Below are 230,686 nucleotides of genomic sequence, written 5' to 3'. Positions count from 1 at the left end.
TATACTTTTACGCGATTCCTGCACCATTTGGCATTTCTTTTGGTGCTTCAACAATTTGAAGTTTACCTTCTGGTGATTCAGCTGAAAGAATCATTCCTTGGCTAATTTGACCACGCATTTTTCTTGGTTTTAAGTTAGCCACAATGACTACTTTTTTACCAATTAGCGCAGCTGGATCTGGATAAAATTCAGCAATACCTGAAAGAATTTGACGATGGTTTTCATCCCCAGCATCTAAACGGAATTGCAATAATTTATCTGCTCCTTTGACTTTTTTACAGTCAATAACTTCGGCAACTTTTAATTCCACTTTATCGAAATCATCGTACTTAATTTGTTTTTCTTTCGTTGAAACCAACGTTGTTTCTTCTGGATTCCATTTAATATCCTCTTCTGTGGCACTTTCGCTTTGGGACATTTTCTTTTGAATATACGTCACTTCTGTTTCAATTTCTAAACGTGGGAAAATAGGTGTTCCTTTACTTGTTACTGTTACGTCTGTTGGGAACTCACCAAAATGAATATTTTCCATGTTCATTGTTTCTGGATCTAAGCCTAATTGTTCGAAAATTTTCCCTGGTGTTTCTGTCATGACTGGTTGCAATAAGATTGCCACAATTCGTAAGCTTTCCGCTAAATGGATCATGACACTTTCTAATTCATTGCGTTTCTCTTCTTCTTTAGCCAATACCCAAGGCGCTGTTTCATCAATATATTTATTTGCACGAGAAACCAGCGTCCAGATTTCTGCAATAGCCGTGTTAAATTCCATTTTTTCCATTGCTTCATGATATTTTCCAATAACATTAGCCGCAGTTGTCGATAGTTCACTATCAAATGGGGTAACTTTTGAAGCATAAGCTGGTACTTTGCCATCACAATATTTATTAATCATCGCAATTGTTCGATTCAACAAGTTTCCTAAGTCATTAGCTAAATCATAATTTAAGCGAGAAACGAAATCTTCTGGTGTAAAGACGCCATCACTACCAAATGGAATTGCTCGTAATAAATAGTAACGTAACGCATCTAGACCGTAGCGTTCTACTAACATTTCAGGGTAAACAACATTTCCTTTAGATTTAGACATTTTTCCGTCTTTCATCAATAACCAACCATGTCCAAAGACTTTTTTCGGTAATGGTAAATCCAAGGCCATTAACATAATTGGCCAATAAATCGTATGGAAACGCACGATTTCTTTCCCAACCATTTGTACGTTCGCAGGCCAATATTTTTGGAATAATGAATCATCTTCTGAGCCGTAACCTAGTGCTGTAATATAGTTTGACAACGCATCAATCCATACGTAAACCACATGTTTTGGATCATTTTTTAATGGAATTCCCCAAGAAAAAGTCGTTCTTGAAACGGCTAAATCTTCTAATCCCGGTTTGATGAAGTTATTTAGCATCTCATTTTTACGAGATTCTGGTTGAATAAATTCTGGATGTTCTTCGTAATATTCTACCAAGCGATCCGCATATTTACTCATGCGGAAGAAATAGGATTCTTCTTTAACTAATTCGACTTCGTGACCACTTGGTGCTTTCCCACCAATGACATTGCCTTCGTCGTCACGATATACTTCAGCTAATTGTGTTTCAGTGAAAAATTCTTCATCCGAAACTGAATACCAACCTTCATATTCTCCAAGGTAGATATCTCCTTGTTCTACTAAACGATCAAAAATTTGTTGCACGGCTGCCATGTGATAATCATCCGTTGTCCGAATAAATTTATCATAGCTGATATCTAATGTTTTCCATAATTTTTGAACATCTGCTGCCATTTTATCAACGTACTCTTTTGGTGTCACATTCAACTCAGCAGCTTTTTTTTCAATTTTTTGGCCATGTTCATCCACACCTGTTAAATAGAATACATCAAAACCCATTAAACGCTTGTAACGGGCCATTGCATCGCAGGCGATTGTTGTATATGAATTCCCAATATGTAACTTCCCACTTGGGTAATAAATTGGGGTGGTAATATAAAATGTTTCTTTCTGTGACATACAGAAAAAACCTCCTTTAGTCATTTTCCTAAACCCTCAGGATTTACTCCTAAACAGTATACCATAATTAGACATTATTAAACTATATTTCTTGTCGGTTTTCTCTTGAAAATGAAGAAAATGCCAGAAAGAAAAGAGAGAAACACCTGTCTATTTGACAAGCATTCCTCTCATTTTTTCGTTCATTTTTATTCTTTTGTCTCGAAACGAGCGATACTATGATGTCGACCATAAAAGAAATAAATAGCCAAACCAATCACTACGGCTACGCCAAATACTTGCCAAGTAGCTACAGACAATTGGAACATCAGGGCTGCACAAACCACGATTGAAATTAATGGTAGAACCGGCACGAGTGGTACTTTAAATTCACCTGCTTGCGGTTCTCCTTTCATTGTTCGTAATTTGATAATTCCGAAAGCGAGAAACATCAAATAAAAGAGTGTCACGATATTTGTAAGTTCAGCCAACATCTCCATTGGAACAATCCCAGCAAAAACCATTGCTAAAAATCCAGCTACATAGGTTGCATTCTTAGGTGTGTGCCGCTTCTCATCGATTTTGCTCATAAACTGTGGCAATAATCCATCTTTACTAATCGCATAAATCACACGGGCTAAACTGTACATCATCGCAATCGTCACTGTTAATAAGGTTAAAATAGCGCCAACTGAAATGATTGTCGCAATTGCGCCATGATTAATGAAACGCATCGCAAAAGCCACCGGATCTTTGACCCCTAAATCCGTAAATGGAACAATCCCAGTTAAAACTAACGTAACAACAATATATAACAATGTTGAAATAATAATGGAACCAATAATCCCTTTTGGAATATCTTTTTTCGGATTCTTCACTTCCTCCGCTGCCATGCTGACTGCATCAAACCCTAAAAAGGCAAAGAAAACTAAAGCAGCGCCACTGAAAACGCCTGAAAAACCATAAGGAATAAACGGTTGCCAGTTCGTCGGTTTTACATAAAAGATCCCAACGAGAACAAATAATAAAATAATCCCAAACTTCACGAAAACCATTAAGTTATTTAAACGTAACGCTGTTTTCGCTTCTAAGGATACCCAAAAAGTTACAGCTACAACGACCAACATGGCAATCAAATCAATATATGTACCATTTGTTGGATTATAAGCGCCACTTAACGCTTGCGGCAAAGAAAAACCTAAGCTATCCAAAAAGCCATGGACATAACCTGACCAACCTGAAGCAACGGATGAAACCGCCAAGAAAAACTCACAAATAATCATCCAACCAGTCATCCAAGCCACAATTTCTCCAAAGACCACATACATGTAGGCATACGGCCCGCCAATGACCGGAATACGTGATGCAAATTCTGCATAACATAAACCAGATAGAATAATCGCGGCTGCTGCTACCAGAAATGATAAGACGAGCCCTGGACCTGCATAGCGTTCCGCTGCGACACCTGTTACAACAAAAATCCCTGTTCCTACTACAGCCCCAATTCCTAGAAAAATTAAGTCCATCGTCTTAAGATTTTTTTTCATCCCACCACTGTCATTGACAGGCACAGTGATTTCTTTTTTTCTGAAAATAGACATGTGTTTACCCCCGTAAAAAAAATAAGCGTAAATAAACTATTTACGCTTTCATATACCCTAAAAGGATACCACCTAGAATAACAAAAATGCAACCAAAAATAACATAAAACATTTCTTTTTTTGATTTTCTTTCGCCTAAAAGGAAGATGCCCCCAAGAGTCGAAATAATAATCCCCATTTGTGATAAAGAGAAGCTAATTGCTAAGCCAATTTCACGCATGGTTAATAACATACAAATATTTCCTAAGCCCCAAAGCAGCCCCGTCGTCATATTCATCCAAACAAAACGATCAACTTTGACTTTTTTGAAGGCAAAGAAACTGGCCCCCACCAACATACCAATACTTTGTGGTAAGATAATTCCCCACGGATCTAAACCAGTGGCATTAATAATGATGGTATAGACACCATACCCAACTGTTGAGAAAATCAACGCCCGAATCCCTTTATTAAAATCTAACATACTATTTGAGGTTTTCGGTTGGCTGTCATCATCTTGTCGAGCTGTTAAATACACTCCAAAAACTAAAAAGGCTAAAGCGATAAAGCCCACAACAAAGTCTTTTGTTTTCGTCCATTCATGGAAAAAAACAGCCCCTGCAACGGTATTAACAACTAACTGCATCCCAGTTGAAATTGGTAAACCAACGGAAACGCCCATATATTTCATGCTATGAAATTGTTGATTCTGTCCCAAACTCCAGAATAAGCCAGATATAAATCCAACAATTAATGTGGCTGTCGTCAACGTAGGCTGGATGACAAAAAAGACAACAATTGAAAATAGTAATGCGCCGATTGTCATACCTAACGTTTGTTGATTGGCGCTTCCACCAATTTTACCGCTGACTAAACCAATACTGCCCCATGCAATCATGGGCACTAAAGCGATAAGTAAACTCATAATATTCTCCTAACAAATTTATTTCATTTCATTCTAACAATAAAAACGTTTTCTAAACAACTAAGAAGAGTAAGAGAAGTTAGCAAGAAAGTTTTAATAAATTAAAAAAGGGCCTATCATCTCTTAAATTTGCTGATAGACCTACTTTTTATTTCACTTCATTATAATAACTAAGGGATGGGAAAAACAATGTCATCGTTGTCCCTTGCCCCTCTGTCGATTCGACTGTTAAATCATGACCTAACTTTTTCGCTAAGCTATGGGCTAAATACAGGCCTAGACCAGTCGAATGCTGTTCACTTTTTCGCCCGTTTTCACCAGTAAATCCTTTATCAAAAATGCGTCGTTGATCTTGCGTCGGAATGCCAATTCCAGAATCTTTTAAAGATAAATAAACACCTTGTTTATTTTTGGAAATTAGGACCGTAATCGAGCCACCTTCTGGCGTATATTTGACTGCATTACTTAATAATTGGCGGAAAATAAAAATGACCCATTTTCGGTCGGTTAAAACCGCTTCATCTTCCCCTTCAATTGAGAATTGCAATCTTTTTTGGATAAAATAATTTGCTTGCGTACGAACAACAGATTGCACAATTTCTTTTAAAGAATATTCTTGGAGTAAATAATCTCGAGAAAAACTATCCAGTCTAGCATAATATAGGACTTGCTCGACATATTCATCAATTTTCCCTAACTCATTTTCCAATAGATAATATTTTTTCTCTGGAATATCATCTTCGACAGATTGTACCAGTAAGGTGATAGCCGCTAAGGGAACTTTAATTTCATGGACCCAAGAGTCAATGTAATCTTTTTGGTCCTGTTGGTTGTTAATTGCTTGCTGCATAGTTTGTTGGTGCTCTTGCAATAAACCGTTAATATACGTTTGGACAAGTAGTTCTTCTTCTTTTTCTGCTGTATTCAAATACTCTTGTAAAGAAGGCGGCTCTTTTTCCGTTGCCAACGAAAGCCACCATTTACGTTTTAAATAATAATCAATTGTTAAAAATAGCGATAAAAAAACACATTGCAGTAAAAAGATATAGCCAACCACTGTCCAATCTAAGCGGACATTAGGAGCCAACCATAAAATAAAACAAGTTAAGAACAGAAAAAATAACCAACCAATTAGTAATAACCAGCGATCTTTTAAATACTTTAGAATGGTCATTGTCTACTCCTATCTAGGGCACCATATAACCGACGCCGACTTTGGTTTCAATATAGCCAGCAATCCCTGCTTGCTCAATTTTTTTTCGTAAACGATTGATATTTACCGTCAACGTATTGTCATCCACAAAACGTTCATCGTCCCATAAAGCGCGCAATAGTTTTTCACGTGTTAAAATTTTTCCGTGCTTCTTCATTAAAAGATACAGTAATCGGTATTCATTTTTACTTAAATCGATCATTTCGCCTTTGATTTCCATTCGTCCATTGTCCACATTTAAAGTAATGCCATTATGTGAAAGCACTTCACTATCCGTATCAGAATAGTTATAAGAGCGGCGCAACAAAGCATTGATTTTAGCAATTAAAACATCTATCTGGAACGGTTTTGTAACAAAATCATCCGCGCCCATGTTCATCGCCATAATCATATCCATATTGGTACTACGACTCGAAATAAAAATAATTGGTACTTTAGAAACTTCACGAATTTTTTGACACCAATAGTACCCATCATACACAGGTAAATTAATATCCATCAAGACTAATTGGGGATTCTCCTCTTGAAAATCATCCAATACATCATTAAAATCGGTTGTTCCAATCGTTTCAAATTGCCATTTTTGTAATTCCTCGCTAATTAATTCTCGAATGGTTGTTTCATCTTCGACAATCATAATTTTAGCCATGCAATCCCACCTCTTTTGTCTCTAAATTTTCATCTTTCTTATCCTAACAAACTTCATTCTTTTTGGATATAGGACTTTATGATGATTTTTACACTATTTCAAAAATAGGCGCTAATAATTCCCATTCTGATAACATGATGAATTTACCAACGAAAGCAAAAATACCATCTAATAATAACACAGACATATTAATTCCTAATAAAATAGAAGCTTTTTCGACAATTGGCATAGACTTTTTATTTTTCAAAATAAGATATAAAACAAAGTTTGTTCCATAAGTAAAAACTGTTAACAACACAATTAACTCAATCATTTTACCACTTCCTATTTTGGACTTTTCATTTTTCCTTCAATAATTTGCTACTCTTAATTATAGCATAATCTTATAAAAAAATCGGCAGCGTCCTAACCCTTAAGATAAACAACGGAATAGAAATAGCCTCTTCGAAACTCGCAGGATAAAACTGTGATAAGCCTCTGGCGAGAAAACAAGCAACCAACATTGATTAGAACCACGAGAAACGTAGTGATTCGCTGATGCTACTTATCAACTCCGTTAGACCACAATCTCAACCACTTTTAAGAGTTGCAGGTCTTGATCCTTAAAAGACAAGTCCTGCAACTCTAGTATGTTTTATGCATAGAAATTGAGACCAATGAAACGAAGTGTAGTGTATCAGACAACCTCAGTTTTTCTAATGATTATATTTGTCATACACTTCTTTTAACTGGTTTAAATCTATTTTTTTCATTTGGTACAATTTTTTGGTCACTTCATTTGCTCTAGCTGGATTTGAGTCAGATAAATAACGTTTCAGTTCAGCATTGCCTGTTTGCCAACTGACTCCAAATTGATCTTCCATCCAGCCACACGGCCATTCTTTCCCTTTAACAGTCACTTGTTGCCATAGCCGATCTATTTCCTCCTGATTCTCACAATCAATATAAATGGAGAAAGCCATGGTAAAATCAAAGTCATGTTTATCGCGTGCATCTATTACTCGAAACGGTTGCTCCTGTAATGTGAAAAGTGCTTGCGCAATGTTCCCATCATCATATTCAACTTTTTCAATTATTTCGCCTGGACCGAAAATCGCCATCCATTCTGATAGAGCTTTGGCTGCTTCGCCATATTTTTCATTTGCAAACATAAAGGTTGGTACAATTGTTTGCTCTTTTCCTGAAAAAGACAATTGCCAAGAAACACCAAATTTGTCCATTACCCAACCATATAAAGGACTAAAAGGATATTCCCCAAAAGGCATCAATATCTGTCCATCAGCTGTTAAATTTTTCCACAACGTTTCTGTTTGTGATAATGTTTTACATTCAACAAAAAATGAACTAGCTGGCGTAAAGGAAAATTCTGGTCCGCCATTTAAACCAATGATTGTTTGGTTCGCTAAGGTAAATTCAATGGTCATTAATGATGTTCCTTGAGGTTGGTGCTCCTCATTAACGTAGTTCGTTTTACTTAGAATCGCACCCTTTTCAAAGATTGTTGTATAGAAGTTAGCAGCTTCTTCCGCTTGTTTGTCAAACCATAAACAAGGTGAAAATTTAGGCATTGTGGTTCCCTCCTTCGTTTTCTTTTAGTGTAGTCAAAGATTGATAAATAAACAAAGAGAACGTTTTAGTATTTAGTCATTTCCGTCTGATAGAATCGATAAATTGCTTGTTTTACTTCTTGAAGCAAGGAGGATTTTAAATGTCCTCGTGTCAAAAAATAAAAGGAACGCCAGTACTTTTCACCTAACGTTTGGAAGGGAATTTTTTCAGTAATCGCCTTTCTTGAAAGTAACGATTGCCCCATGCCCAATTCCAACATTTTAACAATCATTTCATTATTTTTAACCGTCATGAGTGTTGGGCTTTGATTACTTTCTTCTAAATACTGTTGGGTATAATGAAAGACCCCAGAATCCTTTTCACGTACCAACCAATTCTGATTGGCAGGGTCCCCAGCTAAAACCAATTGATCCTGAATAATTTCTTCACGAGATGCGCCTTTCGTAATTAATGGTTTTTCGATAAAGCCAAAATCAACTTGATGTTTTTCAACTTTTTCCACTACTTCTTCTGAATTATTCATTTCTAAAACAAAATTGATCGTTGCATACTGTGTCTGTAAATGCTGCATTAGTTCTGGCAAATAATAAACTGCAAAAGTATTAGACGCAGCAATTCGGCAAGTTTCTTTAGGTAATCTCGCCTGATGAAGAGCTGTTAATGTTTCTTGCCAATCATCAGCTAAATTTAGCAAACGATGATATAAGACTTCTGCTTGTCTAGTAGGGACCACATCTTGTCGACCATTTCTTAAAAACAATGAACAGCCTAATTCTTCTTCTAATTGTTTGATTTGATTAGAAACGGCTGGTTGTGAGATATATAAGCAGGCAGCTGCTTTGGAAAAGTTCATTTGCTCATACACAATTTGAAAAGTCTTTAATAATTTAAACATAGGTATCCTTTCGATAACTTTCTATTATAAATATTATTTTAACTATTTATTTCTCAAATGTAAAAAATTTCGTTATACTGGAAGTAATGAACAAGAAAGAGAGATTTTTTCAATGAAAAATTCAGAAAATGATTATATCCAATCTTTATTCCAAATTCTTCCCGGCTTGCTAACAGCTTTCCTTGTCGCCTGCCTTAGCAAATTTCTTGCTACCTGGTTACCTAGCTTAGGCGCCGCAACGATAGCTATTTTACTAGGAATCTTTTTGGGAAATACCTTTGTTCGCGGTGCCAATTTAAATCGCGGAACTAAAGTAGCTGAAAGTAAATTACTAGAATTTTCTGTTGTTTTATTGGGAACCACCGTGACCTTTCAAACGATTGCCCAAATTGGCTTACAAGGTGTCGCATTTATTCTCATTCAAATGTCGCTGACCATTATTTTCGTCTATTTGATCGGTAAAAAACTGGCTTTTTCTGATAATATGTCTTTATTGATGGCCGGTGGTAATGCCGTTTGTGGGTCTTCTGCTATTGCTTCGATTGCTCCAGCAATTCAAGCAGATGAGGAAGAAAAAGGCCAAATCATTACTTTAGTAAACTTGTTAGGAACCGTTTTAATGTTGACCTTACCCATTTTAAGTGGGATTCTTTATGGTACCAATTTGTTGGCTCGTAGCGCACTAATCGGAGGGACTTTACAATCAGTTGGTCAGGTTGTCGCCAGTGCCAATATGGTCAATGAGAACGCAGTTCAACTTGCGATGCTCTTTAAAATTATGCGGATTGTCCTACTCGTAGCAGTTGTCTATTTATTTGGACGTTTCAAGCAAAGTAAGACGGCAGAATCAGAGGCTGAATTGGTAGAAGTCACCAAAAAAAGTAGCGCCCTACCTTGGTATGTAGTTGGCTTTTTCATTGCCTGTGTCTTTAATAGTTTGATTCATTTCCCCGTCGTGATCAGCGAGACTGCTCATTTCTTTAGTTCTTGGTTTGAAATTACTGCCTTGGCAGCAATCGGGTTACGACTCGATTTTAAAAAGTTTTTCCAAGAAGGCAAACGTTTCTTAATCTATGGTTTATCAGTAGGAACAGTTCAAGTCGTCCTAGCCATTTTGTTGTTGGCACTGCTACAGTTCTAATAAAAAAGTTTGACGTATTAACGTCAAACTTTTTTATTTCAGCTTATTCATGCTATTATGAATAAGGTTTTATTAACTTAAAGGAGTTTTTCGATGTTATTTAGTTTTAAAAAAAGCGAATGGTTAGGCAATGAACGAAATGATCTATTTGCGGGTCTCGTTTCTTCTGTCGCCATTTTACCAGAAGTAATCGGGTTTGCGATTATCGCTGGGGTTCACCCGCTTTCTGCAGTGTTTGCTTCAGCAGTTACTTTACTTGTGATTACTTTTACGGGCGGCCGTCCGGCAATGGTTTCGGCGTCTGCTGGTTCAATGGCCTTAGTGCTTGCAGGCTTAATTCAAGCACATGGTTTGTCATACATGCTTGCTGCGACTATTTTAACAGGCTTTCTGCAATTTATTTTAGGTTATTTAGGTATCCATAAATTGATGCGCTTTATTCCCAAGACAGTGATGTACGGATTCGTCAATGCGTTAGCTATTTTAATTTTCATGGCGCAAGTACAGCAATTGCCTCATCAAACGCTGTGGTCCTACGGCATGATTATCTGTAGTATCTTACTTATTTATCTCTTACCTAAGTTTATTACGATTGTGCCTCCTGCTTTAATTGTTATTTTATTCATGACTATCCTGTCCTATTTTTTAAAAGGTCATTTGCAAACGGTGGGTGATCTTGGCGAAATGAGTCAGTTTCAGCCAGCTATCCGTTGGCCTAATGTACCCGTCGACTTAGAAACGTTGTGGATTATTTTACCTAGCTCTGTTGCCTTAGCAATGGTCGGGTTAATTGAATCTTTATTGACGGTCCCCATTGTGGACAAAATGACAGCAAGCAAAAGTGATAGCCAACGAGAAGTTAAGGCGCAAGGACTCGCTAATATAATTACCGGCTTTTTTGGTGGTCAAGCTGGCTGTGCGATGATTGGGCAAGCGGTCATTAATGTTAAATCTGGGGGACGAAAACGGCTTTCTACTTTGATTTCAGGCATTACCCTCCTTTTATTCATTTTTGTTTTTAAATCCGTAATGGTAGCCATTCCCACAGCTGCATTGATTGGGATCATGATGACGGTGGCAGTTGACACCTTTGATTGGGAAAGTTTACAGCTTTTCCAAACTTTTGAAATTACTGAAATTGTTATTTTACTCGTGACAGTGGGTGTGATCGTCTATACGCATAATTTAGCGATTGGAATTATTCTAGGTGTTCTTTTAAGTGGTCTTCTTTATCATTTTTTCAAAAAAGAACCAAAAAAAAGTTGCTAACTTTAGCAACTTTTTTTATTTTTCCCAATATTTCTTCAACGCTTCTTTTTCTATTTTCTTAATGAACGCATCTTTGCCATCCATATATTTATCAATGCTATCGGGGTGCGCTTGGGCCAATTGCTTTTTTAATGTGCCATAGGTTTTAGCAATTGCCGGATTTTCTCGTAAATAATTCCGAAAAGCAAGATGGCGCAAAATTTCTTGCGTATTGTCAAACTGATAAATATGCACATGATGTGTTCTTTTTATCGGGCCTTTTCGTAAATAACGACGTCCTGATAGCCCAAATTCCCCCATATATTCATAACCGAATCTTTCAAATTCTCCTTGTAACAGGTCTACTTTTTCAATTTCTTCAACAATGACCAAAAAATCAATAATTGGTTTAGCTGCTAAATTAGACACAGATGTGCTACCGATATGTTCAACTTTAAGACAATTTTCCTTTAGAATCTGTTTCAATACTTGGGCTTCTTCTTCGAACTGTTCCACCCATGCTGGTTGGTATTCTGTAACGATTACTCGCATGATTTCTTCCCTCTTTTCTATATCCGTTTCATATGTAAGATAGGGAACGGATTTCCTTCAGAATCTTCCTTAGATTCACCAATGACTTGAAACCCTTGAGATTGATAAAACTTTACTGCCCTTTCATTTTGTTTATTGGCATCGACAAAGATAATTGATTCTTGCTCTATTAACTTTTGGATAATTTCTCCACCATAGCCTTTACGAAAATAGACTGGGTCAATAAATAACATTTCCAACGTTTGTTGATTTGTTCCACTAAAGCCCACACATTTCTGTTCTTCATTTAACCACATGCTTAATTGAACTTGTTGAAAATAATCAGGTAAAACCAATTCGATTTTATCAATATCTGCCTGACTCAAAAATAAATGGGTAGCTTCTACTGAAGAACGCCATAGAGAAATTAATTGAGAATAATCGGTTTTTTTCACTTCTTTTTGGCTCAGCATTTTTAATTCCTCCCTCTCTAATAAACAAAGTATACCATATTTTTTCTCTCTCAATTCCATAAAAAACAGTCAAATCAACAGTGTTTTTTCTGTCAATTTGACTGTTTCTCTCTATTAACTCTGATAGCTAAACGAGTAAACTAAGCAAAGCCAAAATGGCTAAACCGCCTTGTGTTAAAATAATTTTTTTATCACTTGTTAAGCTACCGTACGCAGCCACTAAAATAATATAAATCAATAAAAATTTGGTCATCTCCATCGTTGCTTGTGCAAAATAGACACTATAAATAAGTCCTGCACCGATTAGTCCATTATAGATTCCTTGATTTTTAAACAATGTAGTCACTGATTTTCTTTGTAACTCTTGCTTATCCATTTTAAAAACACGGCTTGTTGTCTCAGAAGTTGGTACAATCGTTTCTAAATACATAATGTAGAAAAATTCTACAGCCACCAAGGTTACTAAAATTGTTGAAATTAATGTCATAAATTCCCTCCTCCCATTCCTTTGAACGAAGTAATTTTATGTAATTTTTGCTATGATGTAAATAGATATGCCTAGCCTTAACGAAAGGAAGAAACCTATGACTTTTCAAGAAACCATTAGCGCCTATATCCAAGAACGTTAGCAGATAACGCCCGATTTTCCTTTTAAAAAACACCCAGACTATCTCGTCTTTCGACATCCCAGAAATGCGAAATGGTTTGCTTTAATCATGCCACTGGATGCACAACTGCTCGGCGCTACCGAGAATAGGCAACTCACTATTTTAACTGTTAAACTTGCGCCTGAACTGGTTGCCTTATTAAAGACTCAACCTGGCTATTTTCCTGCCTATCATATGAACAAAGAACATTGGTTAAGTCTTTCTGAAGAAATTCCGCTCTCACAAGTTTTTTCATTTATAGATGAAAGTTACCAACGGAGTTATTAAAAAAAAACACCCTACTCAATGAGTAGGGTGTGAAAGATTGTTTAAGCTTATTTACTTAAAGCGTCTTTTGCTTGTTCAGCTAACGCTGTAAATGCTGCTGCATCGTTAACGGCTAAGTCAGCTAACATTTTGCGGTTGATATCAATCTCTGCCAATTTCAAACCGTGCATTAATTTAGAATAGCTTAAGCCATTCATGCGAGCTGCCGCGTTGATACGTGCAATCCATAATTTACGGAAGTCACGTTTCTTTTGACGACGGTCTCTGAATGCATAGTAATAAGAGTTCATTACTTGTTCTTTTGCTGATTTAAATAAAGTATGTTTTGATCCGTAGTAGCCTTTCGCTAACTTAAGGACTTTTTTACGACGTTTACGGGTTACTGTTCCACCTTTAACACGTGCCATGTTGAATTCCTCCTAATATCTTGTTTCTCTTGACGGTAATCTAAAAGTCACCGAGTTGTTTTATTTCATTCTTGCTAATTGTTGGCGGATACGTTTGTAATCGCCTTTTGCAACCATGCTTGCTTTACGCAATTGACGGCGTTGTTTTTTAGTTTTACCGTGGAAACGGTGAGATGTAAAGGCACGGCCACGTTTTAAGCCGCCTCCACCAGTACGTTTTACACGTTTTGCTAATCCGCGGTGTGTTTTTTGTTTTGGCATGACTAATTTTCCTCCTCAAAATCTTTGCTTCAAGTGAAAGACTCTAACAGTCACGACTGTCAAATATCCTTCTTGTAGAAATTACCAAAAGTCCGAATGCTCGGTCTCTTCGTTTACTTGTCGTTTTTCGGTGCCAGCGTTAGAAACATGCTGCGTCCGTCCATTTTCGCTTTTTGTTCCACTGTGGCGATGTCCGCAGTTTCTTCAGCTAAGCGATCAAGAACTTTCTGACCAATCTCTTTGTGGGTAATGGCACGGCCTTTGAAACGGATAGAAGCTTTCACTTTGTCTCCTTTTTCTAAGAACTTACGCGCATTACGAAGTTTTGTATTGAAGTCATTTACGTCAATTGTTGGACTTAAACGAACTTCTTTGACGTTGATCACTTTTTGTTTCTTGCGAGCTTCACGCTCTTTCTTTTGTTGTTCGAAACGGAATTTTCCATAATCCATAATTCGCGCAACTGGTGGTTTCGCTCCTGGCGCTACAAGTACTAAATCCAAGTTTGCAGATTCAGCGATTTGTAATGCTTCTGCTTTGGTTTTTACACCTAATTGTTCACCATCTTGTCCGATCAAACGTAACTCGCGTGCACGAATGCCGTCGTTAACCATCATATCCTTTGCTATGGTCATTCACCTCCAAAATTTTTAAGAGAAAATCCTAACGGAAGTCTGCTTTGTTTGCTAAACGCAATAAAAAAACAGGTTCCTATCCAGAACCCGCCAACAGTCTGCCTTACTTAAAAAATAAGGAATACTTTATCTAGCCCAGCGATATACTCAACTAAGGCGAGAAGCGGGTGCTTCTGCTTTCATTTCTCAACTTCACTAGTTTACCTTAGTTTATCCTAGTTGTCAATATATTTCCTCAAAAAAAACGAATCTAGCACTAGATTCGTTTGAACTCGTATTTTGATCATTAATAATTAGTGGACTGTCCCAATGTGACTTCCTAGAAACAAATGGTTCAACACATGGTGTGCATTTTCTATCCCCTAGGCGATCCCTGTAGTCCCTACAGTTCTTCTATTTATAAGGTTTCTCGTTTAGACAAGCCACGTTCTAAGATTTTTTGGCTTCTAAGATACTCTGAATTTTCTGTACTTTTAGAAAAAGACAAATTTGTTTCTATCTCCTCTGACTCAATACAAATGAGTTCTTTGCCATACCATTGTGCTTTATACAACAATTTAGCTAAGAATAAGGACCAAGCTAGTTCAGAACGGTCATGTTTTGGCGGCCGCTCATTACTGTGATGGGCTTTTTCAATACAAATAACATCGTAACTTGAAACCAATTCCGTTGTAATTTTGTTTAAAATATCCGTTCGTTGGTTGGCTATTTTTTCGCGAATTTTTGCAACTTTTATTTTTTGTTTTTGATAATTTTTTGCTTGCGAAAGGTCGATACCTTTTTCCAAAGCAATCATTTTACGCTTGTTTAATTTTCGTTCTTCTTGACGTAGTTTTTGCTTTAAATGCTTTGAACAATAGCTTTTTTCGAAGCTTTCACCATTCGAAAGCAGCGCAAATTTTTCCCTACTGCTACAAATTCCGACCATTTTTTGTTGCTTTGTTTTTGTTTCAATCGGTGCTTCACACAAAACGGAAACGTAATAATTGTGACTAGCACTCATAGAAATAGTTACAGATTTTATCTCCCCCAGCGGTTGGCGATGTACCTTCATTTTAATTAAAGATTTCAATTTAGGTACTTTCAAATAACGATTATCCAAAATTTTGACCGTGCCATGTTGATTGTTCGTAGTGTAGGAATGCACTGTTTCTTTCTTTTTCTTTTTTGGAAAGCCCATCCCTTTTTCCCGATAAAAATTTTTAAAGGCGCGATCCAAATAAACTTGTGCATTTGCCAAGGCTAAACTATCAACTTCTCTGAGGACAGGATATTGTTTCTTATATTTAGCTGGCGTTGGCATTTTAAACGTTTGTTGAGGATTTTTTCGCATCTCTTTGTAGAGATCAATCCGATCTTGTAACATTAAATTATACACCAAGCGAACACAAGAAAATGTTTTTTGAATAAACTCTTCTTGTTTTGAGGTTGGATAAAGTCTGTATTTATAAGCTTTCAGAACCTTCATCTCATAACCACCCTACCAAGATAGTTAGAAAAGAAGCTGGTTATAAACCAGCTTTTCTTTTCTTCTCTTCAATTTTTTCACGGTACATTGCAACTTCGTCTTCAGCACAATAAACATAGTGTCCATTGAGAATTTCACGGAGCTCACGATCTTTCCCATCTGCCGCTGCAGGTTGGTAAACAATCCGTTTACGTGTGCGTTCATAGTCTGGATCTGGCAATGGAATCGCAGAAAGCAAACTTTCTGTATAAGGATGAACGCCGAAATTATAGACATCATCACTTGTGCCCATTTCCAATAATTTCCCACTGTGCATTACACCAATTCGGTCACTGATATGTTTTACCATCGATAAGTCATGTGCAATAAACAAATAAGTTAAGCCTTGCTCTTTTTGTAAATCTTGTAATAAGTTTACTACTTGGGCTTGAATCGACACATCCAAAGCCGAAATCGGCTCATCACAGATAATAAAACGTGGATTAACCGCTAAAGCCCGAGCAATCCCAATCCGTTGACGTTGACCGCCAGAAAACTCATGAGGATAACGCGTACTGTGACTTGGATTTAATCCTACCGTTTTTAAAAGTTCATTGACTTTTTCTTCCCGCTCTTTTGGTGTTTTAGCCAATCCATTGACATCGATTCCTTCAGCAATAATGTCATTGACTTTCATTCTTGGATTCAATGAAGCATATGGATCTTGGAAGATCATTTGAACATCGCGGCGGAATGCTTGCATGTCCGCTTTTGATTTAATTTTGCTAATGTCTTTTCCATCGAAAAGAATTTCACCAGCAGTTGGATCATATAAACGAATGACACTGCGACCAGTTGTTGATTTTCCACTTCCTGATTCGCCAACTAATCCAAAGGTTTCGCCTTCATAAATATGAAAACTAATGTCATCAATGGCTTTTACTTCGTCTTTACGACCAACATTGAAATACTGTTTCAAACCAGTGACTTCTAATAGGACTTTTTTCTCTTCTGCCATTAATTACTACCTCCTGGATTTTTTTGACGCTCTGCATAAATTGCCCAACGACGAACAATCTCTGCTGGAGGCGTAACTTTTGGTGCTTGTGGTGCTAATAACCACGTTGCTGCTTTGTGTGTCGGTGATACTTCAAAATAAGGTGGTTCTTTTTCTGTATCAATTTTTAAAGCAAACTCATTCCGTGGATAGAAGGCATCTCCAGTTGGTGGATCTAATAAATCTGGCGGTGAACCTGGAATCGCATAAAGTTTGTCTTCTGTTCCTTCCATCGTTGGCATTGACCCTAAAAGTCCCCAAGTATATGGATGTTGTGGATTATAGAAAATTTCTTCTGCTGTTCCGACTTCAACCAAACGTCCACCGTACATGACAGCAACACGGTCAGCCACGTTCGCTACTACCCCTAAATCATGGGTAATGAAAATAATTGAAGTGCTAATTTTTTCTTGTAAGTCTTTTAATAACTCTAAAATTTGTGCTTGGATGGTTACATCCAACGCTGTAGTTGGTTCATCTGCAATTAGAACTTCTGGATAACAAATTAAAGCAATTGCAATGACAATCCGTTGACGTTGCCCACCAGAAAATTGGTGCGGATAGTTTTTCAAACGTTTTTCAGCATTAGGAATGCCGACTAATTTTAGTAATTCTAATGCTTGCGCTAAGCCTTCTTTTTTTGAGACTTTATTATGTTTGATTAATGATTCCGCCACTTGTTTGCCAATTGGCATCGTTGGGTCTAATGAAGTCATCGGATCTTGGAAAATCATTGCGATTTCTTTGCCACGAATGGCTTGCATTTGTTTTTCTGTTTTATGAACAATATCTTGCCCTTTAAACAAAATTTCCCCGTTATCAATATTGGCATTACTGCTCAACAAACGCATAATACTGCGGGTTGTAACAGATTTACCACTCCCTGATTCACCTACAATGGCTAACGTTTCACCTTTATAAAGATCAAAACTCACACCACGAATGGCGTTGACTTTACCTGCAAATGTATCAAAGGAGATTCTTAAGTCTTTAACTTCTAATACTTTTTCCATAGTCATTCACCACTCTTACTCTTTCATCTTAGGATCAAATGCGTCACGTAAACCATCAGCTAACAAGTTGAAACAAATCATGATAACTGAAAGTGTAGCTGCTGGAATCCACATTAAATATGGAAGGAAACGGAAAGTTTTGTATCCTTCGTTTAACAAGGTTCCTAAAGATGCGGTTGGTGGACGTAAGCCTAACCCAATAAAACTTAGGAACGCTTCAAAGAAAATTGCCGATGGGATACTGAACATCATTTGGACAATAATGACACTTGAGATATTCGGTAAAATATGTCTAATGGCAATTTTCCAACGAGATTCGCCCAATGTTTCTGCTGCCATGACAAACTCTTGGTCTTTCAGTTTCATGGTCTGGGCTCGCACAATCCTGGCCATTGATATCCAGTTTGTAATAACCATGGCTAAAACAATCGAAACAATCCCTGGATCAAAGACTGTTAACATCAAGATCATAACAACTAAGTTAGGAATACCAGAAAGAACTTCTAAAATACGTTGCATCACTGTATCGACACGACCGCCGACTAACCCGGAAATCAGTCCATACGTGACCCCAATCGTAATATCTAGAATCGCCGCGATAAACGCAATTAATAAGGAAATACGTGTTCCCATAAATAAACGACTAAGGACATCACGGCCTAAACCATCTGTTCCTAGATAAAAGTTTACATTATCTGGAACGTTTGCTTGTGCATATTTATCAACTAGTTGACCAGCAACTGTTGTTTTACCATTTAAACCATTCACGCTTTCCAAGCCAGGAATTCGTGGCGGTAAGTTAATGTAAGAAACATTTTGTTTCGTTGGGTTATGTGGTGAAACCCAAATGGTAATAATAGAGATAAAGATAATAACTGCTAAGAAACTCATTGAGATAACTGCAGCTTTATTCTTTTTCAAACGACGCCATGAGTCTTGTAAGAAACTTAAAGACGGTGTGGCAATACGCTCTCTTTCTTTTAGAGTTGAAGTGTTTAGAGGCTGAAACTCATCTGCCGGAATATCTTTAATCGCTTGTGGTAGATTATTTTTATTGACTGTTTCCATTAGCCTTTTGCACCTCCTGATACACGAATTCTTGGATCAATTAAACCATAAAGTAAGTCAACAATCAGAATTACAACAACTAACATTGTTGAATACAAAATAGTTACTGCCATAATTGTTGGATAGTCGTTTGTCATAATTGATTTTACAAACTGTTCCCCAATCCCAGGGATGGCAAAAATATTTTCTACTACTAAAGAACCTGTCATTAAACCAACAGCTAAAGGTCCTAATAAGGTAATCAATGGAATTAAACTGTTTCTTAACCCGTGGCGGAATGCAACTTGCCAGCGACTCAAGCCTTTTGCTTTGGCTAATTCGACATAATCACTATGCAAGACCTCTACCATCTCGGTTCGGATAAACCTAGCCGAATCCGCCATTGGACTCATTGCCAAGGCAATAGTTGGTAAAATTGTGTAGGCAAAACCATTCCACATAGCAATTGGTAAGATTCTTAATTTCATTGCAAAAATGTATTGTAATAATACCGCGAAAACAAAGTTTGGAATAGAACGACCTAAAATGGCTAACAATGTTGCCAACGTATCTACCCAAGTATTTTGACGCATCGCTGCGATAATCCCCAATAAAATACCGACTAACGTACCAAAGATAATCGCTTGTCCTCCCAGTTGAAGGGATGGCCCAATTCGACCAGCTAATAACTTAGCAACAGGTTGGTTTTTAAATTGGAATGAAATACCAAAGTCCCCAGTTACTAGGTTCTTTAAGTAAATTCCGTATTGAACAATCACTGGTTTATCTAAGCCAGATTGTTTATTCAACATAGCGATTGTTTCTGGACTAAGTTTTTCTTGATTGGTATAAGGCGTACCTGGTAATAATTGCATTAAGAAAAACGTAATCGTTGCGATTAACCACAAAGTGATAATCATGAAAAAGATCCGTTTAAGAAAATATTTTCCAAAACTATTCAATAATGACACCTCCGAGATTTTTTTGACTTCCTCAGTTATTTTCGTTAAAGTAATGACTAGATAGACCACAATAATAGATAGGGTGAACACATGAAAACTTTTAAATGGCCAATTATTACAGCCGTTATTTCCAGTATCGGCATTTTTCTTTACTTATTAATAAGTAAAGAACCTATCACTACCTCCTCATTATCAGATACCTTCTTTATCGTTTCGCTTTTCTTTTTAATTATCGGCATTGCTTTATGGATTATGTCCTCTGGCTTTTTCGATAACTTTCAGCGCTCAATGAAGAACGCGTTTCGTTTTAAAAAGAAAAATGAACCGAAAGAGTTTATCCCGCTTTCAGTCATTGGCGATGCACATCGCTCTTTCTGGCTAAAAACTGGGGGCATCTTACTGATTCTGTCTTTAGGCTTTCTACTATTTTACTTGGTCTAAGACAAGATAGCAAGAGGACCGTTGCCTTTTATTCCATGGCAAAGGTCCTTTTTTGTTTGCTATCGATCTTTTGTCAGGTTATTCTGAAATGTATGCCCATTTGTAGTCATACGTTGCGCCAGCTGGATGAACTGCGACATCTTTGACTTTTTCAGCACGTAAATGCGCTTCTGATTTTTGGAATAATGGTACAACACCCATGTCTCCCATAATCGTTTTCTCTGCATTTAACATATCATCCCAACGTTTTTCAGGATTTGTCGCATCTGCGCTACTTGCTGCTTTCACAAACTTGTCAAACTCTGGATTGTTATAACGTCCACGGTTATATGAGTTATCTGAAGCAAATAAGTCTAAGAAACTACTTGGATCAGCATAGTCAGCACTCCAACCACCAATTACTGCATCAAAGTCGCCTTTGTTTGAACGATCTAAACGAACAGAGAATGGAACTGGACTAACCGTTACCTTCACACCATCTAAAGCATCTTGAATTGACCCTTGAACAAATTCAACTGTTTTCTTAGAAGAATCTGCATCTGAAGAAAGAATATCCATTGTTAAGGTTGAAATACCCAATTCTTTTTTCGCTTTTTCCCAGTATTCTTTAGCTTTTTTCGTATCATATTCAATTTGACTACCTGCTTCTTTAGCAAAGTCTTTACCGCCACTTGGGTCTTTTGCCATATCTGCTGGTACTAAACCGTTTGGCTCGATAGAACCATCCCCTAAGATTGATTCAACTAACGCTTTACGGTCGATTGAGTAAGAAATTGCTTTACGTAAGTTTGCATTTCTAAATGGTGATTTTTCATCACGTTGATTTAGTTCCATATATTGTGTTGATGCTTCTTTTTGACTAACAAAAGCTGGGTCATTGGCCATTTGTTGCGCTAATTCACCAGAAAGAACGACATCGTCTGTTTGTCCATCTTGGAACAAGTTCAACGCGGTTGGAGATTCTTTAACAACATTCACATCTACTGAATCCAGTTTTACTGTGTCTTTATCCCAATATTGATCGTTTTTCTTGAATGACCATTTTGTATCTGTCCCAGGACCATCAAAGCCGTCTAAGACGAATGGACCATTGTAGACAGCACTTTCGCTGTTTGATGCATAATTTTTACCATATTTTTCCACAATATCTTGACGTTGTGGGAAGAATGATGGGAAAGCTAATAAGTAATCAAAGTACGGTGTTGCTTTTTCTAAAGTTATTTCTAATTCTGTATCACTGACTGCTTTAATTCCTAATTCTGATTTATCTTTTTCCCCTTTAGCAATGGCATCACCATTTTTTACAGAGGCATACAGATAAGCATATTCAGAAGCTGTCGCTGGATCAACTGTTCGTTGCCATCCATAAACATAGTCATTCGCAGTCACTGGTTTACCGTCTGACCATTTTGCATCTTTATTTAATTTAATTTTGTATGTTAGTCCATCTTCAGAAACTTCTGCTTTTTCCGCTGCACCTGCAGGTTGGACTTTGTTATCTTTGTCTAAACGATAAATTCCTTCATATACATTATTTAATGCAATAAAACTAATTCTGTCTGTTGCTAGTGATAAATCAGCTGTTGGCATTTCTTGTTGTTCTGTGACACGTAAAACTTGTTCGCCACTTGCCTTGCCGCCACCAGATGCGCTTGAGCTATCTGACGTTCCGCCGCCTCCACAAGCTGCTAAAGTTGTCACGCTAAATAATGTAATCACACCGAATGTTAATGACTTTTTCAATTTCATAGTGTTGCCTCCTAAAATAATACAATCTGTATTTTCTGAAAAATCAGAATTTAATAATTATTTATTGCTATGGAATATATCTTACATTTTTCATATTAAAATTGCAAGTCAAAATGTTAACTTTTTTTAATTTTTCTTCTCTTACTATCAGAAACCACTCTTTTTCTTCCTCTCTTTTATTGCAATTCTTTTGTCAGTTTTCTAAACATTATGGTAAATTAGGAACTAAAGGAGTGACAAAATATGAAAAATTCTACGTTTTTAAAGGATTTGTTTGCTATTGATAAAGCAAATGACGAATTATTTCGGTTAGTTGGTGTCGCAATTTGTATGGCAATTCCATTATTAATTGGTTATTTTTCCAATAATTTACTCATTGGGACCTTCGGCTCGATGGGCATTTATACGTTTATTTATTATCAGCCGCTTCCTTTGCCCCAATTGTTGCGCAGACTGAATATTGTTGGCTTTTTTATCGTTCTGGGCAACAGCTTAGGAATGCTGAGCCACCATGTTCCTTGGTTGATTCCCATTACGATTGCTATCGTCGCTTTTCTTGCACGCTTACTTTTTAGATTGTATGGCATTGAAAAGCCTGGTGCTTTGTTAGTTATCATGTCAACCGCAATGGGAACGAGCAACAATTTTCCTTTACATAAGATTCCCATCATGGCCAGTTTTGTTCTTTTAGGAGTAGTAACCGGCATTATCATGGGCATAGTGCTTCATTTTATCGACAAGCGCCCGTACGTTTTTCAAAAACGGATGTCCCTGCAAGAACGACTTTATATCGATCCCGCTTCTTTATTAGACGCTTTGCATTATGCGGCTATTTTATTTTTAGCGGCTTATTTAAGTCAATCGCTTCATTTAGTCAACGCCTATTGGATGACATTTACTTGCGCAGCCATTTTACAAGGGGAAAATTTACATTCTGTGATGCAGCGAAATGTTCAACGGATTCTGGGCACGAGTCTCGGTTTGTTGCTTTCTGCAATTTTATTAATGATTCCCTTTACACCTTTACAAACAATCGGTATCATTAGTATTCTATATGCAGCTTTTGAAGGATTCATTAACAGAAACTATGCGATTGCCAGCTTTTTTATTACCCCGATGTCTTTATTATTATCAAATCTTGCACGGCAGCAAGTCATTAGTAATCTTTTAAACTATCGATTAGTCGGGATTGTGTTAGGCAGTTTACTTGGTTTTGCCGGCGCTTATGTTTTCACAACTGCGCTACGTTTCTATAATCGGGCCTACTCAATTGATGAAACCTTTGAAAATCAACGAGAAGAAAGAGGCGTTTTATGAAAATAACTTATCCCTTGCCACCAAATCTGCCAGAACAACTTCCTCTATTAACGAACTGTCAATTAGAAGATGAGGCCATCTTAGAAAATCATTTGTATCAACAGATTGATTTATCGAATCAAGAAGTTCGTAACTTAGTCTTTCGGGATGCTGTTTTCGATCATCTTTCATTAGCAAATGGCCAATTTGCTTCTTTTGATTGTAGTAATGTGCGTTTTGAAGCTTGCGATTTTTCTAATGTCGAATGGCTGTCTGGTAGTTTTCATCGAGTGACTTTCCTTCGTTGCAATTTGACAGGAACGAATTTTGCAGATAGCTATTTAAAAGATTGTCTATTTGAGGATTGCAAAGCCGATTATGCTTCTTTTCGTTTTGCAAATTTTAATCTTGTTCACTTTAATCAGACTCGTTTAGTCGAAAGTGAATTTTTCGAGGTCACTTGGAAGAAACTCCTTCTAGAAGCTTGCGATTTGACCGAAAGTAATTGGCTGAATACTTCTTTAAAAGGATTGGATTTTTCCCAAAACACCTTTGAACGCTTGACTTTCTCACCAAACTATTTATCAGGTCTCAAAGTCACCCCGGAACAAGCCATTTATTTGGCAAGTGCCCTTGGTTTGGTGATTACCTAAGAAAATTTTAAAAAAATAGTCGAATAACTGGTTCTGTCGGTTCTTTCTTATTAAATTGTTATTAATTTTTTGGAAAAACCAACGGAACCATTTTACTTGTGCCTTATTTTTAGGTAAACTATCTTAGGTTAAGCAATCTCTTTTTTTGGAACAAGAGAAACTTTTGGAATCATTTCCTATAAATCATGAAGAGATTATGACAAACGTTCTTCTAATCCAAGAACGTCTTTTGTCCTATACTCGATTCTACTCAAAAGGAATGTCAGTGAATGAATATAAAAAAACAAGGCCTCGGTCAAGCGACGGGAAAAATCATTTTAATGGGGGAACACGCCGTTGTTTACGGCGAACCAGCAATCGCCTTTCCTTTTCAAGCGACAGAAATTACAGCCGTCTTTACCCCGGCAGAAACTATGCAGATTGATTGCGCATATTTTACAGGATTGCTTGAAGACGTGCCCCCAGAGCTAGCAAATATCAAGAAAGTTGTTCAGCAAACCTTACACTTTTTAAAGGAAGATACGTTTAAAGGCACTTTGACCTTAACAAGTACGATTCCCGCTGAACGAGGAATGGGCTCAAGCGCAGCAACCGCTGTGGCCATTGTTCGAAGCCTTTTTGATTATTTTGATTACGCTTATACATATCAAGAATTGTTTGAGCTTGTTTCCTTAAGTGAGAAAATTGCTCATGGCAATCCTAGTGGTATCGATGCCGCAGCAACAAGCGGCGCTGATCCCTTATTTTTTACTAGAGGATTTCCGCCCACACATTTCTCGATGAATTTATCTAATGCCTACTTAGTAGTAGCTGATACGGGAATTAAAGGCCAAACACGTGAAGCAGTGAAAGATATTGCGCAGCTCGCTCAAAATAATCCCACAGCAATCGCTGAAACAATGAAACAATTAGGTTCTTTTACTAAAGAAGCAAAGCAGGCAATTTTACAAGATGATAAACAAAAATTAGGTCAGCTGATGACGTTAGCGCAAGAGCAACTCCAGCAATTAACCGTCAGCAACGATATGCTGGATCGACTAGTGGCTCTCTCTCTAGAACATGGCGCTCTAGGAGCAAAATTAACAGGCGGCGGTCGCGGTGGCTGTATGATTGCCTTAACAGATAATAAAAAGACCGCACAAACCATTGCACAGACTTTAGAAGAAAATGGAGCTGTTGCTACATGGATTCAATCATTAGAGGTGAAAAAGTAATGCTTTCAGGAAAAGCACGAGCGCATACAAATATTGCTCTGATTAAATATTGGGGAAAAGCCAATGAAGAATACATTTTACCAATGAATAGTAGTTTATCATTAACATTAGATGCCTTTTACACAGAAACAACTGTGACATTTGATGCCCATTATTCAGAAGATGTATTTATTTTAGATGGTATCTTGCAAAACGAAAAACAAACAAAAAAAGTCAAAGAATTTTTGAACCTTGTTCGTCAACAAGCCAATTGTACTTGGTTTGCAAAAGTGGAAAGTCAAAATTTTGTGCCTACTGCAGCTGGTTTGGCTTCTTCAGCGAGTGGTCTAGCTGCTTTAGCAGGAGCCTGTAACGTAGCCTTAGGATTAAATCTTTCAGCAAAAGACTTATCACGTTTAGCGCGACGTGGTTCAGGCTCTGCTTGTCGTAGTATTTTTGGTGGTTTTGCGCAATGGAACAAAGGCCACTCTGATGAAACGTCGTTTGCTGAAAATATTCCAGCCAATAATTGGGAAAACGAATTGGCCATGCTCTTTATCTTAATTAACGATGGCGAAAAAGATGTTTCCAGCCGTGATGGAATGAAACGAACAGTAGAAACTTCTAGCTTTTATCAAGGTTGGTTGGACAATGTGGAGAAAGATTTATCACAAGTTCATGAAGCAATTAAAACAAAAGACTTTCCTCGTTTAGGAGAAATCATTGAAGCCAATGGTTTAAGGATGCATGGAACAACCTTAGGCGCTGTCCCTCCATTTACTTACTGGTCCCCAGGCAGCTTACAAGCGATGGCTTTCGTTCGCCAAGCACGGGCGCAAGGAATTCCTTGCTACTTTACAATGGATGCAGGTCCGAATGTCAAGGTCTTAGTCGAAAAGAAAAACTTAGAAGCGTTAAAAACATTTTTAAGTGAACATTTTTCAAAAGAGCAGTTAGTCCCAGCTTTTGCTGGTCCCGGAATTGAATTGTTTGAAACGAAAGGAATGGATAAATAAGCATGATTGAAGTTACTACGCCAGGAAAGTTATTTATTGCAGGAGAATATGCCGTTGTTGAACCTGGCCACCCTGCCATTATCGTTGCTGTGGATCAATTCGTAACTGTGACTGTCGAAGAAACAACAGATGAAGGCAGTATTCAATCTGCACAATACAGCTCTTTACCTATTCGCTGGACACGCCGAAATGGTGAGCTTGTATTAGATATTCGCGAAAATCCCTTTCATTATGTTCTAGCGGCGATTCATCTAACTGAAAAATATGCGCAAGAACAAAACAAAGATTTGTCATTTTATCATTTAAAAGTGACGAGTGAATTAGATAGTTCAAATGGACGAAAATACGGTCTTGGTTCAAGCGGTGCAGTAACCGTTGGAACTGTCAAAGCCTTGAATATTTTTTATGATTTAGGTTTGGAAAACGAGCAAATTTTCAAATTATCAGCACTAGCTCACTTAGCTGTTCAAGGAAATGGTTCTTGCGGAGATATCGCCGCCAGCTGTTATGGTGGTTGGATTGCCTTTTCAACCTTCGATCATGATTGGGTCAATCAAAAAGTAGCCACTGAAACATTAACTGATTTGTTAGCAATGGACTGGCCTGAACTAATGATTTTTCCGTTAAAAGTACCGAAACAACTACGTTTACTGATTGGCTGGACAGGTAGCCCTGCATCCACTTCAGACTTAGTTGATCGAGTCCATCAATCAAAAGAAGAAAAACAAGCGGCTTATGAGCAGTTCTTAATGAAAAGCCGGCTTTGTGTCGAAACAATGATTAATGGCTTTAACACAGGAAAAATTTCTGTTATTCAAAAACAAATTACTAAGAATCGCCAATTGCTCGCTGAATTATCTTCACTGACTGGTGTGGTAATCGAAACAGAAGCCTTGAAAAATCTTTGTGATTTGGCTGAATCTTATACAGGAGCTGCGAAATCTTCTGGCGCTGGCGGCGGCGATTGTGGGATCGTAATTTTCCGCCAAAAATCAGGGATTTTACCATTAATGACTGCTTGGGAAAAAGACGGAATTACCCCACTGCCACTTCACGTCTATACCTATGGTCAAAAGGAGTGTAAGGAGAAGCATGAATCGAAAAGATGAACATCTATCATTAGCTAAAGCGTTCCACAAAGAAAAAAGTAATGACTTTGATCGTGTGCGTTTTGTTCACCAATCGTTTGCTGAATCCGCTGTTAACGAAGTGGATATTTCCACTTCGTTTCTTTCTTTTCAGCTTCCCCAACCTTTTTATGTCAATGCAATGACAGGTGGTAGTCAGCGTGCAAAAGAAATTAATCAGCAATTAGGCATTATTGCAAAAGAAACTGGCCTTTTAGTTGCGACAGGATCTGTCTCGGCAGCGTTAAAAGATGCTAGTTTAGCGGATACGTATCAAATTATGCGAAAAGAAAACCCAGATGGACTCATTTTTGCCAATATTGGTGCAGGTTTGGGTGTGGAAGAAGCAAAGCGAGCGCTTGATTTATTTCAAGCGAATGCCTTACAAATCCATGTGAATGTGCCCCAAGAATTAGTCATGCCTGAAGGGGATCGTGATTTCACTAATTGGCTAACCAAGATTGAAGCTATCGTACAGGCCGTAGAAGTGCCTGTCATTGTCAAAGAGGTTGGCTTCGGTATGAGTCAAGAAACCTTAGAAAAGCTTACCTCTATCGGCGTTCAAGCAGCGGATGTGAGCGGCCAAGGCGGAACGAGTTTTACACAAATTGAAAATGCCCGACGGAAGAAACGAGAACTTTCTTTCTTAGAGGATTGGGGACAATCAACGGTCATCTCTCTTCTGGAATCACAAAATTGGCAAAAGAAACTAACTATTCTCGGCTCTGGCGGTGTGCGCAACTCTCTTGATATTGTCAAAGGACTCGCTTTAGGTGCCAAAAGCATGGGGGTTGCTGGGACTATCTTAGCTTCTCTTATGAGTAAAAACGGTTTAGAAAATACCTTAGCTCTCGTACAGCAATGGCAAGAAGAAGTGAAAATGCTTTATACTCTTTTAGGAAAAAAGACAACAGAAGAATTGACGAGTACCGCACTTGTCCTCGATCCAGTTTTAGTCAATTGGTGTCATAGTCGTGGTATCGATAGCACTGTTTTTGCTAAACGTTAAAGAGACCAGAACATTAATGTTCTGGTCTCTTTATTTGAGTTTTTCTATCCTACATAAGCTTCTAAGATAATTTGCTTTAATTCACTAATTAATGGTTCTTTCGGATTTGCAGTTGTACATTGGTCTTCATAAGCAAGTTCTGCCATACGATCAACCGTTGTATCTAATGTTTCTTGTGAGACACCTTGTGCTTTCAAGTTCATGTCAATTCCGACTGATTTACCTAAATCTGCTACTGCTGTTGCTAAAGCTTCTACTAATTCTGCGGTAGTATTTCCTTTTAATCCTAAGAATTTTGCAATGTCTGCATAATCAGTATCGGCACGGAAGTAATCATATTTAGGGAACATTGCGTGTTTTGATGGATCTTTCGCATTGTAACGAATAATATGTGGTAATAAAATCGCATTTGTACGACCATGTGGAATGCCATATTCTCCACCAATTTTATGAGCAATAGAGTGACAAATACCTAAGAATGCATTGGCAAATGCCATCCCTGCCATGGTTGACGCATTATGCATTTTTTCGCGAGATTCCATATCTGGACGTTTCACTGAATTTTCTAAATGATCAAAAACTAACTTAATTGCTTGTAAACTTAAACCACGTGTGTAATCTGAAGCCATCACGGAAACATAAGATTCAATCGCATGTGTTAAAACATCCATGCCTGTATCTGCAGTAACTGAAGCTGGCACAGACATTACGAATTGTGGATCAACAATCGCTACATCTGGTGTTAGTGCATAGTCTGCTAACGGATATTTCACGTGTGTTTCACTATCAGTGATAACGGCAAATGGTGTAACTTCTGAACCAGTTCCTGAAGTAGTTGGGATACAAACAAATTGTGTTTTTTCTGGTTTGGCAATTTTATATGTCCGTTTGCGGATATCTAAGAATTTTTGTTTTGCACCAAAGAACTCTGTATCTGGGTGTTCATAGAACATCCACATGCCTTTCGCCGCGTCCATTGCAGAACCGCCACCCAAGGCAATCACTGTATCTGGTTGGAAATCAACCATCATTTTGGTCCCTGCATAAACGGTATTTGTTGATGGGTTTGGTTCAACATCAGAAAATACTTCGATTTTCACATCATTTTTACGTTTTTGTAGCTCTTTACGTACGATATCTGCATAGCCAAATTGAACCATACCTGGGTCACAAACTAACATGACACGTTCAACATTTTCCATTTTTTGTAGATATTGTAAAGAATTTTTTTCAAAGAAAATTTTTGGAGGTAATTTAAACCATTGCATATTATTTCTCCGTTTCGCTACCGTTTTAATATTAATTAAATTAATGGCTGATACGTTTTTAGAAACAGAGTTTTTCCCGTATGAACCACAACCAAGTGTTAAGGATGGAATCATTTCGTTATAAATGTTACCGATACCGCCTTCTGCTGATGGTGTATTCACTAAAATACGACAAGCTTTCATACGTAAACCAAAAGCAACTTGTAATTCTTCATCTTCTGTATGAATTACTGCTGTATGTCCTAAACCACCTAAGTTTAACATTGCTTCACATAGTTCAAAAGCATGCTCTGCATTGTTTGATTTCATCATTGCTAAAACTGGCGATAATTTTTCTCTTGATAATGGATATTCCGGACCTGCACCTTCTAATTCAGCAACTAAAATTTTTGTGCCTTTTGGTACGCTAATCCCTGCTAATTCAGCAATTTTTTCTGCAGAGTTACCGACAATCGCTGGATTTACCGCGTATTTGCCTTCATTCATCACTGCATCTTCTAGTTTTTGTAATTCATTCGGTTTCACGAAGTAAACATTGTGTGCTTCAAACTCAGCTTTGACAGAAGCATAAATTTCTTTATCCACAATGACCGCTTGCTCAGAAGCACAAATCATTCCATTATCAAATGATTTTGAAACAATTAAATCATTAACCGCACGTTTTACTTTAGCCGTTTTTTCAATATAGGCTGGTACGTTCCCAGGGCCAACGCCTAGTGCTGGTTTACCTGTTGAGTACGCAGATTTCACCATGCCTGCGCCACCAGTTGCTAAAACAATGGCAATCCCTGGATGATTCATTAAAGCAGATGTTGCATCAATCGATGGTTGTTCAATCCATTGAATACAATTTTCTGGTGCACCTGCTGCAATCGCCGCATCCCGTACAATACGTGCCGCTTCTGCCGAACATTTTTGTGCGCTGGGATGGAAAGCAAAAACAATTGGATTTCTTGTTTTTAAGGCAATTAATGATTTAAAAATAGTTGTTGACGTTGGATTCGTTGTTGGTGTGACCCCACAGACCACGCCAACTGGCTCAGCAATTTCCATTAAGCCGGTTTGTTCGTCTTTGTTAATCACACCCACCGTTTTATCATGTTTAATATTATTCCAAATGTATTCAGAGGCATACATATTTTTGATTGCTTTATCTTCATAGATCCCACGGCCAGTTTCTTCGACAGCCATTTTTGCTAAAGGCATATGTTGGTCTAACGCTGCCATCGCCATTTGATGGACAATGTGATCTACTTGTTCTTGTGTAAAATCTTCCATTGCTTTTAAAGCGACATTCGCTTTTGTTGCTAATTCATCAATCATTGATGAAACATCAACTGTTTCTGTCTTTTCTTTTTTTACTGTTTTAACCATGTTCATCCTCCTAAGAGTTTCATTTTAAAAAACTTTGTTAACTATTTCACATTCACATCATACAACATAAAATTAATCTTGTAAATAGTTTTTGTGATATTTTTCACAACTGTTTACAATTTTTTTATCTCAAAAAAAAAGACTTATTCTTTTTTCTAGAATAAGTCTTCAATATCATGCCAGTCCCTTAAAGGATTTTTTGATGTCTGTGCCAATAATTGTTGATAGTCAAAAAATTCATTCGGCTTAACCTTCTGAATGTCTTTACGACAGTCTTTGACAGATAAACGGGCTTGCCTTTTCCAACGATAGGTGAGTAAATAAGTCAATAAATCTTCTTCGTTGATGGAAGAATAACCTAGTTCACGAAAATTTTGGCACTTCTTTTTAATACTTTTATTGAGCATTTTTTGTTGTAACCAACTTAATTTTTTCTTTGTCATGGACTCTTCTCCTTCCAATCAAGCGAAAGATTGCTCACTTTTTAACTATCTTCCAACACTATAAAAAGGAACCTTTTTTGTAAACTTAATAGTTAAAAAGGACTTAGGACAAGGTCGGGACAGAAGTGTTTAACTCCGAGAAATAAGAAGAAATTTCCGAAAATTGTTCTTTAATTTTTGGAGAATTTTGGCTTATTTCCGAAGGAGTTGCTTCTGTTCCCGCCGTTTATCAATTTTTAAGCCTGGGACAAAAATCCAAAGTGATTTTTGTCCCAGGCTCCTTCCTAGTCCTACATTTTAAGATAAACGATACAAGCGGAATAGGAATCGTCTCTTCTTATTGGCTTTCTTGCGTGACTACTGGTCACAGTTTCGCCTTTGAAAAGCCTGTTCCGCTTTCTCTAACCATTAAATGAATTAGTTGAATCGTTTAGTCTTTCTTTTCTTTTGAAGGATCTGATGTTTCAGGAACTTCAGTTACTTCTTCCGTGACTGTCTCTTCAACTTCTGTGACTGGTACACTAGTTACTGCTGGATCATTTGTAACAGCAGTTCCAGGTGTTACAGTTCGAATTGCTGCACGGTCAAATTCTAAGACAATACCTTCGCAATCGATTAAAACTGTTTTTTCGTTGATTTCACTTAAAACACCATGTAAACCACCAATTGTGACAACACTATCGCCAGTTTTCATTGCATTTAGTTGTTTTTGACGTTCTTGCTGTTGTTTCTTTTGAGAACGTGTCATGAAAAACATCATTCCTCCTAAAAGGACTAATGTAAAAATCATTGTAAATCCGCCACCCATTTGTTTCACCTCACTCTGCATTATTCACACTACTAACTGTATCAAAAAAACGCTTGAAGAACTAGTTTTTTCCTCTAATTTTTAGAAACTTTTTGCATTCGCTTTATTAAAGCCATATTCTTCAAAAAACGCTTGTCGGAATTCTAATAAATTGTCGTCCATAATTGCTTGACGGACATTTTTCATTAAGTCTAACAGGAAGTATAAATTATGATACGATGTTAAACGGATTCCGAACGTTTCATCACATTTAATCAAATGACGAATATAGGCCCGGGTATAATTACGACAAACATAACAATCACATTTTTCATCAAGCGGACGAAAATCTCTTGCATATTGGGCATTTTTAACAACCAAGCGACCTTGTGAAGTCATACAAGTACCATTGCGCGCAATACGCGTTGGTAATACACAATCAAACATGTCAATCCCACGAATCACTCCATCAATTAATGAATCAGGGGCACCCACACCCATTAAGTAACGTGGTTTATTTTCAGGAATTAACGGTGTCGTAAAGTCTAAGACTCGGTTCATTTCTTCCTTAGACTCACCAACAGATAAGCCACCAATCGAATAGCCAGGAAAATCCATACTCACTAAATCTTTGGCACTTTGACGACGTAAATCTTCAAATCCCGCACCTTGAACAATACCGAATAATCCTTGTCTATCAGGATTTGCATGGGCTTTTAAGCCACGCTCAGCCCAACGAGAAGTCCGTTCAATCGAGCGTTTAACATACTCATAGCTTTCATCAAATGGTGGACATTCATCAAAGCTCATCATAATATCTGATCCTAATTTATTCTGAATATTGATTGCTTTTTCTGGAGAAAGGAACATTTTTGAACCATTTAAATGATTTCTAAAATGCACACCTTCTTCTTCGATTTTCCGCATATCACTTAATGAGAAGACTTGGAAGCCACCTGAATCAGTCAAAATGGGTTGATCCCAGTTCATAAATTTGTGTAACCCGCCTGCTTCTTCAACTAAATCTTCACCTGGGCGTAACCATAAATGGTAAGTATTACTTAAAATAACACCGGCACCCATTTCTTTTAATTCTTCTGGCGACATTGTTTTAACTGTCGCAAGTGTTCCTACTGGCATAAACATTGGTGTTGGAAATGTGCCGTGAGGAGTAATTAATTCACCTAAACGCGCACCTGTGTGTTTATCTTTTTTGATTAAACGATAACGAATGGCTGGTTCCGTCATTCATTTCCCTACTTTCTACTATAATTTGTCCTCCCATCATCATACTTTTTTTTTATTGAATTTGCAAGGATTTCTCAAGGTTTCTTTTTTCAAAAAAGGATCCTTAAACAACAGCAACTAGTTCATTTGAATTGTTTGAACTAGTTGCTGTTTGGCCCTTATTTGGTCGCTGTATATTTTTCTAAATCTTGCATCGCTGTTTTCACAATTTCAGGGGTAATTTTTTGTTTCATATAATGAATCGTTTCGCCTTCTATACAAGCACGTTCTGCTACTTCTTGATACTCGGCTTCAGTTAAGTCCATATCCATTTCTTTTAAAGAAATAGGCAAACCTAGTTGGTGATAGAAAGGAATCAATTCATCGATTTCTTGCCATTTTTCTTCAATGGCTAATTGAACAAACACACCATACGCCACTTTGTTTCCATGCAATTGACGATGGCTAGCTGGTAGCAAAGTTAGTGCATCATGAATGGAATGGGCCCCCGCTGTCCGACCATAATCATCGCCAAAGCCACCCACCATTCCACCAATAATTAAATTCGTTTCGATCACATCAATAAACGATTGATTTAATTGTTGCTCTTCCATCGCTTTTAAAGCATTGATACTTTCATTTAATAAAATATCGCGACATTTTTCCGCGGCAAAATGAGAAACTTGAATAGGTAACACTTGGACATCTAACTGCGAAATAATCGCATCTGCTTCGTACCATTTAGCTAATGTATCCCCAATACCTGCCACCATTAAAGATCTAGGCGAATGCAATAACACTCTTGGTTCTACCAACACCAAAGCGTTTGCTTGCGGAAAAACGTCATACCGTTCCATTGCCCCATCTTCTCGATACATCACACTCAATGGCGTACACGGTGCACAAGTAGCTGCTAAAGTGGGTAAAATAATTACCGGTAACGCCATTTTGTGTGCTAAGGCTTTCCCCAAGTCGGCTATTTTTCCTCCACCGACAGCAACGATGGCCTCTAAATGATTGTCCAGCACTTGCGCTTCTAACTCTTGCACACGTTGATCTGTACATACACCTCCATAGTTTTCAAAAACAGCTGTTACTTTTTGAAACGTCGGAAAATACGGTTTTGCCGCTTGCCATGACTCAGTCCCGTGTAAAATGAATACACGATGAATATTTCTGCATAATAGTTGTCCTTCTAATAATTCCCACGAACCAATTTCGCAAAGATACTCTTGTGGTGTCCCTCTCACAATTAATGATTGTTCCATCTTGAAAATCCCCTTCATTTTTGACTTTTGAAAATTTTTTTGAAAAAGTTGTATTTTTTCAATTCTACTACTTTTCCTTTTACATATTCTATGATATGATAAACCACATCATAACACAATAAATTTTTATACATTTATTCGCTTTTTTTGAATATTTATAAAAATAATACAAAAAGGAGTTTACGCAAATGACCAAATGTAAAAAATGGCTACAGACGATTTTACCAATTTTATTCTTGTTGCTCTCATTATTACCTATTAAAGAAACTTTTGCAGCCGAAAACGATCCAGTCTATGACAAAATCATCCAAAAGGGAGAACTAGTTGTCGGCTTATCCGCAGACTATGCCCCTTATGAATTTCATACAAAAGTAGATGGTGAAGATAAAATTGTCGGTTTTGATATTTCTATTGCTCAAAAAATTGCCGATGATTTAGGCGTTAAATTAAAAATCGAAGAACTAGGCTTCGATGCTCTGTTAGGGGCCTTAAAAACTGGCAAGATTGACATGGTCATCTCTGGCATGTCGCCAACGCCTGAACGATTAAAAGAAGTAGCTTTTTCTCAACCATATATGAACGTTCAACAAAAAGTTATTGTTCGGAAAGAAGACAAAGATAAATTTCATTCCACTAAAGATTTCGAAGGCGTTCGTGCAGGTGCCCAAAAGCAAACGACACAAGAAGAATTAATTAAAACCGAATTAACCGGTGCTGTCCCTACTTCTCTTCAAAAAATTCCAGATTTAATTATGAATCTAAAAAATAATAAATTAGATGCAGTCGTTATGGAAGAACCGGTTGGCGAAGCCTATGTTTCTCAAAATGAGGATTTAGCTTTTGCTGATGTTACCTTTGAAAAAGGCTCAAAAGATACTGCCGTTGCTTTCCCTAAAGATGCGCCCGTTTTGACGGAGAAAGTAAATGCCTCTATTAAACAAATTAATGATCAAAAATTAATGGACGGTTATAAAAAAGAAGCCAATCAATTAATGTTCCAAAAAGATCAAAGCTTTTTACAAAAGTATGGAAAGTTCTATCTTAACGGTGCAGGCTATACCATTTTCCTAGCTTTCATTGGTGTTTTGTTTGGTGCCATTTTAGGAGCATTACTTGCCTTAATGAAGTTAGCCAATTCCAAAATTTTACGTGGCATCGCCATTGCTTATATTGAATATGTTCGTGGCACTCCTTTGCTTGTTCAAATTTTTATTGTCTATTTCGGGACAGGGGTTCTTGGTTTAGACTTATCAAAAGTAGCAGCAGGTTGTATTGCCCTTTCTCTAAATAGTGGTGCATATGTAGCAGAAATTATTCGTGCTGGTATTCAGGCAGTTAATAAAGGACAATTGGAAGCTGCTCGTTCCTTGGGAATGAATCAAAATCAAGCAATGCGGTACATCATTTTCCCACAAGCTATTAAAAATATTTTACCAGCGTTAGGCAATGAATTTGTTACAGTAATTAAAGAGTCTTCCGTTGTTTCAGTCATTGGTGTTTCGGAGCTAATTTTCCAAGCTGGCAACGTTCAAGGCGCAAGTTTTAAACCCTTCTTACCTTACTTAATTGTATCGTTGATTTATTTCGTCCTAACCTTTACTATCTCGCGTCTATTAGGTGTTGCTGAAAGGAGAATGAGTACTAGTGATTAATATTAAAAACTTACAGAAAACATTCGGAAAAAATGAAGTACTTAAAGGAATTGACTTAGAAATTGAAGCTGGTGAAGTTGTCGTAATTATTGGCCCTTCTGGTAGTGGTAAAAGTACTTTTTTACGTTGCTTGAACTTATTAGAAACACCAACTGGTGGCAGCGTCGAATTTGAAGGAAAAAATTTATTAGATAAAAATACCAACATTGATCAACTCCGTCAAAAAATGGGGATGGTATTCCAAAATTTCAATCTTTTCCCGCATAAAAATGTCTTGGAAAACTTAACGATTAGTCCTGTTAAAGTAAAAAAAGAAGCCGCTGCCGAAGCCACGGAACACGCTCTTTCTTTACTGGAACAAGTTGGTTTATCAGATAAAAAAGAAAATTATCCCGCTCAACTTTCTGGTGGACAACAACAACGGGTAGCGATTGCTCGCGCTTTAGCCATGCGCCCTGACGTGATGCTGTTCGATGAACCAACTTCTGCCTTAGATCCTGAAATGGTGGGCGAAGTGCTATCCGTTATGAAAAATTTAGCTATTGAAGGGATGACAATGGTGGTGGTTACCCACGAAATGGGCTTCGCAAAAGAAGTTGCGGACCGTGTCATTTTTATGGATGCAGGAATTATTCAAGAAGAAGGCACACCTGAAGAAATTTTTGATGCACCACAAAACCCAAGAACACAAGATTTTCTAAGAAAAGTTTTATAAAAAGGAGCACCTGGTATGGATCGCAAGAATATCGCAACACGTTACCAACAACCTACTGAAAATTTACTCATGGATATTGCAACCTTGGCGAAAAAGACCCCAAATTTAATCGATTTATCGATTGGTGACCCTGACTTAATTACCGATGAGCGGATTATCGAACAAGCAGCTAACGATGCCAAAAATGGTCATACAAAATATACCGCTTCTGATGGTAGCCAAGCATTCATTGAGGCGGTCATTCAGTTTTATCAGTCACATTATCAATTATCCTTTCAACCGAATCAAGTCCGAGCCACAGTCGGTGCTCTGCACGGGATGTATCTTGCCTTACAAGTGATTCTAAATCCTGGGGATGAAGTGATTATTCATGAACCTTACTTCTCTCCTTATAAAGACCAAGTCCTTTTAGCAGATGGCGTTCCTGTCTTTTTACCGACTTATGAAGAAGATGGTTTCCAAATTGATGTAGCTCTTTTGAAAGAAAAAATCACGCCTAAAACCAAGGCGATTATTCTTAATTCACCGAATAACCCGACAGGCGCTGTTTTCTCTGAAGAAACTTTCAGAGAAATTGCACAGGTAGCGATTGAACACAACTTATACATTCTTTCAGATGAAGTTTATGAAGCCTTTTGTTTCCAAGAAACGTTTACTCCTATGGCTACGTTTGCTCCAGAAAATACTATCACTTTTGGTAGCTTTTCAAAAGCCTTTGCAATGACTGGTTGGCGTATTGGTTATATGATTGCCCCAGACTATATTAACGAAGTAGCCAAATTAATTAATGAAGGCGTTACGTATTCTGCGCCTACGTTGTCACAGCAAGCAGGAATCTATGCGTTACAACATTTTGATGAATTTGTAGACCCGATTGTTGAAGTGTTCCAAACACGTTTAGAGTATGTGGCCCAACGAGTAGCAAAGATTCCTTTCCTTTCGCTGCATCCAGTCAAAGGAAGTATTTACGCCTTCATTAACATTCAAAAAACCGGACTAACTTCCGTCCCTTTTGTGGAAAAGCTTTTAAAAGAGACACAAGTATTAGTGATTCCTGGAAAAGCATTTGGTGAAACAACAGGCGATGAGTACATTCGCTTAGCCGCAACACAAAATTTAGATTTATTAAAGGAAGCGTTCGATCGAATTGAAAGAATGACCTTTTAAACTGACAATAAGCATGAAAGAGATCAATTATGATTACTTTCATGCTTATTTTTTAACTTCTTACAATAATAATCATTTTAATTATATAACTTAAATATTAAAAAAACCTATTTTAAACATATAAATAAAAAATACTACGTTTCAAATTAAAACAAACCCAATTAAATACTATCTATATTTCATGATTTATATTTAACAACATGAAAATCAATATAATTGAAATAAATTGAAATTATTTAACGAAAAGCACGAAAAAATAAATAGTTTATTTTATTTTAAAATGCTATAATTATTATACTTGGATTTCACGTATATTATTTAAAGTTAGGAGTTTTGTAAATGAAAAAAACATTGTTAAGCACTTCATTGTTATTCTTTTCTTTGTTGGTTGTTGTTGGATTGACTGAATACGCAAATGCTGCTGATTTTATTCCCGGAAAAATTGTAGAATCAGAGGAATTTGACGATTCTGAACGGGTGGTTGTTTTACCTGACGGTGCCGCTATCTCTGGTGGAATTTTTGAAATTGATGACCCAAACTTGTTTCCAGAACCCGTTGTGATTGATACCGAGACCTCACCTTTAGCAATTACTACTAATGAATATAAAAAAATGGTTGAAGCAAAACCTTTAATCAATCGTGCTGATTTAGTTCGCAGAGGCTCACCTGCTCCAACTACTGCTGCTGGAACTTACACTGTTCCAAATAACGGATTATATAGATCCAATTACTTTAGCGGAAGAGATTGGCGCTTTGCAGGTTATAATTTCAGGCCTGCGAGTGGAACAGGTGCTTATCTACGTTGGCAAACCTATAATGATTCAGCTTTGGTAGGAACAACCCGCAACGCCAGAGATACATACAACACAGGAACTGGTTTTGGTACTATCATGACCCCTGGCTATTCGATGTATTTTACTGGGCCAGGTAATCTAACTACCTACTATTCTTTTAACCCTGCGCCTAATTCTTATTATATCGTCCGCAATTGGTAATCAGAAAGGAGAAACAAAATTATGAAAATAAAATACTCTTTTTTTAAAGCGACGACAGTACCTCTTCTATTAGGGACTTTGTTCATTAGTTCAAGCTTATTAACTAAAGCTGCTTTAGCAGAAGATACCACGACAACAGCTACTATCTCTGAAGCCACTGAGCCTATTGTAACTACTGAAACAGAAAGGAGCTCCCCTTCTGTAAACGAGGAAAATCCGACCATTAAAGCTGCCCTTGAGGATGCTAAAAAATCTCCAGAATGTTGGTTACCCATATTTGAAGAGGAAAATTTCACAGAAGCAACCACTATTCTTGTCATGCCAGAAGGAGCTTTTATATCAGGCCAAATTGAACTAGGTACCGGCGAATCTTGGGATAGCGATACTGACCCAAATGCAACAACATTAGGTGAATTACTGACTGCTTTAGATGAGCACGACTTAAATCCTTATGGTGAAAAAGGAACCTCTCCTTTTAAGAATTCAATACATTCATGAAAAAAAACGACAGCCATATTACAATGGTTGTCGTTTTTTTTTTAGATTTCTTCTATCAATTCAATCGCTTGCCCACCTAGATGCGGCGGAATCGACATAGTCATCGGCGGCAAGCCCACGACTGTGAAACGGACTTTGGTCCCTTTTTTTAAGTGAGACATTGAGATACTTTCCTCTAACTGTTCAACGAGTATGTTTAGAATTACCCCATGAGAAAATAAGGGCACAATGGATTCTGGATCACTTTCTGCTTGGATATTTTCTAAATGTAATCGCATTGACAACGGCTGCGTCTCATTTAACACACCAGCCTCTGCTAATTTCCCTGTAAAAACAGCAATTTTTTCAGTCATTTGTTTGCCTCCTTTTTAAACATCATATTGAAGAGAATTAATCCCATCCCCTAAAAATTCTGAAGCGTTGTTAAATTCGGCAGGATCATATTTGGTATAGGAAACTTGTAATGTCAAAGTAATGTTTCTTAAGGTTTCAGAATGGGCAAATTTCTCTTGAGCTTGTTGTTTAAATTCTTTTCTAGTAGTATAAGCGTCATCCCCATCGCGGAAAATTAATAACGCCCAAGTCGGCGGTGTGCCATCGATAAAGTATGGTAAGAAACGATCATCCGTTGTCTCTTTAATCGCCGCTGTCACGATTTGTAGTAATTCATTCTTTTGTTCGACACTTAATAAATTACGAATACTTTCCCAATAGGCCACTCGGATTACGACTAAATATAACGGCGCTTCATAACGTGTAGAAATGTCAGAAAATAAATCGAAGCCTTCCTCGTACATTTTCGCGGTTCTTAAATTAGTTACTGCATCTAACGCATTTAAACGTGAAGTTTCTTTACGTAAGCGAATATTTTCTTCTTGAATCGTACGAATTTGATAAGTCACCACATAGATTGTTAAACAGTAGAGCGGCGGCATGATTAGCCAAAATAATGAGCCATAGCTAAACAAATCATGGTAGACATACTGATATACAACATAAGTCAATTGTAGAAAAATAAATATAAGCGAAAATGTTAACCCCGCTGTAATTCCTACAAAATAGGTGACAATAATTAAGATAACTGAAATTAATAGACAGCTTAAGTCAACAAAGAAATCGTTCGTTCCTAAGGCCATAAAGATGGTCGTCCCAACAACCAAGACAATTCCTACCAACAAAGTTAAATCCAAAAGCAAGGTCACTCGTTTTTGATTCACTCTATTCCCCACCTTTCAAATTCTTCTTCACGATGAAGAACGCACTTAATCCAATAATAGTTATACCAATTAAGAAGACAAATAGATAAATCATTAATTTATGATTATTGACAATTCGTTTACCTAATGATTCGTTGCTAACGTTGCTTACACGTTTTTTGAAACGATAATCATAGCGACGATAGTTCGGATCGACGACAATGGCATCTCCTTTATACATAGAAGTATTCTTCTCTGTATTCACTTGTGTAGAGGCTAAAAAGACACCTTGTGATTTAGCTCCCGTTAAGATTAACGCCGCGGCTTTCGCATTATATGGAGAAAACATTAGCTGCGCCGTCCCGATTTGTTGGCCATAATCTTTTTCGATGCTCAATTTCTCGTTTGAAACAAAACGTGTGAAGTCCTTATCATAATGGAAATATAACTGATCATTTAACTTACGAATCATCGGATTATCCTTAGGCGTGCCAAAAATAATCAAGTTATGATTTTCTAATGCCGCATTTTTAGGCGCTTTTTTATAATACGTAATCTCACCGACATTACTTTCGGCATAATTACCAATTAAGTTAAATAAATTGGTCAACACTTTAAAATAGTTATCATCCATTTTTTCTGGTAATAAAATCGCTAAATCAGCAAAAGAACGGCTTCTGATAAAAATGTTCGGATAGTTATTAAATAATATGTCGTTAAGTTCTTCTGTTTGAATAAACGCATTCGAGTTATTTTCAATAAAGGCCCATGGTGTCTGACCATTTCGTAAAACTTCTGGTGATTTAACGTTCAAATCAAAAGCAACTTTTAAAACAAAACTATCAGCAATTTCTAAGTTCTTTGGAAATTCGAGATTTAATTCATCACCATTTGCACGAGCAGCGGTTAATTTCTTGCTGCCAATTGGTTGATCATTGGCATAGACGGTCACTAATGAAGAATCAAAATCTAAGTTTTCAGCGTATTTAAAATGTAAATGTACGCGACTTCCATTGGCGTTGTTTCGATCCACTGGCAAATTGACAAAGTACGTTTGTTCTTGGTGATAGGCTCCTTCTAGTTTGTCTCCCGTTGAGGTTAATGGATAATTTCCATCAAATTCTAAAGTTGAACTAAACGTATCGGTATTCTCATCAACTGTCGTCTCTTCTTTATCTGTTTGGGTCATTAATTCATAGTTGGCTAAATAACGCCCCGCACGAACAAGTAAGTCCTCATCTTTCGAAGTAGCTACTAAAACATGCTTATCTGGTTGATTAAAAAATTTTAAGACAGCTTGGTCCTCCACACGTTTGCTATCAATTTGACTTTTATACTGATCTGGCAATTTATCATAGCTGGCAATAATCAACTGATAGGGTGCTGACTGTTCTTTGTTCAAAGAAGCCATTGGCAACAATTCTTCTGAGGTAGTAATCAAACGAGCAGCGCCAGCTAACGCATGGGTCGCTGCAGCTAATTCTTTTTCCGTTGCATTTTCTGGTGTCAAAATAACACTGTGTTTATTCGCAATCGTGTCTGCTCCCACAAAATGATTATAAAAAGAATGAATTGTATTCTCTGGTAATTGTAAATCGTATTGGAAGTTTACGTTAGATCCTTCATACATCGTTAACCAATTTGCCGGAGTTTCAATTAAATTATACATGTCGTTTCCTGCCTGATTAATAATTTGGCCCTCAACAGTCAATGTATTTGTCTCTTTAATCAGTTCCAAAGGGATTTCAATCGTCTTTTGTTGAATACCAGTTGTATTTTCAGGACGCCAAGAATAAAACTTAACACCATTAACCGCCACAGTTAAATCTGAGGTCTGATTATTTTTTAATTGTGTGATTTGATAAGTCATATTGAATGATGCTTTTTTAACGTCCCAATAATCAATTTTTGTAAAATACATGGTGCTACGGACAGAAGTACCTGTTAAAGAGATTGTTTTATTTTGAAAAGGTTGTGTAAAGGTATGGTTGTCTTGTTCTTTATTTTCGGCGTATACGGTCGGACTTGCGACACCAATCAGAATTGTCAGAAAGAACAACCCTATTAAAGTGACTGTTTTTTGTTTCATTGCACGTTTCCTCCTTATTTAAATCGTTCAGTTTTGTACCATTTTGTTTGTGTTTGTTTATGAAAAACATTTTCTTTAATATACATCACCATGCCATAAGCGGCGACTACTAGCCACATTTGACTGTATGTAATATACATCAAGGCAATAATTAAGATATTCTCTAAAGTCATTTCGCCTTTTTCGGTCGTAATACTGACAAAAGTACTGAAAATAAATAACAGAATCGCTAACAGCCACAAGGAGTTGCTAAATCCTTGTAGGGTCGTTGTTAAGTAACCAGACATTGATAAAACTAACATGATGTCTGACAAAACGAGCGATGTCATTAAGAGAAAATAAATGGACAAGAAATATAAAATATCAAAACGGATCCGACTTGCTCTAGGATTAAACAATAATTTAGCATTTTTAACAATGACATAAATATTGCCTTTGACCCATCGCGTTCGTTGTCGGAACCAAACAGATAATGTTTGCGGCTCTTGCTCCCACGTCACTGCTTTTGGTTGAAACTTAATTTTATAGCCCATCATATAGATACGAAAACTAATTTCTGTATCTTCGGCTAACGCTTTATCGTCCCAGCCACCAATGGCTTCAATAATACTACGACGAACAATAAAATTTGTGCCAGGAATCGTGCATAACTTAAACAATTGAAAACGACCGGCTTGTGCCATCCATTGAAAGGCGAGTGTTTCGATATTAATAAAGCGTGTCAACAGGCTTGCATTGCGATTTCTGGTTCTAAATTTACCAATAACCGCACCGTATTCCTCACTAGCGATTAACTCTCCGACTAAATAACGAAGTGCATTCGGTTCAGGCGTATTGTCCGCATCATAAATGGCAATCACGTCTCCCTTGGCTTGCTTAAAACCAATGTTTAAGGCATTGGACTTGCCTTTACCACCCGTTATATTGTCTGTATTAATGATCTGCAAATTTCGATTGGCCGCCTTTTTTTGGACGTTAGCTAAAAGCTCGGCACTATTATCACTTGAGTTGTCATTAATCACAATAATTTCATAGCGATCTTGCGGATAATTAAAATTCAATAACGCTTCCACTGTCCGCACAATGACAATTCCTTCATTATGGGCCGGCACCATAATTGAAACAAATGGCGCTTCTTCGTCCTCTACAGGTGGCGGCGCGACAGGGTCTGTTTTTAAATAATAAACATAGCCAAAAATAACTAAGAGAATATTTACAATTAGTAGACTCCAAATAATGATAGTTGCTGTTAACATTACAATGTCAGCAATGGTCATTTGTCTTCCTCCTTATTAATATATTTCGATCGATAATTCTTTCGTCCAATCATAAACAAAATAATCAGGATGATTAAAGTCAACGTAACAACGCCAATCAAAATATTGTTTGTGATACTGAAAAAGAATGAAAATAAGCCTGTAAATCGTTGTTTTTCAACTGTTGATGCGCCTGTATCAGCCAGACCATTGACAATTTGATTGTTTAAGAAGAACCGATTATTCTGAAATTCGATTTTCTGTGTTTGTGTTTGGACAGTGAAATGTTGATCAGCTTCTGAAATACTAAACACTATCGGTGTTTTTCTGACTTTTTGAATTAGCTGATCCACTTCTTTTTTAGAATTTGGAAATGGAAAACTAATAGTAGTCGGCATTGGAAACCGATAGTCATTCGGATTATCTTTATCCGTCCATTCAATCCCCGATAAATAATCATACGGCAAATCAAACAAAGCATTCTTATAAGTAATCGATTCCCCCGTTTGGTTCCGATAAAAAACGCGTTCAATCGGTGGATTTTCCCTTAGAATAACTGTATCACTGATTGCTAGACCATCTTCTTGGTATTGAAGGTCTTGATTCCAGTATCCTGGAGCAGAGATGCCTACTGGATAGACATGGCTGTCAACTAATAAACTAATCTGCTGTTCCATCAATTGTTTCAAGGCACGTTGGTCATTTAAATCAACATTATTAACCCCTGGCGTTTCTAAGAAAATAATCCCTGTTGAAGCAAACGCACGTAACGCATTTGTAAATAGTTTGTAAGGCAAGAGTGTATTATTTTGTGAGACACTTGTGCTAGATAAAATATAAGGATACGTAGTTTTAACTAATTCTTCTTGCAAATAGGTGGCGACGGACATCTCTCTTAACGGGTTAAAATCAGAAATCGTCAAAAACGGCCGTGACATTTTTTCACTTTCAAGCCATTGACCAATTACGTCCAAGCTTTCTAAAAAAACAGCGCCTTTGCGTTCAAACATTGGTAGAAAAGCATGACCATTTTCAATTACGCCAAATGGATATTCTTCTGGTGCTAATTCTTGTGTTTTTAATCGCCCAACTGTCTGACCTTGCGTATTCTCCAGTACAACTGATTGATCTTGAAAAGGCAATACTTGAGAAAAGCGGTGTTTTTCATCTTCTAACCGATATTGACGATGACTTAATTCTTTCCACGTACCGCTAAAATATTGTTTTTCATCGTCACGCATGTTTCGACCAATGTGTAATTGTTTGCCTTTGAAATGAACTCGATCTGCTAAAAAATCAGAGGCAATAACGCCTGCTTGTTCAGGCCAATTCACCATAGAAATCAAACTGTCATAGTCATCATTTAGCAATTCGCCAGGTACATAATCTGACACCGCCACACTCTGAACTTCTACTCCAAAACTCGTCAATACTCGTTGTAAAGCATCCACATCATTTTCTTTTTTCCCTGCAATATTCAAACTGTCATAGACAAGTAAGACATGTTTACTTGGTGCGGCTAGCGCTGGTTTGGCAAAGCTACAAAAAACGAAAAAAATTAAAAAACACACCCAGCCAATAAGATATTGTTTATTTTTCAATCCTCTCTACCTCCCCAATGACTTGTGGTGTTGTATCTTGCCACATTCGTTTACCAATAACGTCAGAGACAATTTGTAACAAGAGAAAATCTAAAAATACTGAGACTAAAAATAAATGACGTACTAAGTCACTATCTCCATCAATAATAATTGTTGAAATGAAAACAACTAATAAATTTAGGTAAATCCCTGTCATTAAAAAGAAGCGAAAAACTAATCTAGGTTCGCTTGTCTTAATCCCTTTGTATAAACCAACGCCATATAACCCAAACAGAATCACGCCTAATAATAGATAGAAAGCAAAGTTTTTAGGAAAAAAGCTAGCTTTAATACGGTTATACAACATAAAAAATTTAGATTGTTCTAGAGGTGCATACCCCGTCGTTTTCTCAAAATTCCCCACATTATTGGGCTTTACTAAGTAAACATTTGGCACCGCTGAATTCAGTCCTTGCCATAATTCAGATGGATAATTTAAATAATTCAATAACACCCACCCAAAACTCGTTTTATCAAAAAAATCTTTTTTCATTTGTTCAGAAGTTGGTGATACAGGACTGTATTCTTCAAAGTAGGAACGTCCCTTTTGCAAACCATATTGTGGATTAATCTCCCCCTCTGACATCCGTTTATCTGGAACTTTACTATCCTTCATTACGCCACGAGTCATACTATGGTATAAATCACGTTCATAGGTATCGTTAGGGACGATAAAAGCGGCTAACGTTGTAAAACCAATAAGCGCAATTAAAAAGGCCGTCATTGACAAGCGTTGGTAACGTTGTGATAGGTAGACAAAAAAGCCTAAACCAGTAATAATTACACCAATAATCAGCAAATATTCTTGACGAGTGGTCCCTATTAAAAGCACGACCGTTTGTGCCAAGATAACTAAGATTATTCTTCTGAGCCAAGTTCGTGGTTTCGTCACCCGATAAAAATAGACTGAAAATGCTAATACACTCACAGAAAGTAAAAAACTCGTCGCTTCTGTATAAAAAGAATTAAAATAAATCGTATATGAGGCATCTCCTAAGATGAAAATAACTAACAAAGAGATAAGATAACTTTTTTTCAAAGATACGCCTTCGGTTAAGCCTCGTACCAAGAAATAAATTGACACTGAATAACAACTAAGATAAACGAAACCCAAGAAACGAATATCGAAAACCGTTTGACTATAAAAAAGTTTATTCAGCCAAATGGCAATGGTGATGAAAAATTGTTGAGTGGAAACAAAGTGCGTCGTTGTTTCATTAAAATAACGCATAATTGAAAAGTCCTTAACAAAATAGGCCACATTGTCGTAGCTATCACCATTGACACGATAAAGACTATTTGAATTTAACACACGAAAATACTCGCCATTATCTCCCAAGCCATTAATCGGATAAACAAATAACAAAATGCTTGTCACTAACCCAATCCCTAAAACGGCCAAAAGACTTGGCGAAATATAACGACCCAACCATTCAAAAGCCGAGTTCATGTGTTTTTTGATCTTTTCCATGCTTTCACCTCATCTAGAAATCATAGGCCAAAAGAGCCATTAAGTTATTATAGGAATAGACTTGTTTCGTAACTTTATCACCAAATCCTCCATAAATCGGACTGCTTGAATCCATAATTTGAAAATTATTCAGTACTGTAATTGCCGCACGATACAACTCTTTGTCATTTTCGGCAACACCAATTAAAGCCGCTATCGCATAACTGGCTGCAGATTGATTTTTATCCACAGGCGATCCATTTAAATCATACGAGTTAAAAAGCGTTCCTTGCTGAACTTGTTTTCGCACAAAATCAATACTAGTCTGTTTTGCCATCCCAACTTCACTTAAATGGACAATCGTTAATAAAGATTCAATAATATTGAGTGTTCCGTCGTTTTCGTATTTATTTGTTTGGTGATTAAACTTTGTTTGATAAAGGGGTAAATCATCAGAAATATAGCCATCATCTATTAATTGGTAATGATACTGCAAGTAGTCTGCTGAAATCCCGAATTCTTTGTATAGATAACCCAGCGTAATTAAGTCAATATAAAACAAGGATGTTTCTGAAGATTGTTGTTTTGATTTACTATCGTAAAAATCAATTAGAATATTATCTTTCATTGAGGTTTTCATAAAATTCTTGCCTATTTTGTTAATTTCTTGATCATACTGATCTGTTTTAAAATGACCACCTGCTTCAATTAATGCACGAATAATCCGTAAATCATCAATCGAGGCATTGACATTGTACTTATTGCCTTGTTCATCAATTCGGTAACTAAATTGGACACCGTCGTAAAAGGTGTCTTTCGTCTGCTTATAAAAATTATCAAAACGTCCTTGCGTATCAAAGGCTAAATTACGCAAATATAAACCAGAAGATTCACTTAACAACTCATGTCCTGTTGCGACATCTTTGCGTTCAGCATCTGGTAAATAATTAGTTAAAAAGCCGCCTTCTGTCTTAAGGCGAGTTTCAATAAAAAACTTCAACAAATCTTTACGTTTCGTGGTTTCTTTCGTACTAAATTTATTTCTTGTTAAAAAATGTTGTTTGTCCGTCGACATCAAGCGTTGAATTTTTGGATTCACTTTTTCCACCTCTACTTTATAGGATTTTTCTCTAAACAAAAGAAAATATCCTCCCAGAAGCACCACGAATACCCCAATAAAAATCCAAAGTTTTCTCTTCATTATTACGCCTCTTTTCCTCACTTCTTTATTGTCAGTGTACACAAAAGTACTTGTTTTTGCGAAACTTACGCTACATCATCAAGCGCAAGAAAAAAAGCAATCCATAAAATAAAAGGATTGCTCTAACCGTTTCGTCGATCATTTCCTGTCATCGTAATCTCTTTTGACAGATAACGCACACGTTCCATAATTCGTCTGGCTTTTAGTGGCTCTTGTTCTCCTCGTTGCGTCACGGTTAAATGCTCTTCTAAAGCTTTTAAATCTAGGTTGGAAGAGAAAAAAGTAACTAATTGTTCTTGCATTCGGTATTGCAAGATTACACTTAAAACGTCGTCACGAATCCAACTAGTCATGGATTCCGCACCAATGTCATCAATCATTAATATAGGGGATTTTTTTACTGCATCGAGCTTTTCACCAACTTGATCGCGACCAATGGCTTGTTTCATTTCTACTGTAAAGGTTGGAAAATGAACAATTGTCGTAGTAAATCCACGTTCTGCTAAAGCATTAGCCATCGCACCTAATAAGAAAGATTTTCCTACACCGAAGGGGCCTTGTAAATAGAGTCCTTTATGAAATTCTTTTGGTGTCGCAGGATATTCTCTTAAAAATTGCATCGCTTCTGCTAACGCTTTGGCTCGACCTTGAGAAGATGGATCGAAATCTCGTAAATTTGCTTCTCGGACATCTTTTGGCATATCCATTGCCTTTACTCGATTGCGAATTTCTTCTTCCTTCTGACGGGCGATTAAATCAGCCGTTGGGACATACGTTACATCAATGTAATGAAAATTCAACATTAATCTTGGCTCATAGCCTGGGGCAATCATTGTTGGATCGTTTAATTGAAATTTCTTTTTTTCTTGAACAAATTCATACAGCTTAGCATAGCTTTTACGAATATCTTCATCTGTTAAACGCTCTCGGTTTGCTTGTATAAAGGCTTGAACATCTTGATCTTTCAATACTTCGTTAACTAGCTCTTCATATCGTTCATTGATATCACGCTTCTGGATAATTTTTGACATTTCTTTTCCTACGTCTTCCATCATTGGTCACCTCCTTGGTTTAAAAATTCTTGAATTTGTCGATCTAACTCGGCTTGTTCTTCTGGGGAAAGTTTTGTTTCATCGTTTGGCTGATCTGCCCATTCTGGTAATCGCTCTTGTCGAACAGTTTGACGTTTCCCTGAATAATTTTGTTGTCGCTGTTTTTGTTTGGTTTGGCTTTGTTTTGCCAATTCTCTGACGTGCTCAATTGCTTTTTCTGGTGAATGAATCCCACTCTGTCCCCATTCATTCGCAATTCGATTCACATACTCCGCTTTTAAAGTCGGTTGTTGTTGAATGTTGTAAACATAGTTAATCAAAATATTAATCACACTAGTTGGTAAGCCTGATTTGGCAACCAAATATTTCACTAATGATCGTTCTTGTGGTGTCGTATAGCCGCCTCGACTATTTTTTAAAGCTTCTAAATATTGAATAGGCGGATTCTTTTCACTATCCATAATCATTTGAATATCCAGTTCAGAAAAACCATTCATTTTTAATGCGTTATATCGATACGTTTGTTGCTCTTCCACCGTCAATTGTGCTTGCTTGTTTGTCACTACGTTTGTTGGCTGTGGTTTTTTATCAGGATCAAAAGCTTGATGAATCGTTCGCACTAATTCCTTAGGCAAAATTCGACTTGTATAATAGTCAAATGATTTCGAAGCAAAGTCTACCATATCTAACTCATTGATGCCATATAATTGATGAAAAACATAGACTTCTTTTTGAAAACTAGCCTCATCTTCTGGCAGTTGTAAACCTAAACGGTGCAAACCTTCCACAAAATAGTGCCAATCAAAAGAATCCGTTGATACAGAAATTTTCTTCGCTTTTTCTTGTTGGGAAAAAGTTTCTTGAATCGTTGTCAATCGGTTCGCTTCGGAAACCATTTGTTCTTCTTTAAAGGCATAAACCTCTTGAAAGCTAGCGGAAACATTTTGATAGCCCTCTGTTTTGGTAGGATGCGGTTGGAACTTTTGCACTAATTGATCAAATTTCCGTTGTCCAACCCGATTAAATAACACTAAAGCTAACACTTCATCTTTAAAAAAACGAGCGGCTGTTTCAGGTGCTTTTAAATAATATAAATAACAATCTCCTAATTCTCGGTCTGTTTTTTTATACGTTTCTAGCAACCCAATGCCTTCTAATTTGCGGCAAGCTTCTTCTAATTGTTGGCTACTCAAGTCCAACAAACTAATTAAATCTGCATGAAACAGCAAGCCATTCTCCTCTGAGTCTGTTGTTTCAGATAACAAAAGCCAATATAAACTAAACGCATTGGCGCCGACAATTGGTTGATATAAAAAGGTTAAAACCTCTTTCTCTTGATCAGAAAGCGGTGAATCAATAACCGCTTGAAAAATATTTTTTGGTTGGATTCTTTGCCGATTTCCGTTCAAAGAAAGACCTCCTTTTTAATTTTCTGAGTCAGGAGAAGAAGATTTTGCTTTGTCGACAATGTCCTGTAACTCTTTCAAAAACACGCTCATATCTTTAAATTGTCGATAAACACTGGCAAAGCGGATGTAGGCAATTTCATCTAGATTGACTAAATCCTCCATCACATATTCACCGATAAGCGTGGTAGAGACTTCGTTTTCCCCTAAACTACGCACTCGATTTTCAACATTATCGACAATTTGAACCATTTGTTCCATAGCAACGGGTCTTTTTTCCGCAGAGCGAATAAGCCCACGCAAAATTTTATCACGATTAAATTCTTCACGATCCCCATTTTTCTTGATCACAAGTAATGGCGCTGCTTCAATTCTTTCAAATGTAGTGAACCGATAACTGCAATTTTCACATTCACGACGACGGCGAATTGCACGTCCATCATCTGCTTGACGGCTATCAATAACACGGGAATTATTATGATGACATCTTGGACAACGCATAACGTTCACCTCTTCTATTCTGTATAATTTTCGTTGCCTATATTATAACATGAAATTGCGCTATTACTAGGGCTTTAGAACTAGTTCTTAGTTGAATCTTTGCCATTCTTTAATAAAAACAAAGACTTCCGCTATTTTTTCTGAAATTTTCAAAAAATTTTACGTCATTTAAAAAATATTCACTTCTTTTCAGCCTGTTTCTCTAGCCACTTCTTCACTTGTTGTTCCGTTTCTTCTCTAGTTCCTTGATTATCAAATACGATATCTGCTCGTTCTTTTTTCGTTTCAATCGGCCATTGACTAGCAATTCGTTGTTGTGCTTCTTCTTCTGTTAAATGGTTTCGGGCCATCAGACGCTCTTTTTGAATCTTTTCAGGTACATACACCACAGCGACTTGATCCATAATCGCCTCATAATGGGCTTCATAAAGCAGAGGAATATCAACAATAATAAGGGATGCTGCTTTCTTTTTAGCTTCTTCAATTTGACGTAAAATTTCTTTTCTTAAAAAAGGTTTCAGCGTTTCATTTAACAACTCCCGTTTTTGAGAGCTAGAGAAAATTAATTGTCCTAATTTTTTCCGATCCAATTCACCAGTTGTTAATACTATTTCTGGGCCGAAAGTTTCCACGATTGCGGCTAAAGCTGGTTGCCCTTTTGCAACAATTTCTCGGGCGATAACATCGCCGTCAACAATTGGATAACCCGCTTTTTTAAAAAAAGCAACAACCGTACTTTTACCTGTCGCAATCCCTCCTGTAATACCTAAAACTTTTGTCATTTCAATCGACGCCCCTTCAATTGTTGACATTGTGGACAATAATGCGTACCACGTTGTGCCACTTTTGTTTTAACAATCGGGGTACCACAACGATTGCAAGGTAAGCCTGTTTGCCCATAGACATTCAACGCTACTTGAAAAGTCCCTGCTTCTCCTAACGCGTTTAGATAGGTGCGAATGGTGGTTCCACCTGCTTCAACAGCGCGTGCCAAGACATCAATGATTGCTTGATACAACGTAGCAACTTCCTCAGGTTTTAAGGAATCTGCTGGTTGCTCTGGATGGATTTGCGCTTGCCAAAGTGCTTCATCGACATAAATATTCCCCAAGCCAGTCACTAGCTTTTGATCTAACAGCAATGGCTTAATTGCCTTATGATGCTTTTTCAAGCCTTGTTGAAAAGCAGCTAATTGAAAAACGTCTGGTGTTGGCTCTGGGCCCAAAGCTAAAATCCCTTTATATTGATGACCTTGATTCTTAGGAACCAATGTCATACGGCCAAATTTTCGCACATCTAAATAACGTAATTGCGTACCATCTGTAAAAGTAAACATTACATGGGTATGTTTGGCAATGTCATCATCAGCCTGATGAAACTCATATTTTCCTTCCATTCGTAAGTGAGAAATCATATCATTATCAGACAATTTAAAAATCAGAAATTTTCCTCTTCGCTCAATCCCTTCAATCGTTTGGCCAGCTAATTGACCTTGAAACACATCAACTTCTGGTGATTCAATAATTTTTGGCCAAAAAACAATGACTTCTTGAATGGTTTTTCCTACAACAAGTTTTTCAAGTCCTTTTCGCACTGTTTCTACTTCTGGTAATTCTGGCATTATTTTTGCTCCTTTATATAAAGAGGTCTGAACGCTTAGATACCAACGTCCAGATCCTACTTATGCTTATTTTATTCATAGTTCTTAATGGGTAAGCTATTATTTTGCTTCATACCATGTTTTACCCCAACTGCTATCGGTGATAAGTGGCACATGTAAGGAAACCGCGTGCTCCATCACTTCTTTCACGAGTTGATTTAATTGTTCTAATTCTGATTCTGGCACTTCAAAAACTAACTCATCGTGCACTTGTAATAACATTGTCGCTTGTAATTTTTCTTCTTTTAAGCGACGCGCCATTTCAATCATCGCAATTTTTAAAATATCTGCGGCACTTCCCTGAATCGGTGTATTAATCGCTGTACGTTCAGCGAATGAACGTAGATTAAAGTTTCTTGAATTAATATCACTTAAATAACGACGACGATGATACAATGTTTCCACATAGCCTTTGTCTTTGGCATCGCGGACAATCTCTTCCATATACTGTTTCACACCTGGATATTTTTCAAAATAGGTGTCAATATATTGTTGTGCTTGCTTTCTAGTAATGCCTAAGTTTTGGGACAAGCCATAATCACTGATACCATAGACAATTCCAAAATTCACCGCTTTAGCTTGACGACGCATGTTAGGTGTGACCTCTTCTGCTTTTTCGACACCGAAAACTCGCATTGCAGTGCTGGCGTGGATATCTTGCCCTTCCACAAACGCTTCTTTTAAATGCTTGTCATTAGAAATATGCGCCAGGACACGTAACTCAATTTGAGAGTAGTCAGAAGAGAAAATCAACCAGTTATCCTCTCTTGGTACGAACGCTTCTCGAATTTTCCGGCCTTCTTCTAGACGGATAGGAATATTTTGTAAATTAGGATCTACTGAGCTTAACCGTCCTGTTTGTGTCAGTGTTTGTACATACCGAGTATGAATTTTATTATCTGGCTGAATTACTTTTAAGAGCCCTTCAACATAGGTCGATTGAATTTTGGCAATTTGACGATAAGTTAAAATATCCGCCACAATTGGTGCTTGTTCTTTTAGTTGTTCTAAAACATCCACCGCTGTTGAATAGCCAGTTTTCGTCTTTTTGATCACAGGTAAGCCCATTTTTTCAAATAAAATAACGCCTAATTGTTTAGGTGAGTTCAAATTAAATTCTTCGCCAGCTTCTGCATAGATTTTTTCTTCGATTTCTTTCAGGCGTTCTGAAAATTCTACTTGCATTTCTTTTAAGCGCGTGGCATCAACACGGATCCCAGTTATTTCCATATCGCCTAAAATACGAGAAAGTGGTAATTCCATTTTATAGAATAAATCAGCTTGATTCTTTTCTGTTAATTCGCTGTCTAATTTGCTTGTTAAAAATTGAATTGCTTTAATCTTACGCGCTAAGTGACCAAAGAAAACTTCTTCGTCTTCTGGCAAGCCTTTTTTGGCCCCTTTTCCATAAATTGCTTCATCAGATTGAATCGCATCATATCCGTAATGTTGTGCTACGCCTTCAATATCAGCGTTATTGTCATTGGTATCAAGTAAATAAGCAGCCAATAAAACATCAAAGGCAATCCCTGTCATTTTTCCTACATAGCGATTTAACGCAACGTACGTCCGTTTTGCATCGTAGACATTTTTTTTACGTGTCTCATCCATCAACCAATCGATAAATGGCTGACTTTCAAAAACAGCTAAATTATTCGTGGTATAAATCTTCTTGTCGTTGCCCCAAGCAAGGCCGACAATCGGTGACGTATGATAGTTATCTTCCATCATCTCAACATAAAGAGCCATATCGTCTGTAAACATTTCATTGGTTAACTGATCTTCAACGACTTCAAATAAAATATCTTCCATTTCAACAGGTTCTTCTGTAATGTCCAACTTAGCTAAAAATTGTTTAAAATCCATTTCTTTATAAAAAGGAACCAATTTTTCTAAATTTTTCCCTTTATATACCAAGTCTTCCACATTGACTTCGACTGGTGCATTGACTTCGATTGTCGCTAAACGTTTAGAAAGAAAGGCTTGCTCTTTATCATTAATCAGGTTTTCTTTCATTTTGCTTTTTTTCATTTCATCGATATTTTCATAAACCCCTTCAACTGAGCCATATTGTTTTAACAGCTTAATCGCAGTTTTCTCACCAATTTTCGTTACACCTGGAATATTATCCGACGTGTCGCCAGCCAACCCTTTCATATCAATAATTTGATTAGGTGTTAACCCATCATATTTTTCAGCAATATGCTCAGGCGTATATGATTCAATATCGCTAACTCCTTTAACAGTGATATCTACTTTGACAGTGTCAGTAGCTAATTGTGTCAAATCTCGGTCTCCTGATAACACAACAACATCAAATTCATCTTTATCAACTTTGTTGGCTAATGTACCAATAATATCATCCGCTTCATAGTTAGGCAGTTCATAATATTTTACACCTAAACCTTCTAAAAGTTCACGAATATACGGCATTTGTTCTTTAAATTCGCCCGGTGTTTTTGAGCGTCCGGCTTTATATTCTGAATAAAATTCTGTTCTGAATGTGGTTTTCCCTGCATCAAAAGCGACTAAAACATGAGTAGGCATTTCTTTTTGCATTACATTTTCAAACATATTGTTAAATGCATAAATGGCATTTGTATGCAAGCCGTTCTTATTTTTGAATCGTTCTAATGAGTTATGTAGCGCAAAAAATGCACGAAAGGCTACACTGTTTCCATCAACGAGTAATAATTTTTTTTTGGTCATTTTTTTCCCCTCATCTTTAGCAAACTAGTTTCCTTTCTATTTTAACAAAAAACTACAGAATTTGCAGTAGACGGCGATTGCCGAATGAAAGAAAAAGGTATTTGACATAGTGCTTTAATGATGACTATATCAAATACCAAAATCAAGCAGCAATACACGCTGTATCTTCGAAAATATGAGAATATTTTACGGCAAAACATTTCCCGCTGCACGATAAATGTCGTACCAATCTTCGCGACTAATCACAATATCTGCTGCTTTAGCAATTTCTTCAATTCTACCAAGATTCATACTTCCTGCGATGACTTGCATATTAGCAGGATGGCGCAGAATCCAGCTGCTGGCTAAACCAGTTGGCGTCGTTTGATATTTTTCAGCCAGCTCGGTTAATTTTTGATTTAACTCAGGGAATTTTTCATTTCCAATAAAGACACCTTCAAAATATCCATATTGATAAGGTGACCATGCTTGAATAGTCATTTGTTTCAAACGTGAATAATCTAAAATGCCATGATCATAATCAATGCTTCCTGATGTTTCCATATTTGTTTGTAATCCTTGATCCACCATGCCAGTATGCTTGATGCCAAATTGTAATTGATTGGCTAATAATGGTTGTTTAACAGCTGTTTTTAAAAGTTCAATTTGTCCTGGCGTTTGGTTACTTACACCAAAATAGCGAACTTTCCCTTGTTTTTCTAATAAATGAAAAGCTTCAGCTACTTCTTCTGGTTCCACTAAAGTATCTGGACGATGCAACAATAATGCATCAACTGAATCTATACCTAAACGCTGTAAACTCCCTTCGACCGCTTCTAAAATATGTTCTTTTGAAAAGTCAAAAAAGCCTTGACGAATCCCACATTTCGTTTGTATAAAAATATCTTCACGACGAATGGAACTTTCTTTTAAGGCCTTGCCAAAAATGGTTTCGCAGTCGCCGCCACCATAAATGTCGGCATGATCAAAGAATGTAATGCCATGATCATAAGCAGCTTCAATTACCTGTTGAGGATTTCCAGCACCATTTAAGCGCATACATCCTAAGATAACCGAAGAAACTGTTTCGTCACTTGTACCAAATTGCAGTTGTTTCATTTTAATATCCTCCTCATCCATTCCTCTTACTTCTTCATTTTAACACTATTTAGACAAAATTGGACTTCTTACGATAGATTCGCTTCAACTTTTTCAAAAAAAGCAGGCGATAATTCTTCTGGCAAATAAACAATTGTCTCTGGAGAAAGTGATACGTTCATCTGAAACAAATGATTGACAATTACTAGATGTGCTTGGTGAAGTTGATACGTTGGTTTTCCATAAATAATTGTAATATTCTTTTTTTCACTGAAATAGTTTTTTAAAGATTGCCCCAGCGCTTGTTCCTTTTCTGGAGGAAAGTCTGTCAATAAACAAATAATATATTTTTTTTCATATAAAATGGGATTAAATAAATCCAAGATGTGATAAAAATAGCAATTCGTCAATTCCCTTTCTTTTACTGAAGCAAAGACTGGATACAGGCGTTTTAAAAGCCTAATAAGTTTCTGTAATCTGTGCCAGGTTTGCTGATAACGTACAGCGAGTGTTTGTTCCTGTTTATGAGCTGGCAACCATGCTTGTCCGTCTAATAAACTATTCATATGCGTACTTAAAAATCGACACAAATGAATTTCTTGATAATTAAACTGATGTTGTGTAAAACTTTTCCTAATTTCTTTCATGATAAAAATAGCTGTTTTTAAGCATAAACTTTCAATTTTCATTTGCTCATGAATAAAATATTTTCGTGCTCTCTTGCCAAAGCAACCACCAAAATGCGCTTCAAGAATCACAAATAACGCTTTTTGTTCTTTGAGAGACATAAAAGAAGTGCTTAATACTTCGACACGGAATAAATAAAAAAAGGGACTTGTTTGTTGAAATATACTAGCATTTGGCACTGAAATTTCATGACCGCCTCGGTACCGTTTCTCCCAAATATAAATTAGCCAACTAAGATGATTCTGTTGCGCCACATTTAAATCCAACTCAAAAAAGGTAATGATTTTCCGAGTCATTTCTTTGTTTTCTTCCAGACAACTTTCTTGAAAAAACAAATAAAAATAAAGGGTTAGCTGTCGAATTTGCCATTCATTGCCAGTTAAATCATAATGTTTTTGACGCACAACAATATCAAAATTAACTAGCCAACGTCGTATATTAGACAGTTTCTTCCGAATAGTTGATTCCTGTAAACCTAATCTCTGGGTCAATTGGGCATAATTGATTCGCTCTTCAATTAGACAACGCAAAATATAAAATTCGGGAATAAAATAACAAAATTTTTGTCTAAAGCGAGCTAGCCCACAAGCGCATAATTCACGATATTTTACAATTCCTTTAGTTGTTGTATAAATCTTACAAAGCCGTTCTATCTTAAACCCCTCCTGCTTTTTTTCAAAACGTTGAATGTAACAATGGATCGTTTTGTCGCTCACCTTTAGTTTTTCTGCAGCCATCAAAACAGAAAATGTCTGCTCTTGTTGCAGTAAATCCAACAATTCCAACATATTTTTATGTTCAAAAGACAATAATTCCTTGAAATCCATATATCGTCCCCTTTCATTCCCTTGTTATAAGAATACGTCAAATAAGGCAAAAATTTTTTTTAAAAGAAAAAAATAGAGAACAAAAAGTATTGATTACTTTCCATTCTCTACAATTATATCGAATTATTTTTTTGAAATATGCAGTGTCATAGCGTTTGCTGCTACAATAATTGTGCTTAACGACATCAATACAGCACCTACAGCTGGATTTAAAACAATCCCAATTGGTGCAAGGACCCCAGCCGCTAAAGGAATAGCGACAATATTGTACCCGGCTCCCCACCAAAGATTTTGAATCATTTTGCGTCGTGTTTGTTTGGCTAAATCTAAGAACCTTAAAATATCTTTAGGATCACTATCTGTCAGTACCACATCTGCCGAATCAATGGCTACATCGGTACCAGCGCCTATCGCAATTCCGATTGAAGCACGGGCTAAACTTGGTGCATCATTAATACCGTCCCCTACCATCATGACCTGATGCCCCTCAGTAAGGTACTGTTGTACAATCTTTTCTTTGTCTTCTGGCAAGAGCTCTGCGTAGTACTCCTTCATTCCTAAATAATTAGCAACTGCACTGGCGGCTGTTTGATTATCCCCTGTTAACATGACTGGCGTAATTCCTTGCGCTTGTAACTCTGCAATAAATGTTTTAGCTTCTGGTTTGACTTTATCTCCTAAAGCTAGCAGTGCGACTAGTTGACCAGCGATGATTAAATAACTCAAGGTATTTCCTTGCTCTTGATAGTTTGTTTTAATTGTTTCATCGAAGGTTAACTGTAACCGTGCGACTTCTTTTTCATTGACTATTTTGACTTCTTGGTTTTGAACAGTAGCAACCAATCCCACGCCTGATAAAGCTTGCAGATTATGGGCTTCATAAGGTTGAACGGCTTGTTTATTTAAATAGTTCATGATCCCAATTGCCAACGGATGGTTTGCGTTTTTTTCTAATGCTCCAATATATTTAAGTGCTTCTTCTCTAGTGAATTGCTTACTCATTAATTCTAAGCCAGTAACTGTAAATTGTCCTTCTGTTAAAGTACCAGTTTTATCCAGCAACACATATTCAACCTTATTGGCTTGTTCTAATGCGTTCCGATTTTTTAAAAGTAAGCCATTTTTAGCAGCAATGGAGGTACTTCTAGCAATCACTAATGGAATTGCTAAGCCTAATGCATGGGGACAGGCAATAATAAAAACTGTAACCATTCGTTCAAATGCTAGCGACAAATCTTTCGTTGCCATTAACCAACCGATAAATGCTAACACACCTACGAATAAGGCAATATAGAATAACCACTTCGCGACACGGTCCGAAATTGATTCTAGTTTTGATTTTTCCGATTGCGCTTGTTTAACCATCTCCATAACTTTTGACAGGTAACTATTTTCACCCGTGCCAGTTACTGAAATTTCAATCATTCCGTTGCCATTGACAGCTCCACCAATCACGGAGTCGCCACTGTTTTTTTCTACTGTTTTTGATTCCCCTGTAACCATCGATTCGTCGACTGTTGTGCTTCCTTTCAAAATTTTACCATCTGTCGGAATTTTATCTCCCGAACGAACAATCAACCGATCGCCTTCTTGAACATCTTGCAAAGGAATTTCTTCTTCCCCATGTTCAGTCATTCGCTTGACTGTGTCAGGTAACAGTTCAGCCATTTTTTTCAAGGCATCACCAGCATTAGAAATAGCATTCATTTCAATCCAATGGCCTAAAAGCATAATAACAATCAGAGTGGCTAATTCCCAGAAAAAGTCCATCACGTGGGTCTGATTCGTAAAATGGTTCATGTAAAATGCATATAAGCTGTAAAAATATGATACCGAAATCCCCATCGCAATTAACGTCATCATTGCTGGGCTCTTTTGCTGTAATTCCATTTTAGCGCCACTTAAAAATGGTTGTCCACCATAAAAAAATAGCACAGTTGCTAAAATTAAAACCAACCAATCAGACCCTGGAAAAGTAAATTGAAAAGGTAATTGAAAACCCATCATCGGTGAAAGAACAATAATCGGAATAGCTAAAATCAATGACAGCCAGAATTTTTGTTTAAAATTCCCCATATGCATTGAATGGCCCATTCCTTTCATTCCTTCATGTTGGTGTGACATAGCCATTTGTTCATGCGCCATGTCATGATTCATGTGATTCATTTTATTGTGGGATATTGTTGGCTGTTTTTCCTGATGTTGTTCATGATTATGTTTTGCTGACATATGATCCCTTCTCTTCTTAAGTATTTTCATCTTAAGCATAGCACAAGATGAAAATTGTTAGAAATAATTACTTTTTTTAGTTTAGAAAAAAAAGGAGCCGAATTTTGCGTATGTATATTTTAAGAACACCTTATCCTCATATTTCTCACAAAAGGAGTATTTCAATGAAAATTACTACAAAGCAAGTCGGGGCACGCATGCGTGAAGCTCGAAAAAAGAAAAAGTACACTTTACGTTATTTAGCCAATAAAATTGGTTTATCTAGTGGAAGTACAATTAGTAACTGGGAACTAGGGTTGAATTTACCCAATAAACGATACTTAAAAAAAATCGCTAAAGCCTGCGATACAACAGTAGATTGGCTACTTTATGGTGATTTTGATCGATTTGTGCGCCAACTATTGAAAGAAAATTTTCAAAATAAACAACTGCTAAAACCACCTTTTTTTACTCAGTTGATGGTACGTTTATCTGAAGAACAGCTATCCTATCACGATTCATTAAAAATTATGATTCACGCGCAAAAGTTACAGCAGTCCTTTTATGCTTTTCCGCTAACAGCAGAATCCCCCTCTCATTCCAAAGAGAGTATTTCTATTTATGAACCAACAACTGCAGAAGAACAGTCTGACCAATCTTATTATCATCCGTTTATTTTGTCGGAACTACATGAATTATTTACACATTCTCAAAATCCAGAATTGGATTATTCTCTGATTATCGCTTTTCTTCCTTTGTTAAAAGTAGATCAATTAAATGAGCCACAAAAAGAAATCTTGCTGGCCATCTTTAAGCGGATGAATTCCTTTAAAGACCAAACGCTTTTAAATGAATTTTTTGTGGAATTACAGTATTTACTCTGACTCTACAAAAAAGATTGAGCCATGTATCTTAAGGACCTAGGCTCAATCTTTTAGTTAAATTTCTTCTATTTATGAACGATTCTTTCGTTCGACTAAGTGCGTTTTCCGTTGTGGGCCAATGATTAAAGGAACGGATTCATATTTGACTTCACTGTATTCCAAGCCAAACCAGCTTTCAGGAGAAGTAGTTAAATTTTTGATAGCTAATTTTGCCTGCATAATTTGTCGATCCCATTTTTTTAGTTCAGAAACGTTAGATAATTCTTCTTGAATTAATACAAATTGGAAATCGCCAACTTCTCTTCCTGGCGTTAATGAATAACGTTGTGGCTGTTTTGGCAAGCGGCCTGTTTTCATCAAGTCATGAACAATTTGTCTTAAATATACATTCACTTCTTGAGAAATATGGAAGCCTAAATATAGCTGAACTTGCACAATAAAATCAGTTCCTAACATGTCAACAGAATATTCCTGAGTAAAAGGTTCATCTGTTACCTGAACATTAACAAACCAATAAACATTCGCTCGTTTTGGTTGTTTGTCCAAAATCGAATAAATAATATTACGATTAATTTCACCGTCCACTCGATCGGAAGTTAAAAAGACCACATTGGTTTGATACATTGGTACAGATGTATCTTCTTTCAAAGCTTTAAGTTGCGGTACATATTTTTCCAACGGTACTTGTTCCGCTGTTGCTTCCTTAATCTCGTTACCACGTTCCCAAATAATCATGATACACAACAAGAAGACTGCCATTCCCACAGCAACATATCCGCCATGGAAAAACTTCGCAGCGCTTGAAAAGAAAAAGACAACTTCAATGGCAGCAAAGAACAAGGAAATTAGATACGCAGACCACGCTGGAATTTTATCCAAAAGATAAAACAACAATAAAATGGTTGTCATTAACATCGTAATCGTAATCGATAGACCATACGCAGCTTCCATGTGTGTCGATGTTCTAAAAGCCAGCACGATTGCTGAACAAGCTAACCACAAAATTAAATTTACCGCTGGAATATACATTTGGCCGATATTGCTCCCAGGATAAATAATTTTAAGTCTTGGTAATAACTTCAATTTAATCGCTTCAGAAACTAAGGTATACGAACCTGATATTAATGCTTGCGAAGCAATCACTGCGGCGATTGTTGCAAACACAACGCCAAATACGAGAATGCCTCGTGGAATCATTTGGAAAAACGGGTTAATTTCAGCTAATGCCTGCATTTCAGGGTTTTCTTTGACCGTTAATAACCATGCAGCTTGCCCTAAATAATTAAGAATCAAACAAATCTTAATATACGGCCAACTAATGCGGATATTCATTTTTCCTACATGCCCTAAATCAGAATATAAAGCTTCAGCACCAGTTGTAGCCAAGAAAATATTCCCTAAAATAAATAGACCTAATTTATTTTCTGGACTGACTAGTAATTGCAAAGCATAATATGGATTTAATGCACGAATAACCGTCCAATCTTGGCTAAAATTCATTAAACCAATGATGCCTAAAAAAGTAAACCACAAGAACATAATCGGCCCAAAAGCTTTCCCGACCAATTCTGTTCCAAATCGTTGAACAGAAAAAAGAATTAAAATAATCGTCAACGTAATAACCACTATAATCGTTTGGTCATTGCCAAAACGTTCAAAAAATGCTGGAATCCCCCGTAAGCCTTCAATCGCTGTCGTCACTGTCACAGCTGGGGTCAAAACGCCATCAGCCAGTAAAGCGGCTCCACCAATCATTGCGGGAATAATCAAATACTTACTTTTTTTACGGACCAATGTATAAAGAGAGAAAATCCCACCTTCTCCATGGTTATCAGCATTTAAAGCAATAACAACATATTTAATCGTGGTTAAGATCGTCAACGTCCAAAAAATTAATGAGACCGAACCTAGAATAAACGATTCAGAGACTCGTGCTAAGCCACCATTATCTCCTACAATGGCTTTCATTACATATAAAGGGCTCGTTCCAATATCTCCATAGACAACGCCCATGGCAACTAAGATTCCTGCCATCGTAAATTTTCGACGATCAAACCCCTCTGTTTTGTGTAACACAATACTTTCCTCCTACAAAAGAAATGACTTCGTTTAGTTTAACCAACAGCTCCACAAAAAAACTTTTAAAACTCTTTATTATATAACGTTTTATATATCTTTTTCCTTAGTCAAAAAGCGCTTTTTGACTAACGATGCTACTCACTATAATACGTTTTAAATCGTTTAGCAAGTCTTTTTATTAGAGAATGTTCATCTTAGATAAGAAACCCACCTATTTTAAAAAAAAATCAAAAATAAGAGCGTGGGACAAAAATCACTTTGGATTTTTACTCCACGCTCAAAAACTGATAAACGGCGGGAACAGAAGCAACTCCTTCGGAAATAAGCCGGAATTCTCCAAAAATTAAAGAACAATTTTCGGAAATTCCTTCTTATTTCTCGGAGTTAAACGCTTCTGTCCCGACCTCTTGCTAACTATTAAGATAATTCCCTGAATAAAAGTAGCTCCTTTTATTCCTGTTAAATTTAAATCACTTCTTCTTCCTCTTCGACTTCAGAGAAATGGAACTTAATCATTTCATTGACGAAAATTGGCACAAAGGATAGGAAAATTGCTAACATCCAATGATTTAAACTAATATGCACTAAACCAAATAGTTCTTGTGTAAATGGTAATAAAGCAATGGTTGTGGTAATTAGTAATGCTAAAACAACCATTTCAAAGAGCGACTTGTTGCTTGATAATTTTACACGGAAAACAGAGTTTGCACTACGAACATTAAAGACATGTAAGATTGAAGAATAAGCTAAGATTAAAAACGCCACTGTTTGTCCAACTTCATAGCTGTTTGAAACATATGCTGAAACACCTGGTACAAAAGCACCTAGGTAAAAACCAAACAAAGTAATAGCTGTGAAAACTGCTGCATTAATCCCAATCTTTTGCCATAAGCCTCGTGCAAAAATCCCTTCGTTTTTAGGGATTGGTGCCTCATCCATAATTCCTTTTTCCGCTGGTTCTTTTCCTAATGCAAAACCAGGTAGCCCATCTGCGACCACGTTAACAAACAACAGTTGAACCGCAGTAAATGGCGCGCCCCAACCAAGTAACATGGCAATTAGAACAATAAAAATCTCAGAAATGTTACAGCTTAACAAGAAGTTAATGGCTTTACGAATATTTCGGTACACGGCACGTCCTTGCGCCACGGCATCAACAATAGTTGCAAAGTTATCGTCCGTCAAAATCATATCTGAGGCGCCTTGGGCCACATCTGTTCCAGTAATGCCCATTGCGCAACCGACATCACTAGCTTTCAAGGCTGGCGCATCATTCACACCATCTCCGGTCATTGCTACAACAGCGCCAGAACGTTGCCATGATTGAACAATTCGAATTTTATCTTCAGGCGTTACACGTGCATAAACAGATAAACCTTTGACACGTTTATCTAATTCCTCATCGCTCATTTTTTTCAATTCTGAACCAGATAAGGCTTCACTTTTATCTTTTAAAATCCCTAATTCTTTAGCAATTGCACTGGCCGTTACCACATGATCACCAGTAATCATCACTGTTTTAATTCCAGCTTTTTTCGCACGAGCAATGGCGCCCTTACTTTCTGGACGCGGTGGATCAATCATGCCAATTAAGCCTAACAAGCGAAGATTTTTTTCTAAATCCTCCGATGTAATTTCCTTGGGTGGTTCATCATATACGGCATAACCGACAGCAATAACACGTAACGCTCGTTTTCCGAAACGATCATTAACAATAGCCGCCTGATCGACATCTCCAAAACCAAAACGAGGTAGTAACACATCAAAGGCTCCTTTAGTAATTGAGATGTACTTTTTCCCCCATTGATGGACCGTAGTCATCATTTTTCGTTCTGAATCAAAGGGAATTTCACCAATACGAGGATATTTTTCTTCAAGTTCTTCTTTAGTATGATAATTTTCTTCGACAGCACGAACAATTGCCGCTTCTGTCGGATTCCCTGTAACAGTTAGTTCATCGCCTTCTTTTTCCACAATGACATCTGTACATAAAGCAGCCATTTTCAATACTTCCATGGCTTCATCGGTCATGGCATCTTCCGTATCCGTTACTTCATCCCCACGATGCCATACTCGGCGGACGCGCATTTTATTTTGTGTCAGTGTTCCTGTCTTATCAGAACAGATAACATTCGCAGTTCCTAGCGTTTCTACTGCTGGCAATCGACGAATAATCGCATGTTTCTTAGCCATTTTTTGAACACCATATGCTAAGGTTAACGTTACAATCACGGTTAGTGTTTCTGGTACAGCCGCCACCGCTAAGGAAACGGCTGTCATAAACATTTCAAGAAGCGGTTCTCCTTGCAGTTCACCAATAATGAAAACAATTGCTGCAGCCCCTAAGGCTAACAAACTAATACGTTTGCCTAATTGATTCAAGCGTTTTTGTAATGGTGTTTTTTGCTGATCGCTGTTATTCAGTAACCCAGCAATTTTACCCATTTCCGTATTCATTCCTGTTGCAGTTACTACTGCTCGTCCGCGGCCATTCACAACGGTACAGCCTTTGAAAATCATATTTATTTGATCTCCTAAGCCATCATCGTCATGCCCCACGTATGTAGGATCTTTTTCAACAGGTTCACTTTCACCTGTTAGTGCTGACTCTTCTACGCGCATTTGAGAAGCTTGAATAAGTCGTGCATCGGCTGTAATCATTGAACCAGCTTCAAGAACTAGAACATCTCCTACTACTAGTTCTTCAGCATCGACTTCGATTACCTTGCCATCTCGTAAGACTGCACTACTTTGCTTGTTCATGTCTTGTAAAGCCGCCAGAGATTTTTCAGCATTTCCTTCTTGAACAATGGCTAAAACAGCATTGATAATCACAATTGCAATAATTAAGATTCCTTCAAAATATTCGCCATGTTCTGTTACGATTGCTGTATAAAACGAAATTGCCGCAGCAACTAATAAAATAATCGTTGTAAAATCAGATAAACTGTGAATAAATTTCTTTAACACAGAATCCTTCTTAGCCTCTTCAAATTGATTGCGGCCATTTTCTTTCAGCCGTTGTTGGGCCTCTTGTTGTGTTAAACCAGTTTCAGTATTGACTGAAACTTCTTTTGTGACAGTATCGACAGTTTGCTTGTAAGCTTCCATCCTATTCCCCCTCTAATTTTTTCTTCCTATATAATAGTGCCTCTATTAAATATAACATGATTTTTTTTGAACACGCAACTTTTTTCATCTTTGGCTTAGCGTTCTCTCATATGTATGAAAAAAACTGGTATTTTCGTTGTTGCTACAGCAATGTTTCTATTTGATTATGGGAATTTTATGAAAAAGGAAACGAATTCAGCCAAAAAGCAATGGACATTTTTTTCATTTTGTCTGATAAAAAAATAGTTTATTTTTATATATTCAACACAAAAACAACAAAAAATACAATGTTATTTAGTTCGCACAATTATTTATTTTACATGTTATAAAATAACCAGAAAAATATTATATTTAATCTTATTAATAAGTGTTATAACTTGCAAACGCTTCCAAAAAGTGCTATTCTTTAAGTGTAAGGAGGACATGCAAATCAATTGGTTGAAGATTTTCTCAGTAGATAAAAATCGGTAAACTCAAAGTTGTTAGAATTGCAAGATTCACCTGTAAACAATACGTGTAGAGTAATTGTTAGTGATAACTCGTATCGGAAAATAGGGAAAGGTTATAGAAGGATGGAGTTTCTATAACCTTTCCCTATCTGTTATCACCTAACGCAAGTTATCCACCATCCAAGCGTCGAAACTGTATGAAAACAAGGTTTTAGTTTCACCACATCACGTTCACCTTTTGCTTTACATGTATCGCGAAATGTAAACACTTATTCAACCAATTGATGTCTTCCCGTTAACAAGGCCGAGCTTAAATTTAAGCTCGGTTTTTTCTTTTAGACAATAAAATATATTTGTATCAAATAATCATATGTGTTATATTCAAGGTGCACATTCTATTTTATCTTCTTTTAAAGGAGGGAATGCTATGCGAAAAAAGAAAAAATCTTCGTTTGAAAGTTCAATTCATGTTTATCGTGCTATGGCTCGTATGACCCAGCAAGATTTGGCCAATCGAGTCGGTGTCTCTCGACAAACAATTATTCAACTGGAACGAAACAAGTACAATCCTTCATTACTTCTTGCGCATGACATCGCGAACGTCTTTGGCGTAACCATTGATGATGTGTTCACCTTCAAAGAAACACTGAATGACGATGTAGAACAAGAAGCCTAAACAGTATAAGCTGTACTTAACAAGACAATTTTTCTGATTGTACTTGGAGTTGCCGAGGTACAACTTAGTACCGGCAATACGAAGAAAGCACTTCTTCGTATTGTTGTTTCAATAATTAATCCTTTCTTACATAAAAAAAGAACGGCGCAACCGTGGTTGCGTCGTTCTTTTTATTCTAAGATTGTCTACTAAGCATTTTTGCTCTAGTAGCGTTTTGGTTTCTAACTTTATTATTTACAGGGGAAGAAAAAATAAAGCACACCTTTACTGTGATTCCAAAAATCACGTGTTTATCATAATATATTTTTGTTTCAATCCCAAGTATTCTGCTCATAAAGTGTCGCTTATTTAATAAACATCGCATCGCCAAAACTAAAGAAACGATATTTTTCTTCAATTGCATGTTGATAAGCAGCCAATGTTAAGTCTTTTCCTGCAAAGGCACTCACAAGCATCACTAACGTAGATTTTGGTAAATGGAAGTTCGTTGAAAAAGCCTCTACGACTTTAAATTGATACCCTGGTGTGATAAAAATATCAGTCCAGCCACTGTCAGCCTGGATTTCACCATTAAATTTTGTGCCAATTGTTTCCAATGTACGAATAGAGGTTGTTCCAACCGCAACAATCCGACCGCCTGCTTGGCGTACTTCATTTAATTGCTTAGCCGCTTCTTCAGTTAAACGATAGAATTCGCTATGCATATGATGTTCTTCTATATTATCGACACTCACAGGACGGAATGTGCCTAAACCGACGTGTAAAGTTAAATAAACGAGATGAACACCTTTTGCTTTGATCTCTTCTAATAGTTCTTTTGTAAAATGCAAACCCGCTGTTGGCGCTGCAGCTGAGCCATTTTCTTCAGCATAAACTGTTTGATAACGATCTGGGTCATCTAAACGTTCTTTAATATACGGCGGCAGTGGCATTTCTCCTAATGATTCTAAAATTTCTAAGAAAATGCCATCATATTTAAATTCAATGATTCGACCACCATGTTCCAACTCTTCTTTAACCACTGCTTTGAGACGACCATCACCAAATTGAATTTCTGTGCCGACTTTTGCACGTTTCGCAGGTTTAATCAAGGTTTCCCATGTATCGCCTTCTGTATTTGTTAAAAGTAACACTTCCAAATGACCGCCTGTTTCAGGTTTTTCTCCATATAAACGGGCCGGTAGCACCCGTGTATTATTCATGACTAAGGCATCCCCAGGCTGTAATTCATCAAGAATGTCATGGAAATGTTTATCCTCCATGTCCCCTGTTTCTTTATTTACAACTAATAATCGTGAACTAGCGCGATCTTTTAATGGGGTTTGAGCAATTAATTCTTCTGGTAAATCAAAATCAAAATCTTCTGTACTTAGCATTTCCGTCACTCTTTCTACTAGTTTTTATCTTGGTTATTCTAACACTTTTTCTTGTTTCTGGCTATGTCAGCCTTCTGAATCAAACTAAATAGTTGTCAAAAAATGCTAGAAACACTATACTTACTTTAAGTAAGTATACATAGTTATTTAGAGGAGGAACAAAAATGCATGCTCAATTTCATCATGTTTCACTATTAGCACGTCATGGTCAAGAAAATCAGTCATTCTATACAAAATTGTTAGGCTTACGTTTTGTCAAAAATACCGTCAATCAAGACAACAATCGCATGCCTCATTATTTTTATGGCGATTATCAAGGCACACCGGGAAGCTTAGTAACTTTTTTTATCGTGCCCTTATTAGGCAACCGCTATGAAGAAAAAAATTATTTAGCCACGATTGGCTTAAAAATTCCCCAAAATAGCCTTTCCTTTTGGGAACAACGTTTAACAGAAAATAAAATCCCATTTAACAAAAAAGAAAAGAGCTTACATTTTAGTGATCTGGATGATACGCATATTATCCTGACAGAAGTTCCTGAAAATCCATTAAAAGAAACACTCGTTGTTTCTAACGAAATTCCAGCAGCGGTTCAAATTATCGGTTTGGCCTCTACTGAATTTCATGTGCCAGATTCTGAAAAAACCTTGGCTTTTTTTGAAACATTTCTTGGTTGGCAGGCAGTTGGCAATACGATTATTCTAAGTGAGACGGAAAGCTTTTCTGTTCATCAAACAACATCGGATAAAACAAGCCGAATGGGGCGCGGCAGTATGGACCATATTGCTTTTTCTGTGGCTGATGATGAAGCATTACAAGAACTACACACGCGCGCTTTAGCACAAGGCTGGGAGATTGAAATGTATGTAAGTCGTGGGTATTTTAAAAGTTTATACATTCGTGAACCAGGCGGGAATCGGGTTGAATTCGCTACTTTGGCTCCTGGCTTTACATTGGATGAGCCTCTAGAACATTTAGGGGAAACATTGGCTTTACCGCCTTTTTTAGAACCAAAACGGGCTGCAATTGAAGCCAACCTCTATGAAGACAGGTAACCAACGCTTTAGAAAACAACGGAAGACGGACGTAATAATCGGTGACAAAATTACGTCCGTCTCTCTTCCCCTATGTTTGAATGTTTGAACAAGAGAATAAAAAATGACCTTCAGATTTTTCTGAACGTCATTGCACATTCCATAAAAAGCATCCTTCGTTCTTCCACTTCTTACTTCTTAAAAAAACTGGTAATTTTTTCAAAAATTCAGTAAAATAAAAGTGATCAATGGTTTCCATTGATTGAACGGGCAACTTGATGGTCCACTTGCACAGGTGACTATTCAAGGCTTCGTGATTTAGTTGCCGCTAAATCATGAAGCGCCTTTTTTATTTTATTCCCTTGTTCTCTTTCCATTCTAATGAAAAACTCAGCTCCCGTCAACTTGCTATAAAGGACACTTTTCTTTGTTATAGCGGCTTTTCCCCCTTCTCAGAATACTCTTTTTAACATCTTGTTTCATTCAGACAACTTTTACTAAACAATAGTTGTCTTTTCTTTTTTTTAGAACGAATTAAAAAAATTTTACCGCCTTCTTTTTCCCATTAAAAATAGATTACATTTGTCGAAATCGCATTTTTATAGCATACTAGTAATAAGATACATTTTCAAAATATTTAGTTGAGGTGAGTAAGTTGATAGAATTTCAGCATGTATCAAAATTTTATAAAGGCGGAAAAGTCGCCGTCGATGACATTAATTTGTCTTTCGATAAAGGTGAATTTATCTGCTTCATCGGAACAAGTGGTAGTGGAAAAACAACATCAATGCGGATGCTTAACCGCATGACCGACCCTTCAAAAGGAAAAATTTTAATTGATGGCCAAGATATTCAAAAAATCAATCCTGTAGAGCTACGTCGCCAAATTGGCTATGTCATTCAAAATATCGGCTTGATGCCTCACATGACCATTCGTGAAAATATCGTTTTAGTGCCTAAATTATTAAAAGTACCTGTGGAAGAACGCAACAAGATAGCCGAAAAAATGATTGATTTGGTTGAGTTACCACGAGAAATGTTGGACCGCTATCCCAATGAACTTTCTGGCGGACAACAACAAAGAATCGGCGTTGTGCGGGCTTTAGCTGCCAATCAAGATATTATTCTAATGGATGAACCTTTTGGTGCTTTAGATCCGATCACCCGTGATTCATTACAAGATTTAGTGAAAGATTTGCAAGAACGTTTAGGAAAAACTATTGTCTTTGTTACCCATGATATGGATGAAGCGTTAAAATTAGCAAATAAAATTGCCATTATGAGCGAAGGCAAAGTAATTCAATTTGACACACCAGATAATATTTTACGTCATCCGGCCAATGAATTTGTAGAAGAACTCATCGGAGAAGATCGCCTATTACAAGCCAAACCTGATTTCACCACAGTGGATGAAGTCATGTTAAATTCAGCCATTACTATCACGCCGGAAAAATCTTTACAAGAAGCGATTAAATTGATGCGTGAAAAACGGGTTGATACCTTATTAGTTGTTGATAATTCCCATGTGCTTAAAGGCTTTATCGATGTTGAAACATTAGACCAGCAACGTGGCAAAGCTTCTAGTGTCGGTGATATCTTGAATAAAGATGTCTTCTTTGTTCAAAAAACCGCTCTTTTACGTGATGCTTTACAAAGAATCTTAAAACGTGGCTTAAAATATGTGCCAGTCGTTGATGAACAAAAACGAGTGGTGGGCATCTTAACACGTGCTTCCCTTGTTGACATTGTTTATGATGTTATCTGGGGCGATGAAACAACGATTAGTGAAGCTGTAGAAGCAAAACAAAGCGAGTCCGAAACTGATAAAGAGGAGGCGTAAGCAATGAGTAGCTTCTTTCAAGAATATGGATCAGAAATGATTTCAAAAAGTATTGAACATATTTATATTTCATTCTTTGCACTTTTATTAGGGGTCGCTATCGCTGTGCCCGTTGGCGTTTGGTTAACACGTTTGCCCAAAGTAGCCAATATTGTCATTGGTTTAACAAGTGCCTTACAAACGGTTCCTTCGTTGGCTTTATTAGCTTTGATGATTCCAATTTTCGGTGTCGGCAAAACACCCGCTATTATCGCGCTATTCATCTATTCCCTTCTACCTATTTTAAGAAACACGTATATCGGAATGAAAAATGTCGATGAAAATTACCGAGATGTTGCTAAAGGCATGGGCATGACCAATTTACAGTCTATTTTTAGTGTTGAATTACCCATTGCCATGCCAACAATTATGGCCGGCATTCGTTTAGCTGCTGTCTATGTCATTGCTTGGGCTACACTGGCTTCTTATATTGGTGCAGGTGGTCTTGGTGATATGATTTTCAGTGGATTAAATAACTATCAGCCAGAATTAATCTTTGGCGGGACTATTCCAGTAACTATTTTAGCGCTTTTAGCAGATGTTCTTCTTGGATTATTAGAAAATCGTTTAACGCCAAAAGCTTTAAGGGAGGGCGAATAATGATGAAAAAGAAACTCAAGTTAAGCTTACTCTTCTTAAGCAGTTTACTTTTATTGGCAGGTTGTTCTTTACCTGGTCTCGCTTCAACTTCTGATGATAACACTGTCGCCATTACAGGTGGGATTACTTCAGAAGCGCAAATTTTAGGGAGCATTGTAGCGGATATGGTTGAGCACTACACAGATAAAAAAACAAATGTGATTAACAACTTAGCCACTACGACCATCAATCACCAAGCAATGTTAAACGGAGACGCTTCAATTTCTGCAGCTCGTTATACTGGTACTGACGTGACCACTACGCTCGGCTTACCAGCGGAAAAAGACCCTAAAAAAGCGTTCAATCTAGTTCAATCAGAATTTGAAAAACGTTATCAACAAACTTGGTTCCCTTCATATGGGTTTGAAAATACTTATGTATTCTTAGTTACAAAAGAAACAGCTGAGAAATACAATTTAAAAACAGTCAGTGATTTAGGGAAAGTCGCAGACAAATTAGTTGCTGGTGTCGATACTGCGTGGATCACACGTGAAGGCGACGGTTACGAAGGCTTTAAAAAGGAATACAACTTCCAATTTAAATCTATTTTACCAATGCAAATTGGCTTGGTGTACGATGCAGTCAATGCTGGAAAAATGGACGTTATCTTAGGTTACTCAACAGATGGCCGGATTGGTAGTTACGATTTAGTCATGTTAAAAGATGACAAGCGCTTCTTCCCGCCTTATGATGCCGCTCCTGTGGTTAGTGACAAATTATTAAAAGAAACGCCGGAAATCAAAGATGTATTAAATCGCTTAGATGGTAAAATTTCTACCAAAAAAATGCAAGAATTGAACTATCAAGCAGATAATGATTTAATTGAACCTGCGGTCGTAGCCGAACGTTTCTTAAAAGAAAATAACTATTTTGAGGGGGAGTAACAGATGAATAATATGAATTTATTCCAACAATTTATCTACTATTTCCAACAAAATGGCGGCTACGTCTTTCAACAATTTTTACGTCACTTTTTAATTTCGATTTATGGCGTAATCTTTGCTGCAATTGTCGGGATTCCTATCGGGATTATGATTTCACGTAAACGTAGCTTAGCCAACTGGATTATCCGTTTAGCGAACATTATCCAAACAGTACCAGCTTTGGCAATGCTTTCGATTTTAATGTTGGGAATGGGCTTAGGCGTCAACACGGTGGTTGTAACGGTCTTCCTTTATTCTCTCCTACCAATTATCAAAAATACGTACACTGGCATGATTCAAGTCGATCGCAATATTTTAGATGTTGGTAAAGGAATGGGTATGACAAAAGTACAACTTCTTTATATGGTCGAGTTACCTTTATCTGTTTCAGTAATCATGGCAGGTATTCGAAATGCGTTAGTCGTCGCAATCGGGATTACTGCGATTGGTGCTTTCGTTGGTGCTGGTGGTTTAGGGGATATTATTATTCGTGGAACCAATGCCACAGATGGTGCTTCTATCATTTTAGTCGGTGCCTTACCAACGGCCTTTATGGCGATTATCACGGATTGGGTTCTAGGGATTATTGAACGTCGTTTAGACCCAGCTAGCAAACATTCCAATTAATAAAAAATAAAGAGCAGATCTAACATTGTTTCTTTTCAATGGGATCTGTTCTTTTATCTAGGAAGTAAATTTATCAAAAACAATTACGCCAATAAAAAAATCTGCCATCTTTTGATGACAGATTTTTTTATTTATTTTTTCAAGTGATAACTATAGGTAGCCACAATAATATTTTCCCGCCACGCTAAACGAATCCGCAAGCGTAAACTTGTTTGGTTATGCAAAATATTTTGCCAACGTTTATTTGGTACAAATTGTGGTACTAAAACCGTTGTACTGTAGTTATGCTTCGTGGCATTTTTACTAACCAAATCAACATAACGTAAGATAGGGTTTTGCAGTGAACGATACGAAGAATGAACAATTGATAGACGAACGTCCGGGAAGTGTTTTTTAAACTCTTCCTGAATTTCTTTTTCCTTTTCAACGTTTTCATCCATTGAGACATGCATGGCAACAACATAATCACCAATGGAACGCGCATAGTTCAAGGCGCCAACATTCGCCTTGGTTACGTTCCCCACCAAAACAATAACTGTGTTCCCATCAAACTCATGCAACTGTGCCCCATCTTCTAAACGTAGCTGTTCCGCCACATTTTTATAGTGAGTATTGACCCGATAAAATGCATAAATCAACACCGGCATAATAATAAAGAACGGCCAGATGTCCCCTAATCGATAAATAAACAAAATAGCGATAATCGCGAAAGAGATAAAGGCGCCGACAATATTAGCAATTGATTTTGGCAACCAATTTTTAGTTTCTTTTCGCCATTTTACAACCATCCCCGATTGAGACAAAGCAAACGGAATAAACACACCAATTGAATACAATGGGATTAAACGTTCTGTGGAACCTTGGAAAATCAATAATAAAACAATGGAACCAGCAGCTAAAGTTAAAATACCATTTGAATAGCCTAAACGGTCGCCACGATCCATATACATATGCGGCATAAACTTATCTTTGGCTAAGTTATAAGCCAACACTGGAAAGGCTGAGAATCCTGTGTTAGCGGCAACCGCTAAAATTAAGGCTGTTGCAAACTGTAATAAATAATATAAAATATTTTGACCAAAGACCGCTTTCCCAATTTGTGAAAGAACTGTCACTTCTTCTTTGGGCACAATCCCATACCAATAGTTAATAAACGTAATCCCCACGAAGAAGAATCCTAAAATTGTTGCCATTAATGCTAACGTCCCAGCAGCATTTTTTGCTCGTGGTTTCTTAAAGAATGGCACTGCATTACTGATTGCTTCGACCCCTGTTAAGGAAGAAGAACCAGATGAAAAAGCCCGTAAAACTAAGGCAATAGAAATTCCTGGAACCACGGCTCCTGGTAAAGCTGTCGCATTCAATGGCTGTGCGCCAGTCACAATTTTAAATAGCCCAACAACAATCAGTAAGGTAATAATTGCGATAAAACTATACACTGGCAACATTAAGAACGAAGCAGATTCTCTCAGGCCTCTCAAGTTCATTAAGGTAATCAATATCACAATCCCAATAGAAATTGCTACTTGATGCCCATATAACGCTGGAATCGCCGATATAATCGCCTCTGCGCCCGCTGAAACCGAAACGGCTACTGTTAGCATATAATCGACTAACAACGAACCACCAGCCAATAAACCTGCATTTCTGCCGAGGTTTTCACTACTAACAACGTATGCGCCGCCGCCATGCGGATAAGCATGAATAATTTGTCGGTACGACAATGTTAAAGAAATAAGTAAAATAATAACAAATGCAGCAATTGGCAATGAATACCAAATTGCAGCCGCCGACAAAGTAACCAGAACCACCACTATTTGTTCTGTACCATACGCAATGGATGAAAGTGCATCAGAAGATAACAACGCAAGCGCTGCAAATCTGCTTAATTTATGTTCATCATTTTCGGCTGATTTCAATGGTTTCCCAATGAACAGTCGTTTTAAATCCGCCATTTTTTTCGACTCCTTTTCTCTAGAGTGACCCGCTCACTTTTTTCATTATTTTTTATCAAACAAATCCATATGCTACGCTTCTCACAATGAAAAGTCAATTGATTTTTGTTACTGAAAAAGATAAAAAAATCACCACCTTTTTTTAATCAGACACTCATTTAAAGTCCCCCGCTTCCTTTATCTTATCAAGAGAATCTAGATAACAAAAGGATTTGCATTCTCTAAACAAAAAAGCGAGAGCTAAAAGTCTATTTGACCTTTTGGCTCACGCTTAAAAACTTAGTTAATTATTCCCTTTTATTGTAACAAGTACGTATGATCGAAGGTAATTTCCACTTTATAACGACCAATTTTTTCATAAACTTGCCGCTGAATTTCCACACCCAGTTCAAATTCAGATAATTTTGATTCTGTAGGCAAAACCAAGTCGAACAAAATCTTCGGTTCTTCACCATGGGTAACTAAACGGATATCATGGACTTTTAAAGACGCATCAAAAGAACGAATAATCTTTTTGATGGTTTGATGAACAAATTGTTGTGTTGGGTCATACAAATTCACTGGATCAATATGACAAACAAGATTAACATCCAACTCTTCTTTAAACTTCGCTTCAATCGCATCGATTGTCTGATGGGCTTTATTTAAATCCCAGCGATCATCAATTTCAATGTGAACAGACGCAAAAGTTTGGCTGGGACCATAATTATGAATCAGTAAATCGTGATACCCCACAATTGTTTCTATTTTTGATAAGACATTTTTCATTTCATCAATCTCCGTTTGGCTTGGACGCATGCCCATCAACTCATTAATAAATTCACGAATTAACTGCAACCCACTATAAATAATATATGCGGCAATTAAAAAACCAATATATCCATCAATTCGCAAACCAGTAACGCCTTCAATGAATGCAGAAACCAAAACAGCTAATGTAGTATAAACATCATTAAAGCTATCCTTAGCAGAAGCAACTAATGCTTGAGAATCAATTTTTGCTGATACTTTTTTGTAAAACAACCCTTGCCAAATTTTAATCCCAATTGATAAAGCTAAAACAGCAAATAAAATGGGGGTCACCTTGATTGATTCTGGATGCAGGATGCGCTCCACGGAGGTCGTTAGAAACTCAAACCCAATAAACGTAATCACTAATGATACAAGCATTCCACTAATATATTCAAAACGTTCATGGCCATAGGGATGTTCTTTATCCGCTGGCTTACCAGCAATATAAAAACCGACTACTGTTAAAACAGAAGAAATAGTATCGGACAAGCTATTAATGGCATCTGCCATGATTGAAACACTACCTGAAAGCAAGCCAATCATAAATTTACTAACGAATAAAAATAAATTAGAAACAAGCCCAATCCGACCGGCAAAAGCACCGAATGCTGTTCGTTTGTCCAATTTACGACGTTCAATTTTTTTCTCATATCGTTGAAGCAATGCTTGAATCATTTTACAACCCCTACCCACTTTTTATTTCTTAAAAAAATACTATAAAACCTTTTTATGTATTTGTACACAAAAAACCTCACTTTCTGAGGGAGATTTTATTATTTAGCATTGCCAAAAAGTCAAAAGCAAGAGCCCCCAAAACTTCTTTGTTAGGGTTGCCTTGAAAATAAAGAAAAACAAAAAGCCGAAAACGCTAGAGACGTTTTCAGCTTTTTATTTTCTTAATGGAATAAATGGCTCTTTTGTGCTAAAGCCGCAAATTTTTTCGATCTGTGTTCCAAATGTGGATAAAGAATTGCGCCGCCAATACTAAAGACGACTGAAATCCCCACCATAATCCAAATTGCAAACCAAGCATTTGGCCAGTATATGCCCCCTGCTGATTCCCTTAGCAAGTTTACGGCATGCGTAAACGGCAAGAACGGATTAATCATTTGGAAGAATTTACCTGAAACTTGAATTGGGTAGTTCCCACCCCCACCAGAGATGGATAGCACCAAGATTATTATCGCAATTCCTTTCCCTACATTGCCAAAGAGAGCAACGAGCACATAAACCATTATCATAAACGTAATGGCAATCAATACAGCAAACCAAACACTATACGCTGGATTACGAACATCTACGCCTAACGCAAAGTAATTACCTAAGGTTACAATCAGCGCTTGACCAATCCCCATGACAATGAAGGTAAACATCCGTGCTGAAAATTGTTCCCGTTTAGAGAAGCGTTTTTTATCTTTACCTTCAAGATAAACATCTGTTGTCGCAACACTTGAGAATAACACAGCACCAACCCATAAACACAAAGCTGTATAGAATGGCGTACTTGCCGAACCATTATTTGCAATCGGATAAACAGCATGTTCTTTGACTTCGACTGGTTGTGTAAAGAAGTCACTTTCTTTATTGGCATCTAATTTTAGTAATTTAAGAATTTCGCCTAAGTCAACTTCTTTTTCACCTTTACGGATTGCATTCGCTGCTTTGTGTAACCCTGTTTTGATATTTGGCCAATCATTAATAATTAGCTCGTTGGCTTTGTCTAAGGCCGCTTCAACATCTGGCATTTTCTCATTGACTGTTTTCAAGGTATTCGTTAAATCTTTTCGGATACCAGGATAGTCATTTTGCATAAAGGCTGCCGCTTGGCTGACTTTGTCTTGAATAACCGGTAATTCGTTTTTATACAAATCAGCGCCACGATTAATGCCATTGACAATTGTTTCCATATTGCCATTCAACATCGTATTCGCATCATGAATTTCTTGTTTAATTGCTGGCATTTCAGCTTGATATTTTTCTAATAAAGAAATCGCATTAGTGACCGTTTGACTTGTTGAACTCAATAACCCTTCAAAGTCAATTTGTTGTGCTTTGTTTAGTTGTCCTTGAGCGTTTTGGATGGTAGCAATTAATTTGTCTAAAATCGTTTTTACTGTGTTTTCAATCGCATTAGGGTTAATACTATTGACGGTTGCTTCTACTTGTTGAGCTTCTGCTTGAATAGCATTTAAATCTGCATCAGTTACCGCATTCACATCAATGTTATCAACATCAGTTTTTAATCTAACTACAATACCATCAATCGTATTCAATCTATTTATCGTATCTTGCAAGGCTGTGTTACCTGTGGCTTCTTGTATTTGCGTAAACAATTGAATCAGCTGTTGAATATTTTCATGTTGTTTTCCTAAGCTTTCAGACAGTTGTTGCTTAATTGCTTCTCTTTCTTCAACTGGTAAACGATGATTTTTTAAATCTTCTAGTGCTGTATTTACACCAGCGCTAATTGTTCCAATTGCTTTTAAAATCGTCCCCACACTTTGAGTAATTCCAGGTAAAGCCTCTTGCAATTTATTGGCGCCATCTAATGTGACATTCCCTAAATCATTGGCCTGATCACCTAATTTACGAATATCTGGTAACGCCGTTTGGACTTGTTGAATGATTTCTAATCCTTGTTTTGCTTCTTGGATTCCTTCGCTCATTGTTTTTTCCACAGAGGCAAAATCTTCATCAATCATGGCAATTTGTCGGCCAGCATTTTGAATTTCTGGAATCTTTTCTTGTAAGGTCAAAATAACACTGGCTTGTTCTTTGATGGTTGGCATTTTGCCATTTAGCTCAACAATCTTCTCTCCTAAAGCATCAACTTCAGGTAAATATTTCATCGCATCGTTGGCTTTCGCTAATTTTTCTTTTAGCTCAGGCATCTTACCATGTAAGTCTATGACTTGTTTCGCGTACGTGTCAATGGTTCCAATGTTGGCATCTGTATCTAAAATCATGCTCTTAACTTTTTGAATGCTGACCATATTTTTATCAATATCATAGCCAATATCATTGAATGTTTTGATTAATGTACTACTTGCCGTTTTAATGAATTCTCCCGAAATTTGTGACTGAATGGAAGAAGCGCCTTTTGACGTAATTTTTGGTGCAATTGCATTAATTTTTTCATTGATTGAGTATTCAATTTTAGGTTTATTGATATCTCCAGAAGTAAAACTTAGCAAATCCTTGGAAAAATCTTTAGGTAAATAAATCCCGGCAAAATATTTTCCTGATTGGACCCCTTTGTCTAATTCCTTTTTCGAATCAACAAAACGCCAACCTAACTGCTTGTTTTTCTTCAAGTTTTTCAAGACTTCATCACCAATATTGACTGATTTATCTTGAAAGGTTGCTGTTTGATCATCACTATAAACCGCTATTGGTAGCTCTCCGGTATTTGAATACGGATCCCATAGTGCTTTAATGTTAAACCATGCATATAATGATGGAATAATCATCAAGGCAACAATCAAAAATGTTGCCACTGGGTTTTTAAAAATTCTTTTCCAATCTAAAATAAATAGTTCCCATGTATTTTTTATATGTTTCATAAAATCACCTGCTTTTTTTTGTGCCTGAATAACTTTAGCATAAAATACAAGAGAATAACAAACAAAAGCTTGAATGTTACGACACATTTTTAAAATGTCGCAAGTTCAAGCTAAGATTGTTTATTTCATGTTTTTAGAAAATTCCGAAACGACTTGTTTAACTTCATCAATGGCTTCTGGTTTTAAATAAGCCAAAAGTTTTGGTGCTTTTGTCATCAAGTACATTTTATCTAATTTGCCTGTTTGTTGGCGTTCAAACATTTCTGCAAGTAGCGCTTGCATCTTTTCTTTTTTATCTTCTTTTGTTCGATCTAGTATGAACGTTAAGAATTGTTCTTGTCCTTCTTTCATTCCTATCCCTCCTTACAAACAGATTCTTCTCTATTATAAAACTTCTTTTTTAGAAAGGATAGTCCTTTTTTAGGATCTACGATTTTGTGTACAGACTTAGCATGTCTTTTTTGGCAGATAAAGGTAAACCGAGTCCCTCTTTTAAATAGCCCTCTACCGAACCAAATTCTTTTTCAATCGCTTGTAAAGCGGTCGCTAAGTACTCTTTTTTCACATAAAGCAGCGTTTCTAATTGTTGAATTTCTGCTGAAGAGGTTCCGTTTGCTTGGTATTGTGCAATAATTTGCTCGTTAGCAGCTTTTCTTTGCTCATTCGTCTTTAAATAATCTTCTAAAATATAAGAATGTTCCACACCTAAAGCACTTAATATCAAGGCTGCGCCGATTCCTGTTCGATCTTTTCCTGCGAAACAATGAAATAAAATAGCTTCCTGTGGATAACTTAAAAAGTTTTCAAAAAATGTTTGGTAACCTCGGCGCCCCGAATTGGAAAGAACCATCTCTTTATAGGCCATGTCCATCGCTGCATCGGGTGAACCAACCGTTTTAAGCATTCCTTCTAATGAAGTAGTCTGCGCCTGAATATCAGCCAAAATATCTATATGTAGATAGTTGGTTCCTTGAATTAAATCATCTGGTCGTTCTTGCGTTTCCGCCGCACTTCTAAAATCATAGATTCGTTTGATTTGATAGTCCTCTACCAATTTCTGTTGATCCGCTTGTGCAACATTGACGAGTTCTCCACTCCGAAAAAAATGCCCTGTCTTGACAAATGTGCCTTGTTGCGTCGGAAATCCTCCGATATCTCTAAAATTCACCACGCTGTTCATGTTCTGTCGCTCCTTCATTTTAATTATTTTGTTGTCATTTAAATACTTTGTTTTTTCTTTTTATTTCTTTTTCTCGATGATAATAAAAAACACTTCAAAAAACAATCTTTTTATCAGTTGTTTATTGCCATTTTATCATAGATACAGTATTCTTAAAAGAGAGGTGAGCAACGATGTTAAAACGAGATTTTTTAGAAAAACCGTATGATTATATGAATGATATTCTATTGTTCCTATATAATAATAAAGGTCAAGCGACACGAAATGAATTAGTAGATTTTTTCAATATTAGTTTACCAACACTGAACGAATATCTTTCTTTTTTAGAGCAATTTTTGAAAGAAGAGCAACTGTATGAAAATCTCACCGTGACTGCATTAGGTGACACGCTTTATCTAAACAAAGCGCCAACCTTTTCCATGAAAGCAATGATCATGTTATTCTTGGATAAATCGATTAAGTTTCACATGGTCCAGCAACTTTTCCATAAAAATGAAATAAATTGTAGTTATTTTCAACAGAATTATGCCATTAGCTCTGCTACGTATTATCGAAAAATCGTTGAATTAAATGACTTACTCAACGAATTTAATTTACGTATCAAACGAGGAAAACTTATCGGCGAAGAAAAACAAATTCGCTTTTTCTTTTTTAATTTTTTCTGGTTTATCTTTGAAGAAAAAACAGAGTTAGAAAAAGAACTAGCCAATCAATACCTAGGCTTAATCGAGATATTACAAGAAATACCCAGAATTAGCTTTGATCATACAGAAATTCTCCAAATTAAGCTTTGGATGAAAATTTCTTTTCGTCGCATGGTTTTAGAACCCCAGCCAACGATTAGTCCCCATGATGCCCAACTTGAACGACCTTTATTTGAAGAAATTAATTTATCTATACATACATATATGAAAAGAATCGACCGTCCATATGCAATCAACGAAACCTATATGTTTTATGACTTTTTTTGTTCCATGCATAATTATTCTGCGAATGCTTCTTTCGCCTTTCGTTTAGCAAAACAACAACGAATTGAAAAAACGTATCTTAACGAAATGAACCAGGTTATTTTAACGTATCTTAAAGCACGTGGTTATTTATCCCATTACGTGCTGCCTATTCGGCTACTTTATATTGAAAATTTACTTTTTCAATTACATGCACAACTCTACTATTTTTCAGGATTTATTTTGCCCTTTGATTACTGGACAATTCAGTCACTTTTGAAAGTCTTACGTCATCCTTTTAGTGAAAGTGAAGTTTACGAGTTAGTGGAAATCGCCACTACGAACTTTGCTACAGAAGTCACTACTTCTAAGTACCAAAATCAATTTACTGAAATTAATTATACGCTTATATTAAATCACATTGCCGAATTAAATGAAAAAAAAATAACGATTGGCGTTTATCACTCATTAAGCAGTATCTATAGTGAGTTGGTAGCACAAAAAATACAACAGCGTCTCGCTGGAAAATATCCGCTGAAGATCGAGCCTTACAACGTAGAAAATCATTATGATTTACTTTTAATGAATACCAATAATGAACATCTCGTTGCCCAATACGACCATTACTATATTTTTTCGGACATTAGTAATCGTTACGACCTGCAATCAATTGAAAAAATCATTCAATTGTTATTAGGTAAATAACCTCTAAAAAGAAAAGCTTAAGTGCCTTACTCATCAGAAGGCTGACTTAAGCTTTTTATTTTACTTTCCCTATTTCCTTAAACGGCGCCATTTTAAACACCACGATTCCTTCAATCGCTTGTATCTCGACAAAGCCGAACGTACGACTATCACTTGAATGCGTACGATTATCTCCTAAGACAAAGTAATGACCGGCTGGAATCTTCTGAAACAGGCGAAGTTGGGCTGCCGCTTCTTCTGATAAATCAAAACGACTAGCATTCTCAGGCAGTGCCTCATTATCGCTTGCCATAGGTTCTTCCGAAAGATAAAGTTTTGTCTCGTTTACCCAAATTCGGTCACCAGGAACGCCGATAATTCGCTTAACATACGTTCCTTTACTAACCAGCGGTGCTTTAAATGCAATCACATCGTATCTTGTTACTTGCTTCGTCCGTTGCACTAAGACACGTTCCCCTGCATTAAGTGTCGGCTTCATGGATTGACCAGCAATCGGGTAGCTAGACGTCTTCAAGACAAAAAAGAACACAAAAATAGCGAAAAGAATAGCTGGCATAAAAAATTTAACGACTTGGATGCGTTGTTTCTTTTGGTAGGCTTGCCGCTTTTTTTTAATCTCTTCAGCGGTCATTTTTCTTTGTGGGCCTCTCATTGCTTGATGGTTATCTGTTTGCTCAAGCAAATATTCCGTTGCTTTGTTAGTCTTTTGCTTTTTTAGCGGGTGTGTCGTAGGCAACTTTTGCTTCAAGAAGGCGCGCTTAATATGGCGAATTGTTCGCCTCACTGATTTTATCCATTCTTCCATCGTTTTCTTAAAAGGAAAAGCTTTCTAAATAAACTTTTCCTTTCTTTACTCCTTTTTTTATTTGACTAATTGCATTCCTTTTTTTATATAACTACTACGTAACTGATTCTCCTTCATAAACTGATTCAGTGGTTTCTGCGCATCTTGTGCCAGCTCCCAAATACTTTGATTTGCTTGTACAAGATATTCGCTCTTCTCTGTTACTATGTTTTTCCTGACAAGTGGTTGCCTTAGTGACTGCTCTTCCTTTGAGACAGCAGCAGCCTGTAATCGTTCTGCGGAGCCACTTAGTGTAACAGCTAAAAAAAATATCCCAAGACAATGTAGTTTCCTTGCCCCAATTAACTTTTTACTGTCCATTTTATTAATAATGATTTTGTTCAAGACGTGACAGTTTAGTTAAGCGTTCCTCTAATTCCCGATAAATCTCAAGTACTTCTACTTTTGATGCTTCCACTTCATTTGAAATACTTTTCGCTCGGTTGCCAATATTTAACATTTCTAATTCTGCGGAATTGATTAAGTGTTTTGCTTCTACTTTTGCTTCATTAACAATCCGATTGGCTTCTTTTTTGGCAGAAACCATCACTTCGCCAATTTCTTGTTGCGATTTTAAAGCTTCTTCTTGTAATTGCTGATTTTTCATTAACAAATCGTTGATTTGCTGTTTTGCACGTAACAGTTCTGTTAATTGCTCATCACTCGGTTCAATATTTTTCGAAACGGTTTGTAGTGTCTTCAATTCTTTTTGAACTTGTTCTAAGCTGTCTTCTTTAACCTGTACTTCTTTTCTTAGAGCAGCTAACTCCTCTTCGTAGACTTGCTTTTCAGCAAGATGTTTGTCATTGACACCTTGCAGTCGTCCTAGTTTTACTTCCGCTTCCTTTTTTTGCTGTAAACTATTTTGAAGCTCATTCTTTAACTCCTCCACGCGCTGTTTTACAATTAGCTTTTGTTGGGCAGCCTCTTGTAAGGCTTGTTTTTCGGCTTCTACTTTTTGTAATTGTGCAGTTAGTTTTTCAATTTGTTCCTGCAATGTTTGTTGAGTCGTTGTGCTTTCTTCTAATTCTGTCGTTAACGTTTCTACTTGCTTTTCCATTCCTGTAATATCTCCTTTTTTCTCCAACTTTCCTTTTTCTTCTGCTAACTGGTTGCGTAATGTCTGGATATGTTGTTGCTGATCAGCCGATTCTTTTTCTAATTCTGCCACTTGCTGAGTTAATTCACTTTCTAAACGTTCCATTTGATTATGTACAGTGGTTAATTGTTTTTCTGCGTTTTGCAAATTTGTTTGAAGAGAGGTAGTCTCTGTCGTAGTTTCACTGCTCGTTTCCAGTTGCTCTTCTAATTCAAAAATTTCATGTTCTTTTTGATTTAGTGTTTTAAGTAATGCTTGGTTTTTTTCTTCTAATACTTTTTTTTCCGTTTCTTGTTGGTTCTTTAATTGCTCATTTTCTTCTTGAAGTTTTTTAAAGGCTGTTTCTTTTTTCTGATAGTAGGCGAGCCTTTCTCTTAAAGTAGCCATTTCTTTTTCCTGTTGTTCTGGTTTGATTCCGCTAATTATTTTTTCTGGTTCGAATCCTGGCTGAAAAAAGACTTCTTTTTCAAGCGTATCATCCGAAATATCTTTAATTTTTTTGATTAAACGTCTTTTTGTCATTTATCTGTCCTCTCTCTTGTCCTTTTAACTAATCACGACAGGCTCCAAATTTGTTTCCAGCGTCTCACGAGCATACGTATCAATGGATTTGACAAGGGTTTGTTCTTGATCTCGATAAGTAAAATTAAAATCAATCATGGTAATTTCTTTGACTGAATTCAATGCTGCAATAAGTGCTAAGATGTTGTCTTGGGCTGTTTGAAATTCATGGTAACTTAAGCCAACTGAAAAAACAGACAGTGTCAAAGTTTGTGTTTTTTCACTTCTAATCATTGTGATACTCGTCTCTCCGAGGTAAGGACGCCATTCACGCGCTAATTGTAATTCATAATTAGTCAAAACAGCGGCCGATTCTGCCGAAGCAGCTTGTTTCCAAGGGAACTGATTTAAGGCTGTTTTTTTAATCGCTTGTTTTTTTATTTTGTCACCTTGAATAGCTTGGCCTTGTGCCAAACGCTCGATCCGTTGTTCAATGCGGATATTTCGTTGATTTAATTGATAATATGTATAGACAATTCCTAACAATAGTAAGCTAAGTAGACAAACACTAAACAATAAATAAATCATTAAACGACTATTTTTCTGATACTTATAGAAATTTATTTTTCTCTTTAATGTCCGGTCCTCTGAATCCAGTTTTTCGACAAGTAATCGCAAATACAATTGATAGCTTACAAATAAAAATAAGCAACTACTCATTAAAAGTACAATAATCATCATACAAATATAATCTCCTTTATGTCATCACTCGACAATCAAAACTTGTAAAATCACCTGTTACGCTCTTTAAAAACTCTATATAGTATTGATTGTAACATTCCGTTTGAGCCTTGCCAACAACTTTATTTAAAATAAAATGATAAAATTTTATATTTAATATTTATATTTTAATTTTTAAAATATAAAACAAAAAAACAAGAGAGATGCCACTTGGCTATCCCTCTCGCTTTTACTCAAACTATGTTTAGCGATCCAAACTAGATCAGTCGCTTTTTTTCAAAAATCCAATTAGTCTTTGTTGATTTCATAGTAGCTATCGTTCTTTATGTAGCTGAATTTGCTTTTGCTGGGGCTGAATCGCTACTAAGTCCAACACTGATGCCTAAGGCACGATCAACTTCTTCCATAATATCAAGTCTCAAATGACAAACTTTTTCTTTCAAGCGTCCCTTATCGATTGTTCGAATCTGCTCTAAAAGAATCACTGAGTCTTTTTCAATGCCTGTTTCATCAGAATTAATCCCAATATGTGTTGGCAATTTTGGCTTTGCCATTTTGGCTGTAATCGCCGCAACGATAATCGTTGGGCTAAAATGATTACCTAAGTTATTTTGGACAACAAGGACAGGTCTGACGCCACCTTGTTCCGAGCCCACTACTGGGGAAAGGTCTGCAAAATAAATATCTCCGCGTTTGACCATAGTGGAACCTCCTATCTAGTTATATTCTCTGGGGATTCTTTGTGAGAAAGTACATGCAACTTCATAATGAATTGTTTCTAATTTTTCGGCCACCATTTGTAACGTATTTTCTTCGGTGCCATCTTTTCCAACTAATGTAACAACTGAGCCGACAGGAACTTCTTCTGCTAAACGAATCATACATTGATCCATACAAACTCGTCCGACGATTTCGCAACGTTTACCATTCACGAGCACTGTAAATCCTTGGAGATGACGCAACCAGCCATCCGCATAGCCGATTGGTACTGTCCCAATCCATTCTTCAGATTCAGTCACGTAGGTTTCGCCATAGCCAATCCCTTCGCCAGCCGCTAATCGTTTTACATGGATGAGTTCACTGGTCAACCGTAAAGCCGGTTTTAACGCATAGCTTGGGGCAAGTTTATTACCTGAAGGGTTCAACCCATACATGGCTACGCCGTAGCGAATCATATTTCCTGGCACATCAGGATGCCATAACGCTGTCGCACTATTGCTAACATGGACATACCGAGGTAGCTCTTCTAAAACTGCTAGAACAGCCTTAAATCGCCCTGCTTGTTTTTCAAAATAGCTTGTATCGATTTCATCAGCTGTTGAAAAATGAGTAAAAATCCCTTCCCATAAAAATTCTTTGCGGGACTGAACAAACTGCACTGCTTGCTTGGTCTCTTCCGGGGTTAAAAAGCCAATCCTTCCCATACCAGTATCGACTTTTAAGTGAACACGTAATGGCGTTTTACTCTCAGGGATTAGTTGTTGAAGAGCAGCTTCTAACCATTCTTGTGTAGCTACCGTTACAGACAAGTCATATTGAATCAACAAAGGCACATAAGCTAAGTCTACCACACTCAAAATTAAAATGGGGTCCTGAACACCTGCTTCTCTCAATTCAATTGCTTCATCCAATAAGGCGACACAAAAACCTGTCGCGCCACCTTTTTTCGCCGCTTTAGCGGCTTCTACGGCCCCATGCCCATAGCCGTTCGCTTTCACAACAGCAAATAAAGCGGTTCCTTCTGGCAAACGTTGACATTCATTTTGGACATTTTCAGTAATTGCTTGCGTATCGATATGTAACCGTGTAGGACGATGCCATCCAACGACCATTGTACATCCTTCTTTCTTCTTTGCTTCTGTTATTCGCTTTCTAAAACAATTTGCGCAATCGCCATAGTATCTGTGTGCGTAATCGAGACAAACACTTTACCATTATGGGGCGAGTTTGCTACGTATGGTGCACCTGTTTTTTCAGTCAGCACCTCAATATCTTGTAAACCGACTTTGCCAATCCCAGTGCCCCATGCTTTAGAAAACGCTTCTTTACAAGCAAAGCGACCAGCTAAAAATTCTATTTGACGCTTTGTAGATAACTTTTGAAAAAGAGTCAATTCGTTAGGTGTTAAAACCCGTTGAATAAACGATCCTTGTTTTTCAACAATCGGTTTTATCCGACTTAATTCTACTGCATCAATCCCAATTCCTTTTATCATTTTCCGCCTTACTTCCTATTTAATATAGTTACTCCGAATTACCTTTCATTTTAACAAAATTTCAAAATTTTTCCACTGATTCGCTAAAAAAATAAATAATGTTTTACACGATTCTCACACAAATTGAAGTACCATACGTTTTCTTCCTATTTACATTTTTATAAAGTTTTTCTGAATTTTTATAAAAGTAAGACAACAACCAAAGAGTATCAGAAAAAAATCAGGAAACTAAGCGGATGTTCAGATATTTTATAGAAAATTTTGGCTATTTATGGGAGAATAAAAAGAAAAAGGAGAAAAACTTATGACTTTAACTTCTCGGCAAAAAAAGGTACTTTGTTGCGCCCTGTTTATTGTTACTTTGTTGCTTTACATATTTCCAATCTTCTTTAAAAATCCCAGCCTATTTTTTCTCTTGCAACTGGTTTGGATCGTAACCATTCATTTGTTACAACAAAAACTGAAACTCTTCAATCAATCTTCCCCGTTGAAAACTTGGATAATTTTGGCGCTTTTCTTTTTTTATATCATTTTGATGCCTTTTTTACTTTTTTTGAGTTTTTCTGTTTAATTATTATCCACCTAAAAAGAGCGAGTGTTCCGTTCATTAACGGAACACTCGCTCTTTTGATTATTTGGCGTTTTCGCGAATGACGAAACCACGTTTTTTATCGTTATGACGTTTGCCGCCACGTTGATCTTTATTTTTGCGGTCGCTATTTTTGTAATTACGGTCGCCATCTTTATGGTTTTTGTTGCCACGATAGCTGCCACCTTTACCATTGCCACCACGGTTGCGATTACGGTTGTTCCCACCGCCACCACCACGGCCATTTTTGTTAAAGCCTTTTTTATTTGAAGGCAATGGTCGTTCTGGGGTAATTTTTACAGGAACCGCATCTGCTGGATCTTTCGCTACTGTTTTTAATAATAAAGCAGCTAAGTCTGTCGCTGAATATTTTTCTAATAACGCTTCAGCAGATTCTAGATATTTGTCTAAACCATTTTCTTCTAGATCACTTTCGATGGTTTCAACAGCTGCACTTAATTGTCCTTTAAATGCTTCTTTTTCGGTTGGTGGACGTAATGGTGTCATCCGTTTTTTCGTTAAGTTTTCGATGACATGTAAGTAACCCATTTCGTTTGGTGTTACAAACGTCACAGACATACCACCTTTACCAGCACGACCTGTCCGACCAATACGGTGAACATAACTTTCTGGATCTTGTGGAATATCGTAGTTATAGACATGGGTGACACCTGAAATATCTAACCCACGTGCTGCTACATCTGTTGCCACTAAGATATCTAAGTTACCATTTTTGAATGAACGTAAAACGCTCATCCGTTTTTGTTGTGATAGATCGCCATGGATGCCTTCTGCTTTGTAACCACGCGCTTCTAATCCGCGGGCAAGTTCATCAACACGGCGTTTTGTCCGACCAAAGACAATGGTCAATTCTGGGGTTTGCACGTCTAGTAAACGTGTCATAATGTCAAATTTTTCAAAGTCTTTTGAACGTACATAATATTGATCAATTAAATCAGCCGTCATTTCTTTGGCTTTAATCTTCACATGTTCTGGTTGTTTCATGAATTTCACGCCAATATTCTTGATTGCTGGCGGCATAGTTGCTGAAAATAGAAGTGTTTGACGTTGTTCTGGCACTTGTGAGATGATTTTTTCAATGTCTTCCAAGAAGCCCATGTTTAACATTTCATCTGCTTCGTCTAAAACTAATGTTTCAACAGTTTCTAATTTCAAGGTACGACGGTTAATATGGTCTAGTAAACGTCCTGGTGTACCTACAACGATATGTGGACGATCTTTTAGTCCACGGATTTGGCGACCGATATCAGCCCCGCCGTAAACGGCTTGGACGCGAATCTTTTTATCGCGGCCTAAACGGAATAACTCTTCTTGTGTTTGGATAGCCAACTCACGGGTTGGTGCAATGACTAATCCTTGAATAACGCGGTTGTCTGCGTCAATTTTGTTAAGCATTGGTAAGCCAAAAGCAGCGGTTTTCCCTGTTCCTGTTTGTGCTTGTCCGATTACGTCTTTTCCTGCTAACGCTAACGGAATTGTTTCTGATTGAATAGGGGTTGCTTCCTCGAAGCCTGCGCGTTCTACCGCTGATAATAATTCTGGCGCTAAACCAAGTTCTTTAAATTTCAAATGATATCCTCCTAGATTTTGTTTCGGAAAGAACGATTTCTTCCTAGTTTCAGGTGTCTTCACTTTCAGTTGTTAAAAAGAAATCCACTATAGTGTGCCAACTATTTCTTCTTTCCTGATTTCACCGAAAAATTCACCTTATGGCATTAGAAAAGCCAAACGTGGTCGTTCAGCTTCACATTTATTATTAAACATAGAAATAGATCTATTTTATTTACTACGATTCAATTTTTCTCGTCATCTTCCGGCAATAGGTCATTCTATCATAGAATCCTATTTTCAGCAAGTTTTATGAAACTTATTTACTTTTCCAAAAGTGCATCGATGACTTCACGAAGTCCCATCCCGTTACTTCCCTTTAAAACCACCATATCTTCTGGCTGTAAAACTTTTTTGACAGCTTCAATCAACTCATTTTTTTCTTCTTTTTTAAAAGAATGAATGTTAGCTGGTGCATAGGTTTCTTGCAATCTATCGGCTAAATAAGCCATTTCAGGGCCATATAAAAAGACTTCTTCAATCGCGTCTGGTGCTAAATGCTGTGCCATTGCTTGATGCATGGCAACAGAATCAGGACCTAATTCCAGCATGTCTCCTAAAACAGCAATTCGTTTTCCTACTTTGGACATTTTGCTAAAACTGTCCAGAACAAGGCCCATGGCTGTCGGATTAGCATTGTAAACATCACTTAAAATTTCGGCCCCATTCGCTGCTTTCAACCATTCTGTCCGATTCTTTGTTAGCTCCGCTGTTGCCAAACCTTTTTGAATCTCACTATCCGTTAATTGGAAATACCGACCAATCCCGATTGCGATTAATGCATTGGTGACATTATAGGTTCCTGGCACTGGAATCGTAAACGTCATTTGTGTATCACTGATTTTGAATGAGGTTTGCTCTTTGGCTTTATTTGTGACGATTCCTTGAAGTTGACTTCCTTGGCTAAAACCAAAAGTAATCACTTGTTGCGTGACTTTTTCCACCAATGGTACTAGCAAAGGTTCATCGTTTGGCACAAATAAAATACCATCTTTGGCTAAACCATCTACGATTTCCATTTTTGCTTGTGCAATGCCTGCTCGTGAGCCTAAATTTTCCACATGGGCTTCGCCAATCATTGTGATGGCGGCAACTTCTGGCTGAGCCAGGTTGGAAAGGAAAGAAATTTCCTGAGCATGGTCCATGCCCATTTCTAAAATCAGTTTTTCTGTTTCATCAGGCATGTGTAAAATAGTATAGGGTAAGCCAATTTGATTATTGTAATTGCCTTGCGTTTTGTAAGTCACAAACTTTTCAGATAACACAGCAGCAATTAAATCTTTAGTGGTGGTTTTTCCATTACTACCAGTCACAGCGATGACATTCGGTTGCATTTTATTTAAATAATAGGTAGCTAATTTTTGCATAGCAACCAGTGGATCAGTAACATGCAAAACAGGCAATTGTTGCGGCGCATCGACTAAATCCTGTCCCCAAAAAGCGGCCTGACAGCCATTAGCCATGGCACTCTCAATAAAACGATGACCATCATTTTCACCTTGTAAAGGAACAAAGAGGTTTCCTTTCACAATTTTACGACTATCAAATTCAAGGCCTGTTAAAGGAAAATCAGGCCATTGTTGCCAATCATTACTGGCTTCAACTGCTTGCGCTACTTCCCAGAAGGTTAATTTCATTATGTTTTGCTCCTCTGACACAGGGACTGGGACATGCCAAAGTCTTGTCATGTCCCAGTCTTGTGTGATTTTTTCTTCTTAGTTATTATAAAATTCTTGGCGTTGTTTAAAACGATTCAAAGCTAACTGAATCAGTTCCTCAATTAAATCACTGTATTTCAAGCCCATATTTTCCCATAGTAAAGGGTACATACTAAAGTCAGTAAAACCAGGCATGGTGTTCAATTCATTCAGGAATAGTTCGTTTTTGCTTGTTAAGAAGAAATCACAGCGACTTAAGCCACTTCCATCTAACATAATATACGCTTTTTTAGCGTATTCTTGCGCTTGATGAGCTACTTCTTCTGGAACATGCGCTGGGATTTGCATTTCAATCGTGTTATTGATGTATTTGGCATCATAATCATAGAAAGCGACATCTTTCACCACTTCACCAGGTAAAGTCGTACGGACATCTTCATTTCCTAAAATGGCTACTTCAATTTCACGTGCTTCAATCCCTTGTTCAACAATTGCTCGGGCATCATAACGGAAAGCTTCTTCCAATGCTTCTTGCAATTCTTCACGATTTTCCGCTTTGCTAATTCCGACACTAGAACCCATATTGGCAGGTTTAACAAAGACCGGATAAATTAAAGATCCTTCACATTTTTCAAAGACTTCTTTCGGATTTCCTTTCCAGTCACTTCTTAAAACTGGCACAAATGGTACTTGTGGAATGCCAACAGTTTGTAAAAGATATTTCGTCATGATTTTGTCCATTGCGTTAGCACTAGCTAAGACGCCTGCGCCCACATAAGGCATATTAATGGTTTCCATGAATCCTTGAATTGTTCCATCTTCACCATTTGGCCCATGTAAAACAGGGAAAACAATCGCTTCTTCTTCATAAATTTCCGAAGGACTGATTCGTTTTCCTGAAAATTCGCCTGTTTCTTCAGGTGTTTGTGCCCAAGTTAAATGTAAAACTTCTTTATTTTGTGGTCGTTCAGATAAGAGAGGGCCTTTTACCCATTGACCATCTTTACTAATAAAGACTAACTGTACTTGATAATATTTATAATAGATTGCATTTAAAACGGAATATGCAGACAAAACAGACACATCGTGCTCTTCACTTCTGCCGCCATACAACAAAATAATCTTCAAATGCTTGTCCTCCTAGTTTCTTTCCTGTCTTTTAGAAAAAATTATTTTTCAAATTATCCTTACTTATTTTAGCATAAAACCCAGTTTCATAATAGAAGCAAATTTAGTGAAGGAAAAATTCTTTGCTTGCCTTTTCCTTACTAAAGACTCCGTTCCACCAGCTCAATAAGGGCTTGTTTAAACGTTGTTCTATCTTCGTCTGTAAAAGGTTTAGGTCCTTTCGTTCGGCCACCTTTTCGCCGAATTTGGCCACTAAAATAGCGTTGTTCTAACAATCCATCAATATTTTCTTTCGTATATTGATAACCCAGTTGATGTAAAACTGACACTCCCTTTGGCAAAACCAAGGAAGCTAAGCCATAATCTTGTGTAATTAAAAGATCCCCTTTTTTTATTAACTGCACAATTTTAAAATCAGCAGCATCCGCTCCTTTATCAACATACACAAAAGAGACATTTTCTGGATAATCTTTTAAGGAATAATGATCTACACTAGTAACAATCACCACATCCAAAGCTTTCTCTACAGCGACTTCAATAACCGTCTCTTTCACAGGTGAACCATCGCCATCGACAAAAATTTTCATTCATTTCCCTCGCTTCTTCCTTGCTCTAACCATTTGGGATGACGTTGAAAGTAGTGTTGTAATTCGTCAAAAACGACTTCTTTAACCACTTCATATAACTCTGTATTTCTTAAAATGGTTTTCGTTGCATCCGTGTAGCGGGGCTTTGGTATCGTAACGGCTAAAACAAAATCAAATTCTGCTAAAAAACTATCTGCTGTCACAGATAATGAGTAATGTTGCTCCTCTAAAAATTGATTAAAGGCGGCTACTACGCCATCAAGAAATCCCTCATAGTGGGTTCCGCCAAGACTGGGATAATGCCCATTAACAAACGTTTTTTGCACTTGCGGCGCATGATTTTTACTCAAAATAAATTGAACAAGGGCCAATTCTGTTTGCTTGGCTTGAATAATCGGTGCGGCTTTTCTAGTTAATGGGTTATCGTTTTCAAATAAATAATTACTTAAACCTTTAGGGTAATAACAAAGATTTTTTTGTTCATCTTCCTGTGTTAAAAGAATCTTTAAGCCTGGATTTAACATGGCAATCTGTTGACAATGTTGTAAAACACGCATATAAGAAAGCGATTCTGCACCAAAAATTTGCGGATCTGGCCAAAATAAGACTTCAATCCGTTCTTGGGTTTCTTCAATAGGTAACAATAATCGTTTTTTCAATTGCCCTTGATGGTAAATAAAAATAGTTCGCTGTTTTTCTTGATCGATACTGATCCCTACTTGTTTTGAGAAGGCTTGTAAAACAGATAAATACAGAAACGGTGGTTCTAAATCGACTTGCTTTTGTTCAAAAACAAGCGGTCGTGTGGAAGATACCTGAAAAGAAATTTGTTGACGCGATAACTTTATAGCAATTTTCCCTTGATTCTTTTCAATGAAAAACTCTAATAAACCATTGATTGTCTGAACAAGTAAATTCTCTAAGCCGACTAAGCCAGTCGTTCCAATGAACGCTTCTGGTCGTTTTTGAATCCGTTCAATAAATTCATCATTTTCTAAAACTGTTAAAAGATGTGCAACACTCATCCTGCTGCCTCCTTTGCAATCTGTTTCTTTTAATTATAATGAAAAAAAGACCAGAAGAAAAGCCACACACGCCTTTTCTTCTGGTTTTCTTCTTTAACGAATTAAATCAATATTCGGATGCTCAAGAACGTGATTCACTTGTTTGACCGTTGTCAAAGGAATATCTCCTTGAATCGTATGTGCAAGGACCCCATTGATTGTGGCAAAGGTAACTGCCTTTTCTAACGACCAATTCTGGCTATAGCCATATAAAATCCCCGCCGCATAAGCATCACCAGCGCCAATTCGATCAAGATTAAGAAGCGGTCTTTTTTCACTCTGTTGGGATTCATTTTGGGTATATAAATAACCACTTAAGTAGTTTTGATTTTGGGAATGACTCCTCGTTGTCCCAGCAAACCATTCCAAATTGTATTGAGACATGAAGCGCTGAATCAATTCTGTTTCTTGTGCTTCACCTTCTAAATCTTCTCGCGGAATGAAACCTAATAGCTCGACCAAATCACGACGACTACCAAAAACAATATCACAATAAGGTAAAATGCGTTCGTACTGTTGACGCATAAAGAGCGCACTATTTGTTGTATTCAAACTAGGTCGATAATTAAAATCAAAACAAACTTTCTTTTGACAGGCATGCGCCTTTTGAGCAAGTATCAAAGCAGCATCACGTGTTTTTTCAGTTAAACTTAACGAAATACCACAAATATGCACCAGATCTACTTCCGCTAAAAAGGCCTCAAAATCGTAGTCCTTCGCCTCGCTGATGCCAAAAGCACTCTGATGGCGATTTTGATAAGTTACTTGTGTGGGTCGGATTCCATAACCCATTTCTGCAAAAAAACTACCAATATGATCGCCCTTTTCTCCTACCCATTGATCTGAAATTCCTAACTTCCTTAACGCTGCTTTGCCAGCTTCACCAAGACGATTGGCGGGTAATTTCGTAATCAATGCTGTTTCTAGTTGAAAATGAGCCAAATTTGCTAAGAGATTTACGCCAGTCCCTACAAAGTTCATTCTTAACTGCTCTGTTTGTTCTAACATTAGATACTCTGGCGGAGTGAAACGAAGCATGACTTCACCAAACGCAGCAATTTTCATCTTTGCCACCTACTTATTCAATGTGTTTTTCATCATGGTTAGTAACGTTTTCACGTCTTCTGTTCTAGTGTCCCCTGTTTCTTGATCGATAATTGAGCTGTAGACATGAGGAATGATTTTTTTAACGCCGGCATCCACCGCAATTTGAACAATTTCTTCAAAGTTTTCTAAATCAATGCCCCCTGTTGGCTCTAAGTAAAAGTCATACTTGGCACAAGCTGCTGCTACTGCTTGATATTCTTCTTTGTGAGCCAAGCCTTTCATTGGGAAATATTTAATGGAACTGCCCCCCATGTCTTTCAACAATTTGATGGCGGTTTCGATAGGCACTTCCGCCGCTGGCGCACCCGAGCTTAACGGACCTGTCGCAATGTTGACATAGCCAACTTTGCCTGTGGGTGAAACCAAGCCATTAATCACTGTTTCGTCTTGACGAAGTAAGGCCCGCGAAGCGCCGACACCTGTGAAGACTTGGTTCACATGTTGCGGTTGTAGGACTTCTGATAAGCGAGCTACCATTTGACTTTGATTAGGATCACCAGCTCCTAAGCCGACAGATAAAGCGTTGTTGGTTGCTGCTTGGTATTTTTTCATATCGTCAATGGCTGCTTCATCGGTTTCATAGTTTTTTGAAAGGACACCTAACACAACATGCCCTTCTGCTGCTTCATAACAGGCTTGAGCATTTTCTACTGAATTGGCTAAGACGTTTAAACAAATGCGTTCTTCTAAATAATTAGGTTTTAATGACATGACTTATTTCTCCTTTGTGTCCATAATTTCTTGTAATCGTTGCACGATTTTGTTCATTTCTTCTTGATTGACAGAACGAATGTCAAATTCAATGATGCCATTGTTGGCTTGATAGTCTCGTGTATAAATGGCCGGACTTTCTGCTTTTAACGCTTGGATGACTTCTTTGGCGGTTTTTCTGCCGTCCACTTTGACACTGGCGCGATAAATGTCTCGTCCAGCGCCATCTTGGACGATTTTGGCGGTTAAATCTGACAGATTGTTGATGGCTTTAACAAACGGTTTTAAGCGCTCTTGCATCGAAGCCCCTGATTCACTGCCATGCGCCAAGTATTCTTCCACTGCTTGCGTAAAGCCCAGAATATTATCTTTGCCAATTTTCATTGCTCGACCAATGCCTTTGCCTTGGAGGCGCACCCAGTCAATGTATTCTTTTTTCCCGATCACTAAACCAGCACTTGGCCCTTCAATGGCTTTGGCGCCGCTGTAAATCACCAAATCAGCGCCGGCTTCGGTGTATTTGAAAAGATCTTCTTCTGCTGCCGCGTCAACAATCAGCGGCACCTTGTGGCGTTGCGCCACTTTGGCCGCTTCGGCCACCGTCAGCATACTTTTTTGCACGGTATGATGGCTTTTGATGTATAGAATGGCCGCTGTTTTTTCAGAAATCATCATTTCCACGTGTTCTGGACTGCACATGTTAGCGTAGCCAGCTTCCACCACTTGGCCACCACCTTGCGCTACCATGACTTCTACAGGCGTGCCGTAGTCCACGTTGTGCCCTTTAGGTAAAATAATCTCCCGTTGTTCGATTTTTTCTGAATAGGGATGATACGCGTGATATAAGCTGCCTTTTCCAATCACGGCAGCTACCGATTGGGCAATTCCCGCCGAAGCCGAGGAAACGATTTGGGCATCTTCTACCTTCAACAAGTTTGCTAAAAAGGCCCCTGTTTGCACACTAAGTTCACTCATTTCAAAGAAATGTTCGCCACCGAATCGTTGCGCCGCTAGGACTGCCTCCGAAACTTTGGAGACACCTAGAATGGTCATTTTCCCAGAAGCGTTGATAACTTCTTTTAAGTGAAATTTTTCGTAACTAATTGTCATAGATTTGTCCTCCAATAATTGTTTTGATTGGGCGAATTTGCTCTTTGGCTACTCGTGTCAATCCATTAGAATCAGTCAATGTTTTTTCTTCTGCTTGAATCGTAAAAATCGTTAAATCAGCATCTTTACCTATTTCTAATGTGCCTTTTTGAGCTAAATGGAAATTCTCAGCAGGAGCCTTGGTTACCTTTTCAATAATTTCTGGCCAATCATAGCCGACCACACGGAGTTTTTCCATCGTTGTGGCTAAATCATAAACAGGACCATTTTCTCGGTTACGGATATAGATATCTGTGCTAATTGATGCAGCTTTCATTCCCTCGCGCAACGCTGTTTCAGCTACGTGAAAATTGAAACTATCCGTACCATGCCCGATATCAAAGACGACCCCTTTGTTGTACGCTTGCCAAGCGAAATCTTTTATTTTATCCGTTGCTTGGTCTAAGATGCCATTTTCTTTCCCATTAAAACAATGAGTTAGGACATCCCCTTTTTCCATCAAGGCTAAAATTTCATCTAGATGAGGTGGTGCTGATCCAATGTGAACCATTAAGGGAATTTCTTGGTTTTCTTGCTGAATCTGTTTGGCCAATTCTAAAGGCGTAATGCCGTTATCGCCAATAACGGTCCTACTCATACGGGCTTTAATCCCTACAACAAAATCTGGTAATTCTTGAATCGCTTTTTTGACTAAACTCGCTTGTACTTTACTTAAATCTGCGAGTTCGTCCTGAGCAACGATGCCCCATTTAGAAATATTGACTAATCCAAAAACATTTGTTTTTGCTTGTTGCGCTAAGTCATAAAATTCATGAATGTTTTCAGCACCTGTTGTCCCAGCATCAATCACTGTCGTAACACCCTTTTTGACCCCAATTTCATCTGGATAATCATAATAAAGAGCCATTCTTTCAAAACAATGAACGTGATCATCTATCCAGCCTGCGGATACATAAGTACCTGGTTCTAAGTGGATAGTTTCTTTTGCAGAACCTAAAATAGTTGGTGCAACAGCAGCTATTTTTTTCTCTTTAATTGCAATTTCAACAGGCATACCATCTACTGTCTGTCCATTTTTTATAAGTAAATCGTAGTCCATATTCTTCCCTACTTTTCTATAAATCTAAATTTTGTCCAAGGCTTAATGAATTCTAATAATACAAGTTCTTCTTCTATAATACGCCCTACTCGGTTTTTGCGTGAATCTTGATGTGGTTCTAAAACGACTTGTAATTCATTTTTGTATTTTCCAAATGCATCATTTCCCACAACAACATCTCCAGGTTGTAGCATTGCTTGATTATCATGCGGGGGATTAGCTTCATTTTTATATTTTTTACGCACTTCCGTGGAACGAATCATCTGCTGAGTGATATCTCCACGGCGAAAATGTTGATTTTTTGTTACGATTTCTTTTTCAATTTCAGAAGTCGCTTCTTCAAAAACCATGGTCAATTCTGTTTGATAACGATTCAACTGACCCAATGCTTCTAACTCTTCGTTGGAAGCATAAGCATTTCCAATAACAACATCATCAATTAAATTTGTTGCAAATAAATGTTTAGCTTGAACAGTGACTGGCAACTGTCTATGCATTTCTAAAGTAGGTAGCCCATCATTCACATCCCAAGGACCAATTTCACCTACCTGTGATGAAATAAAAGCAGCTGTCCGAATCCCTTCCTTTTTAAAACGGATGCTACATTTTTCAAAGAAATCATACGGCAAGGCAGTTCCCGCTTGTGGATAAAAGTTATGACAACCATATAAGAAAGGTCGATTCGCTTCATACGTTAAAATGTTATCAAGATAAGCAACATCATTACTCATATTCAGCTCAATAGCCACGCCGAATGGATTAAACGTCAACATGGCTTCTTTATTTCCATCAAAACCTGTATCCAACCGAATCCCATCAGCTCCTAATTCGCTAAAAAAAGTCAAATCATCATATGAAATGTCCAATTCATCAAAGATACTTGGAACGACATCTAAAATTGTTTCAAATCCTAAATTTTTCGCATAACTAATTAATTCTTTAAATTTTTTCTGAACCGCTTCTTTGCCATCGGTCACTTCTAACATACTCATAAAAATTCGAGTAAACCCACATTCGCTGGCTTTTTTTAAATACGCTTTATCTTGATTGATATCACTATGATCTGGATAAACTGATACACCTAATGCTCTTTTCATCTTCGTTCTCACACTCCGCTATTTTCAAATTTATTTCGAAATTTCCAAGCAATCACCGAGCTACACAGGATTGTTGTAGAGCCAACGAGCAATACTGGTTGATTTAGAAATCCGCCAATTATCATGGAAAGAGTAATACAAACTGCCGTAAAAACCAACGTCTTTACTAAACCAAGTTGATAAACAACAGTAGGCAACTGCCCTTTTTCTATAATAATTTGACTAACGATAAAAAAGAAAATGAACCAAATAATCATCTTATACGCTCCTGACTTTCTTCTCTGACTTAGAAGGGGCAGGATATTCATATCAGAACACCCGCCCTAACATTTTTTAATTTTTCGCTGCTTGTTCAGCTGCTAATTCTTCTGCTTCTTTATCCAATTGTTGTTTTTCATAAACTTTGAAAAATGGATAGTAGATAGCCATTGTAATTAAGAAATTAACAATCACTAATACTGCGGCCGAGAAACTCCAATTGGTACTCATCCAAGCAGCAATTGGTGCTGGAATTGCAAACGCTAAACGTGCAGCCATCATCGGAATTATATTAGCGACTGTTAAGAAATAAGATAACGTTGTTGTAATTAACGGTGCCACGATAAATGGAATACCTAAAATAGGATTCATTACGATAGGCGTTCCGAAAATAACTGGTTCATTAATATTAAACAAGCCTGGTAAGAACGATAAGCGGCCAAGACTTTTCAGATACGTTGATTTAGAAAACATCATTAAAACAACTAAAGAAAGCGTAGTTCCAGCGCCACCAATCCAGATAAACCATTGTAAAAACTGTTCTGTAAAAATATTAGGTAACTGATGAACATTTGCACCATTGGTAAAAGCTTCAAGGTTTTCTGCAATCGACATATCCCAGAAAGGACGAATAACTGGGCCCATAATCGCTGGACCATGAATCCCTAAAACCCAGAAGAAACAGATTAAGAAGACTGTTAGTAATCCGCCAAATAAACTGTTACCAGCAAGGATACCTTTAAGTGGCATTAATAACGTACTCAAGAAACCATTCAAATCAAAACCAATTACGTGGCGAATAACCCAGAATAATAAAAGAATAACTGCTCCTGGAATTAACGCAATAAATGAATTTGACACTTCAGGCGGTACACCATCTGGCATCTTAATCATAATATCTTTTTCAATAAAGAAGCGATAAATTTCAACAGATAACAACGCTGTTACAATCGCACCAAATAAAGAAGCTGAACCTAAATTTGCTAAATTAATATAGCGCCCTGCTGTAATGACGTTGTCAACATCTTCAAAGACACGTGTTGGTGGTGCTGCTGTTACTAAAAAGGCCATTAATGCTAAAATTCCGCACGTCAAAGAGTCAAGCTTATAACTTTTGGCCAATGATGAAGCAATCCCAAATGTTGCATAAAGTGCAAGTAATCCCATCGTATAGCGGGAAGGAATATCTAAAATTGCTTGATACGGTTCAATCAATTTTGTGTATGCCTCAATTGGAATATTTTGAAAAATTGTAAAGAATGAGCCCACAATTGTTAAAGGCATCGTTGCAATTAATCCTTTTCTAATCGCTGTCATATGGCGTTGCGAACCAAATTTATTCGCAATCGGCATTAACTTAACTTCCATCCACTGTACAAAACCATTCATCTGTTAATTCCTCCGTTCAACTAATAAAAATAATAATTATTTCGCATTCATAATAACATAGTAACATTATAATGTAAACGCTTATTCGTATTCGTGACAGAGAAAGTGCAAAACAAAAGGCTTTTTCTTATTATAAAGAAACTGGGAATATTGCACCAAAAATCATTGCGCCTAAAATTGCACCACCAGCGATTGGTTTTTTCCAAATGTAAAAACCTAAAGCTCCTAATGTGGCACCAATCCCAATAGGAATTGAAGCACCCGCCGCACTCAAAATAATTAACGGTCCTAAGAAACGTCCGGAGGCATTACCAGCACCCATCATCACATCCGCACCAAAAGTGGAGTTTCCTTGATTGATGGTAAACTTCCGAATCAACACAATCACGCCACCAACTGCTAATCCTAGTATCGCACCCGTTAAAAGTGCTAAGCCGAAGTTTTCTACAGGCGCTTTAATTCCCATGCTGAGGAAAATTGCAGGTACACCAATCCCGATCCCCGTTAAAATTGAGCCACCTAAATCTAAAATCCCGACTAAGGAACCTTCTAAAATTCGTGCAAACAGGAAACTTGCACCAAATGCTGCGGCAGCGCCATAAGAACCACCATCTAAACCAGCTTTTAGCATCGCGACAATTGAAACTTCATTGAATGCTCCCACACCATAAACTACATACATATGTGTTCCTGCAAAAATTGCCGCTGACATAATCCCGACTAAAATGGGAAAGCCCCAGTCAGCATACCAAAAACTTTTGCCTGTTAAACCTTCTTGAATTTCTTGTTCTTGCTGTGCCCATTCATTTTTTTCTTGCTGTTCCATCTATGAGACCTCCTTTTTTCTATTTAACGGTGAAAACATTGTGTAAATTATTTAACCATTGAGGAATCGACAAGCGGAAACTTTCGATCATTTCTAAGTCGAAACCTCGGAAGAAGCCACTTAAAATAAATAATAAGATAATGGCACCAAGCATGCCGCGTGTCATTCGGGTCCACCCTAAATCATCGACACCTTTACCGATTAAGATCCCTAATACAACTCCTGGAACAGCATTGCCCATGACTAATTGAGATAATCCGCCAAATAACGTTCCCCAGAAACCCGTCCGTTTTCCTGCATCTAAAGCCGCTAGCCAGAATAACACGGGCATCACAGTATTGATTAAAATCGTTGCTGCAGGTACCAACACCGCAACTGCTGTTACTTGAAGCGATTCTGGAATTGCTGCAGCCGTACTATTTAAGAATGCCACAGTCGCCATCCCTACAAAGGCCCCGACAATCCCCATTTTTTTGGGATTATGCATCGTTTTAGTGACATCTTTATCCTTTACCAATAAAATTGCTGCAGCCCAGTTAGGTACAATCCGGTGGGTTACATCTTGTGTAAAGGCCCCTGCTCCCACGGCTGAAGCCCAAGCATTAAAGAAAAAACCTAAACCAAAAGAAAAGTGTGATGCTGGATCTCCTTGTGCCGCGTTCATTTCTCCTAATGTTCTAAATGCCCCTAACCCTTGCGTTTGTGGTGCATGAAACATCCGAGCAGCGCCTGCGCCAGCTGCAAAACCTAGTAAACCACCAATAAGCAATGACTTCAGCAAAATGATTACAAATTCCATTCCTTCTCCCTCCTTTTATACGCCTCTTTTTGAAAGAAACGGAACTACTACTGCGTTCGGTTCTTTGATTGTTTCCGTTAAAAAATCAACTTCTTCGATTGCAATGGCTTGGATTTCCACTTCTACAGCTAGTTCGACATGATAAATCACTCTCTTTCTAGGAAAGAAGAAGAACAGAAATTTTTCTGTATAAACTTGTTCTTTTGCCTGACGAATAGTTACTTCTTTCGGTTCAATCCGGATGAGGATCTCTGTTGTTTCTTTTAATACTTTTTTTGAAACATCATTCAATGCACTTGCAAAAGCTTCATTCTTCTTATTACCTTTTCCAGAAACAATCACGGTTTGTGTTGACCGTTTTGTGGCATCCATAATTACCGCTCCTTTCTAAGTTACTACTTTCTATGCTCCGTGTTTCTTAATAAATGCTTCAGTTACTCGTTTACCAAGTTCTTCCTGATCCATAAAACCAAATCCAAGAACAGTTTTCCCATCGTTAATTGCTGTTACCCCTTCTTCGATTGATCGCATGCCATGTCTTTCGGGATACCCGTATTTAGTAGCAGCTGTTAACGCCCCTGCACCACCACTGCCACAGAAAGAAATGCCTAAATCTGCCTTTTCTTGTTGCATCACATCGCCTAAACGCATATCTGCACCCATTCCTGGAACAACAACCGCGCGTCCACCGGCTTGCTCCACTCCTTTTGCAACATTTTGTCCTTTTCCTAAACGATCTGCGATAACTACTGTAATCATAACTTTTCCTCCTATTAATTGTTTTGTTTAGCAACTTCAAAATGAACAGCTAAAACATACCACTCATCTTCTGATAACTGACCAATTGCTTCTGTTGTTTCTTGTGCAATTTTCAACGTTTCTGGTGTTAGTTCCGTAAATAACGTCCGATCAACACCAGCTAATGTCATTCCTTCTCTTGAACGATTCAACATCTCATTAAGATGGTTAATCAAAATCGTCCACTGTAATTCCGTTGGTTCAATTTGTGCTTCTGCTAATCGCGCGCTGGTTTGTTTGATAATCGATTGGAGCTTTTCTGGTTCAGCACTTTGTCGAATGATCTCCTGTGCTTCCATTGCTAGTTCCATCCTCTTCCTCCTTTGGTTGTTCTAAATAATTAAGTAATGCTGAAATTTCAGCATGATTGACAGGTAACTCATTTTTAGCAAATAAACATTCAATTTGCCGAATTTCTTCTTGCCTTTCATGGGATACTTCTCTATTACAAGGAATCTCTTCGTATTGTTTATTAAACGTAATCCGATGTGTCATTAATAAAACGTGAAGTAAAAAGGCTTCTTGATATTCGCTCAGTAACTTTGTTTGAAACATTCGTTTTAACTCTTCATAAATAATATACGCTTTTACTAACAAATCTTGGCTTTGTATCCGTTCATTTTTTTCAATTACATCAGATTTCGTGGAGCGAGCGGTACCTTTGCCTTGACGTTTCCCTAATAAAATTTTATCGACCTCTTCCCGAATCAAACTTAAGTCTGTGTCCGTCAACAATGGACTAACTTTAATAAATGGGTATGCCATTTCTTCAATTGGGAAAATACTCAATACCAAATCAGGCTTTTCTGCTTGAATCACTTCAGTTGCATTTAAAACAGAAGCAAATCCCGCGAGTTCAACGTTTGGTACTTCCTCTAAAATTTTTTGTTCAATTAAACTAGTCACACCTAAGCCCGTCGAGCAAACATACACAATCCTAACAACTTTAGCTTCCTGCTGTTGTCGTTCCTGAGCTGCCAAAAAATGCAACGCAATATATGCGCAGAAAGAATCGTTGACTAACAAAACAGAACGTTGAATTAATTGTTTACAGGCACATTGAATAGCTAAAAATAACGCTGGATGTTTTCCTTTGATTTCTTCAGAAAACGGATTGTATTCATTGATAAATAAATGTTTCTTAGTAAAACGTAAGGACAGATGCGCAAACAAGTTCGTAAATAATTGGCGATCATTTACAAAAGGATAATTCAGCTCTTTTGAAACGCTTTCAATCACTTGCTTTGTTAATTGAACCATATCTTGCCGTTGATGGGTTCCGAATAAATCACTATAAATATAAAAATATTCATCTGCTAATAAAGGCAAGTCATACCGTTCAAACACCTCTTGTAAAAGTAAAAGTGGTACTTCGTTCCGTTGTTCAAAGCGTGTTTTTTGCGATAACACTCGGTAAGTCCCAATTGTATGTGCCATCTGCATACGTGCTGCGGCAATTGCCACTCTCAACGTAATAGATAATATTTCGGCATAATCAAATTGATTTTGATCGAGTGGATTAATTAAATTTCGCATTTTTTTCAATGCACTACGATAACAACCTTGAAACAATGTCCCTGACCCAAATTTAATTTTAGGGATTTTTTCAGCCCCTTTTGTCTTTGTCACATAGTTCATAATTTGGTAAATATCGTATTCTGTAAGTTCTTTTTGAGTGATAAATTCCATCAGTAAGCGTACATTGCTTTCTTCACCACTGATTGTAAACCCTTGCCGTGCTTGGCGAATTAAGGTTAAATCATATGCTTGCAGCAACCGTTCGACCTGTTCCAAATCACTGACAATTGTGTTTCGACTCACTAATAATTCATCTGCTAGCTGCTGTGCCGTTAAGTAACCTTTGACTGACAATAGCTGAAAAATCAATACATTGACTCGTCTTTTTTGATCAGGATAGGTTTCAAATCGATCGACATCGATAATTTCATTTTTTAACAGTAAGCGTTTAGAGTCAGGTAAATCTAGCCAGATTCCCTTATTCCGTTTTGAATAAAGTGTCTCATCGTGCTGTTCAAACCAAGCACGAATATCTTCTAAATCATACTTAATTGTTCGAACGCTGACAGTAAAGTTCTCAGCTAATTCTTGCGTGGTAATACTCCCTTCCAAATCCAAAAGCATCAATAAAATATTTATCGCTCTTTTGGACAACAACACGGTCATACCTTGTCACCTCTTTTCTTTTCCCTTTACACTTAAAACTATAGCGTTATTTTATCTGTTCCACAACACAAAAAAGTTGCACTTATAAAAGTGCAACACTTCTCTTTTCATACAAAAAAATCCCTTAACAGTTACTACTGTTAAGGGATACCACACTATTTATTTGCATAAATAGACAGAAACCTTCTCCACAAAAGTATTCTGTCCGACACGTTACAAATCCGGTAACTGATAGCCGTACTATCTGGTGTCGTTGTGTTTGACAATCACTAGCCGTCAAAACGGAATAGCCGAAGCTATCTGATTGAGTCAACTCGTCGCATAAAACACACTTTAACACAGAATAGTTTGGATAGCAAGTGAGGGTAATTATTCGTTATCGAACCATTCTTGATAAAAACTTTCAACAATTTTAACGGTTGCTATCGTTAATTCCTTCGTCATTACGGGGCTAGTTAACTTTTTGTCTTGTAAACATTGATTCACATGATTGATTTCATACGTAAATTCACTAGTGAATTGTTCAGACCATTTGACAGTGTTACCTTGAGCATCTGTATAATAAGCACAATCTGTTTTCCAGAAATTAGGAATAACGATTTGCCCTTTTGTCCCACAGATGGTCATTTCACTAGGTATCTTTAAACCAACATTAATAAAAATATTGCCCAGCGTCCCTTCAGCAAATTTCAAAGCTAAATTACATTGACTATCCGTCGCTCCTTGCTGATATGTTGCGGTTCCCGTAACCGCTTGAATCTCTTTCCCTAATACGTATTGTAAGTATTGTAATGGATAACTTCCTGAGCCATGAAGCGCTCCACCACCCGCTTCTCTCGAGTAAAACCAGGGAATATGATCCACATTGGGATAGGCAGTAACTGACTGAACCCATAAAATCTCTCCCAATCCCCCTTCTTGAATCGTCGCCTTTACTTTTTGGGTAATTGGTAAAAAAACAGACTTCTGAGCTTCCATTAGAAAAACCCCTTGCTCCTGTGCGATTGCAAAGAGTTCTTCTGCTTCAGCAGCATTTAATGTAAATGGTTTTTCCAGTAGGACGGGTTTTCCTTGTGATAACGCAAGCTTAGCTGCTGAGTAATGTCCTTGATTGTAGGTGGGAATATAAATAATATCAATTGTTTCATCCTTACATAACTCTTCATAACTGCCATAAGCCACCGGAATCGCTAATTCTTTAGCCATTTTTTGAGCATTGTCTAAACGCCTTGATGCAATCCCGCGCACTTCAGCTTGCGCACTTTCTCGAAGCCCTGCTACAAATCTTGGGACAATTTGGGCAGTACTCATAATTCCATAACGAATTTTATCCATGTGATCGCCTCCTCTTTCACTATACGAGAAAAACGAATATTTGGAAACTATTTCAATAAAAAAAGAAACCGTTTCCCCAAAACGATTTCTTTATATGTAAATTAACGGATACCAACGCTAACTTTTAAAGCTTGATTGACCTGTTCCATCTCTTCACGAGAAAGTTGACAAACCTTGTGTAGCATTCGTTCTTTATCCAATGTTCGAATTTGTTCTAACAAAATAAGTGATGGCGTCCTGCACTCATTATGGGGAATTTCGATGAGGACTTGCGTTGGTTGCAGCCGCTTGCTTACGTTACGGGTAATCGGTGCAACAATCAACGTTGGACTAAATAAGTTACCTTTGTTATTTTGAATAATCAGGACAGGTCGAATCCCACCTTGTTCAGAACCAACAACTGGTGAGAGATTCGCATAAAAAACCTCACCTCTTTTTATCATTCAGATTCCCTTCCCTCCTTTTCCTTTAAAAAATTATAGCATATTGTTTCTTGCAATATTTTCAACTTTTTAGCTATCCCTTAAAATATTTGATAAAACCACCCTTTAAAAGTCAAAAAAAAGCTTAAACAGTCGACTCTGATATAGAGACGGCTATTTAAGCTGACTATTACATTTTTGTTAAAATACTATCCACTTTTGTATTAATTAAATCAATAGCGACGTGGTTTTCGCCACCTTCTGGCACAATGATATCTGCATAACGTTTCGTAGGTTCAATAAATTGGTGATACATGGGCTTGACGACTGTCAAATATTGTTCAATCACAGAATCCAAAGTACGGCCACGTTCTTCCATATCACGCTTGATTCGACGAATAATACGGATGTCATCATCTGTATCCACATACACTTTAATATCCATTAAATCCCTTAAGCGGCGATCTTCTAAAATTAAAATCCCTTCAAGAATAATTACTTCTTTCGGTTCTTGTATCACCGTTTCTGTACTTCTTGTATGCGCAACGTAGTCATAAACTGGCTTTTCAATGGCTTGATAGTTTAACAGTTGTTCAACATGTTGAATCAATAAATCTGTATCAAACGCAAAAGGATGATCATAATTGGTATTTAAACGTTCTTCAAAACTCAAATGGCTCTGATCTTTATAATAAGAATCCTGTTCTAACATCATAATTGAATGATCGGGAAAATTATTAAAAATCGCACGGCTAACACTGGTTTTTCCGCTTCCTGATCCGCCAGTAACACCAATGATAATTGGCTGACTATCTTTCATGTATAAACCTCTTTCTTTTCAAAAACTTCATTGTCTTTTACTATTATAATGAAAACTCTGAAGAATGCCAGACCTTTTCCAAGACTTTTCATGTGATTTTTATCTTCTTATGAAAAATCTGCCCACACTTCTTTCAATTACAGTATACTTATCAATAAAAGGAGGATCCTACCTATGATTAAAAAAGTTAAAAAAGAAGCACTTACAACTGCGCATTACGCCCTTCTTTATGAGGCAGATCCGTCCAAAAAAATGGTGGCAGATTACATTACCCGCGGCATTTGCTTTGACTATCAGACTGAACATCTTCAAGGAATTTTAGTCGTGTTGCCGACTCATCCACGGACATTGGAAATCGTAAACATCGCTGTCTCAGCAGAAAGCCGAGGGCGGGGCATTGGGCAAGAATTATTACATTTTGCCATTGATTTTGCCAAAAAAGAAAAGTATGATTATTTGGAAATTGGGACTGGGAGCACAGGCTTTCAACAGCTATATCTCTATCAAAAAGTCGGTTTTCGGATGACACATATTGAACCAGATTTTTTTATCCATCATTATGATGAGCCTATTACGGAAAACGGTTTACCTTTAAAGGATATGGTTCGCTTACGTTTACACTTAAGTTAAAAAAACAACATTTCCTGCACAGGAAATGTTGTTTTTTTAATGCCCAAGAATTGGTAACAACTCATCTAGCTGTTGAATCGTATAATTGGGTTGAATGGTTGGTGTTGCTGGAGCGGAGGTTGGATTGAGCCAAACCGTTTGAATTTTCGCTTGTTGGCCTCCTTGAATATCTGAATGCAAAGAATCGCCAATGATCATTGTTTTTTCTCGACTAAAATTAGGAATCCGTTCAAAAACAAAATCAAAATACTCTTTCATCGGTTTTTGATAACCCACTTCTTCTGAAACAAAAATATCTTTAAAATAAGGCATTAATTTCGAATCTTCCAACCGACGATACTGTGTTTTTGCCACTCCGTTTGTCACAATATATAAATCATAATGGGGTGCTAATTTTTCCAAAATACGTTGACTATTGCCAAGCAAGTCATGTCCTTGACTTAAATATTCTCGGTAGTTTTCTCCCATTTTAACGCTATCAACTTCTCGATTAAACGCGTCAAACAATAAACCAAACCGTGTATCAAGGAGAACATCTTTTGTTATTTTTCCTTCTTCAAATGAACGCCATAATCCTTGATTAATTCGGTGGTATGTTGACTCGACTTCAGATGTAAATGGTACATTTTCTTCTTCAAATAAGGCATGGAGCGCCTTCTTTTCAGCCAATTTAAAATCTAACAATGTATCATCAACATCAAAAAGCAATGTTTTCATTTCCGTTCCTCTTCTCTTTTCAAATTACTCGGTAACGCTTTGCTTGTTTGTTGTTTTTCAATAAAAAAATAAGGCAATAGCAATTGTAACTCTTCTCTTGTTAATGAACGATAAGCACCTAAAGGTAATTGCGGATCTAGCCGCAACGGCCCCATAGTTTGGCGTTTTAAAGCAGTCACTTTTTTCCCCACGGATAAAAACATTTTTTTCACTTGGTGAAATTTTCCTTCTTGAATAGTTAGGAAAACATGACTCTCCGTTTCAGTCGCTGTAAGAACAGTTATTTTTGCTGGCTTACATTGAATGCCCCCTTGCAAAACAATCCCATCTTTAAATTTAGCACAATCTTCTGCAGAGACCAAACCATTGACTTTTACTTCATAACATTTCGCTACTTCTTTATTTGGCCGAATTAATTGATACCCTAATTGTCCATTATCTGTTAATAGAAGTAACCCTTCCGTATCGCCATCGAGTCTTCCCACTGGATAAAGACCAGGGCGTCTGTCTTGCGGCGCAATCAAATCAATGACTGTTTTTTTAGATGCATCTGAGACAGCGCTCACCACACCTTTTGGCTTATTCAACATATAGTACACATGGGTCTTATGCGAAATTAATTGTCCTTTTACTTTAATCATTTGTAATTGCGCATCGACATTTTGGCTTTCATTTAATGTCACGATGCCATCCACAGTGACCTGCTTGCCTTTGATTAATCGTTTCACTGTTTTGCGTGATCCAAACTGAAGTTCTTCTAGTAATTTATCTAATCGCATTGTTCCGCTCCATTCTGGTATTAGTATAGTAGAATCCGTTAAAGATGAAAAGTAGAAAAAGGTAATTCCTTGACGTATAAAAATATAAGTGTTACGGTTAATAAGTAAAGTAAATAAAGGTTTCTCAAAAACAGCGTAATGACCTGGGAGAGAACAACGATAACAATGAACCATTCCCATGAGTGTTGCCTGGCAATATTTGTGGGGATTTTTTGATTATTGTTAGCATTTTTCTAGACAAGAACAACTGAAAAAAGAGTTTCTTTTTTCCATTATGTTTTGTTTCTGAGTTTAACCAAATCACTCATTATTTCAAGGAGGAATTAGGTTATGTCAGTACAATTAGAAGTTAAAGAAAGAGCTATCCGTCCACGTTCACTAAGAAATCAGCTACGTCACGAAGGGAAAGTACCTGCCATTGTTTACGGTTACCAAATTGAAAGTACACCAATCTATTTTGAAGAAAAAGACTTATCAAAAATTTTACGCGAACATGGTGCTAACACCGTTATTAAAATGACAGTTGATGGCAAAAACATCAACACATTAATGTCAAAAGCACAATTAGATACCTTTACTGGTCAAATGCTTCATGTTGAATTCTTATCTGTAAATATGAAAGAAACAACAGAAGTCGAAGCAGAAGTTCAATTAGTTGGTGAATCTGTAGGTGTGAAAGCTGGGGGCACCTTAGCTCAAAACTTGTACACTGTTTTAGTGGCAGCCACACCAGATAAATTACCAGAATCAATTGAAGTAGATATTACAAATTTAGAAATTGGTGATGCTCTTACAATCGCTGATTTACCTGAACACAAAGACTATGAAATTTTAACTGATCCAGAAGAACAACTAGTTGCTATTGTTGAAGCACAAACTGCTCCTGAAGAAGAAGAAGGAACAGCTGCTGAAACAACTGAACCAGAATTAGCCGAATAAAGAGAACACTTTTGTTCAGCTGATTATCTTAAGTTTTAGAAAATGGGAGGTACGTTGAAACAACGTACCTCCCTCTTTCTTTTTACTGCATGTCTTGGTTTCTATACATAAACGATGCCCCCAAGTCAGGAAGCTACAGAGGAATATTAAATTTTTGCTAATCTACGCAATATTTTCAAACGAAACAATTTCTTTTTTTTAAATTTGCAGTATACTAAAAGTAAGTAAACAAAAAGGAGGTCATCCATATGTTTGAACGTTTTGATAGTGACCGTAGCCGCTATGCTTCATTAGGTGTTGTTTCTAGCTTACCTAGTGGCTTAATTGATAGTATTTGGTTGATTATTGACTTAAATCTAAAAGGGGTTATCCCTTTAAACGACTTACTTCACTTTGATTTGTTGAACAATAATGGCAAAGTGACTGTCCATTTTTCTCAAGAAAATAGTTCAGTAGAAATGGCCATCGACTTACCATTTAGTTATTCTACGGCATATCCGTCGCGAATTTTTGCTTTTGATGATGGCCATCGTGAAACGATTTTATTACCTGCAGAAATGTTAGAATCTTAAATAATTTCAACAAAGTAGCCTCAAATTCCGATTAAAACTGGAATTTGAGGCTACTTTAATTTCTTTTAGTTATTCTACAATAATTTGTTTACTACTTCCTGCAGCATTTTCAAAATTAATAGTAAAGGTTGCTGTTGCATCATCATAAGTGATACCGTCACTTTGACTAATTACTGTACTGTAATCTTTTGGTATTTTTAAAGTCAGTGTCTTAGTTGTTTGTGTGGGATCAGAGAAAGTATACGTTTTTTGGTGTTGTTGTATCTTTCTCATTAAAGAAATAGCTTTATTTGAGGTAATCCCTGCTATTGTCCCGCCAGTTTCTGACCAAATGTTAACCCCAAGATAGCCTTCTTCTTCTTGCTTAACTGCTTGAATGTCTTCTGTATTTGAGAGAACTTCTACTGTTTTTTTGGCAGCATATGTTTTTAAATCAGCTTCATCGATTCCTGGTAAAACTACATAAGCATAATGCTCGTTCGTTGGGTGTTGACCATGTTGAATCGTAAATGTTCGATAATCACCTACATATTCTTTATCACTTGGGAATGCTTCATTAATTGCTTTATAGGTTCCTTTTCTAGTTTCACTTTTAACATTAACCGTTGTTTCTTCTGGAAAATAATAACCCATATTAGCATTGGAATGATCCGACTTTAGTAATAACCATTGTTTTTTACTCGTTTCATTTTGCTCATGAATTTCCCCAACGTTTGATAGCACTTGATACTGATACGCATCATTTAACAAACGATTATCAACAACTGTCTCAATCGAAGCTTCTGTATCGCCTTTAATTCCTGCGCCTAATGCGATAATTTGCCCATTTAATACAAACCAAGATTTTTTAGCTTGTAAGTTCATAGGTAAAAGTTTCCCATTATTTTTGGTTCCGTCTTTATTAAGAGCCATCCCTACTACTGCCTGATTTTCTGACGTTACTCCACCAACCCATTGCTCTTTCGATGTGATTGTTGTAAATGCTGAAACTTCATCTGCCAAAGAAAGGGTATCGACCGTTGTTCCTGGTAGTCGATAGGGATCCACAGTTGGCCAATAGCTGGAATTAAATTGAACCTCGTCATCATTATATACGTACATCATCCCGTCACCAGTGTGCCAGCCACGTTTATTTTCTTTATTCCCTGCTTCAAAAGATGCAGTGCGCTTCGAATACAAGCCTAGCCCAAACATATAACTAGGTGTTCGTTGGACAAATCGATCCATCGAAGCATAAAGTTTCGTGCCTGTAAAAGGAAGTTGCCCTCCCATAATTTCTGGATTAGTTAAAAGTTGCATAGTCATCTGTAAATCATTAAAATCACGAGCATTCGTCAAATAATAATCTGGGTTCTCCTTCATCCAATATTTAACGGCTTCTTGAAATTTCTTTTGATAATTATTAGGGGCAAATTTAGCTACAATTAATAAATTATACATGGTAGTTGATCCATAGCCTGTTTTTCCAACTGCTGGGGCTCTTGAGATGGAACGGCCATTCACAGTTGGTAGCATTTCACCTTTATAAATCAAAGGAAGAAAGGCCCGATCAACATTTTCAACAAATTCTGTCACAAGAGTTGCATCCATTTGAAAAGATGAATCTGCTGTAATGGCCAAAATTTGTCCAACCCCTTTCACCAATACATTGCCATACGAACCTGTATAAGGAATGTTATTGTGCTGGATAAAAGAACCATCTTGGTAAAAACCATCCCCTTTTGTGACTAATTTAAATACATCGACGATACTACTGGATGCTTGGTTAATTTTCCCGCTATCCTTTTGTAAAATTCCTAACCCCAAAACAGTTAAAGCTAAGTCCGTTCGGTTCGCTCCTGATGTCACAAAATTTGGGATAAAAGCTAAATCCACAAACGTTCCTTGTGGTTTTGTATACAACTGTTTAAACGGATCTGGGACATAACTGCTCAGCGCATTTGTATAGATTTGTTGCTTTTCCGGAGAAACTTTATCCTCTAAAATCATTAGAATATTAAGAAACTTCTGTGGCACACCAATTTGCCAGTCCCACCAATTTCCGTGGTACTTTTTCCCATCATATCCTTTTTGCGTTACCATAAAATCTAAGCCATCAATAATGGTTGCTGCCAATTTGTCATCTTGGTAAAGCGTACTCCCCTTCGTTCCATAGGCTACCGCTAATGTTTGCAATTTGGTAAATTGAGTCGTTAAATCAGCCGATGGCGTATTGCCAGACTCTAGTGGCCATAAATAGCTGCGGTTCGACTCTTTATTCATCGTTTGATCGAGTTCTGTTGCTTCATTGGAGATTTTTTGGACGTAGTTTACAAGCGCTTGGTTAGTTGAATCATACTCTTTTGAAACAAGCTGATTTCGCCACTTTTCTTTTAATTGTCGATATTCTGTAAATGAATCGATAACAGGAATGCTACCGACGGGGCCGCTCTTCATAGAAATGACATTCAGCTTTGATAGATTACCAAATAGCCTAATTCCTACAGCGCCCGTCCAGTCATCATTAATGGACGTACCATCAGGATAATGAACCTCTTCATTTTCATAAAATAATTGATCATTCAGGAATGTCTGAATTTTTTTCCCATCATAGCGAACCAGCAGTTTATATTGTTGGCCACTTAGTAATGTTGGTCCCGGAATATTAGTTAGCCATTTACCGCCTGGTTGTCCTAATTGCCAGCGGCCGTCACGATTATAAGCAAAAGATTGCCATTGACTCGTCTTTTGTTTATCTCCGCGAAAAACCAATCCGAAGTTACTTTGTCCTTCATATAAAAAGGTTAGTTCAAGATCTCCTGAAGATTGTTCGCGTGCATCAAGATTGATAGAGACAGATTCGAGGTTTGTCCCTTGCTTCGTGTTTGCTATCCATAAACCAGCAGAATCATTCTTTTTTTCTGCTGTTCCCACCAAATCTTGCCAATGCCCAACTTGATTGGGGAAATCTGAAATGTAAGAGGGTTGCTCAAGCGTTTGGCTCGCTTCGTTTTCTTCTGCCAAAGTAAGGGTAGTTCCCATAAATCCACTCGTCAAAGCAGTAAATAGTCCGACCAGCATTAACCATATTTTCCTGTTTTTCATTCTTTCTCCTCCTAAAAAATTATCGTAAAACGCTTACATACAAATTAGAGAAAAAGAGTGAAGAAAAATACTTTCTACACTCTCCGACTCTCTGAAAATCACTTAATATACTTTTTACGCCAAAATACCAAAGGCACTCAAAACAATCGATAAAATTAAAATAATCCAAATCACTCGTGTGGAATTTAATTTCTTTTGACCTAACATCCAATAAGTCAAAAGAACAAGTAAGATCGGAACTAAGGAAGGCAAAATCGCATCTAACGTATCTTGAATAACTAATTCGACCCCGTTCTTTTTATAAACAAAAGGAACTGTCGCCTTGATAACTGAAGGAATTAAGGCACCAATCACAGTCACACCAAGAACAGTTGCTGCATTCGTAAAGGCAGATAACTTGTCTTTCAAGGTTGTCACTAGTTTGACCCCCTGCTTATAACCAAGTGGTAAGAGTGCGGCCCGACCAAATAATAATGCAATATTTGCAATAATCCAAATAACACAGCCAACCACGGAGCCATTTTGAGCCAGTGTCCCTGCAACAGAACCAAAAATTGTGCCCCAAATAACATGGAATAAAGAGTCACCCACGCCTGCCAAAGAACCCATCAGAGCTGTTTTTAGCGCAATAATTGTTTCTTTCGCTTTATAGCCATCTTGCTCTTCAATCGCAACATCAATCCCCATAATTAAATTCCCGAAAATAGCATTGGTGTTAAAAAATTGATTGTGTGTGCGCATCATATCTTGAAATTGTGCTTCATCATGACCATAGAATTTTTTTAAGACAGGTAAGATGCCGTATAAATATCCTGAACTCATCATACGTTCATAGTTCCAGTTTAATTGGCTTCCTAAAATATAACGCCAGCTAATTGCATTTAATTCTTTTTTTGTCAGTTTATGCTTACTCATCGCCGTCATATCCTCCTTCAAAATCACCATTTCCTGTGGTTACTTGTGTCGTGCTTTTTGCCCCATCACGTTTAAATACAAGCATCGCTGCTACCAGCCCAACTATCGAAACACCTAACATCGGAACTTTTAAATAAGCCGCTAAGAAAAAGCCTAATAGTAAATAGGGGATATATTGCTTCGTTGGCAAGTAACGTAATAAAATCCCTACACCGACAACAGGTAAGACCCCTCCAGCTGTTTTTAAGCCCGTCATTAGCCATTCTGGCATGTTATCGGTAATCGTTGTTACTACAGCATCACCCGCTAATAACATTAATAAAATCGGAATGGCACGAGACAGTCCCCACAGAACAGAACCAGATAAAACTAAGCGTGGAATCCGTTTTACTTGCATCTTATCAATCGCTTTATCGACACTATGAAGTAAAAAGACATTACAAAAACGTGCGACTACGTCTAGTTGCAACATCAACAGAGAAACAGGAACAGCTAAACCAATACCATACTCCGCTCCTTTTCCAGAAATCACAGCGAAAGCGGTTCCTAAAACAGCCCCTGTGAAATAGTCAGGTACCGATGCTCCACCAAAAGCAGCAATTCCTAAACGCATTAATTGAAGAGTGCCGCCAACCATTAAACCAGTTTTCAAATCTCCCATGATCATCCCAGAAATCATTCCAGCAATAGCTGGTTGCGTCAACGTATTGGAAATAAGTGAGTCATTAATAGCAATAAACGCATAAAGAGTAATTAAAATAATTTGATACGCTGCTAAATGCATTGAATTTTCCTCCTAAATTTAAAAATATTCTTTCTTAGTCTGTCATTTTTAGCCGCGTAATTTTTTCATAAAATCAACGACTGGATCGTTTGGGACTAATTGGGCTGTCACAGTGACGCCTTTCGAAGCGATTGTTTCAAAAATTTGTTCTTCTTCTGGTAAAACTTGAATACTTTTTGTTACTTCGCGTGCGCCTTCTTTGTAACTCATATTCCCAACATTTACAGTTTTGATAGGTCCTTGCGCTTCGATAAAGCGGAGCACATCTTTCGGATTTTTAAATAATAAAAATAAACGTTGCTTACCATATTTTCCTGATTGAATATTTTTAGCTGCAGCTTCTACTCCAAGAACAGATAAACGCATCGAAGAAGGCGCTGCCATTCTCAAAGATGATTTTTGTAAAGGATCTGTAGCCGCCTCATCATTGGCTACAATTATTCGCTGTGTACTAAGACTTGTTGACCAAATTCCCGCTACTTGTCCATGAATTAAGCGTTCATCAATCCGTGTGTTTACAATATTTTCTTTTCCAGCATATTGACTATAGTTACTTAACTCTTTTTCTTTGCTAGCTTCTGAAATCTCTTGTTCTGCTTGATTCATTCCAGCCTTTACATCAACAATATTTTCTTGTGCTAAACAAACTAATTCTTTAATCGAAGCCTGTTGATTGACCACTGCTTCAATCACAACAGAGAGCGTCATCCCTGCAATAATTTCCACTCCGTCAACGTTCAAATAATTCTTAGTTGCCACGTTACATGGTGTTCCGCCTAGTAAATCAGCAATAATCAGTGTCGTACCGTTAAGGGCTTTCATTTTTTCGTTTAGCTCTTTCTCAAATTGAAGATTGTCGCTATCTGGTCGTAATGAGACTGTATGCACGTGTTCTTGCCGACCAACAATCATTTCTAAGCTAACTTTGACGCCTTCAGCCATGCTACCATGACTAATTAGTACAATGTTTTCCACGAATTTCCCTCCCTAAATGTAGATGACTCTACTTAACATGTTATGTTTTCTACGAACTTACTATAACACATACTAAGTTATCCGTAAACCTAATATCTTAATATATTGAATTTATTTTTTTGAATCCTTTAAATAAAAATTGTCTTTCCTCTTTTTCAAAGTGTTTGCTAAAGACTAGTTAACATGTTATGCTTAATTCATTCGATTACTAGAATGGAGGCAATCGCATGTTACCTAAATACGAACAAATCAAACAAGACCTTTTACGTGAAATAAAAAATCATACCTTTATTCCTGGTGATAAATTTTATTCTGAAGCCGATATTAAACGAAAATATGCTGTTAGCTCCATCACAGCTGTCAAAGCACTGAATGAGCTAACCAGTGCAGGTTACTTGTATCGTATCCAAGGAAAAGGGACCTTTGTTTCGAAATCAAAAGTTTCTCAAAATGTAAAATTTTCTGATATCGAGTTGCATTCTTTAGACTCTGAAAAAGTTAAAGTCCTTTCAATTGAAGAAGAAAATCAAGCCGAAATTTTAAAGGAATTAGGCTTACCAGCTAACGCTTCTTATTATAGAATCAAGCGTGTACGCTATTCTGAAGATACACCCTTTCTCGTACATATCACACATCTTCCCAAAAAGCTTGTTAAAGAGCCGCTCTCAAAGGACCTCACAGCTTATGCAAGTGTGTATGAACGAGTCCGTAAAGATTTTTCAGTAGACCTCTTCTCATTGGCTTCTGTAGAAACAAATGAAATTGTCTTTCCCGAAGATGCTGAGTTATTGAATTTACTTCAATTAAGTTTTCGTGAACCCGCTGTTAAACAACTCAAACATTCCTATCTCGCAGATGGTAGTGTTGCTGAATATATTATCAGTTATAAACATTGGAAATATTTCAAAACCAAAATAGAAGTAGAAGCCGAATAAATTTCAGCTTCTACTTCTATTTTTTTAGTCTATGATCACTTGATTCGTAAATTTCAAGTACTCAATGTTAATTCCCTCTGTTTCAAAAATTACTACTTCATTTTGTCCTTGCTGTAAAAATTCTTTGGGACAATACAGCGAATGAATTGGTCCTATTTCCCAATAACGACCTAGATGATGACCATTGACCACAACGAATCCTTTGCCGTAGCCTCGACAGTCAATATACGTGTCTGCTAGCTGTTTTAATTCAAATGTTACTTGATAAAACGAAGGCTGCAATGGATTTTTTCCAACTGTGTAATCAATCTTGGCTAATTGCTCTTGTGAAAAAGTTAAGGGATAGTGTTGATAGCCTTGATGAAAATGAATGTCTTGCATCACTCCACCTCGAATTCCTTTACTTTGTGTCGGATTATTTAATTTAAAGCCATAATTAACGCGACCTAAATTTTCCACTAAAATATCTAACGCAAGTGTGTCTTTTTCAGTTTTTCCTGAAATGAGTAGCTCTTCTCCCACTGTCTCTTGATATTGGGTAGCAGCTAAATCTCCATCTACATAAATGTGTAAACGATCACTGGCCTCAACGACTTTTAGTTTATTTTCATGATGATAATTTTTTAAATCAAACGAATAAAGCAAGTAGCCATAGCCTGAGCCAGCTTCTTCCATACTTAATGGATACGTGGTGGTCTTCGGTGTCATCATTTGATCTTTTACTGCGAATAAGGATACGCTAGCAGTTACTGGAAAGCTTCCTAAATTCCCCAGTTTTTTCGTGCGTGGTTGTGCTTGCCAAACTTCTGGACATACTTCTTTAATTGCTTTTTGAACGGCATAATATTTTTCTGTTGGTTCTCCTGCTTCTGTTAATAAAGCATCATAATCATAGCTAGTGACTTGAGGTAGATCTTTTGCACCTCGCGCCGAACACCCGTTATAAAAGCCGAAATTTGTTCCTCCATGAAACATATAGAGATTTAAAGAACCCACTGCCAGCATATCTTTTACTTCTTTCGCCAAGTCGGTACCTTCCCGCTGAATCACTGGTTCGCCCCAACGATTGAACCACCCATCCCAGTATTCCATGCACATCAACGGCCATTTTTTACCATGACGAGTCATAAATTTTCTCAAAACAGCAGCATTTTCTTTCGAATGACTACCAAAATTTCCTGTCACAAAAACATCCTCTTCAATTAACGTCCCCGCATCCAAAACCTCTTCCCAAGCGCCATCAGCTGTAAAAAGAGGAACCTCAATCCCCAGTTCTTCCATTATCTGCTTGGTTTGTCGCAAGTACGCTTTCTCCATGCCATAGGACCCATATTCATTTTCAACCTGCATCATGATCACTGGTCCACCTTGTGTTATTTGCAGCGGTGCTAGTTTAGGTAATAATACTTGAAAATAGTTACGAACTTTAGTCATAAAAATAGGATCTGTCGAACGTAAGCGCACGCCTTTTTCTTTCAAAAGCCATGCTGGTAAGCCACCAAACTCCCATTCTGCACAAATATAAGCCGAAGGACGCAGAATAACTAGTAAATTCAGTTTTTCTGCCACGCGGACAAATGCTTCAATGTTTTTCATTCCTTCAAAATCGTATACGCCTTCTTCTGGTTCATGAATATTCCAAGGAATGTAGGTTTCTACTGTATTAGCTCCTAAAGCTTTCAGATTATAGAGGCTATCTTCCCATTGTCTAGGTGTCATTCGAAAGTAATGAATCGCCCCGCTAATAATTTTTATTGGTTGTCCATTTAATAAAAAGTCTTCTTTAATCTCAAACGTTTGCATCATTTTTCCCCTTTACCAGTATCTTTGCCATGATGGTTTTGCTAAACGCATTAAGGCTTCCATGTAAAAATAATCGCCCCATAAGTTGGGTTCATCAATCCCTTTTCCTTCTGCATGTGCGTAAACACCATGGAGTAGCAGTCCTTCATTTTCGGGATCATTTTGCGTACGATAATATTCTCCTAATTGATAAATCATTCCTTTGGCAAGCTCATTCGCTTGAGGAAAAGCCTGTAGTTTGTCTGCTTCCAGTAAACCACATGCCGCAATTGCCAGTGCCGAGCTATCTTTGTCAGATGGCATTTGGTCATTAAAATCAAAATCCCAATAAGGAATTAAATCTGCTGGTAAATGAGCTAGAAAAACCTCCACTATTTGTGGATAAATTTCTGGAAATGGTTGGGAATGGAGAAATGTTTCGTTTAGGGGAATCCCTAAAATTGCCCAACTTTGGCCTCGTGCCCAAATGGAAGTATCACTATGTCCTTGATGCGTAGCTCCATGTTTTGGTCGACCAGTTTCTGGATCAAAATAATAGGTATGATAAGTTGTCGCATCGGATTTAATCACCGTTTTCATTAACGTATGATAGTGACGTGAGGCAATTTCCTCATAAACTCTATTTCCAGATAATTTAGTTGCTTCAAATAAAAGCGGTAAATTCATTAATGAGTCGATAATTAATCGATATTCTTTGGGATCACCATAATGGCCCCACGCTTGGATGAAGGAGCCATTTTCTTGGAATCGTGCTGACAATACTTCAGCGGCAGCTAGCACTTCTTGTTTACAGCGCTCATCACCGGTAATTTTATACCCAGCACCCGCCGATAGACTATATAAAAAACCAATGTCATGGTGGTCCAAAACAAAATGCTCCTCTAACCGTTGTTGAAAGCTGTCAATATTTTCCATTGCCAGTAAACGAAATTTTTCTTGGTGAGACCACTCATATGCCAGCCAAAGCATGCCTGTCCAAAAGCCATTGGTCCAATCATCGTTAGCTTTGAGACGATATCGACCATTCGTAGCACAAGCTGAAGGAAACTGTGTTCCGAAACGCTGCATATTTTTAGCAATTTTTGAAACGCATTCATTTAATTGCGTTTGAATCCATTCATCTGTGACATTTTCTCCTAGAGAGATCAGTCTTTGTTTATTTTCTTGACTACACATCTCCATCACTCCTTAACTTGTTAACATATTAACTTATTGTATTATAACGTAAAAGAAAATAAAAAGCGACCTTTCTTGATTATTTCTCTTAAAAACAAAATAAACTAGCCATCGAAAGGCTAGTTTATTTTGTTATTTATTCCGACCGAATACTTCAATTTGGGTCAACGCTGGAAACGGAGAAGAGTCCAGCGCTTTTCGTAAGCATTTTAATGTCAAAGTTTGTGTTGATTTCATTGGGAACTTTATTTCTTGAAAACAGGCGGTATTCGTTGTGGCAACTACTCGTTCCTCACCATCTGAAAAAGCTAAAGTGACTTCCTCCCAATAGCTATCATGTGGGTAATCCGCCCGAAATAGCAAGCGGATCCAGTCCGTTTCTACAGGCCTGCCAAAGTCAATCGTTAACTGTGCCTCCTTTTGTTGGTTAATTCCCCAAGAAGCAAATGGATACGAACCATGAGAAAGGTTACCAAACTTAGAATCAATAGCATTTTTCGCAAAGAAAACAGCATCGTCTCTCGTTTCAACGTTTGCATACGCATGGGGATAGGCCCCTGAATATTCTTTTTGGTCATGTGTATTCATAGAAAGATTTTGATAATTGTCTTTTTCAAACGTGTGCGCTTGTCGAACCATTATTTGGTGCCTTGCTGAATGAAAAGCCGTATCAACAAAAGCTTTTCGAGCAGATTCTTCTAATGGAATTTGATATTCCCAAACTTCTTCTTTTAGATAAATCAATGAAGGAGCCAAAGTTTCATCTAGTTGAACCACCAAATAAGGGCTAGTCCCTGTATAAGTAACTACAATTTTGTCGCCAACTTGATAAAAGTACTGTTTAATTGCTAATACCGCTGACGTTTCTCCCTCCGTCATGAAAGGTGCTTCTGGCTTCTCGTGATCGATTCGGCCAGTAATAATTTGATTGTCTTTATTTTTCAATTCGATTTTTATCATTTTTTATTCCTCCCTTGTCACACCACCTACCAAACAAATCAGGCGATGCGTTCCTATTGGTAGCTCTTTTTGCAAATAAGGTAAACTTGTTCTTGGGAAAAACAACGATGTATTGGGTTCAGGTTGAAGAATACCTGCATGGTCATACCCTTCAATTGCAACTATTTGCGAACACAATTCTCCTGAATCGACTCTAGCCCACTCTTTACCAAGTTCTTTTTCTGGAAATTTTCCAAGTAACGGTAGAGTGAATCCTCCTTCTCGCACTTTTAATGGAACCGATGTCACTATTTCATGTACTCTAACATGCCATTCTCCAAAAGGATAAATGGTTGTTTCAATTTCTACTTCTTGAAAAGGTAGCCATTTATAATAAACCTGCTCCTCTGTTAAATAAAAATCATGAACTTTCCCTTTAACACGAAAATATTCACCATCACGAGAAACAGCCAATACGTTATCAAAAGCCCCCTCATCATAACGCGAACCAGCTTTGGGAACGCTAAAACCAAAGCGACTAGAATAGACAAATTTACTATATTTAGCCGCAGCATGCGCTTGATTTTCAAGCCATAGTCCTGCAGGATAGCCAAGGACATGCGTTTTCATTTTAGGATGGATGAATAACATGTTTCCCTTTTCAATCAAACGCTTTTCTTCTCGTTTTATCGCTAGCGGTTCAGCACGCCAAAACGGATGGTCTTGATCCACTGCGAGTAACAAAAATGTTTTAAAGGCCCAATACGGAGAGCCTGGTGCGTTATAGCCTTCTGCCATTACTAAATTTTCATAATGATAGCCAATGGACAACCGACCATCATAAGTGAAAATAGCCTGTTGCATCCAACAGTGTAAATGTTTTGCTAACAGCGTTTTTATTTGTCCCCAAGGTAACGCCTCTACTTCTGCAAATATCAAAGCTGCGAAAAACGCTCCTTGAGCAAATCGATACGTTTGACTACGTCCGTAAGGTAACGCTTCGCCCTCCTTATCAAAATAGTACAGATAGTCCTGCGTAAACATAACGGCTCGGTCTGTAAAACGTTTTGCACGAACAGGATCTTTTTCTCGCATAAATTTGACATAAATCAAACTATAATAATGAAAAGCAAACGAAATATAATAATCTCTTTGCGTAGTTTTACCATCCATGTACCAACCATCACCTAAATACATGCGTTCAATCAACGCCAATTCTTCCTCTAGTTCCGCTTGGTTAATCACTTGTCCACATCCCTCGAGTGCCAAACGAATGAGCACTTTGAAAAACGTCCAATTATTTTTAGGAATTTTACAACCAAGTGCTTTATTTAACCAAGCTATGATATTTTTTTGCTGTTTCTCAGAAAAACAGGACCAAAAATATGTCTTATGGAGCAATAAAGTTAAAGATAATGCTGCTGCTTCCACAATATATTGATCATAATCAACAATAACGCCCCAATAATCTGGGGATGACGGATCGGTACCTACGATTAATTTTTCCACATAAGCATCTCTTAAAACATCATCTTTACAAGCAACCCAATATGGTCCAATTCCCCATAATGGTCGAATGAGCGCTTCCATTTCAGCATGTTGCTGATCATATACAGCACCACTGGACCCAAAATTCACGCCAGGTTTTTCTGATGTTAAAATAGCCGTTTTTAAAGGTCTCATGATTGTTTCAAAAGCTTCCAAATATGCTTCTCTGGTCAAAAAAAGATTACTTTTTAACGATTCCATGCTTTTCGCCCCCATTAGTTTAATTCAAAGAATAACAAGGGCACATATTTTTTTCAACTATCGTTTAATGAATAAAACGGCGTATTATGAGAGCAGCATTTCATCTTTACTGAACTTAACATATTAATTTTTTCTTTAATTTTGTTGAACCTTGAGCTATTCACTTTATCCGACAAAACTTCCTTTATCAAAAATGAATAATAAATGAAAAATAAGTAGTCTACCGTAGGAAATTCTCATAATAAATATTTTAAAAAAAAGAGTCTATGACAAAAATCCAAAGAGATTTTTGTCATAGACTTAAAATATGATAGAAAAGACATCAAAAGTAATGGTCTGATTAACCTTCACAAGTTTTATGATGCTTTTCAAGATATCATTTTGATACAAATTTACGCCATGCGGTTTACAATAAAAGAGTAAATAGCGATACAGATAATCGCTCCTAGCAACGCTGAGATAATTGGAAAGCCGCCGATGACTGGTCCTAAAGAAGGCAACAAGAGTGATGCTACCCAACTTCCTAAAAAGCCCACGATAATATTTCCAATAATGCCACCTGGCACGTCTTTTCCTAAAATTGCGCCAGCAATTGCGCCAATAATTCCTCCGACAATTAATGCCCATAAAAAGCTAAACATTTGAAAAACCTACCTTTCATAGTTAATTTTTTTAGTTAATTTTCCTACTTTAAGAATAAAACAGAAAGCAGACTTTTTCAAAAGATAGGACCTTTTAGAAGTCAATTTATTCTTCTACATAAGCTAAACGATAGGAAACTGTGCGACCAAAAGAAAATACTTGCAAACCTTGTAAGCGATCTGATTTCAAGTAACCAATGGCTCCTTGGAATAAGGGTAAAACACCGGCATCTTTTTCAATTAATGTTTTTTCTAAACTTAGTAATTCATTCCAGCGTTTTTCAGGTTCATTGGCGTAATCTTTTCTAACTTTTTGGAGACCCGCATCATACGCTGAATCGTTATAACCAGAAGTATTTAAGCCACTTTTTGAGTCATAAAATTCTAAAAAATTAATGGGATCAGCATAGTCAGGTGTCCATGTTCCAAAGGCTAAATCGTAATTACCTGCTGTTTGTAAATCCAAACGATTTTGCAAAGGCAGTGATTTTAATTTGATTGTTAAACCTGGTAAATTTTGTTGCAATTGCCCTTGAACAAATTCAATGGTTTTCTTGGCAATCGCTGAGTCCGCTGAGATTAGTTCCAATTCAATTTTATCTTTGCCCAACTCTTCTTTCGCTTTGGCCCAGTTGGCTTGGGCTTCTTTAATATTATATGGCAATAAATCACCATTTTCTTTGCGGAAATCTTCACCTGTATCTGGATTTTTTGCAAAATTAGCTGGTACAAAACCATTTAAAGCTGTCGAGCCATCCCCTAAAATTTCTTTTGCAAAAGTTTCTTTGTCAATCGCTTGTAAAAAAGCTTTTCGAACATGTTCGTTGCCTGTAATTTCACGGCGATGATTGGGACTTAAATAACCCACCATGGCTTTAGGCACAAAATGCGCTTGTTTTGAGTCTTTATATTGCAGTGCATAAGTATCGGCTAAAACAGTGTAATCTAAATCGCCATTATCAAAAAGATTGGCTCCTGTGCCAATTTCTTTCACTACTTGAACATCAATTTCATTCAATTTGACGTGTTCTTTATCCCAATAATGATCATTCTTCTTCAATTTCCAGGTTTCTGAATTGCCATCCCAACCTGAAATTACAAACGGCCCATTGCCAACAAAATTATCTGCAGAAGTCCCATAGGCAGTGCCTTTTTCTTTGGCAAAGGCTTCATTTTTAGGCATAAAAGGTGTCCCCACCAAAACTTGGGCTAAATAAGGAATTGGATTTTCCAATGTTAGTTCTAGTGTCTGGTCATCGATTGCTTTGACACCAAATTCTTCCATCGTGGCTTGTCCTTCCCGAACCGCACGTCCATTTTTAAAAATATCCATTTGATTACTGCTGCTTGAACCATACGCTGGATCGACCACGTTTCTAAAAGCAACTACAAAATCCCCTGCTTTAACAGGATCCCCGTTTGTCCATTTTGCCTCTCGTAACTTAAATGTATAGACTAACCCGTCTTCACTAACTTGTGGCTCTGCTTTCGCCATAGCTAGCTCAGGATCTCCGTTTTTATCTTGTCGATACAAGCCTTCAACCACTTGACCAATCATATCGGAACTATAGACATCTGTATAATGAGCGCTGTCTAATGTCGATAGTTCACCACCAGATGCGACGTTAATTTTCTGTGTGGCTGTTTCGTTCGAGGTTGTTTTCGAACCACCACTGCCACACGCTGCTAAGACCAAGCCCAACACAACAAGTCCGATTAACCACTTTTTCTGTTTCATACCAAAACTCCTCCTTCTGTTCAAACAACTTACTTACATTTTACATGATTTTCCATATATTTGTCCTTTTTCAGCACTTACTTTTTGAAAGAAAAATATTTTTTTAAGAATAAGAGTTGACAGATATTTTTTCTGGTGGTACAGTATTGAAAAACAGAGAACAGAAGAGTAACTGTTTCCTTTAGTGAAGAGAGTCTTTGGTTGGTGGAAAAAGACGTAAAGAAACAGCGAACCACATCTGGGAGTTGACTTTTTGAACCCTTAGTAGGAAAGTCCGGGACCACTCGTTAACAGTCGAAGTTATGAACTTCATGAGGTTCGTGTTGTGAAACACGAATAAACTAAGGTGGAACCACGATAATTGATTATTCGTCCTTTGGCTGACTAGCCAAAGGACTTTTTTGTTTTTTAGAGGCACTTTCAAACTGAGAGCGTCATTCAACCACTCAAGTCTGTTGTCCCCTTTTCTTTATGCTTAATGGGATAATCTAGAAAAACAACAGGTTTTCTGTTCCGTTCGAACAATTTCATACTTACAATCAAGGCTTAGGACATAGTAATTTAGCTCTTCCTTTACAGAGACTTTTTCATTGGCTGAAAGAAAAAGATGGCTTCTTCTTTACTCACACCTAAAAGATGTTTTTCTGAATCCTTTAGTAAGAAAAACCGGTGACTCTATCGTTAACAGAGAGTAGTTGTCAACGCAACTACATAAGGCTTATCTTGTGAAAGATAAGTAAATTGAGGTGGCACCACGAATGCGATTCGTCCTCTTGGCTCACAGCCAAGAGGCTTTTTTGTTTTTTAATAAAAATTGTTGGAGGAAAAAATGATGGATTATATTTTAGAAATTTTACCTGCTTTAGTTAGCGGAGCTGGCATGACACTGAAAGTCTTTTTCTTTACGCTCCTTGGCTCGATTCCACTGGGGATTATCATTGCCTTTATTTTACAAAGTTCGTTTAAACCTTTACGTTACTTAATTAACCTCTACATTTGGTTAATGCGCGGCACTCCGCTATTGTTACAATTAATTTTTGTTTTCTACGGCTTACCATTAATTGGTATTGTCTTTGAACGTTACGACGCGGCCTTATTCGCATTTATTTTAAATTATGCTGCGTACTTTGCTGAAATTTTCCGCGGGGGGATTCAAGCCATTCCCCAAGGACAATATGAAGCTGCCAAAGTTTTACGTTTAACACGTTTTCAAACAGTCACGCGGATTATTTTGCCACAAGTTGTTAAAATCGTGCTGCCTTCCGTAGGAAATGAAATTATCAATTTGGTTAAGGATACTTCTCTTATTTATGTCCTTGGCTTAGGCGATCTTTTACGTGCTGGTAAAATTGCGATGAGCCGCGATGTTACATTAGTGCCATTAGCTTTAGTGGGAGTGATTTATTTACTCTTTACAGCAATTTTAACTGTTGCTTCTAAGAAAATTGAAAAATTCTATCAATATTATAAATAGGAGGAATCTACCATGTTAACTATTAAAAATTTAACCAAACATTTTGATAACCGGACCATTATTGATCACTTAAATTTAGAAATTCCAGATGGTAAAATTTTAACGATTGTTGGTCCTTCAGGCGGTGGAAAAACCACTTTGCTTCGTTGTTTAGCTGGTTTAGAAACCATTGATTCTGGTGAGCTTTTGTTGGATGGTGTTCCTTTCAATCCTGCTGAAATGGACAATGCCGATCAAGTGGTTGGGGTCGTTTTCCAGGACTTCCAACTTTTCCCTCACTTATCAGTTTTAGAAAACATTACCTTAGCACCTACATTAGTACTAAAAGAAGAAAAATCAAAAAGTCAGCAAGAAGCTTTAGAATTACTGGAAAAATTGGGCTTGGCTGGTAAAGAAAAACTCTATCCGTATCAACTTTCCGGTGGACAAAAACAACGAGTTGCACTTGCTCGTGCCTTAGCAATGAAGCCAAAAGTTCTTGGGTACGATGAACCAACAAGTGCGTTAGATCCTGCTTTACGCCAACAAGTGGAAGAAGTTATTTTAGATTTACGGAAACAAGGCATGACACAGATCGTCGTGACCCACGATATGGCTTTCGCTGAAAAAATTGCAGACAATCTTTTGACGGTTGCCCCCGTCCAATAGAAAGGAGTTTATAATGAAAAAGAAATCTTCTTTAGCCTTGCTGGTTATCTGTTGTAGTTTACTCCTATTTGCAGGTTGTGGTAAAAGAAAAAGCAACGAAGATCAATGGACACGGATTAACGAAGAAAAACGGATTATTATTGGCTTAGATGACTCCTTTGTGCCCATGGGTTTTCAAGATAAAGCAGGCAAAATTGTCGGCTTTGATGTCGACTTAGCCAAAGCGGTTTTTAAACTTTATGGCATTTCCGTTGACTTCCAACCGATTGATTGGTCTATGAAAGAAACAGAATTACAAAATCAAACCATTGATCTTATTTGGAACGGCTACACTAAAACGAGCGAGCGGGCCGAAAAAGTTCAATTCACACAACCTTACATGACGAACGACCAAGTACTTGTTTCTTTAAAAGAAAAAAACATTGCAACAGCGAGCGACATGCAAGGCAAAATTTTAGGGGTTCAAAATGGCTCTTCTGGCTATGATGGCTTCGAAAGTCAGCCCAACGTTTTGAAAAAATTTGTTAAAGACCAAACGCCTATTTTATATGACGGCTTTAATGAAGCTTTCTTAGATTTAAAATCTGGTCGAATTGACGGACTCCTAATCGATCGCGTTTACGCCAACTACTATCTTTCCCACGAAGATAATTTAAAAAACTATACTATTTCTCATGTCGGCTATGACAATGAAGATTTTGCTGTGGGCGTCCGCAAATCAGACAATCAATTAGTCCAAAAAATCAATGCTGCCTTTGAAACTTTACGAAATGATGGCACCCTTAGTAAAATTTCTCAAAAATGGTTTGGAGAGGACGTTACAAATCATTAAAAGTTGACCAATAAAAAATCCTGAAGCTCTCAAAATCGAGAGTTTCAGGATTTTTTTATCCAATTGTTTCTTCAAATTGTTGAGTGATTCGATACGTTTTCGGTTTCTTCCCTTGAACTTGAATATACGCTTGTTTTTCTAATGTTTCCGTTATTCGCTTAACTTTTCCGTAGGACCAGTTTTGATTTTCTTGAATTTCTTTAATCGACACACTTTCGGTACCGTTTCTAAACATATGTGCTTGAATTAATAAAAACAGAACACTACATTCATCTTCAGATAACTTTGAATGTTTTAACCATTGCGTGGCTCTTTTCAACTGATTAGTCCATGTTCTCAGCTCTTCTAAAATTTCCGTTTGTCCTAATAAGATAAATTCATACATCGTCTGAACAAAAAGAGTTACTTCTCCTCTATTTCTTGGATTTGTGACTTCGGAAAAAGCTTTTTCATATTTTCTCTTATTATGGATTACGGCATTGGAAACAGTCAATCCTGTCAGTGGATCCAATTTTCTAGAGAGATAGTTAGACATCAAAAAACGGCCCATTCGTCCATTCCCATCATAGAAGGGATGAATATACTCAAAATAGTAATGACTGATACAACATTTAAGTAAACTTGGTAATGCTGATTGATTCATAAAAAGGATAAGTTTTTCTAGATCAGCTATAATACTTTCTTCGTTGGAACTACCTTGATGAACAACTTTGTCTTTATCGCCTAATATACACAACAGATTTCCTAAATAATAAACCATCTGGATAGTTTTCTTCTTGGATATCAGTTTTAAAGAGTTCATCATAGATTTCTCTAAATTGACCTAATGTTTCTATTTTTAGCATTTTATCAGTCACAATACCTTTATACATGTTTACAATACCCTGAAATCTTTCAGTTGAATTAGCATTTAATTTGTGTAAAACTTTGCTAATATCTTTTCTTGAACTTTTAACCCCTTCAATTTCATTCGTACTTTGTATCTCTTCAATCAATTGATAAAAAAAGATATTTTTTTGTACAATTTTTGGTAATTTATGTATATATCTCATTATTTCTTGAGAATTTTTCATAATTTTTTCTTGTAATACGCTGTGTTGAAGTAAAGGAACGTAGAATAACTCATAGGTTTCTTTTGTTTTCCGTTCTTCTTTGTCAAAAGGGTGGATAAATAACTTAGTTTGTAAAGTAGAATCAAAATTTAAACGTTCTTGATATTTCTTTTCAAAAGAATCTCTATTTTTATAAAAATCTACTTTTAGTAATTTATATGTCATTATACCCCTCTTTTCTTATTCTAAATTACAAAAAAACGTTTTTTTGTAATTTAGAATATCTTTCACTTCAATTTAACATTCAAAATTACAAAATTCAACTATTTTATAATTTTAAATTTACATAGAAAATTTAGCAAATTCTAACTTATGAAGAACTTTTATTTTTGCTACACTAGTAAAAGTCGAGAGAATTTGTCCTTTTTCTGCCTAGAACAATCATTACTCTCAATAAATGAAAGGAGAAAAAAATGCCTACTAATAAAAAAGAAGGACTGCTTTTTACCACGTTAATGTGCTTTCTGATGGTTTTCGGAATGAGCACCTATAATTTATTATTGCATGGAGAATTTTCATTGTACGCCTTATCAAAAGGTTTGCTTCCTGGTTTTATCGTTGCTTTTATTTTAGATGTTTTCGTCGTTGGTGTCTTAGCTAAGAAAATCGCTTTTTCTTTACCCTTTAATAAAGAAAAACGGCTATTGCTGATTCTGACAATTTCGAGCTTCATGATTATCGGCATGGTGACTTGTATGTCTTTATTTGGTTTATTAATGGAAAGCCAGACGTTGTCACTAAGTGCCTATTTCCAAGCTTGGGGCCTGAACTTTATTGTTGCCCTTCCTTATCAATTGCTGATTGTCGGTCCCTTTTCACGTATGATCTTAACCAATTACCAACAACGACAAACTTAGAAAATAGATTTCTTATCTAAGTTTTAACAGTTGCCTAAAAAAAGTTAACCTTTTTGATTTATCTTAGTGATAGTTCATTAAAGGAGGAACTGAAGTTGAAAAAATATCGTATTAACTTATTTCTTGGCTTGATTAGTCTTTTATTATTTATGATCTCTATTTTAGTTGGATCAACATTATCTAGCGATGGACTTTTAAAAAAACCCGCCTTTTTCTGTACGCCGCTCGGTTACTTTTTTCTCTTCATCGCCTTGCTTTCAGTTATAACAATCACATTTAAAGAACATATGAATCAAAAAGGTAAAACAAAACAGCCTTAAAAAGAGCCTGACGTGTCAAAACATCAGGCCCTTTTTTTATAAAAACATGTAAGCTTAATTTGCAACAATATTTACTAATTTATCTGGAACAGCAATCACTTTGCGCACTGTTTTTCCTTCAATAAATTCTTTAACAGCTTCATGGTTCATTGCAATTTGTTCTAATTCTTCTTTGCTTAACCCACGAGCGACATTTTGTTTGCCACGTAATTTTCCGTTCACTTGGAAAACTACTTCCACTTCATCTTCTACTAAGGCCGCTTCATCATAGGTTGGCCAAGGGACATAAGTTAAGCTTTCATCGTTACCTAAAATTTGCCATAGCTCTTCACCAATATGTGGCGCGATTGGCGCAAGTAATTGGACAAATCCTTCCACATATTCATAAGGTAAGGCATCCACTTTATTGGCTTCATTCACAAAAACCATTAATTGAGAAATCGCTGTATTAAAGTGCAAGTTCGCCATATCTTCTGTCACTTTTTTAACCGTTTGATGATAAACTTTCGTTAAACGGCCATCATTAATTGTGGTAATTCGATCACGCATTTTGCCTTCTTCATCAACAATCAGACGCCAAACGCGATCTAAGAATTTACGACTTCCTTCTAATCCATTTTCATTCCAAGCAATGGAAGCATCTAATGGGCCCATGAACATTTCATAAAGACGTAACGTATCCGCACCATATTTAGCCACCACATCATCCGGATTTACAACATTGCCACGTGATTTAGACATTTTTTCGTTGTTTTCTCCTAAAATCATGCCTTGGTTGTATAATTTTTGGAAAGGTTCTTTGGTAGGAACTACACCAATGTCATATAAGAATTTATGCCAGAAACGAGCATAAAGTAAATGCAATACCGCATGTTCGGCACCACCAATATAGATATCGACTGGTAACCAACGTTTTAATTTTTCAAAATCAGCAATTTCGTTTTTATTATGAGGATCAATGAATCGTAAGTAATACCAAGAGCTTCCAGCCCATTGTGGCATAGTATTCGTTTCACGTTTTCCTTTCATGCCGGTTTCTGGGTCGATGACATTGACCCATTCATCAATGTTTGCTAATGGTGATTCCCCAGTTCCGCTTGGACGAATATCCGACGTTACTGGCAAACATAACGGTAACTCAGATTCAGGAACCGTTGTGGTTGTCCCATCTTCCCAATGGATCACAGGAATTGGTTCACCCCAGTAGCGTTGACGAGAGAATAACCAGTCACGTAAACGATAAGACACTTCTTTTTTCCCTACGTGATTTTCTTCTAGCCACTCATTCATTTTAGCGATGGCTTCTGCCTTGTTTAATCCATTTAAGAAATCAGAATTGATATGCGGTCCATCACCTGTATAGGCTTCTGTTGTAATGTCGCCACCTGCGATTACTGGTAGGATATCAATGCCAAATGTTTTCGCAAATTCATAATCCCGTTCATCATGCGCTGGTACCGCCATGATTGCGCCTGTACCATAGGTTGCTAAAACATAATCACCAATCCAAATTGGAATTTCTTGGCCATTGACTGGATTGATAGCATACGCACCTGTGAAAACACCTGTTTTTTCTTTTGCTAAATCCGTTCTATTTAAATCAGATTTCTTTGAGGTTTCTTCGATATACGCTTCTACAGCTGCTGTTTGTTCAGGTGTCGTAATTTTTTTCACTAGTTCTAGTTCGGGAGCTAGAACAGTATAGGTTGCACCGAACAAGGTATCAGGACGAGTTGTAAACACCGTGAAACTTTCTTCCGTGCCAGCGACTTTAAAGGTCACATTGGCCCCTTCAGAACGCCCAATCCAATTTCGTTGCATATCTTTAATACTTTCTGGCCAATCAACAAGCTCTAAATCTTCTAATAAGCGATCTGCATAAGCGGTAATTTTCAGCATCCATTGACGCATTGGTCGGCGAACCACGTCATAACCGCCACGTTCACTTTTTCCATCAATGACTTCTTCATTTGAAATAACAGTGCCTAATTCAGGTACCCAGTTAACCGCGACTTCTGCTTCATAAGCTAACCCTTTTTCATATAATTTTGTAAATATCCATTGTGTCCATTTGTAATATTCAGGATCAGTGGTATTAATTTCGCGATTCCAATCATAGCTGAATCCTAGTGAATTAATTTGGCGACGAAATGTTTCGATATTTTTCTTAGTAAATTCAGCTGGGTCATTCCCTGTGTCTAACGCATATTGTTCTGCTGGCAAACCAAACGCATCCCAGCCCATTGGATGCAAAACATTATAGCCTTGCGCACGTTTCATACGTGAAAGAATATCAGTTGCTGTATAGCCTTCCGGGTGACCTACGTGTAAGCCTTGTCCAGATGGATAGGGAAACATATCTAGTGCATAAAATTTTTCTTTATTTGGGTCGTCCAATGTATTGAAACAATTGTTCTTAGCCCAATATTTTTGCCATTTTTTCTCAATCTCTTTGTGATTGTAGCTCATGTTATTCCTCCTAGTAATATAAAATTTTTCATTCTTAAAATTTGCCACCTGTAGCCATTGTCACTGTTCTGGCTTAGAATAGCCAATTAGTGTGAAAAAAAAAGTCCTATAGGAAAAATTCCTATAGGACGTGAACATACAAATGCACCGTGGTACCACCTAAATTCGTCAAAGAAACGGTCAGTCACCGTCACCTTAACCTCAAACGTCTTAACGGTCGTCACCGACTTTTCCTACTTGGTTTGTTCAAAAAAGTAACTTAAAGGCGAGTTCAAAAGCTTCTGTACGTATTTCCACCAACCATACGCTCTCTATTACATGGTTCTTTCTACTATTCCTTCTCATTGTTTTTTTCTATTATAAGACTCATGTTACCAAAGATAGCTATTTTTTTCAATCTTAAATTAACCAACTTTTAAAGTTTGACCAATATAAATTGTATCCCCGCTTAAGCCATTTAGTTGTTTGATTTTTTGGATGCTGATACCGTATTGCATGGATAAGCCCCAAAGTGAATCACCGCTTTTAACTGTATGGCGTTTGCCTGATGCACTATTTGTTGAAGAAGCATTGCCACCTGCAGAAGCGCCTTTTTTCACGATAATTGTTTGACCAGCAAAAATTAAATCGCCTTTGATCCCGTTCCATGAACGTAGATTAGCAACGCTCACGCCAAACTGTGCAGAAATTTTATTCAACGTATCGCCTGATTTAATCGTGTAGGATGTTGTCGCACCGCCACCATTATTCGTAGGCTTGTTCGTATTCGTTGAACCTGAGTTAGCGCCTTTTTTCACGATAATCTTTTGACCAGCAAAAATCAAACTACCGCTGATGTTATTCCAGGCTTGTAAGTTAGCCACACTAACACCGAATTGTGCAGAAATTTTGTTCAAGGTATCGCCTGATTTAATCGTGTAGTACGTATTCGTTCCTGATTGATTATTGTTAGAACCACCATTGCTTGAGCCACCGGTGTTACCTGAAGTACCTTTTTTCACAATAATTTTTTGACCAGCGAAGATTAAGTCGCCAGAAATGCCATTCCATGAGCGTAAATTAGCAACACTCACGCCATATTGGGCGGCAATTTTGTTCAAGGTATCGCCTGATTTAATTGTGTAGTACGTATTCGTTCCTGATTGATTATTGTTAGAGCCACCGTTGTTTGAGCCACCAGTGTTACCTGAAGTACCTTTTTTCACGATGAGCTTTTGACCAACGAAAATTAAATCACCCGAGATGCCATTCCATGAGCGTAAATTAGCAACGCTCACACCATATTGCGCGGCAATTTTATTCAAGGTATCCCCTGATTTTACAGTATAGTACGTGTTCGTTCCTGATTGATTATTGTTAGAACCACCGTTGCCTGAGCCACCAGTATTACCTGAAGCACCTTTTTTCACGATGAGCTTTTGACCAACGAAAATTAAATCGCCAGAGATGCCGTTCCATGAGCGTAAATTAGCAACGCTCACACCATATTGCGCGGCAATTTTATTCAAGGTATCCCCTGATTTTACAGTATAGTACGTGTTCGTTCCTGATTGATTGTTAGAACCGCCTGTTCCTGGATTAACTGTTCCGCCCCCAGTATTTCCACCAGAAGATGGTGTATCATATTGAGTTAAGTTATATGCGGTAATGACATTATTTAATTTAGCATTGTAGCTAGGATCTGTCGCATAACGACCTGTTAACCAAGCAGTTGCATCACGGTACGAGCTTGTATTACTTTTCCAAGCCCCAGCATAATAGTAAACGCCCGCTTGGAAAGAAGTTGTTTTTAGCACGTGCGCATTATCTTGGAATGATTCCATATAAGAAGGATATTTACGGAAGGGTTCCTTTTTCACTAACCATTTGCCGTTTAAATATTCCCATGTATCCATATAGACAGATTGTCCATTGTAGCTGCCTTTAATCCCAAATAAGTTATAGTTTGGTGCCTTAGATAACGTACTTGCCCCCCAACCACTTTCAACGATTGCTTGAGCCATCATCACTGATGCATATAAATCATTGGCTTGCGCAATAGGCTGTGCACAACGAGCTAACTCGGCAATAAATTCTGAAGGACTTTGCGTCGGTGATAACGCTGAAAAAGTTTGCGCAGAAGCTACTCTAGCTTCTGGTACTTTTACTTCATCATCGGGTGTAACCGCAGGCGCTGCTTCAGACTCGGTTGTTGAAGGAGCTACTGGCGCGATTTCTGCTACTGAAGAGTCAGTCGTGCCTGATTCCACAGGTGTAGTTGAATCAACTGTTGGTTGTTCGGTGCTTGGTGTTGTTGGTGTTTCTTTTGATGATTCAGTTGTCGATTCAGTCGTTGTTGACGAATCCGTTGTCGGTTGTTCCGTAGTTCCTGGCGTAGTTTCTGTTGTTGGTGTCTCTACTAAGCCAGTTTCCGTAGTAGGTGCTTGGGCAACTTCCGCATTTTTTGGCTGCTCTTCTGTTGCCTCAGCAGTCACTGGTAGTAACGCAACGGGCGTTCCTACAGATGAAACAATTAACGCCGAGCTGAATAAAGTAGTACTCTTCTTCCATTGTACTGGCGTTTTCTTTCTTTGTTGTGCTTTCCTTCTTTCGATACGTGACATTGATTCTTTCTTCATTGATACGTCCCCAACTTTCCTTTTTTAACTTATATGTAAATGTAATTTTTTAGTTTTGTTATTATAACAAGTATACCTTTTTTTCTGGCGAATTAAAAACACTTCAACAAAATTTCATATTACTGTAACCAGATTGTAAAGAAGTAATGTTTTTTAACATGGATTTACTCTCTTGTTACTACTCGAAAAAAAACTGCGACTTTAGTTGTAGGCACTTCTTTACCTTAGTCTGATTTTTTTAATTTCTCTTGTTATTCGCTCAAAAAGAAATTATAGTTTAAGATGAGAAATGAATCGTGTAGAAAGAGGGAGCGGAATGAATAAAGAACATTTTATTATTGAGCTGAAAATTTATTTAAAAGCGTTAAATCCAAAAGATCAAGCTATTATTCTTGCGAAATACAAGGCGTTATTTGATGCTCGTGTTGCGGAAGGCGAAACAGAAGAACAAGTGGCAAAATCATTGGGGAAACCACGGATTATCGCAGAAGAAATTTTAAAAGAACAAGGAATTGAATTGACGGAACGAAAAATTGAAAATAATGGCTGGCAAGAAATTCCAGCGGCTACACCTGCTTATGATCATCCCTATGAAGAAGAATCCGAATTTTACTACGATAATGATTCTCCTTACTATCAACGACCACAGCATCGGCCGCTAACCCGCTTTTTCCAAGTGCTTGGTATTTTCTGTTTAAATTTTTTCTTCATGTTTTGGGTTATTTTAGGGATTGTCTTAATGTACATCGGTTGTGGCATTGCCGGAGCTATAACTTTATTTTCACCAATTTTTGGTATTTATAGCGTTATTACCCAAGCGAATGCCGCTTCCTTTTTCCAATTATCTATGAGTCTCTTTTTATTTGGTGCATCAATCATTGGTTGGTTACTGTTTCTACCAATTTTAAAATTTTCAGCACATGTCTTTAAGCGTTATTTCCAATGGAACATTGCTGTTTTACGAGGTGATATCTAATGAAAAAAACAACAGGTATTCTCTTATCCATTGCTGTCTTAGCGATGCTAATTGGTGGATCTGGCGCCGTCTATTATTACAAACAAGCGGAAAAATCTGTCACGCCGCTAAAAGAAAGTTATACACTAAAAAATAAACAAGCAGGCGAAGAACTTCACTTATCCTTAAAAGGCACAGGTCCTTATACCATTTATAAAACTGATAGTAACAAAATGGCGTTACAATCACCGAATAATGCCTTTTATTCAAAAGCTGAAGGCACCTTAGATGTCAAAGAAGAAAAAAATAAAATAACAGCAACCATCAATACCACTCGTACACAAAACCAACCTGAGTTGTCATTTTTTAATATTGGTATTTTTAGTGACTTCACACCGAACGTGAGTGTCCAGATTCCTAATAACGTGAAAAAATTAGTGATTGATGGCTCAACCCAGTCACAAGTTTCATTGAATGCTTTTAACGTAGACGAATTAACAACTAATCTACCAAATTCTTATGTCAATCTATCGGGCGTTAAAGCCAAAAAAATGACGCTTAACTCCTCAGATGGTATCTACCTTTCTGCGGATACTTCCGCTAAAACAGCAACCGTTAAATCCACTAGCGGTGATATAACGTTGGATTCAGCCTACTTCGATGAAATCAAAAATACGACTACTTCTGGTGATATTCGAGTGCAAAATGCTCGCGGAAACATTCAAGCAACAACGACAGATGGCGATATCAGCGTCTATAATTTCAAAGGAGAAGCTAACTTTTCAAGTGAAAATGGTGATTTTTCTTTAGAAATGCCTGCTGTGCCTAAAAAATTAACTGTCGCTCTTGTCCATGGAGATATTTATGTAAATTCTGGGGAAATTTTGCGTAACATTTCAATCAAAGGTGAATCAAAATTAGGCGATGTTCAACTTTTAAACAAAGAGCGAACATCTTATAAAAATGGTCGTTCGGATACAGAATTTAACCTTTCTAGCGAGTTTGGCGATATTACCGTTGATACTCCTGACGACGATAATCAATAAACATGCGCCATCTAAAACATCTGTTCTGGCAGCACAATGAGAGATTGTGCTACCAGAACTTTTTAATATCTGTATTCCCTCCAATCAGGCAATAAAATTATCTTTTAATTTTTTACCCTTTTGATGGTATAATACGGATTGTTGCGATTAAATTTTGAAAGGATTTTTTATGAAAAACAAACTTTATTATCAATTTGCAGGTAGTTGTTTTCTTTTAGTATTTATGTTTTTAGGCTATGTTGTTCGTTTTTATCCAACTTGGCTCAAAGGCTTTGATCAAACGATTACTTCTTTTGTTCGTCGTCCTTTTCCACAGTTAAATAACTTTTTTATTTGGTACACCAAGTTTGCCAATTCATTGACGATTATCATCTTAGCAATCGTTGTCATTGCTCTGTTTATTGTTTGGAAATATTATGCTGAAGCATTATGGCTCTTTATTAATACTGCCTTAATTGCTGGCGTAGGTAATTCTTTATTAAAATTATTCTTTATGCGCCAACGTCCTACTTTGGAGCATTTAGTAACTGAACATACGTATAGTTTTCCTAGCGGACATGCTGTAGGAAGTACCTTGTTCTACGGCACAATTTTATTGATTCTGCCAATTTTCATTAAAAATAGAACGGTCCGCCTTTGTGTGCAAATTTTACTAGGTATTGGGATTTTCATGATTGGGGTTAGTCGAATCTATTTAGGTGTCCATTTCCCTAGCGATATCTTAGGTGGTTTTTGTCTCGGTTTAGCTTGGTTGCTATTAAGTTACCCTATTTATTTAGAAAAACGCTTTGTTTGGCGATTTCAAAGCAAACAACGCTAGAAAGAAGTCTTGATTATGCAAATTTTTCCTTATTCAGATGATCCAAATAAACGCTACCACACTTGGAACTATGCACTTCGTCAACAATTTGGTGAAAAGATTTTTAAAGTGCCAATTGATGGTGGCTTTGATTGCCCCAATCGTGATGGGACGGTTGCCAAAGGCGGTTGTACTTTCTGTAGTGTTTCTGGATCAGGTGACATGATTGTTGCACCTAGCGATCCGCTACCGCTTCAATTTCAAAAAGAAATCCAATTGATGCATCAAAAATGGCCAACTGTCGATCAATACATTGTTTACTTCCAAAATTTCACCAATACACATGCGCCAGTTGACGTTATTCGTCATCGGTTTGAACAAGTAGTCAATGAAAAAGGCGTCGTTGGTTTGTCCATTGGTACCCGTCCTGATTGTTTGCCTGATGAGGTGGTGAACTATTTAGCCGAATTAAACGAACGCTTTTATTTATGGGTGGAGTTGGGCTTGCAAACCACGTTTGAGGAAACTAGCGCTGCCATTAATCGCGCTCATGATTATCAAACATACCTAGATGGTGTGGCTAAATTACGGAAACACGGGATTCGGGTTTGCACACATTTAATTAACGGGTTACCTGGTGAAACACCTGCCATGATGCGCGAAAATGTGCGCCGAACTATTCAAGATTCAGATATTCAAGGGATTAAACTGCACTTACTTCATTTAATGACAAATACCAAAATGATGCGGGATTATAATGAAGGACGCTTACAATTGATGAGCAAAGAAGCCTATGTTTCGGTGATTTGTGATCAGTTAGAAATGATTCCACCCGAAATTGTTATTCATCGCTTGACAGGCGACGCCCCCTTTGAAACAATTATCGGACCGATGTGGAGCTTGAAAAAATGGGAAGTCCTCAATGCGATTGATGCGGAAATGAAACGCCGCAACAGTTATCAAGGAAAATATACTGTCATTTCAAGAAAGGAAGTTTTCAATTAATGCTACAAACAGCCCTACATTTTAGTCACCAACTTTTAAAAGAAGTGGTGGAACCTGGCGACTTCGTCATTGATGCAACAATGGGAAATGGTCATGATACAGCATTCTTAGCAGAGCTGGTTGGCCCTTCTGGGGAAGTTTTCGCCTTTGATATTCAAAAAGAAGCGTTGATCAATACAGAACAAAAGTTAACAGAACTTCATTTACTTCCACAAACTACGTTATTTCCATTAGGACATGAACATCTTCATGCTGTCCTAGATGAAGAAACAGAAATCACTGCCGCTATTTTTAACTTAGGCTATTTACCTAAAAGTAATAAGGAAATTATTACAAAACCCACTACGACTAAACAGGCGTTAGATGGGTTACTGCCTCATTTGGTAAAAGGAAGCCGCATTATTTTAGTCGTTTATTATGGCCACGAAGGTGGTTCAGAGGAACTTGATTTGGTCACTAATTACACGCAAGCCTTACCACAAGATGTTTACAGTGTCTTACGTTATGAGTTTATCAATCAAAAAAATCAGCCACCTGTTCTTTTCTGTATTGAAAAGAAATAAGAGAACATGATCGGATTGTCTCTAGCAATCCGACCATGTTCTCTTTTTTTTGTTTTGTTACTCTGTCAATTCACCATCACGAATACGAACCACTCGATCACAGTATTTTAACAAGCGCTCATCATGTGTCACCATGATAATCCCTTTATCTTTCTCTTTGGCCTCTTTCGCTAGCAATTGGACAACATCAAATGCCTTTTCTGTATCTAAACTAGCCGTTGGTTCATCTGCCAAAATTACGTCTGGTTCATGATACAATGCACACGCAATGGCTACCCGTTGCCTTTCCCCGCCAGAGAGATCACGAGGATAACTATTTCGTAATTCTTTTAAACCCAAAGTCTCTAACAATTGCTCTTTTAATTCACTATTTTTACGTGACTTATCAACTTTTTCAATTAAGTGAAATTGATCTTCCACTGTTAAAAATGGAACCAAATTAGAGCTTTGTAAAATAAAGCCGATTTTTTGAAAGCGTTGCGCCAAACGTTGCTTTTTCGTTAGCTTATTTAGTGATTGTCCGCCAACAATGACTTCGCCACTTGTCGGTGCCTGTAAACCAGCTGCAATCGTTAAAAAGGTACTTTTACCAGAACCAGAAGGACCAATTACTGCGACAAATTCACCTGGTTGAACCGCAAAAGATAATTCTTTTAATGCAATCACTTCTGTATGTTTTTCACCATATTTTTTATAAATATTTTTCATTTCTAAAACATTTGCCATGTCTCTAACCTCCAATCGCGATTAACGGATCAATTTTAGCAATCGTTCGAATTGAAAATGCTCCGCCAATTAATGCAGATAAAATCAATAGTACACTAAACAAAATCATGCGTGGTCCATTAGTTGCATAAGGCATTGCTTCTGGTAAAAAGAGCACGGTAATTCCCGTTAAAGCAAGACCAATTGCCACTCCTAAAACAGCCAATAAAGCGGTTTGTAGCATAACTGCCTTTGCTAAGAAACTTGTCGGTACCCCTTGAACTTTTAAGACACCGAACATTGCTGTTTTCTGTAAAGTCATCACAAAGATAAAAATACCGATAATGAACGCTGCAATCACAATCAAGAAATAAATCATGCCATCCAAGGTTAAGTTTTGAGCGCTGTATCCTGGCAGTTTTTCAATAAAATCTGAAATTGAAAGAACTTGGCTATCCTTATTAGTCGTTTTAACTTTCGCATTGTCCTTGCTGCGAACAATAAAACCATTAACCATTTTGGCCATTGCTGGATTGTCACCATATTTAATTGACCGCCAAGTATCCAGAGAAGTGTAAATAACTGGCACAATGTTATAGCTACTTTTAGAAATAAAGCCGACAATTTCTAATTGCTCATCATATTTCCCAGCCGTTAATTTGTCGCCAATTTTAAATCCTTGATTTTTCAATGTTTCTGAAGCAATCACTTGATTTTTATCAGTAAATGCGTTTCCTTCAATCACTTTTGGCATTAAAAAACTGTCTTTTTCAATCCCAAATAAGCTAACATTCGTTAATTCAGCCTTTTTATCATCTGCTGGGCGGATGGCTAGAGACTGCTGACCAATCGGTGCAATTTTGCCTCCTGAAATCGTCTCTTTCACGTTTTCATCTAACACTGATACATTTAAATTACTATTGGCCTCTTTTGATAAAACCACTTGATTCGCTTGCCATTGATCTACGGCTAAACGATTTCCTTGAGCTAAACCGTTCGCTAAACCTGACAAAATAAAAATTAACCAAGCAATCAAGACCATTACTAAGACTACAAGGACGTACCGTCCTTTTGAATACTTCATTTCATTAAATCCTAAAAACATGAATGGTTCACCTCTTTCTTCTTTTCGAAATAAACTATATCACTTATCAATCGATAAATCAATAATTATTTATCGATTGATAAGTGAATTTTACAAAAAAATAGAGAAGTCTGTTTTTCAACAGGGCTTCTCTATTTTTTATTTGTGACTTTTCAAAACGCCATGTAGCATAAATTGAATAAATTTTTTGACATCGTCATCCACTGTTTTTCGCTGGTACGTTTTTTCAATACTTAATAATGCACTAACGTTATATAAAATAAACCGAGTTGCATCATCTACACTGATGCCCTCTTGTAAGCAATTGGTTTCAGGTTCACTTTCAAAAATAGCCGCAATATTATTGATATAGGTTTTTTTGAAAATTTGATACAGCGTACGATTGTAATCAGGGCCCATTTCTTGAAACATGTCGTTCAACATTAAGAAAAGATTGGTCGGATGTTCATCTAACAAAACTTTGATTAATTGATAAAGTTTTTCTTCTACTGATGCATTTCCAGAAACAATTGGGACTAATTCTTCCTGAACACGGGACGTTAATTCTTCAATCACAGCTAAATACAGTTCTTTTTTATTTTTAAAATGGTGATAGAGATTCGGTTGGGTAATGTTCGCTTTTAAAGCAATTTCACGAGTGGAGGTATTTTTGAACCCCTTTGTCATGAATAATTCAGAAGCGACAGACAAAATAATTTGCCGTGTACGTTCTAAATCAGCTTTGCGTTTATTTGGCTTTTCCATGGTTTTCTCGCCCCCTGCTGCTTTTTATTTTAGCATATTCTCCGACAAGAAACGAGAGACCTTTATACAAAAAACGAAAAATATACAATCAATGTGCCTGCTATTTGGAGAAGAATCGCGCAATAATACCACCGCTGCAGATGTGTCAGCCAGCCTTTTTCGCCCCCAAAATAAATCAACCACTGCAGTCCATATAAAAAACTATTAGCCAACCACCAAAAAAGCAGCGCCGATTTTGTCCATCGATTCTCTCTGAATACACTCAATACAAACAAAGTATTTAGCACCAAAAACGTGCGCCGTAATTGCCGTACATTCCTGATTTTTTCCATTGATATTTCTCCTTTTTCTATTTAGCATAGCAAAAAAAGAAGCAAATGATAATGACTCATTTTGCTTCTTTTTCAACTTACTCAAAAACAAATTGATTTTTATAAAGTTCCGCATAAAATCCATCTTGTTCAACTAGTTCATGGTGGTTGCCTTCTTCAATGACTTCACCGTCTCGTAAAACAATAATCCGATCCGCATTTAGAATCGTTTTCAAACGATGGGCAATCACAAAACTGGTGCGCCCTTTAATTGCTTCATCCATCGCTTTTTGGATTTTGGCTTCTGTTACTGTATCAACATTACTTGTCGCTTCATCCAAAATTAATAATTCTGGATTGGTAATAATCGTTCGTGCAATACTTACTAATTGCTTTTGCCCCGTACTGAAAAGGTTATTCTCTTCCGTAATCTCAGTATCGTAGCCTTGCTCAAGATTTACAATAAATTCATGGATATTCGCTTGTTTCGCTGCTTGAACAATTTCTTCATCCGTGGCCTCTGGCTTACCAAACGCAATATTCTCACGAATTGTTCCTGAAAATAGAACGGACTCTTGCAAAACAATGCCTACATGTGAACGCAAGCTATCTAAATCCATTTCACGAATGTCCACACCATCAAACGTCACGGCGCCTTCATTCACATCATAAAAGCGATTCATTAAATTCATAATCGTTGTTTTTCCTGAGCCTGTCGGTCCGACTAAAGCGACCATTTCACCTTTATCCACATGAATAGAAACATCTTTTAACACAGGCGTTTCGGGATTATAGCCAAAAACAACATGATTTAAAGCCACAGCTTTGTTAATCTCTTCTAATTTTTCGCCATTTTCGGGACGAATTTCATCTGGTTCATCAAACATCTCATTTAAACGACGAGCGCCTGTAACAGCTAATTGAATCATGCTATAACCTGAAGAAATTTGCATCAATGGTTGATAATATTGTTGTGAATATTGAACAAACATAACGACTAAACCTAACGCAGCGGCACGATCAACAGAGCCATTGATTGCTAACCAACCACCAAAGAAAATAACAATCGCCGTATTGACTAATGACATTCCTTGCATCATTGGGAAAAGTAATCCTGAATACACTTGACCTTTATACGTAGCTGCACGAACTTTTTCATTTTGCTCTAAAAAGCCGTCAATGGTTTCTTCTTGTAAGCCATTGGTAATAATCACACGTTGCCCACTAATTTTTTCATCCATATAGCCATTTAATTTACCCACTTCATCTTGCTGCAAATCGACATATTTGCGTGCCTTGCTAATCACAAAGACCGCAATTAAAATTGCAATCGGCGTAGAAGCAATTGTAGCCCATGCCAGTTCCACATTTTGCCGGAACATCATGATTAAGACCCCAACCAATAAGGCAATATTGGTTAATACTTGTAGCAACGCTTGGTTTAAACTGTTTTGGATGTTGTCTAAGTCACTGGTAAAACGACTTAAAATTTCACCATCTTGATGAGAATCAAAGAAACGAATCGTCAATTTTTCTAATTTGTTAAACAAACCAATCCGCATGCGGTTCGTCGATTTCCCCACGACTTGTGTAAAGAGAATACTGTAAATGAAACTAGCGGCACTAGTTAAGACATAAAAAATGAGTAGTTTCCAAATCACGGAAACAAAGGCGCTTTTATCGTCTTTTCCTTGCATCACATTAACCGCATATTTCGCTAATTCCTGAATAGCTTCCCCAACAAATTGCGGCGCTTTGACTTGTAAATAAGTAGCTGCGAAAATTGCTAAGAAAATAAAGAGGAAAGAAACTTTGTAACGTTTTAAATAATGATAGAAAAATTTACTAGCTTTCATTAAATCAGTCATTAAGCTTCCTCCTTTCCTTTTTGAGTTTCGTAAATTTCTTGATACACTGGGTTCGTAGCTGCTAATTCTTCATGCGTGCCTTCCCCGACTAAACGTCCATTATCCAACACTAAAATACGATCTGCATGGACAACAGAAGAAATTTTTTGGGCAATAACGATCGTGGTAGTCTCTTTTAACTCTTTATCCAACGCTTCTCGGACTAACCGCTCCGAACGAGCATCCAACGCGCTGGTGCTATCATCTAAAATCAAAATTTTAGGCTCACCAATCACACCTCTTGTAATTGATAACCGTTGTTTTTGTCCACCAGAAAAGTTATTACTTCGTTCTTCGACGGGCGCATCATAACCTTCTGCTAATTTTTCAATAAATTCCTTGGCTTGGGCGATGCCTGAAGCCCGTTCCATGTCCGCTTCAGAAGCGTCACGTTTACCATGGCGTAGATTTTGCGCAATCGTGCCAGAGAACAGGATTGCTTTTTGCAATACAAAGGAAACTGTTTTTCGTAAACTGTGTTCGTTCACTTCTCGTAAATCGACACCACCAACTTCAATCTTTCCTTCTGTCGGATCAAACAAACGTGGAATTAATTGTGCCAATGTAGATTTACCAGCGCCAGTTGCGCCCACAATCCCAATCATTTCACCTGGCTGAATAGAGAAAGAGATGTCTTTCAAGGTATCTTCTTCATCCCCAGGATAACGGAAAGATACGTGATCAAACTCAACACTACCAATTAACTCTTGTTCTGGGACTTTTTTGTAGGTAACATCTGGTTCTGTTTCCATCACTTCTTTAATCCGCTTAATGGAAACAGCGGCACGAGAAGTCATCATCATCATCATTCCGCCGATAATAATCGCCATCATGATTTGCATTAAATAGTTCATAAAGGAAGCGACACCACCGATTAAAGTTGGATCGTCTTTGACTAAGTTACTCACAAAGAAAATCGAGCCCACAACGGCTAAGTTCGCCACCAACATAAACGCTGGAATCATCACAGCAAATAAGCTACCTACGATCAAGTTATGGGTGGTTAATTCTTCACTCACTTTTGTAAAACGTGACAATTGATTTTTTTCTTGAACAAATGATTTGACGACACGAATGCCTAACAAATTTTCTTTTGCGATACCATTAATCTTATCAATCAAGTTTTGAATAATCATAAAATGTTTGCCCATTTGCGAAAAGGACAGCATAGAAATCAAAATAACTGCGATGACAAGTGCAACAATCACCCACCATAGTTGTGGCAAGGTTAGCATCGCTAAAATAAAACTCCCGATAAATAAAAAAGGAATTCTAAAAAGTGTCTGCAACGCAATCATAATGACATTTTGAATTTGAGTAACGTCATTTGTTAAACGAACAACTAAGTTACCTGCTGAAAATTTTTCGATATTGCCAAATGAAAAGGTTTGGATTTTGCGGAAAGTTGCTTCACGAATGTCAGCACTGACACCTTGGGCAACTTTGGCAGAAAAAATTGTATTAATAACCCCTGCAACAAGTCCTAATCCTGCAATGGCAATTAATTGAATCCCTAAGTTTTTCATTTTGTCGCTATCGTCATTCATAATCGCTTCCAACACTTGTTGTAACAATTTTGGTTGCCAAAGTGCTGAGACAACCATTACGATCACCGCCAACAAGGCAATAACTACCGAGCCTTTGTATTTTTTGGCGTGTTGAATAATAAGGTCCATCTTATCCCTACTTTCTTAAAATAGTTCCCTGCTTCTTCAGTGTTGGTCTGCGAATTCTTCCCCATTACAAAAAAATCAATTTGCTCATTGACTTCACCAATTTAACACTGTAAAATAAGGCCGATTCATAATTTACCATTTTTAGTGGTAAAATACAAGCGAACAAGTTAATTTTTCACAAGTTTTTCCTGTCATAAAGTGTACCTTCTTTTTGATAAACTTACGAAGATAACGTTTAATAGGAGCTAAAATCATGGAAGCAAAATTATCAAAAGACACGATTATTGCAGCTGCATTTACTTTATTAGAAGAAAGTCCTACTTTAGAGCAACTTTCTATGCGTAAAGTCGCCAAACAGCTTGGTGTACAGGCGCCCGCAATTTATTGGTATTTTAAAAATAAGCAAGCCTTACTTCAAAGTATGGCTGAAGCGATTGAAGAGCAATTTCAAGAACCAACTTTACGTGGTGAATGGTACCCTGATTTACTGGCCTTCATGGAAAACTATTATGATCTCTATCAACAATTTCCCTGTGCTGTAGCCATCGAAATCCAAACTGTCCCTGCCTATCCCCAACGATTACGCCATTTGAATCAAATGATGGGCATTTTAAGAGAAGCAGGTTTTTCACCAGAAATGACTCATTTAGCAGTAACGTCTTTACAACATCTTTTGTTTGGAATGATTATGGACGCAACGGAGGAAAAACAGCTCGTTTCGCAAGTATTGCACGGAGATGACTATTTAAAAGAACAAGTGCAACAAATGAAACAATATGTCTCCGACAATGAGCTAACGTACATGGAAGAAAGCATCCAATTTCGGCGCTCCATCCACCAAAAATCCGCCTTTATTCAAGCCGTTAAAACCTACTTAGATGGGTTACAAGCAGATAACACCTCTTCATCTAAATAGTAAAAAGCCCTTGGTCCGTCAGTCGAAATGACTGACGGATCAAGGGCTAACTTTTAAAATAAATAGCGAGAACTACTTTCTCTATTTGGGTATCGGTAGCCAAGCCAAGGCTTTTTGAATCCATTCATCCCAGAACACCCAGTCATGTTCTCCTGGTCCCGTTTCAAATGTATAGCTTGCCTGTGCCTGTTCCAACGCTTGAGCCATCTGTTGATTAGCAGAAAGTAACATATCTTGTTCCCCACAACAAAGGTAAAATTGGGGCATTTCTGTTTGACTTTCTACTAATTGTTGTAATAAATACAGCGGATCGTGAATGGAACCTTCAATTTGATCTAACGGGCCAAAAATACCTTCCCAATAGCTTCGCTTACGGACTTTTAATAATTCCCCAAAACTAGTGGATGATAAACTGACTGCTCCAGACAAAGAAGCAATGGCTGCAAAAGATTCTGGTTTCGCTAAGCCTAATTTCAAAGCGCCATAACCACCCATTGACAAACCAGCGGCAAATGTTTTTTCTCGTTTTGTACTTAACTGTGGAAAGAGTTGATGACAAATTTTCGGTAATTCTTCTGAAATAAACGTCCAATAGTTCATATCGTATTGCGTATCCGTATACCAAGCTAAATCCGTGGACGGCATAATGACAGCAAGCCCCAAATCAGCGACATACCGCTCAATAGAGGTTCTGCGAGCCCAGACGCTGTGATTCCCTCCCATCCCATGTAATAAATACAACACAGGAATATCTGTTAATGCTGCTTGGGTACTTGTGCCCACTTTTTTTACCGTTTCTTGTGGTAAAATGACGTTCACATTCACTTCCATTTCCAATACATTTGAATAAATATTTGCTTGTAAAAAGGCCATCTACTTTTCCCTCCAATACTCTTTCTATTAGTGTACCACTAAACCTTCGCTCGTTGCGCTTTTGCGAAAATATTTAACAAAAGAGCGACAACAACTAAGCCCGCACCGACTAAGTAAACATTATGCAGACCTGCATAGAGGATACCGCGTAATGGTTTTAACAATGCAGCTGGAATTAAATTCGCAGTATGTGGATTCACTAATTGATTCATGACATCTGCATCGACGTTTAACGGGCTCGCTTCCAATTTCGCAAACATTCCTGCATTTAAAATCACACCAAAAATTGACACCATCACAGTCTGCCCAATTGTACGCACCAACGTATTAAACGATGTTGCAACCCCCATTTTTTCAGGCTCCACTGTACTTTGTGCGGTCACCGTAGTCGTTGTGATAGTAATCCCAAAACCAACTCCTAAGACAGAAGACACTACAAAGAAAAGCCAAAACGGAACGGCCATTGGCATTACCACTAAAAAGATGGCCCCGACTAATAGAATCGATAACCCAATCGTTAAAACTTTTTTCATAGCATATTTTTCCATAAAGCTACTTGCTATAAATGATCCAGCCATCCAAAGTAACGACATAGGCGCTAAAACTAAGCCACCAATTCCTGCACTTTTTCCTAAGACACCTTGCATCCACATCGGAATGTAGACATCAATCCCCATTAAGAAACCGCTAATAAGCGCCGCAATAAGATTTACTAAAACAAACGTTGGTTGATTAAATAAATGCAAATCAATCACTGGGTCTTGCGCGCGTTTTTCTATCATCACAAACGCTACAAAAAAGAGCACACTCAAACTCAAACAACCAAATGTTACTAATGTAAAACCATTATCGCTAATCATTTGAAAACCTAGCAATAACGTTAGCAACACTGCCATCAAAGTAACGCTGCCCAAAATATCCATTGGCATCTTGGTCCGTTCCCGCTTTGGTTCAACTAAGAAAATACTAATCAAGCCCAATAAAACAAGTCCAATAGGAACATTAATGAAGAAAATCCAATGCCAACCGACTGTATCTACAATAAAACCACCTGCTAACGGACCAAAAATACTGGCAATTCCCCAGGCGGCGCTGTTTAAGCCTAAAATTTTCGCTCGCTTGTCCAATGAATACATATCGGCAATAATCGTTAATGCAACTGGTAAAATTGCACCTGCACCCACACCTTGAATTGCGCGGGCAATAATTAATGTCAGCATATCTTGGGCAAAGCCACACAACGAGGAGCCCAAAATAAAAATGATAATTCCAATCATGAAGACAGGTTTACGACCAATTTTATCTGCCAGTTTCCCATAAATCGGTGTTAACATCGCATTCGTTAATAAATAAATTGAAAATACCCAGTTCATAATTTCCATGCCATGTAACGAGCCGACAATCGTTGGCATCGCAGTGGACACAATGGTCCCTTCAATAGCTGTCATAAATGTTGCCACAAAAACACTCACCGTGACTAACTTAACATTTGTTTCTTTTGCCATTTGTTCACATCCTTTTCTATTCAATTGTCAATTTTCTAAATCGCTCCATAGCTATTCTATACAAAAAAGAACAAAATGTCTTAAAAAAATGCTTTTTCGTAAAAAAATAATTGCAAAATAAAAAACAAGAAGTCAGCCAAGTATTGGCTGACTTCTTGTTTTTTATTTAATTATTCAGCTAAACTAGCTTTTAACGCTTCAACTTTATCTGTTTGTTCCCAAGGTAAATCAATATCTGTTCGACCAAAATGACCATAAGCCGCAGTTTGTTTATAAATTGGGCGACGTAAATCTAGCATTTCAATAATACCTGCTGGACGTAAATCAAAGTTTTTACGAACTGCTTCGATTAATTTACTTTCTGGAAGATCACTCGTACCAAACGTATTAATAGAAATAGACACTGGTTGCGCCACACCAATTGCATAAGCTAATTGGACTTCTACTTTTTTCGCCAAACCAGCAGCAACAATGTTTTTCGCGATATAACGCGCAGCATAACTAGCAGAGCGGTCAACTTTGGTTGCATCTTTTCCAGAAAAAGCACCGCCGCCATGACGAGCATAACCGCCATAAGTATCAACGATAATTTTACGACCAGTTAAGCCGGCATCTCCTTGAGGGCCACCGATTACAAAGCGACCAGTTGGGTTGATAAAGTATTTTGTTTCATCATCTAAAAGTTCATGAGGAATCACCTCATTGATTACTTGTTCTTTAATGTCTTTTTCGATTTGTTCTAAGGTTGTTTCATCATCATGTTGTGTACTGATGACAATCGTATCCACACGTTGTGGTTGACCTTGATCATCATATTCCACTGTTACTTGAGATTTTGCATCAGGACGTAAATAAGGTAAGACTTTTTCCTTCCGCAATTCTGCTAAACGGCGAACCAAACGATGACTTAATGCGATCGGTAAGGGCATTAATTCTGGTGTTTCGTCAACGGCAAAACCAAACATTAAGCCTTGGTCACCAGCGCCAATATCGTCTTTTTCATCTTGATCACGCACTTCTAAGGCTGCGTCAACCCCTTGAGCGATATCAGGTGATTGCTCATCGATTGCTACAAGAACTGCGACAGTCTCTCCATCAAATCCATATTTTGCTCGTGTATAACCAATATCTTTCACAGTTTGACGAACAATTTTTTGGATATCTACATAAGCTGTTGTAGAAATTTCTCCAAATACTAGGACTAAACCAGTTGTTACGGATGTTTCACATGCCACGCGGGCCATCGGATCTTTCTCCAAAATCGCATCTAAAATTGCATCACTGACTTGGTCAGCTACCTTATCTGGATGTCCTTCTGAAACGGATTCTGATGTAAATAAATGTCTTTCTGTCATAATGTTATTCCCCCTAAATAGTTTCGGTTACAAGGCATCTTTAGTAAGTAACGACAATTACTTGCTAAATCCTTTCGGGAACTTGTAACAAAAACAGTATACCAGATATCTATAAAAAAAGCTTAGTTTTTCAAGAAAATCATTAACCTATTATAAATTTCTATCACACTATTCAATAAAGAATAGCGAATTTTTAACTATCTTACTTGTTGCCATAGTTAGCAAAATACTACAACTTATTAAAAAAAGAAAATAAAGTAAAATCTTTACTAATGAAAACTGTACATTGAATAAAATATAGGCACTTGCGAGAATGCCACCTAAAGTCAGCGAACAAAAAACAGAAAGATACTCTGCCACCTTTTTATCTTTGATAATTACCGAAAGCAATAGAACTAAACTTCCTAACAGGTAAGTAATAAAAGGTAAAGTAACTACGTTCTGTGGTGCCAATAGATAAAGATATGGACTCTTTTGGTTATTTAAAATAACAAGACTAATAAGTAGTTGAAACACTTGAAAAGGTACACTAATCATTACAGCAACCACTATTTTCCCAACAACTACCCTAGTTATACTGACAGAAGACAGAAGTAATAGAGGTAAGGTCATTTGCTTTTTTTCTTGAAGCATTGTACTCATGATAAACATAGCAGCAAAACTACCGGCCAAAGTAAAGCTGGAAAATAAGTTAGCTTCATTTGGCAAAACAATTCCTTCTGAACCGCCGCTTTTACTAATGAAAACTGTAAAAAAAATCAAATAAAGCATTAAACCGAAATATTTCCAAAGATGACTTTTTAATTCCAGAAACTCACGTTTAATCACTACTTGGATTTCATAAAAAAATTCTTTATTCATGGTGTCCACCTACTTTTTCCAAATAGATTTCTTCTAAATTGACTCCTATATTTGGCTCATTGAAGCAGACTTTTCCATTATTTAATATTAAAAAATTAGTACATATTTCTTCAACGAAAGCTAAATCATGACTATTAATTAAAATGATTTTTCCTGCTTCTTTTAAATGAATAATTAATTGTCGTAACTTCTTTTTCATTTCTGGATCTAAAGCATTCGTAGGTTCGTCAAAATAATAAGCTTCACTCTCTCTTAAAAAAGCATTGCTAAAGCAACTCTTTTTTTTAATCCCTGTGACAATTTATCTACACGTTTAAACTGATAGTCTATTAATCCAAATTCTTTTAACACTTGTTTCAATTTTTTTGACTTTTGTTTTTCTCCCGACAGCTCCAATTTAAAAAGTATATTTTCTCTGACTGTCAGTCGTTCATAGAAACCACCCATTTCCGGAAGATATTCTACTTTTTTTATATAATTATGTACTACCCCTTTGCTCGGCTTCAGCAAACCTAAAACTAAATAACTTAGTGTCGTTTTTCCCGCACCGTTGTGACCAAGAATCCCCCAACATTGTCCGTTTTCGATTTTCCAATTAATATCTTCCAAAACAAAATAATTTTTTTTGTAGAAAAAACTAATATCTTCAGCATAAATTCCACTGTTCTCACTCCGAATTTCTCTCATTACCTACCTCCTATAAAAACGATGATTATTTATTTATCGTAACGTAAACACTATATTTTGTAAACGATTTCTTTATCTATAACAAAAAACTCCCAGCCCCTTTCATCTGAGCTGGAAGTTCCTTGCTATTGTAAAATTTTCTCCGCGATAAAGTGTGTATATTGCTCGCCACCTGCCACATTTGGATGAACTCGGTCATCATAAAACCAATCATCATGGGCGTTACTATAATTAAACCAGTCAATGACCGTTAAGTTATCGTATTTTTTGTCCATTTGACTAAGTAAACTATTCACTTGATTTTGCCATCTTCTAGTCGGAACGCGAACATTAATCCAATAAACTTTTCGATTACCTAACGCTTTCATAAATTCATCAAATTGCGCCTCTGTAAAAGGACCATTCGTACCTAAACTCACTAAAACAGTATCTTTGAGCATTTTCTTTTTGTCTAGTTCACCAATTAGTGAAATGCTACTATACAATTGACGGCCCACTTCCCCATCGATAATCATTTTAGGGAAAATATCTTGTAACCCGCTAGCACCATCTAGAATAACAGAATCACCAATAGTTGTGATTTCTAAATTCTGCGCTTTTTTTACTTGCTCTGGTGTGAGTTGTGTGGGTAGAACGTCTTGGCTTTCACTCGGTTTTGAACTACTTTCTGTGGACGTGCTACTATTTTTCGTGCCACTTTCTTGGACCTCTTTTTTACGTTCTTCAATTTTTTGCTGATTTTTCGCAATATTTTTTTCTAGTTGCTCTTGTTGCGCACTTTTAGCGTTTGCTGGGGCCACAATTAAACCGAATACTGCAATCACGCTAATCACTGTCATAAAGGCCATTGTCCCTTTTTCACGAAGGTCCCACGGTTTCCGTAAGAACTCAGTGAATTGAGTCCAGACATCCTTATAAGACAATCGTGTCAGTGGATGTTCGATAAAACGATATGACAATTCGCTCACTACTAAAATTAATGCTATTTCAACCAATGAATGTAGAAAAACATGGTCCGATAAGGTCTTAATTTTGGCCTCATAAAAAATCATGATGGGGAATTGATACAAGTAAATGCCATAACTCCGTTTACCTATCCACGTAAAGACTGGATTCGTTAACCAACGATTCATATCTGCCCCTGGATGTGCAGTGACGGCCACTAAGACAGTGGCTGCTAAACTAATTAAAAACATGCCGCCATAATAAACAAAATTTGTATGATCTGATAATGTTAAAAAGGCTAACACTAAAAGAACTAAGGCACTTAACCCAGCGCCATTTAAGATTTTTTTAGAGGCTTCTGGAATTTCTTCTTTCAAACGTGTGCTTGGCCAAACATACGCCAATGCACTACCTAGTAAAATAGAAAAAACACGTGTGTCTGTTCCATAATAGACACGTGTAGGATCTGCGCCAGGAACATATAAAACGGCCATCAGCGTCACCGAAATTAAGGCGCCGATTAAAACTAAACTGAAAATTCGACCGCGCTTACGAACGAATCGTTCCAGTAGAATAAAAAGTAGTGGCCAAATTAAATAATTTTGCGCTTCAACTGCCAATGACCAAATATGTACAAATGGCGATTGTGTCGCAAATCCATCAAAATAAGAAAACCCTTTAAAAATTTGCCACCAGTTGTTGTAATAAAAAACACTACTAGCGACAACGCTGCGAATATTGTTTAATAAATCCTGCTGAAAGAGTGTAATATAACTAACTGCACTTAAAAGCATCACAATTAATGCTGGATACAGCCGTTTCATCCTTCGCACATAAAATCCTTTTAAATCAATGGTCTGATTTTCTGCCCATTCTTGCCGCAACAAGTCGTTAATAAGATAACCTGAAACAACAAAGAAAATCGGAACACCTAAGTAGCCACCTCGCATGACTTGGGGAAAAAGGTGATACAAAATCACGCCAATTACAGCGATCGTCCGAATGCCATCAAAACCTGTAATATAGCGTTTTTTCTTGCTATTTGCTGTCTGATTCATTTGTGCTTTCCAACTTTTCTATAAAATTATTCTTTTCCTTTATTTAAAGAAGCAAGTAACTTTAATATACGTTTTTTCCTAGGAAATGGCAAGCAAACTTTGCCTCCTTTAGGGTTTTTTTACAATTCAAAAAACCAACATTTTTTAAATTGTAAAAAACAACCAAAGCTTATGAAAATCACTCATAAGCTTTGGTTGTTTACTCATATCGTTTTCGTTTAGATGAAGATGGAATCCCTAAAGCTTCACGATATTTTGCCACCGTTCGCCGGGATATTTCCATGCCTGAATCTTTTAATCGCTCGACTAATTTTTGATCAGATAACGGTTTACTTTTTACTTCTTGATCAATTAATTTTTGTAGTTGCTTTTTAACCATCGTTGTTGAGACATCCTCGCCATCTTCTTCTGATGAAAGAATACTTGTTGAGAAGAATGAGCGCAATTCAAAGACGCCAAACGTGGTTTCTAAATATTTTCCATTAACCGCACGACTAACTGTCGATTCATGAATAGACAAAGCATCCGCAATTTCTTTTAAAGTCATTGGTTTTAATGGCCGATCTGCTTCTAAAAAGAAGGCTTCTTGACGGCGCACAATTTCTTGCCCTACACGTAAAATTGTATCACCCCGCTGATTCACTGCGCGCTCTAACCATTCAAATTCGTTTTTCTTATCCTTAATATATTCTTGGACTTCTTTGTCGTCAGTCTCTTGCATTCGTTTGAAATAATTTTCTTGAAAATTTAATGTCGGTCGACCAGCTTTGTTGGAAATCACCACTATTCGATCTTCCTTGATTCGGACAGTTAAATCTGGTCGAATATACAATTCCTCGGTCGCATCAAAAATATTCCCTGGCGCTGGCGATAACGTTTGTATATAATCAAAAATCAATTGAATTTCTGCTAATTCAATCCCAAATTTTTTAGCTAACGGGCCCCATTTACGACTCACTAAGGCATCAAACTCTTCCTCTAATAAAATATACGCTAAATTAGGCGCGGTATCGTCTCGTTCTGTTTGTAGCATCAAACATTCTTGTAAATTGCGTGCCCCTACACCTGCTGGATCTAGCTGTTGTAACAAAGTTAATGCATCTAGCATTTGAATGGCGCTTGCTTCGGTTTTCTCTGCCGCTTCTTCTAACGAAATCGTTAAATAACCATTCACGTCTATATATTCTACTAAAAACAATACCAAGGTTCGCAAGTATGTATCGCGGTAATTCAAATGAATTTGATCAATTAAAGACTCAAATAATGATAAATGATAGTCTGGAATTTGATTCATATAATTATTTTCTTCGTCTTGGTTGGTGTAAGAACGACTAGTTATCGGAAAATCTGTGGTGTACTGCGTATCTACTTGTAAATCAATCAATGGATTCTCTAGTGCTTTCGCTTCAACAAAGGCAGCAAGTTCTTCCGTATTAAATTGTAAAATTTGAATGGATTGTTGAAGCTGTTGCGTCATGGCCAACTTCTGGACTTGTTTTTGTTGCTGGGACATTCGTTGCTCAAATTTCATTATTTTCGTCCTCCCTCTTGTAATTTTTGTCAATATCAGCTAAACTAGTATTCGTGCCGCGCCCTTAGTGTAGTGGATATCACGTAAGATTCCGGTTCTTGAGACGGGGGTTCGATTCCCTCAGGGCGCGTTATTCAATTACAGAAAATACTGATTGTAAGAGACATTTTCCTTTTGAAAATGTCTCTTTGCTTTTTCACCTTCTTCATTGTAGCCTATAATGGTACTTTTTTCTATCTACCATATAAAATTTCTAATTATTATAATTTTAAAAAATAGTTGAAAAGACCAATAGAATCCTATTGAGTGCTAAAAAAGAATTTTTACAATATAGATGGTATAGAAATCAGTTAATCAGGTACATATCTTTGCTCCATAAACAAAAATGAGAACGAATTACCCTCAAGATAATTCGTCCTCATTCTTTTTATTTACTTAAAATTGCTTACCTAAACTTAGGTGACCTGTTACATTTTATGCTCTCTTTCAGGATTTTTCACTAAGTTAGCTCCTAATAATCCAGATAGAGAAGTAATAATTAAGCCTACGACCATTGCAACAAATCCCCAAATTGACGCTTTAGCTGTCGTATTTGACGCATCTTCTGCCGCTTGTCTTGCTTCATCGATTGATTCTTTCAAATCATCTTTAGCTTTATCTAAATTAGTACGTGCAGTATCAATTTGTTTTTGGGCTTCATCACTGGCTGTTTTTAATTCATTGTAAATATTATCTGTTGCTTGTTGTGCTTCTTCTTGAGATAGGTCACTATTTTTAGCTACCGCATTCGCAATCGCATTTTTATCTACAGAATCGCCAATTTTTTTCGCTTGGTCTTGTAAAGAGTCAGCTGTTGAATCAAAAACCTTATCTGCATTTTTTGGATTTTTCACAATTTCTTTACCAGCATCTTTAATTTTATCAGTCGCTTCGCTCATTTGATCTTTTAAATAATCTGGTTGAAGTTCTGGAACATCCGTATCTTTTAAATATTTGTTTACATTGTTTTGTAGTTCTTGTGTATTGACCGTGCCAATTTCATCAGTTACTTTATCAAAACCTTTTGAAATCGCATCGCCGGTAGTAGAAGCAACTGCCCCAACACTATCCCCCACACCAGAAGCCACATTTCCTAAAAGGGAACCGATTGCTGAAAATGCACTAACTGCTGTATAGCTCACTAGAAGCATTACTACAATCATACTTGTTGCCCATGTTAAGAAACCGTGTAATAAACCAATTCTTTTAGCCGCTACACCAGATACAAATCCAGCAGCCATCAGAGATAATACAATAGTAATAATCGTCCAAATAATGAGGCCAGTCCCAACACCATCTAAAGGGTTATTTGATGTCGGTTTTAAAGTACCGAATCCGATTGCTGATCCAATAAGTCCAAGAGTCATAAAAATAGATAAAAATGTAATTACACCAGCAAAAACTGCTCCCCAAGAAATATTTGTCCCCGCCTCATCGTCTGTAAAATAAGATCTAAATCGTGTGTTTCTTTTTTCCATTTTATACACCCTCCTAATTTTAGTTACAGTAAAAGTATATAATTTGTTATTTATTAATACAAATATTTTGATTTAATATAACGATATACTCTAATTAATGTAATTTTTTTTTTGCGCTTTTATATAATAAAATACAAAAAAACTGATAAAATCATCGTTTGTTTTATCAGTTTTTAGTAATCTCTCTCTTTTTCAGCATTCAATAAATACTTTCAGAAAAAAAACAGCGAAAGATATTTTCTATTGTTTCTATTATTTATAAGACACCTGTAGTTTACTACACACGATCATATTTTTTATATGTCCTTTATCCCTGCCTACTACTATTGCTAAATTACTCAACAAATTTAAAGTTTTCTATCTTTCATAGAAGAAATTATTAACTTCAGCCATTAGCTAAAAAAAAAAAAAACGGACCAACACATGGTCCGTTTTCATTCATTATTAAGCTTTTACGATGTTCGTAGCTTGTAAGCCGCGTTGACCTTCTTCAGTATCAAAAGTTACTGCTTGGCCTTCTTCTAAAGTTTTAAATCCATCTGATTGAATAGCTGAAAAATGTGCAAATACATCATTGCCATCTTCACCTGTGATAAATCCAAAACCTTTGTCTGCGTTAAACCATTTTACTGTACCGTTGTTCATATATATTTCCTCCTAGTGCATAAAAATATGCAAGTTATTGCAAAAAATGTTGAGTGGCAAAAGGAGAAGTATAGTTTTTAAATATATAACTCAAATTACTTGTCAAAATTGATTACTTATTTACTATAACACATTAACGAGGAATATACAAATATAAATAACTTTTAAATGGTAGAAACACATTTGTATGCTTAAATTCATTTATTTAAGTCAGAGAAACATTTATTATATCGGTGCCTCTTCTAACGACCAATGCAAGGTACCAGAATAAGTTCCTATTACATCTGAAGGAGTTAACATAAATTTTAATTGTCCGTGTTTATCTAATTTATCCGTTCCTGAACCTGCCCAAATTAATTGTTCCTCATTGTTTATAGTTATTTTTTTGTCTTTTTTCACAAACAAGAAGGGCCCTCTAAGAATTTGATTATTTGAATTAGCCATTGGGTGAAGCAGCTTTACTTTTACAGACCACTTGCTTTTATCAATACGACTTGAATCATTTATTTGTATCTCCTCTTGATTATTTGCAGCGATTAAAATTTCCTTTGAAGGAATTTCTTGTATACCAAAATTTAATTTTTCTGGTAGTTGTAATTTCACACCGTCTTCGAAGATAAACTTTCTTATTTCTTCGTTAGAACGTTCCCCTAGTGAAGACTGCAAATAAAATCGAATCTCTTTTCCAGCCCAATCATCGGGGATTTTAAAAAGCACAGTGTCTTCTTTTTTAACGTTTCCACCAGCGTATTTTTTAACAATCTTTTGTTCCTCTCCACATTGAGCAACGAACATGACGTCTACTGCTTCATCATGGCTAAATTCATAATTTATCTCTTTTTCTTTTGAAAATCTTGAAATAATTTCTGGATTTTCGACATTTTTTAGATGGATCATTAAGGGTGCTTCTTTACGATAATGGTGGATTTTCGTTTGTATTTGGGGCATAAATACCGCTTGATCATTTATTTTATTTTCTCTCAATGGTTGATAACCTGCAAGTACTGGATAAAAATTTGAAAGATCCGTAGATGTTGTAATAAGTCCTGTTACTGACCCTTCTGGTAACAGCTCTTTATTATCTTTATCTAGGTATTTAATTTTTATCTCACTTAAATAATCAATCTTCGTTTTCATCTCACCTAACAACTGTTGTTCTTGTTCAATTGTTTCTACTAGCGTCGGTTGTAGCTCAAACTTATTATTTTCAATAGCCTCCATCGCAACAACTCGATTTTTTCCACCAATAAAAGTATGATGAACTGTGAATTGATAGGTATTATCGTAAAATTCTTCATTGGTTAAAGTTGATGATTTGATACTCACCAACAAATTGCCTTCTTGATCGACTTGCTGATTAAACCATCCTGTACGATCAACGCCATAAAAATCTTTGATCGTGACATTTTTTAAACAAAATTGGTTCTGTTGCGGTTCTTTTATCAGGTACGTCATGGTTGAAATCTTGTTGTTTGTTTCAGTGGAAGGAACAATTTGTTGAAAATTTGTGACAACCTCATTATTTATAATTTTTTGATCAGAAGTTTTTTGAACCTGTGCGTATGGATACTCTACATTAGGAAAAAATTGAGATAAATATTGTACTTCCGAAATTCCTGCTGTTCCAGAACGTGTATCATTATTTTTAATAATAAATTCAAATTTATCGATTGCTTTTGTAGTAATAGCAATTTTTCTAGAATCATACTCAAAGGTCGAACCATCACCTGTTCCTGTCAGAGTCATTTCATTGTTTTGTTGTTGATAAGCAATAGCCGAGTCGGGCGTAGCATATAGATGATCAATGGTTTCATCAGAATTATTAATAGTCACATTTTTCCATTTATTTAGTCCTTTAAAATTAAAAGTCGTTTTTAAAGGGAAAGGTTGCAAATCTTGATTCAAAAATTCATAAGTAACTTTTGCAACTCCACCTGACCAGACTTGTAATCGTAAAAATTCTTCTTTAGTTAATAACAAATCTGTTCCTAAAGGCTTTAGCATCTCCAATGTCACTTTAACATTTACCATTTTTCCTTGGTAAACGCCAACGTTTCTAATAAGTACAGCACTTAATGAAGTAGATGATTTTCCCGTAATCATCTTATCACTTTGCACATTTCCGGCTATCTTCTCAAATGTAGTTAACTCACCATTCCTCATAATAAATGTATTTTCTGCTGGAATTTTTTGAGTGTAAGCATCTTGATAATAAGGGGATTCAATAATTTTACTTGTTTCTTCAGCAGATACACTTTTCCCCAAAAAACAACAACAAAAAAGTACAGCTCCGAAAAATAATAATTTTTTCATCTTTTCAACTCCTTTTAACCATGGTGCAACAAACTCGTATATTATTTCACCTACTCATTAATACATATATATCCATAAAAAAACAGTTGTATTTTTTGCTTCCTTGGGGAAAAAAATTAGAATTCCTTCAATAAAAAAGCTAGAGCATTCGTTATTAAACGAACGCTCTAGCTTTAGAGTGTATCCTACTCACAATACTGAACTTCTTATAAAAAACATTTAAATCATTTTTAGTCAGAAAACACTTTAGTCCGATAGCGAGTCATTTTTCCAGATTTTAATAGATACGTAAACCACAGAGTTACAACGATTAGTAGTGTTATAGTGAGAAATAACGAACCTTCTGCACCAAATTGACCGCCTGTTAACAATGGATGATTAGAACCAATCACTGTTTTGAAAAATCCAGCTTCTTCTTGTCCGCTCACTGGAATTCCTAAGACAGACCCCTGTAACCAATTCCATGTAATATGAGCCCCAATTGGCGTTAGGATACTTCCTGTTGCATACATCATAGTACTAAACAATAGGCCTACTAAAAAAATATTTAATAAAGAAATAATTGTGATATTAGGATTTAAACCGTGAATACCAGCAAACGTTACTGCAGCAATTAACATCGCTTTGATTGGACCATATTTTAACAAATGATGCTGAACATACCCACGAAAAAATAATTCTTCCGTTGTACCAACTGCAATAAAGACGATAAAACTATTAACTGCATTCATCAAACTTTTGTCGCCAGCTCCTAAAGAGTACAGGTTAGTTACATACAATGGAAAAACAGCCACTAAAAAGATAACGATACCTAATAACAAACCATCTGATAATAAACGAACTTTGCCTTTTTCGTTCCATATTCCATATTCTCTTAATGGTTTATTCTCAACTTTACTGGCTAAGTAAATCATTAAAAGAAAAAATCCCACATGCCCGATCGTTCCTAAACTATCAGCAACTAATTCTAATTCCTTTGGAAAAAGTCCTACAATCGCATTATTCACCAAAATCCCACCAAATAATGCAATCAAAAGAAAGAAGATTCCCGCTCCCGTTCGTAAATAGTTCATTTTCCTTCACCTCAAATCCAATACTTTTCTTTTTATTTTCTCCTTATCATGACATTTTTTCAATTATTTTACCACTATAATTCTTTGACTAAAGGAAGAAGATAACTAAAAATGATTTTTGTAAATTTAAGAGACAAAAATAAAGCTATTTTATTAAGCAATACCACCAAGAACTAATTTTACAACCATTCTATTTAAAAAGAATTTAGCCATTCCCGTCGTCTAAAATTCCTTTACATCTATTTTCAACTTATGTTGGAATAGACACGCCTATTCTCTCTATTTCCAGTTAGTTCTGTTTAACTTTAAATAATCGCTACACGCTAAATAATCAAATAGCGGAGCTAATCCTGGTGAAAAATTTACTTCCTCAAACCGCTTAATAAATTGTACGCCTTTAATTTTATTCGGTTCGTTCAGCGTAACTTTTCCTTGGGCTTGTTTGGCAAAATAAAAATGTCCTTGCCAAACGATTGAATCAAAAACGAGTGGTCCAGTAAAAATTTCTTCAAGTTCAGTAATTTCCACTGCTAATTCTTCTTTAATTTCACGAATCGCACATTCCAGCGCTGATTCACCAAGTTCTTGTTTTCCTCCAGGGAAATTCCATGTGTCTGGCCGATCTTTTAAGATAAGAATTTCATCTGATTGATTTTTAAGAAGTACTCGCGAAAATTCTTTTTTCATTTCGTTTAACCCTCTTCTTCATTTTTTATTGAGAAGCCACACTTGGCAACATAAAAATATAATGCAAAATACGATCAGCATACGATGGATTTTTTTCAAAGTCATTGACTTCTTCATTAACTAACTCCAAATCATCGGTAATCACTCCAGCGACGTCCATAAAGAGCATCTTACTCAATACCTCTGAGTCATTAACTGTCCAAGCATAAACTGCTTTTTTCTGTTGGTCAGCTTTTAAAATGAAGGTATCATTCAACGTGGTAGCTTCCATTGTATACAAATCAGCTTGTGTTTCTGGAAAAGTGAAATTATAGGGCAAAATAAAACTAACTTTAACTTTTGATTTGGCTTTTTTAAACGCTTTGATCACATTGTAGTCGAGAGATTGAACCTGATGGTGATTCTTTAGCAACGGACGTTCATATTTTTCAATAAAGTTGGAAAGCGCACCTTGACTATCTTGTTTGGACGTTTTAATTTCTACTAGTAATTTTTGTTTGACTTGGTTTGCTTTCGCTAAATAATCATCAAAACTGGCAATTGGTGCTTCTTGGCCATTTTCTTTAAGGATCATTTTTGTTAATTCAGCCAACGTAAATTCTTGCGGCGTGCCATCAACGCCGGCGAGTTCTTTAAGGTTGGCATCATGCATCACAACAAATTGATGGTCTTTGGTTTCTTGAACATCAATTTCAATATAATCTGGTTTAAATTTAATGGTTTTTTCCATAGCAGGAATAGTATTTTGTACGCCATTACTATTGGTGACCCCTCGATGCGAAATAATCAAAGGTTTTGATTCTAATAGCCCTGTTAAGTAAACAGCGTTGAAAATTATATAGCCGCCAAAAATGGTGAACAGTCCTAGGCCCATTCCGATAGTCACTAATTTATTACGTTTCGTTTCTTTGTCAAAGGCAACTTTTGTCGTCGTTTCTGCTTGAACATTTAATTGTGTATATAAAAAATTAATCAGTAATACTGAAAGCCAAGCATTAGAGACAAACTGTAAAAATTGGACAACAGTTAAATTTAAAATACCACCTAGCAAGCTAATGGTATCGCTCAAGGTGTCTAGTTTCAACTGCAGAAGATAAAGTAACACATAAATAACATACGTTGAAACAAATACCGCGATCGTCACAAATGCAATATTACGAATAATGAACCATAATCGTTTGTTTGTCATTGACCAACTAGCCTTAACTGCCTCGCCCGCTTTTTTTCTCTCCAAAATCATTAATGGAAGCGTGTAAATTAAACGAATAGCTAAATACCAGACTAATAACCCAAAGGCCAGTAACCCAACCAAGTAAGGAATTCGTTGGGACAAAAATTCAACAATAAAATCTGGAATCACAAATTTCGTCAATAGATTACTTTGAAAAATCAGGTTACCAAAAGGGACAATGACAACAAAATAACCGAAAAAGAATAACCACGAACGGGCACCTTGCTTTTTAAGAACCTTAAAAGATGTCTTGGTAACTCCTTTAAAATGAAAGCGATGGTCTTGCCGTATTTGAAAAATCCCTAATAATAAAAAGGTAAACTGATAAAAAACTGCACCTAAAAAAAGGAACAACAAGAGAATTAATAACACCAGAGCAAGCGGCTTTTCTAACAGTAAATTCAGGTTATTAAACGAAAGATAAGGAATACCTTGAGTTTTTAGTGCGTTGGAAGTAGCCCAACTAAAAGCCCCACCCACCAATAATAATAAGACATTTAAAGTAAAAAATAACCATAAGTACTGCAAGATGTCTTTAAAAAATTGCCTTGTTCCATTTTTAAATGTTTGCCAAGCAGACATACAAACTCCTCCATTCTAAAAGTATCTGATTAAAGTTCTTCCATACGAATCCTAAATAAAACAACGGCAATCCAAATTGAAATAAATGATGGCAAAATAACAATAATGATTGCGACTGGCTCATCAAGATTCCCTTGTAATGTATTTTTTACTTCTGAAGAAACAATAAACTGATCAAAAATCACTTGATAAATAGTAACATAAATTAGTAACCATTGAATATAATATTCAATTATTTTCATTAAAGTCATTGGTAAAATAATTTTTTTCGTCGTTAAATTCAATAAAAAATATAATAAAAGACTCGTGCTGATGATAACGACTATTCCTAAAAGAAATACCGACTCTAACTGCTGCCCAATTATGTTTGTAACGCCTATTGTTAATAATAGATACATAACTACCGAAATTAGGATGCTCACACTTAGCATAACAGAAAACAAAAGCAATGCTTTAAAAAAAAGCCACTTATCAACTCTTTTGTTTCCAATGAATAAACCTAAAAGAATCACCGACAAAAGCAAAATCAATTCAATCATTTGTTCCTCCTTCCAAAACAAATGAAAATTAATTCATATGTTCAAATTTATTTTATCAAACCAAAATAAATTTGCAAGGCATTTCACATGTTATTTAATAAAAGACTATTCCTATCAAAAAAGACAAGGCAAGTTTCCTGAATAAAGGAAACTTGCCTTGTCTTTTTTGATTCTTTTTACTGCATTATTTTTTGATAGTTTGCGAATAATTGGTTCGCATCTCCTTCTCCATCAACTTTCTTAAGATGCCCATTATCTATTTTAAACATAGATGGCACATGTTGGACCTTGTTTTCTCGTATAAAGGTTGACCATTCTTTCATGGTCCCTTTGTTGGTTAATTCCACGTAATAGACTTGCTTAGGTGCTTCTAATAGCTTCTCGAAATTCTGGCAATCTGAACAATTTTTCTTTTTTAAAACAACATAAAATGTTTCGCCAGAGTGTTTTTTCTCTTGATACTCATTAAAACTTAATTCCTTTTTATGCGGAATAAATGTAAAACCTACCAACAAGCTAAGTAACAAAATTAACAGACTGAACGAAATTTTTTTATTCATGTTTTTTCTTCCTTTTTAGTTTATCTAATTTTTTCTTTTTTTATATTGGTTATACCAAAGCTAATAGCCACGATAAGGACAATTAAACCTGCGATCATGTAAAGTGGATTTACTGTTGTATTAGTCATTGGTAAATGAATCCCTTTACTTGCTGATTTTCTAAAATTGACTGGGTTCGTTGGTGCTTGATGATTTGTAGGCGTCAACGGTTTCTTCGGTTTTAGCGGTTGTTTAGGTTCAGGTTTTTTTGGATCTTCTGGTGTTGGTGCAGGTGGTGTCACTGTTGGTTTATTTGAGTGTAACACATCGCCATCGTTCCCAAAGTTTAAGTCTGCTTGGTTTGGAATGCCGCCTTGTTCAATATAAGGGGCTAATTCTTCATCGGTTGCGTCGGCTTTAATTTTAGTAGTGATTGTCATGGTATATGTGTGTCCAGCTAAGTATGAGTAGCTGTCGTCTTGTTTATTCATGGCAAAGGTTACTTTGTTGCCATCTTGTGCCACCGTGCCGTTGGCTGTTACGTCAGTACCATTTTCGTCGGTGACTTTGACGTCTGCAATGTCTAAGACTTTATTAATGTCATCGACTAAGCTGGCTTGGGTCCAGTCAGCTGTTTCGTTACCGAATGCGGCTTTGACATTCCATTTAAATTCTTGATCGCGGTTAGTTAAGTCTAAATGTTCTTGACCTTCCACGTCTTTGGTAATATTTGGATCAACTGGCGGTGGTGTGACTGTTGGTTTGTTTGAGTGTAACACATCGCCATCGTTGCCAAAGTTTAAGTCCGCTTGGTTGGGAATCCCACCTTGTTGGATATAAGGCGCTAATTCTTCATCTGTTGCGTCGGCTTTAATTTTGGTTGTGATTGTCATGGTATAGGTATGTCCAGCTAAGTATGAGTAGCTGTCGTCTAGTTTTTTCATGGTAAAGGTTACTTTGTTATTTTCTTGTGTTACTGTGCCATTAGTTGTGACATCTTTGCCATTTTCGTCGGTGACTTTCACATCTGCAATGTCTAAGACTTTGTTGATATCATCGACTAAGCTGGCTTGGGTCCAGTCAGCTGTTTCATTTCCGAAGGCTGCTTTTACGTTCCATTTGAATGCTTGATCGCGGTTAGTTAAGTCTAAATGATCTTGACCTTCTACGTCTTTGGTAATATTTGAATCAACTGGCGGTGGTGTTACCGTTGGTTTGTTTGAATGTAACACATCGCCATCGTTCCCAAAGTTTAAGTCCGCTTGGTTAGGAATCCCACCTTGTTGGATATAAGGGGCTAATTCTTCATCGGTTACATCGGCTTTAATGGTTGTTGTAATGGTCATCGTGTAGGTATGGTCAGATAAGTACGCATAACTATCGTCTTGCTTATTAATAGTAAAAACAATTTTATTGTTATCAGTTGTTAATGTTCCTTCAGCTGTAACATCTTTTCCATTTTCATCTGTAACTACTACTTTTTGAATGTCTAATAATGAATTAATGTCATCAGTAATACTTGCTTGGGTCCAGTCAGCCGTTTCATTACCAAAATCGGCTTTGACATGCCAATCAAAGGGATCGTTGCGATTGGTTAAATCTAAGTGATCTTGGTTTTCAATATCTTTCGTAATCCCTGGATCTTCTGGTGTAATGTCACAGTCATGGGCATGGTCATTTTTAGGGATCGTTGCTTCAGGAAAATCTTTGGCTACCTCACCTTGAGTCATTGAACCTGAGCTGACTAAAGTATCTGCATCAATCGCTGTATTTTCTTTCACTGTATAATGAATGGTAATATTACCAACATAGCCTGCTACACTAACAACAGAAATTGTTTGACCGTCAATCTGAACAGGCACTTCATTTCCCGCATCATCTGTCGCTGTTGCTGATTGAATATCAAATTGATCAGCAACTGTTAATGAAGCATTAGCTGTTGCTGATTGTCCCACACGATCTTGGACAATTTGTTTTAATTGATTGGTAAAATCATCAATCGATTGGCTAGTAATAAAATCTTCTGGTGTACTAGCACCTTTTTGTAGCTCTTGTTTTACAAAAGGACCGACTTCTGATTTATATTTATCAAAATAAGAATGAACTGAACTTAAAGACTCAACACTTTCCCAAAAAGCATTAATCATTTCATATCCTTCATTTGTAACTTCTTGATTCAACGCCAAAACTTCTTCTGCTGCGCCTTGATAGTCATTACTATATTCCACAGATACATAATTACTAGCTCCCCAAGTACCTGATGGATGATTTGGATCTGGATATTCACTAATCCAATCATTTGTATTGGTTTTGTGTAAATAACCATCTAATCGAGTATTGGCAACACCATCTGTCACTAATAAGAAATAAGTTTTACGATTCGTCAAATCACCATGCGTTGCATTATATTCATCTAAGGCTAATTTCATACCTTTAGCTGTTGGTGTTCCACCATAAGTTCGAACACTTCCAAAATTTGATACAAATTGACCTTTATCAAATGTTAATGGTGTATTCACGCGAACATTTAACTCTTTATCTCCATCATTGACTCTTGTAGTTCCATCAGGAAACATATATTGGCGCCCACCACGATAAGAAGCTAACATCACACGGTCTTTGTCTGTTAATCCTTGGACCACTTCATCAATTGCTGATCGAACCATTGGAAAATTATCTGAGAAACTCCCACTAGCATCTTCGACAACGACTAAATCTACTGGTAATGTTTCTCCTTCAACAACTGGGAATGCTGCTTCTCCTTCTATAATTCGTTTACAATCGGCTAAACTTTCATCTTGAACTTTCACCGTGTTGGTCATCCCTTCAGTATCACCTGCTTTACCCACTCCTTCGACTAAAGCCAATGTGGGACTGAAATTTCCCACAACTGTTCCAGCGACAATCACCATTGTCGATAATATTTTCGTTGTTTTCTTAAACATTTTAATCCTCCCTATTTTCTTTCGCTAGTGTTTGGGACACTTGCTACTTTTAACTTCAACTACAGCTCCTTAAATCTTTCATCAAGTCGATGTGTCCCCTTGTTTTTGTGACACATCTCTTACTCAATTTCTGATTCTATCATCTTTATAGGCTCAAACTTGGCAGTATTCGGCTCTTGAAAACGTAAAATTTGTCTTTTAAAAATTAATGAAAAGACTATTCGCTGATAAAGTTGGTTTTCACTTACTTTTTAACACTTGATTCCTTTTAAGCGTCATTTTTTACAAAAAAAAGTAAAAGAACCTTTACAATCCTTTTACTTACCTGTTAGATGCTATTCATTGTTTTCTTATTTTTGTTCTATAAGCTAAATAGTTTAGCCCGTTTATTTCAACAATATTTGACGTTAGTCAACCGTTTCGTTATAGTTAAAGAAAAGGCTTTTTGGCAGGAGTGAATACGATGAATGAATGGCCCCATCAGTTAATGACGCTTTTAACCCCACTTTTTGAGCTATGTATTTTGGGACTGAATGTTTTTTCGATTGTTGTTTTAGTTTGGGGTGTTTGTTTAGCAGGAAAAGATTTCATTAAAAGCGAACGACAAAATCAAAGCCGCTTTACCTTAACCAAAATGAATACGTTCATCAAAAATTTCCTTGGTAGTTATATCCTGTTAAGTTTAGAAATTTTGATTGCTGCCGATATTATTGAATCCATTGTCAAACCAACTTTTCAAGATATTTTGAAATTGGCAACCTTGGTAATCATCCGTACAGTTATTTCTTATTTCTTACATAAAGAAATTGAAGACACTATGACCGATATGGAACAACAAGAAAAAGAACCAGATACCCCAAAAAATTAGCGGGTACGCTGGTTCTTTTTTTATTTAATCGCTTTAAAATAATGAAGTGGTTCGTTAGATAAACGCTGCATTTTACGTTTTTTATCTTCAATAATTGCTAAAATCTCGTCTGAAAAATTTTCCAAAATAACACGGCCACCTTTATAGGTGTGCCCGCCCATTTCAGCAACTTCGCTGGCCGTCAAAATGACTTTACGATGCGCAATTTTTTTAAAAAATTCTTCAATTAAGTACGTCGGTAAATAAAAATTATTTTGAGCAGAAAATGATTCCAAATAAATAAAATCATCGATACTGATGAAACAATCGTCCATTGATAAGTATTCAATTGATCTGTCTATATATAATTCACGCTTTTGTAAAATTTCTTTGACTTTTTTATTTAATAAATTCAATGATTCAATTTCTTTAACCAAATGTTCTAGTTCACGATAACGTACTTCTTTTCGCTCTTTGTAAGATGAATGTAAGGCAGCACTTGCTGTGACTATTAGCGCACCGACGATTACACCGACCATTCCGGCGACAAAAACAAACATATTTTTCCCCTCGCTCTTTTCTGATTTTCCATTTTAGTATAACATAATCCAAAAGTTTCGGATAAAAAATGACACAAAATTTTTCAAGCGACTTCGTTGACCTTTATTGACCAAAGAGGTATACTTTTCATAGGCATTCACAGTGCTTTGTGATAGAATGACTTTAAAAGTTTCTTTATATAGGAGGATTTACTTATGAATTTAATTCCAACAGTTATTGAACAATCATCTCGCGGTGAACGTGCTTATGACATTTACTCTCGTTTATTAAAAGACCGCATCATTATGTTAAGCGGCCCTATTGATGATAATGTGGCAAACTCAGTGATTGCACAGTTATTATTCTTAGATGCCCAAGATTCAGAAAAAGACATTTACTTGTACATTAACTCTCCTGGTGGGAGTGTTTCTGCAGGTTTAGCGATTTTCGATACCATGAATTTCGTTAAAGCGGATGTCCAAACTATCGTATTAGGAATGGCGGCTTCTATGGGTAGCTTCTTATTAACAGCTGGTCAAAAAGGCAAACGTTTCGCTTTACCAAATGCGGAAATCATGATTCACCAACCACTTGGTGGCGCTCAAGGGCAAGCAACAGAAATTGAAATTGCAGCGCGTCACATTTTAGACACTCGTCAACGTTTAAATTCAATTTTAGCTGAACGAACTGGCCAACCAATTGAAGTGATTGAACGTGATACTGATCGTGATAACTATATGACTGCCGAACAAGCAAAAGAATATGGTTTAATCGATGAAGTAATGGAAAATAGTAGCGCCTTAAATTAAAAATAAAAAAATGGCAACAGCGACAATCGCTGTTGCCATTTTTTATTTTTCAATGTAACCACGTAATTCTTCTTCAGTAACACTTTCGTCAAAGATATGCTCACCAATGATGATCGTTGGTACAAATTGAATGTGCGCCGCATTGGCTTCAGCAATCACTGCAGAAACAAGCGCTGCATCTTTTTGTTCTTTTAAGCCAAGATTTTTTTCAGCATACGTCGCTACTTCTTCTAAGGTTAAGTTCCCCCAATCATCTTGCGTAGCAAACATTTTATGCAATGCTGACAGGGCTTGTTCAGGCGCTGAATAGTCAATGTAGTGATGCATCACATTACCGCGTTGTAAACTTTCTTTTTCTTTATCAAACAACTTAATGATACGTTCAACTTTACCACTTTTGACAGATTGTGCTAACAGTTCCTCAGACTCTTCAAACCATTTTCTACAATAAGGACAGCGAACATTGATAAATTCTATCATTTTGACAGGGGCATTGCTCTCCCCAATATGAAGCCCTGTTTCTGTGTTAACTTTTGTTGCATCAATTACTGAAATATCCATAAAAAACCTCATCCTTTCAAACCTTTATTTCTCTTTTAGTATACCGTTTTTCAATAAAAAAATCATAAGACACGAATTCAAACTTTCTGAATTCGTGCCTCTGTTCACTTTTTAACGATTAATCGAACGAGCCATTCTAGCAACAGTATGTCTTTTCCCACGTATCGCATCAGAAAGCTCTTTAATATTTTCAATACCAACTAAGCCCATATTTGCATCGCCAATATGTTGAATATCTACGCCTAAAATTTTATTTCTAATGCCGATTGCTTGGATAACTTCAGGTTGAGCACTTTCTTGTGAAGTTCCAATGGCACTCATAACTAGTTTTCCTTTTGAATGTGCAAAATCCACGACTTCTTTAACTTGTTGATCATCGATGCCCCAAACCGTGCCCACTGCTGGGACTAAGACAATATCAGCACCCGCTTCAATAAATTGTTCAGCTGATTTTAAACTGACCACTGGTTCATCTACGCCTGAACTGTGCATTTTTCCGGCAATAATGATGCCGTCAAAATGTTTTTTGGCCAAGGCCACGTTTTTAGCAATCAAATCGTTGGTCACGCCAGTTCCAGGATTACCTGTCAATAAGATAAAATCCAAACCCAGTTCATTGGCTTTTTTGAAAGTAGCTGCTGATGCTTTTCTACCTGGTTCGATCGAAACTCTAGTCGAGGCTAAGTCTAAATTTTCATTAACAGGTTCGACATTCATACCAATCGGTAAACCGACTAGTTCTTTCAAACGATGAACAACCTCATCATTAGGGACACATGTTTCCGCAGTATATTGCCCTTCATAAGCGGCTACTACAATCGGTTGATTAACATCGAAAACATTCAATAAAATCATGTCTGCGCCATAGGCTTTTGACATTTCCGCACAAGTAATGTCACCTGCTACGGATGGGTGAACTACCACATTTTCCGATAAAATTACGCGCCCTTCGCTCGCTTTAATACTCTGAAACAGCTCCTCTTTTGACATCCGTTTGATTTCTGATGCATTTGCACTAATTAATCGTTGAACCATTTTGACCCCTCCAATAGTTTTTAATGTTTTAGTTAAAAACAGCAATAAGTAATCGCTTGCATTTTATTACATGCAACATTCGTGCCAACGTCATTTCTTTAAACCACAGGTAAACACTACATTCCAGCACTACACACTTTTTGCACACTTTAATTTTTTTACACGCTTAAATAAAAAGTGAAGGATACCACTTCAAACGGAAATGTTATTCTTCACTTCTGGAGCAGAAAAATTACGCACTTTTTTCTCGTAATTTTTCTGCAAATTCATTAATTTTTCGAATACGATGATTAATACCTGACTTAGAAATAGCCCCTGAAGGAATCATTTCCCCTAATTCTTTGAGACTAACTTCCGGATACTCTAACCGTAATTCTGCGATTTCCTGAAGTTTCTCCGGTAATGACGTCAGCCCCACTGTACTTTCAATAAATTGAATATTTTCAATTTGTTTTGAAGCAGCATCAATGGTTTTATTTAAATTCGCGGTTTCGCAATTTACTAAACGATTTACTGAATTCCGCATATCACGGACAATTCGGACATCTTCAAATTTCAACATAGAGTTAGTGGCACCAATTAATGTTAAAAAGTCGGCAATTTTTTCAGCACCTTTTAAATAACAAATATACCCATTTCGGCGTCCCAATGTTCGAGCGTTTAAGTCATAGTAATTCAACATCTTACAAATATCATTATTGTGTTCTTCATAAATTGAAAAAATTTCTAAATGATAGCGACTTGTTTCCGGATTATTAACTGAGCCAGAAGCCATAAAGGCCCCGCGTAAATAGGAACGCATTTTTTGCGCGTTACCCATGATTTCATTTGACACATTGCCATTAAAAACGACCCCATCCATAATATCCAAATCAGCTAGAATTTTTTGTGTATCTTGTTTTAGACGCACAATGTAAACATTATTTTTCTTTAGTTTCATTTTTTTACGAACTAATAATTCTGCTTGTGCATGGTAATGATCTTTTAGCAATGAATACATTCGACGAGCAATTGCAGCATTTTCCGTTTGTACATTCAAGACAAACTGTTGATTAACTAAGCTAAGTGAGCCATTCATCCGAATTAATGCTGCTAATTCTGCTTTCGCGTGTTCTCGATGAACTTCTAAACCAGTTAACTCTTTTTTGACATCCGAGGCAAAAGACATCTAAGCTCCTCCTCTCCTGATTCTTTTGATTAATTAATATTTCGTTCCAAATACGATACGGAAAAGTTCTTCAACAACTTTTTCCCCATCATGAAAAACTCCGCCATCTCTTAATTCTAAAAAGTCTGTCGAAATGACTCGGCATCCTTCTTCACGTAATCCTTGAAAATCATGCTTTACTTGAACTAAATATTCATCATAAATTTCAGGATCCATATAATTTTCTGGTACTTTTTCTGTGTTAACCAGCACTGTATCAACAAACTGCGCTTGTAGATGCTCGTTTAAGACACGAACATGATCGGCATCCGTAAAATGTTCCGTTTCCCCTTTTTGGGTCATGATGTTACAAATATAGACTACTTCCGCTGCCGTTTGTTTGATGGCTTCACCAATTTCTGTAATAACTAAATTAGGTAAAATACTTGTAAAAAGACTCCCTGGCCCTAACACGACCATGTCTGCTTCTTCAATTGCTTTGACGACTTTGCGCGCAGCTCTTGGCTGTTCTTCTCCGTGTGTATTTGTTACAAACACATGGTCTATCGTCTTGCGTTCCAGTGCAATTTTTGATTCTCCGACCGCTACTGAGCCATCTTTAAATACGGCATGTAACGTTAATGGTCGTTCTGATGATGGATAAATCCGTCCATCAACATGCATCATTTTTGAAAGCAATTGAATCGCTTCATACGTACTTCCTCTCATTTCTGAGACAGCAGCAATGATCAAATTACCGATTGCATGATTGGCAAAATGACTATCTGATTTATCAAAACGATATTGAAAAATATCTTCATATAATTGTGGCATATCTGACAATGCCACTAAAACATTTCTTAAATCTCCCGGAGGTGTCATGTTATTAATAGAAGAACGAAGCTCGCCACTACTACCGCCGTCATCAGCGACCGTTACGACGGCAGTAATATCAACACTTTGATTTCTTAAACTTTTTAAAATTACTGGCAAGCCTGTTCCACCACCAACAACTACGATCTTCGGTTTACGAATTCGATAGGTTTTCATTAAGAGCGATTAACCGTTTCTTTTCTTTTTAAGCGGTCGCGGTGGGTAATATTTACATGGTAATCTTCCTCTTTTAATTCAGTGCCAATACGTTCTGTCAATGCAACAGAGCGATGTTGTCCGCCAGTACAGCCAATTGCAATGGTGACACTACTTTTACCTTCTTTTTTATATCCTGGTAAGACTGTTCGCAGTAAATCGATAAATTTGGTATAAAATTCATCTGTTTCTGGGAAGCCCATCACGTAATCATAAACAGGTTGATCCATTCCAGTTAATGGTCGTAGTTCATCAATATAATGGGGATTAGGTAAAAAGCGAACATCCATGACGATATCTGCATCAATCGGCAAACCATATTTAAAGCCGAAGGACACCATTTCCACTCGAAATTCGTGTGTCTCTCTCGTTGCTAGTTCTTTATTCAAACGTTCCCGCAATTGACGAGGGGACAAGTCCGTGGTATCAATAACCAACTGAGCATCCGCCTTGATTTCTTCCAGCATTGCGCGTTCTTTACGAATACCTTCTGTCACTAAACCATCCATCGCCATTGGATGCGCACGCCGCGTCTCTTTATAACGAGAAACTAACTCTTCATCGGTAGCATCTAAAAATAAAATCGTTGTATCAATAAAATTGGTATTTTCAAGTTCGACTAACATATCCTGAATTTCTCTAAAGAAGGTCCGTGAACGTAAATCAATCACTAACGCAATCTTGGTGACTTTTCCAGATTCTTTAATTAATTCCCAAAATTTTGGGATTAAGCTTGGTGGTAAATTGTCGATACAGAAATAGCCCATGTCTTCAAAGCTTTGGACAGCGACTGTTTTTCCAGCGCCACTCATTCCTGTAATAATAACCAGTTGTAAATTTTCTGGCATATTCAACACTCCCTTCACTTGCATCACTATATTATAACACCCCGGGCGTATCAAAGAAAGCTTTTCAATCATTCTTATAAAGATTTCTATTCTTTCATAGAAAAACAGCATAGACAAGAATGTCAATGCTGTTTTAATTGCTGAATTGTACAATATAACTTTGTGTTATTTTAATACAAACTCAATTTCTGTTTTATCAGTAAAATTAGCTTCAAACTCAAATTGTTTTACTTGTTCATTCACGGCTAACTTTTTCGTAATATGTTCTTTAATTTGTTCATTTGTAGCTGTTTTGATTGACAATCCGTCTAAAAGAGTCATGATTTTGTCTTGTGCTGCCTGACCTTCTAATTCTAAATCAGCAAATTCATCTTCATACGTTGCTTCAATTGTTCCATTCGATTTTATTTCATAGGTGAACTCAATTTCATTTTCGTCGTATTCGATTTCTACGTCAATCTCTTGAAGACTGGCAACAGTTGGTGTCGGTGTGGTCAGTTCATTATCTGCTGTTTCATGGTCCCCACCAACTTCAGGAGTTACGGTTTCCCACTTAAAGGTGCCAATTTTAGCTGTTGCTAGATAGGGATTATTAATGGTAATGACTTTCAATTGAAGGTCTGAGTGGTTGGCGATATCTGTTAAAATCCCCAGAGCCTGATATGTATTTTGGGTAAAACGTGTCGCAATATTTTGCGCATCAATTGTGGAATAGCCTAATGTTTCCCAGGTAATTTGTTGCTTTAATTCCTGATGAGTGGCTTGTACTGTCGCCGGCTCCAATTGAATGCCCGTTGCTTCTTTTAAGTCTTTCTTGGTAAAACTCATTACTTTTTCATGGTCTGATTGTGAAATTAAGGTGGCTGCTTCTATTGTGTTACTATGTACAAAAGGTGTGATTCCGATGGCTAAGACCATTCCTGCTGTTACTAAACTTGTTGTTATTTTTTTGTTTTTCATTTAAGACTTCCCTTCGTATTCATTGTTATTTTGTTAACAAACATAGTATATCTTTTGATTACACATTAAGTCAACATTTATTTTTAATTTTAATTAAAAAATATTTGTTATTTTATAATAAAAGAACCTTGTTTCCCATAAAAACAAGGTTCCTTATCTAATCATTAATGTTTATTTCAGAACACGTTTTAAATAATATCCTGTGTAACTGTCTTTGACTTTAGCAACTTCTTCTGGCGTTCCTGTTGCCACAATCGTACCACCCCCGTCGCCACCTTCTGGCCCTAGATCAATCACATGATCCGCAGATTTGATGACATCCAAGTTATGTTCAATCACTAAAACGGTATTGCCCGCTTCCACTAAACGCTCTAATACTAGAAGCAACCGCGCAATATCATCGGTATGCAAGCCTGTTGTTGGTTCATCCAGAATATAAAAGTTTTTCCCATTAGAATTTTTATGGAGTTCACTCGCTAGCTTCATCCGCTGTGCTTCCCCACCAGATAAAGTAGTTGCTGGCTGCCCCAATGTCACATAGCCTAAGCCTACATCCACAATTGTTTGCAATTTACGATGGATTTTAGGGATATGTTTGAAAAATTCTACGGCATCTTCCACCGTCATATCTAAAATATCAGAAATGTTTTTGCCTTTATAATGAACTTCTAATGTCTCAGAATTATAACGTTTGCCATGACAAACTTCGCAAGGCACATAGACATCAGGTAAAAAGTGCATTTCAATTTTGATGATACCGTCCCCGCGACAAGCTTCACAACGGCCACCTTTGACGTTAAAACTAAAGCGACCTTTTTTATAGCCACGAACCTTGGCTTCATTTGTTTGGGCAAACAAATCGCGAATGTCATCAAAAACACTAGTATAAGTCGCTGGATTACTTCTTGGTGTTCGACCAATTGGACTTTGGTCAATGTCAACAATCTTTTCAATGGCTTCATAACCAGTGATACTTTTGTGTTTCCCAGGTTTATTAGAATTACGATTTAATTTTTGGGCCAGCGCTTTTTTCAAAATTTGATTGACTAAAGTACTTTTCCCTGAACCTGAAACGCCTGTGACAGCGACAAATTCACCGAGCGGAAACTCAACACTGACATTTTTCAAATTATTTTCACTGGCACCAGTGACTTTGATCGCTTTGCCATTGCCTTTGCGACGTTCTTTTGGCACAGGAATCACTTTTTTCCCAGAAAGATATTGTCCAGTCAATGAATGCGGATTTTTAGCAACCTCTTCCGGCGTACCGGCGGCTACAATTTCGCCGCCCAGATGTCCAGCGCCAGGCCCCACATCAATCAAGTAATCCGAAGCCATCATTGTATCTTCATCATGTTCCACCACAATTAATGTATTGCCTAAGTCCCGCATTTTTTTCAAAGAGTCAATCAAGCGGTCGTTATCTCGTTGATGCAAACCAATTGATGGTTCATCTAAAATATAAAGGACACCTGATAAGTTTGACCCAATTTGTGTTGCCAAGCGAATTCTTTGTGCTTCTCCACCAGAAAGTGTGCCGGCAGCTCGACTTAAGGTCAAGTAATCTAAACCGACATTTTTTAAGAAGGTTAACCGATCTTCGACTTCTTTTAAAATTGGCCGAGCAATCGTTGTTTCTTGTTCAGATAAAGACACACCTTCAAAAAATTGGACCGCATTTTTTATTGCTAATTCACTGACTTCACCAATGTGCGTGCCATTGATTTTTACAGCTAAAGCTTGCGGATTCAAACGATACCCTTGACAGCTTCGACAAGTCAATTCTGTCATGTATAACCGCATTTGATCTCGTGTAAAATCGCTATTTGTTTCATGGTAACGTCGTTTAATATTTTTTAAAATCCCTTCAAATGGCACTTCCACGTCACGAACACCACCAAAGTCATTTTCATAATGAAAATGAAAGTTTTTCTCGCCAGAACCATTTAAAATAATTTCTTGTTGGTCTGCAGGTAATTCTTCAAACGGCGTATCCATATCAATCCCAAAACTGGTGGCTGCTTGTTCCAACATTTGTGGATAATACTGAGAACTAATAGGGTTCCACGGAACAACAGCTCCTTCTCTCAAGGTTTTAGTGGGATCTGGAATCACTAAGTCTTTGTCCACTTCTAATTTAACGCCTAAACCATCACAATCGGGACAAGCGCCAAATGGCGCATTAAAAGAGAACAAACGTGGTTCCAATTCACCAACCGTGAACCCACAATAAGGACAGGCATAATGTTCACTAAACAACATCTCTTCTTGACCAATCACATCAACAATTGCGTAACCTTCAGCTAAACGCAAAGCCGCTTCAAACGAATCAAACAAGCGAGAGCGAATGCCTTCTTTCACAACGATACGGTCAATCACAATCGCAATATCATGTTTTTTATTTTTTTCAAGTTCTGGTGCCTCACTAACATCATAGGTTTCACCATCCACCCGCATTCTGACATACCCTTCACGTTGGATCATTTCAAACACTTTTTTATGTTGGCCTTTTTTCTTGACCACAACAGGCGCCAAAATTTGAATTTTTGTTCGCTCTGGTAGCTCTAAGACTTTATCAACCATCTGTTCAACAGACTGACTGGTAATTTCAATATGATCGTTAGGACAAATTGGATGGCCTACCCGAGCAAATAACAATCGTAAATAATCATTGATTTCCGTGACCGTCCCCACCGTTGAGCGCGGGTTCTTACTTGTCGTCTTTTGATCAATCGAAATGGCTGGACTTAAACCATCGATACTATCAACATCTGGTTTATCCATCTGTCCCAAAAATTGTCGCGCATAAGCAGAGAGACTCTCTACATAACGCCGTTGCCCTTCTGCGTAAAGCGTATCAAAGGCTAATGAACTTTTGCCAGAACCAGATAGTCCTGTTACAACAACCATTTTGTCACGAGGAATCGTAACATCAATATTTTTTAAATTATGGGCGCGTGCACCATGAATCACAATTTTATCATTTGCCATATATGTTCTCCTTTTACTAAATCTCTTACGTCAAATCATTTCAAGTCATTCTATAGAGAAAAGATTAGTAAAAGATACGATGGTTCATCGTATCTTTTACTTAATCCGTTGGTTGACTTATTTGGCAGCTTTTAATTCAAGAATGGTATCTCGTAATGTGGCTGCAGTTTCGAAGTCTAATGCTTTGGCCGCATCTTTCATTTCTCTTTCAAGTTTCATTAATAGATCAGCTTTTTCTTGTCTTGATAAATCTTCATATGATTTATCCAATTGAACCACTGTTTCATCTTTATCAGCTGTTTTGGAAATAGAAATTAAATCACGAATTTCTTTAATAATTGTTTTTGGTTCAATGCCATGTTCTTCATTATATGCTTCTTGGATCGCTCGACGTCGTGCTGTTTCATCCATAGCTCGTTGCATCGAATCGGTGATTTTATCTGCATACATAATAACTTTTCCTTCGGCGTTCCGGGCAGCCCGTCCCATCGTTTGCACTAATGAGCGTTCACTACGTAAGAAGCCTTCTTTATCCGCATCTAGAATCGCAATTAAGGAAACTTCTGGCACATCGATTCCTTCACGTAATAAGTTAATACCTATTAGAATATCAAATTCGCCTAATCGTAAGTCGCGGATAATCTCCGTTCTTTCCAGTGTTTTTATATCACTATGCAAATATTTAACTTTTAAGCCTAATTCTTTGAAATAGTCGGTTAAATCTTCGGCCATTTTCTTCGTTAAGGTTGTGACAAACACCCGCTGATCTTTTTCGATCCGTTCATGAATTTCGCCCACCAAATCATCAATTTGACCCATAATTGGACGGATTTCTACTTCTGGATCTAGTAAACCTGTTGGTCGAATGATTTGTTGAACAACAGTCTCTGTTTGTTCCATTTCATAAGGGCCTGGTGTTGCCGATACATAAACAATTTGGTTTACATGTTGTTCAAATTCTTCTAACCGAAGCGGTCGGTTATCAAGTGCACTTGGTAAACGGAAACCATAGTCCACTAACATTTGTTTCCGTGCTCGGTCACCATTATACATCCCTCTAATTTGCGGCATTGTTACGTGAGACTCATCGATTACAAGTAAGAAGTCATCTGGGAAAAAGTCCAACAGCGTGTATGGAGGCTCCCCTTCTTGACGACCATCCATATGTCGAGAGTAATTTTCAATCCCTGATGTATAACCCATTTCTCTCATCATCTCAATATCATAATTGGTTCGCTGTTCCAAACGTTGAGCTTCCAATAACTTGTTTTCACTGCGAAGCACTTTCAGACGTGCCTCTAATTCTTCTTGGATCTGCGAAATGGCGTGTTCCATATGTTCTTCGTTCGTCACAAAGTGTGTTGCTGGAAAAATAGCGACATGCTCTGTTTCGCCGACAATTTCACCAGTTAACGCATCTACTTCACGAATTCGATCAATTTCGTCTCCGAAAAATTCAACACGTAGCGCATGCTCATCCCGTGAAGCTGGGAATATCTCAACCACATCACCGCGGACGCGAAAACGTCCCCGTTGAAAATCAATATCATTTCGTTCGAATTGAATATCGACTAAGCTTTTTAGTAACTCATTACGATCCAGTTCCATTCCCACACGTAATGAAACAACTTGTTGACTGTATTCCCGCGGATCCCCTAAACCAAAAATACAAGAAACTGATGCTACCACGATGACATCGTTTCGTTCCAATAAAGAACTTGTCGCTGAATGGCGTAGTTTATCAATTTCATCATTAATACTGGAATCTTTTTCAATATATGTATCACTTGAGGGTACATATGCTTCTGGTTGATAATAATCATAGTAACTGACAAAATACTCGACCGCATTATCTGGGAAAAATTCTTTAAATTCCCCGTATAATTGTCCAGCTAGTGTTTTATTATGTGCAATCACTAATGTTGGTTTGTTCACTTCTTGAATCACATTAGAGATTGTAAATGTTTTACCTGTTCCGGTCGCTCCAAGTAAAATTTGAGCTTTTTCTCCACCTTTGACACCGTCAACTAGTTCAGCAATAGCGGCTGGCTGATCTCCGGCAGGCTCATATTTAGAAGCCAAATGAAAGGTATTGGAAGTTTCTCTTTCGATCATTTATAACTCCCCCTCAAAGTGTCTAATTTCTCTTAAATTATCGGCCCATTCTGGCAGAATGTCCACTTATTAGTTTAACATACCGAACATATTTTCGCCACTTTTGGTGTTTCGGACTTCAACTGATCTTAATCTTTTGTTCTTAATTTATATGTTATATTTTATAACATGCAATGTAAGGAAATTAGAGTTTTTTTCTCTTTTTAGCGTTCAAATACTTGTCAGCTTCCTATTTCTTACTATATAATTGTTCAATATGCAAAACTAGGAGGTATTTTATGAAAAGGAAACACTTTTTACTTTCTTTCTTTGTGATGATGGTAACTCTGCTAACATTCATTAGTGGCACTTCAGCACATGCAGAAGGAAAGAAATATACAATCGGAACGGATTTAACATTCGCTCCTTTTGAATTCCAAGACTCAAAAGGAAAATACATTGGGATTGACGTTGATTTATTAGATGCGATTGCCAAAGATCAAGATTTTGAAGTGGATTTAAAACCATTAGGCTTCGATAGTGCAGTCCAAGCGATTCAATCTAAACAAATTGATGGCATGATTGCTGGAATGAGCATTACAGATGAACGAAAAAAATCCTTTGATTTTTCAGATCCATACTTCGATAGCGGTTTACAATTAGCGGTTAAAAAAGGAAATGACAAAATTAAATCATATGATGATTTAAAAGGCAAAACGGTTGCGGCTAAAGTTGGAACTGAAAGTGCCAATTTCCTTGAAAAAAATAAAGAGAAATATGACTACACCATCAAAAATTTTGATGATGCAACGGGTCTTTATAAAGCCTTAGAAAACGGTGAAGCGGATGCAATCGTGGATGACTATCCTGTATTAGGCTACGCAGTTAAAAATGGCCAAAAATTACAATTAGTTGGCGATAAAGAAACAGGCAGTTCTTATGGTTTCGCAGTGAAAAAAGGCCAAAACTCTGAATTAATCAAAAAGTTCAACGCTGGTTTGAAAAATCTTAAAGACAATGGTACTTATGATAAAATTTTAAACAACTACTTAGCGACAGGCGATGAAACAAATACACAAGACGCTGGCGAACAGATGAAAAAAATCACTCCTAAAAAAGAGAAATATGTGATTGCTAGTGATTCTACGTTTGCTCCGTTTGAGTTTCAAAATGCCCAAGGCGATTATGTCGGAATTGATGTAGATTTAGTCAAACGTGCAGCTGAATTACAAGGTTTCACTGTTGAATTTAAATTTATTGGTTTTAGTTCTGCTGTCCAAGCTGTTGAATCTGGTCAAGCAGATGGAATGGTTGCAGGCATGACGATTACGGATGATCGTAAAAAAGCCTTCGACTTCTCTGTTCCTTACTTTGATAGTGGTATTCAAATTGCGGTCAAAAAAGGCAATGACAAAATTAAATCGTATGATGATTTAAAAGGCAAAAAAGTCGGCGTAAAAATTGGTACTGAAAGTGCTGATTTCTTAGAAAAAAATAAAAAGAAATATGATTACTCAATTAAGTATTTAGACACAACCGATGCATTATACAGTGCGTTAGAAATTGGCGAAGTTGATGCCATGATGGATGATTACCCTGTCATTGGCTATGGGGTTGCGCAAAATCAACCATTAGCGACACCAATTCCTCGTGAAAAAGGTGGTTCTTACGGTTTTGCTGTCAAAAAAGGTCAAAATCCTGAATTACTTGAAATGTTTAACGAAGGCTTAAAAGAAATGAAACGTACAGGTGAATACGATAAAATTATCAGCACTTACGTGAAAGATGGCAACGAAGCCAAAGAAGAAACAGCTGACGAATCTACGTTTGTTGGCTTTATGCAAAACAACTGGAAGCAATTGTTACATGGTTTATGGATGACGATTCTACTAACGTTAATTTCCTTTGTACTTGCTTTAATTGTCGGCGTTATTTTCGGACTATTCAGCGTTTCACCAATTAAAGCGTTACGTGTACTTTCAACCATTTATGTCGATTTAATTCGCGGCATTCCTTTAATGGTCTTAGCGTTCTTCATCTATTTCGGATTACCTGGTGTGCTTGGCTTTAATATCCCGGTCTTCATTGCTGGGATTATCACATTAACTTTAAATGCCAGTGCCTATATCTCTGAAATTGTGCGCGGCGGAATCAAAGCTGTTCCAGTTGGTCAAATGGAAGCTTCAAGAAGTTTAGGTCTTTCCTATAATCGGACAATGCAAAAAATTATTTTACCACAAGCGATTCGCATTATGATTCCTTCATTCATTAACCAATTTGTTATTTCATTGAAAGATACAACTATTCTTTCAGCAATTGGCTTAATCGAACTACTACAAACAGGAAAAATTATTGTTGCTCGGACATTACAAAGTACAATGGTTTACTTCGTTATTGCGTTAATCTATTTAATTTTAATTACTAGCTTAACTAAATTAGCGAAAAACCTTGAAAAGAAGGTGAACTAATATGACTGAAAAAATCTTAGTTGAACATTTAGTGAAAAAATATGGTGACAACACTGTCTTAAACGATATTAATGTTTCTATTAACGAAGGTGATGTAGTCTGTGTCATCGGTCCTTCTGGCTCTGGTAAGAGTACCTTTTTACGTTGCTTGAATCAATTAGAAGAAGCTTCTAGCGGAGACATTATTATTGATGGTGCGAACTTGACAGATAAAAATACGGACATCAACCAAGTCCGTCAACATATTGGGATGGTTTTCCAACATTTCAATTTGTTCCCACATTTATCTATTTTAGAAAACATTGTTTTAGCACCAACCGATTTAGGTCGCTTATCAAAAGATGAAGCAGAGAAAAAAGCGTTAGAACTTTTAGACCGTGTTGGGTTAGCAGATAAAAAAGATGCGTATCCAGATTCTTTGTCTGGTGGTCAAAAACAACGTGTTGCAATTGCACGTGCATTAGCGATGAATCCTGATATCATGCTTTTCGATGAGCCAACATCAGCCCTTGATCCAGAAATGGTTGGCGATGTTCTTGGTGTAATGAAAGATTTAGCAAAACAAGGAATGACCATGGTCATAGTTACACACGAAATGGGCTTTGCAAAAGAAGTGGCTAACCGAGTAATGTTCATTGATGGCGGCAACTTCCTAGAAGATGGTTCGCCAGAGCAAGTCTTTGAAAATCCTCAAAACCCTCGAACAAAAGATTTCTTAGATAAAGTATTAAATATTTAAACAAAAGCACTTGGCGCGCGCTAGCGCCCAAGTGCTTTATTTTATGGTTAAATTGTTTCTGTGACAGAGACAGATTGAACGTGCCCTTTTTCTTTTAAGAGATGGTGCAAGTTGGAATGCCAGAAATCTTCTTTACCTACATAAGAAATCTTTGCTGTGACTGTCTCTTGTTCGGATTCCAAAATCAATTCTACTAAGCGCTCTCCTTTTTCTAAAGAAGCTTGAAGTTGTTCATGCAGTCGGCTTTCTTTAATCATGGGTTCCTTCATTTTTACGATAAGCTGCAATCGTTTTAGAGGAGTTTTTCGTTTAAAATGAGCCAGAGCTAATACTAGCAAAGTCGCCACGAGATTGATAAACGCAATGGTTAAAAAGCCCATCCCAATGACTAAACCAATAATAGTAACATTCCACATCATTACTGCTGTTGTCAACCCAGAGACTTTCCTTTCTCTAAAAACGATAATCCCCGCACCGAGAAAGCCTACACCACTAATCACTTGGGCGCCATATCGTGTAATATCCATAGAAATAATGGACGCCAAGGCGCTATTTTGTTTCACCACATCGACTAAAATATCCACCGATTGAATCTGTAAAATGGAAATCGTACAGGAGGCCAAACATAAAATGGCGTTGCTACTGATACCGAAGCCTTTTCTTTTAATACTTCTTTCTAACCCAATCAAAGCCCCAAAAACCACGGCTAGGGCCATCCGAATGACAACATCTGCGAGAGAAAGTTCAATCATTTTTAAAGAATTCATCGCTTTCTCTCCTTTCTTACAAGTGACTATTTGACTTATTTTGTATTAACTAATAAACGTAAGCCATTAAAAATGACCACTAAGGTACTTCCTTCATGAATAAGTACGCTAAATGCGATATTCGCAATACCTAAAAAGTTCAAGATAATTAACGTTGCTACCACTAGCATTGAAAAAATGATATTTTGTTGCACAATTTTATTCAAGCGTTTTGAAACACGGTGAGCATAGCCTAATTTAGAAAGATCATTTTTCATCACTACCACGTCTGCAACATCGATAGCAATGTCCGTGCCATCCCCCATCGCCACTCCGATATCAGCATTCACTAAAGCGGGCGCATCGTTAATGCCATCACCAACCATCCCTGTCATCCCTACTTCGCGTTTTAATTGATCAACAATCGCTGATTTTTCCTCAGGTAAAACATTAGCAAAAACTTGGTCCACGCCTACTAAGCGACCAACTGCTTCACCAGTAAGTTTTGCATCTCCCGTAATCATTGTTGTTTCAATATTTTGTGACTTGAAATAGTGAATGGCGTTCATCGCTTCTTCATTAGGAACATCCATCAATGCCACTAAACCAATCACTTGTTCATTTTCGGCAAAGTACACCACCGTTTTGCCTTCACTCGCTAATCTCGTTGTTTGTTTCTCAATGATTGTTGGCACTTGTTCGAAACTAGATGGTTTACCAATTCTAAACGTTGTGTCTGCAATGGTCGTTACTAAACCCACACCGACAATATTTTCTACTTCTAAATTTAAAGTCGTTGTTTCTGCTTCAAAGCGATTAACGATCGCCGTTGCCAATGGGTGATTGGATTTTTTCTCCATATTTGTTAAAACAGCTACTAATTCGTCTTGACGATCTTCTAAGCCATCAATAAAAAGATAATCTGTGACCTCAGGTTTCCCTTTTGTTAGTGTACCTGTTTTATCAAAGGCGAGTGCTTTCACTTCAGCTAAATTTGATAAAAACGAACCACCTTTAAACAAAACGCCTTGTTTTGCTAAATTGGAAATTCCTGATAAAGTTGCTGGAACGGCACTCGCTGCTAAGGCACAAGGGGAGGCAGCAATTAAGAAGACCAAGCCTCTGTAAAAGCTTTCAGCCCAAGTCAATTGGAAAAGTAATGCGCCACCTAAAACAATTAGTGGAAAAACGGCTAAAACTAGTGTGACATATTTCGGTTCAAATCGTTTAATTTTGCTTGCTATTTCCGATTGATTTTCTTGTGATTGGTTCACTAGCTGTACGATTTTTGCAAAAACTGTTTCTGAACTGTCTTTTGTTACTTCAACAACAATTGTGCCTGAACCGTTCATGGTACTACCAAAAACTGGGTCCCCACTATTTTTTTCTTTGGGAATACTTTCCCCATTAATAGATGATTCATCCACAGCGGTACTTCCTTCAATCACGACGCCATCTGTCGGAATTTGCGCGCCATTTAGGACTTGCACGCGGTCACCAATCTTCAATTGTTCAACTGAAACAGTTTGAATCGAGCCGTCGTCTGTTATTAGGCGAGCTTCTGTTGGATTTAAATTTAATAGTTTTGTAATTTCACGTTGACTTTTGCCTTGAGCATAATCTTCAAGGAAATGCGCCGCCGCAAAAATCAAAATCAATAATGCTGATTCTTCAAAACTTCCCATTAATGCTGAACCAACGGCAGCTAAGGTCATTAACAAATGAATATTAGGCGAAAACTTTCGATTGTTTTTCGTATCCCGATACGTATCTCCAAAGCCTTCCCCAATAATATGATAACCAGCTAAAATAGCAGCTAACGAGAAAAGAATATTTTTCACTAAGAGCATGTTCCCTAAAAATAAACCGATAAAGAAAAGAGCCAATCCTGTAAAAAAGAGAATAACTGGAACGTTTTTACCTTTTTCTTCATGTGTGTGTGCACCTATTTGTTTTGACATTGTTATGCGCCTCCTTATTAATGTTTTATCATTCATATGAATGTATATTCATATTATAAAACACTTGGTTGGTTTTGTAAAGACTTAAATACAAAGACAAGCGATGATTCTATTCGATAGGATCACCGCTTGTCTTTGTTGATTCTTTTTGTTGTTGATATTTTTCTTCTTGAATAGTTAATAATGATTGCGTTAAATTTACCCAATCAATCGAACGAGGTGGATCCAGCCAAACCATAACTTTACTCTGTTCTTCTTGATACAAGTTATTTAAATTGGTAATTACCACATCTGGCAAGGCATCTGATAACGGGTCAATAATTTCTACATTTAAATTCACATAGACGGATAAATTTTTTTTGATGAATTGGTTATACTCTTTTCCATAAGAAAAATCAATTAGGACCTTGGCTGGCTCTGCAATTAAATGAACCGGAACATGATTAATTAGCAACAATAGATAGTTAAAAAACAAACAGTGATTGGCTTTCGCAATTTTTTTATGTTTTGCTGTTAACCAACGAATATATTCAATTAAATAAAAATAAAATTCCGGATATGTTTGCTTAAAAAACTGTAAATCCATTTCAAAGTCGTCAAACATATTAATCGGAAAATAAATAACATTAAAATGAATAATTGCTAACCCTTCTTTTAGAGTATTCCTTGTTGACTCCTCTAAACAATTAAATGCTTTTTCAAAACTTCCAATGAAAACACGAGTTAGGCTTTCAATCGTAGGATCTTCATGAATGACATATTTTTTCTCTAGTTTGCCATGCAAATACAGGAAAAAAACAATCGTATATGTTAATGATTTTGAGGACAATGCCCATGCCACTTGCGATTTTTTTATTAGTTCCTCTGAAAATGTATTTAGTGCGCGCGTATCGATCCCTTCCACCGCACGTCCTTCGTTGTTAATCATAATAGCTAAATAATGGAAAAAATTCCGCCGCTCATAGGTGGTGAAAGTATAGTTTAACTCAACAGACTGTAATACACGTTTCGCTTCATTATAGACTTTTACCGAATATAGTTCGGAAATTGGTTGATTGGAAAGCGTGAACAATTTATACAAAAAAAATGAAATTGCTTTTTGATTGCCGACAATTTCCCGCTTACTAAAATAGATCTGATACTCCTTTAAGGCTTTTTTTAGCCGCTGTAAGGTACTATACGCCACAGAGGTGCTGACATGATTACATTCAGCAAACTTTGTCAAACTATAATTTCCTCTAAAGTAAGACAACACTAATTTAAAAGAGAGCGATTCTGTTAAGTATTTCGTAAGCAAAAGTTTACTTGAATAGTTTCCATCAATTTCAAGTGTAACATCGACATCAGAAACGACTAAAGTTAAGCTGTCGCTTAACTTTAGATTGTCAATATCTGCTTTTAATTTTTCTAATGTTTTTTTGACTAAAAAATTCGACATCGATAATTCTTCGCGAAGTGCAATAAAAGTACCCGATAACGTGGGACTTTCTTCTAAATGTCTTAGCAAGGAATAACTTCGTTGATCTTCTTTATTTAAAAAAATTTCATAATTCATCATTTATCAGTTCTTTCTCCCATAAATAGCCGTTCCTACTAATTCCCGTATGAAATTCAAGTAAAAAGTGTTTTGCCCCTCCGTTCCAGCACCGCCTGTGCTATTTGGTACAATGGTGATATGGCTAGCATCAAATAATTCATCTGTGAAAAATACTTGATGCTGACTTTTCTTGGAAGAAGGCCTTTCTTCATTTGTTTTTGGATTATTGGTTTTCACTTCTTTTTTACTAACTTCTTCGCTACTTTCTTCCGCTTGCGTTTCGCTAGTAATAGTACTTTCATTTGTTTCTTCCATTTCTTCTGGTGTGCCAGTATTCTCAATCGGATAAATTTCTTCTGTTGGATTGGTCGGATTATAAATTGGATTCCGTTCTTCTGCTGCTTGCACATTGGTTACTTGAAAAAACGAGAGTAACAATGTACTCCATAATAGTAAATGTTTGTATTTATCCATTTTTCTCACATATATTGCCAAATACTTTAGCTACATAACAAAACAAAAAATATAACTAGTAAAGTGGTATCAGACGATATTTAACAATACTCCTTCTTATTATTTCTTTTTTTGAGTTAGGTTTGTTGAATAAACTGCATGTTTGATAAGTAAAAACAAACAAAAACGTTGCCGATGATCAAATCAAAAATTAACTACTCTTTATATTTCTCTTTCGTTTTTTTCCTGTTTCTTTTTTCGCCAAATCAACCAGGCAATGATTAAAATCACTATCAATAATAGTAGTAAGCCAATCATCAAATATAAATTTGAATGATTTTCTTTTAAGGTCACATCTTTTTCATTTAATTCTTTGGCAACTTCGCCATTAATTGTAAAGTCTTTTTCAAATTGCCATTGATTTCTAAAAGATATCGATTCATTGTTTATTGATTTTTTAAATGCGCCTGCAGCATCTTTATTCCCAACAACGGTCATAGACAAATGATAATCTCCTGGCTTAAGCGGTTGCCCTTTTAGAGCAATTGGAACAGAAAAATTGGTATTTGGTGCAATTTGCATGTTTGCTTTTTCCTCTTTATATAAAACTTCTTCATGTCCCTTTTTGGTAATCTCTGCCGAAAAGGCAACTTGGTTAATATATGTTTTTTGATCATTTTGTAGATTGACTAAAATCACATTTCTAGCATTAATCTGTCCTGGTGAGACTTTTTTCAAAAGTAAATTCGGCTCAACCTTTTTTTTGTTTTGTTGCATCAATAATGCAACGACATACGAATATTCATTTTTAATGGATAACCCCTGACTCTTATCGTCTTGACGTTTGCCTTCATCCGACGTCTCTTCTTTAAAAGTGATACCACTAGCTAACACTCCATCAAAGGGTGTATTAGGCATTTTGACGTTAATAGAAACCGTTTGTTCACTTTTCGGTTTTAAACGAACTGAGCTGGGGTATTGAACATAGTCTTTTATATCAAACGCTAAACTTTGATCTTTTTTCCCCTTATTTTCACCATACTCCACGATTACATTTGAATTGGTAATGGCACTATTGATGGAAATACCTACCTTTACTTCTTTATCTGTATCATTGCGCAAGTTCACTTTCAACTCAGTTTCTTCATTTGGTGCTAGTAATAAATCAAAGTAAGTTTTTTCTTTATCTACTTGTTTTTCTGATGGAATAGGCGTAACCGCAAAATTAAATTCACTGGCATAACCATTGCTAGGTACTAACGCTAAAAGAATTAGTAGTATCGGAAAAAAAAGAAATTGTTGTTTTTTTCTGTTCAAATTATTTACTCCTTTTCTATATGTAGTGAATAGCAGGTAACCATGTTCCCCGCTATTCTTCTTTTAAAACTCGTTTAATTTCCTGGAGCGTCTGTCAACGTCCATGTTAATTTTGTGGCGTATTTTTCAGCGTATTTGGTTGTAGAACCTGGAACAGTTAACTCAATACTTTTAGCAGCTGTAGTTGCATCTGTTCCCCAATCAAATAAATAAGTTCCTGCACCGTTTCCTTTCGCTGCACTCATTACATCTGATTGACTACCATCTGAATTTAACGTGATTTTGGCTGGGCCTGTTGGTTTGCCTGAATCTGAAGCAGTCACTACATTTCCGTTTTTAAACGTGATAGCTGCCCCAGTCAATTCTTTACCAGAAGTTGATTTAAATTGTCCTTCTTGTTTCACTTTTAATGACCAGCCAGCTTCGGTTCCACGGTTATCTGTTACTTGGACATAGTTAGGCCCTTCTTTGACTTCATCGGTTGCACCTACCGTCTTGTATTTTTGGGTAGCAGCAAAATAAGTTTGATCCTTCGACGTGATTTTTTGAACACCAAAGTCTAGACTTGACGCATAATCAATTGACAACGGACCGTTTGTTTCTGGATTAGGACCTTCAGGATCTGTTGGGTCAATAGGATCAACTGGATTAGTTGGATCCGTTGGGTCAACCGGATTAGTTGGTTCTTCACTTGGTGTAAATTCTACGATACCATTAGATGTATAACTACCGCCATCTTCTGCAAAGGCTTGAGAAGTCATGCCTAAGCTCCCTAAAATAAATGTGGATAAACATACTGTTGTTACTTTTTTCATTTTCTTTTCTCCATTCTTTTCTTTAATTTCCTGGTACGTCTTCTAACGCCCAAGATAAACGAGCTTTAAATGTTCCAACTCTTTGATAAGCTACAGGAACATTGATTTGAATTCCTTGTTGTTTTGATTCATCAAGTAATGCTGTTAAATCTGTTTCACCTTTCTGATTACTTTCTAAAAGCGTAATTGCCTCATTTGTAATCTGAGAGCTTCCAGCAGTTGAAACGAAAGAAAAAACATCTGGCATTACAATTGAATCATTTGTTAACGATTGCGTTTGCTTTAGTTGCAAACGCCAATTATTCGCGTTACGTTCATCCACGACTTTGAGTCCTTCGGTGGGATGCCCAAGTTTAATTAGTGGTTGATTACGTATCTTTTCCGTACCAAAAGTAATCTGTTTTGGTGCCTCTTTAAAATATAGTTCCCCTAAACGATAGTAAAAATAAATATCTTTTGTTTCCTCTGTCATTGTTCCTTCCGCATTGCCCGAGTCTTTTGTAAAAACATAGCCAGAAATATCTAGGGGTTTTTCTTGATAGGGTGCACCAATTTTCCCTGTTACACTTTTAGGTGGAGCAATATCTTTACCTTCCGCATCTTTATAAAAAACGGTTACTGTTTTTTCTGTTGGTTTAGGAATAGTAATCGTTACATTATTTGACTTTTGCAGTAAGGTTCCTTCTTCATAATAGTCAAAGTTCATAGTTAAAACTTTTTCGGGCGTATTATCTTGAAGGGTTGTTTTTAATTCAATCATCATGTCCTTCTTTAAAACTAGGTAGTCATTTAAAGCAATTGTTAAGTGATTCCCTGTTTGTGTCAGATCTTTGGCTGCTACCTTTTTACCATCAATCGTTAATGAATTTTCTTCATATGCTAATTCATCAGGTAAGTCAATGCTTACTTGCGGTTGACGATCTTCGATAAAGTCATTGTCAATATTCAACGTATTCCGTAGTATCACCTGATCATTTTTCACTGCTTCAACAGCTGAGCTAAACTCCTGACCATTCACGCTAAGGGCTGCTTGTGACGTAACGTTGGTAGGAATTTGTGTCATTGCTAAAGCATTCTCTTGGTATTTGCCACCTGTGGATGATGTAAAGCCCCAATAAACCGTTGTTGCGCCAAATTGTGCATTTAAATCTGAAACTACATACGTATTCGTGCCCACACCTTCTAAATCATATGTTAATGCTTTGGTTGCGGCATTCCAATGAACAGTCAACATGCGCCAGGTTCCATTAGATAGATAGGTTGGCGCAACAGTGACGCCTGAATGCTCCCCTGTATAGCTGTTGTTATTAGCTTTCGGAGTGACAAAAGCTAAATGTCCATTTCCCTTATCTTGTGAAATTTCTCGGTCCATTCGGTTGGAACTACCAGTATTTTTATAGGTATCAAACTCAATCGATAAGGCATTTCTAACATAAGGTTGACCAGCTTTCGTGGAGTATGCACCGATTCCCATCCCAGGTGAACCAATGACTTCTTGAGGCGTTGTGGACATTCTAGGATCATTCGTTAAGGTAAAGGTCATACCATCACCAGCATTTGCATACTCGTTTCCTAAATACAAATAACTTTTAAAGGTAAAATCCGACAATAAACTGATTGGTTTTTTTGACCAAATAGCTCCTTTTTGTGATTTAACAGCTGGGTTTAGTTGTAATAACTTCCCACCTTCTAAAATACTTGTTGCATTTCCAATTGGCTCTTGAAACACCTTGTCGATTGGAATGATATTAGGATCATCAGGCAATGAAGTAGCGTATGGCGCAGCCAACATGCGCGGCTGTGGTTCAACTATCGCCGATTCCGTTGCACTGTTATCGTCATCCTTTTGTTGTTCGCTAGGTTCTAAAGTAGCCGTTGATTGGTCTGTTTCTGCTGGATGATTATCGGTTGTTGTTGTCGTTTCTAGGGAAGGTTCTTGCTCTAATGTTTCCGAGTGAGAAGGAGCGCTAGTTGCCTGATCATTGGCCGATTCCTCCACTATTTCCCGATTGACTTTGTTGATATTTGTCGAAGGATTACTAATCGCTTCGCTAGTAATAGGCGCAAGGAGTAGTAAGAATAAACTACTTGCCAAAAAGACTAGGCTTTGTTTGTTTCGCATCTCTCTTCACCTCTACTTTTTAAATTCCTGGTACATCCGTCAACGTCCACAATAATTTTGTTTGATATTTCACGGCATCTTTAGGGGTTGACCCTGGTACTGATAGCGCAACATCTTTTGTAACATTAACATTGTGTACCGTATTGGTTTCATCGCGTTCTGCAACCACTTCTACTTTGCCCCAATAAGTAGCCCAAGTTCCTGCACCGGTTCCTTGCTTCGCAGCTGCCACTAGCGATGCGGTTCCTGGAACAAGGGCAATCTTATTTGTTGCCTCTGGTTTCACAACATTTTGCGCATTACTATTAACAGTCGGGTTAGCTAAAGAAATTTGCGCACCTGTCAACTGACTATTTAAAGTCGCCTTTGTTGCTTTAAATTGTTCCTTTTGCGTAACCGTTAAAGACCAACCACTATTGGTTCCTCTATTATCAGAAATTTGCACAAAATTTGGTGTTTCTTTTTGATTTTCTTGATATTGCTGTGCTCTTGCAAAATATACTTGGTCTTTATTCGAAATACGATTTTTTCCAAAGTCAAAACTTGAAGCATAATCAATAGACAGTGGCCCTTGGGTACCAGGATTGGGACCTTCTGGGTCTGTCGGATCAATTGGTTTGACTGGCTTTTCTGGATCGGGATTTTCTGGATCAACTGGCTCTGTCGGATCTACGTTCGGAATAAATTCTATTAAACCATTCGAACGATACTCTTTTGGCTCTTCTGCCTTCGCTTGTAAGGACCAACCAGCAACTGCAAATGTACTGCATAGAACGATTCCTGTGAATTGTTTTTTCATTGCTTTTCTCCTTTATTTAATTATTAGCGGGAGTATCTTCTAATGCCCAAACTAACTTCGTTGAATATTGTTGTGCAAGCTTTACAGATTTTCCGGGAACGAATAGTTGGACAGCTTCTTTATTTGTTGCTTCATTTGAACCAAAGCGATAAACCCAAGTCCCAACACCTGTTTCTTTTTTAGCGTTCATCGCTAGATTATTATTTACACCAGGTGTTAAGGAAATAGTACTACTGACTTCAGTAGGTTTATATTTTTCATCCACCATTGAGGCAGCTTCTGCCTTTGTAAACGTTAATTGAGCGCCGACTAGTTCCTCTCCAGTAGCTGTTTTAAATTGTTCAGGTTGGGAAAGCGTTAGTTTCCATCCTGCTAACGTTCCTCTTTTATCAGTTAATTGTACATAGGTTGGTTTTTTTGAACCATCTTTCATTTCATCTGGCGCGGCATAATACGTTTGATCTGCCGTAGAAATGTTTTGTGTGCCAAATTTAAATTTTGACCCATAATCAATTGATAAGGCGCCGCCCGTTCCTGGGCCTGGAGGATCAACTGGGTCTACTGGATCAGTAGGATCGGGATTTTCCGGATCAACAGGCGGTGTGATTTCGTTATCGCCTGCTTCAAAAGTAATTGTGCCTTCCGTATTGTATTCTTTCGGAAAAGTTTCTGCTGATGCGTTTATTGCTTGAAAACCTACGCCTAATAGTATGGTTGTCGATGTAAGTAAAACAGTTTTTTTCATTAAATAAGCTCCTTCTCTCGTTTCATTTTATTAATTAAATAAATGACTACCCCCAACAAACTAACTCCTATCAAGGAATACAGTGGATTTTCAGACTCGCCTGTCTTAGGTAAAACCGCTTGTCCAGAAGCAGCTAAATTGTTTCTTCCCTGTTCTTCTGATTGTTGGGTATACGCTACGTCATTTGACTCTTTTTCATTCTCATAAACGTAGGTGCCATAGAAGCTCGCTTGACCATTTGATTCATAATTATTTTCTTCAGCCATAACGCTTTTTGTTTGCAACCCAATGATCAATAGCCCTAAACATACCAAACTAAACCTTTTTATGATTTTCATCTGAATTCCTCCTTCCCCATTTTCAACATTGACTGGCCCAGCCAATAAACATTATATAAAAGAAATATTTATTAGATTTTTTTATTTTTTTCAGATGCTTTTAAAAAATAAAATGGTTTTAGCTAAGAAAGCTTTCAAATCAACACTTTTAAAGACAAAAAAATAAACAAAAAAACTTCGAAAAATAATTTTCGAAGTTTTTTTGTTTATTTTTTTATTATTTTTATACTTCTACCGCTTCTAACAAAGCTAACCGTTCAGCAACTTCTGCTTCTGTTAGATTATGTTTTTTTACATAACGATTGGCAGGGTGCTGGCTACATTCTAATGAGCAGCCGCCTAAATGTTTATGTTCATTTTCTTCTGAAGTTAAGATTTGACGGTTACATTCTGGGTTTGCACAGTTAATGTAGCGTTCGCAAGGTGTTCCATCAAACCAGTCTTTCCCAATAACTTTTTTATCAACATGATTAATTTCGACACTGATTCGGTCATCAAAGACATACATTTTGCCGTCCCAAAGTTCGCCACGTGTTTCTGGATTTTTCCCATAGTTGGCGATACCACCATGCAATTGAGCAACATCTTCAAATCCTTCTTTTAATAACCAGCCAGAAAATTTTTCACAGCGAATCCCGCCAGTACAATAGGTAACGATTTTTTTATCCATAAATTGTTCTTTGTTTTCGCGAATCCATTGTGGCAACTCACGGAAGCTACGGATATCTGGGCGCACGGCACCACGGAAATGACCTAAATCATATTCATAATCGTTACGAGCATCGATTACAACAGTTTCTTCGTCTAATAAGGCTTCTTTAAATTCTGCAGGTTCCAAATATTTCCCCGTCGTTTCTAATGGATCAACGTCTTCTTCTAAGTTCAACGCCACTAATTCAGAACGTGGGCGAACAAACATTTTGCGGAACGCCATTTCTTCTGCTGGATCAATTTTAAAGAATGTATCCTTAAAGCGCTCATCAGCTTGCATTGCTTCCATGTACTTTTCTGTTTCTTCGACAGTACCAGATAACGTTCCGTTAATCCCTTCTGTCGCTACTAAAATACGGCCTTTTAAATTTAATGATTTGCAAAAAGCTAGATGCTCTTTCGCAAAAGCTTCTGGATCTTCAATTGTTGTATATTTGTAATAAAGTAATACTTGGTATTTCATCTTGTTTTCCCCTTTTGTATAAAGTCATTCTATCCCATTATACGGTGAATAAAAAAGGGAAAGCGATTATTTTGCTTGTGTATTTACACACAATAAAAAAGTAGCTCGTTGTTGCGTAATAATTATTACGCAACAACGAGCTACTTTTTTATACTACTCCTTTTCAGAAGTCGTAGCGAGTTGTTCTTGCAACTCACCTAAAAGTTCAATTTGAATATTTTGGATTTTTACCAAATTTTCTAGTTGATTATTGATAATATAATCCATCTTCTCATGTAATAAATTAATTTCTACTTCTGCTTTTAAGTTAATTTTATAATCATTATTCGCTTGTTCTCTGTCACGGGCTTCTTGTCTGTTTTGACTCATCATAATAATCGGCGCTTGGATAGCTGCTAAACAAGATAAAGCGAGATTTAGCAAAATATAAGGATATTTGTCAAATGGTTGTCCCAATAAAGTGGTAGAGTTAATCACGATCCAAGCAATCAACACGAAACAAAAGAAGCCAATAAACACCCAGCTACCGCCAAATTTAGCAATGGTATCCGCTGCTCGTTGGCCAAAGGTTAATTTCTTTTCCATCTTTTCATTCATATTATTGGAAATCAGCTTATCTTCTTTGATATGTTGAACTACTAATTCATTCAGCTGTTGGATTTTTTCAGAATCATTTGCGACCAATTGTTTCATGTAATCATCGATTCAGCTGTCAATTGTGGATTGTTTTGGAGAATAAAAGCTTGCGTTTCCTGTTCTATATCTTGAAGATAAATGTTTTTTTTCGTTGGTTCACCAATAACAACTTGTTGATTTTTTGATTGCTTCATCTTCGTCACTCCCTTTGATCGTTCTTCCCTTTATTTTAATATAAAGTCTCTCAGAAGAAACCTAAAAAGGATTTGGAGTGATCGTTGTTGCTTCTGCTTTAAAATTTAACAGTTAAATTGGTTACATCATGGAACAACGAACCAATTAATTCTTTGTATTTCGCTGGATTCACACAATTAGTTAGCAATATGACCCCGGTTTTCATATCTTTTGAAAATAAAGCTAGGGCTTGTTGACCCGCTTCAACGCCGTGTAAGCGTAAATAATTATCATGAACATAGATGCCGCCATGATAAGAACTTTGCTGAGAAGACGTCCATAATTTTTGCAAAAGTGCGGTAGAAACTAAATGTCCACTCGTTAATTGATGTAAGTACCAATACAAATCACCTGTTGTCATATCCACATTACCAGTCCCAAATTCATGGGCAAAACTAGCAGCGGGGATTGAAAGCACTTGGTTATACGAATTGTCTTCTGTCCATTTATAACTTGTTGAATTATTGGGTTGTTCCAATAAGGTTTCATAGAAGCCAAAATTTTTTAAACCAGCCGTTTTGTGATAAAAATTATTGAATAATTCTTGATAGGTACGTTGATACATTTTCTCTAACATTCCTGCTAAAAGGACAAAATTTACTGGGGAATAATTGTATTTTCCTTTATTGACTTGAATGGTGTTTTGTTTAACAAATTGAATAATTTCTTCATCGGTAACAATATTATTAGGAATTGCAGATAACTTCAAACCGCTTATCATATTCAACATATCGCTAATCGTAATGTCGCTAGCACCTTGTACTTGCGGATAAAACGTAGCGAGTTTTGTATCTAATGTAAGTTTACCTTCTTCAATCGCTTTTAAGATCAAGGTTGTGGTAAAAGATTTTTGAATTGAACCAATCTGGAACCTTGTGTTTGGCGTGTTGGCTTGTTGCTTTTCAAAATTGGCAAAGCCATATCCTTTATTTACTAAAACCTGATCATCTTTAATGATCAAAGCCGAACCAATATAATTTGTTTCTTGAATTTTTTGATCAAGTTCGCCACTATCTGGTGCAACTATTTCTTTCGTTAAATTCGCATAATTATCACTTCGGCGATCTTCTTCCAAGACCACTTTCGATTCTTGACTAACTTGTGAATCTCTAGTGAAAAAGAACGTTTTTATTAAATAACCACTACCACCAATCACCACCAACAAACATACTATAAAAAGCCAATTCACTCCTCCATGTCTTTTCTTTGCATGTCGTTTACGCATACCGCTTACCTCCGCCTATTCTATTAACAGCATTATCATACGCTATATTTTCATGAAAATTACAGATTTTAGTAAAATTTATAAAACTTTCAACTTTTATAAAAAACAGCTTGGCACCAGAATCAATCTAAATTCTGGTGCCAAGCTGTTTTTTATTTATTTTCTTGTCCCATCACAGCAAAGTAATTGTCATCATTATCTGCAAAATTAAAAACTAAGCCTGTTGGCAATTGAACCATTTCACCGACAGTAACCCCGGCTTCTTGCATTTTTTTATAGAGACCAATGATATCATCGCTAGCAAACATTAGAGAAGGGGTATTCCCCGCCACTTCTGGTGAATGTTTTTGAATAAAGGCCAAATCATATAAAACAATAATCGTCTCTGCTGATTCACTTGGCGCAATTTCTACCACCAATGTGCTGTCAATTTCCTCTCTTTCCTTTTCAACAAAGCCAAACGTTTGCCAAAATTGACTAGATTCCTCAACATTATTCACATATAACATAATCTTTACTTGGTTTGAAAACATTCGTTCACGTCCTTTTGAATTTAGTTAACAACTTATTATATACGTTCTTTTAAATAATTACTGCACTTTCGCTTAAAACCCCAAAAAAAGTGTTTGAGCAAGACATTGCTCAAACACTTTTCGTTTTATTGATTTAGATATTTGCATCTAAGACAACGTCGCGATCATTTAAGACATCACGATCTAATTCATGAATACGAGCACTCGTTAACACGCCTGCAACCATACTGTCGTTAACGTTAACAGCGGTCCGCGCCATGTCAATAAGTGGTTCAACCGAAATTACTAAACCAACAATTGCAACTGGCAAGTTCATTGCGCCTAAAACGATTAGAGAAGCAAAGGTTGCTCCGCCGCCGACACCGGCTACTCCAAATGAACTGATTGTGACAACTGCCACTAACATTAAAATAAATTGTAAACTAAAGACATCAATTCCAACAGTTGGTGCAACGATTGTTGCTAACATAGCTGGATAAACGCCGGCACAACCATTTTGTCCAATAGATAAACCGAAACTACCAGCAAAGTTTGCTGTGGCATCATCGACACCTAATGCTTTGGTTTGTGTTTCAATATTTAATGGTAAAGCTCCTGCACTTGAGCGAGAAGTAAAAGCAAAGCTCAAGACTGGAAAAACTTTTTTTAGATACGTAACTGGATTGACTTTTAAAGTAATTAAAATCAACATGTGAATGGCAAAAACAATAATTAAGGCCACATACGATGCCAACACAAATTTACCTAAGTTAATAATCGCAACAAAATCACTTGTTGCTACAACATTAATCATTAACGCTAACACGCCATAAGGGGTCAAGCGTAAAACTAAGGTAACAATTCGCATGGTAATTTTATATAAACTATCAATTAAATTTGCAAAAAATTCAGCTTCTTTTGGTGCTTTACGACGAACGCCTAAATAAGCGACACCAACAAAAGCAGCAAAGATTACCACTCCAATGGTACTCATTGGACGTGTTCCCGCAAAGTCAGCAAAGACATTTTTAGGAATAAATGAAACGATTTGTTGTGGAATCGTCAAATCTTGAATCGCATCTTGGCGCGTAGCTAACTCGGCAATTCTTGACGTTTCTGCAGCACCTTGCGTGAATTTTGCCCCTTGAAGACCAAACGCTAAGGTTGTTCCAATCCCCACCAAGGCAGCTACCGCTGTTGTTCCTAGTAAGGTGGCTAACACATTAAAGCTAATTTTTCCTAATTTATTGGATTCTTTCATTTTTGTAAATGCACCTACGATAGATACAAATACTAACGGAATTACGAGCATTTGTAAAAACGCTACATAACCATTACCTACAATCCCGATCCATTCCATTGATTGCGTAGTAATTTTACTGTCTGTACCAAAAGCAAATTGAATAATTGCACCTAAAACAATCCCCACGCCCAATGCTGAAAAGACACGTGTTGAGAATTTTAAATGTTTCTTTTGCATTTGGTAGAAACCGAATAACACAGCAATAAATGCAAGGATCACTAATACAGTGATGAATGTTGTCATTTTAGTTCCTCCCTATGTTTTTAATGACAAGTACATCAAAGGAAGTAAAGGTTCCCGGTACTCACTCTCCAGTAAATACCCTGAAAACAGCAGGCTGTTTCCAGTGATAGTTCTATTGTACCTTATTTTATAGCAAATAGTGGGACAATTTGCTTACTTTTTGATAGAAAATAACCGTTGTGATAGTTTAAAACTATCACCAAGCGTTGTTTTACTAGTCACTGTAAAAATAAATTGTTTTTTGTGCTCTTTCTTTTAATCTGACGTGGTATACTTATTACCAGGGGGTGTAAGCGTATGCAAAAAATTTGTTGGATCCTTTCTGTCAACCGTGATGGAGCGACGTTGTTTGTGGGGAGCCCTGCAAATGCAGGTCCTTGGCTCTTTTCAAATAAAGAGCAGCAGAACATCAAAGCATTTTTTCAACCAACCTATGAAATTGACTTTATCAGTTATGATGTTCTTTCAGAGGAAGTACCAGAAGCTGAGTTTATTTTGTACAATGAAATGCTCGCTCCCTATCTTCCCGAAAAAATCACCAAAGTTGGACAGCCGATTGCTTATATTGATATCGCTACAAAAAATTATGAACAGTTTAAAAAGGCTTTGGTTGCTAAACCTTCACAAGAATAAAAACAGCGTTTGTAACGGAATCCGTTACAAACGCTGTTTTTAAAGTTTAAGCTTCTTCTGATTGTTGAAAATTCAATTGAACACCTGGACGATCCAGAGCAATTTCAGTTACTTCATAAGATAAACGTTCGACGATGCTAAATAAAGGACGTACAAGTTCATCGACTTCTTCTTGCGAAATATCTTCTTGTTTTTCAATTTTACGATCAATAATGTGATTAATTTGACTAATTGCCCCTGATAAAACAAATTCGTCAAAGACAATTCGAAATTCTAAGCGAGCAACAAGTGCTGAGCTATTTTCTGGATAATTTTCTTCTTCTACTTCAATTGGTGAAAAACTAACACGTAAATCTGTCTCTACTTCTGAATCAGGTACTCGCATATCATAATGATACGCTTCAACAATTTCTTGTTGGCGTTTAATTTCCATTGTTTTTTCTCTCCTTTTTTAACAAGATATTCCCCTTTTAGAATATCCAATGGTTTCTTTTCTCAAGTATACCACAAGTCCGAAAGTTGCCTAGACCAAAAAACACAGAAGGTCAGACTTTTTTGATAAATTGATTTTGACATTTTGAACAAGTGACTTTGATTGTTCCTCGTCCTTTCGGCGCACGTAATGACTGCTGGCATTTTGGACATTTAAAATAACGATACTCTTTCTGAGTCATGTGTCGCTTGCGAAAAGCATGAACCTTTTGTATTAGGCGTTGTTTTCGAAGAATAAACCGTTGATTTTCATTCAATCGTGGATGAATATGTTTTGAAAAAAAGCGATAATACACGTAGGCGACTGTGATTAAAATCAATAACCGAACCCAAAGATAGCCAGTAAAAATATTGATCAGCGCCAACACGACACTTGTCAGCAACAGCGTTCGATTCAATTCATCGAACCGGGCATAACGTCCTTGTAAAAATCGTTGCGCTTTTTTGCGCCAACGTAGAATGCGTTCAAACCAAATTTGGCCCATTTATCTTCCTTCTTTCGAGCATTATTTTTTGAATAAATGATTGATTTACAGAAACTTTCAATCAAAATTTACACTTACTAAGTCCAAATTTTGAACAACTGTTTGCTATTTTCGATGGTATACTTTTAGAGAAGTCAGGTCAACCGATGAATGACTTCGTTGATAATAGCTACCGCTATTTTATACAAACTTAAACTGTCGATGGATAGATTATCCGATTTTAACTTAGGGGAAGGTTAAAATCCGATTCTATAATTTAGCACTACACTCCTTTATTTAGTAGCAACTTTAGCCTATCTATCCACATTTTAAGTCAAAAAGAAGCAAGTCCGGACTTGCTTCTTTTTATTTATCTTTCTAATTCTTCGATTTTCTTCTCAATTAACGCCAAGACATATTGACACGCTTCAGGATCTTCGACAAAATCATATTTATCGCCATCAATTTGAATTTTAGGACTTTCATCATAGTCTTCGTACCATTGGTCATAACGCTCGTTCAACATTTGATAGTAATCATACAACGTTGGATCTGTCTCAATTTGTTCATAAGGACGACCACGTTTTTTGATGCGTTCTAACATTTTTGGAAATGAAATACGAATGTGAACTAACAAATCTGGTCTTTTTTTATGCGCAGCATAAGGCAATTCTTGGAGCATGTTTTGTAATAAGTCATCGTACACTTTGACCTCTGTTTCATTTGCACGACCTAAATCTGCATTTAAATGAAAAAGTAATGAATCTTCATAAATCGAGCGGTCCAATACATTGTTTTCATGTGTTAATGCCTGTTTAATACTATCAAAACGTTTATTTAAAAAATAAATTTGTAATAAAAATGCGTACTTTTCCGGCTCCGCATAAAATAAAGGTAATACCTCATTATCATCAACTGATTCGTAAAAGGCTTCTGAACCTAAACGGTTTGCAATTAAAGCTGTTAAACTAGATTTACCAGCGCCAATCGTACCTGCTAAAACAATCACTGCCATCGAACTCCCTACCTATTTTTTTCCATTTTATTTTTTATCTTCAACCAATTAAACATACCAAAAATTGAGTTAAAAGTATACATACAATACATAACAAATATTGCATAATCACCACCAGCGTGCGTCCCCGCTCGGAACCATAACAAAATTGAAAAAATATTTCCTAGTAGCCAAAACACGAACTGCGATTGATAACGTTTAATCATCAATAACATCCCTGTTGCTGAAACACTGAACGTGATTGCATCTAAGGTTTGTTGAGCATCATTTACAAAACCTAACAAAATATATGCGACTACGCCAATGAGCAACCACGTGAAAAAGGCATACAGCCACTGAATACCTTTTAAAATTTTTACTTCGGTTACTTGACCTGATCCATCTGCGCTAGCCCGAAGCCAGGCATACAGCCCTGTAATGTCCATAATAATATAGAAGCTTTGTAAAAGAACTTCCGCATAGACACGCGTCACTAACCCAAAATAGCCAATAATCACTGCACTGATTAAGCCAAAAATGTAATTGCTGACTTTTCCTTGTGCAATTAAATTCACACAAATGATGCCGGCTAAACCACCTACTAACGTAATCCAATTAGACGGATTGATAGCAAACGCAATCAACTGAACCCCAACCATCAAAGCTAAAAACAAGTAACTTCTCGTTGCCCAACCTTTAAAATCATTCACTAAAAAATTCTTATTCACGACAAGTTTCCAACCTTCCTAAAACCAAACTTTTCTCTGTTGACGTCTCAATAAGAGTACTCTGTTTTAAAAAACAAGTCAATCAGATTTTGGAAGAAAAAGAAGATTTTAATACTATATATTGATTAAAAAAACAAAATAACACTACATATAGTTACATTAACAGCTTTCTCATATCCTCAATTGCCACAATATTCTTTTCATCTTGTTTTAATATTTTACGTATTCATAAATTTGTTTTCATATAATTGCTCCTTCAACAGAACTCTTTAAGACGGTAGCGCTCCGATACTAGGGACTAAGTTTAATGTTGCGAAAGCAACCGCAAATATTTATGCTTCAAACACAGTCATCGTTCACTCTTTTTATTGAAATGCTTAAAAATTGATAGACTTATTTCTCGAATCTGGCCACTTATTATATGAAAACTTTAGCCTAAAAAAGCAAAAAAAGACGATTCACCTAAATAATCGACCTACAAACAATTTTCTTTCATTTGTAGGTCGATTATTTTTATTAGGTTTGAGACGGATGTTTCGCCATCCCTAGTTTCCCTTTACTGCTCATCTCTATCTATTTTTTTACTGTTTGCCAACAGCTCTTTGTCTGAAAGTACTATCCGTCCTTTTGTACTTTGTTCAAAGCTGTAAGCTTGCTCAAATAACGTTTGCTCTTTATTAGCAGTTTGTGTAAAAGTAAGCCCATAAGGTTGTCCTTCGCTGTTCGCTGCCAAAGGAACAGTCAATTCAGGATATCCTGCCACGGCACTTAAGCCCGTACCTTCAGAATCAATAAAAGCATATCCGTCTAATTGTTGTTTTTTTAGCAACGCATCAAACGTTTGCTGTGCTTTTTTAATGGTTGCTTGAATGACTTCTTTATCTGGTTGTTTCTTTTTAACATCTGCTTCTAATAAATCTTGCCCATACTTGGCACGAACCTTTTTATCTTGTTGATTATACGCAATTAGTTCCTCCAGTGTTTTAAATGGCAAATCATAACGTTTCGCAAATTCTTCCAATGCAAACTTAAATTCATTGGAAATAACTTCCCCGCCGTCAATACCTTCCATGTCTGGCGTTATCGGAATCACTTCTGCTCCAGCTTTTTGGAGGGCCTTTTTAGCAGTCGCAAATTCTTCTTCAGCACTTGGCATTTCTAGCAACCCAATTCGTTGACCTTGTAAGTTATTCTTAGCAAATTTCATAGAATCAATGCTCGGAACCGTGTCTTTCTTAAACGCATTATAGCCTTGCGCAGCATCAACGACACTTCGGGCAATCGGGCCAACTGTATCTAAGGACGGTGCCAATGGCAAAACACCTTCACCACTTACTGAACTGTGGGTCGGTTTAAAACCAACCACTGATTGATGAGAAGCGGGGGAAACAATCGATCCCATCGTCTCAGTGCCTAAAGAGAAGGCGCCGATATTCATCGTCACACTAGCCGCACTCCCAGAACTTGAACCTGAAGGTGTTATTTTGAGCGGCCCATAAGGATTAAGTGTTTGTCCATGTTTGGAACTATAGCCACTTGGTGCTTTCATTGACATATAATTCGCTAGTTCAGATAAGTTTACTTTTCCTAAAATCAAAGCTTGCGCCTCTGTTAACTTCTTAACTACTTCCGCATCTTCCTTAGGCGTGAATGAGCGTAAGGCATAAGCTCCTGCACTCGAAATCATGTTGGTCGTATTTATATTTTCTTTCAAAGTCACAGGAATACCATACAAAGGCTTCTTCGGTGTTTGAGAGGCTTGCTGGTCAAATGCCTTTGCTTCCTTAATTGCTTGCGGATTGATTTCAGAGATGCTGTTCATGCCATTATCTATTTGATCGAACTGTAAAATACGGTCCAAATAAAACGCCGTAAGTTCTTCATAGGTCAATGTTCCATTGGCAATCGCTTGCTGTAATTCAGTGATATTTTTTTCAATAATCAACGGTGCTTTGGTACGAGCTTTTTGTACATCTGTTTCTTTTAATTGGTCTTCAATCGTTTTAACGATTCTCTCTTGATTGTACATTGCTGGGGTTTCTGCCTCAGGAGTGAACTTTTTGAGTATAAACCAATAAGCTGCAGCGCCTATTATGACTAATAAAACAGCAATTATTCCGATTACTTTTAAAAATTTAGACATTTTTATCCTCCTATATCGTTTAAAGATTATCTTACTATGTTTATTTTTGCATGACAACTAACAGTTTTGTTCGTTAAAAAGACAAAATAGAGAGTAGGACATCCGTCAAAACGACCGATGTCCTACTCTCTAACGATTAAGATAATCCGCTGAATGCGTTTGTTTTAGACTTTTGTGAAAGTTAAATACTGAGAATTTATTGTGTAATTCGTGTACCACTTTCTCCTTTGATTGCTTCCGAAGCTAATTCTAAAAGCCCGATAATCGCCTGGCGGTTTGGTTTACTTTCTGCAAAACTGATGGCCGCTTCCACCTTGGGTAACATACTACCTGGCGCAAATTGATCTTCTTCTATATATTGTTGCATTGCCGTAACCGTAACATCGGTCAAAGCTTGTTGATTTGCTCGACCAAAGTTAACAAAAACATGTTCTACTGCAGTTAATACCACAAAAACATCTGCTTCAATGAGTTCAGCCATTTTAGCTGCCGCAAAGTCTTTATCAATGACTGCATCGACACCATGATAGACTGGACCATCATAGGCAATAGGAACCCCGCCGCCACCACAAGCAATTACGATCTGTCCTGCATCAACAAGTGTTCGCAAGCTAACTTTTTCGTAAATATCAACTGGTTTTGGTGAAGGAACTACCCGTCGCCAGCCTCGACCCGCATCTTCTTGATAGACATTTCCAGTTTCCGCCATCAACTGTTTGGCTGTTTCTTCGTCATAATAACCACCAATTGGTTTTGTTGGTTTTGTAAACGCTGGGTCTTTCGGATCCACCACGACTTGTGTAATTAACGTAACAACTGGTTGTTCCCCTAAATTTCTGGCTACTAGTTCTTCATCAATTGCTTGTTGTAAATGATAGCCAATATAGCCTTGGCTCATTGCTGTGCATTCAGGAAACGGCACGACATCTTCTGGAGATTGACTCGTTTCCTCAAAAGCTAAGCGAATTTTGCCAACTTGTGGCCCGTTGCCATGAGCAATCACCACTTGATGGCCTTGTTCAATTAAATCAACAATGGATTTTGCAGCTGTTTGTGCTTTTGCCAATTGTTCTTTCGAAGAATTTCCTAGCGCATTTCCACCTAATGCAATCACTATTTTTGACATTTGTTTCCCTCCTAGCGCTTTGGTTCTTGTTGTGTGATACAGTGAATATTGCCGCCCCCATAAACAACTTCTACCGTATTAACGCCGACAATTTTTTTATCTGGGAACATTGTTTGAACTTGCTCTAAAGCCAAACGATCATTTTCATCACCATACTGTGGCACAATCACGCCATCATTTGTAATTAAAAAGTTCATATAGGATGCGATACAAATATCGCCGTCTTCTCGTGGCATGGTTCCTTCCACGAAATCAATTTTGAAGGAGCCTTTAATGGTCACATTTTTGACAGGGCAGCATAATTTGTGGACTTTTAATTGGCGTCCTTTAGCGTCAGTCATTTTGAGCAAACGTTGATACGCATCTTGTGCCGCTTCATAAAATGGGCTATTTTGATCTTCGGTATAAATACAAGCCACTTCACCAGGTGCAATAAAACAAGCTACATCATCCACGTGACCATTGGTTTCTTCTGGGTCAATTCCATCACCTAGCCAAAGAACTTTTTCAACATTTAAATAGTCGCATAATTTTTGTTCGATTGCTTCTTTTGAAAGTTGTGGATTTCGACCTTCACTTAATAAGCACATTTCTGTAGTCAAGACTGTTCCTTGACCATCTACGTGGAATGAACCGCCTTCTAAAACAAAATCATCTGTACGATAAGAATCTACATGCTCAATTTCACAAATTTTTTGTGCAACCAAATCGTCCTGGTCCCAAGGGAAATATAAACCATCTACTAATCCCCCCCAAGCATTGAATGTCCAATCCACACCACGGATTTCTCCATGATCGTTAATGACAAATGATGGTCCACAATCACGGACCCAGGCATCATTGTTTGACATTTCGTAAACCGTAATTTCTGACGGCAATTGGCGCCGGCAATTTTGAAATTGTTGTTGAGAAACCACCACATTCATCGGTGTAAACTGACTAATTGCTTTGGCCACATTAGTAAAAGCTTCTTGGACAGGTTTACCACCATCACGCCAATTATCCGGTCTTTCTGGCCAAATCATCCAAACTTTCTCTTGTGGTTCAAATTCTCCTGGCATTCTAAAGCCATCTTGTTTAGGGGTACTTCCTACAATTCGTTTAGCCATTTTCTTTCGTTCCCTTCTTAATTTTTTTCACGTAAATAATTACTTCACCAAGCAGAATAAAAATGATTGCCCCAATTGTGATTGGTAATTTTTCATTTAATGCTGCGGGACTAAAATCTAAAGGCACTGCTGTGAAAATCAGTGAAATAATAATCATAATCATTGGTAAAACCACTAAAACTTTTAAAAATCCTGGTTTTCCGTTAACTTTAAACGGACGTGGTGTATCGGGATCAATTTTTCTAAGCTTATAAAAAGCTGGGAAAACTGGGATATACGATAACAAGAATAGGACGACATTCAAGGAGAAAAAGGCCCAGAATAAATCTTGATTAGGTAAAATTGGTGCCAGTACAATGACAATTGATGCCACAATGCCATTCATCAAAGCTGCTCCAATTGGCATGTCATTTTTCTTACTACGTTTTTCAAAAAATTTAGGCATGTCACCATTTTCAGCAGCATAACAAGCTGTATTATTGACTCCTAATGACCAAGAAATCATGTTGCCGAACAACGTAAGAAGGAAGAGGAAAGCCATCAACATAATGAACCAACCTTCTGTCGAGCCTGTTAATAGTTTAAAACTATCCATCATACCACTGCCGGTACTAATTTGATCGGTGGGAATCGCTACCCCAATTCCAAAGGCTGAAAAAATATAAATGGCAGCAATGACTAACCCTGCTGCTATAATAGCTTGTGGAATTTGCTTCTTAGGATTTTCCATATCATCTGCAAATGTACAGATGACTTCAAACCCTAACAAATTAAAAATGATTACAGAAATAAAAGATAAACTCCTTAAGTCAAACGTTGGCAGCATCGATTTCAAGGTAAATTCATTGGCCACACCTTTCGTCAAGGCTACATACAATCCTAACCCACCAATTAAGACCGCTAAAACCATCTTGATTACCGCAGCTCCATTTAGAATCCAGATACTGTCGCTAACTGGATAAAAACTAATCCAAACCACAATCCAAGTAAAAATTAATTCAACAATAATCATCATCGGTGTTGAAAACTTAATACCTGTAATTGTCGTTAATAGTTCTGGCGTCATAACGGCTAACGAAGCTAACCACAATGGATAATTAATCCAATAATACCAAGAAACTCTGGCACCCCAACGATGACCATATGCTTTGGTCACCCAATCATAGATGCCTCCTTCACCAATATAAGTTGTTCCTAATTCTGATGAAATTAACCCATATGGCAATAGGAATGCAATTAATAAGAAAATCCACCAAAAAAACTGAGAATTACCAATTGCAGCAACAGGCGCCGCTGCTTCAGCAACGAAAACCACACAGATGACTGATAAAATGGCACTCGTTAAACTAAATTTCTTTTTCCCCTCCATGAAGACTCTTCCTCTCTTTATAAACTGTCCACTGATTCAATTTTCCAATCAGTGGACAGTTGACCGTTAAATGCTTCGAGTATCTAAGAAAACTTCTAGTTCTTTTTTCGCTTCTGCTTGCTTGATTAAATCATAAGGATTTTTTGCTTCATAATCATTCATAAGATATACTAATAAGCCACGAATAGATGTTAAACGGTTTTCTGCTTCATCGAAACAAATAGAATTTTTACCGTCAATCACTTCATCAGTTACTTCTTCCCCACGTGTGGCTGGTAAGCAGTGCATGAATTTACAATTGGCGCCTGCCCGATTCATCATTTCTTGATTCACTTGATATTTTGGATAGAAAACCTTCATACGTTCTTCTTCAGATAATTCCGCTTCATACAAGCCATACCAAACATCCGTGTACAAGAAATCAGCGCCTTCAACAGAACTTGCATCATCTGTGACCAAAAAGCTACCGCCTGAAACTTCACAATTTTTTGCTAATTTCGCTTGATGCTCTTCATTTAATTGGAAACCTTCTGGACCGAAGTGAACAAAATTCATGCCCATTTTTGTTGTGATTAATCCTAAAGAAAAACAAACTTGTGTCGCATCTCCGACAAAGACAACTTTACAATCTTCTAATTTTTTGCCTTCTGGTAAATGCTCAACCATGGTACACAAATCACCTAATTCTTGGGTTGGATGATTGTAATCAGACATACCGTTAATGACTGGGATGGTAGCACAATTAGCTAAATCAACAATACTATGGTGACGTTCCACACGAGCCATCAAAATATCTACTAAACGTGACAATACGCGGCTGGTATCTTCAATCGTTTCATGTCCCCCTAATTGAATTTGACCAGGTGCTAAATATTCGCCATGTCCACCTAATTGTTCCATTGCAGTTTCAAAAGATACTCGTGTTCGAGTTGAAGATTGTTGGAAAATCATTCCTAAAGATTTGTTTTTTAACAGTTGCGGATAATACCCATTTTTAATCGCTTCTTTAATTTTTAATGATAAATCGACTAAGTAGTGCATTTCCTCTTTCGTATATGTTTCTGTTGTAACGTAATCTCTTTTCATGATGTGTTCCTCCTAAAAGTTGTTTTTGTTTACACATCGACTTTACCAAGTTTAGCTAAGAGTTTACTATCCGCCAAAAGTTAGAAAACGCTTTCTTTTTCGGCGTGATTTTTCATTAAAAAAAGTTTATTTATGGTTATAAACCGTTGGTACACCAGGGGTTTATAAAAGTTTAGGCGGATTTCTCTCTAATTTCTGCCAATCATAGATTTGAAAATGGTATAATTATTTTGAAAAATCATTTACTTAAAACAAAAGATGAAAGGGGTTTCCAATCGTGACATTTGTTTTTATTTATAACATCTTGTTGATTATTTTATATTCGTTTACTTCAACCTTCACCTTAAATCTTTACTTGAGAAATAAACAACCGATTTTTTTATTGCTTCTCTTTTTAATGGTTATTTTTATTTGTGACAATGTGATTGTTTATATGACTGAGTTCATTAATTCGTTTGCAACCGAATATAATCAGACCTTTATGACCGCACCTTTTTTAAAGACTATCATTTTTATTTGTTGTAATTTTGCCTATCTGGCCATTATCAAGACCATTAGTGGTTGCCGTTTCAAAAATTATCAATTTGTCTGGTTATTTTTAATTGGCTTATGGATGTTAGCTATTCCATTTTCACAAAATTCCGCCTTAAAAGTTTGGTTGTACTATTTACCCAATCAATTATTTTTAATTTACCTTGGATGCTATGCCCTCTATCAATTACGAACAGATCCTCTATCAGCCCTTGCAAAAAAATATCTTCGTTTTATTGGTTGGCTAAGCATTGGTTTCGGTGTGGCAATTCTTTTGGAAGATACCTTCGTTATTTTTAACATTGACCAATATTCTGATATTGTCTTTAAAATTAACAACCGAAACGTCTCTGAAGATATTTATACGATCATTCTCTCCATCGCCATTATCTACTTCTGTAATCGTGATTTTCCTCTGTCGGTGCTTGAAAAAGAAGCTGCTAAATTGGAAGAAAATCAATCAGATGAACCCGTACTTTTGGCGCCTTTTTGTGATGCCTATCAATTAACGCAACGAGAACGAGAAGTACTTTCGTTACTTTTAGAGTGCAAAACAAATCAAGATATAGCCAACGAACTATTCCTATCAATCGGGACAGTAAAAACACATATCCACAATATTTTCGTTAAATTAGAAGTAAACAAAAGAGCAGAAGTTTTTGTCAGTTATCAACTTTTTTCTCAACAACAAACAGAACATTTAGCGAGATAATCAAAAAGGAAGCCTCTCCGTGATGGGTGGCTTCCTTTTTGATTATCTATTTTCTTGTACTTGTCGAACTCTCTTTTCAATTTCTTGAAAGTTAATAATTTTAGCTTGGCGATGAATTTCTTTTCCTTCATAGTATAAGATAATGGTCGGTGCAGAAAAAGCATTTAATTGTCCAATTATTTCTGGACTTTTATCAGCTTCTGCAATGTATGTAGGAAATTCATATTTTGTTGCAATTTTTTCGACAATCGGTTTATCAACTGTACAAACACTACAATTTTTTGCTGTCAAAAAGACGGCTTGTAGACGATTGTCTGTAATTTTTTCTTCTAATTCTTCTAATGTTGTTACATATTCCACTGAATAGCCCTCCTTGTCTTTTGTCTAAAATAACAGATTTACTAGCAAAAGAACAACTTATTTGTTTAGCTAAGAATACTTTAACAAAAAAGTTGCCACCCATTTCATTAATGGAAGACAACTTTTTACTGATAACCGTTTATTTATTAAAAATTTTAGGCCCTTTGCGCATGTTTTTACGATCATTTTTTGGGGTTTCCATTTTTTTAGAACGGCCACCACCTTGTTTCTTTTTAATTAATTCTAACATTTTTTCTTTTTCATTCATTTAATCCACCGCCTTTGTTAATAACGTGACAGATTCAATGTGGGTCGTTTGTGGGAAATTATCCACTGGTTGAATTTCTTTTGCTTCATAACCGCCTTCTGTTAATAATGCAATGTCACGAGCGAGTGTGGCTGGATTACAGCTGACATAAACAATTCGTTCAGGTTGTGTTTCAATTAATGTGTTTACTAATTGACCATCTAACCCTTTCCGTGGTGGATCCACCACCACAAAATCTGGTTTCAAGCCATTTTCAACTAATTTTGGCAATAATTCTTCCGCTAAACCAGCCGTGAAAGTGGCATTCTCAATGTTGTTTAATTTAGCATTATTTTCTGCATCTTTGACCGCTTCTTCAATTACTTCAATACCGTAAACTTGCTTTGCATCTTGGGCTAAAGTTAAGCCAATCGTCCCAATCCCGCAATAGGCATCCACCACAATTTCATTGCCTGTTAAAGCCGCATACTCTTTGACTTTTTGATACATCACTTCAGTTTGTTGGGGATTTACTTGATAAAATGAACGCGCAGAAATTTCAAATTTCAAATCAAAAATAGTATCTGTAATTTTTTCAGACCCATGCAATAAGATGGTTTCGTCGCCAAATATGACATTGGTTCGTTTGGGATTAACATTTTGTACAATGCTGACTACTTCCGGAATAGCTTCTAAAATATCTGGCACGATTTTACTAATTGGGAATAATTTCGGTGTTCTCGTAATTAGAACAACCATCATCTCCCCAGTATGATAGCCACGACGAACGACAATATGCCGTAAGTTCCCTGTATTATCAGATTCGTTATAAGGTTTTACGCTATATTTACGCATAATGTCACGGATTTTAACAATTGCTGCATCAATTTCTGGGTCTTGAATATAGAAATGTTCCATCGGAATTAAATCATGACTATTTTTCCGGAAAAAACCTGTTTGTAATTGGTTGTCAATTTTACGTACGGGAATTTGTGCTTTGTTCCGGTAATGCCACGGATCGTTCATCCCAATTGTTGGTAAAACAGGGACTTCTGGCAATTTAGCGACACGTTGCATAACATTTTCTACTTGTTGCGTTTTAAATGATAGTTGGGCGCCGTACGCTAAATGTTGCAACGGACTGATCCCGACTTTTGTAAAATTTTCATCTTTCACGGGAACACGCTGTTCACTGCTTTTTAGGACAGTCAATACTTTCCCATAGCCAAAACTTTTACCTGTTTTTAAGACTTTGATTTCAAGTTTTTCACCTGGTAAGGCATTTTCAATAAACAATGGATAATGGTCCACTTTTGCCACGCCTAAACCTTCATGCGTCAAGTCAATGATTTCTACTTCAATGACGTCATTTTTCTTTACTGGATAATTTTTCATAAGTCGCTCCTTCTTTTTATACACTTCACTCATTCTAATGAAAATACCTAAGAAAAGCAACAACGAATTTTCATGGCGATTTAGCAATTCCGTTTGAGCTTTTTGGGTAAATAAAAAAATGAGACCCTTTCCCTTAGTCAAAAAATAGCCAATGAAAGATCTTATCAACTAAATCTTTCATTAGCTATTCACGGACTACCTAGTGCTTTCCTTTTTCAGCAATCTTTCCATCGCCATCAATATCTTCGTCTGTTAGTCGTTCAACTTCTTTGACAAATTCTTTGCTAGCTTCGCTATATGCTTCTTCCTCTTCGTCTTCTGATTCTACGACAATCTCATCGCTACCAGTTAAAACTGAACCCATAATCGCATTGGAGGGTAGTGCATCACCATTTGCAAAAATTTCAATGTGTTGATGCATATTTTTAAAGGTCATTGGAGCATCGCCACCATATTCACCATCTAAATTAATCATCATTTTATTGTTCTTTTCTAACGTTTCTGCATGTAAATAGCTGGTTTTTGTATAGATTAGTCGATGATCTTCAACATGCTTGCCACCATTTAACATTAACGCAACTAAATGAAGAATCTCAAAAATATTGGCTGTTTTTACAATAATTAATGAAAATTTACCATCATCTAATTTAGCGTCTGGTACGATTTGCTCAAAACCGCCCACCGAGTTAGTCAGCCCTAGGAAAAACATTGATGCGTTGCCTTCATAGACACCTTCATCATATGTCATACGCATTTTAATCGGCTTCACTCGCGGCAACATCTCGGCTCCTTTGGCTAAATAAGCTAAGTAACCAAAAATACTTTTCAACTCTGACGGAACTTCATAAGTCAGTTCTGTTAAATGACCACCCGCCGCAATATTGATAAAATAATTTTTGCCAGCTTGGCCAATATCCATTTTGACAGTCTGATTTTTTTTAATCACTTCCGCTGCTTTAACGATATTATCACGAGGAATCTTCAAGGCCCGTGCATAGTCATTCGTCGTTCCAGCAGGAATAATGGCCATTTTAGGGCGCCGCTTCAACGGAGCAATCCCATTCACAACTTCATTAATGGTCCCATCTCCACCTGCTGCTACTAGTAAATCAAATCCTGCACGCGCAGCACGATGCGCTTCATTACGCGCTGAATTTTCTTCTGGTGTGGTCGCAAATGCACTGGCTTCATAGCCACATTCTTCTAAAATAGACAAAATATCGGCTAAGTTCTTTTTAACTAACTCTTTTCCTGACGTTGGATTATAAATCACTCTAGCTTTTTTCATGGTTCGCCTGCTACTTTCTTATCGTTTTGAAAGCTCTTCTTGCAATAACTTGTTTACCACACCTGGGTTTGCTTGTCCACGAGTTGCTTTCATAATTTGTCCAACAAGGAAACCAACTGCACGGTCTTTTCCGTTTTTAAAGTCGTCAATTGATTGTTGGTTATTGTCTAATACTTCGTTAATCATTGGTAATAATTGCGCTGGATCAGATAATTGAACAAGGCCTTTTGCTTCGACAACTTCTTTAGCATCTCCGCCGTTTTCAATTAACTCTTTGAACACTTTCTTCGCAATTTTCGAGCTGATTGTGCCATCATTAATCAAAGTAATCATACCCGCTAGATTTTCTGGTGTTAGTTTAGTATCGGCTAATTCAACTTTTTCACTGTTTAAGTAAGCAGAAACTTCACCCATTAACCAGTTCGATGCTTGTTTCGCATCTGCACCGTTTGCTAAAGTTGCTTCAAAGAAATCTGACATTTCTTTCGTTAAGGTCAAGACCATTGCATCGTATTCAGGTAAACCTAATTCACTGATATAACGGGCACGACGTGAGGCTGGCATTTCTGGCAAACTAGCACGAACTTTTTCAATCCATTCATCATCAATTGAAAAACGAGGAACATCTGGCTCTGGGAAGTAACGGTAGTCACTTGAGCCTTCTTTAACACGCATAAGCAACGTTGTACTAGTTGCTTCATCAAAGCGGCGTGTTTCTTGTTGAATTTCGCCACCAGATAGTAGGACTTTGGCTTGACGTTTTTCTTCATAAGCTAAACCTTTTTTTACAAAGTTCATGGAGTTCAAGTTCTTTAATTCGGCTTTGGTACCAAATTCTTCTTGACCATATGGGCGTAAAGAAATATTGGCATCACAACGCATAGAACCTTCTTCCATTTTCACATCAGAAACTTCTGTAAATTGGATAATTGAACGCAACGCTTCTAAATAAGCATAAGCTTCTTCTGGTGAACGCATGTCTGCTTCAGAAACGATTTCAATTAAAGGCGTGCCTTGACGATTCAAGTCTACATAAGAATAGCCATCTGTGCCGTGAATATTTTTCCCAGCATCTTCTTCTAAATGCACGCGTTCAATGCGAATTTTTTTCTTTTTCCCTTCCACTTCAATTTCAATCCAACCATCATGTCCGATTGGTTGATCAAATTGAGAAATTTGGTACGCTTTGGGATTATCTGGGTAGAAATAGTTTTTACGGTCAAAATGTGTTTCTTTTGAAATTTCACAGTTCAACGCAAGTGCTGCTTTCATGCCAAATTCTAAAGCACCTTTATTCATGACCGGTAAAACACCTGGGTAACTCCAGTCAACCACATTTGTGTTGCTGTTTGGTTCTGCTCCGAAATGTGCTGGCGCAGAGGAGAAAATTTTAGAGTTGGTTTTTAATTCTACGTGGACTTCTAATCCAATGACAGTTTCAAAGTTCATTAATCGTTCCCCCCTAAAATGACTGGTTTTTTCGTATGGAAATCTGTCGCTTGTTCAAAAGCATAGGCTGCTTTATACATTGTATGTTCGTCAAAATGTTTTCCAATAATTTGTAAACCAACTGGCAAGCCTTCTGAGAAGCCTGCTGGAATTGACATACCTGGTAACCCAGCTAAGTTGACAGGAACAGTTAAAATATCATACATATACATCGTGATTGGGTCATTGATATTTTCACCCAAACCAAAAGCAACGGTTGGCGTTGAAGGACCAATAATTAAGTCATAATCCGCAAAGACGTTATCAAAATCTTGTTTGATAAGCGTACGAACTTGGCCAGCCTTTTTAAAGTGTGCATCATAATAACCGGCACTTAACGAGAATGTTCCTAACATAATCCGACGTTTGACTTCAGTACCAAAGCCTTCGGAACGCGAATTAACATAGACATCTTCTAGATTTTGGACATTTTCGGAACGGTAACCATAACGAATGCCATCAAAGCGTTGTAAGTTTGAACTTGCTTCTGAAGAGGCAATAATATAGTAAGCTGCAATCCCATATTTAGAATGTGGCAAACTAACTTCTTCGACTGTTGCGCCTAAAGCTTTGAATGTTTCTGCAGCTTTTAATACCGCTTCGCGAACATCTGGGTGTACTCCTTCACCTAAGTATTCTTTTGGTAAAGCAATTTTCATGCCTTTGATATCGCCAGTTAAATCTGCCGTAAAATCAGGAACAGAAACGCCTGCAGAAGTGCCGTCTTTTTCGTCATAACCACTAATTGCATTTAAAGCTAAGGCATTGTCTTTAACGTTTCGTGTCAATGGACCAATTTGGTCTAAACTTGAAGCAAAAGCAATCAAACCAAAACGAGACACACGTCCATAAGTTGGTTTCAAGCCCACAATACCGTTGAATGCGGCTGGTTGGCGGATACTACCACCTGTATCGCTCCCTAAAGAAACTGGGACTTGTCCGGCTGCGACAGCAGAAGCTGAACCACCAGAAGAACCGCCAGGAACTTTCGTTTGATCCCAAGCATTTTTTGTTTTCTTGAAGTAAGACGTTTCCGTACTTCCGCCCATGGCAAATTCATCCATGTTCAATTTTCCGACTGGAATCATATCTGCTTGATAGACTTTATCCATCACGGTCGCATCATAAATTGGGTCAAAATTGTGTAACATTTTTGAGCCAGCTGTTGTTAAAATATCTTTTGTGACAATGTTGTCTTTAATCCCAATTGGGATCCCAGCTAATGGATTACTTTCAGTGATGCCTTTTAAGTCAATCGCTTTGGCTAATGCCATTGCTTTTTCTTCACTAACTGTGATAAAAGAACCTAGTTGTTCTTCTGTATCTTGAATACGATTTAATGTTTCTTCGGTTAAATCAACTGCAGTGATTTCTTTTGAAACCAATAAATCATGTAACTCTGTTAACGATTTGTCGTATAATTTTTCCATTAGGCTCCTGCCTCCCCGTTATCCATAATTGCAGGCACTTTAATGTAACCATTCTCTGATTCCGGAACATTCCGCATTAATTCTTTACGGTCCATTCCTGGTGTCGCTACGTCTTCACGCATGACATTGATTGATTCATTCACATTTGAAGTAAAAGGAACCCCTGTTGTATCTACTTCTTCTAGTAATTCCACCATATCAATAATTTTATCTAGTTGATTGGTAAAGTCCGCTAATTCTTCTTCGGAGAAAGATAATTTTGATAATTTAGCGACATGTTTGACTTGTTCTTCTGTAATTGCCATAGATACCCTTCTTTCTATCATTTACTGAAATTTTCATTTTCAGATTAATCAATTGGATTGTATTTCTTTAAACAGCTTAGCACAGCTGTTCACTCTGTTCCCATTCTACCATAAAATGGTCGGATATTTTAGATGAAACCTTGAATTTCATTGATAATTTGTCGCTCGCAAAAATGACGGAAATATGTTATTATGAAAATGAAAAGAGAGATATGCAGGAACATACCTCTCTAGTAGCCATTCCCAGTTATAAGAACTGGTGGCTTACTGAGTTACTACTTTTATTTCAACTGCGTAACCGTTCAGCTCGTCAAAGCTTATGAACGGTTATTTTTGTTGTCTGAGACAAGCGCGAGGATACTGAAGATAATGGTTACAACAAGTGTTGCAAAACCAATCATCAGTCCTAACGCTGCTTCAACGGACAAAAATATTGCTCCTTTCATTAAGGTAAGAAGAATTGAGCATACGCATCAACCTCCTTTCTCAACTCAGAAAGTCCTCGTTCAGATAACTTTTATGACTAAAATAAGTATACCATCAAATTACTACATAAAATCTGACAACGTTAATTTTTCTTCTTAAAAATGACTTGCATCTAACGCATCGACCATTTCTTGTTCATTCCAAACAGTCACGCCTAAGCTTTCAGCTTTGGTTAATTTACTGCCAGCATCTTCGCCAGCAACCACAATGTCAGTTTTTTTCGAAACACTGCCTGTAACTTTTCCACCAAGATTTTCAATTTTTTCTTTGGCTTCTTCGCGGGTGTACTGCGTTAATTTCCCTGTTAAAACAACTGTTTTGTCTTTGAAAGGTGACTCCACTTCTGCTAATTGCTCTGTCCGGAGACCTTTATATGTCAAGTTCACTTGGGCTTTTTCCAGTTCAGCCATTAGTTCATGAACTTCCTCATTTTCAAAATACGTTACGACGCTGTCTGCGATTGTTTCGCCAATTGAATCCAAAGCCACAATTTCTTCCGCAGTTGCTCGACTTAAGGTTGGTAAATCACCAAAATGCTCCGCTAAAATTTTCGCCGCTTTCGCACCCACATGGCGAATCCCTAAGCCAAAAATCAAACGTTCGACAGAGTTTTCTTTGCTCTCTTGAATGGCGATATAAATGTTGTTTGCTGATTTTTCTTTGATTTTATCCAAAGTCATTAACTGTTCTTCTGTTAAGAAATACAGATCCGCTACATCTTTCACTAATCCTTTGTCATACATTTGTGCTAACACTCGTGGCCCCAAGCCATCAATGTTCATTGCGTTTCGTGAGACAAAGTGATTCAGCCCTTCTTTAATTTGCGCAGGGCATTTAGGATTAATACAACGTAACGCCACTTCCTCATCTAAATGCACCAACTCACTATGACAAATCGGACAATGTGTCGGCATTTCATAAGGCTGACTATCGGCTGCACGTTTTTCAACTAGGACTTGCGCTACTTCTGGGATAATATCGCCGGCTTTGTAAATAATAACATGATCATTTAAACGGATATCTTTCATTTGAATAAAATCTGCATTATGCAAACTTGCTCGACTAACCGTAGTTCCCGCGACTCGTACAGGAGCCATCACCGCAGTAGGAGTGACCACCCCCGTTCGCCCAATTGTCCATTCAATATCTTCCACTATTGTCTCTGCTTCTTCTGGTGGAAATTTATAGGCAATCGCCCAGCGAGGTGCTTTGACAGTGAAACCTAATTCATCTTGCAACGCAAATTCGTTCACTTTAATCACAATTCCATCGATTTCGTATGGCAAAGTGCTCCGCTTTTCATGGTATTCTTCAATATAGGCCCAAACTTCATCGATTGACTGACATAATTGCCGTTCGGGATTGGTTCTAAAACCAATTGCAGAAAGCTCTTCTAGTGCCTCAAACTGCGTCTTCGCTTTCATTGGTCCAAAGTCAGCAACTGTGTATAAAAACGTATTTAAGTTCCGTTTCGCCACAATTTTTGTATCTAATTGGCGCAAGCTTCCCGCCGCTGCATTCCGAGGATTGGCAAAAATATCTTGACCATTTTCTTCACGTTCTTCATTCAATGCGACAAAGGATTGTTTAGGCATGTAGCACTCACCACGAACTTCCACTGAAATGGGCTCCGTTAAACGCATTGGTACAGAGCGAACCGTTCGTAAGTTCTCTGTAATGTTTTCACCAACCGTTCCATCGCCTCGTGTTGCTCCGCGTACAAACACCCCGTTTTCATAACGTAATGAAATTGCCAAACCATCAATTTTTAACTCACAACAGTAAGCAACGGGTTTACCAATCGCCTTACGAACACGTTCATCAAAAGCAAAAATGTCTTCCTTGCTAAACCCATCATTTAAACTATACATTGGAATGTCATGCGGAGCTTTTTCAAAACCAGATAAAACTTTGCCACCTACACGTTGTGTCGGCGAATCTGGCGTGATTAAATCAGGAAACTCCGTTTCAATATCGACTAACTCTTTATACAAACGATCGTAAACATAATCTTCTACGGATGGTTGATCTTTGACATAATATTCATGGGAATATTGATTGAGTTGTTTTCTTAATTCTTGCGCACGAGTTGTCGCCGCCGTTAATGTTAATGGTTGTTGTTCCATCGTAGAACTCCTCCTCATAAGTGTAATGCTCCTATCGTCTTTTTAACACATTTACACTAAGATAGAAAATAAAAAGAATTTATCTAATGATGATTTCTCATTAAATCGCTGACCTATTTTGCATGTTAAATTTTTTCAATTGGCGCAAATGCCGCTAACAACCGTTTAATGCCTTTCTCTGGGAAAGCAATGTCCAACTCTAAGTCTTTGGCCGAACCACCTACACGAACGACTGTGCCAACGCCCCATGCTTTATGTTGGACTTTGTCACCTGCTTGCCAGGAAACTTTTTCGCCACCACTTGCCACTTTGTTGCTGACTGATTTTGTAGCTGGCTGTGTGTAAGCTGGTTTACTTGCACCAGGCTTAAATACTTTAGGATCAAAGGTGCGCGCTGGAGCTTTCTGTAAATTGGCTGCCGCCCCTTGTTTCATTAAACGCTCCGCCTCAATTTCTTCTAAAAAGCGACTTGGTCGATTATATTGCGTGCGACCATATAACGTTCTCGAATATGCATTCGTTAAGAACAGGGCTTCTTCCGCTCGTGTGATACCAACATAAGCCAAACGCCGTTCTTCTTCCAGTTCACTTTCTTCTAACATAGCACGTGATAAAGGGAAAACTCCTTCTTCTAAGCCCATTAAAAAGACCACTGGAAATTCCAGCCCTTTGGCCGCATGCAACGTCATTAAGGTTACTTGTGAAGAGCTCTCTTCTAAATTATCTAAATCAGAAACCAAGGCTAAATCTGTTAAAAAATCCGCCAATTTTGTTTCTTCGCCATTTGGATCGTCGTTATTTTGTGATTCAAAACGTTTATCAAATTCTTGTGTCACAGATAAAAATTCGTCCAAGTTTTCTAAGCGAGCTTGAGACTCTAAATTATTTTGCGCCATCAAGGCTTCCCGATAACCACTACGTTGTAAAGTTTCTTTCACCAATTCTGTAATCGTTAAATACGGCACTGTTTTCGTTAAATCTTGAATCATCATGCCAAAATTGCCAAGCTCTTTACCCGCTTTTCCTGAAATATTTGCCAAATCAACATTTTGGGCAGCTTCCAGCAAAGCCCAACCATGCGTATCCGCAAATAGCCGTAATTTTTCAATTGAACTTTTACCAATTCCTCGTTTTGGTTCATTGACAATTCGTTCAAAGCTGATTGAATCATCTGGATTGGCAATCAAACTTAAATAAGCCAAAATATCTTTAATTTCTTTACGGTCGTAGAATTTATGTCCGCCCACCATGGTATACGGAATATTAGATTTCAAGAGCATTTCTTCCACTACACGGGATTGAGCATTGGTCCGATATAAAACCGCAAAATCACCATAAATTCGGTCATTTTCCCGCATTTCTTTTTGGATTTGGCTCACGATAAATTGTGTTTCATCCCGTTCTGTGTCCCCACGATAATAGACAATTTTTTCACCGTCTATATTTTCTGTCCACAGTTCTTTCTCGCGGCGGTTACGGTTATTTTTGATGACATCATTCGCAGCCGCCAAAATGTTTTTGGTGGATCGATAATTTTGTTCTAGCAAAATTACACTGGCATCTGGATAATCTTTTTCAAAATCCAAGATATTTTGCATATCCGCCCCGCGCCAACCATAGATACTTTGGTCGGCATCACCTACGACACACAGATTTTTGAAACGTGCAGCCAATAAATTGACTAAGGTATATTGTGCATGATTGGTATCTTGGTATTCATCCACATGAATATAGTGAAATTTATTTTGGTAGAAAGCTAACGTATCTGGTTGTTCATTGAATAAACGAATCGTATTCATAATCAAATCATCAAAATCCATACATTGGTTTTTGCGTAATTCTTTTTGATAGGCTTCATAGCATTTTGCGACAATTTCTTCATACAAGGAACCTTGCATTTCAGCAACTTTTTCAGGCGTTTGTAATTCATTTTTGGCATTGCTAATCGTACCTAAAATTGAGCGAGGATCATATTTTTTTGAATCAATATTTAAGTCGTTTAAGATGCGTTTCATTAATGTTTTTTGTTCCGATGGGTCAATAATTGTAAAATTACGGTTGTAGCCAATCTGATCAACATCACGACGTAAAATTCTTACACACATGGAGTGAAAAGTGGAGACCCATACATCTTCGCCACCCGTTGCCAGTAATTTATTTACACGCTCTTTCATTTCTTTAGCAGCTTTATTGGTAAACGTAATCGCCAAAATATTCCATGGATTTACTTCTTTTTCCTCAATTAGATAGGCAATTCGGTGTGTTAAAACCCGCGTTTTTCCACTACCAGCACCAGCCATGACTAACAGTGGTCCTTCTGTATGCAAAACGGCTTCTTCTTGTCGAGGATTCATTCCCTGAACCAAGGCATGTTTTTGTGTCATATTAAACGTCCTCTCTCTTTTTTCAATCTTATACAGTATACCAAAAATCCCTTTGAAGTTCTTTAGAAAAGAACAAAAAATCTTTTTCTTTTTATATGAAATTTTCTTGTAAATCAAGTCAAACCGCAGTACATTAGTAAGTAGTGATGGAGGCTAAAAATGAAATGAATAATGATGTACATGAAATTAAACAATTAGATGGTACCCGAATCGGCTTTATCCTTAAAGGCATCGTCGTCGGAATTCTTGTCGGCTTTGTTGTCAGCTTATTTCGCTTAGGCATTGAAAAAATTGGCGAACAAGTCGTTCACCTGTATCAAATGTTTCACGAAAAACCCTTTTGGATGATTCCTTGGTTCTTATTTTCTCTCGTGCTTGCTTATTTATTAGGACGACTGATTAAGAGCGAACCAGCAATTAAAGGCAGTGGCATCCCCCAAGTGGAAGGACAACTCCAAGGTCAATTAGAAATTCACTGGTTGCCAGTGCTTTGGAAAAAATTTATCGGTGGGATCTTAGCGATTAGTCCTGGGCTATTTTTGGGACGTGAAGGTCCTTCAATTCAACTAGGTGCCGTGGTTGGACAAGGCTATAGTCAATGGCGGCAAAGCACCAAGTCTGAAGAAAAAATTTTAATCAGTAGTGGTGCCAGTGCTGGTTTAGCCGCCGCTTTTAATGCACCAATCGCAGGACTTTTATTTGTTCTAGAAGAGGTTCACCATTCCTTTTCACCTTTAGTTTGGTTAACCTCTTTTTCTGCGGCCATTTCCGCTAACTTTGTTTCTTTGCATTTCTTCGGATTGCAACCAGTTCTTTATATTGGTCCCGTTAAATCTTTGCCTTTAGAGTACTACTGGACATTAGTCCTGCTGGGCGTTTTGCTAGGATTATTAGGTTGGATATATCAAAAAACATTGTTGTCCTTACCAAAAGTATATGGAAAAATCAAAGGCCTTTCTTCTAATTATTATGGTTTTGTTCCTTTTATTTTGATTTTACCGATTGGTTATTTCTTTCCACATTTACTTGGCGGTGGGAATCAAATTGTTTTAGCTTTAGGCAATCAACCAGCCACCATTTGGGCTTTAGTCGGCTTACTGGTTTTACGTTTTGTTTTTTCAATGGTTTCTTACGGTTCGAATCTCCCTGGTGGTATTTTCTTGCCTATTCTAACTTTAGGTGCCATTATCGGAACATTGTATGGCAGTCTACTTGTCCAATACGTAGGGATGGATCCAATTTTTGTGAAAAACTTTTTAATTTTTGCCATGGCTGGTTATTTTACTGCGATCGGCAAAGCACCGTTAACAGCGATTATTTTAGTAACAGAAATGGTCGGCAATTTTTCTCATTTAATGTCTTTAGGGGTTGTCGCTTTAGTTAGTTATATTACCATCGATAGTCTTGGCGGCAAGCCAATTTATGAAAGCTTATTAGAACGTTTGGTTCCTTCTAAAGTAAGTAATATTCGTGGCCACAAAACGATTATTGAATTACCTATCACTGCAGAAAGTTCCTTAGATGATACGATGGTACGTGATTTTGTCTGGCCTAAACAAATGTTGCTCACTTCCATTCGCCGTGGCGAATCGGAAATTTTAACACATGGTGATACTGTTATGCATGTTGGCGATGTGCTCATTATTTTGACCGATGAAAAACTCGCTTACCAAGTCAAAAAAGAGATTTATCAAAAAACTTTACCGAATGATTTAGTGAATTAAAGAAAGCTGCTGAACCCAGGTTCAGCAGCTTTCTTTTTTTCTTATGACTGTTTTTTAATTTTTTTGAATGTTTTTGACCGTTTTAGATTGATTAGCGTTTTCATTTGTGCTATTATATCCATGAAATGAGGGATGAAAATGCTTACGGAAGAACGACATCAAAAAATTTTACAATTGTTAGATCAAAAATCAGTCGTCAAATCACAAGAACTTGCTAGCTTGTTCAATGCTTCAGAATCCACAATCCGCCGCGATTTACAAGAATTAGAAGACGCCAATTTGTTAGAACGCATTCACGGTGGCGCCAAGCGTATTCTTAATTTAGGCTTTGAACAAAACATGACGGAAAAATCGAGCAAAAACACGCACGAAAAGCAAAAAATTGCTGCTTTAGCCGCTAGTTGTGTACAAGATGGCGATATGATCTATTTAGATGCTGGTTCAACCACGTTAGAAATGATCCCTTTTTTAGTTGGAAAACAAATCCATGTAGTGACGAATTCCGTGCATCACGCAGCAAAACTTAGCGATATGGAAATTCCCACTATTATGCTCGGTGGTACTTTGAAGCTCTCCACTAAAGCAATCATTGGTGCCACTAGTATGGAACAGCTACAACATTTTCGTTTTAACAAAGCTTTTTTAGGAACTAACGGCGCACATTTAGAGTTTGGTTTAACCACGCCTGATCCCGAAGAAGCCGCATTAAAAGCCTTGGCTATCCATCAAGCAGAAACAGCCTATGTGTTACTGGATCATACAAAATTTAACGAAGTAACGTTTACCAAAGTGGAAGAATTAGAGGCAGTTACTTTATTAACGGACTACTGTCCTGCTGAATCACTTCAAAGATTCCAGCAAAAAACTATTTTAATGGAGGCAAATAAATGATTTACACAGTGACTTTAAACCCTTCTATCGACTTTATCGTTCATGTCGATCATCTACAAATTGGTGATTTGAATCGGATGACGAATGATTTTAAATTACCTGGTGGCAAAGGAATCAACGTTTCACGTATTTTAAAACGCATGGAGACAGAATCCACGGCCTTAGGTTTTTTAGGTGGTTTTACCGGCTCATTCATTGCCGATTGGTTGAAAAAAGAAGAAATCCAAACGAATTTCACTCCCGTGTCGGCTGATACACGGATCAACATTAAATTGAAATCAGATACTGAAACAGAAATTAACGGCCTAGGACCTGCCCTAACAAACGAAGAAATTCAAGAACTAAAACAAGCAGTTAGTCGTGTTCAGGCTGGTGATATTGTTGTTCTTTCAGGAAGTACACCTGCTTCTCTACGCAAAGGATTTTACGAAGAATTAATCCAAATTGTGAAGGAAAAAGGCGCAGAATTTGTTATTGATACGACAGGTGAAGATTTAATGAATGCTTTGGCACAAAAGCCTTTATTGGTCAAACCAAATAATCATGAGTTGGCAGAATTATATCATACAACCTTTACAAGTGTTGAAGACATTATACCTTATGGACATCGGTTACTAGAAAAAGGAGCACAACACGTAATTATCTCAATGGCTGGTGATGGTGCATTACTTTTCACAACAGAAGGTGTTTATCGTTCCAACGTTTTAAAACGCCCACTGAAAAATTCAGTCGGCGCTGGCGACTCAATGATTGCTGGTTTTATTGGCAACTTTTCAAAAACACAAGATCCTTTAGAGGCTTTCAAATGGGGTGTCGCTTGCGGTAGCGCGACTGCTTTTTCTGATGATTTAGCCTCAGAAGATTTTATCCAAGAACTTATTCACGAAGTAACAATTGAAAAAATTTCAGAATAAATCCACTAAGGGAGGAAAATAGAGTGAACATTAATGATTTATTAATAAAAGATGTCATGATTATGGATTTACAAGCGACTGATAAAAAAGGCGCGATTGATGAAATGGTCCAAAAATTATACGATGGTGGCCGCATCTCTGACATTGACACTTACAAAGAAGGAATTTTAAAACGCGAAGCACAAACATCGACTGGTTTAGGCGACGGCATCGCTATGCCTCACGCAAAAAACAGTGCCGTAAAAGAACCGACAGTTCTTTTCGCTAAAAGTAAAAAAGGTGTTGATTATGAAGCACTAGATGGACAACCTACTTATCTATTCTTCATGATTGCTGCTCCAGAAGGCGCTAATGATACACATCTCCAAGCGCTTGCGGCCCTTTCTCGATTACTTATCGATCCAGACTTTGTTGGCAAATTGAAAGAAGCGGAAACTCCAGAAGCAGTACAAACTCTTTTCCAAGCAGCAGAAGATCAAAAAGAAGCGGAAGAAAAAGCGGAACAAGAACAAACAACACCGGCACCAGAAAGCAATCGTAAATATATTATTGCTGTGACTGCTTGTCCTACAGGAATTGCTCATACTTACATGGCCGAAGATGCGCTGAAGAAAAAAGCAAAAGAAATGGGCGTAGACATTAAAGTAGAAACAAACGGTTCAGAAGGAATTAAAAATCGTTTAACTGCTGAAGATATTGCTCGTGCTGATGGCGTGATTGTCGCAGCCGATAAAAAAGTAGAAATGAATCGGTTTGATGGTAAAAAATTAGTCAATCGTCCCGTCAGTGATGGAATTCGTAAAACTGAAGAACTAATTAACTTAGCCATTAGTGGTGAAGCTCCTACTTTCCATGGCAGTGACTCGGCTGCAAGCGACCAAGAGGATTCGGCGGAAGGTTCCATCGGTTCTCGTATCTATAAAGATTTAATGAATGGTGTTTCTCATATGTTACCTTTCGTTATTGGTGGCGGAATTGCCATTGCTCTTTCCTTTATG

207 protein-coding genes, 1 tRNA gene, 1 pseudogene, 1 riboswitch and 4 other annotated features (1 of these 214 running past the window's edge) are annotated in these 230,686 nt (G+C 37.1%); of the genes and pseudogenes, 50 read left to right on the top strand and 159 right to left on the bottom strand.

The features are described 5' to 3' along the window. Nucleotides 1-7: 7 nt before the first annotated feature. The 8 genes from metG to IGI87_RS03640 form a co-directional block, all read right to left on the bottom strand. Nucleotides 8-2,017, bottom strand: a complete 2,010-nt coding sequence (metG, locus tag IGI87_RS03675; RefSeq protein WP_002373542.1) for a methionine--tRNA ligase — start codon at nt 2,015-2,017, stop codon at nt 8-10. A 188-nt stretch (nt 2,018-2,205) separates the two neighbouring features. Next, the gene (locus tag IGI87_RS03670) at nt 2,206-3,597 is read right to left on the bottom strand and encodes an amino acid permease (protein ID WP_438736269.1); all 1,392 of its coding nucleotides are present in this window, start codon (nt 3,595-3,597) and stop codon (nt 2,206-2,208) included. 40 nt (nt 3,598-3,637) lie between these two features. Further along, nucleotides 3,638-4,501, bottom strand: a complete 864-nt coding sequence (locus tag IGI87_RS03665; RefSeq protein ID WP_002355811.1) for a GRP family sugar transporter — start codon at nt 4,499-4,501, stop codon at nt 3,638-3,640. A 148-nt stretch (nt 4,502-4,649) separates the two neighbouring features. Further along, nucleotides 4,650-5,675 carry a two-component system sensor histidine kinase SapS gene (gene sapS / locus IGI87_RS03660; protein WP_104854543.1) on the bottom strand — a complete coding sequence of 342 codons (1,026 nt, stop codon included), beginning with the start codon at nt 5,673-5,675 and terminating at the stop codon, nt 4,650-4,652. Between the two features lie 13 nt (nt 5,676-5,688). Beyond that, nucleotides 5,689-6,363 carry a two-component system response regulator SapR gene (gene sapR / locus IGI87_RS03655; RefSeq protein ID WP_002355809.1) on the bottom strand — a complete coding sequence of 225 codons (675 nt, stop codon included), beginning with the start codon at nt 6,361-6,363 and terminating at the stop codon, nt 5,689-5,691. An 88-nt stretch (nt 6,364-6,451) separates the two neighbouring features. Then, nucleotides 6,452-6,676, bottom strand: coding sequence for a hypothetical protein (locus IGI87_RS03650; RefSeq protein ID WP_438736268.1), 225 nt, complete (start codon nt 6,674-6,676; stop codon nt 6,452-6,454). A gap of 382 nt (nt 6,677-7,058) precedes the next feature. Continuing rightward, nucleotides 7,059-7,931: a VOC family protein gene (locus IGI87_RS03645; RefSeq protein WP_438736267.1), complete on the bottom strand. Its 873-nt coding sequence runs from the start codon at nt 7,929-7,931 to the stop codon at nt 7,059-7,061. 65 nt (nt 7,932-7,996) lie between these two features. Next, the gene (locus IGI87_RS03640; RefSeq protein ID WP_438736266.1) at nt 7,997-8,827 is read right to left on the bottom strand and encodes a LysR substrate-binding domain-containing protein; all 831 of its coding nucleotides are present in this window, start codon (nt 8,825-8,827) and stop codon (nt 7,997-7,999) included. Nucleotides 8,828-8,939: 112 nt separating this feature from the next. On the opposite strand from IGI87_RS03640, the gene IGI87_RS03635 reads away from it, so the two are divergent. Continuing rightward, entirely contained in the window at nt 8,940-9,968 is a 1,029-nt protein-coding gene (locus tag IGI87_RS03635; RefSeq protein ID WP_438736265.1) for a YeiH family protein, read from the top strand. A gap of 93 nt (nt 9,969-10,061) precedes the next feature. Then, on the top strand, nt 10,062-11,237 hold the full coding sequence (locus IGI87_RS03630; protein WP_438736263.1) for a SulP family inorganic anion transporter: 1,176 nt from the start codon (nt 10,062-10,064) through the stop codon (nt 11,235-11,237). A gap of 15 nt (nt 11,238-11,252) precedes the next feature. Here the strand turns inward: IGI87_RS03630 and IGI87_RS03625 are convergent, their stop codons facing one another. The 3 genes from IGI87_RS03625 to IGI87_RS03615 form a co-directional block, all read right to left on the bottom strand. Continuing rightward, nucleotides 11,253-11,768: a GrpB family protein gene (locus tag IGI87_RS03625; RefSeq protein ID WP_104854548.1), complete on the bottom strand. Its 516-nt coding sequence runs from the start codon at nt 11,766-11,768 to the stop codon at nt 11,253-11,255. Nucleotides 11,769-11,785: 17 nt separating this feature from the next. Continuing rightward, nucleotides 11,786-12,280, bottom strand: a complete 495-nt coding sequence (locus tag IGI87_RS03620; protein ID WP_438736262.1) for a GNAT family N-acetyltransferase — start codon at nt 12,278-12,280, stop codon at nt 11,786-11,788. 67 nt (nt 12,281-12,347) lie between these two features. After that, entirely contained in the window at nt 12,348-12,707 is a 360-nt protein-coding gene (locus IGI87_RS03615; protein WP_104854550.1) for a DUF1304 domain-containing protein, read from the bottom strand. A gap of 145 nt (nt 12,708-12,852) precedes the next feature. Here IGI87_RS03615 and IGI87_RS03610 point away from each other — a divergent pair, with 145 nt between their 5' ends. Next, nucleotides 12,853-13,155, top strand: coding sequence for an MmcQ/YjbR family DNA-binding protein (locus IGI87_RS03610; protein ID WP_438737390.1), 303 nt, complete (start codon nt 12,853-12,855; stop codon nt 13,153-13,155). 47 nt (nt 13,156-13,202) lie between these two features. Here IGI87_RS03610 and rplT read toward each other — a convergent pair whose 3' ends face one another. The 8 genes from rplT to opp1B all read right to left on the bottom strand — a co-directional run bounded on the left by rplT (nt 13,203) and on the right by opp1B (nt 19,984). After that, the gene (gene rplT / locus IGI87_RS03605; protein WP_002355799.1) at nt 13,203-13,562 is read right to left on the bottom strand and encodes a 50S ribosomal protein L20; all 360 of its coding nucleotides are present in this window, start codon (nt 13,560-13,562) and stop codon (nt 13,203-13,205) included. Nucleotides 13,563-13,622: 60 nt separating this feature from the next. Next, nucleotides 13,623-13,823 (bottom strand): 50S ribosomal protein L35, encoded by a 201-nt coding sequence (rpmI, locus tag IGI87_RS03600; RefSeq protein ID WP_002355798.1) that lies wholly within the window; start codon nt 13,821-13,823, stop codon nt 13,623-13,625. 113 nt (nt 13,824-13,936) lie between these two features. Next, nucleotides 13,937-14,458: a translation initiation factor IF-3 gene (gene infC, locus IGI87_RS03595; RefSeq protein ID WP_002355797.1), complete on the bottom strand. Its 522-nt coding sequence runs from the start codon at nt 14,456-14,458 to the stop codon at nt 13,937-13,939. A gap of 54 nt (nt 14,459-14,512) precedes the next feature. Continuing rightward, nucleotides 14,513-14,643: a sequence feature (ribosomal protein L20 leader region), on the bottom strand. A 212-nt stretch (nt 14,644-14,855) separates the two neighbouring features. Then, nucleotides 14,856-15,926 (bottom strand): RNA-guided endonuclease TnpB family protein, encoded by a 1,071-nt coding sequence (locus IGI87_RS03590; RefSeq protein ID WP_438736261.1) that lies wholly within the window; start codon nt 15,924-15,926, stop codon nt 14,856-14,858. A gap of 40 nt (nt 15,927-15,966) precedes the next feature. Continuing rightward, complete coding sequence (gene opp1F, locus IGI87_RS03585; RefSeq protein WP_002355795.1) at nt 15,967-16,923, bottom strand: oligopeptide ABC transporter ATP-binding protein Opp1F; 957 nt, start codon at nt 16,921-16,923, stop codon at nt 15,967-15,969. Continuing rightward, on the bottom strand, nt 16,923-17,981 hold the full coding sequence (opp1D, locus tag IGI87_RS03580; protein WP_002355794.1) for an oligopeptide ABC transporter ATP-binding protein Opp1D: 1,059 nt from the start codon (nt 17,979-17,981) through the stop codon (nt 16,923-16,925). Before opp1D ends, opp1F begins: the two co-directional genes overlap by 1 nt. 9 nt (nt 17,982-17,990) lie before the next feature. Beyond that, on the bottom strand, nt 17,991-19,043 hold the full coding sequence (gene opp1C, locus IGI87_RS03575; RefSeq protein ID WP_438736259.1) for an oligopeptide ABC transporter permease Opp1C: 1,053 nt from the start codon (nt 19,041-19,043) through the stop codon (nt 17,991-17,993). After that, on the bottom strand, nt 19,043-19,984 hold the full coding sequence (gene opp1B / locus IGI87_RS03570; protein ID WP_002381304.1) for an oligopeptide ABC transporter permease Opp1B: 942 nt from the start codon (nt 19,982-19,984) through the stop codon (nt 19,043-19,045). Before opp1B ends, opp1C begins: the two co-directional genes overlap by 1 nt. A 90-nt stretch (nt 19,985-20,074) precedes the next feature. Here opp1B and IGI87_RS03565 point away from each other — a divergent pair, with 90 nt between their 5' ends. After that, on the top strand, nt 20,075-20,425 hold the full coding sequence (locus IGI87_RS03565; RefSeq protein ID WP_002355784.1) for a DUF3899 domain-containing protein: 351 nt from the start codon (nt 20,075-20,077) through the stop codon (nt 20,423-20,425). A 78-nt stretch (nt 20,426-20,503) separates the two neighbouring features. Here the strand turns inward: IGI87_RS03565 and opp1A are convergent, their stop codons facing one another. Beyond that, nucleotides 20,504-22,174 (bottom strand): oligopeptide ABC transporter substrate-binding protein Opp1A, encoded by a 1,671-nt coding sequence (gene opp1A, locus IGI87_RS03560; protein WP_010775666.1) that lies wholly within the window; start codon nt 22,172-22,174, stop codon nt 20,504-20,506. A 243-nt stretch (nt 22,175-22,417) separates the two neighbouring features. Between opp1A and IGI87_RS03555 the strand changes: the two genes are divergently transcribed. The 6 genes from IGI87_RS03555 to fni all read left to right on the top strand — a co-directional run bounded on the left by IGI87_RS03555 (nt 22,418) and on the right by fni (nt 28,468). Then, nucleotides 22,418-23,491, top strand: a complete 1,074-nt coding sequence (locus IGI87_RS03555) for an FUSC family protein (protein ID WP_104854555.1) — start codon at nt 22,418-22,420, stop codon at nt 23,489-23,491. Continuing rightward, a complete protein-coding gene (locus IGI87_RS03550; protein WP_002376088.1) occupies nt 23,488-24,123 on the top strand; it encodes a pentapeptide repeat-containing protein in 636 nt (211 codons plus the stop codon). The genes IGI87_RS03555 and IGI87_RS03550 overlap by 4 nt, the downstream gene beginning before the upstream one ends. Nucleotides 24,124-24,392: 269 nt before the next feature. Continuing rightward, nucleotides 24,393-25,337 (top strand): mevalonate kinase, encoded by a 945-nt coding sequence (gene mvk / locus IGI87_RS03545; RefSeq protein ID WP_104854557.1) that lies wholly within the window; start codon nt 24,393-24,395, stop codon nt 25,335-25,337. Further along, nucleotides 25,337-26,332: a diphosphomevalonate decarboxylase gene (gene mvaD / locus IGI87_RS03540; RefSeq protein ID WP_104854566.1), complete on the top strand. Its 996-nt coding sequence runs from the start codon at nt 25,337-25,339 to the stop codon at nt 26,330-26,332. Before mvk ends, mvaD begins: the two co-directional genes overlap by 1 nt. Before the next feature lie 2 nt (nt 26,333-26,334). Continuing rightward, nucleotides 26,335-27,441, top strand: coding sequence for a phosphomevalonate kinase (locus tag IGI87_RS03535; protein ID WP_104854558.1), 1,107 nt, complete (start codon nt 26,335-26,337; stop codon nt 27,439-27,441). Beyond that, nucleotides 27,425-28,468, top strand: coding sequence for a type 2 isopentenyl-diphosphate Delta-isomerase (gene fni, locus IGI87_RS03530; RefSeq protein ID WP_438736258.1), 1,044 nt, complete (start codon nt 27,425-27,427; stop codon nt 28,466-28,468). The genes IGI87_RS03535 and fni overlap by 17 nt, the downstream gene beginning before the upstream one ends. 44 nt (nt 28,469-28,512) lie before the next feature. Here the strand turns inward: fni and adhE are convergent, their stop codons facing one another. The 5 genes from adhE to IGI87_RS03505 form a co-directional block, all read right to left on the bottom strand. Beyond that, nucleotides 28,513-31,110, bottom strand: coding sequence for a bifunctional acetaldehyde-CoA/alcohol dehydrogenase (gene adhE / locus IGI87_RS03525; RefSeq protein ID WP_438736257.1), 2,598 nt, complete (start codon nt 31,108-31,110; stop codon nt 28,513-28,515). Between the two features lie 155 nt (nt 31,111-31,265). Beyond that, nucleotides 31,266-31,571: a post-transcriptional regulator gene (locus tag IGI87_RS03520; RefSeq protein ID WP_242365656.1), complete on the bottom strand. Its 306-nt coding sequence runs from the start codon at nt 31,569-31,571 to the stop codon at nt 31,266-31,268. Nucleotides 31,572-31,983: 412 nt separating this feature from the next. Further along, nucleotides 31,984-32,382, bottom strand: coding sequence for a preprotein translocase subunit YajC (gene yajC / locus IGI87_RS03515; protein ID WP_174108254.1), 399 nt, complete (start codon nt 32,380-32,382; stop codon nt 31,984-31,986). A 60-nt stretch (nt 32,383-32,442) separates the two neighbouring features. Continuing rightward, nucleotides 32,443-33,588, bottom strand: coding sequence for a tRNA guanosine(34) transglycosylase Tgt (gene tgt / locus IGI87_RS03510; protein ID WP_002355772.1), 1,146 nt, complete (start codon nt 33,586-33,588; stop codon nt 32,443-32,445). A 158-nt stretch (nt 33,589-33,746) separates the two neighbouring features. Continuing rightward, nucleotides 33,747-34,853: an iron-containing alcohol dehydrogenase family protein gene (locus IGI87_RS03505; RefSeq protein ID WP_164982953.1), complete on the bottom strand. Its 1,107-nt coding sequence runs from the start codon at nt 34,851-34,853 to the stop codon at nt 33,747-33,749. A gap of 170 nt (nt 34,854-35,023) precedes the next feature. Here IGI87_RS03505 and IGI87_RS03500 point away from each other — a divergent pair, with 170 nt between their 5' ends. The 5 genes from IGI87_RS03500 to IGI87_RS03480 all read left to right on the top strand — a co-directional run bounded on the left by IGI87_RS03500 (nt 35,024) and on the right by IGI87_RS03480 (nt 39,863). Then, the gene (locus tag IGI87_RS03500; protein ID WP_438736256.1) at nt 35,024-36,487 is read left to right on the top strand and encodes an ABC transporter substrate-binding protein/permease; all 1,464 of its coding nucleotides are present in this window, start codon (nt 35,024-35,026) and stop codon (nt 36,485-36,487) included. After that, on the top strand, nt 36,480-37,202 hold the full coding sequence (locus tag IGI87_RS03495) for an amino acid ABC transporter ATP-binding protein (protein WP_002355769.1): 723 nt from the start codon (nt 36,480-36,482) through the stop codon (nt 37,200-37,202). Before IGI87_RS03500 ends, IGI87_RS03495 begins: the two co-directional genes overlap by 8 nt. Before the next feature lie 15 nt (nt 37,203-37,217). Further along, on the top strand, nt 37,218-38,369 hold the full coding sequence (locus IGI87_RS03490) for a pyridoxal phosphate-dependent aminotransferase (RefSeq protein WP_438736255.1): 1,152 nt from the start codon (nt 37,218-37,220) through the stop codon (nt 38,367-38,369). A 339-nt stretch (nt 38,370-38,708) separates the two neighbouring features. Beyond that, entirely contained in the window at nt 38,709-39,365 is a 657-nt protein-coding gene (locus tag IGI87_RS03485; protein WP_317095600.1) for a hypothetical protein, read from the top strand. 21 nt (nt 39,366-39,386) lie between these two features. Next, a complete protein-coding gene (locus IGI87_RS03480; RefSeq protein WP_438736254.1) occupies nt 39,387-39,863 on the top strand; it encodes a hypothetical protein in 477 nt (158 codons plus the stop codon). A 41-nt stretch (nt 39,864-39,904) separates the two neighbouring features. On the opposite strand, the gene IGI87_RS03475 is transcribed toward IGI87_RS03480, so the two are convergent. The 16 genes from IGI87_RS03475 to IGI87_RS03400 all read right to left on the bottom strand — a co-directional run bounded on the left by IGI87_RS03475 (nt 39,905) and on the right by IGI87_RS03400 (nt 60,882). After that, nucleotides 39,905-40,216, bottom strand: a complete 312-nt coding sequence (locus IGI87_RS03475) for a hypothetical protein (protein WP_113794978.1) — start codon at nt 40,214-40,216, stop codon at nt 39,905-39,907. Nucleotides 40,217-40,231: 15 nt separating this feature from the next. Then, entirely contained in the window at nt 40,232-41,092 is an 861-nt protein-coding gene (locus tag IGI87_RS03470; protein WP_162782631.1) for a diguanylate cyclase, read from the bottom strand. Next, on the bottom strand, nt 41,082-43,148 hold the full coding sequence (locus IGI87_RS03465; protein WP_113794976.1) for a cellulose biosynthesis cyclic di-GMP-binding regulatory protein BcsB: 2,067 nt from the start codon (nt 43,146-43,148) through the stop codon (nt 41,082-41,084). The genes IGI87_RS03470 and IGI87_RS03465 overlap by 11 nt, the downstream gene beginning before the upstream one ends. Before the next feature lie 14 nt (nt 43,149-43,162). Next, on the bottom strand, nt 43,163-44,425 hold the full coding sequence (locus IGI87_RS03460; protein WP_104858231.1) for a glycosyltransferase: 1,263 nt from the start codon (nt 44,423-44,425) through the stop codon (nt 43,163-43,165). Continuing rightward, a complete protein-coding gene (locus IGI87_RS03455; RefSeq protein WP_113794975.1) occupies nt 44,422-46,005 on the bottom strand; it encodes a hypothetical protein in 1,584 nt (527 codons plus the stop codon). The genes IGI87_RS03460 and IGI87_RS03455 overlap by 4 nt, the downstream gene beginning before the upstream one ends. After that, nucleotides 45,995-47,515, bottom strand: a complete 1,521-nt coding sequence (gene wsfD, locus IGI87_RS03450; RefSeq protein WP_113794974.1) for a glycan biosynthesis hexose transferase WsfD — start codon at nt 47,513-47,515, stop codon at nt 45,995-45,997. The genes IGI87_RS03455 and wsfD overlap by 11 nt, the downstream gene beginning before the upstream one ends. Before the next feature lie 13 nt (nt 47,516-47,528). Further along, nucleotides 47,529-48,737 (bottom strand): hypothetical protein, encoded by a 1,209-nt coding sequence (locus tag IGI87_RS03445; RefSeq protein ID WP_162782630.1) that lies wholly within the window; start codon nt 48,735-48,737, stop codon nt 47,529-47,531. Nucleotides 48,738-48,817: 80 nt separating this feature from the next. Beyond that, a complete protein-coding gene (dnaI, locus tag IGI87_RS03440) occupies nt 48,818-49,747 on the bottom strand; it encodes a primosomal protein DnaI (protein ID WP_162782653.1) in 930 nt (309 codons plus the stop codon). Further along, a complete protein-coding gene (locus IGI87_RS03435) occupies nt 49,747-51,156 on the bottom strand; it encodes a replication initiation and membrane attachment family protein (RefSeq protein WP_438736251.1) in 1,410 nt (469 codons plus the stop codon). The genes dnaI and IGI87_RS03435 overlap by 1 nt, the downstream gene beginning before the upstream one ends. Nucleotides 51,157-51,171: 15 nt before the next feature. Then, complete coding sequence (nrdR, locus tag IGI87_RS03430; protein ID WP_002381296.1) at nt 51,172-51,654, bottom strand: transcriptional regulator NrdR; 483 nt, start codon at nt 51,652-51,654, stop codon at nt 51,172-51,174. Nucleotides 51,655-51,833: 179 nt separating this feature from the next. Beyond that, the gene (gene coaE, locus IGI87_RS03425) at nt 51,834-52,436 is read right to left on the bottom strand and encodes a dephospho-CoA kinase (RefSeq protein ID WP_104854200.1); all 603 of its coding nucleotides are present in this window, start codon (nt 52,434-52,436) and stop codon (nt 51,834-51,836) included. Next, nucleotides 52,433-53,275: a DNA-formamidopyrimidine glycosylase gene (gene mutM, locus IGI87_RS03420; RefSeq protein WP_104854201.1), complete on the bottom strand. Its 843-nt coding sequence runs from the start codon at nt 53,273-53,275 to the stop codon at nt 52,433-52,435. The genes coaE and mutM overlap by 4 nt, the downstream gene beginning before the upstream one ends. A 99-nt stretch (nt 53,276-53,374) precedes the next feature. Continuing rightward, nucleotides 53,375-56,023, bottom strand: coding sequence for a DNA polymerase I (polA, locus tag IGI87_RS03415; protein ID WP_104854202.1), 2,649 nt, complete (start codon nt 56,021-56,023; stop codon nt 53,375-53,377). Nucleotides 56,024-56,209: 186 nt separating this feature from the next. Then, on the bottom strand, nt 56,210-57,121 hold the full coding sequence (locus tag IGI87_RS03410) for an aldo/keto reductase (RefSeq protein WP_280211859.1): 912 nt from the start codon (nt 57,119-57,121) through the stop codon (nt 56,210-56,212). Between the two features lie 68 nt (nt 57,122-57,189). Beyond that, nucleotides 57,190-58,614: a helix-turn-helix domain-containing protein gene (locus IGI87_RS03405; protein WP_242365665.1), complete on the bottom strand. Its 1,425-nt coding sequence runs from the start codon at nt 58,612-58,614 to the stop codon at nt 57,190-57,192. A gap of 123 nt (nt 58,615-58,737) precedes the next feature. Next, nucleotides 58,738-60,882 (bottom strand): heavy metal translocating P-type ATPase, encoded by a 2,145-nt coding sequence (locus IGI87_RS03400; RefSeq protein ID WP_438736250.1) that lies wholly within the window; start codon nt 60,880-60,882, stop codon nt 58,738-58,740. 125 nt (nt 60,883-61,007) lie between these two features. Here IGI87_RS03400 and IGI87_RS03395 point away from each other — a divergent pair, with 125 nt between their 5' ends. Beyond that, complete coding sequence (locus IGI87_RS03395) at nt 61,008-61,706, top strand: helix-turn-helix domain-containing protein (RefSeq protein WP_104854206.1); 699 nt, start codon at nt 61,008-61,010, stop codon at nt 61,704-61,706. Between the two features lie 69 nt (nt 61,707-61,775). Here the strand turns inward: IGI87_RS03395 and IGI87_RS03390 are convergent, their stop codons facing one another. Both IGI87_RS03390 and IGI87_RS03385 read right to left on the bottom strand, forming a co-directional pair. Then, nucleotides 61,776-63,782, bottom strand: a complete 2,007-nt coding sequence (locus IGI87_RS03390; protein WP_113794966.1) for a KUP/HAK/KT family potassium transporter — start codon at nt 63,780-63,782, stop codon at nt 61,776-61,778. Nucleotides 63,783-64,250: 468 nt separating this feature from the next. Continuing rightward, the gene (locus IGI87_RS03385; protein ID WP_438736249.1) at nt 64,251-66,896 is read right to left on the bottom strand and encodes a calcium-translocating P-type ATPase, PMCA-type; all 2,646 of its coding nucleotides are present in this window, start codon (nt 66,894-66,896) and stop codon (nt 64,251-64,253) included. Between the two features lie 819 nt (nt 66,897-67,715). Between IGI87_RS03385 and IGI87_RS03380 the strand changes: the two genes are divergently transcribed. Beyond that, nucleotides 67,716-68,021, top strand: coding sequence for a helix-turn-helix transcriptional regulator (locus IGI87_RS03380; RefSeq protein WP_002355748.1), 306 nt, complete (start codon nt 67,716-67,718; stop codon nt 68,019-68,021). 344 nt (nt 68,022-68,365) lie between these two features. Here the strand turns inward: IGI87_RS03380 and queA are convergent, their stop codons facing one another. Next, entirely contained in the window at nt 68,366-69,397 is a 1,032-nt protein-coding gene (gene queA / locus IGI87_RS03375; RefSeq protein WP_002355747.1) for a tRNA preQ1(34) S-adenosylmethionine ribosyltransferase-isomerase QueA, read from the bottom strand. A gap of 164 nt (nt 69,398-69,561) precedes the next feature. Here queA and IGI87_RS03370 point away from each other — a divergent pair, with 164 nt between their 5' ends. From IGI87_RS03370 to IGI87_RS03350, 5 genes are all read left to right on the top strand, one after another. Continuing rightward, nucleotides 69,562-70,452 (top strand): VOC family protein, encoded by an 891-nt coding sequence (locus IGI87_RS03370; RefSeq protein WP_438736248.1) that lies wholly within the window; start codon nt 69,562-69,564, stop codon nt 70,450-70,452. A 625-nt stretch (nt 70,453-71,077) separates the two neighbouring features. Next, nucleotides 71,078-72,271, top strand: coding sequence for a betaine/proline/choline family ABC transporter ATP-binding protein (locus IGI87_RS03365; RefSeq protein WP_002355745.1), 1,194 nt, complete (start codon nt 71,078-71,080; stop codon nt 72,269-72,271). Between the two features lie 3 nt (nt 72,272-72,274). Continuing rightward, a complete protein-coding gene (locus IGI87_RS03360) occupies nt 72,275-72,910 on the top strand; it encodes an ABC transporter permease (protein WP_002355744.1) in 636 nt (211 codons plus the stop codon). A gap of 2 nt (nt 72,911-72,912) precedes the next feature. Beyond that, nucleotides 72,913-73,833, top strand: coding sequence for an osmoprotectant ABC transporter substrate-binding protein (locus IGI87_RS03355; RefSeq protein ID WP_002355743.1), 921 nt, complete (start codon nt 72,913-72,915; stop codon nt 73,831-73,833). A gap of 3 nt (nt 73,834-73,836) precedes the next feature. Beyond that, a complete protein-coding gene (locus IGI87_RS03350; RefSeq protein WP_002363261.1) occupies nt 73,837-74,499 on the top strand; it encodes an ABC transporter permease in 663 nt (220 codons plus the stop codon). A gap of 131 nt (nt 74,500-74,630) precedes the next feature. On the opposite strand, the gene IGI87_RS03345 is transcribed toward IGI87_RS03350, so the two are convergent. The 5 genes from IGI87_RS03345 to IGI87_RS03325 form a co-directional block, all read right to left on the bottom strand. Further along, nucleotides 74,631-76,454, bottom strand: coding sequence for an APC family permease (locus IGI87_RS03345; RefSeq protein WP_002379167.1), 1,824 nt, complete (start codon nt 76,452-76,454; stop codon nt 74,631-74,633). 297 nt (nt 76,455-76,751) lie between these two features. Then, nucleotides 76,752-77,921, bottom strand: coding sequence for a cation diffusion facilitator family transporter (locus IGI87_RS03340; protein WP_438736247.1), 1,170 nt, complete (start codon nt 77,919-77,921; stop codon nt 76,752-76,754). Nucleotides 77,922-78,142: 221 nt separating this feature from the next. Further along, nucleotides 78,143-80,809: a YhgE/Pip family protein gene (locus IGI87_RS03335; protein WP_438736246.1), complete on the bottom strand. Its 2,667-nt coding sequence runs from the start codon at nt 80,807-80,809 to the stop codon at nt 78,143-78,145. 120 nt (nt 80,810-80,929) lie between these two features. Then, on the bottom strand, nt 80,930-81,160 hold the full coding sequence (locus IGI87_RS03330; protein WP_002355737.1) for a hypothetical protein: 231 nt from the start codon (nt 81,158-81,160) through the stop codon (nt 80,930-80,932). A gap of 76 nt (nt 81,161-81,236) precedes the next feature. Continuing rightward, entirely contained in the window at nt 81,237-81,989 is a 753-nt protein-coding gene (locus IGI87_RS03325) for a tyrosine-protein phosphatase (protein ID WP_438736245.1), read from the bottom strand. A gap of 173 nt (nt 81,990-82,162) precedes the next feature. Between IGI87_RS03325 and IGI87_RS03320 the strand changes: the two genes are divergently transcribed. After that, nucleotides 82,163-83,641 carry a helix-turn-helix domain-containing protein gene (locus IGI87_RS03320; protein WP_438736244.1) on the top strand — a complete coding sequence of 493 codons (1,479 nt, stop codon included), beginning with the start codon at nt 82,163-82,165 and terminating at the stop codon, nt 83,639-83,641. 55 nt (nt 83,642-83,696) lie between these two features. Here IGI87_RS03320 and lepB read toward each other — a convergent pair whose 3' ends face one another. The 28 genes from lepB to udk all read right to left on the bottom strand — a co-directional run bounded on the left by lepB (nt 83,697) and on the right by udk (nt 109,651). After that, nucleotides 83,697-84,446, bottom strand: a complete 750-nt coding sequence (gene lepB / locus IGI87_RS03315) for a signal peptidase I (RefSeq protein ID WP_438736243.1) — start codon at nt 84,444-84,446, stop codon at nt 83,697-83,699. 57 nt (nt 84,447-84,503) lie between these two features. Continuing rightward, nucleotides 84,504-84,830 (bottom strand): hypothetical protein, encoded by a 327-nt coding sequence (locus IGI87_RS03310; RefSeq protein WP_438736242.1) that lies wholly within the window; start codon nt 84,828-84,830, stop codon nt 84,504-84,506. Further along, entirely contained in the window at nt 84,811-86,106 is a 1,296-nt protein-coding gene (locus IGI87_RS03305; RefSeq protein WP_438736241.1) for a hypothetical protein, read from the bottom strand. Before IGI87_RS03305 ends, IGI87_RS03310 begins: the two co-directional genes overlap by 20 nt. 24 nt (nt 86,107-86,130) lie before the next feature. Then, nucleotides 86,131-86,826, bottom strand: a complete 696-nt coding sequence (locus IGI87_RS03300; RefSeq protein WP_438736240.1) for a hypothetical protein — start codon at nt 86,824-86,826, stop codon at nt 86,131-86,133. Between the two features lie 323 nt (nt 86,827-87,149). Next, entirely contained in the window at nt 87,150-87,527 is a 378-nt protein-coding gene (locus IGI87_RS03295; protein ID WP_002355729.1) for a type II toxin-antitoxin system PemK/MazF family toxin, read from the bottom strand. Nucleotides 87,528-87,542: 15 nt separating this feature from the next. Then, a complete protein-coding gene (gene alr / locus IGI87_RS03290) occupies nt 87,543-88,658 on the bottom strand; it encodes an alanine racemase (protein ID WP_280212111.1) in 1,116 nt (371 codons plus the stop codon). A 29-nt stretch (nt 88,659-88,687) separates the two neighbouring features. Beyond that, the gene (gene acpS, locus IGI87_RS03285; RefSeq protein WP_104854223.1) at nt 88,688-89,041 is read right to left on the bottom strand and encodes a holo-ACP synthase; all 354 of its coding nucleotides are present in this window, start codon (nt 89,039-89,041) and stop codon (nt 88,688-88,690) included. A gap of 631 nt (nt 89,042-89,672) precedes the next feature. Beyond that, entirely contained in the window at nt 89,673-91,220 is a 1,548-nt protein-coding gene (gene cshA / locus IGI87_RS03280; protein WP_002355724.1) for a degradosome RNA helicase CshA, read from the bottom strand. Nucleotides 91,221-91,522: 302 nt separating this feature from the next. Further along, nucleotides 91,523-92,896: a UDP-N-acetylmuramoyl-tripeptide--D-alanyl-D-alanine ligase gene (locus tag IGI87_RS03275; protein WP_438736239.1), complete on the bottom strand. Its 1,374-nt coding sequence runs from the start codon at nt 92,894-92,896 to the stop codon at nt 91,523-91,525. 78 nt (nt 92,897-92,974) lie between these two features. Continuing rightward, nucleotides 92,975-94,045: a D-alanine--D-alanine ligase gene (locus tag IGI87_RS03270; protein ID WP_002355721.1), complete on the bottom strand. Its 1,071-nt coding sequence runs from the start codon at nt 94,043-94,045 to the stop codon at nt 92,975-92,977. 140 nt (nt 94,046-94,185) lie between these two features. Then, nucleotides 94,186-94,632 (bottom strand): YaiI/YqxD family protein, encoded by a 447-nt coding sequence (locus tag IGI87_RS03265; protein WP_438736238.1) that lies wholly within the window; start codon nt 94,630-94,632, stop codon nt 94,186-94,188. Then, nucleotides 94,629-95,657, bottom strand: a complete 1,029-nt coding sequence (locus tag IGI87_RS03260) for a DNA topoisomerase II (protein WP_438736237.1) — start codon at nt 95,655-95,657, stop codon at nt 94,629-94,631. The genes IGI87_RS03265 and IGI87_RS03260 overlap by 4 nt, the downstream gene beginning before the upstream one ends. Before the next feature lie 93 nt (nt 95,658-95,750). Next, nucleotides 95,751-96,761: a sugar kinase gene (locus IGI87_RS03255; RefSeq protein WP_438736236.1), complete on the bottom strand. Its 1,011-nt coding sequence runs from the start codon at nt 96,759-96,761 to the stop codon at nt 95,751-95,753. Nucleotides 96,762-96,770: 9 nt separating this feature from the next. Further along, nucleotides 96,771-97,514, bottom strand: a complete 744-nt coding sequence (gene dagF, locus IGI87_RS03250; protein WP_002361094.1) for a 2-dehydro-3-deoxy-phosphogluconate aldolase — start codon at nt 97,512-97,514, stop codon at nt 96,771-96,773. A gap of 3 nt (nt 97,515-97,517) precedes the next feature. Beyond that, on the bottom strand, nt 97,518-98,624 hold the full coding sequence (locus IGI87_RS03245; protein ID WP_438736234.1) for a DgaE family pyridoxal phosphate-dependent ammonia lyase: 1,107 nt from the start codon (nt 98,622-98,624) through the stop codon (nt 97,518-97,520). Then, nucleotides 98,614-99,723, bottom strand: a complete 1,110-nt coding sequence (locus tag IGI87_RS03240) for an amidohydrolase/deacetylase family metallohydrolase (RefSeq protein ID WP_438736233.1) — start codon at nt 99,721-99,723, stop codon at nt 98,614-98,616. The genes IGI87_RS03245 and IGI87_RS03240 overlap by 11 nt, the downstream gene beginning before the upstream one ends. Before the next feature lie 8 nt (nt 99,724-99,731). Then, complete coding sequence (locus IGI87_RS03235; RefSeq protein ID WP_438736232.1) at nt 99,732-100,820, bottom strand: DUF871 domain-containing protein; 1,089 nt, start codon at nt 100,818-100,820, stop codon at nt 99,732-99,734. A gap of 8 nt (nt 100,821-100,828) precedes the next feature. Then, nucleotides 100,829-101,128, bottom strand: a complete 300-nt coding sequence (locus tag IGI87_RS03230) for a hypothetical protein (protein ID WP_002384997.1) — start codon at nt 101,126-101,128, stop codon at nt 100,829-100,831. A 25-nt stretch (nt 101,129-101,153) separates the two neighbouring features. Beyond that, complete coding sequence (locus tag IGI87_RS03225) at nt 101,154-102,467, bottom strand: PTS sugar transporter subunit IIC (RefSeq protein ID WP_002358780.1); 1,314 nt, start codon at nt 102,465-102,467, stop codon at nt 101,154-101,156. A gap of 130 nt (nt 102,468-102,597) precedes the next feature. Next, the gene (locus tag IGI87_RS03220) at nt 102,598-103,293 is read right to left on the bottom strand and encodes a DUF4310 family protein (protein ID WP_280212097.1); all 696 of its coding nucleotides are present in this window, start codon (nt 103,291-103,293) and stop codon (nt 102,598-102,600) included. Between the two features lie 19 nt (nt 103,294-103,312). Further along, on the bottom strand, nt 103,313-104,092 hold the full coding sequence (locus IGI87_RS03215; RefSeq protein ID WP_002355709.1) for a DUF4311 domain-containing protein: 780 nt from the start codon (nt 104,090-104,092) through the stop codon (nt 103,313-103,315). 15 nt (nt 104,093-104,107) lie between these two features. Further along, the gene (locus IGI87_RS03210; protein WP_113794944.1) at nt 104,108-104,464 is read right to left on the bottom strand and encodes a DUF4312 family protein; all 357 of its coding nucleotides are present in this window, start codon (nt 104,462-104,464) and stop codon (nt 104,108-104,110) included. Nucleotides 104,465-104,494: 30 nt separating this feature from the next. Next, nucleotides 104,495-104,851: a glycine-rich SFCGS family protein gene (locus IGI87_RS03205; RefSeq protein ID WP_002355707.1), complete on the bottom strand. Its 357-nt coding sequence runs from the start codon at nt 104,849-104,851 to the stop codon at nt 104,495-104,497. A gap of 14 nt (nt 104,852-104,865) precedes the next feature. Further along, on the bottom strand, nt 104,866-105,189 hold the full coding sequence (locus IGI87_RS03200; RefSeq protein WP_242365695.1) for a PRD domain-containing protein: 324 nt from the start codon (nt 105,187-105,189) through the stop codon (nt 104,866-104,868). After that, nucleotides 105,155-107,074: a BglG family transcription antiterminator gene (locus IGI87_RS03195; protein WP_438736231.1), complete on the bottom strand. Its 1,920-nt coding sequence runs from the start codon at nt 107,072-107,074 to the stop codon at nt 105,155-105,157. Before IGI87_RS03195 ends, IGI87_RS03200 begins: the two co-directional genes overlap by 35 nt. Before the next feature lie 369 nt (nt 107,075-107,443). After that, complete coding sequence (locus tag IGI87_RS03190; RefSeq protein ID WP_438736230.1) at nt 107,444-108,409, bottom strand: Gfo/Idh/MocA family protein; 966 nt, start codon at nt 108,407-108,409, stop codon at nt 107,444-107,446. A 101-nt stretch (nt 108,410-108,510) separates the two neighbouring features. Beyond that, nucleotides 108,511-108,852 (bottom strand): type II toxin-antitoxin system PemK/MazF family toxin, encoded by a 342-nt coding sequence (locus IGI87_RS03185; RefSeq protein ID WP_002355703.1) that lies wholly within the window; start codon nt 108,850-108,852, stop codon nt 108,511-108,513. A 169-nt stretch (nt 108,853-109,021) separates the two neighbouring features. Beyond that, a complete protein-coding gene (gene udk, locus IGI87_RS03180; RefSeq protein WP_002355702.1) occupies nt 109,022-109,651 on the bottom strand; it encodes a uridine kinase in 630 nt (209 codons plus the stop codon). A gap of 174 nt (nt 109,652-109,825) precedes the next feature. On the opposite strand from udk, the gene IGI87_RS03175 reads away from it, so the two are divergent. Then, nucleotides 109,826-110,281 carry a GNAT family N-acetyltransferase gene (locus tag IGI87_RS03175; RefSeq protein ID WP_104854241.1) on the top strand — a complete coding sequence of 152 codons (456 nt, stop codon included), beginning with the start codon at nt 109,826-109,828 and terminating at the stop codon, nt 110,279-110,281. Nucleotides 110,282-110,317: 36 nt separating this feature from the next. Here IGI87_RS03175 and IGI87_RS03170 read toward each other — a convergent pair whose 3' ends face one another. Continuing rightward, entirely contained in the window at nt 110,318-110,998 is a 681-nt protein-coding gene (locus IGI87_RS03170) for a YjjG family noncanonical pyrimidine nucleotidase (protein ID WP_002355700.1), read from the bottom strand. Next, nucleotides 110,995-111,777 carry a pseudouridine synthase gene (locus tag IGI87_RS03165; protein WP_438736229.1) on the bottom strand — a complete coding sequence of 261 codons (783 nt, stop codon included), beginning with the start codon at nt 111,775-111,777 and terminating at the stop codon, nt 110,995-110,997. Before IGI87_RS03165 ends, IGI87_RS03170 begins: the two co-directional genes overlap by 4 nt. A gap of 330 nt (nt 111,778-112,107) precedes the next feature. On the opposite strand from IGI87_RS03165, the gene IGI87_RS03160 reads away from it, so the two are divergent. Both IGI87_RS03160 and IGI87_RS03155 read left to right on the top strand, forming a co-directional pair. Beyond that, nucleotides 112,108-112,716: a 50S ribosomal protein L25/general stress protein Ctc gene (locus IGI87_RS03160; protein WP_104855250.1), complete on the top strand. Its 609-nt coding sequence runs from the start codon at nt 112,108-112,110 to the stop codon at nt 112,714-112,716. Between the two features lie 248 nt (nt 112,717-112,964). Then, complete coding sequence (locus IGI87_RS03155) at nt 112,965-113,288, top strand: DUF960 domain-containing protein (RefSeq protein ID WP_002355697.1); 324 nt, start codon at nt 112,965-112,967, stop codon at nt 113,286-113,288. 69 nt (nt 113,289-113,357) lie between these two features. Here the strand turns inward: IGI87_RS03155 and IGI87_RS03150 are convergent, their stop codons facing one another. The 4 genes from IGI87_RS03150 to IGI87_RS03135 all read right to left on the bottom strand — a co-directional run bounded on the left by IGI87_RS03150 (nt 113,358) and on the right by IGI87_RS03135 (nt 119,013). Next, nucleotides 113,358-116,372, bottom strand: a complete 3,015-nt coding sequence (locus IGI87_RS03150; RefSeq protein ID WP_438736228.1) for a polysaccharide lyase 8 family protein — start codon at nt 116,370-116,372, stop codon at nt 113,358-113,360. Nucleotides 116,373-116,486: 114 nt separating this feature from the next. Further along, on the bottom strand, nt 116,487-117,287 hold the full coding sequence (locus tag IGI87_RS03145) for a PTS system mannose/fructose/sorbose family transporter subunit IID (RefSeq protein ID WP_002383066.1): 801 nt from the start codon (nt 117,285-117,287) through the stop codon (nt 116,487-116,489). Continuing rightward, nucleotides 117,280-118,071, bottom strand: a complete 792-nt coding sequence (locus IGI87_RS03140) for a PTS mannose/fructose/sorbose/N-acetylgalactosamine transporter subunit IIC (protein WP_104855253.1) — start codon at nt 118,069-118,071, stop codon at nt 117,280-117,282. Before IGI87_RS03140 ends, IGI87_RS03145 begins: the two co-directional genes overlap by 8 nt. A gap of 48 nt (nt 118,072-118,119) precedes the next feature. Continuing rightward, on the bottom strand, nt 118,120-119,013 hold the full coding sequence (locus IGI87_RS03135) for a PTS mannose/fructose/sorbose transporter subunit IIAB (protein WP_002383065.1): 894 nt from the start codon (nt 119,011-119,013) through the stop codon (nt 118,120-118,122). A gap of 260 nt (nt 119,014-119,273) precedes the next feature. Between IGI87_RS03135 and IGI87_RS03130 the strand changes: the two genes are divergently transcribed. Continuing rightward, nucleotides 119,274-119,981, top strand: coding sequence for a GntR family transcriptional regulator (locus IGI87_RS03130; protein WP_438736227.1), 708 nt, complete (start codon nt 119,274-119,276; stop codon nt 119,979-119,981). A 24-nt stretch (nt 119,982-120,005) separates the two neighbouring features. Here IGI87_RS03130 and IGI87_RS03125 read toward each other — a convergent pair whose 3' ends face one another. From IGI87_RS03125 to IGI87_RS03100, 6 genes are all read right to left on the bottom strand, one after another. Next, the gene (locus IGI87_RS03125; protein WP_438736226.1) at nt 120,006-121,784 is read right to left on the bottom strand and encodes a glycoside hydrolase family 35 protein; all 1,779 of its coding nucleotides are present in this window, start codon (nt 121,782-121,784) and stop codon (nt 120,006-120,008) included. A gap of 12 nt (nt 121,785-121,796) precedes the next feature. Beyond that, nucleotides 121,797-122,960 carry a glycoside hydrolase family 88 protein gene (locus IGI87_RS03120; RefSeq protein ID WP_438736225.1) on the bottom strand — a complete coding sequence of 388 codons (1,164 nt, stop codon included), beginning with the start codon at nt 122,958-122,960 and terminating at the stop codon, nt 121,797-121,799. Between the two features lie 132 nt (nt 122,961-123,092). Beyond that, a complete protein-coding gene (locus IGI87_RS03115; RefSeq protein ID WP_104855258.1) occupies nt 123,093-123,920 on the bottom strand; it encodes a hypothetical protein in 828 nt (275 codons plus the stop codon). Nucleotides 123,921-123,923: 3 nt separating this feature from the next. Further along, a complete protein-coding gene (locus tag IGI87_RS03110) occupies nt 123,924-125,663 on the bottom strand; it encodes a DUF2264 domain-containing protein (protein WP_438736224.1) in 1,740 nt (579 codons plus the stop codon). 377 nt (nt 125,664-126,040) lie between these two features. After that, the gene (locus tag IGI87_RS03105; RefSeq protein ID WP_104855260.1) at nt 126,041-126,289 is read right to left on the bottom strand and encodes a GlsB/YeaQ/YmgE family stress response membrane protein; all 249 of its coding nucleotides are present in this window, start codon (nt 126,287-126,289) and stop codon (nt 126,041-126,043) included. Between the two features lie 106 nt (nt 126,290-126,395). Then, a complete protein-coding gene (locus tag IGI87_RS03100; protein WP_438736223.1) occupies nt 126,396-128,027 on the bottom strand; it encodes a peptide ABC transporter substrate-binding protein in 1,632 nt (543 codons plus the stop codon). A gap of 147 nt (nt 128,028-128,174) precedes the next feature. Further along, nucleotides 128,175-128,407, top strand: a binding site (T-box leader). Nucleotides 128,408-128,560: 153 nt separating this feature from the next. Further along, nucleotides 128,561-128,803, top strand: a binding site (T-box leader). A gap of 53 nt (nt 128,804-128,856) precedes the next feature. Between IGI87_RS03100 and IGI87_RS03095 the strand changes: the two genes are divergently transcribed. The 3 genes from IGI87_RS03095 to IGI87_RS03085 are packed head-to-tail and all read left to right on the top strand — an operon-like array spanning nt 128,857 to nt 130,981. Beyond that, nucleotides 128,857-129,501 (top strand): amino acid ABC transporter permease, encoded by a 645-nt coding sequence (locus tag IGI87_RS03095; RefSeq protein ID WP_002383057.1) that lies wholly within the window; start codon nt 128,857-128,859, stop codon nt 129,499-129,501. Between the two features lie 12 nt (nt 129,502-129,513). After that, complete coding sequence (locus tag IGI87_RS03090) at nt 129,514-130,149, top strand: amino acid ABC transporter ATP-binding protein (RefSeq protein WP_113794931.1); 636 nt, start codon at nt 129,514-129,516, stop codon at nt 130,147-130,149. A 13-nt stretch (nt 130,150-130,162) separates the two neighbouring features. Then, nucleotides 130,163-130,981 (top strand): amino acid ABC transporter substrate-binding protein, encoded by an 819-nt coding sequence (locus IGI87_RS03085; protein WP_104855265.1) that lies wholly within the window; start codon nt 130,163-130,165, stop codon nt 130,979-130,981. A 55-nt stretch (nt 130,982-131,036) separates the two neighbouring features. Here the strand turns inward: IGI87_RS03085 and IGI87_RS03080 are convergent, their stop codons facing one another. Continuing rightward, entirely contained in the window at nt 131,037-131,741 is a 705-nt protein-coding gene (locus IGI87_RS03080; protein ID WP_438736222.1) for a Fic family protein, read from the bottom strand. Beyond that, nucleotides 131,698-132,258 carry a hypothetical protein gene (locus IGI87_RS03075; protein WP_438736221.1) on the bottom strand — a complete coding sequence of 187 codons (561 nt, stop codon included), beginning with the start codon at nt 132,256-132,258 and terminating at the stop codon, nt 131,698-131,700. The genes IGI87_RS03080 and IGI87_RS03075 overlap by 44 nt, the downstream gene beginning before the upstream one ends. 248 nt (nt 132,259-132,506) lie before the next feature. On the opposite strand from IGI87_RS03075, the gene IGI87_RS03070 reads away from it, so the two are divergent. Next, the gene (locus IGI87_RS03070; protein WP_104858179.1) at nt 132,507-132,950 is read left to right on the top strand and encodes a DUF2798 domain-containing protein; all 444 of its coding nucleotides are present in this window, start codon (nt 132,507-132,509) and stop codon (nt 132,948-132,950) included. Between the two features lie 95 nt (nt 132,951-133,045). Further along, nucleotides 133,046-133,270: a DUF3955 domain-containing protein gene (locus tag IGI87_RS03065; RefSeq protein WP_438736219.1), complete on the top strand. Its 225-nt coding sequence runs from the start codon at nt 133,046-133,048 to the stop codon at nt 133,268-133,270. Nucleotides 133,271-133,324: 54 nt separating this feature from the next. On the opposite strand, the gene leuS is transcribed toward IGI87_RS03065, so the two are convergent. Next, nucleotides 133,325-135,739, bottom strand: a complete 2,415-nt coding sequence (gene leuS, locus IGI87_RS03060) for a leucine--tRNA ligase (RefSeq protein WP_104855269.1) — start codon at nt 135,737-135,739, stop codon at nt 133,325-133,327. Between the two features lie 121 nt (nt 135,740-135,860). Further along, nucleotides 135,861-136,093, bottom strand: a binding site (T-box leader). Nucleotides 136,094-136,143: 50 nt separating this feature from the next. After that, nucleotides 136,144-138,357, bottom strand: a complete 2,214-nt coding sequence (locus IGI87_RS03055) for an autolysin (RefSeq protein WP_438736218.1) — start codon at nt 138,355-138,357, stop codon at nt 136,144-136,146. 316 nt (nt 138,358-138,673) lie between these two features. Between IGI87_RS03055 and IGI87_RS03050 the strand changes: the two genes are divergently transcribed. From IGI87_RS03050 to IGI87_RS03030, 5 genes are all read left to right on the top strand, one after another. Then, complete coding sequence (locus tag IGI87_RS03050) at nt 138,674-139,333, top strand: DUF1700 domain-containing protein (protein ID WP_438736217.1); 660 nt, start codon at nt 138,674-138,676, stop codon at nt 139,331-139,333. Further along, complete coding sequence (locus tag IGI87_RS03045; protein WP_280211443.1) at nt 139,333-140,358, top strand: DUF4097 family beta strand repeat-containing protein; 1,026 nt, start codon at nt 139,333-139,335, stop codon at nt 140,356-140,358. The genes IGI87_RS03050 and IGI87_RS03045 overlap by 1 nt, the downstream gene beginning before the upstream one ends. Nucleotides 140,359-140,527: 169 nt before the next feature. Continuing rightward, a complete protein-coding gene (locus tag IGI87_RS03040) occupies nt 140,528-141,178 on the top strand; it encodes a phosphatase PAP2 family protein (RefSeq protein ID WP_104855273.1) in 651 nt (216 codons plus the stop codon). A 15-nt stretch (nt 141,179-141,193) separates the two neighbouring features. Next, a complete protein-coding gene (locus IGI87_RS03035; RefSeq protein ID WP_010824435.1) occupies nt 141,194-142,162 on the top strand; it encodes a TIGR01212 family radical SAM protein in 969 nt (322 codons plus the stop codon). Next, nucleotides 142,162-142,725 (top strand): class I SAM-dependent methyltransferase, encoded by a 564-nt coding sequence (locus tag IGI87_RS03030; protein ID WP_104855275.1) that lies wholly within the window; start codon nt 142,162-142,164, stop codon nt 142,723-142,725. Before IGI87_RS03035 ends, IGI87_RS03030 begins: the two co-directional genes overlap by 1 nt. 57 nt (nt 142,726-142,782) lie before the next feature. On the opposite strand, the gene IGI87_RS03025 is transcribed toward IGI87_RS03030, so the two are convergent. The 6 genes from IGI87_RS03025 to erfC form a co-directional block, all read right to left on the bottom strand. After that, on the bottom strand, nt 142,783-143,451 hold the full coding sequence (locus tag IGI87_RS03025; protein WP_002363221.1) for an ABC transporter ATP-binding protein: 669 nt from the start codon (nt 143,449-143,451) through the stop codon (nt 142,783-142,785). 4 nt (nt 143,452-143,455) lie between these two features. Beyond that, entirely contained in the window at nt 143,456-144,535 is a 1,080-nt protein-coding gene (locus IGI87_RS03020) for an ABC transporter permease (RefSeq protein ID WP_104855276.1), read from the bottom strand. A 138-nt stretch (nt 144,536-144,673) separates the two neighbouring features. Further along, nucleotides 144,674-145,279 carry a TetR/AcrR family transcriptional regulator gene (locus tag IGI87_RS03015; RefSeq protein WP_002355664.1) on the bottom strand — a complete coding sequence of 202 codons (606 nt, stop codon included), beginning with the start codon at nt 145,277-145,279 and terminating at the stop codon, nt 144,674-144,676. 62 nt (nt 145,280-145,341) lie between these two features. Further along, nucleotides 145,342-145,611, bottom strand: coding sequence for a hypothetical protein (locus tag IGI87_RS03010; protein WP_162782621.1), 270 nt, complete (start codon nt 145,609-145,611; stop codon nt 145,342-145,344). A gap of 77 nt (nt 145,612-145,688) precedes the next feature. Beyond that, complete coding sequence (gene erfD / locus IGI87_RS03005) at nt 145,689-147,458, bottom strand: multidrug ABC transporter ATP-binding protein/permease ErfD (protein WP_010712040.1); 1,770 nt, start codon at nt 147,456-147,458, stop codon at nt 145,689-145,691. Beyond that, on the bottom strand, nt 147,458-149,173 hold the full coding sequence (gene erfC / locus IGI87_RS03000; protein WP_002355662.1) for a multidrug ABC transporter ATP-binding protein/permease ErfC: 1,716 nt from the start codon (nt 149,171-149,173) through the stop codon (nt 147,458-147,460). The genes erfD and erfC overlap by 1 nt, the downstream gene beginning before the upstream one ends. Before the next feature lie 253 nt (nt 149,174-149,426). Here erfC and IGI87_RS02995 point away from each other — a divergent pair, with 253 nt between their 5' ends. Continuing rightward, entirely contained in the window at nt 149,427-150,089 is a 663-nt protein-coding gene (locus IGI87_RS02995; RefSeq protein WP_280211428.1) for a TetR/AcrR family transcriptional regulator, read from the top strand. Nucleotides 150,090-150,170: 81 nt separating this feature from the next. Here IGI87_RS02995 and IGI87_RS02990 read toward each other — a convergent pair whose 3' ends face one another. The 8 genes from IGI87_RS02990 to rpoN form a co-directional block, all read right to left on the bottom strand. Then, nucleotides 150,171-150,962 carry an alpha/beta hydrolase gene (locus IGI87_RS02990; RefSeq protein ID WP_438736215.1) on the bottom strand — a complete coding sequence of 264 codons (792 nt, stop codon included), beginning with the start codon at nt 150,960-150,962 and terminating at the stop codon, nt 150,171-150,173. 38 nt (nt 150,963-151,000) lie between these two features. After that, on the bottom strand, nt 151,001-152,467 hold the full coding sequence (locus IGI87_RS02985) for an MDR family MFS transporter (protein ID WP_104855280.1): 1,467 nt from the start codon (nt 152,465-152,467) through the stop codon (nt 151,001-151,003). 170 nt (nt 152,468-152,637) lie between these two features. Then, nucleotides 152,638-153,822, bottom strand: coding sequence for a methionine adenosyltransferase (gene metK / locus IGI87_RS02980; protein ID WP_002355656.1), 1,185 nt, complete (start codon nt 153,820-153,822; stop codon nt 152,638-152,640). After that, a riboswitch (SMK box riboswitch) is annotated at nt 153,820-153,915 on the bottom strand. (Overlaps the previous gene by 3 nt.) 75 nt (nt 153,916-153,990) lie before the next feature. Next, nucleotides 153,991-154,683, bottom strand: a complete 693-nt coding sequence (locus tag IGI87_RS02975) for a hypothetical protein (RefSeq protein WP_438736214.1) — start codon at nt 154,681-154,683, stop codon at nt 153,991-153,993. Beyond that, on the bottom strand, nt 154,676-154,882 hold the full coding sequence (locus tag IGI87_RS02970) for a hypothetical protein (protein WP_016632830.1): 207 nt from the start codon (nt 154,880-154,882) through the stop codon (nt 154,676-154,678). The genes IGI87_RS02975 and IGI87_RS02970 overlap by 8 nt, the downstream gene beginning before the upstream one ends. A gap of 53 nt (nt 154,883-154,935) precedes the next feature. Next, nucleotides 154,936-155,370: an ATP-binding cassette domain-containing protein gene (locus tag IGI87_RS02965; protein WP_438736213.1), complete on the bottom strand. Its 435-nt coding sequence runs from the start codon at nt 155,368-155,370 to the stop codon at nt 154,936-154,938. Nucleotides 155,371-155,495: 125 nt separating this feature from the next. Then, complete coding sequence (locus IGI87_RS02960; protein ID WP_438736211.1) at nt 155,496-157,373, bottom strand: acyltransferase family protein; 1,878 nt, start codon at nt 157,371-157,373, stop codon at nt 155,496-155,498. Between the two features lie 199 nt (nt 157,374-157,572). Next, on the bottom strand, nt 157,573-158,904 hold the full coding sequence (gene rpoN, locus IGI87_RS02955) for an RNA polymerase factor sigma-54 (protein WP_002361288.1): 1,332 nt from the start codon (nt 158,902-158,904) through the stop codon (nt 157,573-157,575). 58 nt (nt 158,905-158,962) lie between these two features. Here rpoN and IGI87_RS02950 point away from each other — a divergent pair. Next, nucleotides 158,963-159,034: transfer RNA gene (locus IGI87_RS02950), tRNA-Arg, on the top strand. Nucleotides 159,035-159,371: 337 nt separating this feature from the next. Here the strand turns inward: IGI87_RS02950 and IGI87_RS02945 are convergent. The 9 genes from IGI87_RS02945 to IGI87_RS02905 form a co-directional block, all read right to left on the bottom strand. Continuing rightward, nucleotides 159,372-160,421, bottom strand: a complete 1,050-nt coding sequence (locus IGI87_RS02945) for a hypothetical protein (RefSeq protein ID WP_104855319.1) — start codon at nt 160,419-160,421, stop codon at nt 159,372-159,374. A 444-nt stretch (nt 160,422-160,865) separates the two neighbouring features. Continuing rightward, a complete protein-coding gene (locus IGI87_RS02940; RefSeq protein ID WP_104855320.1) occupies nt 160,866-161,066 on the bottom strand; it encodes a cold-shock protein in 201 nt (66 codons plus the stop codon). A gap of 225 nt (nt 161,067-161,291) precedes the next feature. Further along, entirely contained in the window at nt 161,292-163,379 is a 2,088-nt protein-coding gene (locus IGI87_RS02935) for a hypothetical protein (RefSeq protein ID WP_438736210.1), read from the bottom strand. A 230-nt stretch (nt 163,380-163,609) separates the two neighbouring features. Beyond that, nucleotides 163,610-164,452 carry a lysostaphin resistance A-like protein gene (locus IGI87_RS02930; protein ID WP_438736209.1) on the bottom strand — a complete coding sequence of 281 codons (843 nt, stop codon included), beginning with the start codon at nt 164,450-164,452 and terminating at the stop codon, nt 163,610-163,612. A gap of 279 nt (nt 164,453-164,731) precedes the next feature. Beyond that, nucleotides 164,732-165,139 (bottom strand): NUDIX hydrolase, encoded by a 408-nt coding sequence (locus IGI87_RS02925; RefSeq protein WP_104855323.1) that lies wholly within the window; start codon nt 165,137-165,139, stop codon nt 164,732-164,734. A 25-nt stretch (nt 165,140-165,164) separates the two neighbouring features. Continuing rightward, nucleotides 165,165-166,952 carry a glycerophosphoryl diester phosphodiesterase membrane domain-containing protein gene (locus IGI87_RS02920; RefSeq protein ID WP_438736208.1) on the bottom strand — a complete coding sequence of 596 codons (1,788 nt, stop codon included), beginning with the start codon at nt 166,950-166,952 and terminating at the stop codon, nt 165,165-165,167. A gap of 29 nt (nt 166,953-166,981) precedes the next feature. Continuing rightward, nucleotides 166,982-167,491: an SA1002 family membrane protein gene (locus IGI87_RS02915; protein ID WP_104855325.1), complete on the bottom strand. Its 510-nt coding sequence runs from the start codon at nt 167,489-167,491 to the stop codon at nt 166,982-166,984. A gap of 176 nt (nt 167,492-167,667) precedes the next feature. Next, entirely contained in the window at nt 167,668-168,051 is a 384-nt protein-coding gene (locus tag IGI87_RS02910; protein ID WP_113794914.1) for a bacteriocin, read from the bottom strand. 20 nt (nt 168,052-168,071) lie between these two features. Further along, nucleotides 168,072-170,975 carry an isopeptide-forming domain-containing fimbrial protein gene (locus IGI87_RS02905; RefSeq protein ID WP_438736207.1) on the bottom strand — a complete coding sequence of 968 codons (2,904 nt, stop codon included), beginning with the start codon at nt 170,973-170,975 and terminating at the stop codon, nt 168,072-168,074. A 463-nt stretch (nt 170,976-171,438) separates the two neighbouring features. Between IGI87_RS02905 and IGI87_RS02900 the strand changes: the two genes are divergently transcribed. Then, nucleotides 171,439-171,843, top strand: a complete 405-nt coding sequence (locus IGI87_RS02900) for a DUF1622 domain-containing protein (protein WP_113794912.1) — start codon at nt 171,439-171,441, stop codon at nt 171,841-171,843. 20 nt (nt 171,844-171,863) lie between these two features. Here IGI87_RS02900 and IGI87_RS02895 read toward each other — a convergent pair whose 3' ends face one another. Further along, on the bottom strand, nt 171,864-172,382 hold the full coding sequence (locus IGI87_RS02895) for a hypothetical protein (RefSeq protein WP_104855231.1): 519 nt from the start codon (nt 172,380-172,382) through the stop codon (nt 171,864-171,866). 195 nt (nt 172,383-172,577) lie between these two features. Here IGI87_RS02895 and clpP point away from each other — a divergent pair, with 195 nt between their 5' ends. Then, the gene (gene clpP / locus IGI87_RS02890) at nt 172,578-173,171 is read left to right on the top strand and encodes an ATP-dependent Clp endopeptidase proteolytic subunit ClpP (protein WP_002355633.1); all 594 of its coding nucleotides are present in this window, start codon (nt 172,578-172,580) and stop codon (nt 173,169-173,171) included. A 42-nt stretch (nt 173,172-173,213) separates the two neighbouring features. Here the strand turns inward: clpP and IGI87_RS02885 are convergent, their stop codons facing one another. The 8 genes from IGI87_RS02885 to uvrB form a co-directional block, all read right to left on the bottom strand. Beyond that, nucleotides 173,214-173,732 (bottom strand): DsbA family protein, encoded by a 519-nt coding sequence (locus IGI87_RS02885; protein ID WP_104855230.1) that lies wholly within the window; start codon nt 173,730-173,732, stop codon nt 173,214-173,216. Nucleotides 173,733-173,843: 111 nt separating this feature from the next. Continuing rightward, a complete protein-coding gene (locus IGI87_RS02880) occupies nt 173,844-174,767 on the bottom strand; it encodes a DUF7916 family protein (protein WP_242365687.1) in 924 nt (307 codons plus the stop codon). 232 nt (nt 174,768-174,999) lie between these two features. After that, nucleotides 175,000-175,935 carry a DNA-binding protein WhiA gene (gene whiA / locus IGI87_RS02875; protein WP_002358736.1) on the bottom strand — a complete coding sequence of 312 codons (936 nt, stop codon included), beginning with the start codon at nt 175,933-175,935 and terminating at the stop codon, nt 175,000-175,002. A gap of 33 nt (nt 175,936-175,968) precedes the next feature. Then, a complete protein-coding gene (locus tag IGI87_RS02870; RefSeq protein ID WP_280211397.1) occupies nt 175,969-176,964 on the bottom strand; it encodes a gluconeogenesis factor YvcK family protein in 996 nt (331 codons plus the stop codon). Then, entirely contained in the window at nt 176,964-177,851 is an 888-nt protein-coding gene (gene rapZ / locus IGI87_RS02865) for an RNase adapter RapZ (protein WP_104855228.1), read from the bottom strand. Before rapZ ends, IGI87_RS02870 begins: the two co-directional genes overlap by 1 nt. A gap of 165 nt (nt 177,852-178,016) precedes the next feature. Further along, complete coding sequence (locus tag IGI87_RS02860) at nt 178,017-178,811, bottom strand: YusW family protein (protein WP_280211395.1); 795 nt, start codon at nt 178,809-178,811, stop codon at nt 178,017-178,019. 171 nt (nt 178,812-178,982) lie between these two features. Beyond that, the gene (uvrA, locus tag IGI87_RS02855; protein WP_202255962.1) at nt 178,983-181,802 is read right to left on the bottom strand and encodes an excinuclease ABC subunit UvrA; all 2,820 of its coding nucleotides are present in this window, start codon (nt 181,800-181,802) and stop codon (nt 178,983-178,985) included. Between the two features lie 117 nt (nt 181,803-181,919). Then, the gene (uvrB, locus tag IGI87_RS02850) at nt 181,920-183,917 is read right to left on the bottom strand and encodes an excinuclease ABC subunit UvrB (protein WP_104855225.1); all 1,998 of its coding nucleotides are present in this window, start codon (nt 183,915-183,917) and stop codon (nt 181,920-181,922) included. Nucleotides 183,918-184,195: 278 nt separating this feature from the next. Between uvrB and IGI87_RS02845 the strand changes: the two genes are divergently transcribed. Together IGI87_RS02845 and IGI87_RS02840 are read left to right on the top strand one after the other, a co-directional pair. Continuing rightward, a complete protein-coding gene (locus IGI87_RS02845; RefSeq protein WP_113794906.1) occupies nt 184,196-186,364 on the top strand; it encodes an amino acid ABC transporter substrate-binding protein/permease in 2,169 nt (722 codons plus the stop codon). A gap of 1 nt (nt 186,365) precedes the next feature. Continuing rightward, the gene (locus IGI87_RS02840) at nt 186,366-187,103 is read left to right on the top strand and encodes an amino acid ABC transporter ATP-binding protein (RefSeq protein ID WP_016618263.1); all 738 of its coding nucleotides are present in this window, start codon (nt 186,366-186,368) and stop codon (nt 187,101-187,103) included. A 47-nt stretch (nt 187,104-187,150) separates the two neighbouring features. Here IGI87_RS02840 and IGI87_RS02835 read toward each other — a convergent pair whose 3' ends face one another. The 15 genes and pseudogenes from IGI87_RS02835 to IGI87_RS02765 all read right to left on the bottom strand — a co-directional run bounded on the left by IGI87_RS02835 (nt 187,151) and on the right by IGI87_RS02765 (nt 203,263). Further along, nucleotides 187,151-187,870, bottom strand: coding sequence for an MgtC/SapB family protein (locus IGI87_RS02835; RefSeq protein WP_438736205.1), 720 nt, complete (start codon nt 187,868-187,870; stop codon nt 187,151-187,153). A 35-nt stretch (nt 187,871-187,905) separates the two neighbouring features. After that, complete coding sequence (locus IGI87_RS02830; protein WP_104855222.1) at nt 187,906-189,810, bottom strand: heavy metal translocating P-type ATPase; 1,905 nt, start codon at nt 189,808-189,810, stop codon at nt 187,906-187,908. A 109-nt stretch (nt 189,811-189,919) separates the two neighbouring features. After that, nucleotides 189,920-191,368, bottom strand: a complete 1,449-nt coding sequence (locus tag IGI87_RS02825) for a helix-turn-helix domain-containing protein (protein WP_438736204.1) — start codon at nt 191,366-191,368, stop codon at nt 189,920-189,922. A 3-nt stretch (nt 191,369-191,371) separates the two neighbouring features. Next, on the bottom strand, nt 191,372-191,821 hold the full coding sequence (locus IGI87_RS02820; protein WP_104855220.1) for a hypothetical protein: 450 nt from the start codon (nt 191,819-191,821) through the stop codon (nt 191,372-191,374). 201 nt (nt 191,822-192,022) lie between these two features. Further along, the gene (locus tag IGI87_RS02815) at nt 192,023-193,117 is read right to left on the bottom strand and encodes a DUF916 and DUF3324 domain-containing protein (protein WP_438736203.1); all 1,095 of its coding nucleotides are present in this window, start codon (nt 193,115-193,117) and stop codon (nt 192,023-192,025) included. Nucleotides 193,118-193,191: 74 nt separating this feature from the next. Further along, nucleotides 193,192-193,932 carry a WxL domain-containing protein gene (locus tag IGI87_RS02810; RefSeq protein ID WP_438736202.1) on the bottom strand — a complete coding sequence of 247 codons (741 nt, stop codon included), beginning with the start codon at nt 193,930-193,932 and terminating at the stop codon, nt 193,192-193,194. A gap of 22 nt (nt 193,933-193,954) precedes the next feature. After that, nucleotides 193,955-196,054, bottom strand: a complete 2,100-nt coding sequence (locus IGI87_RS02805; RefSeq protein WP_438736201.1) for a lectin-like domain-containing protein — start codon at nt 196,052-196,054, stop codon at nt 193,955-193,957. 19 nt (nt 196,055-196,073) lie between these two features. After that, on the bottom strand, nt 196,074-196,853 hold the full coding sequence (locus IGI87_RS02800) for a WxL domain-containing protein (RefSeq protein ID WP_353966709.1): 780 nt from the start codon (nt 196,851-196,853) through the stop codon (nt 196,074-196,076). A 16-nt stretch (nt 196,854-196,869) separates the two neighbouring features. Further along, entirely contained in the window at nt 196,870-197,598 is a 729-nt protein-coding gene (locus tag IGI87_RS02795; RefSeq protein ID WP_438736200.1) for a WxL domain-containing protein, read from the bottom strand. Further along, nucleotides 197,598-197,981, bottom strand: a complete 384-nt coding sequence (locus IGI87_RS02790; protein ID WP_002355604.1) for an LPXTG cell wall anchor domain-containing protein — start codon at nt 197,979-197,981, stop codon at nt 197,598-197,600. Before IGI87_RS02790 ends, IGI87_RS02795 begins: the two co-directional genes overlap by 1 nt. A gap of 178 nt (nt 197,982-198,159) precedes the next feature. Beyond that, entirely contained in the window at nt 198,160-199,110 is a 951-nt protein-coding gene (gene trhO, locus IGI87_RS02785) for an oxygen-dependent tRNA uridine(34) hydroxylase TrhO (RefSeq protein ID WP_104855376.1), read from the bottom strand. Nucleotides 199,111-199,263: 153 nt separating this feature from the next. After that, nucleotides 199,264-199,940: pseudogene (locus IGI87_RS02780) on the bottom strand (DUF1003 domain-containing protein). A gap of 98 nt (nt 199,941-200,038) precedes the next feature. Beyond that, nucleotides 200,039-201,205 carry a serine hydrolase domain-containing protein gene (locus IGI87_RS02775; RefSeq protein WP_438736199.1) on the bottom strand — a complete coding sequence of 389 codons (1,167 nt, stop codon included), beginning with the start codon at nt 201,203-201,205 and terminating at the stop codon, nt 200,039-200,041. A gap of 152 nt (nt 201,206-201,357) precedes the next feature. Continuing rightward, nucleotides 201,358-201,738, bottom strand: coding sequence for a VOC family protein (locus tag IGI87_RS02770; protein ID WP_438736198.1), 381 nt, complete (start codon nt 201,736-201,738; stop codon nt 201,358-201,360). A 133-nt stretch (nt 201,739-201,871) separates the two neighbouring features. Continuing rightward, nucleotides 201,872-203,263 (bottom strand): L-cystine transporter, encoded by a 1,392-nt coding sequence (locus IGI87_RS02765; protein ID WP_002355598.1) that lies wholly within the window; start codon nt 203,261-203,263, stop codon nt 201,872-201,874. A 297-nt stretch (nt 203,264-203,560) separates the two neighbouring features. On the opposite strand from IGI87_RS02765, the gene IGI87_RS02760 reads away from it, so the two are divergent. Continuing rightward, on the top strand, nt 203,561-203,896 hold the full coding sequence (locus tag IGI87_RS02760; protein WP_113794900.1) for a hypothetical protein: 336 nt from the start codon (nt 203,561-203,563) through the stop codon (nt 203,894-203,896). Nucleotides 203,897-203,942: 46 nt separating this feature from the next. Here the strand turns inward: IGI87_RS02760 and IGI87_RS02755 are convergent, their stop codons facing one another. The 9 genes from IGI87_RS02755 to ptcA all read right to left on the bottom strand — a co-directional run bounded on the left by IGI87_RS02755 (nt 203,943) and on the right by ptcA (nt 213,407). Continuing rightward, nucleotides 203,943-204,329: a DUF1149 family protein gene (locus tag IGI87_RS02755; RefSeq protein WP_002358717.1), complete on the bottom strand. Its 387-nt coding sequence runs from the start codon at nt 204,327-204,329 to the stop codon at nt 203,943-203,945. Nucleotides 204,330-204,441: 112 nt separating this feature from the next. Beyond that, nucleotides 204,442-204,873, bottom strand: coding sequence for a hypothetical protein (locus tag IGI87_RS02750; RefSeq protein WP_438736197.1), 432 nt, complete (start codon nt 204,871-204,873; stop codon nt 204,442-204,444). Nucleotides 204,874-205,222: 349 nt separating this feature from the next. Further along, on the bottom strand, nt 205,223-205,867 hold the full coding sequence (locus tag IGI87_RS02745) for a deoxynucleoside kinase (RefSeq protein WP_002355594.1): 645 nt from the start codon (nt 205,865-205,867) through the stop codon (nt 205,223-205,225). A gap of 8 nt (nt 205,868-205,875) precedes the next feature. Beyond that, nucleotides 205,876-206,574 carry a nicotinamide riboside transporter PnuC gene (pnuC, locus tag IGI87_RS02740; RefSeq protein ID WP_162782619.1) on the bottom strand — a complete coding sequence of 233 codons (699 nt, stop codon included), beginning with the start codon at nt 206,572-206,574 and terminating at the stop codon, nt 205,876-205,878. 556 nt (nt 206,575-207,130) lie between these two features. Beyond that, on the bottom strand, nt 207,131-208,717 hold the full coding sequence (locus IGI87_RS02735) for an amidase family protein (RefSeq protein ID WP_438736194.1): 1,587 nt from the start codon (nt 208,715-208,717) through the stop codon (nt 207,131-207,133). A gap of 196 nt (nt 208,718-208,913) precedes the next feature. After that, a complete protein-coding gene (gene arcC, locus IGI87_RS02730; RefSeq protein WP_438736192.1) occupies nt 208,914-209,843 on the bottom strand; it encodes a carbamate kinase in 930 nt (309 codons plus the stop codon). An 11-nt stretch (nt 209,844-209,854) separates the two neighbouring features. Further along, a complete protein-coding gene (gene aguA / locus IGI87_RS02725) occupies nt 209,855-210,952 on the bottom strand; it encodes an agmatine deiminase (protein WP_047648994.1) in 1,098 nt (365 codons plus the stop codon). Beyond that, nucleotides 210,945-212,321 (bottom strand): APC family permease, encoded by a 1,377-nt coding sequence (locus IGI87_RS02720; protein ID WP_438736189.1) that lies wholly within the window; start codon nt 212,319-212,321, stop codon nt 210,945-210,947. Before IGI87_RS02720 ends, aguA begins: the two co-directional genes overlap by 8 nt. A gap of 66 nt (nt 212,322-212,387) precedes the next feature. Next, complete coding sequence (ptcA, locus tag IGI87_RS02715; RefSeq protein ID WP_113794896.1) at nt 212,388-213,407, bottom strand: putrescine carbamoyltransferase; 1,020 nt, start codon at nt 213,405-213,407, stop codon at nt 212,388-212,390. Between the two features lie 397 nt (nt 213,408-213,804). Here ptcA and IGI87_RS02710 point away from each other — a divergent pair, with 397 nt between their 5' ends. Then, nucleotides 213,805-214,650 carry a helix-turn-helix domain-containing protein gene (locus IGI87_RS02710; RefSeq protein ID WP_438737387.1) on the top strand — a complete coding sequence of 282 codons (846 nt, stop codon included), beginning with the start codon at nt 213,805-213,807 and terminating at the stop codon, nt 214,648-214,650. 42 nt (nt 214,651-214,692) lie between these two features. On the opposite strand, the gene IGI87_RS02705 is transcribed toward IGI87_RS02710, so the two are convergent. From IGI87_RS02705 to IGI87_RS02670, 8 genes are all read right to left on the bottom strand, one after another. Then, complete coding sequence (locus IGI87_RS02705; protein WP_002358707.1) at nt 214,693-215,010, bottom strand: thioredoxin family protein; 318 nt, start codon at nt 215,008-215,010, stop codon at nt 214,693-214,695. A 139-nt stretch (nt 215,011-215,149) separates the two neighbouring features. After that, a complete protein-coding gene (locus IGI87_RS02700) occupies nt 215,150-215,278 on the bottom strand; it encodes a hypothetical protein (protein ID WP_002355577.1) in 129 nt (42 codons plus the stop codon). Then, entirely contained in the window at nt 215,279-216,652 is a 1,374-nt protein-coding gene (gene rlmD, locus IGI87_RS02695; RefSeq protein WP_438736188.1) for a 23S rRNA (uracil(1939)-C(5))-methyltransferase RlmD, read from the bottom strand. Nucleotides 216,653-216,851: 199 nt separating this feature from the next. Further along, nucleotides 216,852-217,940, bottom strand: coding sequence for a diacylglycerol kinase (locus IGI87_RS02690; RefSeq protein ID WP_438736186.1), 1,089 nt, complete (start codon nt 217,938-217,940; stop codon nt 216,852-216,854). Nucleotides 217,941-217,958: 18 nt separating this feature from the next. Continuing rightward, nucleotides 217,959-219,389, bottom strand: a complete 1,431-nt coding sequence (gene gatB / locus IGI87_RS02685) for an Asp-tRNA(Asn)/Glu-tRNA(Gln) amidotransferase subunit GatB (RefSeq protein WP_002358703.1) — start codon at nt 219,387-219,389, stop codon at nt 217,959-217,961. After that, nucleotides 219,389-220,858, bottom strand: coding sequence for an Asp-tRNA(Asn)/Glu-tRNA(Gln) amidotransferase subunit GatA (gatA, locus tag IGI87_RS02680; RefSeq protein ID WP_033593283.1), 1,470 nt, complete (start codon nt 220,856-220,858; stop codon nt 219,389-219,391). The genes gatB and gatA overlap by 1 nt, the downstream gene beginning before the upstream one ends. Beyond that, nucleotides 220,858-221,163 carry an Asp-tRNA(Asn)/Glu-tRNA(Gln) amidotransferase subunit GatC gene (gene gatC / locus IGI87_RS02675; protein WP_002355569.1) on the bottom strand — a complete coding sequence of 102 codons (306 nt, stop codon included), beginning with the start codon at nt 221,161-221,163 and terminating at the stop codon, nt 220,858-220,860. The genes gatA and gatC overlap by 1 nt, the downstream gene beginning before the upstream one ends. Before the next feature lie 317 nt (nt 221,164-221,480). Then, a complete protein-coding gene (locus IGI87_RS02670) occupies nt 221,481-221,567 on the bottom strand; it encodes a hypothetical protein (protein WP_308659094.1) in 87 nt (28 codons plus the stop codon). On the opposite strand from IGI87_RS02670, the gene IGI87_RS02665 reads away from it, so the two are divergent. Continuing rightward, the gene (locus IGI87_RS02665; RefSeq protein WP_308659093.1) at nt 221,533-221,748 is read left to right on the top strand and encodes a hypothetical protein; all 216 of its coding nucleotides are present in this window, start codon (nt 221,533-221,535) and stop codon (nt 221,746-221,748) included. The two genes, IGI87_RS02670 and IGI87_RS02665, sit on opposite strands and share 35 nt — an antisense overlap. Here the strand turns inward: IGI87_RS02665 and ligA are convergent. Together ligA and pcrA are read right to left on the bottom strand one after the other, a co-directional pair. After that, entirely contained in the window at nt 221,745-223,775 is a 2,031-nt protein-coding gene (gene ligA / locus IGI87_RS02660; protein WP_104858680.1) for an NAD-dependent DNA ligase LigA, read from the bottom strand. The two genes, IGI87_RS02665 and ligA, sit on opposite strands and share 4 nt — an antisense overlap. A gap of 125 nt (nt 223,776-223,900) precedes the next feature. Then, nucleotides 223,901-226,159: a DNA helicase PcrA gene (gene pcrA / locus IGI87_RS02655; protein WP_438736185.1), complete on the bottom strand. Its 2,259-nt coding sequence runs from the start codon at nt 226,157-226,159 to the stop codon at nt 223,901-223,903. Nucleotides 226,160-226,323: 164 nt separating this feature from the next. On the opposite strand from pcrA, the gene IGI87_RS02650 reads away from it, so the two are divergent. The 4 genes from IGI87_RS02650 to IGI87_RS02635 all read left to right on the top strand — a co-directional run. Beyond that, on the top strand, nt 226,324-227,883 hold the full coding sequence (locus tag IGI87_RS02650) for a ClC family H(+)/Cl(-) exchange transporter (protein ID WP_438736184.1): 1,560 nt from the start codon (nt 226,324-226,326) through the stop codon (nt 227,881-227,883). Nucleotides 227,884-228,021: 138 nt separating this feature from the next. Continuing rightward, on the top strand, nt 228,022-228,774 hold the full coding sequence (locus IGI87_RS02645) for a DeoR/GlpR family DNA-binding transcription regulator (RefSeq protein WP_104853958.1): 753 nt from the start codon (nt 228,022-228,024) through the stop codon (nt 228,772-228,774). Then, complete coding sequence (gene pfkB / locus IGI87_RS02640; protein ID WP_438736183.1) at nt 228,771-229,688, top strand: 1-phosphofructokinase; 918 nt, start codon at nt 228,771-228,773, stop codon at nt 229,686-229,688. The genes IGI87_RS02645 and pfkB overlap by 4 nt, the downstream gene beginning before the upstream one ends. Nucleotides 229,689-229,711: 23 nt before the next feature. Beyond that, nucleotides 229,712-230,686 carry the 5' portion of a PTS fructose transporter subunit IIABC gene (locus IGI87_RS02635; RefSeq protein WP_438736182.1) on the top strand. The gene runs 948 nt beyond the window's last position, so the window shows 975 of its 1,923 coding nt (coding positions 1-975); the start codon lies at nt 229,712-229,714; the stop codon falls past the right edge of the window.

The sequence above is a fragment of the Enterococcus sp. DIV1444a genome (assembly GCF_051712125.1).
In the GTDB taxonomy this organism is placed as follows: Bacteria; Bacillota; Bacilli; order Lactobacillales; family Enterococcaceae; genus Enterococcus; species Enterococcus faecalis.
This window is presented reverse-complemented; position numbering and strand designations above follow the sequence as displayed.

Bases quoted from the DNA above. Each gene is read 5' to 3' on its own strand.
- IGI87_RS03620 (WP_438736262.1), bottom strand. From the start codon at position 12,280: ATGGAATTGAGAGAGAAAAAATATGGTATACTTTGTTTATTAGAGAGG.
- uvrA (WP_202255962.1), bottom strand. From the start codon at position 181,802: ATGGCAAATGATAAAATTGTGATTCATGGTGCACGCGCCCATAATTTA.
- IGI87_RS03275 (WP_438736239.1), bottom strand. From the start codon at position 92,896: ATGAAATTAACCTTCTGGGAAGTAGCGCAAGCAGTTGAAGCCAGTAAT.
- IGI87_RS03475 (WP_113794978.1), bottom strand. From the start codon at position 40,216: ATGACTGAAAAAATTGCTGTTTTTACAGGGAAATTAGCAGAGGCTGGT.
- IGI87_RS03630 (WP_438736263.1), top strand. From the start codon at position 10,062: ATGTTATTTAGTTTTAAAAAAAGCGAATGGTTAGGCAATGAACGAAAT.
- wsfD (WP_113794974.1), bottom strand. From the start codon at position 47,515: ATGGAAAAGATCAAAAAACACATGAACTCGGCTTTTGAATGGTTGGGT.
- IGI87_RS03135 (WP_002383065.1), bottom strand. From the start codon at position 119,013: ATGGCTGAAGGCGTCAAAGTTAGCTTAGAAATGATTGTTGGTCGGCAA.
- leuS (WP_104855269.1), bottom strand. From the start codon at position 135,739: ATGAGCTACAATCACAAAGAGATTGAGAAAAAATGGCAAAAATATTGG.
- IGI87_RS03165 (WP_438736229.1), bottom strand. From the start codon at position 111,777: ATGCGATTAGATAAATTACTAGAAGAACTTCAGTTTGGATCACGCAAA.
- IGI87_RS03360 (WP_002355744.1), top strand. From the start codon at position 72,275: ATGAGTAGCTTCTTTCAAGAATATGGATCAGAAATGATTTCAAAAAGT.
- erfC (WP_002355662.1), bottom strand. From the start codon at position 149,173: ATGGACCTTATTATTCAACACGCCAAAAAATACAAAGGCTCGGTAGTT.
- IGI87_RS03195 (WP_438736231.1), bottom strand. From the start codon at position 107,074: ATGACCGTGTTGTTGTCCAAAAGAGCGATAAATATTTTATTGATGCTT.
- IGI87_RS02895 (WP_104855231.1), bottom strand. From the start codon at position 172,382: ATGTTTGTTTTTGTCGCCGGAATGGTCGGTGTAATCGTCGGTGCGCTA.
- IGI87_RS02700 (WP_002355577.1), bottom strand. From the start codon at position 215,278: ATGAATGAAAAAGAAAAAATGTTAGAATTAATTAAAAAGAAACAAGGT.
- IGI87_RS03240 (WP_438736233.1), bottom strand. From the start codon at position 99,723: ATGGACTACGATTTACTTATAAAAAATGGACAGACAGTAGATGGTATG.
- IGI87_RS03075 (WP_438736221.1), bottom strand. From the start codon at position 132,258: ATGACATATAAATTACTAAAAGTAGATTTTTATAAAAATAGAGATTCT.
- IGI87_RS03300 (WP_438736240.1), bottom strand. From the start codon at position 86,826: ATGATGATTATTGTACTTTTAATGAGTAGTTGCTTATTTTTATTTGTA.
- rpoN (WP_002361288.1), bottom strand. From the start codon at position 158,904: ATGAAATTTGAGCAACGAATGTCCCAGCAACAAAAACAAGTCCAGAAG.
- IGI87_RS02910 (WP_113794914.1), bottom strand. From the start codon at position 168,051: ATGAATAAAAAAATTTCGTTCAGTCTGTTAATTTTGTTACTTAGCTTG.
- mvaD (WP_104854566.1), top strand. From the start codon at position 25,337: ATGCTTTCAGGAAAAGCACGAGCGCATACAAATATTGCTCTGATTAAA.
- IGI87_RS03555 (WP_104854555.1), top strand. From the start codon at position 22,418: ATGAAAAATTCTACGTTTTTAAAGGATTTGTTTGCTATTGATAAAGCA.
- opp1C (WP_438736259.1), bottom strand. From the start codon at position 19,043: ATGGAAACAGTCAATAAAAATAATCTACCACAAGCGATTAAAGATATT.
- udk (WP_002355702.1), bottom strand. From the start codon at position 109,651: ATGAAAGATAGTCAGCCAATTATCATTGGTGTTACTGGCGGATCAGGA.
- ligA (WP_104858680.1), bottom strand. From the start codon at position 223,775: ATGGAACAACAACCATTAACATTAACGGCGGCGACAACTCGTGCGCAA.
- IGI87_RS03235 (WP_438736232.1), bottom strand. From the start codon at position 100,820: ATGAAAAGAGCATTAGGTGTATCAGTTTATCCAGATCATAGTGATATC.
- IGI87_RS03020 (WP_104855276.1), bottom strand. From the start codon at position 144,535: ATGTTTTTAGGATTTAATGAAATGAAGTATTCAAAAGGACGGTACGTC.
- lepB (WP_438736243.1), bottom strand. From the start codon at position 84,446: ATGGAAGAATGGATAAAATCAGTGAGGCGAACAATTCGCCATATTAAG.
- IGI87_RS02975 (WP_438736214.1), bottom strand. From the start codon at position 154,683: ATGAATAAAGAATTTTTTTATGAAATCCAAGTAGTGATTAAACGTGAG.
- clpP (WP_002355633.1), top strand. From the start codon at position 172,578: ATGAATTTAATTCCAACAGTTATTGAACAATCATCTCGCGGTGAACGT.
- IGI87_RS02985 (WP_104855280.1), bottom strand. From the start codon at position 152,467: ATGGCAAAAGAAACAAATGTTAAGTTAGTCACGGTGAGTGTTTTTGTG.
- IGI87_RS02990 (WP_438736215.1), bottom strand. From the start codon at position 150,962: ATGGCCTTTTTACAAGCAAATATTTATTCAAATGTATTGGAAATGGAA.
- IGI87_RS03190 (WP_438736230.1), bottom strand. From the start codon at position 108,409: ATGGATAAAATTCGTTATGGAATTATGAGTACTGCCCAAATTGTCCCA.
- IGI87_RS02650 (WP_438736184.1), top strand. From the start codon at position 226,324: ATGAATAATGATGTACATGAAATTAAACAATTAGATGGTACCCGAATC.
- IGI87_RS03115 (WP_104855258.1), bottom strand. From the start codon at position 123,920: ATGATAAAAATCGAATTGAAAAATAAAGACAATCAAATTATTACTGGC.
- IGI87_RS02795 (WP_438736200.1), bottom strand. From the start codon at position 197,598: ATGAAAAAAACTGTTTTACTTACATCGACAACCATACTATTAGGCGTA.
- mutM (WP_104854201.1), bottom strand. From the start codon at position 53,275: ATGCCAGAATTACCAGAAGTAGAAACAGTGCGAAAAGGACTTGAAAAA.
- IGI87_RS02710 (WP_438737387.1), top strand. From the start codon at position 213,805: ATGGTTATTTTTATTTGTGACAATGTGATTGTTTATATGACTGAGTTC.
- IGI87_RS03070 (WP_104858179.1), top strand. From the start codon at position 132,507: ATGCCTACTAATAAAAAAGAAGGACTGCTTTTTACCACGTTAATGTGC.
- polA (WP_104854202.1), bottom strand. From the start codon at position 56,023: ATGACCAAAAAAAAATTATTACTCGTTGATGGAAACAGTGTAGCCTTT.
- dagF (WP_002361094.1), bottom strand. From the start codon at position 97,514: ATGTCATTAAAACCTAATTATTTAGAAGAACGCATTTGTTTAAACGTC.
- IGI87_RS03155 (WP_002355697.1), top strand. From the start codon at position 112,965: ATGTTTGAACGTTTTGATAGTGACCGTAGCCGCTATGCTTCATTAGGT.
- IGI87_RS02960 (WP_438736211.1), bottom strand. From the start codon at position 157,373: ATGAATCAGACAGCAAATAGCAAGAAAAAACGCTATATTACAGGTTTT.
- IGI87_RS03490 (WP_438736255.1), top strand. From the start codon at position 37,218: ATGGATCGCAAGAATATCGCAACACGTTACCAACAACCTACTGAAAAT.
- metK (WP_002355656.1), bottom strand. From the start codon at position 153,822: ATGACAGAAAGACATTTATTTACATCAGAATCCGTTTCAGAAGGACAT.
- IGI87_RS03335 (WP_438736246.1), bottom strand. From the start codon at position 80,809: ATGAAACATATAAAAAATACATGGGAACTATTTATTTTAGATTGGAAA.
- IGI87_RS02755 (WP_002358717.1), bottom strand. From the start codon at position 204,329: ATGGAAATTAAACGCCAACAAGAAATTGTTGAAGCGTATCATTATGAT.
- metG (WP_002373542.1), bottom strand. From the start codon at position 2,017: ATGTCACAGAAAGAAACATTTTATATTACCACCCCAATTTATTACCCA.
- IGI87_RS03305 (WP_438736241.1), bottom strand. From the start codon at position 86,106: ATGACAAAAAGACGTTTAATCAAAAAAATTAAAGATATTTCGGATGAT.
- yajC (WP_174108254.1), bottom strand. From the start codon at position 32,382: ATGCAGAGTGAGGTGAAACAAATGGGTGGCGGATTTACAATGATTTTT.
- IGI87_RS02880 (WP_242365687.1), bottom strand. From the start codon at position 174,767: ATGGTTCAACGATTAATTAGTGCAAATGCATCAGAAATCAAACGGATG.
- IGI87_RS03140 (WP_104855253.1), bottom strand. From the start codon at position 118,071: ATGCATTTAGCAGCGTATCAAATTATTTTAATTACTCTTTATGCGTTT.
- IGI87_RS03665 (WP_002355811.1), bottom strand. From the start codon at position 4,501: ATGAGTTTACTTATCGCTTTAGTGCCCATGATTGCATGGGGCAGTATT.
- IGI87_RS02645 (WP_104853958.1), top strand. From the start codon at position 228,022: ATGCTTACGGAAGAACGACATCAAAAAATTTTACAATTGTTAGATCAA.
- IGI87_RS03395 (WP_104854206.1), top strand. From the start codon at position 61,008: ATGAAAATTACTACAAAGCAAGTCGGGGCACGCATGCGTGAAGCTCGA.
- trhO (WP_104855376.1), bottom strand. From the start codon at position 199,110: ATGAAATACCAAGTATTACTTTATTACAAATATACAACAATTGAAGAT.
- IGI87_RS03615 (WP_104854550.1), bottom strand. From the start codon at position 12,707: ATGACATTAATTTCAACAATTTTAGTAACCTTGGTGGCTGTAGAATTT.
- IGI87_RS03410 (WP_280211859.1), bottom strand. From the start codon at position 57,121: ATGAAACAACTGCAATTTGGTACAAGTGACGAAACAGTTTCTTCGGTT.
- IGI87_RS03370 (WP_438736248.1), top strand. From the start codon at position 69,562: ATGCATGCTCAATTTCATCATGTTTCACTATTAGCACGTCATGGTCAA.
- ptcA (WP_113794896.1), bottom strand. From the start codon at position 213,407: ATGAAAAGAGATTACGTTACAACAGAAACATATACGAAAGAGGAAATG.
- IGI87_RS03565 (WP_002355784.1), top strand. From the start codon at position 20,075: ATGAAAACTTTTAAATGGCCAATTATTACAGCCGTTATTTCCAGTATC.
- IGI87_RS03030 (WP_104855275.1), top strand. From the start codon at position 142,162: ATGCTACAAACAGCCCTACATTTTAGTCACCAACTTTTAAAAGAAGTG.
- IGI87_RS02750 (WP_438736197.1), bottom strand. From the start codon at position 204,873: ATGGGCCAAATTTGGTTTGAACGCATTCTACGTTGGCGCAAAAAAGCG.
- IGI87_RS03110 (WP_438736224.1), bottom strand. From the start codon at position 125,663: ATGGGGGCGAAAAGCATGGAATCGTTAAAAAGTAATCTTTTTTTGACC.
- rapZ (WP_104855228.1), bottom strand. From the start codon at position 177,851: ATGCCAGAAAATTTACAACTGGTTATTATTACAGGAATGAGTGGCGCT.
- IGI87_RS02825 (WP_438736204.1), bottom strand. From the start codon at position 191,368: ATGATGAATTATGAAATTTTTTTAAATAAAGAAGATCAACGAAGTTAT.
- opp1D (WP_002355794.1), bottom strand. From the start codon at position 17,981: ATGACTATGGAAAAAGTATTAGAAGTTAAAGACTTAAGAATCTCCTTT.
- IGI87_RS02820 (WP_104855220.1), bottom strand. From the start codon at position 191,821: ATGGATAAATACAAACATTTACTATTATGGAGTACATTGTTACTCTCG.
- IGI87_RS03465 (WP_113794976.1), bottom strand. From the start codon at position 43,148: ATGAAACAAAAAACAGTCACTTTAATAGGGTTGTTCTTTCTGACAATT.
- IGI87_RS03175 (WP_104854241.1), top strand. From the start codon at position 109,826: ATGATTAAAAAAGTTAAAAAAGAAGCACTTACAACTGCGCATTACGCC.
- IGI87_RS03170 (WP_002355700.1), bottom strand. From the start codon at position 110,998: ATGAAAACATTGCTTTTTGATGTTGATGATACATTGTTAGATTTTAAA.
- IGI87_RS03120 (WP_438736225.1), bottom strand. From the start codon at position 122,960: ATGTGTAGTCAAGAAAATAAACAAAGACTGATCTCTCTAGGAGAAAAT.
- IGI87_RS02840 (WP_016618263.1), top strand. From the start codon at position 186,366: ATGACTGAAAAAATCTTAGTTGAACATTTAGTGAAAAAATATGGTGAC.
- IGI87_RS03460 (WP_104858231.1), bottom strand. From the start codon at position 44,425: ATGACCATTGCTGACATTGTAATGTTAACAGCAACTATCATTATTTGG.
- IGI87_RS03550 (WP_002376088.1), top strand. From the start codon at position 23,488: ATGAAAATAACTTATCCCTTGCCACCAAATCTGCCAGAACAACTTCCT.
- IGI87_RS03265 (WP_438736238.1), bottom strand. From the start codon at position 94,632: ATGAAAATTTTTGTCGATGGCGATGGTTCACCTGTGAAAGAGACGGTT.
- IGI87_RS03095 (WP_002383057.1), top strand. From the start codon at position 128,857: ATGATGGATTATATTTTAGAAATTTTACCTGCTTTAGTTAGCGGAGCT.
- IGI87_RS03670 (WP_438736269.1), bottom strand. From the start codon at position 3,597: ATGTCTATTTTCAGAAAAAAAGAAATCACTGTGCCTGTCAATGACAGT.
- IGI87_RS03245 (WP_438736234.1), bottom strand. From the start codon at position 98,624: ATGACAATTAGTTACGAAAAATTTCACTTAAAAGAAGTTATCAACGCT.
- IGI87_RS03090 (WP_113794931.1), top strand. From the start codon at position 129,514: ATGTTAACTATTAAAAATTTAACCAAACATTTTGATAACCGGACCATT.
- IGI87_RS03220 (WP_280212097.1), bottom strand. From the start codon at position 103,293: ATGGAACAGCAAGAAAAAAATGAATGGGCACAGCAAGAACAAGAAATT.
- IGI87_RS02965 (WP_438736213.1), bottom strand. From the start codon at position 155,370: ATGAGAGAAATTCGGAGTGAGAACAGTGGAATTTATGCTGAAGATATT.
- IGI87_RS03325 (WP_438736245.1), bottom strand. From the start codon at position 81,989: ATGAACAGCGTGGTGAATTTTAGAGATATCGGAGGATTTCCGACGCAA.
- IGI87_RS03590 (WP_438736261.1), bottom strand. From the start codon at position 15,926: ATGAAGGTTCTGAAAGCTTATAAATACAGACTTTATCCAACCTCAAAA.
- IGI87_RS03035 (WP_010824435.1), top strand. From the start codon at position 141,194: ATGCAAATTTTTCCTTATTCAGATGATCCAAATAAACGCTACCACACT.
- IGI87_RS03500 (WP_438736256.1), top strand. From the start codon at position 35,024: ATGACCAAATGTAAAAAATGGCTACAGACGATTTTACCAATTTTATTC.
- IGI87_RS03215 (WP_002355709.1), bottom strand. From the start codon at position 104,092: ATGGAATTTGTAATCATTTTGCTGAAGTCATTGCTTATTGGTGGTTTA.
- IGI87_RS03230 (WP_002384997.1), bottom strand. From the start codon at position 101,128: ATGAATATCCTGCCCCTTCTAAGTCAGAGAAGAAAGTCAGGAGCGTAT.
- IGI87_RS03130 (WP_438736227.1), top strand. From the start codon at position 119,274: ATGTTACCTAAATACGAACAAATCAAACAAGACCTTTTACGTGAAATA.
- rplT (WP_002355799.1), bottom strand. From the start codon at position 13,562: ATGGCACGTGTTAAAGGTGGAACAGTAACCCGTAAACGTCGTAAAAAA.
- IGI87_RS03485 (WP_317095600.1), top strand. From the start codon at position 38,709: ATGAAAAAAACATTGTTAAGCACTTCATTGTTATTCTTTTCTTTGTTG.
- sapR (WP_002355809.1), bottom strand. From the start codon at position 6,363: ATGGCTAAAATTATGATTGTCGAAGATGAAACAACCATTCGAGAATTA.
- adhE (WP_438736257.1), bottom strand. From the start codon at position 31,110: ATGGTTAAAACAGTAAAAAAAGAAAAGACAGAAACAGTTGATGTTTCA.
- IGI87_RS02905 (WP_438736207.1), bottom strand. From the start codon at position 170,975: ATGTTTAAGAAAACAACGAAAATATTATCGACAATGGTGATTGTCGCT.
- IGI87_RS03200 (WP_242365695.1), bottom strand. From the start codon at position 105,189: ATGGAAGCACAGGAGATCATTCGACAAAGTGCTGAACCAGAAAAGCTC.
- IGI87_RS03210 (WP_113794944.1), bottom strand. From the start codon at position 104,464: ATGGATGCCACAAAACGGTCAACACAAACCGTGATTGTTTCTGGAAAA.
- IGI87_RS02945 (WP_104855319.1), bottom strand. From the start codon at position 160,421: ATGGAAAAAAGAAACACACGATTTAGATCTTATTTTACAGACGATGAG.
- IGI87_RS02770 (WP_438736198.1), bottom strand. From the start codon at position 201,738: ATGTTTTCAAACCAAGTAAAGATTATGTTATATGTGAATAATGTTGAG.
- IGI87_RS03295 (WP_002355729.1), bottom strand. From the start codon at position 87,527: ATGGTCAAACGCGGAGATATTTATTTTGCAGACCTTTCCCCAGTAGTG.
- rlmD (WP_438736188.1), bottom strand. From the start codon at position 216,652: ATGAAAAATTATCCAGTAAAGAAAAATGACGTCATTGAAGTAGAAATC.
- IGI87_RS03535 (WP_104854558.1), top strand. From the start codon at position 26,335: ATGATTGAAGTTACTACGCCAGGAAAGTTATTTATTGCAGGAGAATAT.
- IGI87_RS03050 (WP_438736217.1), top strand. From the start codon at position 138,674: ATGAATAAAGAACATTTTATTATTGAGCTGAAAATTTATTTAAAAGCG.
- IGI87_RS02760 (WP_113794900.1), top strand. From the start codon at position 203,561: ATGCAAAAAATTTGTTGGATCCTTTCTGTCAACCGTGATGGAGCGACG.
- IGI87_RS02925 (WP_104855323.1), bottom strand. From the start codon at position 165,139: ATGAAAAAAGAATTTTCGCGAGTACTTCTTAAAAATCAATCAGATGAA.
- IGI87_RS03185 (WP_002355703.1), bottom strand. From the start codon at position 108,852: ATGATAAAAAGAGGTGAGGTTTTTTATGCGAATCTCTCACCAGTTGTT.
- IGI87_RS02930 (WP_438736209.1), bottom strand. From the start codon at position 164,452: ATGAACTATTTACGAACGGGAGCGGGAATCTTCTTTCTTTTGATTGCA.
- arcC (WP_438736192.1), bottom strand. From the start codon at position 209,843: ATGTCAAAAATAGTGATTGCATTAGGTGGAAATGCGCTAGGAAATTCT.
- IGI87_RS03400 (WP_438736250.1), bottom strand. From the start codon at position 60,882: ATGCTTAAGATGAAAATACTTAAGAAGAGAAGGGATCATATGTCAGCA.
- IGI87_RS02690 (WP_438736186.1), bottom strand. From the start codon at position 217,940: ATGAAAAAAGCTAGAGTGATTTATAATCCAACGTCAGGAAAAGAGTTA.
- coaE (WP_104854200.1), bottom strand. From the start codon at position 52,436: ATGACAAAAGTTTTAGGTATTACAGGAGGGATTGCGACAGGTAAAAGT.
- IGI87_RS03150 (WP_438736228.1), bottom strand. From the start codon at position 116,372: ATGAAAAACAGGAAAATATGGTTAATGCTGGTCGGACTATTTACTGCT.
- IGI87_RS02830 (WP_104855222.1), bottom strand. From the start codon at position 189,810: ATGTCAAAACAAATAGGTGCACACACACATGAAGAAAAAGGTAAAAAC.
- IGI87_RS02745 (WP_002355594.1), bottom strand. From the start codon at position 205,867: ATGGCAGTGATTGTTTTAGCAGGTACGATTGGCGCTGGTAAATCTAGT.
- IGI87_RS03320 (WP_438736244.1), top strand. From the start codon at position 82,163: ATGTTAAAACGAGATTTTTTAGAAAAACCGTATGATTATATGAATGAT.
- IGI87_RS02860 (WP_280211395.1), bottom strand. From the start codon at position 178,811: ATGAAAAACAAAAAAATAACAACAAGTTTAGTAACAGCAGGAATGGTC.
- IGI87_RS03205 (WP_002355707.1), bottom strand. From the start codon at position 104,851: ATGATTACAGTAGTTATCGCAGATCGTTTAGGAAAAGGACAAAATGTT.
- IGI87_RS02735 (WP_438736194.1), bottom strand. From the start codon at position 208,717: ATGTCTAAATTTTTAAAAGTAATCGGAATAATTGCTGTTTTATTAGTC.
- IGI87_RS03350 (WP_002363261.1), top strand. From the start codon at position 73,837: ATGAATAATATGAATTTATTCCAACAATTTATCTACTATTTCCAACAA.
- IGI87_RS03145 (WP_002383066.1), bottom strand. From the start codon at position 117,287: ATGAGTAAGCATAAACTGACAAAAAAAGAATTAAATGCAATTAGCTGG.
- IGI87_RS03080 (WP_438736222.1), bottom strand. From the start codon at position 131,741: ATGGTTTATTATTTAGGAAATCTGTTGTGTATATTAGGCGATAAAGAC.
- queA (WP_002355747.1), bottom strand. From the start codon at position 69,397: ATGCTAAGTACAGAAGATTTTGATTTTGATTTACCAGAAGAATTAATT.
- IGI87_RS03635 (WP_438736265.1), top strand. From the start codon at position 8,940: ATGAAAAATTCAGAAAATGATTATATCCAATCTTTATTCCAAATTCTT.
- IGI87_RS02970 (WP_016632830.1), bottom strand. From the start codon at position 154,882: ATGAAAAAGAAGTTACGACAATTAATTATTCATTTAAAAGAAGCAGGA.
- pcrA (WP_438736185.1), bottom strand. From the start codon at position 226,159: ATGACACAAAAACATGCCTTGGTTCAGGGAATGAATCCTCGACAAGAA.
- IGI87_RS02810 (WP_438736202.1), bottom strand. From the start codon at position 193,932: ATGAAAAAAGTAACAACAGTATGTTTATCCACATTTATTTTAGGGAGC.
- IGI87_RS03015 (WP_002355664.1), bottom strand. From the start codon at position 145,279: ATGGAAAAGCCAAATAAACGCAAAGCTGATTTAGAACGTACACGGCAA.
- IGI87_RS02995 (WP_280211428.1), top strand. From the start codon at position 149,427: ATGGAAGCAAAATTATCAAAAGACACGATTATTGCAGCTGCATTTACT.
- tgt (WP_002355772.1), bottom strand. From the start codon at position 33,588: ATGACGGAACCAGCCATTCGTTATCGTTTAATCAAAAAAGATAAACAC.
- opp1F (WP_002355795.1), bottom strand. From the start codon at position 16,923: ATGGCAGAAGAGAAAAAAGTCCTATTAGAAGTCACTGGTTTGAAACAG.
- IGI87_RS03225 (WP_002358780.1), bottom strand. From the start codon at position 102,467: ATGAATGGTTTTGTACAGTGGATGGAAGTTAAGTTAATGCCGATTGCG.
- uvrB (WP_104855225.1), bottom strand. From the start codon at position 183,917: ATGATCGAAAGAGAAACTTCCAATACCTTTCATTTGGCTTCTAAATAT.
- mvk (WP_104854557.1), top strand. From the start codon at position 24,393: ATGAATATAAAAAAACAAGGCCTCGGTCAAGCGACGGGAAAAATCATT.
- IGI87_RS02765 (WP_002355598.1), bottom strand. From the start codon at position 203,263: ATGACAACATTCATCACTGTATTAGTGATCCTTGCATTTATTGCTGTG.
- IGI87_RS03330 (WP_002355737.1), bottom strand. From the start codon at position 81,160: ATGAAAGAAGGACAAGAACAATTCTTAACGTTCATACTAGATCGAACA.
- IGI87_RS03260 (WP_438736237.1), bottom strand. From the start codon at position 95,657: ATGAGTGTTGCACATCTTTTAACAGTTTTAGAAAATGATGAATTTATT.
- pfkB (WP_438736183.1), top strand. From the start codon at position 228,771: ATGATTTACACAGTGACTTTAAACCCTTCTATCGACTTTATCGTTCAT.
- IGI87_RS02845 (WP_113794906.1), top strand. From the start codon at position 184,196: ATGAAAAGGAAACACTTTTTACTTTCTTTCTTTGTGATGATGGTAACT.
- IGI87_RS03345 (WP_002379167.1), bottom strand. From the start codon at position 76,454: ATGGCGGATTTAAAACGACTGTTCATTGGGAAACCATTGAAATCAGCC.
- IGI87_RS03480 (WP_438736254.1), top strand. From the start codon at position 39,387: ATGAAAATAAAATACTCTTTTTTTAAAGCGACGACAGTACCTCTTCTA.
- IGI87_RS02885 (WP_104855230.1), bottom strand. From the start codon at position 173,732: ATGGATATTTCAGTAATTGATGCAACAAAAGTTAACACAGAAACAGGG.
- IGI87_RS02915 (WP_104855325.1), bottom strand. From the start codon at position 167,491: ATGATTGAATTGATTTTGCTTTTGTCGGTGATTCTTTTAGGTTTATTC.
- whiA (WP_002358736.1), bottom strand. From the start codon at position 175,935: ATGTCTTTTGCCTCGGATGTCAAAAAAGAGTTAACTGGTTTAGAAGTT.
- infC (WP_002355797.1), bottom strand. From the start codon at position 14,458: ATGACCATAGCAAAGGATATGATGGTTAACGACGGCATTCGTGCACGC.
- aguA (WP_047648994.1), bottom strand. From the start codon at position 210,952: ATGGCTAAACGAATTGTAGGAAGTACCCCTAAACAAGATGGCTTTAGA.
- rpmI (WP_002355798.1), bottom strand. From the start codon at position 13,823: ATGCCAAAACAAAAAACACACCGCGGATTAGCAAAACGTGTAAAACGT.
- IGI87_RS03640 (WP_438736266.1), bottom strand. From the start codon at position 8,827: ATGTTTAAATTATTAAAGACTTTTCAAATTGTGTATGAGCAAATGAAC.
- gatC (WP_002355569.1), bottom strand. From the start codon at position 221,163: ATGGCAATTACAGAAGAACAAGTCAAACATGTCGCTAAATTATCAAAA.
- IGI87_RS02920 (WP_438736208.1), bottom strand. From the start codon at position 166,952: ATGTCTGCTTGGCAAACATTTAAAAATGGAACAAGGCAATTTTTTAAA.
- IGI87_RS03040 (WP_104855273.1), top strand. From the start codon at position 140,528: ATGAAAAACAAACTTTATTATCAATTTGCAGGTAGTTGTTTTCTTTTA.
- IGI87_RS03010 (WP_162782621.1), bottom strand. From the start codon at position 145,611: ATGGAAAAAATCAGGAATGTACGGCAATTACGGCGCACGTTTTTGGTG.
- IGI87_RS03380 (WP_002355748.1), top strand. From the start codon at position 67,716: ATGTGTTATATTCAAGGTGCACATTCTATTTTATCTTCTTTTAAAGGA.
- IGI87_RS02665 (WP_308659093.1), top strand. From the start codon at position 221,533: ATGGTTACAACAAGTGTTGCAAAACCAATCATCAGTCCTAACGCTGCT.
- erfD (WP_010712040.1), bottom strand. From the start codon at position 147,458: ATGACTGATTTAATGAAAGCTAGTAAATTTTTCTATCATTATTTAAAA.
- IGI87_RS03085 (WP_104855265.1), top strand. From the start codon at position 130,163: ATGAAAAAGAAATCTTCTTTAGCCTTGCTGGTTATCTGTTGTAGTTTA.
- IGI87_RS03125 (WP_438736226.1), bottom strand. From the start codon at position 121,784: ATGCAAACGTTTGAGATTAAAGAAGACTTTTTATTAAATGGACAACCA.
- IGI87_RS03025 (WP_002363221.1), bottom strand. From the start codon at position 143,451: ATGGCAAATGTTTTAGAAATGAAAAATATTTATAAAAAATATGGTGAA.
- IGI87_RS03650 (WP_438736268.1), bottom strand. From the start codon at position 6,676: ATGATTGAGTTAATTGTGTTGTTAACAGTTTTTACTTATGGAACAAAC.
- IGI87_RS03100 (WP_438736223.1), bottom strand. From the start codon at position 128,027: ATGAAACAGAAAAAGTGGTTAATCGGACTTGTTGTGTTGGGCTTGGTC.
- IGI87_RS03355 (WP_002355743.1), top strand. From the start codon at position 72,913: ATGAAAAAGAAACTCAAGTTAAGCTTACTCTTCTTAAGCAGTTTACTT.
- IGI87_RS02835 (WP_438736205.1), bottom strand. From the start codon at position 187,870: ATGAATTCTTTAAAAATGATTGAACTTTCTCTCGCAGATGTTGTCATT.
- IGI87_RS03340 (WP_438736247.1), bottom strand. From the start codon at position 77,921: ATGATTCAAGCATTGCTTCAACGATATGAGAAAAAAATTGAACGTCGT.
- IGI87_RS03405 (WP_242365665.1), bottom strand. From the start codon at position 58,614: ATGGATTTCAAGGAATTATTGTCTTTTGAACATAAAAATATGTTGGAA.
- gatA (WP_033593283.1), bottom strand. From the start codon at position 220,858: ATGGAAAAATTATACGACAAATCGTTAACAGAGTTACATGATTTATTG.
- IGI87_RS02800 (WP_353966709.1), bottom strand. From the start codon at position 196,853: ATGAAAAAACAATTCACAGGAATCGTTCTATGCAGTACATTTGCAGTT.
- IGI87_RS03385 (WP_438736249.1), bottom strand. From the start codon at position 66,896: ATGGAAGCTTACAAGCAAACTGTCGATACTGTCACAAAAGAAGTTTCA.
- IGI87_RS03160 (WP_104855250.1), top strand. From the start codon at position 112,108: ATGTCAGTACAATTAGAAGTTAAAGAAAGAGCTATCCGTCCACGTTCA.
- IGI87_RS03105 (WP_104855260.1), bottom strand. From the start codon at position 126,289: ATGTTTAGCTTTTTATGGGCATTAATTGTCGGAGGAATTATTGGCGCA.
- IGI87_RS03625 (WP_104854548.1), bottom strand. From the start codon at position 11,768: ATGCGAGTAATCGTTACAGAATACCAACCAGCATGGGTGGAACAGTTC.
- IGI87_RS02935 (WP_438736210.1), bottom strand. From the start codon at position 163,379: ATGAAAAAATTATTATTTTTCGGAGCTGTACTTTTTTGTTGTTGTTTT.
- alr (WP_280212111.1), bottom strand. From the start codon at position 88,658: ATGGTCGTTGGATGGCATCGTCCTACACGGTTACATATCGATACGCAA.
- IGI87_RS03055 (WP_438736218.1), bottom strand. From the start codon at position 138,357: ATGAAGAAAGAATCAATGTCACGTATCGAAAGAAGGAAAGCACAACAA.
- IGI87_RS03255 (WP_438736236.1), bottom strand. From the start codon at position 96,761: ATGAAAATTGCTGCGTTTGGTGAAGTCATGCTTCGTTTCACTCCGCCA.
- opp1A (WP_010775666.1), bottom strand. From the start codon at position 22,174: ATGAAATTGAAAAAGTCATTAACATTCGGTGTGATTACATTATTTAGC.
- IGI87_RS02720 (WP_438736189.1), bottom strand. From the start codon at position 212,321: ATGGAGGGGAAAAAGAAATTTAGTTTAACGAGTGCCATTTTATCAGTC.
- IGI87_RS02775 (WP_438736199.1), bottom strand. From the start codon at position 201,205: ATGCGTAAACGACATGCAAAGAAAAGACATGGAGGAGTGAATTGGCTT.
- IGI87_RS03645 (WP_438736267.1), bottom strand. From the start codon at position 7,931: ATGCCTAAATTTTCACCTTGTTTATGGTTTGACAAACAAGCGGAAGAA.
- fni (WP_438736258.1), top strand. From the start codon at position 27,425: ATGAATCGAAAAGATGAACATCTATCATTAGCTAAAGCGTTCCACAAA.
- IGI87_RS03045 (WP_280211443.1), top strand. From the start codon at position 139,333: ATGAAAAAAACAACAGGTATTCTCTTATCCATTGCTGTCTTAGCGATG.
- IGI87_RS03505 (WP_164982953.1), bottom strand. From the start codon at position 34,853: ATGAAGGGGATTTTCAAGATGGAACAATCATTAATTGTGAGAGGGACA.
- acpS (WP_104854223.1), bottom strand. From the start codon at position 89,041: ATGATAAAAGGAATTGGGATTGATGCAGTAGAATTAAGTCGGATAAAA.
- IGI87_RS02900 (WP_113794912.1), top strand. From the start codon at position 171,439: ATGAATGAATGGCCCCATCAGTTAATGACGCTTTTAACCCCACTTTTT.
- IGI87_RS02940 (WP_104855320.1), bottom strand. From the start codon at position 161,066: ATGAACAACGGTACAGTAAAATGGTTTAACGCAGACAAAGGTTTTGGA.
- nrdR (WP_002381296.1), bottom strand. From the start codon at position 51,654: ATGCGTTGTCCAAGATGTCATCATAATAATTCCCGTGTTATTGATAGC.
- dnaI (WP_162782653.1), bottom strand. From the start codon at position 49,747: ATGGAAGACGTAGGAAAAGAAATGTCAAAAATTATCCAGAAGCGTGAT.
- IGI87_RS02805 (WP_438736201.1), bottom strand. From the start codon at position 196,054: ATGCGAAACAAACAAAGCCTAGTCTTTTTGGCAAGTAGTTTATTCTTA.
- IGI87_RS02870 (WP_280211397.1), bottom strand. From the start codon at position 176,964: ATGAAAACCTATCGAATTCGTAAACCGAAGATCGTAGTTGTTGGTGGT.
- gatB (WP_002358703.1), bottom strand. From the start codon at position 219,389: ATGAACTTTGAAACTGTCATTGGATTAGAAGTCCACGTAGAATTAAAA.
- sapS (WP_104854543.1), bottom strand. From the start codon at position 5,675: ATGACCATTCTAAAGTATTTAAAAGATCGCTGGTTATTACTAATTGGT.